At 63.2% G+C, this 180,547-nt stretch carries 167 protein-coding genes and 3 pseudogenes; 89 read left to right on the top strand and 81 right to left on the bottom strand.

All coding sequences use genetic code 11. The annotated features are described in order from the left end of the window. The 3 genes and pseudogenes from JQ609_RS17540 to JQ609_RS17530 form a co-directional block, all read left to right on the top strand. A pseudogene (locus JQ609_RS17540) lies at positions 1-180 on the top strand (alkanesulfonate monooxygenase); the annotation flags it as partial. Positions 181-280: 100 nt separating this feature from the next. Next, positions 281-766, top strand: a complete 486-nt coding sequence (locus JQ609_RS17535) for a hypothetical protein (RefSeq protein ID WP_212274327.1) — start codon at positions 281-283, stop codon at positions 764-766. Next, positions 763-990, top strand: coding sequence for a hypothetical protein (locus JQ609_RS17530; RefSeq protein WP_212207081.1), 228 nt, complete (start codon positions 763-765; stop codon positions 988-990). The genes JQ609_RS17535 and JQ609_RS17530 overlap by 4 nt, the downstream gene beginning before the upstream one ends. Positions 991-1,014: 24 nt before the next feature. Here JQ609_RS17530 and JQ609_RS17525 read toward each other — a convergent pair whose 3' ends face one another. The 3 genes from JQ609_RS17525 to JQ609_RS17515 form a co-directional block, all read right to left on the bottom strand. Continuing rightward, on the bottom strand, positions 1,015-4,122 hold the full coding sequence (locus tag JQ609_RS17525; RefSeq protein WP_212274326.1) for an EAL domain-containing protein: 3,108 nt from the start codon (positions 4,120-4,122) through the stop codon (positions 1,015-1,017). Between the two features lie 199 nt (positions 4,123-4,321). After that, on the bottom strand, positions 4,322-6,151 hold the full coding sequence (locus JQ609_RS17520; RefSeq protein WP_212274325.1) for a bifunctional diguanylate cyclase/phosphodiesterase: 1,830 nt from the start codon (positions 6,149-6,151) through the stop codon (positions 4,322-4,324). A 181-nt stretch (positions 6,152-6,332) separates the two neighbouring features. Further along, positions 6,333-7,310 (bottom strand): sensor histidine kinase, encoded by a 978-nt coding sequence (locus tag JQ609_RS17515; RefSeq protein WP_212207084.1) that lies wholly within the window; start codon positions 7,308-7,310, stop codon positions 6,333-6,335. 270 nt (positions 7,311-7,580) lie between these two features. On the opposite strand from JQ609_RS17515, the gene JQ609_RS17510 reads away from it, so the two are divergent. The 3 genes from JQ609_RS17510 (at position 7,581) to JQ609_RS17500 (ending at position 10,241) form a co-directional block, all read left to right on the top strand. Beyond that, the gene (locus tag JQ609_RS17510; RefSeq protein WP_212207085.1) at positions 7,581-8,750 is read left to right on the top strand and encodes a serine hydrolase; all 1,170 of its coding nucleotides are present in this window, start codon (positions 7,581-7,583) and stop codon (positions 8,748-8,750) included. Positions 8,751-8,783: 33 nt separating this feature from the next. Continuing rightward, positions 8,784-9,620 carry an SDR family NAD(P)-dependent oxidoreductase gene (locus JQ609_RS17505; protein ID WP_212274324.1) on the top strand — a complete coding sequence of 279 codons (837 nt, stop codon included), beginning with the start codon at positions 8,784-8,786 and terminating at the stop codon, positions 9,618-9,620. Positions 9,621-9,737: 117 nt separating this feature from the next. Next, complete coding sequence (locus JQ609_RS17500; RefSeq protein ID WP_212207087.1) at positions 9,738-10,241, top strand: cupin domain-containing protein; 504 nt, start codon at positions 9,738-9,740, stop codon at positions 10,239-10,241. Between the two features lie 107 nt (positions 10,242-10,348). Here the strand turns inward: JQ609_RS17500 and JQ609_RS17495 are convergent, their stop codons facing one another. Continuing rightward, positions 10,349-11,725, bottom strand: coding sequence for a cytochrome P450 (locus JQ609_RS17495; protein WP_212274323.1), 1,377 nt, complete (start codon positions 11,723-11,725; stop codon positions 10,349-10,351). A gap of 359 nt (positions 11,726-12,084) precedes the next feature. Then, positions 12,085-13,326, bottom strand: a complete 1,242-nt coding sequence (locus tag JQ609_RS17490) for an LLM class flavin-dependent oxidoreductase (protein ID WP_212274322.1) — start codon at positions 13,324-13,326, stop codon at positions 12,085-12,087. A 193-nt stretch (positions 13,327-13,519) separates the two neighbouring features. Here JQ609_RS17490 and JQ609_RS17485 point away from each other — a divergent pair, with 193 nt between their 5' ends. Next, positions 13,520-14,227: a VOC family protein gene (locus JQ609_RS17485; RefSeq protein WP_212274321.1), complete on the top strand. Its 708-nt coding sequence runs from the start codon at positions 13,520-13,522 to the stop codon at positions 14,225-14,227. A gap of 204 nt (positions 14,228-14,431) precedes the next feature. Further along, positions 14,432-15,457 carry a tryptophan--tRNA ligase gene (gene trpS / locus JQ609_RS17480; RefSeq protein WP_212274320.1) on the top strand — a complete coding sequence of 342 codons (1,026 nt, stop codon included), beginning with the start codon at positions 14,432-14,434 and terminating at the stop codon, positions 15,455-15,457. A gap of 216 nt (positions 15,458-15,673) precedes the next feature. Here the strand turns inward: trpS and JQ609_RS17475 are convergent, their stop codons facing one another. The 3 genes from JQ609_RS17475 to JQ609_RS35895 all read right to left on the bottom strand — a co-directional run bounded on the left by JQ609_RS17475 (position 15,674) and on the right by JQ609_RS35895 (position 18,240). Next, on the bottom strand, positions 15,674-16,636 hold the full coding sequence (locus tag JQ609_RS17475; protein ID WP_212274319.1) for a formylglycine-generating enzyme family protein: 963 nt from the start codon (positions 16,634-16,636) through the stop codon (positions 15,674-15,676). A gap of 228 nt (positions 16,637-16,864) precedes the next feature. Then, positions 16,865-18,088: a Si-specific NAD(P)(+) transhydrogenase gene (gene sthA, locus JQ609_RS17470; RefSeq protein WP_409411182.1), complete on the bottom strand. Its 1,224-nt coding sequence runs from the start codon at positions 18,086-18,088 to the stop codon at positions 16,865-16,867. Beyond that, positions 18,004-18,240, bottom strand: a complete 237-nt coding sequence (locus JQ609_RS35895; RefSeq protein WP_409411183.1) for an FAD-dependent oxidoreductase — start codon at positions 18,238-18,240, stop codon at positions 18,004-18,006. Before JQ609_RS35895 ends, sthA begins: the two co-directional genes overlap by 85 nt. Positions 18,241-18,419: 179 nt before the next feature. Between JQ609_RS35895 and JQ609_RS17465 the strand changes: the two genes are divergently transcribed. Then, complete coding sequence (locus JQ609_RS17465) at positions 18,420-19,847, top strand: MFS transporter (protein ID WP_212274318.1); 1,428 nt, start codon at positions 18,420-18,422, stop codon at positions 19,845-19,847. Positions 19,848-19,965: 118 nt separating this feature from the next. After that, positions 19,966-21,225: a PHB depolymerase family esterase gene (locus tag JQ609_RS17460; protein ID WP_212274317.1), complete on the top strand. Its 1,260-nt coding sequence runs from the start codon at positions 19,966-19,968 to the stop codon at positions 21,223-21,225. A gap of 13 nt (positions 21,226-21,238) precedes the next feature. Here the strand turns inward: JQ609_RS17460 and JQ609_RS17455 are convergent, their stop codons facing one another. Next, complete coding sequence (locus tag JQ609_RS17455) at positions 21,239-21,919, bottom strand: MBL fold metallo-hydrolase (RefSeq protein ID WP_212274316.1); 681 nt, start codon at positions 21,917-21,919, stop codon at positions 21,239-21,241. Positions 21,920-22,084: 165 nt separating this feature from the next. Then, the gene (locus tag JQ609_RS17450; protein WP_212274315.1) at positions 22,085-23,221 is read right to left on the bottom strand and encodes a VWA domain-containing protein; all 1,137 of its coding nucleotides are present in this window, start codon (positions 23,219-23,221) and stop codon (positions 22,085-22,087) included. 157 nt (positions 23,222-23,378) lie between these two features. On the opposite strand from JQ609_RS17450, the gene JQ609_RS17445 reads away from it, so the two are divergent. Continuing rightward, entirely contained in the window at positions 23,379-23,864 is a 486-nt protein-coding gene (locus tag JQ609_RS17445; RefSeq protein WP_192736364.1) for an MmcB family DNA repair protein, read from the top strand. Positions 23,865-24,031: 167 nt separating this feature from the next. Here the strand turns inward: JQ609_RS17445 and JQ609_RS17440 are convergent, their stop codons facing one another. After that, positions 24,032-24,889: a 3-hydroxybutyryl-CoA dehydrogenase gene (locus JQ609_RS17440; protein ID WP_212274314.1), complete on the bottom strand. Its 858-nt coding sequence runs from the start codon at positions 24,887-24,889 to the stop codon at positions 24,032-24,034. 179 nt (positions 24,890-25,068) lie between these two features. On the opposite strand from JQ609_RS17440, the gene JQ609_RS17435 reads away from it, so the two are divergent. After that, positions 25,069-25,356 (top strand): DUF1330 domain-containing protein, encoded by a 288-nt coding sequence (locus JQ609_RS17435; protein ID WP_212274313.1) that lies wholly within the window; start codon positions 25,069-25,071, stop codon positions 25,354-25,356. A 68-nt stretch (positions 25,357-25,424) separates the two neighbouring features. Here the strand turns inward: JQ609_RS17435 and JQ609_RS17430 are convergent, their stop codons facing one another. After that, positions 25,425-26,870, bottom strand: coding sequence for a DUF5107 domain-containing protein (locus JQ609_RS17430; RefSeq protein ID WP_212274312.1), 1,446 nt, complete (start codon positions 26,868-26,870; stop codon positions 25,425-25,427). A gap of 240 nt (positions 26,871-27,110) precedes the next feature. On the opposite strand from JQ609_RS17430, the gene JQ609_RS17425 reads away from it, so the two are divergent. The 5 genes from JQ609_RS17425 to JQ609_RS17405 are packed head-to-tail and all read left to right on the top strand — an operon-like array spanning position 27,111 to position 32,556. Next, positions 27,111-27,638 carry a cytochrome c oxidase assembly protein gene (locus JQ609_RS17425; RefSeq protein WP_212207100.1) on the top strand — a complete coding sequence of 176 codons (528 nt, stop codon included), beginning with the start codon at positions 27,111-27,113 and terminating at the stop codon, positions 27,636-27,638. A 1-nt stretch (position 27,639) separates the two neighbouring features. After that, on the top strand, positions 27,640-28,752 hold the full coding sequence (locus tag JQ609_RS17420; RefSeq protein ID WP_212274311.1) for a c-type cytochrome: 1,113 nt from the start codon (positions 27,640-27,642) through the stop codon (positions 28,750-28,752). After that, complete coding sequence (gene coxB, locus JQ609_RS17415; protein ID WP_212274310.1) at positions 28,749-29,675, top strand: cytochrome c oxidase subunit II; 927 nt, start codon at positions 28,749-28,751, stop codon at positions 29,673-29,675. Before JQ609_RS17420 ends, coxB begins: the two co-directional genes overlap by 4 nt. Beyond that, positions 29,672-32,200, top strand: a complete 2,529-nt coding sequence (gene ctaD / locus JQ609_RS17410; RefSeq protein WP_212274309.1) for a cytochrome c oxidase subunit I — start codon at positions 29,672-29,674, stop codon at positions 32,198-32,200. Before coxB ends, ctaD begins: the two co-directional genes overlap by 4 nt. Next, complete coding sequence (locus JQ609_RS17405) at positions 32,197-32,556, top strand: hypothetical protein (RefSeq protein ID WP_212274308.1); 360 nt, start codon at positions 32,197-32,199, stop codon at positions 32,554-32,556. Before ctaD ends, JQ609_RS17405 begins: the two co-directional genes overlap by 4 nt. Before the next feature lie 16 nt (positions 32,557-32,572). On the opposite strand, the gene JQ609_RS17400 is transcribed toward JQ609_RS17405, so the two are convergent. The 4 genes from JQ609_RS17400 to JQ609_RS17385 all read right to left on the bottom strand — a co-directional run bounded on the left by JQ609_RS17400 (position 32,573) and on the right by JQ609_RS17385 (position 35,341). Then, a complete protein-coding gene (locus tag JQ609_RS17400; protein ID WP_212274338.1) occupies positions 32,573-32,866 on the bottom strand; it encodes a hypothetical protein in 294 nt (97 codons plus the stop codon). Between the two features lie 209 nt (positions 32,867-33,075). Then, positions 33,076-33,657 carry a CAP domain-containing protein gene (locus JQ609_RS17395; RefSeq protein WP_212207105.1) on the bottom strand — a complete coding sequence of 194 codons (582 nt, stop codon included), beginning with the start codon at positions 33,655-33,657 and terminating at the stop codon, positions 33,076-33,078. 120 nt (positions 33,658-33,777) lie between these two features. After that, positions 33,778-34,137 carry a hypothetical protein gene (locus JQ609_RS17390; protein WP_212207106.1) on the bottom strand — a complete coding sequence of 120 codons (360 nt, stop codon included), beginning with the start codon at positions 34,135-34,137 and terminating at the stop codon, positions 33,778-33,780. 205 nt (positions 34,138-34,342) lie between these two features. Next, a complete protein-coding gene (locus JQ609_RS17385; RefSeq protein ID WP_212274307.1) occupies positions 34,343-35,341 on the bottom strand; it encodes an ABC transporter substrate-binding protein in 999 nt (332 codons plus the stop codon). A 235-nt stretch (positions 35,342-35,576) separates the two neighbouring features. Here JQ609_RS17385 and JQ609_RS17380 point away from each other — a divergent pair, with 235 nt between their 5' ends. Both JQ609_RS17380 and JQ609_RS17375 read left to right on the top strand, forming a co-directional pair. Then, entirely contained in the window at positions 35,577-36,056 is a 480-nt protein-coding gene (locus JQ609_RS17380) for an ester cyclase (protein WP_212274306.1), read from the top strand. Between the two features lie 144 nt (positions 36,057-36,200). Further along, entirely contained in the window at positions 36,201-37,508 is a 1,308-nt protein-coding gene (locus tag JQ609_RS17375) for an adenylate/guanylate cyclase domain-containing protein (RefSeq protein WP_212274305.1), read from the top strand. 34 nt (positions 37,509-37,542) lie between these two features. Here JQ609_RS17375 and JQ609_RS17370 read toward each other — a convergent pair whose 3' ends face one another. The 8 genes from JQ609_RS17370 to JQ609_RS17335 are packed head-to-tail and all read right to left on the bottom strand — an operon-like array spanning position 37,543 to position 45,550. Next, positions 37,543-38,550, bottom strand: a complete 1,008-nt coding sequence (locus JQ609_RS17370) for an NAD(P)-dependent alcohol dehydrogenase (protein ID WP_212274304.1) — start codon at positions 38,548-38,550, stop codon at positions 37,543-37,545. Between the two features lie 26 nt (positions 38,551-38,576). Further along, the gene (locus tag JQ609_RS17365) at positions 38,577-39,347 is read right to left on the bottom strand and encodes a glucose 1-dehydrogenase (protein ID WP_212274303.1); all 771 of its coding nucleotides are present in this window, start codon (positions 39,345-39,347) and stop codon (positions 38,577-38,579) included. 14 nt (positions 39,348-39,361) lie between these two features. Beyond that, positions 39,362-40,129 carry an SDR family NAD(P)-dependent oxidoreductase gene (locus JQ609_RS17360; RefSeq protein ID WP_212274302.1) on the bottom strand — a complete coding sequence of 256 codons (768 nt, stop codon included), beginning with the start codon at positions 40,127-40,129 and terminating at the stop codon, positions 39,362-39,364. Beyond that, positions 40,126-41,241, bottom strand: a complete 1,116-nt coding sequence (locus tag JQ609_RS17355; protein WP_212274301.1) for an ABC transporter ATP-binding protein — start codon at positions 41,239-41,241, stop codon at positions 40,126-40,128. The genes JQ609_RS17360 and JQ609_RS17355 overlap by 4 nt, the downstream gene beginning before the upstream one ends. A 25-nt stretch (positions 41,242-41,266) precedes the next feature. After that, a complete protein-coding gene (locus JQ609_RS17350; protein WP_212274300.1) occupies positions 41,267-42,124 on the bottom strand; it encodes a carbohydrate ABC transporter permease in 858 nt (285 codons plus the stop codon). Next, positions 42,117-42,992, bottom strand: a complete 876-nt coding sequence (locus tag JQ609_RS17345; protein WP_212274337.1) for a carbohydrate ABC transporter permease — start codon at positions 42,990-42,992, stop codon at positions 42,117-42,119. The genes JQ609_RS17350 and JQ609_RS17345 overlap by 8 nt, the downstream gene beginning before the upstream one ends. Positions 42,993-43,036: 44 nt before the next feature. Continuing rightward, positions 43,037-44,320, bottom strand: coding sequence for an ABC transporter substrate-binding protein (locus tag JQ609_RS17340; protein ID WP_212274299.1), 1,284 nt, complete (start codon positions 44,318-44,320; stop codon positions 43,037-43,039). 57 nt (positions 44,321-44,377) lie between these two features. Continuing rightward, positions 44,378-45,550, bottom strand: coding sequence for an ROK family transcriptional regulator (locus tag JQ609_RS17335; RefSeq protein ID WP_212274336.1), 1,173 nt, complete (start codon positions 45,548-45,550; stop codon positions 44,378-44,380). 333 nt (positions 45,551-45,883) lie between these two features. Here JQ609_RS17335 and JQ609_RS17330 point away from each other — a divergent pair, with 333 nt between their 5' ends. Continuing rightward, on the top strand, positions 45,884-46,642 hold the full coding sequence (locus JQ609_RS17330; RefSeq protein ID WP_212207117.1) for an SDR family NAD(P)-dependent oxidoreductase: 759 nt from the start codon (positions 45,884-45,886) through the stop codon (positions 46,640-46,642). 205 nt (positions 46,643-46,847) lie between these two features. On the opposite strand, the gene JQ609_RS17325 is transcribed toward JQ609_RS17330, so the two are convergent. Both JQ609_RS17325 and JQ609_RS17320 read right to left on the bottom strand, forming a co-directional pair. Beyond that, complete coding sequence (locus JQ609_RS17325; RefSeq protein WP_192736382.1) at positions 46,848-47,402, bottom strand: ActR/PrrA/RegA family redox response regulator transcription factor; 555 nt, start codon at positions 47,400-47,402, stop codon at positions 46,848-46,850. A gap of 147 nt (positions 47,403-47,549) precedes the next feature. Further along, complete coding sequence (locus JQ609_RS17320) at positions 47,550-48,899, bottom strand: ActS/PrrB/RegB family redox-sensitive histidine kinase (protein WP_212274298.1); 1,350 nt, start codon at positions 48,897-48,899, stop codon at positions 47,550-47,552. A gap of 258 nt (positions 48,900-49,157) precedes the next feature. On the opposite strand from JQ609_RS17320, the gene JQ609_RS17315 reads away from it, so the two are divergent. The 4 genes from JQ609_RS17315 to JQ609_RS17300 all read left to right on the top strand — a co-directional run bounded on the left by JQ609_RS17315 (position 49,158) and on the right by JQ609_RS17300 (position 53,294). Continuing rightward, the gene (locus JQ609_RS17315) at positions 49,158-49,952 is read left to right on the top strand and encodes an ABC transporter ATP-binding protein (protein ID WP_212274297.1); all 795 of its coding nucleotides are present in this window, start codon (positions 49,158-49,160) and stop codon (positions 49,950-49,952) included. Beyond that, the gene (locus JQ609_RS17310) at positions 49,949-50,767 is read left to right on the top strand and encodes an ABC transporter permease (RefSeq protein ID WP_212207120.1); all 819 of its coding nucleotides are present in this window, start codon (positions 49,949-49,951) and stop codon (positions 50,765-50,767) included. Before JQ609_RS17315 ends, JQ609_RS17310 begins: the two co-directional genes overlap by 4 nt. A 127-nt stretch (positions 50,768-50,894) precedes the next feature. Next, a complete protein-coding gene (locus JQ609_RS17305; RefSeq protein WP_212207121.1) occupies positions 50,895-52,244 on the top strand; it encodes a polyhydroxyalkanoate depolymerase in 1,350 nt (449 codons plus the stop codon). Between the two features lie 198 nt (positions 52,245-52,442). Continuing rightward, on the top strand, positions 52,443-53,294 hold the full coding sequence (locus JQ609_RS17300) for a M48 family metallopeptidase (protein ID WP_212274296.1): 852 nt from the start codon (positions 52,443-52,445) through the stop codon (positions 53,292-53,294). 230 nt (positions 53,295-53,524) lie between these two features. Here the strand turns inward: JQ609_RS17300 and JQ609_RS17295 are convergent, their stop codons facing one another. Next, complete coding sequence (locus JQ609_RS17295) at positions 53,525-55,783, bottom strand: penicillin-binding protein 1A (RefSeq protein ID WP_212274335.1); 2,259 nt, start codon at positions 55,781-55,783, stop codon at positions 53,525-53,527. A 233-nt stretch (positions 55,784-56,016) separates the two neighbouring features. Here JQ609_RS17295 and JQ609_RS17290 point away from each other — a divergent pair, with 233 nt between their 5' ends. After that, entirely contained in the window at positions 56,017-56,439 is a 423-nt protein-coding gene (locus JQ609_RS17290) for a DUF1330 domain-containing protein (RefSeq protein WP_212207123.1), read from the top strand. A gap of 206 nt (positions 56,440-56,645) precedes the next feature. Here JQ609_RS17290 and JQ609_RS17285 read toward each other — a convergent pair whose 3' ends face one another. Further along, a complete protein-coding gene (locus JQ609_RS17285) occupies positions 56,646-57,872 on the bottom strand; it encodes an ABC transporter substrate-binding protein (protein WP_212207124.1) in 1,227 nt (408 codons plus the stop codon). A 289-nt stretch (positions 57,873-58,161) separates the two neighbouring features. Beyond that, positions 58,162-58,524 (bottom strand): DUF1304 domain-containing protein, encoded by a 363-nt coding sequence (locus tag JQ609_RS17280; RefSeq protein WP_212274295.1) that lies wholly within the window; start codon positions 58,522-58,524, stop codon positions 58,162-58,164. A gap of 169 nt (positions 58,525-58,693) precedes the next feature. Here JQ609_RS17280 and JQ609_RS17275 point away from each other — a divergent pair, with 169 nt between their 5' ends. The 4 genes from JQ609_RS17275 (at position 58,694) to JQ609_RS17255 (ending at position 61,825) form a co-directional block, all read left to right on the top strand. Beyond that, positions 58,694-59,173, top strand: a complete 480-nt coding sequence (locus JQ609_RS17275) for a PaaI family thioesterase (RefSeq protein WP_249128104.1) — start codon at positions 58,694-58,696, stop codon at positions 59,171-59,173. Between the two features lie 58 nt (positions 59,174-59,231). Then, positions 59,232-60,731, top strand: coding sequence for a DNA-3-methyladenine glycosylase 2 family protein (locus tag JQ609_RS35095; protein ID WP_249128100.1), 1,500 nt, complete (start codon positions 59,232-59,234; stop codon positions 60,729-60,731). Further along, a complete protein-coding gene (locus JQ609_RS17260) occupies positions 60,712-61,239 on the top strand; it encodes a methylated-DNA--[protein]-cysteine S-methyltransferase (protein ID WP_212207126.1) in 528 nt (175 codons plus the stop codon). The genes JQ609_RS35095 and JQ609_RS17260 overlap by 20 nt, the downstream gene beginning before the upstream one ends. 181 nt (positions 61,240-61,420) lie before the next feature. Next, positions 61,421-61,825, top strand: a complete 405-nt coding sequence (locus JQ609_RS17255) for a nuclear transport factor 2 family protein (RefSeq protein ID WP_211995512.1) — start codon at positions 61,421-61,423, stop codon at positions 61,823-61,825. Between the two features lie 15 nt (positions 61,826-61,840). On the opposite strand, the gene JQ609_RS17250 is transcribed toward JQ609_RS17255, so the two are convergent. After that, positions 61,841-64,636, bottom strand: coding sequence for a [protein-PII] uridylyltransferase (locus tag JQ609_RS17250; protein WP_212274294.1), 2,796 nt, complete (start codon positions 64,634-64,636; stop codon positions 61,841-61,843). A gap of 197 nt (positions 64,637-64,833) precedes the next feature. Here JQ609_RS17250 and JQ609_RS17245 point away from each other — a divergent pair, with 197 nt between their 5' ends. The 6 genes from JQ609_RS17245 (at position 64,834) to JQ609_RS17220 (ending at position 69,948) form a co-directional block, all read left to right on the top strand. After that, positions 64,834-65,808 carry an aliphatic sulfonate ABC transporter substrate-binding protein gene (locus tag JQ609_RS17245; RefSeq protein WP_212274293.1) on the top strand — a complete coding sequence of 325 codons (975 nt, stop codon included), beginning with the start codon at positions 64,834-64,836 and terminating at the stop codon, positions 65,806-65,808. A gap of 187 nt (positions 65,809-65,995) precedes the next feature. Then, complete coding sequence (locus JQ609_RS17240; protein ID WP_212274292.1) at positions 65,996-66,853, top strand: ABC transporter permease; 858 nt, start codon at positions 65,996-65,998, stop codon at positions 66,851-66,853. Beyond that, positions 66,853-67,638 carry an ABC transporter ATP-binding protein gene (locus JQ609_RS17235; protein ID WP_212207130.1) on the top strand — a complete coding sequence of 262 codons (786 nt, stop codon included), beginning with the start codon at positions 66,853-66,855 and terminating at the stop codon, positions 67,636-67,638. Before JQ609_RS17240 ends, JQ609_RS17235 begins: the two co-directional genes overlap by 1 nt. A 66-nt stretch (positions 67,639-67,704) precedes the next feature. Beyond that, complete coding sequence (locus tag JQ609_RS17230) at positions 67,705-68,214, top strand: OsmC family protein (RefSeq protein ID WP_192736401.1); 510 nt, start codon at positions 67,705-67,707, stop codon at positions 68,212-68,214. A 144-nt stretch (positions 68,215-68,358) separates the two neighbouring features. Continuing rightward, positions 68,359-69,174 (top strand): hypothetical protein, encoded by an 816-nt coding sequence (locus JQ609_RS17225; RefSeq protein ID WP_212274291.1) that lies wholly within the window; start codon positions 68,359-68,361, stop codon positions 69,172-69,174. Between the two features lie 57 nt (positions 69,175-69,231). Beyond that, positions 69,232-69,948 carry a hypothetical protein gene (locus JQ609_RS17220; RefSeq protein WP_212274290.1) on the top strand — a complete coding sequence of 239 codons (717 nt, stop codon included), beginning with the start codon at positions 69,232-69,234 and terminating at the stop codon, positions 69,946-69,948. Here the strand turns inward: JQ609_RS17220 and JQ609_RS17215 are convergent. Both JQ609_RS17215 and mutS read right to left on the bottom strand, forming a co-directional pair. Continuing rightward, the gene (locus JQ609_RS17215; protein ID WP_212274289.1) at positions 69,945-70,238 is read right to left on the bottom strand and encodes a hypothetical protein; all 294 of its coding nucleotides are present in this window, start codon (positions 70,236-70,238) and stop codon (positions 69,945-69,947) included. The two genes, JQ609_RS17220 and JQ609_RS17215, sit on opposite strands and share 4 nt — an antisense overlap. Continuing rightward, positions 70,235-72,976: a DNA mismatch repair protein MutS gene (mutS, locus tag JQ609_RS17210; RefSeq protein WP_212274288.1), complete on the bottom strand. Its 2,742-nt coding sequence runs from the start codon at positions 72,974-72,976 to the stop codon at positions 70,235-70,237. Before mutS ends, JQ609_RS17215 begins: the two co-directional genes overlap by 4 nt. Before the next feature lie 253 nt (positions 72,977-73,229). On the opposite strand from mutS, the gene pcaF reads away from it, so the two are divergent. The 4 genes from pcaF to JQ609_RS17190 all read left to right on the top strand — a co-directional run bounded on the left by pcaF (position 73,230) and on the right by JQ609_RS17190 (position 76,760). After that, the gene (pcaF, locus tag JQ609_RS17205) at positions 73,230-74,438 is read left to right on the top strand and encodes a 3-oxoadipyl-CoA thiolase (RefSeq protein WP_212274287.1); all 1,209 of its coding nucleotides are present in this window, start codon (positions 73,230-73,232) and stop codon (positions 74,436-74,438) included. Between the two features lie 99 nt (positions 74,439-74,537). Then, positions 74,538-75,239: a protocatechuate 3,4-dioxygenase subunit beta gene (gene pcaH / locus JQ609_RS17200; protein ID WP_212274286.1), complete on the top strand. Its 702-nt coding sequence runs from the start codon at positions 74,538-74,540 to the stop codon at positions 75,237-75,239. Next, complete coding sequence (pcaG, locus tag JQ609_RS17195; RefSeq protein ID WP_212274285.1) at positions 75,240-75,851, top strand: protocatechuate 3,4-dioxygenase subunit alpha; 612 nt, start codon at positions 75,240-75,242, stop codon at positions 75,849-75,851. 15 nt (positions 75,852-75,866) lie between these two features. Then, the gene (locus tag JQ609_RS17190; RefSeq protein WP_212274284.1) at positions 75,867-76,760 is read left to right on the top strand and encodes a dioxygenase; all 894 of its coding nucleotides are present in this window, start codon (positions 75,867-75,869) and stop codon (positions 76,758-76,760) included. On the opposite strand, the gene JQ609_RS17185 is transcribed toward JQ609_RS17190, so the two are convergent. The 3 genes and pseudogenes from JQ609_RS17185 to JQ609_RS17180 form a co-directional block, all read right to left on the bottom strand. Then, positions 76,753-77,994 carry an FAD-binding protein gene (locus JQ609_RS17185; protein ID WP_312014868.1) on the bottom strand — a complete coding sequence of 414 codons (1,242 nt, stop codon included), beginning with the start codon at positions 77,992-77,994 and terminating at the stop codon, positions 76,753-76,755. The two genes, JQ609_RS17190 and JQ609_RS17185, sit on opposite strands and share 8 nt — an antisense overlap. After that, positions 77,976-78,407 (bottom strand): annotated as a pseudogene (locus JQ609_RS35575) (FAD-binding protein); the annotation flags it as partial. The pseudogene JQ609_RS35575 and the gene JQ609_RS17185, both read right to left, overlap by 19 nt. Before the next feature lie 97 nt (positions 78,408-78,504). Next, entirely contained in the window at positions 78,505-79,161 is a 657-nt protein-coding gene (locus tag JQ609_RS17180) for a GntR family transcriptional regulator (protein WP_249128117.1), read from the bottom strand. Between the two features lie 247 nt (positions 79,162-79,408). Between JQ609_RS17180 and JQ609_RS17175 the strand changes: the two genes are divergently transcribed. The 15 genes from JQ609_RS17175 to JQ609_RS17105 all read left to right on the top strand — a co-directional run bounded on the left by JQ609_RS17175 (position 79,409) and on the right by JQ609_RS17105 (position 94,227). Beyond that, positions 79,409-80,425 (top strand): TRAP transporter substrate-binding protein, encoded by a 1,017-nt coding sequence (locus JQ609_RS17175; protein ID WP_212274283.1) that lies wholly within the window; start codon positions 79,409-79,411, stop codon positions 80,423-80,425. Positions 80,426-80,498: 73 nt separating this feature from the next. Further along, complete coding sequence (locus JQ609_RS17170; RefSeq protein WP_212274282.1) at positions 80,499-81,005, top strand: TRAP transporter small permease; 507 nt, start codon at positions 80,499-80,501, stop codon at positions 81,003-81,005. Between the two features lie 22 nt (positions 81,006-81,027). Next, positions 81,028-82,308, top strand: a complete 1,281-nt coding sequence (locus JQ609_RS17165) for a TRAP transporter large permease subunit (RefSeq protein WP_212274281.1) — start codon at positions 81,028-81,030, stop codon at positions 82,306-82,308. Positions 82,309-82,340: 32 nt separating this feature from the next. Then, complete coding sequence (aroQ, locus tag JQ609_RS17160) at positions 82,341-82,826, top strand: type II 3-dehydroquinate dehydratase (RefSeq protein WP_212274280.1); 486 nt, start codon at positions 82,341-82,343, stop codon at positions 82,824-82,826. A 2-nt stretch (positions 82,827-82,828) separates the two neighbouring features. Continuing rightward, on the top strand, positions 82,829-83,482 hold the full coding sequence (locus JQ609_RS17155) for a DUF4286 family protein (protein ID WP_212274279.1): 654 nt from the start codon (positions 82,829-82,831) through the stop codon (positions 83,480-83,482). After that, entirely contained in the window at positions 83,482-84,291 is an 810-nt protein-coding gene (locus JQ609_RS17150; RefSeq protein WP_212274278.1) for a sugar phosphate isomerase/epimerase, read from the top strand. The genes JQ609_RS17155 and JQ609_RS17150 overlap by 1 nt, the downstream gene beginning before the upstream one ends. 87 nt (positions 84,292-84,378) lie before the next feature. Further along, positions 84,379-85,317 (top strand): LysR family transcriptional regulator, encoded by a 939-nt coding sequence (locus JQ609_RS17145; RefSeq protein ID WP_212274277.1) that lies wholly within the window; start codon positions 84,379-84,381, stop codon positions 85,315-85,317. A 122-nt stretch (positions 85,318-85,439) separates the two neighbouring features. Beyond that, entirely contained in the window at positions 85,440-86,321 is an 882-nt protein-coding gene (locus JQ609_RS17140) for a shikimate dehydrogenase (RefSeq protein ID WP_312014867.1), read from the top strand. 56 nt (positions 86,322-86,377) lie between these two features. Further along, positions 86,378-87,517 carry an ABC transporter substrate-binding protein gene (locus tag JQ609_RS17135; protein ID WP_212274275.1) on the top strand — a complete coding sequence of 380 codons (1,140 nt, stop codon included), beginning with the start codon at positions 86,378-86,380 and terminating at the stop codon, positions 87,515-87,517. Between the two features lie 281 nt (positions 87,518-87,798). Next, the gene (locus tag JQ609_RS17130) at positions 87,799-88,674 is read left to right on the top strand and encodes a branched-chain amino acid ABC transporter permease (RefSeq protein ID WP_212274274.1); all 876 of its coding nucleotides are present in this window, start codon (positions 87,799-87,801) and stop codon (positions 88,672-88,674) included. After that, a complete protein-coding gene (locus tag JQ609_RS17125) occupies positions 88,671-89,672 on the top strand; it encodes a branched-chain amino acid ABC transporter permease (protein WP_212274273.1) in 1,002 nt (333 codons plus the stop codon). Before JQ609_RS17130 ends, JQ609_RS17125 begins: the two co-directional genes overlap by 4 nt. Continuing rightward, positions 89,669-90,412: an ABC transporter ATP-binding protein gene (locus JQ609_RS17120; protein ID WP_212207149.1), complete on the top strand. Its 744-nt coding sequence runs from the start codon at positions 89,669-89,671 to the stop codon at positions 90,410-90,412. Before JQ609_RS17125 ends, JQ609_RS17120 begins: the two co-directional genes overlap by 4 nt. A gap of 22 nt (positions 90,413-90,434) precedes the next feature. Next, a complete protein-coding gene (locus tag JQ609_RS17115) occupies positions 90,435-91,175 on the top strand; it encodes an ABC transporter ATP-binding protein (protein ID WP_211995535.1) in 741 nt (246 codons plus the stop codon). 35 nt (positions 91,176-91,210) lie between these two features. Then, positions 91,211-93,040 carry a tannase/feruloyl esterase family alpha/beta hydrolase gene (locus JQ609_RS17110; RefSeq protein WP_212274272.1) on the top strand — a complete coding sequence of 610 codons (1,830 nt, stop codon included), beginning with the start codon at positions 91,211-91,213 and terminating at the stop codon, positions 93,038-93,040. 263 nt (positions 93,041-93,303) lie between these two features. Then, the gene (locus JQ609_RS17105; RefSeq protein WP_212274271.1) at positions 93,304-94,227 is read left to right on the top strand and encodes a DMT family transporter; all 924 of its coding nucleotides are present in this window, start codon (positions 93,304-93,306) and stop codon (positions 94,225-94,227) included. A 3-nt stretch (positions 94,228-94,230) separates the two neighbouring features. Here the strand turns inward: JQ609_RS17105 and JQ609_RS17100 are convergent, their stop codons facing one another. The 3 genes from JQ609_RS17100 to JQ609_RS17090 are packed head-to-tail and all read right to left on the bottom strand — an operon-like array spanning position 94,231 to position 97,437. Further along, on the bottom strand, positions 94,231-95,790 hold the full coding sequence (locus JQ609_RS17100) for an MDR family MFS transporter (protein ID WP_212274270.1): 1,560 nt from the start codon (positions 95,788-95,790) through the stop codon (positions 94,231-94,233). Positions 95,791-95,792: 2 nt separating this feature from the next. Then, positions 95,793-96,965, bottom strand: coding sequence for an HlyD family secretion protein (locus tag JQ609_RS17095; RefSeq protein WP_212274269.1), 1,173 nt, complete (start codon positions 96,963-96,965; stop codon positions 95,793-95,795). Beyond that, complete coding sequence (locus tag JQ609_RS17090; protein WP_212274268.1) at positions 96,958-97,437, bottom strand: MarR family winged helix-turn-helix transcriptional regulator; 480 nt, start codon at positions 97,435-97,437, stop codon at positions 96,958-96,960. The genes JQ609_RS17095 and JQ609_RS17090 overlap by 8 nt, the downstream gene beginning before the upstream one ends. Before the next feature lie 154 nt (positions 97,438-97,591). On the opposite strand from JQ609_RS17090, the gene JQ609_RS17085 reads away from it, so the two are divergent. Both JQ609_RS17085 and JQ609_RS17080 read left to right on the top strand, forming a co-directional pair. Beyond that, complete coding sequence (locus JQ609_RS17085) at positions 97,592-98,083, top strand: Fur family transcriptional regulator (protein ID WP_211995541.1); 492 nt, start codon at positions 97,592-97,594, stop codon at positions 98,081-98,083. Positions 98,084-98,176: 93 nt separating this feature from the next. Next, entirely contained in the window at positions 98,177-99,118 is a 942-nt protein-coding gene (locus tag JQ609_RS17080; protein ID WP_212274267.1) for a DMT family transporter, read from the top strand. A gap of 176 nt (positions 99,119-99,294) precedes the next feature. Here JQ609_RS17080 and JQ609_RS17075 read toward each other — a convergent pair whose 3' ends face one another. Next, a complete protein-coding gene (locus JQ609_RS17075) occupies positions 99,295-100,161 on the bottom strand; it encodes a sulfurtransferase (protein WP_212274266.1) in 867 nt (288 codons plus the stop codon). Positions 100,162-100,427: 266 nt separating this feature from the next. Between JQ609_RS17075 and ispG the strand changes: the two genes are divergently transcribed. The 3 genes from ispG (at position 100,428) to JQ609_RS17060 (ending at position 104,929) form a co-directional block, all read left to right on the top strand. Beyond that, positions 100,428-101,711 carry a flavodoxin-dependent (E)-4-hydroxy-3-methylbut-2-enyl-diphosphate synthase gene (gene ispG / locus JQ609_RS17070; RefSeq protein ID WP_212207158.1) on the top strand — a complete coding sequence of 428 codons (1,284 nt, stop codon included), beginning with the start codon at positions 100,428-100,430 and terminating at the stop codon, positions 101,709-101,711. Positions 101,712-101,873: 162 nt separating this feature from the next. Further along, complete coding sequence (locus JQ609_RS17065) at positions 101,874-102,755, top strand: TauD/TfdA family dioxygenase (protein WP_212274265.1); 882 nt, start codon at positions 101,874-101,876, stop codon at positions 102,753-102,755. An 833-nt stretch (positions 102,756-103,588) separates the two neighbouring features. Further along, positions 103,589-104,929 (top strand): Rieske 2Fe-2S domain-containing protein, encoded by a 1,341-nt coding sequence (locus JQ609_RS17060; protein WP_212274264.1) that lies wholly within the window; start codon positions 103,589-103,591, stop codon positions 104,927-104,929. Between the two features lie 81 nt (positions 104,930-105,010). Here the strand turns inward: JQ609_RS17060 and JQ609_RS17055 are convergent, their stop codons facing one another. After that, the gene (locus JQ609_RS17055; protein ID WP_212274263.1) at positions 105,011-106,618 is read right to left on the bottom strand and encodes a Na+/H+ antiporter; all 1,608 of its coding nucleotides are present in this window, start codon (positions 106,616-106,618) and stop codon (positions 105,011-105,013) included. Between the two features lie 66 nt (positions 106,619-106,684). Continuing rightward, the gene (locus JQ609_RS17050; protein WP_211998201.1) at positions 106,685-107,059 is read right to left on the bottom strand and encodes a nuclear transport factor 2 family protein; all 375 of its coding nucleotides are present in this window, start codon (positions 107,057-107,059) and stop codon (positions 106,685-106,687) included. Between the two features lie 101 nt (positions 107,060-107,160). On the opposite strand from JQ609_RS17050, the gene JQ609_RS17045 reads away from it, so the two are divergent. Beyond that, positions 107,161-107,601, top strand: coding sequence for a GFA family protein (locus tag JQ609_RS17045; RefSeq protein ID WP_212274262.1), 441 nt, complete (start codon positions 107,161-107,163; stop codon positions 107,599-107,601). A gap of 205 nt (positions 107,602-107,806) precedes the next feature. Continuing rightward, on the top strand, positions 107,807-109,612 hold the full coding sequence (locus JQ609_RS17040; protein ID WP_212274261.1) for a caspase family protein: 1,806 nt from the start codon (positions 107,807-107,809) through the stop codon (positions 109,610-109,612). Between the two features lie 67 nt (positions 109,613-109,679). Here the strand turns inward: JQ609_RS17040 and JQ609_RS17035 are convergent, their stop codons facing one another. After that, entirely contained in the window at positions 109,680-110,369 is a 690-nt protein-coding gene (locus JQ609_RS17035) for a DUF1345 domain-containing protein (protein WP_212274260.1), read from the bottom strand. 1 nt (position 110,370) lies between these two features. Continuing rightward, entirely contained in the window at positions 110,371-111,291 is a 921-nt protein-coding gene (locus tag JQ609_RS17030; protein ID WP_212274259.1) for a polyprenyl synthetase family protein, read from the bottom strand. 199 nt (positions 111,292-111,490) lie between these two features. Here JQ609_RS17030 and mtgA point away from each other — a divergent pair, with 199 nt between their 5' ends. The 3 genes from mtgA to JQ609_RS17015 all read left to right on the top strand — a co-directional run bounded on the left by mtgA (position 111,491) and on the right by JQ609_RS17015 (position 113,306). Continuing rightward, positions 111,491-112,168 (top strand): monofunctional biosynthetic peptidoglycan transglycosylase, encoded by a 678-nt coding sequence (gene mtgA / locus JQ609_RS17025; RefSeq protein ID WP_212213798.1) that lies wholly within the window; start codon positions 111,491-111,493, stop codon positions 112,166-112,168. Between the two features lie 157 nt (positions 112,169-112,325). Then, positions 112,326-112,511 (top strand): 50S ribosomal protein L32, encoded by a 186-nt coding sequence (gene rpmF, locus JQ609_RS17020; protein ID WP_027540899.1) that lies wholly within the window; start codon positions 112,326-112,328, stop codon positions 112,509-112,511. A 144-nt stretch (positions 112,512-112,655) separates the two neighbouring features. Further along, entirely contained in the window at positions 112,656-113,306 is a 651-nt protein-coding gene (locus JQ609_RS17015) for a hypothetical protein (protein ID WP_212274331.1), read from the top strand. A 25-nt stretch (positions 113,307-113,331) separates the two neighbouring features. On the opposite strand, the gene JQ609_RS17010 is transcribed toward JQ609_RS17015, so the two are convergent. Further along, entirely contained in the window at positions 113,332-113,619 is a 288-nt protein-coding gene (locus JQ609_RS17010) for a hypothetical protein (RefSeq protein WP_249128095.1), read from the bottom strand. A gap of 254 nt (positions 113,620-113,873) precedes the next feature. Here JQ609_RS17010 and JQ609_RS17005 point away from each other — a divergent pair, with 254 nt between their 5' ends. Then, positions 113,874-115,565, top strand: coding sequence for a bifunctional diguanylate cyclase/phosphodiesterase (locus tag JQ609_RS17005; protein WP_212274258.1), 1,692 nt, complete (start codon positions 113,874-113,876; stop codon positions 115,563-115,565). Between the two features lie 178 nt (positions 115,566-115,743). Here JQ609_RS17005 and phaR read toward each other — a convergent pair whose 3' ends face one another. Continuing rightward, positions 115,744-116,343, bottom strand: coding sequence for a polyhydroxyalkanoate synthesis repressor PhaR (gene phaR / locus JQ609_RS17000; RefSeq protein ID WP_212274257.1), 600 nt, complete (start codon positions 116,341-116,343; stop codon positions 115,744-115,746). A gap of 314 nt (positions 116,344-116,657) precedes the next feature. Here phaR and JQ609_RS16995 point away from each other — a divergent pair, with 314 nt between their 5' ends. The 3 genes from JQ609_RS16995 (at position 116,658) to JQ609_RS16985 (ending at position 119,913) form a co-directional block, all read left to right on the top strand. Beyond that, positions 116,658-117,836, top strand: a complete 1,179-nt coding sequence (locus tag JQ609_RS16995; protein WP_212213806.1) for an acetyl-CoA C-acetyltransferase — start codon at positions 116,658-116,660, stop codon at positions 117,834-117,836. Positions 117,837-118,102: 266 nt separating this feature from the next. Continuing rightward, the gene (gene phbB / locus JQ609_RS16990) at positions 118,103-118,828 is read left to right on the top strand and encodes an acetoacetyl-CoA reductase (protein WP_192736448.1); all 726 of its coding nucleotides are present in this window, start codon (positions 118,103-118,105) and stop codon (positions 118,826-118,828) included. A gap of 209 nt (positions 118,829-119,037) precedes the next feature. Further along, positions 119,038-119,913 carry a DMT family transporter gene (locus JQ609_RS16985; RefSeq protein WP_212274256.1) on the top strand — a complete coding sequence of 292 codons (876 nt, stop codon included), beginning with the start codon at positions 119,038-119,040 and terminating at the stop codon, positions 119,911-119,913. 91 nt (positions 119,914-120,004) lie between these two features. Here the strand turns inward: JQ609_RS16985 and JQ609_RS16980 are convergent, their stop codons facing one another. Then, the gene (locus JQ609_RS16980) at positions 120,005-120,451 is read right to left on the bottom strand and encodes a cupin domain-containing protein (protein WP_212274255.1); all 447 of its coding nucleotides are present in this window, start codon (positions 120,449-120,451) and stop codon (positions 120,005-120,007) included. Beyond that, positions 120,451-121,218 carry a hydroxyacylglutathione hydrolase gene (gene gloB / locus JQ609_RS16975; RefSeq protein WP_212274254.1) on the bottom strand — a complete coding sequence of 256 codons (768 nt, stop codon included), beginning with the start codon at positions 121,216-121,218 and terminating at the stop codon, positions 120,451-120,453. Before gloB ends, JQ609_RS16980 begins: the two co-directional genes overlap by 1 nt. A gap of 209 nt (positions 121,219-121,427) precedes the next feature. On the opposite strand from gloB, the gene JQ609_RS16970 reads away from it, so the two are divergent. Further along, positions 121,428-122,171: a methyltransferase domain-containing protein gene (locus JQ609_RS16970; protein ID WP_212213815.1), complete on the top strand. Its 744-nt coding sequence runs from the start codon at positions 121,428-121,430 to the stop codon at positions 122,169-122,171. 63 nt (positions 122,172-122,234) lie between these two features. Here the strand turns inward: JQ609_RS16970 and JQ609_RS16965 are convergent, their stop codons facing one another. From JQ609_RS16965 to JQ609_RS16945, 5 genes are all read right to left on the bottom strand, one after another. Further along, a complete protein-coding gene (locus JQ609_RS16965; protein WP_212213818.1) occupies positions 122,235-122,996 on the bottom strand; it encodes a DUF4167 domain-containing protein in 762 nt (253 codons plus the stop codon). Between the two features lie 530 nt (positions 122,997-123,526). Next, the gene (gene prmC / locus JQ609_RS16960; RefSeq protein WP_312014866.1) at positions 123,527-124,411 is read right to left on the bottom strand and encodes a peptide chain release factor N(5)-glutamine methyltransferase; all 885 of its coding nucleotides are present in this window, start codon (positions 124,409-124,411) and stop codon (positions 123,527-123,529) included. Positions 124,412-124,604: 193 nt separating this feature from the next. Then, on the bottom strand, positions 124,605-125,684 hold the full coding sequence (prfA, locus tag JQ609_RS16955) for a peptide chain release factor 1 (RefSeq protein ID WP_212274252.1): 1,080 nt from the start codon (positions 125,682-125,684) through the stop codon (positions 124,605-124,607). A 54-nt stretch (positions 125,685-125,738) separates the two neighbouring features. After that, complete coding sequence (gene ptsP / locus JQ609_RS16950; RefSeq protein ID WP_212213828.1) at positions 125,739-128,006, bottom strand: phosphoenolpyruvate--protein phosphotransferase; 2,268 nt, start codon at positions 128,004-128,006, stop codon at positions 125,739-125,741. A gap of 498 nt (positions 128,007-128,504) precedes the next feature. Continuing rightward, positions 128,505-129,758 (bottom strand): aspartate kinase, encoded by a 1,254-nt coding sequence (locus JQ609_RS16945; RefSeq protein ID WP_212274251.1) that lies wholly within the window; start codon positions 129,756-129,758, stop codon positions 128,505-128,507. A gap of 188 nt (positions 129,759-129,946) precedes the next feature. Here JQ609_RS16945 and JQ609_RS16940 point away from each other — a divergent pair, with 188 nt between their 5' ends. The 3 genes from JQ609_RS16940 (at position 129,947) to JQ609_RS16930 (ending at position 132,309) form a co-directional block, all read left to right on the top strand. Continuing rightward, on the top strand, positions 129,947-130,414 hold the full coding sequence (locus JQ609_RS16940) for a PH domain-containing protein (RefSeq protein WP_212213834.1): 468 nt from the start codon (positions 129,947-129,949) through the stop codon (positions 130,412-130,414). Positions 130,415-130,430: 16 nt separating this feature from the next. Beyond that, the gene (ubiG, locus tag JQ609_RS16935) at positions 130,431-131,189 is read left to right on the top strand and encodes a bifunctional 2-polyprenyl-6-hydroxyphenol methylase/3-demethylubiquinol 3-O-methyltransferase UbiG (RefSeq protein WP_212213837.1); all 759 of its coding nucleotides are present in this window, start codon (positions 130,431-130,433) and stop codon (positions 131,187-131,189) included. A 220-nt stretch (positions 131,190-131,409) separates the two neighbouring features. Further along, positions 131,410-132,309, top strand: a complete 900-nt coding sequence (locus JQ609_RS16930) for a DMT family transporter (protein ID WP_212274250.1) — start codon at positions 131,410-131,412, stop codon at positions 132,307-132,309. 104 nt (positions 132,310-132,413) lie between these two features. Here JQ609_RS16930 and JQ609_RS16925 read toward each other — a convergent pair whose 3' ends face one another. From JQ609_RS16925 to JQ609_RS16910, 4 genes are read right to left on the bottom strand one after another with little or no spacing between them, the layout of a single operon-like run. Next, a complete protein-coding gene (locus tag JQ609_RS16925; protein ID WP_212274249.1) occupies positions 132,414-132,893 on the bottom strand; it encodes a DUF1178 family protein in 480 nt (159 codons plus the stop codon). After that, a complete protein-coding gene (locus tag JQ609_RS16920) occupies positions 132,890-133,768 on the bottom strand; it encodes a carbon-nitrogen hydrolase family protein (protein WP_212274248.1) in 879 nt (292 codons plus the stop codon). The genes JQ609_RS16925 and JQ609_RS16920 overlap by 4 nt, the downstream gene beginning before the upstream one ends. Next, positions 133,765-134,040, bottom strand: a complete 276-nt coding sequence (grxC, locus tag JQ609_RS16915) for a glutaredoxin 3 (protein WP_212213849.1) — start codon at positions 134,038-134,040, stop codon at positions 133,765-133,767. Before grxC ends, JQ609_RS16920 begins: the two co-directional genes overlap by 4 nt. Positions 134,041-134,099: 59 nt before the next feature. Then, a complete protein-coding gene (locus tag JQ609_RS16910; protein WP_212274247.1) occupies positions 134,100-134,909 on the bottom strand; it encodes a ComF family protein in 810 nt (269 codons plus the stop codon). A 78-nt stretch (positions 134,910-134,987) separates the two neighbouring features. On the opposite strand from JQ609_RS16910, the gene JQ609_RS16905 reads away from it, so the two are divergent. After that, a complete protein-coding gene (locus JQ609_RS16905; protein WP_212274329.1) occupies positions 134,988-135,830 on the top strand; it encodes a methyltransferase domain-containing protein in 843 nt (280 codons plus the stop codon). 24 nt (positions 135,831-135,854) lie between these two features. Here JQ609_RS16905 and JQ609_RS16900 read toward each other — a convergent pair whose 3' ends face one another. Then, positions 135,855-136,394 carry an ester cyclase gene (locus tag JQ609_RS16900; protein WP_212274246.1) on the bottom strand — a complete coding sequence of 180 codons (540 nt, stop codon included), beginning with the start codon at positions 136,392-136,394 and terminating at the stop codon, positions 135,855-135,857. Positions 136,395-136,442: 48 nt separating this feature from the next. Here JQ609_RS16900 and JQ609_RS16895 point away from each other — a divergent pair, with 48 nt between their 5' ends. Beyond that, complete coding sequence (locus tag JQ609_RS16895; protein WP_249128108.1) at positions 136,443-136,910, top strand: MarR family winged helix-turn-helix transcriptional regulator; 468 nt, start codon at positions 136,443-136,445, stop codon at positions 136,908-136,910. Between the two features lie 102 nt (positions 136,911-137,012). Here the strand turns inward: JQ609_RS16895 and JQ609_RS16890 are convergent, their stop codons facing one another. From JQ609_RS16890 to JQ609_RS16875, 4 genes are read right to left on the bottom strand one after another with little or no spacing between them, the layout of a single operon-like run. Then, positions 137,013-138,002 carry a nitrilase-related carbon-nitrogen hydrolase gene (locus JQ609_RS16890; RefSeq protein ID WP_212274244.1) on the bottom strand — a complete coding sequence of 330 codons (990 nt, stop codon included), beginning with the start codon at positions 138,000-138,002 and terminating at the stop codon, positions 137,013-137,015. Between the two features lie 34 nt (positions 138,003-138,036). Then, positions 138,037-138,504 (bottom strand): carboxymuconolactone decarboxylase family protein, encoded by a 468-nt coding sequence (locus JQ609_RS16885; protein WP_212274243.1) that lies wholly within the window; start codon positions 138,502-138,504, stop codon positions 138,037-138,039. Positions 138,505-138,534: 30 nt separating this feature from the next. Continuing rightward, the gene (locus tag JQ609_RS16880; RefSeq protein ID WP_212274242.1) at positions 138,535-139,062 is read right to left on the bottom strand and encodes a YkgB family protein; all 528 of its coding nucleotides are present in this window, start codon (positions 139,060-139,062) and stop codon (positions 138,535-138,537) included. A gap of 59 nt (positions 139,063-139,121) precedes the next feature. Beyond that, positions 139,122-139,943, bottom strand: coding sequence for an SDR family oxidoreductase (locus tag JQ609_RS16875; RefSeq protein WP_212274241.1), 822 nt, complete (start codon positions 139,941-139,943; stop codon positions 139,122-139,124). Positions 139,944-140,068: 125 nt separating this feature from the next. Here JQ609_RS16875 and JQ609_RS16870 point away from each other — a divergent pair, with 125 nt between their 5' ends. Further along, a complete protein-coding gene (locus JQ609_RS16870) occupies positions 140,069-141,031 on the top strand; it encodes a LysR family transcriptional regulator (RefSeq protein ID WP_212274240.1) in 963 nt (320 codons plus the stop codon). 199 nt (positions 141,032-141,230) lie between these two features. On the opposite strand, the gene JQ609_RS16865 is transcribed toward JQ609_RS16870, so the two are convergent. From JQ609_RS16865 to JQ609_RS16850, 4 genes are all read right to left on the bottom strand, one after another. Beyond that, on the bottom strand, positions 141,231-142,508 hold the full coding sequence (locus tag JQ609_RS16865) for a glycoside hydrolase family 130 protein (protein ID WP_249128092.1): 1,278 nt from the start codon (positions 142,506-142,508) through the stop codon (positions 141,231-141,233). A 51-nt stretch (positions 142,509-142,559) separates the two neighbouring features. Beyond that, positions 142,560-144,842, bottom strand: coding sequence for a glycosyltransferase family 4 protein (locus tag JQ609_RS16860; protein WP_212274238.1), 2,283 nt, complete (start codon positions 144,840-144,842; stop codon positions 142,560-142,562). After that, the gene (locus tag JQ609_RS16855; protein WP_212274237.1) at positions 144,839-145,774 is read right to left on the bottom strand and encodes a class I mannose-6-phosphate isomerase; all 936 of its coding nucleotides are present in this window, start codon (positions 145,772-145,774) and stop codon (positions 144,839-144,841) included. Before JQ609_RS16855 ends, JQ609_RS16860 begins: the two co-directional genes overlap by 4 nt. A gap of 1,846 nt (positions 145,775-147,620) precedes the next feature. Beyond that, entirely contained in the window at positions 147,621-148,031 is a 411-nt protein-coding gene (locus JQ609_RS16850) for a (deoxy)nucleoside triphosphate pyrophosphohydrolase (RefSeq protein ID WP_212035802.1), read from the bottom strand. Positions 148,032-148,201: 170 nt separating this feature from the next. Here JQ609_RS16850 and JQ609_RS16845 point away from each other — a divergent pair, with 170 nt between their 5' ends. Beyond that, positions 148,202-149,527: a TadE/TadG family type IV pilus assembly protein gene (locus JQ609_RS16845; protein ID WP_212274236.1), complete on the top strand. Its 1,326-nt coding sequence runs from the start codon at positions 148,202-148,204 to the stop codon at positions 149,525-149,527. A gap of 141 nt (positions 149,528-149,668) precedes the next feature. Here JQ609_RS16845 and argJ read toward each other — a convergent pair whose 3' ends face one another. Both argJ and JQ609_RS16835 read right to left on the bottom strand, forming a co-directional pair. Next, entirely contained in the window at positions 149,669-150,928 is a 1,260-nt protein-coding gene (argJ, locus tag JQ609_RS16840; protein ID WP_212274235.1) for a bifunctional glutamate N-acetyltransferase/amino-acid acetyltransferase ArgJ, read from the bottom strand. Between the two features lie 173 nt (positions 150,929-151,101). Continuing rightward, positions 151,102-152,016 carry a peptidylprolyl isomerase gene (locus tag JQ609_RS16835; RefSeq protein WP_212213893.1) on the bottom strand — a complete coding sequence of 305 codons (915 nt, stop codon included), beginning with the start codon at positions 152,014-152,016 and terminating at the stop codon, positions 151,102-151,104. A 364-nt stretch (positions 152,017-152,380) separates the two neighbouring features. Here JQ609_RS16835 and secA point away from each other — a divergent pair, with 364 nt between their 5' ends. Beyond that, positions 152,381-155,218: a preprotein translocase subunit SecA gene (secA, locus tag JQ609_RS16830; RefSeq protein ID WP_212213909.1), complete on the top strand. Its 2,838-nt coding sequence runs from the start codon at positions 152,381-152,383 to the stop codon at positions 155,216-155,218. A 158-nt stretch (positions 155,219-155,376) separates the two neighbouring features. On the opposite strand, the gene JQ609_RS16825 is transcribed toward secA, so the two are convergent. From JQ609_RS16825 to JQ609_RS16805, 5 genes are all read right to left on the bottom strand, one after another. Further along, positions 155,377-156,891: a murein L,D-transpeptidase family protein gene (locus JQ609_RS16825; RefSeq protein WP_212215218.1), complete on the bottom strand. Its 1,515-nt coding sequence runs from the start codon at positions 156,889-156,891 to the stop codon at positions 155,377-155,379. A gap of 289 nt (positions 156,892-157,180) precedes the next feature. Continuing rightward, a complete protein-coding gene (locus JQ609_RS16820) occupies positions 157,181-158,143 on the bottom strand; it encodes an acetyl-CoA carboxylase carboxyltransferase subunit alpha (RefSeq protein WP_212274234.1) in 963 nt (320 codons plus the stop codon). Positions 158,144-158,330: 187 nt separating this feature from the next. Then, positions 158,331-159,287 carry a site-specific tyrosine recombinase XerD gene (gene xerD, locus JQ609_RS16815; protein WP_212274233.1) on the bottom strand — a complete coding sequence of 319 codons (957 nt, stop codon included), beginning with the start codon at positions 159,285-159,287 and terminating at the stop codon, positions 158,331-158,333. A 43-nt stretch (positions 159,288-159,330) separates the two neighbouring features. Continuing rightward, positions 159,331-159,741, bottom strand: a complete 411-nt coding sequence (locus tag JQ609_RS16810; RefSeq protein WP_212274232.1) for a nuclear transport factor 2 family protein — start codon at positions 159,739-159,741, stop codon at positions 159,331-159,333. Positions 159,742-159,772: 31 nt separating this feature from the next. Then, a complete protein-coding gene (locus JQ609_RS16805) occupies positions 159,773-160,813 on the bottom strand; it encodes an aldehyde reductase (protein ID WP_249128089.1) in 1,041 nt (346 codons plus the stop codon). Positions 160,814-160,922: 109 nt separating this feature from the next. Here JQ609_RS16805 and JQ609_RS16800 point away from each other — a divergent pair, with 109 nt between their 5' ends. Then, positions 160,923-161,498 (top strand): TetR/AcrR family transcriptional regulator, encoded by a 576-nt coding sequence (locus JQ609_RS16800; protein WP_212274231.1) that lies wholly within the window; start codon positions 160,923-160,925, stop codon positions 161,496-161,498. Here JQ609_RS16800 and JQ609_RS16795 read toward each other — a convergent pair. Beyond that, a complete protein-coding gene (locus tag JQ609_RS16795; protein WP_212274230.1) occupies positions 161,488-161,634 on the bottom strand; it encodes a histidine kinase in 147 nt (48 codons plus the stop codon). The genes JQ609_RS16800 and JQ609_RS16795 overlap by 11 nt on opposite strands. Positions 161,635-161,825: 191 nt before the next feature. Between JQ609_RS16795 and JQ609_RS16790 the strand changes: the two genes are divergently transcribed. From JQ609_RS16790 to JQ609_RS16780, 3 genes are all read left to right on the top strand, one after another. Next, a complete protein-coding gene (locus JQ609_RS16790) occupies positions 161,826-162,500 on the top strand; it encodes a shikimate kinase (RefSeq protein WP_212274229.1) in 675 nt (224 codons plus the stop codon). Further along, positions 162,497-163,639 (top strand): 3-dehydroquinate synthase, encoded by a 1,143-nt coding sequence (gene aroB, locus JQ609_RS16785; protein ID WP_212274228.1) that lies wholly within the window; start codon positions 162,497-162,499, stop codon positions 163,637-163,639. The genes JQ609_RS16790 and aroB overlap by 4 nt, the downstream gene beginning before the upstream one ends. A 64-nt stretch (positions 163,640-163,703) precedes the next feature. Further along, positions 163,704-165,050 (top strand): hemolysin family protein, encoded by a 1,347-nt coding sequence (locus JQ609_RS16780; RefSeq protein ID WP_212215207.1) that lies wholly within the window; start codon positions 163,704-163,706, stop codon positions 165,048-165,050. Between the two features lie 90 nt (positions 165,051-165,140). On the opposite strand, the pseudogene JQ609_RS16775 reads toward JQ609_RS16780, so the two are convergent. The 5 genes and pseudogenes from JQ609_RS16775 to JQ609_RS16755 form a co-directional block, all read right to left on the bottom strand. Next, a pseudogene (locus tag JQ609_RS16775) lies at positions 165,141-166,222 on the bottom strand (IS630 family transposase). A 126-nt stretch (positions 166,223-166,348) separates the two neighbouring features. Beyond that, positions 166,349-166,792 (bottom strand): hypothetical protein, encoded by a 444-nt coding sequence (locus JQ609_RS16770; RefSeq protein ID WP_249119144.1) that lies wholly within the window; start codon positions 166,790-166,792, stop codon positions 166,349-166,351. Between the two features lie 146 nt (positions 166,793-166,938). Further along, a complete protein-coding gene (locus JQ609_RS16765; protein ID WP_212274227.1) occupies positions 166,939-167,253 on the bottom strand; it encodes a hypothetical protein in 315 nt (104 codons plus the stop codon). Continuing rightward, positions 167,229-167,453 carry an AAA family ATPase gene (locus JQ609_RS16760; protein ID WP_212274226.1) on the bottom strand — a complete coding sequence of 75 codons (225 nt, stop codon included), beginning with the start codon at positions 167,451-167,453 and terminating at the stop codon, positions 167,229-167,231. Before JQ609_RS16760 ends, JQ609_RS16765 begins: the two co-directional genes overlap by 25 nt. Before the next feature lie 33 nt (positions 167,454-167,486). After that, positions 167,487-167,765, bottom strand: a complete 279-nt coding sequence (locus tag JQ609_RS16755) for a BolA family transcriptional regulator (RefSeq protein WP_212209772.1) — start codon at positions 167,763-167,765, stop codon at positions 167,487-167,489. Positions 167,766-167,873: 108 nt separating this feature from the next. Between JQ609_RS16755 and JQ609_RS16750 the strand changes: the two genes are divergently transcribed. Then, on the top strand, positions 167,874-168,530 hold the full coding sequence (locus JQ609_RS16750; RefSeq protein ID WP_212037041.1) for a J domain-containing protein: 657 nt from the start codon (positions 167,874-167,876) through the stop codon (positions 168,528-168,530). A gap of 172 nt (positions 168,531-168,702) precedes the next feature. On the opposite strand, the gene JQ609_RS16745 is transcribed toward JQ609_RS16750, so the two are convergent. Then, the gene (locus JQ609_RS16745; RefSeq protein WP_212274225.1) at positions 168,703-169,794 is read right to left on the bottom strand and encodes a citrate synthase/methylcitrate synthase; all 1,092 of its coding nucleotides are present in this window, start codon (positions 169,792-169,794) and stop codon (positions 168,703-168,705) included. A gap of 74 nt (positions 169,795-169,868) precedes the next feature. On the opposite strand from JQ609_RS16745, the gene JQ609_RS16740 reads away from it, so the two are divergent. After that, positions 169,869-171,083 carry a citrate synthase family protein gene (locus tag JQ609_RS16740; protein WP_212274224.1) on the top strand — a complete coding sequence of 405 codons (1,215 nt, stop codon included), beginning with the start codon at positions 169,869-169,871 and terminating at the stop codon, positions 171,081-171,083. Here the strand turns inward: JQ609_RS16740 and JQ609_RS16735 are convergent. Further along, a complete protein-coding gene (locus tag JQ609_RS16735) occupies positions 171,076-171,732 on the bottom strand; it encodes a DedA family protein (protein ID WP_212274223.1) in 657 nt (218 codons plus the stop codon). The two genes, JQ609_RS16740 and JQ609_RS16735, sit on opposite strands and share 8 nt — an antisense overlap. 313 nt (positions 171,733-172,045) lie before the next feature. On the opposite strand from JQ609_RS16735, the gene cobS reads away from it, so the two are divergent. From cobS to JQ609_RS16705, 6 genes are all read left to right on the top strand, one after another. Further along, the gene (gene cobS / locus JQ609_RS16730; RefSeq protein WP_212209768.1) at positions 172,046-173,044 is read left to right on the top strand and encodes a cobaltochelatase subunit CobS; all 999 of its coding nucleotides are present in this window, start codon (positions 172,046-172,048) and stop codon (positions 173,042-173,044) included. 3 nt (positions 173,045-173,047) lie between these two features. Then, the gene (locus JQ609_RS16725) at positions 173,048-173,458 is read left to right on the top strand and encodes a GNAT family N-acetyltransferase (protein WP_212209767.1); all 411 of its coding nucleotides are present in this window, start codon (positions 173,048-173,050) and stop codon (positions 173,456-173,458) included. Then, positions 173,455-175,356, top strand: a complete 1,902-nt coding sequence (cobT, locus tag JQ609_RS16720; RefSeq protein ID WP_212209766.1) for a cobaltochelatase subunit CobT — start codon at positions 173,455-173,457, stop codon at positions 175,354-175,356. The genes JQ609_RS16725 and cobT overlap by 4 nt, the downstream gene beginning before the upstream one ends. Before the next feature lie 4 nt (positions 175,357-175,360). Beyond that, on the top strand, positions 175,361-176,431 hold the full coding sequence (locus tag JQ609_RS16715) for an esterase-like activity of phytase family protein (RefSeq protein WP_212209765.1): 1,071 nt from the start codon (positions 175,361-175,363) through the stop codon (positions 176,429-176,431). Positions 176,432-176,587: 156 nt separating this feature from the next. Further along, positions 176,588-177,700 carry an NADH:flavin oxidoreductase/NADH oxidase gene (locus JQ609_RS16710; protein ID WP_212274222.1) on the top strand — a complete coding sequence of 371 codons (1,113 nt, stop codon included), beginning with the start codon at positions 176,588-176,590 and terminating at the stop codon, positions 177,698-177,700. Positions 177,701-177,832: 132 nt separating this feature from the next. Then, positions 177,833-178,933, top strand: coding sequence for an LLM class flavin-dependent oxidoreductase (locus JQ609_RS16705; RefSeq protein ID WP_212274221.1), 1,101 nt, complete (start codon positions 177,833-177,835; stop codon positions 178,931-178,933). Between the two features lie 167 nt (positions 178,934-179,100). On the opposite strand, the gene JQ609_RS16700 is transcribed toward JQ609_RS16705, so the two are convergent. Then, on the bottom strand, positions 179,101-180,225 hold the full coding sequence (locus JQ609_RS16700; protein WP_212274220.1) for a DUF2336 domain-containing protein: 1,125 nt from the start codon (positions 180,223-180,225) through the stop codon (positions 179,101-179,103). Positions 180,226-180,547 lie beyond the last annotated feature (322 nt).

Here is a 180,547-nt window from a genome sequence, read left to right as displayed (position 1 = left end):
GCCGGCATCGCCGTCGTCGGCAATCCCGCGCAATGCGCGGATACGCTGCAGCAATTCATCGATGCTGGCTGCCATTCGTTCTGCCTGTCCGGCTATTTGCACGACGAGGAGGCCGAGCGTTTCGGCCGGATGATCCGCCCCATCCTCGCCGAGAACAATCGGGGCCGCCTGGCTGCGTGATAGTGAGGTTCTGCGGTTCTTCCAATAGATCATCGCGCGTCAGACGCATTTTGGTTCGTGATGAAGCTCAAGCCCTACTTGCGCCCAACGAGGCAAACAAATGTACACCCCGGACAATCTGAAAGAATTGACAGCGCTGTTTGCGAAATATGGCGCCAAGGCGCCAGAGTCCTGGGCGAGGTCCCAGCTTGATGAGGGAATTCCCCAGCTTCAACGGTTCCTGTTTCTGAGACAGGCCTGGAGCCAGGTCGTTCGCACTGGCGATGAGGAGTGGATACAGCGCTGGAGACAGGCCGCGGAGCGGGATCGTGACGGGCCTCATGCCCCTGTCGCCCACGCATTAAAGACGTGCCTTGAGAAAGGAGTATCGGCAAAAGAACTCGTCAACATCGTGCGTGGTGTGCAATCGGAGTTTCTATTCCAGCTTTGTTACCTGTTGGAAGATCCGATGTTTACTGAGGAGGAGCTGCAGAATTTCTCATGGGGGCTGTTTGAGGTCGACACGGATGGCGATCCGATCGGCCCGCGCATTTTTGCATTGCATGAATCCGTTTACGAAACCGATCCGATGAGGGAACGATCGTGACATCGCAGGTAGGCAGCGCCACTCTACGCCTTGTTGTCGATACCGCCGGCATCGCCGTCGTCGGCAATCCCGCGCAATGCGCGGATACGCTGCAGCAATTCATCGATGCTGGCTGCCATTCGTTCTGCCTGTCCGGCTATTTGCACGACGAGGAGGCCGAGCGTTTCGGCCGGATGATCCGCCCCATCCTCGCCGAGAACAATCGGGGCCGCCTGGCTGCGTAGGGTCGCGCCGGTAGACATCGCGGTTCAGGCCGAAGCGAGCGCGGCTTCGCTGCCAACGCCGATCAACCGCCGCACCTCGGCAGCCGGCTTGGGGGCACTGAACAGATAGCCCTGCATCTGGGTGCAGCCGAGCCGCTTCAGCAAGGCCTTCTGCTGTTCGGTTTCGACGCCCTCGGCGGTCGTGATCATGTTGCGCGAAGTCGCAATGTTCACCACCGCCTGCACGATCGTCTCCGAGCCGTCGACCTCGATGTCGCTGACGAAGCAGCGGTCGATCTTGATCTTGTCGAACGGGAAGCGCTTCAGATAGCTCAGCGAGGAGAAGCCGGTGCCGAAATCGTCGAGCGCGATGCGCACGCCGATGGCGCGGAGCTGATGCAGGATCGCCAGCGCGGTCTCGTCGTCATGGATCAGCACGGCTTCGGTGATTTCGATCTCCAGCCGGTCCGGCGGCAGGCGGGAGGAAGCAAGCGCCCCCATGATCCGCAGCGCCAGCGTCTGGGATCTCAACTGGACCGGCGAAACGTTGACGGCCAGCCGCACATGAGATGGCCAGCCTGCGGCCTCCATGCACGCCGTCTGCAGCACCCAATCGCCGAGCTCGTTGATCAGGCCGATATCTTCCGCCAGCGGGATGAATTCCGCCGGCGAGACCATGCCGCGCTCGGGGTGACGCCAGCGCAGTAGCGCCTCGCAGCCCGCCACGTCGTTGCTGCCGAGGTCGAGCAGCGGCTGATAGTGAATTTCGAAGCCGCCATCGACCATTGCCTGCCGCAGGTCCTGCTCCATGGTCAGCCGCGCCTTGGCGCGGGCATCCATGACCGGTTCGAAGAAACGATGGGTGCGGCGGCCTCCGGCCTTGGCGCCGTACATCGCCAGATCGGCGTTCTTGATCAGCTGGTCGAGATCGGTGCCGTCCTGCGGCGCCCGCGCGATGCCGATGCTGGCGTCGGTCGAGAGGTAATGGCCGAGGCAGTGATGCGGCTGCCGGATCGCCTCCTGGATCCGCGTCACGAATTCGATGACGTCGTCGCGGTCGCCGACCGCGGTCTGGATCACGGCGAATTCGTCGCCGCCGAGCCGCGCAATCAGATCGGTCGGCTTGAGGCACTCCTTGATACGGGACGCGACGGCCTTCAACAGTTCGTCGCCGACATGATGCCCGAGCGAGTCGTTGATGCCCTTGAATTCGTCGATATCGATATAGAGCAGTGCGAATTGTTCGCCGCCGACGGCCTTCTGCAACTCGCGCTCGATCTGTTCGCGGAACAGTACCCGGTTCGGCAGGTCGGTCAGCGCGTCGTAATGCGCAAGATGGGCGATCTTTTCATCGGCGCGACGCCGCTCGGTAACATCCTCGACGACATGGACGATGTAGCTGGGCTCGCCGGCCTGATTGCGAATGCCGAGCCGTCTGGAGGTAATATAGCGACGGCCCATCGCCTGGGTTTCCCAGAGATGCTCGTCCTTGAACAGGCCGTCGGCGGATCGCAGCGCCTTGTCGTCGTCGGCCGTGACGATCTCGGCGGACGCTTGCGGAAATATGTCGAAGGCGGTTTTGCCGATGATGCTGTCGCGGGAAATGCCGAATTGAGTCTCGGCCACGCGGTTGGCCAGCAGGTAGCGGCGATCCTTGGCGCCCTTCACGGTGATCTGCGAGGGGATGTGATCGATGATCTGGCTCAGGAAAGCATGGTTGCGGTCGCGTTCCTGCTCGAGCTTGCGACGCTCCGTGACGTCTTCGATGGTGGCGATCCAGCAGCCATGCGCCAGCGGCCGGCTGATGGCCAGGAAGCTTCGCCCGTCCGGGCAAAGCATCATGCTCTGATCGATCCGGCCCTGGGCAACATTGCGCAGAACGCCGGAACAGAATTCCTTGACGTCGCCGCTAAAGGCTTCCTTGTCCTTGCGGTGCTGGATCAGGTCGGAGAAATGGCAGCCGGGCTTTACGATGTCCGGCGACAGGTTGAACATGTCGATGTAGCGCTGGTTGACGGTGACGATGCGCGCGGACGCGTCGTACATCACCAGGCCCTGGATCATGTTGTTGAGCGCTGTGTCGAGCCGGTGCCGTTCCGATTCCAGCCGTTGCTGCGCCTCCCTGCTTTGCCGGGTCATCTGCCGGATGATGAGGAACAGGATCAACGCGATCGTCGATGCCGCCAGTATGGCGGCGCTGACCAGGAACCTGGTCTGGGCCTCCCAATCGGCAAGCGCGGCGGTTATCGAATTGGTTGCGACGACGATGATCGGGAAGCGGCTCAACTGGGCCGCAGACCCCAGCCGGTCCCTGTTGTCGATCGGGCTTTTGACGCGCAGCGTCTGCTGACCGCCCTGCGTCAGGACGCGCTGCAGCAGCGGCGCCGATCTGAATTTCTGTCCGACCAGGTGCTCGGCGCGCGGATGTCGGGCCAGCAGGGTGCCGTCGGTGTGAAACATCGAAACGGCGGCGTCCGCTCCGATCGCGACGGAAGCAAAGAACTTCACGTAGTTGGAAGGATCGATGCGCCGTGTCATCACGCCGAGAAAGACACCATCTTCGCCGGTCAGCCGATGGGCGACGACCGTGTTCAGACTGCCGCTGATAAGGCTGCGAAGCCCCTCGGTCTGGATCGAAGGTGATTGCGGATTGAACTTAAAGGACTGGAAGTAGGCGCGTTCGGAGATGTTAAGGGCCGGCGTCGGTAACGGTCGCGACCAATTGATGATGTTGCCGTCAGCGTCATAGATCGAAATGTCGCCAAGATAGGACAGGACACCGGCTTTGGATCGGAGGATTTCGTGGGATTCCGAACTCGAAATCAATTCCCTGAACGCCTGCGGTGAAGCGATGCCGGGAATCCGCAGCCGGACGATCACGTCGGCTGCGATGGTGTCGGAGTCCTCGAATTGCTGGTCGAAGTGACGGGTGAGCAGCAGGACGGTGTTTTGCAGTTCGCGTTCGCTGTTGGCCAGCGCGCGCTCGCGAAATTCCGCGACCATCATGATCGTGCCGGCGAAAATCGCCGTAACCAGCAGCGCCCCGCAAACGGTCAGCCACAGCACCGGACCACGGATCGTCGTGCCGAGACGCCGGCTGGCCGCCGCAGTTCGGGACACCATGCTATTCAGGTCGCGAAACAGAACGCGCATTCCCCCTTCTCCCCGGGGAACTTCATACGATGCGCTCATGTCATAAGCCGTTAGGAAATCCGGTTACCTAAGGTTTAATCGCGCCCCTGAATGCCGTTTTACGGCAGCGCTACGCGCATGGCTGGCCGCACGCAGCGCATGGTGGTGTCTATCTTATGGTGCAACCAGCGGGGTTGGGCGGACACTGGCGCAGGCTGGCTCAGCGGCGATAGCCGCTGGCGCGGGAAAACGCCGGGCGGGTTTCCTGAGCCGGGCGGCTCGACAGGCTGGCGCGCGTTTCGCTGGCGAGCGGTGCCGCCGGCCTGAGGTCTTCCAGGAAGATCGGCTTGGAGAAGTAATAGCCCTGCGCATAGCGGATCTTGGTCGCGGCCTGCAGATAGGCCAGTTCTTCGAAGGTTTCGAGGCCTTCGGCGATCACGGTCATGCCGAGCGCTTCGCTCAGCGATTCGATCGCCCGCAAAATGCCCTGGCTGCGCGGCCGCAGATGGATATCGGTGATGAAGGAACGATCGATCTTGATTTCGTCGGCGGTGATGTCGGCCAGCGCCGACAGCGAGGAATAGCCGATGCCGAAATCGTCGATCGAGATGCCGACGCCGAGTTTGCGGAAGATCGGCAGGATTTCATCCTGGAAATGCGTCTTGGTGACAAAAGCGTCTTCGGTCACCTCGATCATGAAGCGCTTCGGAAATCCGGTGGCCTCCAGCGCCTGCGCGAACGGCCGCATGAATTCGGGATTGCCGGCCTGCTTGGCCGCGACGTTGATGCTGATCGTGGTATCGGGACCGAAGGTCTCGTTGATCAGGTCGATCGACTTGACGATCTCCGCCAGCACCAGATGGGTCAGTTCGTCGATCAACCCCAGTTCGACGGCGAGGTTGATGAAGGTGCCGGGAGCCTGAATCACGCCCTCATCGTCCCTGAGCCGCACCAGCGCCTCGATGCCCGTGACCGCCTTGCTGCGGATATCGACCTTGGTCTGGAACGCGCAGCAAAAGCGCTTTTCCAGAATAGCCAGCCGCAGCGATTGTTCGACCTTCATCCGCGCCAGCGCCTCGCGCTCCATGCTGGAGTCGAAGAACGCTGCCCCGCCTTTGCTTCCGTTCTTGACGCGGTACATCGCGATATCGGCATTCTGGCGCAGCGCGTCGTAGGTCTTGCCGTGCTCGGGATAAAGGCTGACGCCGATCGACGTCGAGGCGAATATCTCCGATTCGTCGATGAAGAACGGCGCCTTCAGCCGTTGCAGGATGAAGTGGATGTATTCAGCGACTTCGCTCTCGCTCTGGACCGGATTGAGCAGCAGCATGAACTCGTCGCCGCTGATCCGCGACAGGATGTCGGATTCGCGCAAATCCATGCCCAGCCGCTTGGCCATTTCGACCAGCAAGGCGTCGCCGATCGCGTGACCGTAATAGTCGTTGATGTGCTTGAAATTATCGACGTCGAGAAACGCGAGCGCGAAGTGGCCGTGGACATTATCTTGCTGAAAATGGCCTTGTTGCAAATGAACTTGTAAGGGACCTCGGGCGCTGTCGCGCGTGAGCAGCGTGTTGACGCGGTGTTCGATCACCCGCCGGGTCGGCAACCCCGTTAGTTCGTCATAATAGGCCGAGCGGAACAGCGCGTCCTCGAACGCCTTCTGATCGGTGATATCGGCGGAATTCGAGAGCAGCAAACTGCGTCCGGCGATCTGGATCGGCCGGTGCGAGGTGAGAAATACGTGCTTGGCCGGACCTGATGTCACGGCCTCTTCCAGTGTGGCCGCGTGGCCGCTGCGGAGCAACTCGAGGCAGGTCTCCTGGCGATCGCTCAATTGCGAGGGCGCAGGCGCTGCCGCGGCCATCTGCAATAACGTCGCGGCGGCGTCGTTCACCAGCAGGAACTCGCCTTGCTCGTCCTGAACCGTCACGGCTGTCGGAAGCAATCTGAGGATATCCCGCAGAATGCTCAATTCGGTATCAAAAGCGCCTTCATTACCGGCCTCGGTCGCGGCCGCCTGAAGGTCATGTTTATAGGGACTATGCATGCCGCGGAGCTTGGCAAAGTCCCTTCTAATTTTGGTTAAGTGGAACTGTGAAAAACCGCGACACTCCTACAAGTTGGCGCTTTCGGACGTTACGGCCGCAATCGTCATTAACAGAATCTCAATTCGGGCTTCGGCTGCTTGCAGTAATTGCGAATTGTGCCTTTAGGTTGTGCAGCCGCGTTCAGCTCGCGGGGATGCGACACTGCATCGTGCAGTGAACGCCGGTCTTCAGGAAACTGACTTCGGTCTTGCCGTCGAACGAGCGCAGTGCCGATTGCAACAGCTTGGTGCCGAAGCCCGGCGCTCCGATTTTTTCGACCGCGGGCCCCTCGGTTTCGTCCCAGGTGATCTTGAGCCATGCCACATTGAGTTTGTCGTCCGACACCGTCCACGACACCTGCAGCATGCCATTCGCAGCGGAAAACGCGCCGTACTTCCCGGCATTAGTGGCCAATTCGTGGAAGATCAGCGCCAGGCTGACCGCCAGCTTGGCCGGAAGGAATAGCGGATCGCCATTCAGGTTGAACCGGACATGGCCGTAAGGCCCGAGTTCAGAGCGCAGCAAGTCCTTGATATCACAGCCGCTGCCATCGATCCGTGCGATCAGATCGTCGGTTGCCGACAGCGCGCGGATCCGGTGATCGATGCTGCTCCAGGCCTGCGGTTCTTCGTGCAAGACCTGGTGCAGAACGGCGTGGATCGTCGATGTCTTGTTCTTCAGCCGGTGCTGCAGCTCTTCGACGATCAGCTTGCGATATTCTTCTTCCTCGATCAGGCGCTTGGCGATCTGCCGCTGTTGCGCGACGATGGTCCGGTAGTGCTCGACACCCCATATCGTGATGCCGCACACCGCCCAGAAAATCAGCAGCAGCGCCAGGCGGGCGGAATCGGTTACGGCGTCGCTGAAATTGACGGCGACGCCAAGCGCGCCGCCGGCGAGCGCCGTTGCGATCCCGATCCGGAAGCCGCCAAAGGCGGTGGCAAAGAACACCGCCGGAAAATACGGCGTGAAGAACACGTCGGGACGGATCTGGGCCAGTCCCCACCGCGCCAGGGTCGCCAAAACCAGGCAACAGACCGCAAAGCCGGTGCTGAATAGCAGTGAGGGCTGGGAAATCCCCTGCCAGCCGTGCCTGAACTCGTCGATCAATTTCGTCATCGGTGTTGTCACTTCACGTGATCAGCGAATCCAAAATAAGGCCGACCCTAACGGAAACCGGGGATTTCGAGCCCGCCGGCAACGATAAGGCGGGTTCTGCCGTGGCGCTGTCAGCGCGATAAGCTTGCTTGCGTTGTTCCCGGCGGGCGGGAATATTGGCATCAACAAAAACGGGAGGAATGGATGAACCGTCTCATTCGCGCTTTCGGCGCATCGGCTCTCTTTGTCCTTGTGGCTACCGGGAACGGTTGGGCGGACCCGGTGCTCCCTATGGCCGTGACGCCCGAAGACGTCGGCTTGTCCTCCAGCCAGCTGGCACGCATCGAGGCGGTGACCCAGAAACACGTCGAAACCGGGCTGGTGCCGGGCGCCGTGATGCTGGTGGCGCGGCGCGGCAAGATCGCCTGGCACAAGACCATGGGTTTCCGCGACCGCGCTGCGAAAGACCCGATGCGGCCGGACTCGATCTTCCGCATCTATTCCATGACCAAGCCGATCGTCTCGGTCGCGGCCATGATGCTGGTCGAGGAGGGAAAGATGCAGGTCAGCGATCCCGTCTCGAAATTCATTCCGGAAATCGGCCGCATGAAGGTGGGCAATGAGACCACCGAGAACGGCAAGGCGGTGCTGCAATTGACCGATCCCGCCCGCGAGATGACGGTGCAGGACCTGTTGCGGCACACCTCCGGGCTGATCTACGGCGCGCGCGGCAAATCATTGATCAACGCGGCCTATATCGAGGCTAGGATCGGCGGCCGTGATGCCAGCAATGAAGAGTTTGTCGCGAAACTAGCGAAGCTGCCGCTGCGGTTCTCCCCCGGCGAGCGCTGGGAATACGGGGTGTCGACCGACGTGCTGGGGCGCGTGGTCGAAGTCGTCTCGGGAAAGACACTGGGCGAATTCCTGAACGAGCGCATTCTGACGCCGCTCGGCATGACCGACACCGGCTTCTCTGTGCCATCAGACAAGCTCAATCGCGCCGCTCAGCCCTGGCAAATGCCCGAATCGCCGCCGATGACGCCGCGCTTCGACGTGGCGCAAAAGCCCCGTTTCGAGTCCGGCGGCGCCGGCCTCACCAGCACGATGGACGACTACCTGCGCTTTGCGATCATGCTCGCCGATAGCGGCGAATTCGCCGGCAAGCGCCTGCTCGGCAACAAGACCGTCGATTTCATGACGGCGGATCATACCCTGGCGCGGCCGGGCCGGCCGCCGGGGCTGGGTTTTGGTCTTGGCTTCGAGGTTCGCACCAGCGTAGGCGACGCCGCCCTGCCGGGCTCGCTCGGGGAATATGGCTGGGCCGGCAACGCCGGCACGCTGTTCTGGATCGATCCCAAGGAACAGTTGATCGCGATTTACATGGTGCAGGTCGATGACGGCGCGCGGATCATGCTGCGCAATCAGTTCCGGACCATGGTCCAGTCCGCGATCATCAACTAGGATTTCTCAGGTTTCGCAAAGGGGATAAGTGAAATGGGACGGCTGGACGGCAAGGTCGCGGTGATCACCGGCGCGACCAGCGGCATCGGGCTGCATACCGCGGAAATTTTCGTCGCCGAAGGCGCGAAGATCGTCATCGCCGGACGCCGCGCGCCGGAGGGCGAGGTGCTGGCCAAAAAACTCGGCGCTGCCTGCATCTTTCGTCAGACCGATGTCACGGTCGAGGAGCAGATGAAGGCGCTGATCGCGCTTTGCGTGGAAAAGTTCGGCAGGATCGATTGCCTGTTCAACAACGCCGGCGGCCCGGCCCAGACCGGCGGCATCGAAGGCCTCGAGGTCGATCGCTTCGATGCGGCGATGGCGACGTTGGTGCGCAGCGTGATGCTCGGCATGAAGCACGCAGCACCCCAGATGCGCCAGCAGGGCTCCGGCAGCATCATCAACAATGGCAGTATCGCAGGCAGACTTGCCGGCTTCTCGTCATCGATGGTCTACGGCGCGGCCAAGGCCGCCGTCATCCATCTCACCAAATGCACGGCGATGGAGCTCGGCGAATCGAACATCCGCGTCAATTCGATCTCGCCGGGCGCCATCGCGACCGGCATCTTCGGCAAGGCGCTGGGCCTTTCGGTGGAAGCCGCCGAAAAGACCCCTGGTGTGATGCGTGAGGTCTACAAGACCGCGCAGCCGATCCCGCGCGCCGGATTGCCCGAGGATATCGCGCATGCCGCGGTGTTCCTCGCCAGCGACGAATCCTCTTTCATCAACGGCCACGATCTCGTCGTCGACGGCGCCATCACCGGCGGCCGCAACTGGACCCAGCAACAGCAGGGCTATGTCGCGCTGCGCAAGGCATTCGATCAGGGATAGGGTCTCACAACGTCATTGCGAGCGCAGCGAAGCAATCCATCGTGCGGCAAGGCGAGTATGGATTGCTTCGTCGCTCCGCTCCTCGCAATGACGGGCAGATAAACAAAGGGAGAAAAGATGTCTGCAACACTTGGTTTGTCACCCGCCAGCCCGCAGGGGCGGCCGTTTTATCTCGCCGTGATCGCCGGGCTCGCCTGTGCCTTCGTGATCGGAAAGACGCTGCCATCCACGATGGATGCGATCTCGGCGATCATCGAGCCGCTATGTGCCAGCAGCGCGCCTTCGGGCTCAACGCTCGATACCGTCGAGCCGATCGGCTCGTACGCGCTGCCGAACGTGCCGGGCAAGAGGGTGACGATCGTGCGCGTGTTCTACGGGCCCGGCGGGTTCACCCGCGCGCACCGGCATGCGGGCTCCGTCACCGCCTATGTCACCAAGGGCGAAATCCGCTCGCAGCTTGCCGGCGGCGTGGTCGAGACGTTCAAGGTGGGCCAGTCGTTCTTCGAACCCCCCGGTGCCGTGCACCTGGTCTCGGCCAATGCCAGCATGACCGAGCCCGCGGAATTGATCGCGGTGTTTGTGGCCGACGAAGGCGCGCAGCTCACGACGTTTGTGGAGTAGAAATCGACTTGTCATGCGCGGGCTTGACCCGCGCATCCATCTAAAAAGAATCACCCCAAGATTGATGGATCGCCGGGTCAAGCCCGGCAATGACAGCAGGCGAAGCCTCACACTGCCTTCAGCACGACCTTCAGTCCGTCCCGAGGTTTTGGGATCGGCCACATCTGCCAGTCCGGCTTGTAGTCGGGCTCCAGCGAGACGCTGAGATTTTGCAGGAAATGCCGTGCAAAGCATTTCGCCTGCATATAGGCAAAATGCAGCCCGAGGCACATATGTGCGCCGCCGCCGAACGGCACCCAGGCGAAGCGATGGCGATCACGCTGCGCTTCGTCAGTGAAACGCATCGGATCGAATTTGTCCGGATCGGGCCAGATATCCGCCATGTGATGGGTGAACAGCGGATTGACGCCGACCAGGGTGCCGGCCGGAATCGCATAGCCCTTGAAGGTGAAATCGCGGACCGCGCGGCGCGGCATCGAGGGCACCGGCGGCTTCTTCCGCAACGCCTCCTTGAACGCCATCTCGCTCAGCGGCATTTTCTCGAGATTGTCGACGCTGGAGGGGTCGTTGGCCTCGATGCCGAGCCCTTTGACTTCCTCGCGCAGCCGCGCCTGCCATTCCGGATGCGCGGCAAGCTCGCCGACGAAGGAGGTCAACGACGACGTCAGCGTGTCATGCGCCGCCATCATCAGGAAACTCATATGATCGATGATATCCTGGGTCGACAGCAGCGCGCCGTCCTCATGGGTGGCCTGGCAAAGATGCGAGAACAGATCGTCGCCGCCGCCCCGCGCGCGGCGGATCGGAATCTGCTCGGAGAAATAGGCCACGATCCGCTTGCGCCCCGCGACGCCGCGGCCCATCTGCGTGAACGGCAGCGGGCGCCGGATCGGTGCCACGGCCGCCGCCACCATGTCGACGAAGGCGCGCGTGATCTCGTCCACCTCGGGACCGATCTCGGCGCCGAGAAACGATGTTGCCGCCAGATCGAGCGTGAGCTGCTTCATCGCGGGATACACCAGCATCTCGCCGGGTTGCGCCTTCCACTGCTTGACGCGCACGGCAATGCCGCGGTCGAGATCCGTGAGGTAGGATTTCATCGGTCCCGACTTGAACGCAACCGACAGCGCACGGCGGTGCAAGCGATGTTCCTCGAAGTCCAGCAGCATCAGCCCGCGCGGAAACAGCCGGCCCAGGATCGGACCCCAGCCATGGGTGGAGGAAAATTGCTTGTCCTTGTCGAACAGCAACAGTTCGTTGGCCTCGGGGCCGAGCAGGTTGATGCTGGTCTCGCCGAACACATGGCTGCGATAGACCGGGCCATATTTGGCATGCATCCGCTCGACCTGTCCCTTGGGGTCGGCGAGCACCTCCAGCGTCTTGCCGATCACCGGCCAGCCCTCGTCGCCAGGTATGTGCTTGAGTGAATTACGCTTCGGCGGTGTGAAGGGAAGCACGGGGGAAGCCACATGCTGCATCGACATGGCAATTGCTCCGGTTCGGCACTGGCCCATTATGTGGGATCATCGGCACAACCAAGGTGAGGAAAATAACGCTTTGTTGCGTCGGTGCAAAGCCAATAGCTCCGGCCGCGCGCCGGTTCATCCAAGCCGCGCCACAAAGCCGCAGGCCGCCTTTCGACGGGGACATCGATGATGGCTTGCGCGAAGTAGCGCTTCCTGGGGCGGCCGCTGCCAACCTCGCCATTGCGAGCCACCGGGTCGCGCGAATGCGCGCCCGATGACAGGCTCCGCGAAGCAATCCATCTCTCAACTCGGAGAAATAATGGATTGCTTCGTCGCTTGCGCTCCTCGCAATGACGGCGAGAATAATACGCTAAGGATTACGCCTTGCGCTTGGCGGCTTCCTTTTGCAGGTCCGGCGCATTGATGGTGGGGATCGCGACCCGGCCGGGGCCGGTGACCGCAAGCGCCGCGGCGGCCTTGTCGTTTTCCATGATCTTGGCCATCACGGCTTGCCCCGCGCGCTCGAACACCGCGCGGTTCTCGACCAGGAATTTCTGCGACTCGCGCAGTCCCTTGACGTAGCCGTTGATCTCCGGGATCACGTAGCGCGCCACCATGTCCCAGCTGCGTCGGGTGTTTTCCGGATTGGCCCAGTCATGCACGAAGCCGACGATGGTGCCGACGCCGCCGGAAACCGCCATCAGGTTCTTGATGGTCTTGATCAAATCGTCAGGCGTGCCGATGGTGGAAGCGGCGGCTTCGCCGCCCGCGGTTTTCTCAAGCGCATCCTCGGGTGACTTGAATGGCTCGAGGCCCGGCCGCTGCAGCGTGCCGACATTATATTCGTTGTGCCACTTCATCAGCCCCTGGCCGGCCTCGCGATAGGCTTGTTCGCGGGTCTCGGCGATGTGCCAGCTCAAGAGTACGCGCCAGTCGGCGCGGCTTACGGTGGTGCCGGCCTTCTTGGCGGCGTCCTCGGCAAAGCCCCATTGCGTCGGCAGCGCCATCAGGCCCTGCGTCGACATCGAACCCAGCGAGATGATGCCGATGCCGTATTTGCCCGCCAGCGTCATGCCCGAAGGCGAAATCTGCGACGCCACCACGAACGGCATCTCTTCCTGAAGCGGCAGCAATTGCAGCGCGGCGTCGTTCATCTGAAACCAGTCGCTCTTGGCGGTGACGCGCTCGCCTTTGAACAGCCGGCGGATGACCGCGATCGCTTCGTCCTGGCGGTCGCGCTGTGTCATCGGATCGATGCCGAGCGTATGCGCATCGGAGGCCAGCGCGCCCGGACCGGAGCCGAAGATGGCACGGCCGCCGGTCATCCAGTCGAGCTGCACCATGCGCTGCGCGACATTGTAAGGATGGTGATAGGGTAGCGACACCACGCCGGTGCCGAGCTTGATGCGCTTGGTGCGCTCGCCGGCGGCGGCCAGGAACATTTCCGGCGAGGCGATCATCTCCCAGCCCGAGGAATGGTGCTCGCCGCACCAGAACTCGTCGAAGCCGAGCGCGTCGATCTGCTCGACGAACTCCAGGTCGCGGCGGAATTGCAGCAGCGGATTCTCGCCGATCGGGTGATGCGGGGCGAGAAAGGCTCCGAATTTGAGGCGCGCCATGGGGTTTTCTCTCCGGATTTATTGTTCTTTGGAATTGCTCAGCTCCAAACTACGGGGTGGGGCTGGGCAAGGCAATCCTCCAAGCCCGCCGCTGGCGCATGATTGTCGCGCAAGTTTGGCTGACATACCGTCGGCCGGAATTATCAGGATTCCTGCTTGCCGCAGGGATCATCATGAACCACGGTCTCATCCAATGAATCTGGCGAAACCCCGCATCGATATCGGCTTTGCCACCAATCACGCTCCGGCCGCGCTCGCCTTCTGGCAGAACGAGATCGGGCTGCCGTTCGATTACACGCAGCCGATCCGCCGCGGCTACAAGCAGCATCGCCACGATCTCTGCGGCTCGGTCCTGAAGATCAATCAGGTCTATGAACCGCTGCCGGACAATCCGCCGTCGGGCTATCGTGAGCTGCTGATCGCACGTGATGGCCTGACCGCGCCGCAGCCGATGGCCGATCCCGAAGGCAACCGTGTCGTGCTGGTGCCACGCGGCATGTACGGCATCGAGCGCATCGGCATTCGCCTCGGCGTGCGCGACGTTGAGGCGCATCGCCGTTTCTACACCGAAGCGTTGGGACTGCCGTCAGGCGAGTCTGCTGGCGCCGATGGTGTTCTGACGTTTCTGGCGGGCGATACGGTGCTGATCGTCGAGCCTGCGGCGGGCGCGCCGCATGATGCGGCCTTCGAAGGCAAGGGCTGGCGCTACATCACGTTCCAGGTCTTCGAGGTCGATCGCGAGCACGCCCACGTGCTGGCCCATGGCGGCCGCGAAGCCCGCGCGCCGGTGACGCTCGGGACCACGGCGCGGATATCGATGGTCCGCGATCCCGACGGCAACTGGATCGAGCTGTCGCAGCGCGCGTCGCTTACCGGGTCGCTGGAGCCCATAAATGAATAGATATCGTCTTGCCGGACGTCGGCATCGATGGCATCCTCGGCACATGACGTCCAAATGCATTCAGCTCAAGGCACTTTGGTGGCGCTCCTTCTAGGGAGCGGCACGGCGTTATTTTTTCAACGACCTTCGCCGCCGTGATCGGGTGAGCCAAGGTCGTCTTCCGGCAAGTCTCCAATCGCGGCGGCTCCATTCAGGAGAAGCCATATGCTTGTCGAGACTGTGCGACCAATCATTCTCACCGGTGATCGCACCACCGGTCCCCTTCACCTTGGCCACTATGCGGGCTCCCTGAGAAATCGGGTTGCGCTTCAGCGCACGCATCGGCAGTTTGTTTTGCTGGCCGATGCACAAGCGTTGACGGACAATATCGACGACCCCGAAAAAGTGCGCAGCAACGTATTGGAGGTGGCCCTCGATTACCTTGCCGTCGGCATCGATCCGGACGAAACGACAATTTGCGTGCAATCCGCATTGCCCGCGCTTGCCGAACTTGCCCAGCTGTATCTCAATTTTGTTTCCGTGGCCCGGTTGGAGCGCAATCCGACGATCAAGGATGAAATTCAGATGCGGGGCTTTGAGCGGGACATTCCGGCGGGCTTCCTGTGCTATCCGGTGGCGCAGGCCGCAGACATCACGGCATTCAAGGCGACGGTCGTGCCGGTGGGGTTGGATCAAGCTCCGATGATCGAACAGACGAATGAAATCGTTCGCCGGATCAACCGGCAGGTCGGGCGTGAGCTGTTGGTGGTGGCAAAGGCGCTCATTCCGTCAACGGGACGACTTCCCGGCGCCGATGGAAAAACGAAAATGAGCAAATCCCAGGGGAATGCGATTTCGCTTTCAGCCTCGCCCAACGAGATCAGGGCTTTTGTAAATCGCATGTACACGGACCCGAATCACTTGCGCGCATCCGATCCCGGGGTCGTTGAAGGCAATGTTGTCTTTGCATACCTTGATGCGTTCGACACCGACCACGCCTCCGTTGATGAACTGAAAGCGCGGTATCGACGCGGGGGGCTCGGCGACGTGACGGTCAAGCGCCGCCTTGAAGACGTGTTGCAAGAGCTGCTGAAGCCGATCCGCGAACGTCGCCAGGCTGTGTCCAATGATCTCGGCTACGTGCTCGATGTGTTGCGTTCCGGCACGTCTAGGGCGCGCGCGATAACTCAATCCACCTTCGATGAATTGCGCGATGGTTTGGGCTTGTTTTCGTTAGCCGGGACAAGATGAGATCGGCTGCCTGAGTCATCGTATTTCTACGGAACCCGGTGCACCAAGGCTTAAGGAACTTTGATTAGGTCCATCAGCAGCATTCCAGAATAGAACGCGAAGGTCCCGGTCCTTCTGTGGCGGTCGAGCCGGGGTCTTGCTTCCAATGAATGAGTTGCCCCGCAGGCGGCGCCGTACTCAGCGGCGTCGCCTGTTATTTCATGGCCGCTCCTTGCCTTACTGCACCGGCACGTTCAGCGATCGCACCACGCGAACGCTGTAGCCGCCGCCGTTCACGATGCCGTTTTCGCGGTATCCCGCGCGAACCATGTTGGCCATCCAGTTCCAGGTGCCGCCGCGCAGCATGCGCCGCTCGCAATTGCCTTCGAGCCAGGGTGAGCCGTCGACCGGGGTGTCTTCGTTGTAGCGCTTGTTGAAGCAGTCCTCGGTCCATTCGAACACGTTGCCGTGCACCTGATACAGGCCGAACGGGTTGGGCGGATAGGAATCCACCACCACGGGCCCCTTGCTGTCCGCGCCGCGCGGCCCGGCGCCATAGGGGATCGATGCCTTGTAATTGGCATCCTGTGTGGTGATGGTGCTGCCGAACCAGAACGGCGTCGAGGTGCCGGCGCGGGTGAAATATTCGCGTTCGCTCGGCAGCCGGTAGGTGCGGCCGACCTTCTTCGACAGCCAAGCCAGATAGGATTTCGCGGCGATGAAGTTGATTCCCTGCGCCGGCATGCGGCCGCGGCCAAAACCCTTGTCGTCGCCCTTGTCGCGGCCGCAGCCGCCGTCGGCGAGACAGGCGTCCCATTCGTCGAACGAAATGGTGAAGCGGCCGACCGCGAACGGTTTTGCAAAACCGACACGATGAATCGGGTCTTCGCCCTTGAAGCGGTCCGGCTCATCCGCGGGCGTGCCCATCATGAACGAGCCCTTCACCACCACCATCTCGGGGCAGACATCGCATTCTTTGAAACTATCCTTTGGAACGAGCGACGCTTCGATCTCGGGCGTCAGCGGCTGGACCCGCTTTTCCGGAAAGATCTGCCGGGGCGCGCGCGGGGGCGGGGTTTGTCCCTCTTCGGCAATCGGGACCGGCGTCCCGACGCCCGGCGGCCACGGCTTCGTTGCCGATGCCACGTCGGTGAATGAAACGACAAGCGCCCCGGCCATCAACTTCGATAGGAATTTCATGGATTATCCCTTGGCGAAACGGCAGCGTCGCTGCTTGGTCGCGCACAAAGGGATTCGCGTTCATGCGGAAATGAGCTCGCCGAGCACGTGTGAGGTGAATGAGGCGATGACGGAAGGAGCCACGACCGTCATTGCGAGCGTAGCGAAGCAATCCATCGCGCCGCACAAAGAAAGAATGGATTGCTTCGTCGCTTCGCTCCTCGCAATGACGAGGAGAGTGCTTCGTATCTACCTTGTCATCCTGTTCCACGCATCGAGCCCGGCGATCTTGTACGCCTCCGCCAGCGTCGGGTAATTAAACGTGTTCTGGATGAAATAATCGATCGTGCCTTTGAGGTTGAGCACGGCCTGGCCGATATGGATCAGCTCGGTGGCGCCTTCGCCGAGGATGTGCACGCCGAGCAGGCGGCGGGTCTTGGTCGAGAAGATCATCTTCATCATGCCGCTGTTCAGCCCCATGATGTGGCCGCGCGATGTCTCGCGAAAGCGCGCGACGCCGACCTCATAGGGGATGCCGCGCGTCCGCACCTCTTCTTCCGTCAGCCCGGTGGTCGAAATCTCCGGCACCGAATAGATGCCGTAGGGGAAGAATTCCGGCGGCGCCAATGGCTCCATGCCGAGCGCATGGCAGGCCGCGACCCGGCCCTGCTCCATCGAGGTCGAGGCCAGGCTCGGAAATCCGATCACATCGCCGGCGGCGTAGATATGCGGCACGCAGGTTTGCAGCGTCAAAGGATCGACCGTGATGCGGCCGCGATGATCGACCTCGATCTCGGCCGAGCCGAGATTGAGCCGGTCGGTGGCGCCGACGCGTCCCGCCGCGAACAGCAGCATCTCCGACATCACGACGCGGCCGTCGGCGAGTTTGGTCTGGATGCCGCCGCCGGCGTGGCGCTCGATCGAATTCACCGCCGAGCCGAGCCGCAACGCGACGTTGCGGTCACGCAATTCGTGCATGAATTCCTCGATCAGTTCCTTGTCGATGAAATCGAGAAACGTCGGCCGTGGTTCGATCAAGGTCACGGCGACGTCGAGCGCGGAGAAGATCGTGGCGTATTCGACCCCGATCACGCCGGCGCCGATCACAGTGAGGCTGCGCGGCAGCTTAGGCAGGTCGATGATCTCGTCCGAATCGAACACCGTCTTGCTGTCGAACGGCACGTAATCGGGGCGAAACGGCCGCGTGCCGCAGGCGATCAGGATGTGGGCGGCGGACACGGTTTTGGCTTCGCCGTTCGTGGCTGTTATCTCGATCTGGTGCGGCCCGACAAAGCGGCCTTCGCCGGCGGCGGTCCGCACCAGATTGCGGCTGAACTGATGTTCGAGCACCTCGACCTCGTGATCGAGCGTCTTCTGCAGCCGCACGATCAGGTCCTGGGCGGCGATGTCCTGTTTGACCCGGTAGGAGCGACCGTAAAAGCCGCGCTCGCGCCAGCCGGACAAATTGAGCACGGTCTCGCGCAGGGTTTTGGAGGGATGGTGCCGGTATGGACGGAAACGCCGCCGACCCGGCGGCCTTTTTCTACCACCAGAACCGATTTGCCGAGCTTGGCGAATTGCACGGCGGCGCGGCGCCCGGAAGGGCCGGATCCGATCACCAGCATGTCATAGTCGTACATCTAGGCCGTCCCGAACGCGCAAGCGCCTGAAAAAGCTGCAGGAAGCCCGATCGCCATGCAGCAATCGGGCCAAATTCGCCGGACGCTTACCTCCGGGGTAATCGCTCGCGTGACCGAAAGCTGTAACGGATGCGTGCAACAGATTTCGGACAAGGCCGCCGTCGATGCATCAGATCGTCACAAACTCCTTCGATAACTCCGTCGATTCCTCGCGCCGCTGGTGGGTGCTCGCGATCGTGGTCTCCGCCCAATTCATGTTCGGGGTAGACGCCTTCATCGTCAACGTCGCGATCCCGACCATCGCGGGCGAACTGCAGGCGAGCACGGCGCAGATCGAGGCCGTGATCGCGGTCTATCTGATCGCCTACGCCACGCTGGTGGTTACCGGCGGCCGGCTTGGCGACATCCACGGCACGCGCAACGTGTTCATATCAGGCGTGTTCGGCTTCACCGTCACCTCGCTGTGGTGCGGGCTGGCGCAATCTGGCCCCGAACTCATCCTGGCGCGGTTGGCGCAGGGCGCCACCGCGGCGCTGATGGTGCCGCAGGTGCTTGCGACCATTCATCTGCTGTTTGCCGACAGCTCGCGCGACCGCGCCTTTGCCATCTACGGCATCGTGCTGGGGCTGGCGGGAGCTGCCGGTTTTCTTCTCGGCGGCATTCTGGTGACATCAGATCTCGCCGGCCTCGGCTGGCGTGCGGTGTTCTTCGTCAACGTACCGTCCGGCGCCATCATCATTGCCGCCGCTGTGAAGCTGATGCCGGTGGCGCCACGCCGCGCCGGCACGCGGCTGGATATTCCCGGTGCGATCGTGCTGTTCGCGGGCTTGCTGTGCCTGATCGGTCCGCTGCTGTTCGGCCATGATCTGCACTGGTCGCCATGGGTGTGGCTGGTGATGGCGGCGGGTGCCGCCATCATCGCCGCATTCCCACGGCTCGAACGCGCCGTCGCGCGAAACGGCGGCATGCCGCTGATCGATCTTTCGCTGTTGTCGGATGTTGCGTTCATGCGCGGGCTGGCGGCGGTGTTTTTTTTCTTCTTTGCCAATCTGTCGTTCTATCTGGTCATGACCATGTTCATGCAGAATTCGTTGCATATTCCGCCGCTGCAGGCCGGGCTCGTCTTCATCCCGCTGGCGCTGACCTTTGTGATCGCTTCGCGCCACAGCGGTGTGCGCGCAAGGCATCGCGGCACGCGGGTACTGATCGAAGGCTGCGCGGTGCAACTCGCGGGCCTTGCTGCGCTGGTGGCCGTGATCGAATGCGTCAGCGCGCCTTCCGCTATTGTGTTGGCGTTGGTGCTGACGATCTTCGGCTACGGCCAGGGATTGGTGATGGCGCCGTTGTCGAGCGCGGTGCTCTCGACCGTAAAACCTTCGAGCGCCGGCGCGGGCTCCGGCATGTACGGCACCATGGCGCAGATCGCCAATGCCGCGGGCGTTGCCGCCATCGGCGCCGTGTTCTTTGCGATTGAAGCGGCAGGCGCGGCGCGCCTAGCGCTGCTGGCCGCGTGCGCGCTGTTCGCTTTGTCGATCATGGCATGTGCCGCATTCCTGACATGGATGCGGCGCGACTATGGGATGACAAATTAACGTCGATAACGAAAATTCAAATTTGGGGAATGACAGTGCACGGCCTTTTTATTTTGCACTGCAGCAACTATCTGGTTGAGGTGACGTTGTACGGATGATCACCTCCGGGAGCTGCCAGTTGTCCCTTACCAAGAACGTCGAGTTTCTCCGCCATCTTCCCAAGCTGAGCGCCTTCAATGGCTTGTCGGGGTATGGCCGGAGCATTGTGCACAGCCCTCTGGTCGAAATTAACGATTTCGGCTCGAATCCGGGCGCGCTCCGGATGTTCTCATTCGTACTTGAGCACCTTCCGCGCGCGCCAGCGCTGGTCGTCGTACTGCATGGCTGCGGCCAGACCGCGGCCGGCTACGATCGTGGTGCCGGCTGGTCGACAGTTGCGGAACGCTACGGCTTTGCATTGTTGATGCCCGAACAACAGGCATCGAACAACGGCAACACCTGTTTCAACTGGTTCAATCCGGAAGACATTGCGCGCGACGGCGGCGAAGCCGGGTCGATCCGGCAAATGATCGCGCGCATGGTCGGCGATCACAACATCGATTCACGCCGCATCTATGTGACCGGGCTCTCCGCCGGTGGCGCCATGACCTCGGTCATGCTCGCGACCTATCCGGACGTGTTCGCAGGCGGCGCCGTCATCGCCGGCCTGCCATATGGCATTGCCGGCAATGTGCGTGAAGCGTTGAGCGGCATGATGCAGTCGCCGTCGCGTCCCGCGGCCGAATTGGGCGACCTCGTGCGTAACGCGTCCAGGCATAAAGGGGCGTGGCCGAAATTGTCGGTGTGGCACGGCAGCGCCGATCGCACGGTGAGTCCGGGCAATGCCGATGAGATCGTCAAGCAGTGGCTCGATGTGCATCAATTACCGCTCGCGCCGATGTCGACGGGCGACGTCGACGGCTATCCGCGTCAGGTCTGGTGGAATGCCGACGGTGAGACCGTTGTCGAATCCTACACCATCACCGATATGGCCCATGGCACGCCGCTTGGCGCGACCGACAATGACGAGCGTTATGGCGAGCAAGGTGCCTTCCTGATCGAGGCAGGCATCTCGTCGTCCTATCACATTGCGAATTTCTTCGGCCTGACCGACCAAATTCGTCAACCCAGGACAGCGCCTCATGCGGCTTCAAAGGCCGTTTCCAAGACCGTTTCCAAGGCCATTCCGGTCGACCCGACGGGAATCTCGCGCGAACGCGCCGGCGTCATCGCGATGACGGTTCCGGTGCCTGCACCCGAACCGGATCTGGCCACGGTGTTGTCGCCGCGCCCGACGCGGGTTCACCACGCCAAGCGGGCGCAGTCTCCGCGCCGCCGCGGCATTGATGTCGGCGAAGTCATCACGCGGGCGCTGACCGCCGCGGGCCTAATGAAGTAGCAGTTATTGCGACTCACATCTCGCCGGTGAGGAACGGATTGGTCAGCCGCTCCTGGCCGAGGCTGGAGCCGGCGCCATGGCCGCAGACGAAGCCGACATCGTCGCCGAGCGGCAGCAGCTTTTCCCTGATCGAACTGATCAGCGTGGCGTGGCTGCCGCCGGGCAAGTCGGTGCGCCCGACTGAACCGGCGAACAAGACGTCGCCGACATGGGCGAAGCGCAATTCCTTGTTGTAGAACACCACGCTGCCCGGCGAATGGCCGGGGCAGTGCAGGATGTCGAAGGTCAGATCGCCGATCGAGACCTGGTCGCCCTCGTCGAGCCAGCGGTCGGGCCCGAAATTGCGCACGCCGGTCATGCCGAAACGCTCGCCGCTCGATACGACATTGTCGAGCAGATATTTGTCGGCGATGTGCGGCCCTTCGATCTTCACGCCCAGCGCGTCGCGCAACTCGGCCGCACCGCCGACATGGTCGATATGGCCGTGGGTCAGCCAGATCTTCTCGACCGTGACGCCGGTCTGCTGGATCGCGGCCTGGATTTTTGGCACGTCCCCGCCGGGGTCGATCACCACGGCCTTCTTCGAAGGTTCGTGCCAGATGATGGTGCAGTTCTGCTCGAACAGCGTCACCGGAACGATCATCGCGCCGGCCTTCGGCGGAGTTTCATTTTGGTTCTGATTTTCCTGGGTCATGGGCGGCAGATTGCCGATTTTTGGCCTCTCGCCAAGCAAAAGATTCGGCCAAAGGATTCGGCAGGGCCTAATCGGTTGCCGGCATCCCCCCCAGGGCCCGCCGTCCAGGCCCGGTGCGCGATGGCACCAGGCCGCGACGACACGCCAAGGGTTGTGGTGCCGACCTTACCGCTTGATCTGCGCCTTTAGCGTATCTTCGACCACGCGGTCGAACGATGACGCCTTCGGCGGTGCCTTGGCGCGCGCATCGGCGACATATTTGTCGCGCTTCGCCACCAGTGCGCCGAGTTTCTCGTTGAGCGCCTTGCGCTGGTTCATCTGCTTGTTGACTTCGTCGACGCGCTGCTCGGGCTTCATCGCGCGCAGATTGTCGGGCAGGTCTTCCTCCTTGATCGAGGAAAAGCTGCTGCGGCCGGCCGAGACGTCGGCGACCAGGTCGCCGTCGCCGGTGACGGCTTCCGACGTCGCCTTGGAGCGCTTGTTGATGAAGCTCGCCATCTCGGAGGCCTGCGAAGGTGCTGCGGCTGCCACCTTCGACAATTGCAGAGTCTTGTCTTCGGTGCGCTTCTGCATCGCCCGCGGTCCATAGGGGATCACGGTGCCGTTGATCTCGCGCTGCAGGATGATGATGTCCTCGTCGTAAGGCGTTTCGATCACGACCACCTGGCCGCCATCCTGCGGGATCGGGATGAAGCGGCCATTGCCGTTCTGGGCGATATCGCGCCATACCCGCTCGGTGTCGGTGGCGTTGCCGGCGAGCACCGCGTTGACGATGATGTCCTTCTGCTTCGCCACTTTCAGCGTTACCGGATATTTGGTGTCCTGCGCGTAGTCCATATGCGGCGGCGCGTCGCCGACCAGGAACACAATCCGCCTGACATCGCCGCCGTCGGTCCATTGCATCTTGTTGACGGCGACATCGAGCGCCTCGTTGACACTTTCCGGCCAGTCGCCGCCGCCACGGGCCTTCAGCTCAAGGAGGTTGGCGTAGAGGTCCTGGATGTCGCGCGTGAGTTCGACCTTCCTGGTCACGTAGTCATCGCCGATGTCGCGGTAGGCCACGAGGCCCATACGGATCTCGGCGTCGGGATTGGAATCGACGATCGCGGTCGCGATCGACCAGATCTTGCGCTTGGCGCCTTCAATCAGGCCGCCCATCGAGCCGGTGGTGTCCAGAACGAACGCAACTTCGACCGTGGGTTTGGCGATGGCCTGCGACAGTCCGGCGGAAAGAGGTAGCGTAGCGAGAGCGAATGCGAGTGAGCGAAGCGTGATGCCGTGAGCCCTGAAGCGTTGCTTCATGGTTTCTCCTCCACGTGTTCCGTCCCTCGGAACCCAGGTTCCCTCGGCTTCGCGGTGGCGTGTGGCCCAAATCAAGGCGCCTTGGGTACGAATTTGCGGCGCATTCCGCGCCGCTGCCTGGATGGCGACCGCCGCGGAATCGGATAGGCTGGGGAGCATGGAATCGCCCGCCCGCCAGGTCAGCCTCGTACCGCCGCCGGACCGCCGCCAGTCGGAGACCGCGCTCGCAATCGCGCGCGGCACCGCCAGGATGCTGCGAACACTGGGTTTTTCCTGCATCAGTGAGTTGCCCTTGCCGTCCGGCCGGCGCGCCGATCTGGTGGCGCTGAACGAGAAAAGCGAGATCTGGATCGTCGAGATCAAGTCGTCGGTGGAGGATTTGCGCGCCGACCAGAAATGGCAGGACTACCGGATGCATTGCGACCGGCTGTTCTTTGCCTTCACGCAGGATCTGCCGTGCGAGATTTTCCCTGAGGGCACCGGCCTGATCGTGGCCGATGCCTATGGCGCCCATCTGCACTGCGAGGCGCCCGAGCATCGCCTGGCCGCGCCGACCCGCAAACTGATGACGGTGCGGTTCGCGATGGCCGCGGCGCAACGGATCAACCGGCTGGTCGATCCGCAGGGACATTCGGAGTTTTAGCGATGAACCTCGCCCCGCTCTTGCGGGGAGAGGGTTGGGGTGAGGGGCTCTATCCGCAACGGCGGTGCTAACTGAAGGACCTGTACCCCCTCACCCGGATCGCATCTACGATGCGATCCGACCTCTCCCCGCAAGAGCGGGGCGAGGTAAGAAAAGGAAGCTCCGCTCTACACGGACTTGCCGTAATTATAAAATCCCTTGCCGGTCTTGCGGCCGAGATGGCCGGCGGCGACCATTTCCTTCAGCAGCGGCGCGGGCCGGTATTTCGGGTCGTTGAAGCCTTCATAGAATACCTCCATGACCGACAGCATGGTGTCGAGGCCGACCATGTCGGCTAGCGCCAGCGGGCCGATCGGATGGTTGCAGCCGAGCTTCATGCCGGCGTCGAGGTCCTCGGCGGTCGCGATGCCTTCCTGCAGCGCAAAGATCGCCTCGTTGATCATCGGGCACAGGATGCGGTTGACCGCAAAGCCCGGGCTGTTTTTCGCCGTGATCGGCACCTTGCCGACTCGCTTTGCAAATTCTTCAGCCAGGGCGTGGGTGTCGTCGGACGTCTGCAAACCGCGGATCAACTCCAGCAGCGCCATCAGCGGCACCGGGTTGAAGAAGTGCATGCCGATGAAACGGTCCGGACGGTCGGTCGCGGCAGCGAGTTTGGTGATCGAAATTGAGGAAGTGTTGGTCGCGACGATCGCGCGCGGATTCAGCGTCGCGCAAAGGTCCTTGAGGATCTTGATTTTCAAATCCTCCCGCTCGGTCGCGGCCTCGATCACGAGGTCGCAATTGGCAAGCTTTGAATTGTCCGTCGTAGCGGTGATGCGCGCCAACGCGGCCTGCCGGTCGGCATCGGTCATCTTCTGCTTGTTGACGAGGCGCTCCAGGCTGCCGGTCAGCGTCGCCATCCCCCGCGCCACTGCGGCATCCGAGATGTCGATCATCGTCACCTTCAGCCCCGCCGCGGCGCAGACCTGCGCAATGCCGTTACCCATCGTACCCGCCCCGATGATGCCAATTGTTTCAATCATTGCTCGCGCCTCCATTGCTGAACGCCGGCTCTTGAAGATGCCGGCACTGCCGTACTCGTTAGCAGACGGCAGGCGGTAGCAAAACCGGCGAAACCAGGCAAATGCGGACGTGGGTCCGCACGCCTTTCGAACCGCTGCGCTCGCCGCTAAGCTGCCCGCGAAACAGGGAGTAAAATGGAATGCCTGCTTACGTGATCTTCGATGTCGAAATCAGGGACGCCACGCAATACCAGGCGTTCATGTCGGGCGTGAAGCCGGCGCTGGAAGCGGCCGGCGCCAGATATCTGGCGCGCGGCGGCCCCCACAAGGTCTACGAAGGGGACTGGGAGCCGCGCCGGATTGTGCTGCTGGAATTTCCCTCCGTCGCCGCCTGGGAGGCGTTTTATAACGGCCCGACCTATCAGGGATTGAAAAGCATCCGGGACGCCTGCAGTTCGGCGCGCCTGGTTGGCGTCGAAGGTGTCTGATTCACATCGCCGGTATCCATGTCTTGATGTCGCCCCGCAAGCGGGAGAGGGCACGGGCTCCTCCAGCGTCACCTCACCCTTGCCGTGGCCGCGATCAGTTCCTTGCCCGCCGCGGTCCTGATCGTCAGCTGGACCGGCCCGGCGCTGCCGCCCGCGGGAATCGGCGCAAAAATGCGATTTCCGTTTTTCGGGTCGGCTGTCACGGCATCGTCGAACAAGACAGCGTCGCTGCGTCTCATGCTGATGCGCAGCGGCGTCCCAGGTTCAATGCTGAAGAACTGGAGGGTGACGCCGGACGCCTCGGCGACAAGATTGATCAGGATATTCGCGTTCGCATGCGTCACGTTGCTCATGCCGACGGTCGGACTGTAGGTTTCCGGAATCGATACCTCGCTCCGTGCCGGAAACTCGGCGCTGTGGAAAAATTCGTCCGACACCCCCGCCCATAATTCGACGTAGGGCCGCGCCGGGTTCGGATCCTTGCGCTGGTCGGTTTCGTTCGTGAACGAGGGAAATCCCCACGTCCACATTTTCAGGCCGCGCGTGATCGTGTTGTCCGCGATGCGGATGATCCCTTCTTCGTTGTCGTGGTTGATCACGCCCCAGAAATTGCCGCCCTGCATATCCGGCGCCGCATAGGCGATGCCCATGGTCGGCCAGTTCCTGAAGTAGCGCAGCTTTTCGAATCGGCTCGTGCCCGCGCCGGCACCCGCGTCGCCCTCGGATACATTCTTCGACCAGGCGGGCGTGCGGTAGGCTGCGATCGGCGCGATGATCTCGGCGCCGCCGGTGGTCTTGGGATTGTTCGGATCCGACCCCGGCGCCAGCGTCGTGCAGGTCCAGTACTCGTACGGGATCGTCTTGTCGTTTGGATTTTTCAGCACCAGGCGCGTATCGACCGCGGCACGATCGGCCTTCAGCGTCACAAAGTAAGTCGCTTCGATGCCGCTCGATCCCTTCCTGAATTTCTCCGGTGTCGCCGGGTACTCGAAATTATCCGTCAGCGACATCGACACCGTCACTTCGTCGGCACTCTCTTTCACAACCCTGAAATCCCACGGCTTTGGCCACGTCCTGCCGTGCTCGGCATCCGGAAAGGTGGGGAAGATGCCGCCATACACCATCAGCCAGTCGTAATAGAAATTGCCTTCGCCCATTCCGTAGGGCACACCCACTTCGGTGCGATACAGCTGTTCATGGCCGGTCGGCTTGTAGATGATCGAAAGAATGCGCCCGCCGAATTCGGGCAGCAGCACGACCTTCAGATAACGGTTCTCGATCACGCGGCCCTTGAACGTGCGATCGATGATGGTGTTGTTGTCGACCGAGCCCTTGACCAGTCCGTTCTCCCCGGCGGTCGCATATTTGACGGTGCTCCAATGCACCGTCTGTTCGCCGAGCGACACCTGGTCCGACGCCGCCGACGCCGCAAGCGCGGCATGAAATGCGCAGACCGCCGAAACCACTCCGGCCGTGAAGCGGAGGCGGATACGCGAGGGAATACCAATTGCCATGGACGTCGCCTTCGACTGACCGGGCGATCCTACCGTGGCCCGGGTCAATCTGTCATGAAACCAATTCATGCCTCCGCCGTTGACTTCGTTGCGTCGCTTTGGGTCCGCGCTTTCCAGCCATGAGGGGTCATGCAATCTCGATCTCCGCAGGTCCTTGCTCTCCTCGCGAGCGGCTCTGGCGTTCTCGGGGTTGGCGCTGTTCTCGCTGCCCTGATGGAATTTGGTCCCCACGCGCGGCACATGGCGGTACATATCCTGGTCATGAATGTCGCCGCGCCCCTGCTGGCCGCGATCGGGCTTACGCGGTGGAAGGTTGCCCTGCGGGGCGCATCCCTGCTGTGGCCTGCGACCTTTGCCCAGATCGCCCTGCTGTGGGCCTGGCATTTGCCGGTGGTGCAGAACGTCGCCGCGCATGTGCCGGGTGCGATGATCGCATCGCACGCCTCCCTGTTGCTGGCCGCGACGGCGTTCTGGATGTCGCTGTTCTCGTTGTCCGGTCCCTCCCGCTGGCAGGCCATTCCGGCCCTTCTGCTCACCGCAAAGCTGTTTTGCCTGCTCGCGGCGCTCCTGGTGTTCGCGCCGCGCGCGCTTTACGGGTCTGGAGCGCATGCCGCGCACGGGCTTGACGACCAGCATCTCGCGGGTCTCTTGATGCTCGCAGCCTGTCCGTTGAGCTATCTCGTTGCGGCCGTGGTCATGACGGTTCATTTGATTGGCGCGGACGAACCGCCGCGTGCGGTGCCGCCGATCCAGCGAACCGCCGGCTAGCATGCGCATCCCCCCGCAGTTGCGTATCCGCTTCATCCTGTTGGCCGGGTTGGCGGCGTTGCTGCTTGGTTTCCTGTTCATGTGGTCGGGTCTCTACAGCGTCGCGGCCAGTCGCGGGCACTGGGCGGTGACCGAATGGTTGCTGACGTTCGCAATGCGCAATTCGGTCAAGACGCACGCGATCGGCATCGAGGTCCCGCCGCTCGGCAATGCCGATCTCGTGACGCTCGGAGCCGCGCATTTCCACAGCGGCTGCGCCTATTGTCATGGCGCTCCGGGTGTCCCGATCAGCCCGATCGCGCGGGCCATGCTGCCGCCGCCGCCCGATCTTGCGACCAACATGCGGCCGTGGCGCGACCGGGAGCTGTTCTGGATCATCAAGCACGGCATCAAATACACCGGCATGCCGGCGTGGTCGGTGCAGCAGCGCGACGACGAAGTGTGGGCGCTCGCCGCGTTCCTGCGCCGGCTGCCGGGCCTCGACGCCGCGCAATACCGTGAACTCGCGCTTGGAGGCCTGGCGGTGCCGCCGCAGAGCGGCCAGAGTTTGGCGACGAGCGAGACGACGGCTCCCGCGGTCGGCGCCTGCGCGCGCTGCCATGGCGCCGGCGACGCAAGGCCCGCAAGCGCTCTCGTTCCGATCCTGCACGGCCAGCCGGCGGAATTCATCGTCGCGTCGCTCGAGACTTACGCGAGTGCGCAGCGCGCCAGCGGGATCATGCAGCCGGTCGCGCGCGCCCTTGCCGGCGACGATTTCAGGCGCGTGGCTGACTATTACGCGGCGCTTCAACCGCTGGCCGCCCTGGAAAGACCAACGGATGCATCGGCAATCGCGCGTGGCCGCGCTCTCGCGGAGAATGGCGATCCGGCAGCGCTAGTCCCGGCCTGCGCCGGCTGCCATGGCCAGGAGGCATTGAAAACCTATCCTCGCCTTGCCGGGCAAAATCTCGCCTACCTGCTCAATCGCTTGCGTCTCTGGAAGAACGGCCTCGCGCCGGCTACCGCGACCGAAACCATCATGGCGCCGATCGCCCGCGCGCTGAGCGATCGGCAGATCGAGGACGTCGGGGCATACTACGCTTCGGTCGATGCGCATGCCGGAGCTCGGCGATGAGCGGCACCCTTCAGTCCGTGCTGGCGCCGCACGGCCCACAGGCCGGCCAAATCGCCACGCTTGCCTGGGTATTGTTCGCATTCGGCGCGGTCATCCTTGCGCTGGTTATCGCTACGCTCTGGCTCGCCATACGCGGCACGCCGCACATCCGTGAGGCGCTCGCTCGCGAGCGCACCATCATGGTGTTCGGTCTTGCCTTGCCGGTTGTCACGCTCACGATCCTGCTCTTCTGTGGTGTCTGGCTCACGCGCGCCCAGACCGGACATACAGACGATGCCATGCGGATCGAGGTGACCGGCGAACAATGGTGGTGGCGCGTCGTTTACGACGGTCCAACGCCGGCCACGAGCGCCAATGAGATTCGAATTCCGGTCGGACAGCCGGTCGACTTCACGCTCAAGGCGGCCGACGTGATCCACAGTTTCTGGGTCCCAAGCCTCGGCGGCAAAGTCGACATGCTGCCCGGCAGGATTACGCGCCTGCGGCTCACCGCCGAACGTGCCGGTGTTTATCGCGGGCAATGCGCGGAATATTGCGGCGGCCCGCACGCGCTGATGGGTTTCAACGTCGTTGCCATGCCGCGCGACGAATACGAGGCATGGTTCGCGCGCGAGGCCGGGCCGTCGGCTACCGCCTCAACCGACGTGGAGCGGCGCGGCCAATCCCTGTTCATGGCGGCCGGTTGCGGCACTTGCCATGCGGTGCGCGGCACCGGCGCGGCGGGCGCGATCGGTCCGGACCTGACGCATCTGGCGGCGCGCGGCTCTGTCGCCATCGACACGTTGCCGCTCACGGCCGACAATCTCGCGCGCTTCATTCGCGACGGGCAGCACCTCAAGCCGGGTAACCGCATGCCGGAATTTCGCATCTTCTCGCCCGCCGAGCAGACCGCGCTGGTCAGCTATCTCATGAGCCTGCGATGAGCGAGCCTTCACAAGCGCGCCTCGCCGGCCACCCGAACAAGCTGCCGCGCCCCAAGGGGGAACTGGAAGCGCTCGAGGCCGCCTGGGAACGGCCAAAAGGCTGGCGGATCATCACCGCGGTCAACAACACGGTCGTCGGCTATTTCTACGTTGGTACCGCGGTCCTGTTCTTCCTGCTGGCAGGAATCCTTGCGCTGCTGATGCGCCTTCAGCTCGCGGTGCCGAGCAATACCTTCCTGTCGCCGGAGACCTACAACCAGATCTTCACGATGCACGGCACCGTGATGATGTTCCTGTTCGCCGTGCCGGTGGTCGAGGCGATGGGCATCCTGCTGCTGCCGCAAATGCTGGGCGCGCGCGATCTGCCGTTTCCGCGCCTCAGTGCGTTTGCGTTCTGGGCCTACTTCGTCGGCGGGCTGATCTTCTTCGGCACGCTGTTCTACGATGTCGCGCCGTCGGGCGGCTGGTTTATGTATCCGCCGCTTACCGGCGCGCAATATTCGCCCGGGCTGGGTGCGGATTTCTGGCTGCTCGGTATCGGATTCATCGAAATCTCCGCGATCGCAGGCGCGATCGAGCTGATCGTCGGCGTGCTGCGCACGCGGGCGCCCGGCATGACGCTTGACCGCATGCCGATGTTTGCCTGGACCATGCTGATCTTCGCGGCGATGATCGCGTTCGCGTTTCCGGCCGTGATACTCGCAACAATGCTGCTCGAACTCGAGCGCGCGTTCGGCTGGCCGTTCTTCATGCCGCAGAAGGGCGGCGACGCGCTGCTGTGGCAGCATTTGTTCTGGTTCTTCGGCCACCCGGAGGTCTACATCATCTTCCTTCCGGCCGCCGGCATGGTGTCGATGATCGTGCCGACGATGGCGCGCACGCCGCTGGTCGGCTACCGCATGATCGTCGTCGCCCTGATCGCGACCGGCTTTTTCTCCTTCGGTCTGTGGGTGCATCATATGTTCACCACGGGCATCCCGGCGCTTTCGCTGAGCTTCTTCTCGGCGGCCAGCATGGCGGTCGCCATCCCGAGCGGCATTCAGGTGTTTGCCTGGATCGCGACGATCGCAGCCGGCCGCATGCAACTGACGACGCCCTCGCTGTTCGTGCTCGGATTTCTGTTCATCTTCACGCTCGGCGGGCTGACCGGCGTGATGGTCGCGATGGTGCCGTTCGACTGGCAGGTTCACGACACCTATTTCGTGGTCGCGCATTTCCACTACGTGCTGGTCGGCGGAATGGTGTTTCCGCTGTTCGGCGCCTTCTACTACTGGGCGCCTGCCTTCAGCCGTCGGCCGCTCTCGGAGCGCCTGGGGAAAGTGACGTTCGCGCTGATGTTCGTCGGGTTCAACGTCGCGTTCTTTCCGATGCACATCTCCGGGCTGATGGGCATGCCGCGCCGCGTCTACACCTATCCCGCGGTAGCGGAGTGGGGCGTGCTCAACATGATCTCGACCGTCGGGGCATTTCTGTTCGCGACCGGCGTGCTGGTCTTCCTGCTCGATCTCGTTCGTAATCTGCGGCCGGCGCTATCAGATCCCGCCGGCGACGTGTGGAAGGGCGCCTCGCTCGAATGGATGCACAACCACGTCTACGGGCCGCGCAGCGTTCCGCTGGTGACGAGCCGCGATCCGTTATGGGATCAGCCGGGGCTGTCGGAACAATCGAAAGAGGGGCGCCACTATCTGCCGGGCACGGTGACGGGGCAGCGCGAAACCATCATCACCTCGCCGATCGAAGCCGTACCGGAAGCGCTGCAGCGCCTGCCCGGTGACGGCTGGCCGCCGCTGCTTGGCGCGGTGTTCACGGCCGGCTTCTTCATGCTGCTCACCGTGAAATACGTGATGCTCGCCTTTGTCTCCGGTGCGCTCGCGCTTCTGATGATCCTGGTCTGGATGTGGAGCAGCGATCCAGCACCGTTGCCCCGGGCCGAGATCGGCCATGGCATCAAGGTCTCGACCTATCTCAGCGGTCCGCGCTCGCATTCGTGGTGGGCGATGGTCGTGCTCCTGGTAGTCGCAGGATCGCTCTATCTGTCTTTCGTGTTCTCCTATCTCTTCCTCTGGACGGTCTCGCCGCAGGTCTGGCCGAAACCGGAGCAAATGCCGCCGTCATGGTGGCCCATCCTCGCGGCGACGCTGCTCGCCGCGAGCAGCGGCCTGATCCTCCTCGCGGGTCGCTTTCTCCCGTCACGCAACGGCGTCGCCTTCATCGGCGCGATCGCCGTTGCGGTTCTGTTGCTTGGCGGGAGTCTCGGCGCCGACGTCCTGTCGCATTGGCGAGCCGGGCTACGCCCTGACGCGGATGCACATGGCGCGCTTGCCTACATGGCGTCGTTCCTGCAATTCCAGCTCGTGCTGACGCTTGTCGTGATGGCGGGCTTCGCCATCGCGCGCAGCCTCGCCGGCATGCTCAACCTCAGACGCCGCGTCGTCTTCGACAATCTCGTGCTGCTTTGGCATTACACGGTCGCGCAAGGCCTGTTCGGCCTGCTGCTCGTGCACGGCTTTCCGAGGATCGCATGAGCGCGCCGCAAACCCGGTCTCTAGCAGATTTACTGTGGCTCCTGATTGGGCCAGTCGTGTGGTTCCTGCATCTTGTTGTGCTGTACGGCGCCGAGGCGCTGATCTGCACGCCGCCGGTCGGCTCTGGTCGCGCGATGATGTGGATGGGGGCGGCGGCTACGATCGCGGCGCTTGGCGCCCTTGCGATGCTTGCCGCCGTTTCAATACGGCGCGTGCAAGATGCGCCGGAGGAGCAAACCGATGCAACATTCCTCCGCAAGACCACGCTGCTGCTCGCGCTCCTGTCCGCGATTGGCGTGATCTGGAGCGCGCTTCCGCTTGCTTTGGTGCCGGTTTGCGCGTCAGCAGGGGGCTAGGCCGGCGTCCTCTATTTCAGCTCCCGTGCGTCCTTACCCGGTCGCGCTCTTCTTCGGCGTAATTATTCTTTGTGGCCTGGTCCGTGATCTGCTTCTCGGCGCGGGTCCGGCTCCGATTGCGCATGATGCCGTAGGCTATTGCCAGACCGAGAATGACGGCGCCGACGAACCACAGCGCAACCGGTATATGCGATCCTGTTTCAACCGGTGCTCCCTGTGCAGCGAGCTTGTCCGGAAGGAAGATGATGGCGGATAGCGCCAGAAGCGCCGCCCGCCGGCCTTGCCCGATTGTCCGTGAAATCCAACCCATCTCGATTGTCCTTTTCGGATAGAGTGGGATCAATCGCGGTGCACGGCTAACGTTCCAGCGCCGAAGGTGCGGGAACCCGGAGCGCGACGGCCGCCGACACGCAGGATGCACGCTGTGTGGGGTTCCTCGACATGCGTGCAATTTCGCCGCAGGTGACTTTTTGCCGATGTTGGCTTGCGGGTGTTATCCGTCAGCCGCCGCACTCCGCCTCAAATGCAAAGGCTGAGTATCTTGATGCGGCAGTCGCTTGATTTTGGCCGGGATGCGGGAGCGGCGTCACGTTTCACAGCAACAAGCGGCTCCGTCTCTTTCTTGTTCTTGCCCTTGGGCCGCTTCGGCTCGTAATCGCCGGCGATCACCATGGCCCAGTAGGTGCGCTTGCCGCTGGCATCCCTGGCGCTCGCGATCCCGACGCGTGACGCATTTTGCAAGAGCAGGTTCTTGCGGTGTCCGGAGGAGTCGATCCACTGGCCGAGCGTCTTCTCGAAACTCTCGTATCCATAGGCAATGTTCTCGGCGGCGCGGCCCGCACCCGCCGGCGCGACCCGCCTGGTGAACGGGCCGAGCACCTCATGGCTGAGCTCATTCTTCGCCGCCATCGCCCGCGCCTGATCCATCGCGATGCGGTCGAGGGTTGCATCGCGCACGACGCGGACCTGGCCATGCTTGAGGCGGAAGCCGGAGATCAGGTCAGCCGGCGATTCGGCGGCCATCGCGGGCGCGGCCAGCAGCAGAAAGCCAGCGGCCAGTCCGCCAACGGCGCGTCGCGTCATTGTCCCCCAAATGCCCATTGTTCAATAAACCAGCGCCATAATCCGGCTGCTTATCCATCGTCAATGTGGACGACTCAAGGCACGGGATACGTATTCTCCGCATCTGACCGGCCGCGCGGCTTGAAGGCAATCGCCTCCTCAGCCGCAGTTCCAGACCGCTCCGACCGGCGTCCGCGTCCAGCACGGGCCAAAACTGCCGCCATTGTAGCGGCCACCGTAAAAGCCCGGCCGGCCGAAATAGCGCCAGGCGCCATCGTACCCGTAATAGCGTGGCACCGGATCGATATACCAGGGCCGCTGGTTGCGGCGCGCTGCGCGCAAAACCGCAGCTCTCTGGGTGTAAGCCGGGCGGCTGTTGTTCGGCGGCTGATGATAGCCCGGCAGGAAGCCGTAGCCCTGCCAGCGCGGCGCCGGCCGCTTATGAGCCGGCGCAGCCTGCGCGACGACCGGCAGGAGCGAGAAGACGACAGCAATCAATGCAAACACGAGGCGAGACATGGGCAATCCATAGAGGACCGGCTGCTGTGAGGCGACTCAAATCTTAGTGCACGTCCTGCGCAACTGTCCCGGCTCGCTTGCGAAGCGACTGCTTTGCGCCATGAGCGGCCAGTCGCAAATCGAATAATAACGATGTCTGCTTTTCACTCAGAAGCGGCCATCGCCCGCCAGATCAGCCATGTCCAAAAAGTGCCAATAGGCGACTTTATTCGATCACCTCGTCGGCGCGGGCGAGTAATGCCGGAGGAATCGTGAGACCTATTGCCTTTGCGGCCTTCAGGTTAATCACAAACTCGTATCGCGTCCCTTGGACATACGGCATCTCGCTTGGTTTGCCACCGCGAAATATCTCAGCCACCTGCGCAATAGCGACCCGAATGGCGTTCTTGTGGTCCATGGAATAAGACATCAATCCTCCGGCTTCCACCTGCTCGCGAAAAACAAACATCGTCGGGAGACCGATTTGCTGGGCGAGTTTAACGAGAAGAAAGCGATGAGCGTAGGCGATAGTAATATTTGCAATCACAAGTCCATCGGCTTGGTCCCGCTGGATGGCTTGAAAAGCGTCGCTGTATGCCTGTTCAGTGACCGGAGTGGACACGGGCGCATGCGCTAACGCAATACCGAGTCTTTGAGCTACCTCCCGCGTCTCCTTGCCGCCCGCAGCCTCCCAACCCGCTTGCGTTGAGACGAAAAGCACGTTGCGAGCCTTTGGGATGGCTTCGGCAAGCAGTTCAAGACGCTTACCCCAAAGTTCAACGCCAGCATCAACGCTAACCCCCGTAACGTTTCCGCCCGGATGCGACAGGCTGGATACCACTCCAAATCGAATCGGATCGCCAGTGATGGCAACAATAGGAATTGTGCTAGTCGCCGCTTTCAATGCGAGTGTGATCGACGTACCCAAAGCAAAGATCACGTCTGGATGCGCGCTGACGATTTTGGCTACGAGGTCGCCATATTCCCGTGTCCCGTCAGCCGAAAACCTGTCGATGATCAAATTCTGACCTTCGATATAACCAAGGCGCTGGAGTTCCTGAAGACCCAACGTGTAACCCGGGTCGCCTCCAATCCGCATGTCGGCAACCTTTAGCGCAGGGTCAGCTAGTGCGAGCCGCTTCATCTTCGCTGGCTGCTGCGCCCGCCCAGCGATTGGAGACATGGCCACGCCGCCGATTATCCCAATGAACTCGCGCCGTCTCATGCCCGCCTCCCAGGATCAGGATGCGGGGGAAGTGTATCTGTCCAAGCCCGATGCTTGGAAGGTGTTGTCGGCGGTCGAAGGAAGTATATTTGGGTGGGGTCCAATGTCCCTTTGGGTCCAACAGCGGCTATTCCCTTCAGCGGACATTGCGCCACCGCATTTCAAACGAGGAGGGCCGGTTCTCGCTCGCCTGTTCGCCTCAACGTGCTAGAATTTGGCGTGCTGGGGGATTGCAATGCTCAGCGCCGATCGGCGCCGGCTCACAAGGAGCATTATCATGGCGAATGCAATTGATATCGCAAAGGCCGCAGTCATCGCATACAACGAAAAAGACTGGAGCAAGGCCAAGGACATCTTGGCTGCCAACGCCGTGTACGACGAGAAGGGAACGAACCGTCGCATCACGGGCGCCGGCGAGATCATCGAGGCCTGGCAGGGGTGGGCCAAGGCGTTCCCCGATTCGAAAGCCACATTCGTGCGCGAGTTCGCGAGCGGGGACACCGCGATTCTCGAGCTGGTGTGGAAAGGCACGCACACGGGCCCGCTACAGACACCAACAGGCACCATTCCGCCTTCGAACAAGCCGATCGAAGTGCCGGCTTGTCAGGTCGTCCAGGTCGAGGGTGGCAAGGCCAAGAGCGCCTCGCACTATTTCGACATGCTGACGATGCTCGCACAGATCGGCGCCACTGGCGCGGTAAAGACCGCCGCGTGAAGGGCAAAGGCATTCCGTGCAATTGGAGAAGCCCGCCGGCGTGAGCCGGCGGGTGCACGCAAAGGACGACGATCGGAGCCGAGCTCGATGCCGTTCGTCCTTCGAGCAGAAGACCGAGGACTGCAATAAACAGCGCGCGGACCCATGAATGACTTCGTATTGCCTACCACGCGATACGCGCTCAGCGGCGATACAAACATCGCATATCAGACCATGGGCGGCGGCCCCATCGACATTCTCATGGTTCCCGGGATCGTGTCCCATGTCGAATTTTCACACGAGCTTCCAGGATACACGGCCTTTTTGCGCCGCCTTTCGACATTCGCACGCGTCGTCACATTCGACAAAAGAGGTCAGGGATTATCAGACAGGCCTTCCGGCACTCCGCCGCTTGAACAGCGCATAGATGACGTTCGTGCCATCATGGACGACATCGGATCACGCCAAGCCGTGCTTTGGGGTTTCTCCGAAGGCGCCCCGATGAGCGCCCTGTTTGCCGCCACCCATCCCGACCGGGTGTCGCATCTCATTCTCTTCGGCGGCTATCCGAAGGCATTCGCCACGGAAGCAATGATCCTGGAACGCGTCAGGCTTTGGGGGACCGGAGCCATGATCAAGCAGCTGATCCCCGATCAAGCAGCGGATCCCGAAGCCGTTGCCCAGTTTGCGAAGTTCCAGCGGCTATCGGCAAGTCCGGGAACCTACAAGGCGTTCGGCCTGTTGAATATCCTCATCGACATCAGGCCGATTCTTCCCAGCGTGCGCGTGCCGACGCTGGTGCTTCATCGGCGCAGCGATACCCTCGTTCCCATTGAGCATGGTCGCAATCTTGCAGCGCAGATACCTGCTGCAAAATTCATCGAGTACGAAGGAGGCAATCACGCATTCTGGACCGGTGATGTGGATACGCTGATTGGTGACGTCGAAGAATTTGTAACGGGACACCGCGAAAGCTCATCGGACAGTCTTGAGCGGGTGTTGGCCACCGTTCTTTTCACCGATATCGTTGAATCGACGCGCCGCGCCACCGAATTGGGCGACCAGACATGGCGGAGATTGCTGGATAGCCACGATCAAATCGCAAGGCAGATGATCGAGAAGCATCGCGGAAGTTTGATCAAGACCACGGGCGATGGAATTCTGGCGACGTTCGACGGACCGGGTCGCGCCGTTCGATGTGCCCTGGCATTCGAAACGGCGGCCAAGCAGATTGGATTGCCGCTGCGCGCGGGGCTGCATACCGGCGAGGTCGAAATGAGAGGTCGTGATATCGGCGGCGTCGCCGTGCACGCGGCGGCCCGCGTCATGGGGGAATGTGGTCCCAGCGAGGTTCTGGTATCGAGAGTCGTCACCGACTTGGTGGCCGGCGCGGGCCTGAAGTTCTCCGAACGCGGATCGCATGAACTGAAAGGCCTTCCGGGTCGCTGGGATCTCTTCGCGGCGAGCGTCTAAGCTTCGCATCGCGCGCGGAGACAAAATCCTCAGCTTACGGAAACGCAATCGTGATCTTGCCGAAATGGCCGGCCTGCTGCATCAGCCGCAGCGCGTCCGGCACTTCGGTGAAACCGAGCGTTCGGTCGATCACGGGTTTCATGCGGTTCTGCCCGATCGCCGCGGCCATGTTTTCAAACATTTTTCGGCTGCCGACCGAGAGCCCGATCACGTGCAGGTTCTTGCTGAACAGGCTCGGGATCGAAATCTGCCGGGAAAAGCCGGACAGCACCCCGATCACGAGGATGGTGCCGCCGACGCGCGCGGCCTCGATCGATTGCGCAAAAGTGTCCTTGCCGCCGACTTCGACGACGTGATCGACGCCGCCGCCGGCCCAGTCCGCGGCGGCCTTGCCCCATTCGGCGACCGCGCGATAGTTGATCGTATGGTCCGCGCCCAGCGCTTTCGCGCGTTCGAGTTTTTCGTCGCTCGACGACGTCACGATCACAGTGGCGCCCGACAGCTTGGCGAACTGCAGCGCGAAAATCGAAACCCCGCCGGTGCCCTGCACCAGGACGGTCTGACCGGGCCGCAGATGGGCTTCGTCGAACAGCGACCGCCAGGCGGTGAGCCCAGCGCATGGCAACGTGGCGGCCTCCACAAAACTCAAATGATCGGGAATGCGGCTGACGCCTTCGGCGTCAAGCAGAAGCAGTTCCTGCAGCACACCCGGGCGCGTTCCGCCAAGCGCGAGGCGGCGGCCGCTGGCTGAAGGCCCGCCGTCGAACCAGGATTGAAAGAACATCGGGCACACACGATCGCCGACCGCGACCCGGCTGACGCCGGCCCCCACGGCGGCAATCTCGCCGGCTCCGTCGGAGAATGGGATCAGCGGAAGCCTGTAGGCGCCGCCCTGGCCCGTCACGGTCAGAAGGTCGCGATAGTTCAGCGATGCCGCACGCATTCGGACGACGACCTGACCGGGGCCCGGTTCGGGCTCCGGCCGATCGACCAGTTCCAAGGCGTCGATCGACCACTCGCGTTCGACTTGCCAGACTTTCAACAAAGCCTCCCGTATTTTCGGCGATGCTACGCCGCGAAATACCCGCCGTCGACCACCTGCGACGCGCCGGTCATGAACGACGCCTTGTCGGAACACATCCAGACCACGGCTTCCGCGATTTCCTCGGGCACGCCCATGCGGTTCATCGGCACCTTCGCCAACGTGGCATCGAGCCGCGTCTCCACCACCTCCCTGGTCATGGGTGTTGTGATATAGCCGGGATTGACGCAGTTCACGCGGATGCCGTCCTGCGCATACTCGATCGCCGCGGTCTTTGTCAGCCCTACCACGCCGTGTTTTGCCGCCACATAATGCCCCGATGTCGCCAGACCAATCAGCCCGGCGATCGAGGCGGTGTTGACGATGGCGCCGCCACCGCCTTGCGCCAGCATCTGCACGATCTCGTGCTTCATGCAGAGCCACACGCCGGTGAGGTTGATCGCGAGCATGGTGTCGAACGAGATCTGGCTGAGTTCGTGCAGGCGCTGGCGTCCAGGGCCTACCGATCCGCCGGCAACGCCGGCATTGTTGAAGGCGCAGTCGATCCGTCCATAGGCCGCCACGGTGCGCGCGACCATCGCCGAAACGTCTGCTTCCGCGGTGACGTCGCCGCCGATCGCAATGGCCTGACCGCCGGCCGCGTTGATCAGGGCGACGGTCCCGGCCGCGCTCTCCTCGGTGCGGTCGGCCACCGCCACCCGCGCACCCTCGCGCGCCATTGCCAGCGACGTCGCGCGTCCGATGCCCGAAGCGCCGCCCGTTACCAGCGCCACCTTGCGATCAAGAATGCCTGCCATGTCTTTGTCTCCTGCTAACCTAGGCCGCCATCGACCGTGAAGCACTGGCGCGTAATTCGGCCGCTCTCGTCGGACGCCAAAAACAATGCCATGCGCGCGATGTCGTCGGGCGTCACCGCGTCGGGAATATCCTGACGCGTGCGTAGCTCGGCGATCTTCTGCTCGTCAGGATACCACAGCCGGCGCTGGCGCTCGGTGATCACCATGCCGGGTGCGATGGCGTTGACGCGAATGCGATCAGGTCCAACCGACCGGGCCAGGGAATTGGTGAAGCCGACAATCGCCGCCTTTGCCGCCGCGTAGACCGGCAGCCCCGGTGCGCCGCGCATCCATGCCACGGACGACATGTTGATGATCGAGCCGCCACCTCGCGCCCGCATCTGCGGCACCACGGCCTGCGAGGCAAAGAAAACGTGCTTGAGGTTGACGGCGATCGACCAGTCGAATTCTTCAGGCGTCACCTCTGAAAGCACCTGGCGCTGATCGTTGGCGGCATTGTTGACCAGCACCGCGGTATCGCCGAGCGCGGCGCGGACCTGCTCCATTGCAGCGCGCAAGGCGTCGATATCCAGCAAGTCGCAAGGCACGAACAGCGGCGCCGAGCCGGATGCGTCCGTTACCTCGCGTACCAACGCTTCGCCGGCGGCGGCGTCGATGTCGAGGAACGCGACACGGGTCTTTTGTGCGGCGAATGCCCGCACGAACGCGGCGCCGATGCCGCTGGCGCCTCCGGTGATCAACACGACGCGACCCGCAAGGCTAGGGTAAAGGGCGTGGGTCATGCGATCAGACGCTCCGTCACCGGGTCAAACAGGCAAATCCGACGCGTGTCCAGTGCGAAGGCGGCAGGCTTACCGGGCTCGGGCCTGATGTCCGGCGAGATGCGCGCCAGCACCTGCTCACCGCCGAGCCGCAGCAACACGATGGTCTCCGCGCCGGTGGGCTCGACCATCTCGACCGGCGCCTGGACGACGATCGGTGCGCCCGATGCGCCCGAAAAACTGCGGCTGCCCTCGGCAATGCATTCCGGCCTGATGCCCAGCACCACTTCGCGGTCGACAAAGGCCGCGGCCGCGTCGTATCCCTGCAGGCGAAGGCGGACCTCGTCCGGCCGCCCGGCGCCGATCACCACCACCGGCCCGCCATCATCAGCCACCAGCCGCGCCGGCATCGTGTTCATGGGCGGCGAGCCCATGAAGCGGGCGACGAACAAATTGGCCGGATAGCGGTACACCGTATCCGGATCGGCGAATTGCTGAACCTCGCCGTGATGCATCACCGCGATCCGCGTCGCCATTGTCATCGCCTCGATCTGGTCGTGGGTGACATAGACGATGGTGGCGCCGATGCGCTGGTGCAGCCGCTTGATCTCCATCCGCATCTCGACGCGCAGTTTGGCGTCGAGGTTGGAGAGCGGTTCGTCGAACAGGAACAGCAGGGGATCGCGCACCAGGGCGCGGCCCATCGCCACGCGCTGGCGCTGGCCGCCGGACAATTGCGACGGCTTGCGGCCGAGCAACGGCTCGATCTGCAGCAGCCGCGCGACATTCGCCAGCGCCTTCTCCTGCTCGGCTTTTGGAACATGGCGGCATTCCATGCCGAAGGTGATGTTCTGGCGCACCGTCATCGACGGATAGAGTGCGTAGGACTGGAACACCATCGCGATGTCGCGGTCCTTTGGCGCGATGTCGTTGACGACCCGTCCGCCGATTTCCACGGTCCCCGCGCTGGGACGGTCCAGCCCGGCCACGATGTTGAGCAGGGTGGATTTTCCGCAGCCGGATGGCCCGACCAGCACGGTGAATTCACCGCTCTCGATGTCGAGGTCGATCCCCTTCAACACTTCCAGATTGGCGTACCGCTTCGACAGGGCACGAATGCTCAACGCTGCCATGACTTCCCCTTCAATGACTTCCCCTTCATTTCACGGCGCCGGCGGTAAGGCCGCGTACGAAGTATTTGCCACCGATCAGATAGATCAACAGGGTAGGCAGGGCCGCGATCATCACCGCGGCGCTTTGCACGCCATGATGCGGGATATCGGCGACCGCGGCCGAGAGCGCGATCAGCGCAGCCGTGACCGGCTGCTGTTGGTCGGTCGTGAATGTCACGCCATAGAGGAACTCGTTCCAGATATGCGTGAACTGCCAGATCACGGTGACAACCAGGATGGGCGGCGAGAGTGGGAGAATGATGCGCCAGAAAATACGAAAGAACCCCGCGCCATCGATGCGCGCGGCCCTGATCAACTCCTGCGGGATGGCAACGTAGTAGTTTCGGCAGAACAGGACGGTAAAGGAGAGTCCCTGGATCGTGTGGATCAGCACCAGGCCCGTTAGCGTGTTCATCAGGCCCGTATCGCGCAACACGATGGTCCAGGGCAGCAAGCGCATCTGTTGCGGCAGGAAGATGCCCAGCGTGACGATGCCGTAGATCCAGTTGTCGCCGCGAAAGCGCCAGAGCGAAACCGCGTAACCGGCGACCGCACCAAGCAGGGTGGAAAAGATCGTCGCGGGAATGGTGACGAGCGCGGAGTTCAACATGTAGGGGCGGATGCCGACACAGGTCTGCGCCACGCAGAAGTCGGACCAGGCTGTGAGGTAGTTGCCAAAGGCCCACTGCCGCGGCCAGCCGATCATCGAGGTCTGGACGATTTCCTCATTGCTGCGCAGCGAATTCAGCACGACGACGATCAGTGGTACGAGCCACGCCGCCGCGATCAGCGAAACGACGAGATAAATCAGCATGCGGCTCGGCGCGAAGGTTCGATCACACATGGGGGGCCCGACGTTGCTGGAGATATTGCCACGCCGCGTAAGGCAGCAGTACCGAGAGAAGAATCAGCAACATTAGCACGGCCGCCGCCGCCCCCCGGCCGAGCAGGTTGCGCTGGAACATCAGGTCGTAGACAACAAGGGCCGGCAACTGGGTCGCGATTCCAGGGCCGCCATTGGTCAGCGCGCGGACGAGGTCGAATGTCGAAATGGCGAACTGCAGCTGGATCACGATGACAGTTATGGTGATCGGCCAGAGCGTCGGCAGGATGACGCGCCGGTACATCCGGACCGGTCCGGCGCCGTCGATCTGCGCCGCCTTGATCAGGTCGGCATCGACGGACCTGAGGCCGGCGAGGAAGAGCGCCATGGCGAAGCCCGAGGATTGCCAGATCGCAGCGATGACGATCGTCCAGATCGCCATGTCGCGGTCGATCAGCCAATTGAACCGGAAGGAAGTCCAGCCGAAATCGTGGACGAGCTTCTGGATCCCGATGCCGGGATTGAGCAGCCAGCTCCAGACCGTGCCGGTGACCACGAACGATACCGCCAGGGGGTAGAGGAAGATGGACCGCAGTACGTTCTCGCCGCGAATGCGCTGATCGAGCAGGATCGCGAGTGTGAGACCTGTCACCAGGCTGAGCAGCACGAACGCACTGCCGAACAGCAGCAGATTGTCGAAGGCGATTTGCCAGTTCCGCGATGCCAAAACCGAGGTGTAGTTGCGCAAACCGACCCAGCCCGACACCGGGACCAGCGTGGACGGCGTGAATGAGATCCAGATGGTCCACAGCGAAAACGAAACGAGGTGCGCGGCCGACAACAGCAGCGGTACCCAGATCGTCAAATACTCGGGCAGCCGGCGCACCATTTCCGGTGTCGTCGTCCGCCCTGCTCGCGGTGCCGCGACGTCTCTCAACGCGCGCTCTCGACGGCCTCGGCGAGGCGGGTGACCGCCTGCTCCGGCTTGATCGTCTTGTTCTTCACATACTCCGTGATCACGTCGATCAACGCAGCGGTCAGGCCGTTTTCCTGTGCCATGTTATGCGCGACGCTGAGAACCGCCTGATTGCTGGCGATCGCGTCTTTCAGCGCTGCTGCGGTTCGGCGTTGACCGTCCGACCAGCCTTCGCCGGAAAGATCAACATCGGTGCGCACGGGTATCGATCCCGTGATCTGCGAATACATGGTCTGGATGGCGGGATCCATGACGAGTTGCGCCATCAGCGCCTGGCCGGCCTGCAGGTCGGGCTCCTTGCGCTGCCAGAATATGAACGCGTCGGCATTCAACAGGAACACCGGCTTGCCGTCGTCGCTGGGGCCGGGCGTAATCATGAAGTCCTCGAACTTGAAACCGGCATTGCGCAACACACCCTGCGCCCACCCGCCCATGATCATCATGCCCATGTCACCGTCGACGAAGCGCTTCAGGTTGGTCGAAAAGTGCTGGGCGCCGACGTTGGGGTCCATCCAGTCGGCGATCTTGCGCACCTGGACGAAGGCGGCCTTGATCTCGGGGCCCTCGAGGGCCTTCTTGTCGAGGTTCATGATGGCTGCGCGGTATGCGGCGGGACTGATGCCTGCCAGGGAGGCCTCGAATTTCTGCCCGTCATCGGGGCGGGTGCCGCCGTTGGCGATGGGATAGGCAACTCCGCCCGCTTTCATCTTTTCGGCCAGGTCGTTGAAGTCTGCCCATGTGACGGGGATCTTGTCGGCCTTGGCCTTGTCCATCGCGCGCTTGGACAGAAACAGCATGTTGGTGCTGTAGATCTGCAACGGCAGCGCAATCCACTTGCCACCGGGCTTGTGCAGTTTCGCAAGGTCCGGGGCAACGACCTTTTCGTAGCCGGCCGCAGCGACCAGTTCATCGAGACTCACGGTCGGGGCGATCTTCGACCAGGCCGCAATCTCGGGTCCCTTGAGCTGCGAACAGGCCGGCGGATCGCCGGCCATGATCTGGGCACGCAGCTTGTTCATCATTTCGGTGGTGAAGCCGGGGACGGGCGAGTGCTGCCAAATCCCGCCCTTCTCCTCGAATTTCTTGCCGAGCGCCGTGATCGCCGCCCCATCGCTGCCGGCAGACCATTGCGAGATGGCGGTCAGGCGCGGCTTGATCGCGCTTTGCGCGCGGGCGAACGCCGGCAGCGCAAGCGCGGCTGCGGATCCAGCGAGCAGACGACGCCTTGTGATCATTGGCATGGTACGTTCCTCCCGGTTTCAAAACCTTGACGCGTTGGCCGCGTCGTTCATTGCTTGTCAGGCGGCCTCCGCCGATGAGGCCGGCATGCCGCCGCGGCAGGCCAGACAGCAGGCTGCAAAGGCCAGTGCGGCATTCGGATCATTGCCGCTCGAAGGCGGCACGAAAGCGAGTGACACCTGGGCGAATTTTCGCCCGCCCATCACGCAGGCATCGATCCCGTCGACCAGCGCCTTTCGATCTGCTTCCGCGAGAACAGACGGCCAGCCGCTGATGGCCACGCCGGCACAAGGCTTGACGTTCAGCGTGTTGCCGATTGCAAGGCCAAGCCGGAACAGCCGGCGCCGCAACTCCTGGCGCACGCCGGCTGGGATCGTGATCGCATTCACCCACTCGTCGCCGAGCTGCAGCAATTCCGCCTCACCAACACCGAGAAGTCCGGCCAAGGCCGGAAGCGACGTATAGGCCTCGACACAGCCGTGATGGCCGCAGCGACAAGATGGGCCGCCATCGCCGAACACCATGTGGCCGAGCTCGACCGGCTGCAAAGCATCGGCTTCGATCGGGTCGTCCATCCAGGCGCCTCCCACGCCCTGGCCGACAAAGACGAACAGATGCGGCCCGGCAAACGGATAATCTTCCGTGCGGCAGCGATGAAACGTGGCATGCGCCACGACCGAATTGGTGATCGCGACCGGCACGTCCGCAAACATCTCGGCAAGCATGCCGCGAACGCGCTTGACGTCGCACGGAATGATCGGATTGACGAGCTCGCTCAACCGGCCAAGCCCCGGGACCGAAACGCCGATCTGCGAGAGCTGAACCCGATGCTGCCGCGTCCAGTCCTGCAGCGATTGCAGCGCCTGGTGAAACAGCCGGCTGACGGATTTGACGGTCGGCGATTTAGCCAGCGGCAGGCGTTCGGTAAAATGCAGCTCGCCGGAAAGCCCGCCGACCCCAACGGTCAGCCGCTGGCCGGTCAGCTCGATGGCCGCCAGCCTTACCGAGCTGTCGAGAGATACCAAACCTGTCGGGCCACCGAAGTACGGCGCAGGCCGCCTCACTTCCTCGATCAGGCCCTCCGCCTTCAGATCGAACAGGATGCGCGACAGGCTCGCCTCGGACAGGCGCACGGCCTTGGCCAAAGGCGGTCGAAACATGCCGCCCGACTGAAGCAGATGCCCCAGAATGGCCGCACGCGTCTGCCGCCGACTTCTCGGCTGCTCCGGCATTTCCGTCCCTGTCGTCATTCTTACTTAGTGTAAGAATGTGCGCGCGAAACATTTCAACTGTCAAGCCGCTTGCCGGCTCAAGGCATGGGTTGCGGTTGTGCGCAGCGGCAGGATTGGTGATGCAAACGTTCGCTTCGAAGCGGCCGGCTGATCTGTACCGTTCGCGCCTTCGCGCAAACCCGTGGTGTCGCAAATCTGATATGCGGCCGCTGGCGCGCTGCGCCGAGATGACGAGCGCCGGCGGTTGTGGTCTATCTCTCGCTGCGCAGCGGGCCCTGGAATCAAAATAGAATCCGGCATCGGCGCCCGCGTCCAGCAACGGTGGATCATTCAATGGCTGCAATCTATCCAGATCTCGAGGGCAAAACTGTATTGGTCACCGGCGGTGGGTCGGGGATAGGCGCGTCGATCGTGCGTGCCTTCGCGCGGCAGAAGGCCAAAGTCGGCTTTCTGGACATCGCCAGAGATCCTTCGACGCGTTTGGTCGATGAGCTCGCTTCACAGGGATTTGCAGTCCGATATGAATATTGCGATGTCACCAACATCGATCATTTGCGCGCCGCGATCGGTCAGATCAGGGCCGGCATTGGGCCGATTCGCGTGTTGATCAACAACGCGGCGCATGATGACCGGCATACGGTCGAGAGCGTTACGCCGGAATATTGGGATGACAGAATCGCCGTCAATCTGAAGCACCAGTTCTTTGCCGCTCAAGCCGTCCTGCCGGACATGCAAGCCGCAAAAGACGGCGCGATCGTCAATTTCGGATCGATCTCCTGGATGACCGCGCAGGGCGGGATGCCGGTGTACACCGCTTCGAAGTCGGCCGTGCTTGGATTGACGCGCGGGCTCGCGCGCGATTACGGCGTCTGGAATATCCGCGTCAACGCCATCGTTCCCGGCTGGATCATGACGGAGCGACAGATCGAGAAATGGGTTACGCCGCAAGGCGAGGCCGACCTGATGAAGGCGCAGTGCCTCAAGCGCAAACTCTATCCGGACGACATCTCCCGGGTCGTGGTGTTCCTGGCCTCGGAAGAAGCGAGCGCGTGCACCAGTCAGCACTATGTCGTCGACGGCGGGAGAACGTGAAGGGTGAGATCGCGAAGTTGTGTTTGCTTGCGATAACCCATCCACGTCGTCCCGGCCTTGAGCCGGGACCCATACGCCGCGGCCCATCGGTGAGAACGCTGGCGTTAGCGACCTTCTGCAACAATGACCGCCGCGGAGTATGGGTCCCCCGATGTGCAATTGCACATCTGAGCTCAAGGCCGGGACGACATCTCGGGGAGGACAGTTACCGCGGCGCGCGCTTGGCCAGAATGCGCTGCAGGGTGCGGCGGTGCATGTTCAGGCGCCGCGCGGTTTCCGAGACGTTGCGGTTGCACATTTCATAGATGCGCTGGATATGTTCCCAGCGCACGCGATCCGCCGACATCGGGTTTGCCGGCAGTTCGGATTTCTCGGTGCCGCTGGCTAGCAACGCTGCGACCACGTCGTCGGCGTCGGCGGGCTTCGAGAGATAGTCGACCGCGCCCATCTTCACCGCCGTGACGGCGGTGGCGATGTTGCCGTAACCGGTCAGCACGATCGCGCGCGCCTCGGGGCGCTTGCGCTTCAGCGCCGACACCACGTCGAGCCCGTTACCGTCGCCGAGCCGCAGATCCACGACGGCGAAAGCGGGCGCGGAACGGCCGATCTGGGCGAGACCGTCGGACACGGTATCGCACGACGTCACGGCGAAGCCGCGGCTTTCCATCGCGCGCGACAGGCGCTCCAGAAACGGCTTGTCATCCTCGACGATCAGGAGCGAGCGGTCGGTGAGGTCGTTCAGTTCGGTGATGGCGTTCAAGATCGGGTATCCCCGGTTGATGGTGCACTATAGCGTTTTCGAGCGAAGTGGGTACCGGTTCGCGTGAAGAAAACGCGTCAAAACAGACAACTACGATATGGCGTGACCAGACGGCGCTGCCAAGGCCCTCAATAGTCGATCAGGCTGTCATTCGCGGTCGCTGGAACCATTCCAGGAGTCGGTTTCCGGCGCCGTGTCGTCCGCCTCGAAGCGTTCGCGCGGCCAGACGATTTGTACCACAGCGCCGTGATCGGGAAAGGTCCGGTTGGTAAACGAGACCTTGGCGTCGGTGCGCTCCAGCAGGGTACGGGCGATGAAGATGCCGAGCCCAAGGCCGGCGCGCGCGCCTTGGTCCTCATCTGTGCTGCGCCGCCGCGATAAATAGGGCTCGCCGATGCGTTTCAGCATGTCGGGGGCGATGCCCGGGCCGTCGTCGGAAATGATCATCTCGACCGTATCCGCGTTCCACCAGGCGTTAACCTCGACCGTGGTCCGGGCGAAATCGACCGCATTTTCCAGAATGTTGCCAACGCCATAGAGGATGGCGGGGTTACGGGCGCCGACCGGCTCACGCGTTGCTGCGACCGCTAGCCGCACCTTGATGGCGACGCCGAAATCGCGGTGCGGTGCAACCGTTTCCTCGATCAGCGTCGACAGCGGCATGCGATCGAACGGTGCGCCGGAGGAGGAGAGCTGGGTGATCTTGGCCAGGATCTCACGGCAGCGTTGCGCCTGCTCGCGCAGGGTTTTGAGGTCGCCGGCGAGCTGTTCGTTGCCATCAACCGTCTTTTCGAGTTCACGCGAAATCAGGAAGATCGTCGACAGCGGCGTGCCGAGTTCGTGCGCCGCAGCGGCGGCAAGGCCGTCGATCTGGGTGAGGTGCTGCTCGCGGGTCAGCACCAGTTCGGTGGCCGCCAGCGCGTCAGACAGTTTCCGGGACTCCTCGGTGACCTGGAACGCATAGAGCGAGGTGACGCCGATCGCGACCAGGATCGAGAGCCAGACGCCGAACAGGTAGATCGGCGGCAGCACCATCGGGTCTTCGCTGTCCCATGGCAGCGGTAGATGGAAAAACACCAGGGCGGAGGCGCAGGCGACCGCGAGCACACCAAGCGCAATGGTCAGCCGGATCGGCAGCGCCGTCGCCGAGATCAGGACGGGGGCCAGGAACAGGAACGAGAACGGATTTTGCAGCCCGCCGGTGAGGAACAGCAGCGCCGCAAGTTCGACGATGTTGAGCGCAAGCAAGGCGGCCGCATAGACCGGTTCCAGCCGCTGCATCGGATTGAACGCGACCTGCAGCGCGAGATTGACCAGCGCCGAGAGGCCGACAATGGCGACGCAAGGAATGATGGCAACGTCGAACTCCAGCCCGTGCGCCACGATGAAGATCGCGGTGAGCTGGCCGAGCGCCGCCAGCCAGCGCAGCCGCAATATCGTATCGAGACGGACATGGCGGAGTGGATGGCGAAAATCGGAGCCGGAAATCTCAGTCATTCTGCAACTTTAGCCGCGCGGCGCCGCGATCACAAATTTGCGCATCATTCCGTCCGGTCGGGGGCCTGCATGGTTCGCTCGGCGATGCAGTCGTCCGGAGGCGCGCGGCGCTGCCGCGCTCCTCACCATGAGGGTAAAGACTATCCCCTCATGGTGAGGAGCCGCGAAAGCGGCGTCTCGAACCATGCAGGCCCGCCCGCCGCCAGGCACTCCGAACCCTTGCGCTATCAGCCCTGATGGCTCAATGAACGGGTGGAAATGGTCAATAGCGACGCCACGCCAGCGCAATCGCCCGCAGCCGGTCCGGCAGGATCCGCCGCGATCGAGGTCGCGCATCTGATCAAGCTCTACAAGACCACCCGCGCGGTGGACAATGTCTCGTTTCGCATCGCGCGCGGCAGCATCACCGGCCTGCTCGGCGGCAACGGCGCCGGCAAGACCACGACGATTGCGATGATCATGGGTCTGGTGCTGCCGACGTCGGGCCGTATCCAGGTGCTGGGACATCCGATGCCCGAGCAAAGCGCCGAAGTGCTGGGCCGGATGAATTTCGAAAGCCCCTATGTCGACATGCCTATGCGGCTCACGGTGCGGCAGAATCTCACCATCTTCGGCCGGCTCTATGCGGTGGAGAACCTGCGCGAGCGCATCGCGCAGCTTGCCGCCGATCTTGATCTCGAGGAGTTCCTCGACCGCGCCAGCGGAAAACTCTCCGCTGGCCAGAAGACCCGCGTTGCGCTCGCGAAAGCGCTGATCAATCAGCCCGAACTGTTGCTGCTGGACGAGCCGACGGCCTCGCTCGACCCGGATACGGCCGATTGGGTGCGGCAGCATCTGCAGGATTACCGCAAGACACATGATGCGACGATATTGCTGGCATCGCACAACATGCTGGAAGTGGAGCGGCTGTGCGATCGCGTCATCATCATGAAACGCGGCCGGATCGAGGATGACGACAGTCCCGATCAGATCATGGCGCGCTACAACCGCGCGACATTGGAAGAAGTGTTCCTCGACGTCGCGCGCGGGCGGGTGAGGGAAGGCACGCCATGAGCGGGATCGCGATTCATCACGGAATTTCGGTACAGCGCATCAACGCGATGGTGCTGCGTTATTGGTATTTACTGATGTCGTCCTGGCCGCGGCTTCTGGAGCTGATCTACTGGCCGGCGCTGCAGATCATCACCTGGGGCTTCCTGCAGAATTACATTTCGCAGACGTCGGGATTTTTCGCCCAGGCCGGCGGCTCGCTGATCGGCGCGGTCATCCTGTGGGACATCCTGTTCCGCGGCCAGCTCGGCTTTTCGATCTCGTTCCTCGAGGAGATGTGGGCGCGCAACCTCGGCAATCTGATGATGAGCCCGCTGAAGCCGATCGAGTTCCTGATCTCGCTGATGGTGATGAGCCTGATCCGGCTTGCGATCGGCGTGATCCCGATGACGCTGCTGGCGCTGTTTTGCTTCGACTTCAATTTTTTCGCCATCGGCCTGCCGCTGATCGCGTTCTTCTGCAATCTGATCTTCACCAGTTGGTCGATCGGGATCTTCGTGTCGGGTCTGGTGCTGCGCAACGGCCTCGGCGCCGAGAGCATCGTGTGGACGCTGATGTTCGGCCTGATGCCGCTCGCCTGCGTCTATTATCCGGTGTCGGTGCTGCCGGTCTGGCTGCAATATCTCGCCTGGACGCTGCCGCCGACTTACGTGTTCGAGGGCATGCGGGCGCTGTTGATCGACCACGTGTTCCGGACCGACCTGATGGTGTGGTCGCTCGCGATCAACGCGGTGCTGTTTATCGCGTCATTTGCGATCTTTCTTGCCCTTTTGCGCAGCGCCAAACACCACGGCTCGCTGCTCGGCGGCGGTGAATAAGTCGTAAATTCCCGTGTATTTCTGGGGTTTTTGGCGGTTTCGCTCCGTATATATACGGAGGTGTGCATTGACGCGTTATTGCGCATTCGGCACTATGCTGCGGCGCAAAACAGGGGTCTAGAATTCAATGCCGATTGGTGAGTTTGGCGGAGCACCGCCACTGGTGGCCGAAGGCAGTCCGGCACTTACGACGCCGATGTACTGGATGTACGAAATGGGCCACGCGTCGCTCAATCCGGCACGCGCCGTGACGGATGCCACGAAGATCCTGTTTCAGAACCCGCTCAATCCGTGGTCGCACACCGAATTCGGCAAATCGATCGCCGCGGCCTGCGAATTGTTTGAGCGCACCACGCGCCGTTACGGCAAGCCGGATTGGGGCCTCGACACGACCGAAGTGAACGGCGTCCGCACGCCGGTCGAGGTTCGCTCGATCTGGGAAAAGCCGTTCTGCCGCTTGCTGTATTTCGATCGCAAGCTGACGCGGCCGCTGCGCAGCCCGCAGCCGCGGGTGCTGATCGTGGCGCCGATGTCCGGTCACTACGCCACCCTGCTGCGCGGCACCGTCGAAGCCTTCCTGCCGACGCATGAAGTCTACATCACCGACTGGTCCGACGCGCGGATGGTCCCGCTGGCGGAAGGCCGCTTCGATCTCGACGACTACGTCGACTACGTGATCGAGATGCTGCATGTGCTCGGCGGCAACATGCATGTCATCGCGGTGTGCCAGCCCTCGGTGCCGGTGGTGGCAGCGGTTTCCGTGATGGAAGCCGCCAACGATCCCTTCGTGCCGCTGTCGATGACGCTGATGGGCGGCCCGATCGACACCCGTCGCAATCCGACCTCCGTGAACAATCTCGCCGCCGAGCGCGGTATCGAATGGTTCCGCAATCACGTCATCACCAAGGTGCCGTTCCCGCACCCCGGCGTGATGCGCGACGTCTATCCAGGCTTCCTGCAACTTTCGGGCTTCATCACGATGAATCTCGATCGCCACACCGACGCCCACAAGGCTCTGTTCAGCAATCTGGTGAAGGGCGACGGCGATCTGGTCGACAAGCACCGCGAATTCTATGACGAATATCTCGCGGTGATGGATTTGACCGCAGAATATTACCTGCAGACCGTCGACGTCGTGTTCGTCAAGCATGCGCTGCCCAAGGGCGAGATGATCCATCGCGGCAAGCTGGTTGATCCGTCGAAAATTCGCCGCGTCGCGTTGATGACGGTCGAAGGCGAGAACGACGACATCTCCGGTCTTGGACAAACCGAAGCGACGCACTCGCTGTGCACATCGATTCCCGATCATCGCCGCGTGCATTACGTGCAAAAGGGCGTTGGGCACTACGGTGTGTTCAATGGTTCGCGGTTCCGCTCCGAAATCGTGCCGCGCATTTCCGATTTCATGCTGTCTTCGGCCAATACCAAGCCGAAATTGGTCGCTGCATCAGACAAATTGGTTGGGGCTGCCGAGTAACGGCAATCCTGGCGTCGATTCGGCGGCGCATGTAAGCCGCTGAATTGATTTAAAGAATCCGGATTCGCAGGTCCCTGAAAGGATGAGTTCAGACTCATCTCTTGGACCTGATTATGAACGATGATTCTACCTAAAATTTTTGGTTCCAGCCCCTGCCGGTAGGGGCGGAATAGAGTCCAGCCCCTGTATATTGGGCAAATGATTTGTTTTTGCGCCGAACGGTTTCAGTGGCGGCTTGAGTGGCAGCGGTTATGGCAGAATCCGGGCGAACTCTTGCCCCCCGGACTGTCAGACATGGCTACTCGCGCCCTCCTCTATCGGCGGCCCGCCGAACCCGCGACTCTTTTGGTCAAGCACGGCTCGCAATTCTTTGCGATTCGGCTGCGCCGGCACCGCCGCGCGCGCCGCTACACGTTACGCATTCATCCGACCGATCGCGAGGCGATCCTGACCATGCCGCCGCGCGGCACGCTGGTGGAAGCAAAGGACTTTGCGCAGCTTCATGGCGGCTGGATCGCCGCACGTCTCGGCCGCCTGCCGAAGGCCGCACCGTTTCAAGCTGGCACAGTGGTACCGCTCCGCGGTGTTCCGCATCGCATCGTGCATCGCGCCGGCGAGCGCGGCACGGTGTGGACCGAAACCCGCGACAGCGGCGAGAAGGTTCTGTGTGTCGCCGGCGGCGCCGAGCACATGGACCGCCGCGTCCATGATTACCTCAAGCGTGAAGCGCGCAAGGATCTGCACAAGGCATCATTGGCCTATGCGGAAGAACTCGGCGTCAGGGTCAAGCGGGTGTCGATCCGCGATCAATCGAGCCGCTGGGGCTCCTGCACGTCGGCCGGATCATTGTCGTTTTCCTGGCGGCTGATCCTCGCGCCGCCCTTTGTGCTGGACTATCTCGCTGCGCATGAAGTCGCCCATCTGGTTGAGATGAACCATTCGCCGCGGTTCTGGCGGGTCGTCGCGAAGGTCTGCGGCCATGTCGAGCGCGCCAAGTCCTGGCTCGACACCCACGGCAACGATCTGCATCGTTACGGGGTCGAGGATTAGGGTAGTCGCGGGCAATCGTACCCCGGATGAAGCGCAGCGAAATCCGGGACGGTCGTGCAACCGATGGGCTCATCCCGGATGGCGTGGAGCCGTCATCGGGCGCGCTTCGCGCGACCCGTTGGCCCTATCCGGGCTACAAAGCTACGCGATTCAGGACTGAGCAAAAACAAGCACGTGCTTACCGTGCATGGGGTTGTTTCCGCAGTTTTTGTTCTTGAGCCGCCGCGCGTCTAGCGATTCCCGCCGAACACGCGGTCCATGAGCCATCCATCCAGTCCAGCGGCCGCCTCAGGGCGTGCCGATGGATTCGGCGGCGGCGCCGACGTGCGCGTCGGTGGCTGGCGATAGCCGCCGCCCGAGGGGTTCGGTGCAAGCGGCACCGGCGCTTGCGCCGATGGCTGATACGATGGCTGCGGCGGCGCGCTGACCTGCGAGGCGGGGAACAGATTTGACAGCAGGCCGCCGCCGCCGGCCTGTGATTTCGGCAGGTTCGCAACCGGCACGCCCTGATGGGCCGATCGCATGAAGCGGGTCCAGACCTCGACCGGCAAGCCGCCGCCGGTGGCCTTCTTGGTCGGCGAATTGTCGTCATTGCCGAGCCAGACGCCGGTGACGAGGTTTGCGGTATAGCCGATGAACCAGGCGTCGCGGAAATCCTGACTGGTGCCGGTCTTGCCGGCGGCCATCCATCCCGGAAGCTCCGCCTTGCGCGCGGTGCCCGACAGCAGCGTCTCCTGCATCATGGTGTTCATCATCGCGACGTGCCGCGGCTCGATCACCTGGCTCAGCTGATCCGGCTGCCGCTTGTACAGCACCTTGCCTTCATTGGTGCGGATCTTGGTCACGACATGCGGGGAAACGCCGAGCCCGCCATTGGAAAATGGCGCAAAGGCGCCGACCAGCTCGAGCACGGAGACTTCCGAGGTGCCGAGCGCGATCGAGGCGTTGGCGTCCAGCTTTGAGGAAATGCCGAGCCGATGCGCGGTCCGCACCACGCTCTTAGGCCCGACTTCGATGCCGAGGCGCACCGCCACCGTGTTGAGCGACATCGAAAGCGCCTGGGTCAGCGTCACCGACCCGAAATATTCATGGGTGTAGTTCTCAGGCCGCCAGCCTTTGATATCGATCGGCGAATCCTGCCGGATCGTTTCAGGCGTCAATCCCGCTTCGATCGCGGTGAGATAGACGAACGGCTTGAAGGCCGAGCCGGGCTGGCGCTTGGCGGTAACCGCGCGGTTATATTGGCTCTCGGCATAGTTCCTCCCCCCGACCATGGCGCGCACCGCGCCGTCAGGCGTCATCGCCACCAGCGCGCCCTGGGTGACGTTGAACTTGACGCTCTTCGCGGCGAGTTCGTCGATGATGGAGGCTTCCGCCACGCTCTGAAGTTTGGGGTCGATCGTGGTCTCGACCACGATGCTCTGTTCGATCTGGCCGATCAGATCGTCAAGCACTTCGCCGATCCAGTCGGCGACGTAATTGACTGTGCCGGCACCGACCGGTTTCACATTGTAGGAGGGATGGCCGATCGAGGCCTGCGCCTGCGCATCGGTGATGAACTTGGCATCGGCCATCGCCGCGAGCACGATCTGGGCGCGCTGCTCCGCGCCTTCCGGATTGCGGTTCGGCGCCAGCCGCGACGGCGACTTGACGAGGCCCGCCAGCATCGCGGCTTCCGCGATCGTGACGTTCTTGGCGGACTTGCCGAAATAGCGCTGCGCCGCGGCCTCGACGCCATAGGCGCCGGAGCCGAAATAGACGCGGTTGAGATAGAGTTCGAGGATTTCCGATTTGGAATGCTTGCGTTCCAGCCAGATCGCGAGTTCGACTTCCTGCAGCTTGCGCGTGATGGTGCGTTCCTGGGTCAGGAACAGGTTCTTCGCGAGCTGCTGGGTCAGTGTCGAGCCGCCCTGCGAGACGCCGCGATGCATGACGTTGGCGACCGCCGCCCGCGCGATGCCGATCGGATCGACGCCGTAATGCGAATAGAAGCGACGGTCCTCGATCGCGATGAAGGCTTTCGGCAGGTAGGGCGGCAAGTCCTTCAGCGAGACATTGGCGCCGGCCATTTCGCCGCGGGAGGCCAGCACGCTGCCGTCGACGCCGACGATCTGAATGGTCGGCGGACGTTTCGGGATCGCCAGCGACTGGATAGCGGGCAGATGCGCGCCGACCCAGATCACGACGCCGACGACCGCGATCGCGGCCCACAGACCGAGCACCGCGCCCCAATAGAACAACCGTCCGATCCGGAATCCGCCACGCGATTTCGACTGGCGCTTGGCGCCGCTACGGCCTGCGCGTGGCTTGCGCTCGCGCGGCGGCTCGTCGTCTTCGTTTTCGGGTTTGCGCTTGGCTGATGATTTCTTCGGCTTGTCGTCGCTTACAGTGACGCGGTCCTGCGGCGACAGCCGCAATTCGCTCAGCGCGGCGGCGAGCCCAAATTGCGGTTCCTTGCGGCCGCCGCTCTTTTTCCGTCCCCACGCCATACGCAAACGCTGCTCACATCCCGCCCGCCGCAAGCTAACGTCCGCAGTTTAAGGGTCGGTTACGGAGAGGTTAACGCGGGATTAGGAGGTGCGGCGGCGCGTGGTAACATAGCGTTTTCAAGCGAAGTGGATCCCGGTTCGCATAGCAATCAAGTTTACGCAGATTGCGTATACTTATCTGCGGTAGAAAACGCGTCAAAAAAAGAGAGCAGAATCAGCAGGGAGACCCCGCCATGGGCCACATCGATCCGACCAAGGAAGTGTTCGCGCAATTTCGGGCCAACGACCGGCCGGGGCCGATCCACATGCTCAATCTGGTTCGCCTGCGGGAACAAGCTGCCTATCCCGACGGGCGCAAGGCGTCAGGCGCGGAAGCCTATGCGGCGTATGGACGGGAAAGCGGGCCAGTGTTCGAACGGCTCGGCGGGCGGATCGTCTGGCAGGGGCGGTTCGAACTGATGCTGATCGGGCCGGCGGAAGAGCGCTGGGATCATTGCTTCATCGCCGAATATCCAAGTGTCGCCGCCTTCGCCGAGATGATCCGCGACCCCGTTTATCGGGAAGCGGTGAAACATCGCCAAGCCGCGGTCGAGGATTCGCGGCTGATCCGGCACGCCGTGTTGCCGGTTGGCAAGACGTTTGGGGAGATCCCGTAGCTGGGGCGCCGTTTGCACCACTTGTCATGCGCGGGCAGAAGCGCGAAGCGCGTCTTCGCGCTAGACGACCCGCGCATCCATCAAGCGAAGCTTCAAATGAAGAACGATGGATTGCCGGGTCGAGCCCGGCAATGACGACTGCCCTTAAAAAAACAAATCGGCGGCCCCGAGGGACCGCCGATCGTTCGTATCGATGAAAGTTGAGGCTAGCCCGCCGGGCCGGCGTCCTCGAGGATCGGGCCGAACAGTTCCCAACGCTCGCCGTTGAACTTCATCATCTGCAGCTGCTTGTTGACGCGGTAATCGTTGGGGCCGGTGTTGATCTTCATGCCCGGCAGGGCGAGGTCGAGCACGACGTCCTTCAACGAGGCCGCCTGCTTCATCACGTTTTCACGCGTCAGGTTGTCGCCGCACTGTTTGAGCACCTGCACGAGCAGCTGTGCGGTCGAATAGCCATAGGTATTGACCGTGTTCATCTTGTCGCCTTCCGGGAAGTACTTCGCCATGAAGTCGAGATACTTCTGCAGGCCCGGATCGCCCTTCCAGGTCGGATCGGCCGGATCCTTGCCGTACTGAACGCTGATCACGCCCTTCGACGCTTCGAGGCCCGCCGGCTGCAGCGTGGCGCTGACCGGACTGGCGTTGATGTCGAGGATGTGCACCGGCTTCCAGGCGAGTTCGTGGATCTTCCGGATCGCCTGCGCCGCCTGCTTCGGCGTCGTGGCACTGTAGAACAGGGTCGCGCCGGCGTCCTTGATCTTCAGCACTTGCGAATCGATGGTCGGGTCGGAAACTTCATAGGAAGCCTCGGCCACAATCATCTTTGCCGCTTTGTCGCCAAGACCGGCCTTCAGGCCGTTGACATAGTCCTTACCCAGATCGTCGTTCTGGTAGAGGATGCCGATCTTGGCATCCGGATGTTCCTTCAGAATGTACGTGCCGTAGATGCGACCCTCGACGAAGTAGTTCGGGTTGTAGCCCATGGTCCAGGGGAAGTTCTTGGGATCGGTGAACTTCGACGCGCCGGTGGCGGCGAACAGCTGCGGCACCTTCTTGCCGTTGAGATACTTTTGCACGGCGGCGTTCGCCGCGGTTCCGATGACCTGGAAAGTGAGGAGGACTTCATCGCTCTCGACGAGCTTGCGGATCTGCTCGACCGTCTTCGGCGGGCTGTAGGCGTCGTCATACTGGATCAGGTTGACCTTGCGGCCGTTGATGCCGCCCTGGTCGTTGATCATCTTCATGTAGGCGGCCTGCGTCTTGCCGATATTGGCATAGACGGAATAGGCGCCCGAGAACGGCACGGTCTGGCCGATCTTGATTTCGGTGTCGGTCGCGCCGGTATCGTATTTCTTCTGCGCGTAGGCCGACGAAGCCGACAGGGCGATCGCGAGCGCCGTGCCGGTGACCAAATGGAAAATACCATTCTTCATATTGTTCGTTTCCTCATGTGTTGATTGAGCCGATGATCTTGTCTTGGGACTTAATATGACCCGATGGACGCCATCGCTGGTTGCAATAGTGGCGGAACGGATGCTGCAATGCAAGGCGAGCTTGCGAAAAGGTCGACTATCGCAAGTCCCGGTCAATCGAGATTAAACCGAAGGCAGCCACGCGGACTGCACAAAACGAATCCACAAGTCTTGGTCGCGTTCCGGAATGAGACGATGCGGGCAATTGGAACCCGCACGGGATACCGAAGACACCGCCGGCAAATGCACTTTACGCCAACCAGAGCAGGATCAATGCGAGCGCCGCGGGCGCCGCCTGTACATACAAGATCCGGCGGCTGACGGTCGCGGCGCCGTAGGCACCGGCCACGATCACACAGAGCAGGAAGAATGCCTTGATCTGGAACGCGAAGCCCGGGTTTGGATGGATCAGGCCCCAGACGAGGCCGGCGGCGAGGAAGCCGTTATAAAGGCCCTGATTGGCGGCCAGCACCGCTGTCTCTTTCGCCTTCTCAGGCGTATTGCGGAAAGTTTTCAGGCCGAGCGGCTTTTCCCAAAGAAACATCTCCAACGCCAGAAAGTACACATGCAGCGCGGCGACCACCGCGACCAGACAATTGGCGATAAGCATCATGTGGCGGCCCCCCCAAACCGACAGCGGAATTCGGGTGGACGCTAGCACGCTCAGCGTGAAAAGTGCTGCGGCGTGCCGATATTTTGCAGAAAATGATGAGGTCCGAAAACCGCGAGACAGGCGGGGCGCGATATCAGATGCTTCGATCGAGCGACAGCGCGGAGAATCAATGGGAATGCGTACCGACAGAACATACGGCACCGTCAGTGTCGTCAGGCGCAAGGAAATGAGTGGCCTGGAATTTGTCCAGGGGCTCGCCGATGGCACGCTGCCCCTCAACACGATCGCGCGCACACTGGGCTACGATGTCACCGAAGCCGCGAGCGGGCGCGTGGTCATCACCGCCGAACCGAGTGACGACCACCTCAACCCGGCCGGCACCGTGCATGGCGGCTTCTCGGCCACGCTGCTCGACAGCTGCATGGGGCTGGCCATTCAGTCGACCCTGGAGAAAGGTCTGGGCTCGACGACGCTGGAGTTCAAGATTTCGATGGTGCGACCGATTACGTCCGGGACCGGCACGATCAGGGCCGAGGGCATCGTGCTCAGCAGCGGCCGGCGGGTCGGCACCGCGGAAGGACGCATCACGGATAGCAAGGGACGTTTGCTCGCGCACGGCACCACGACTTGCCTGATTTTCGAGAACTGAGCGGGTATCCGCGCGCAAAGCGCGGGACATGCCCTGCACGATATTGGATGATTTCCTGATGGATATGGACCGTACCGCTTGCTACCGCGCGATTTCGACCCGGGATATCAGGTTCGACGGGCGGCTCTTTGTCGGCGTCAAAACCACCGGCATCTATTGCCGGCCGATCTGTCCGGCGCGCACCCCGAAATTCGAGAACGTGTCGTTCTATGCTTCGGCGGCCGCAGCCCAGGAGGCCGGCTTCCGTCCCTGCCTGCGCTGCCGGCCGGAAGTGTCGCCTGACCTCGCGTTCTGGCGCGGCAGCTCCAACACGGTTTCGCGCGCGCTGGCATTGATCGAATCCGGCGGGCTCGATGACGATGATGTCGAGAGCCTGGCCAGCCGGCTCGGCGTCGGCGGGCGGCAATTGCGGCGGCTGTTCCGTCAGCATGTCGGCGCTTCGCCGATCGCGGTGGCCCAAACCCGACGGGTGCTGCTTGCCAAGCAGTTGATCCACGAAACGTCGCTGCCGATGGCCGAGGTCGCCCTGGCGTCCGGCTTCAACAGCGTGCGCCGCTTCAACGAAACCTTCCTGGCGCTGTTCGGGCGTCCGCCGGCCGCGTTGCGGCGTTCCCGCGACAAGGCCAGGCGTGAAGCCGGCGCGCTGTCGGTTCGTCTTCCGTATCGCCCGCCCTATGATTGGGACGCGATGCTGTCGTTCCTGGCCGACCGCGCCATTCCCGGTGTCGAGCTCGTTGCCGGCGATAGCTATCGCCGCACGATTGCGATCGGCGGCAAGTGCGGCGTGATCAGCGTCGTGCCCGCGCCGAAGAACCGGATCGACGTCCGCGTTCGCTTTCCCGACATGGCGGTCTTGCCGCAGATCATTGCGCGGGTGCGCCGGGTGTTCGATCTCGCCGCCGATCCCGATACGATCGGAGCGCATCTCGCGCTCGATCCCGTGCTGGCGCCGCTGGTCGCGGCCCGGCCAGGCTTGCGCGTCCCCGGGGCGTGGGACGGCTTTGAGCTCGCGGTGCGGGCGATCTTCGGCCAGCAGATCACGGTTCCTGCCGCGACCAAACTGCTCGGCGAACTGGTGCAGGCCTTTGGCGAGCCGCTGCCGCCTGCGATGACGGAGAGCGAGGGTCTCAGCCATCTGTTTCCTTTTGCGGCGCGGATTGCGAGTTCCGATCTGACAACGCTCGGGATATCAGGTGCGCGGGCGATGGCGGTGACCTCGCTGGCGCAGGCGATCTCGGCCGATCCCGCGATCTTCAGCCGCAGCGCCAGCCTTGAGGATGCGATCGTGAAACTGAGGGCGCTGCCGGGAATCGGCGAATGGACCGCGCAATACATCGCCATGCGCGAACTGCGCGAACCCGATGCGTTCCCCGCCGCCGACATCGGTTTACTCCGCGCGATGACCGACAGTGAAGGGCGCCGCCCGTCGCCTGCGGAATTGCTTGTTCGCAGCGAGCGCTGGCGGCCGTGGCGCGCTTATGCGGCGTTGCATCTGTGGGCCGCGGGCGTACCGCATCCCGCCTTGTCCGGAAAAATCGATGAGCGCGAAGCCGCCTGAAACCTTCCATCTCGACCGGCTCCAAACGCCAATCGGAACCGCGTTGCTGGTAACCGATGCCGGCGGTCTGCTGCGTGCGCTGGATTGGGAAGAGCACGGGCCGCGCATGAAGGAGTTGCTGCGGCTGCAATATGGTCCGGTCGATCTGAAAGAGGCGCAGTCACCGAAAGAGTTGAAGACGGCGCTGACGGCGTATTTCAAAGGCGATCTCGATCGCCTCAACGCAATCAAGTGGCGCGTCGCGGGTACGCCGTTCCAGCAAAAGGTCTGGACCGCATTGCCGAAAATACCGGCGGGTACAACGATGAGCTACGGCGCACTGGCAGCGATGCTGAACGCGCCAAAGGCCATGCGTGCGGTCGGTCATGCCAACGGCTCCAATCCGATCAGCGTCGTCGTGCCCTGTCATCGCCTGATCGGCGCCAACGGTGCGCTGGTCAAGTATGGCGGTGGGCTTGAGCGGAAGCGGTGGTTGCTGGAGCATGAGGGGGTAATGCTGAAAAAGTGAGAACGTAGGGTGGGCAAAGGCGCTCTTGCGCCGTTCCCACCATCTTGCGTTGTCGTCGTGAATGGTGGGCACGCTTCGCTTTGCCCACCCGATCAGCCCTCACATGTCACGTCCGTAAACCGCCAGACAGATTCATGCACGGCCCCTAGCGTCTCCCACATTCCAACCACGGAGACGACCAATGACGGACGCAGAAATTCAGGAATTTGTGACGCGATTTGCCGCCGCCTGGGCGGCGCGGGACGGAAAAGCCTTTCTCGATCTCTGGCACCCCGAAGGCTCACTGCATACGCCGCTGGTGGGCCGGCGCGTGGCGGGCAACGAACTCGACCGGCTGATGGAAGTGCAGACGGCGGCGGCGCCGGATTTCGTCTGGCAATTGCTGGACTGGACCTCGCGCGGCGACGTAGTGATCATCGAATGGCAGACCACGCGGAACGTCAACGGCGTAAGGTTCGAATGGCGCGGCGTCGACAAGTTCCGGATCAAGAATGGCAAGATCATCGAGGAGCGGGTCTATACCGACACCGCGCCGCTGCGCGCGTTCCGCAAGGGCGAGAAGCTGGAGCCGATCACGCAGTTCTGAGAGAAGAGCGACGGATTACGCCGCCGGCTGGGCGGCGTTGTCCTCGCTTGCGAGCAGGTGCAGCAGTGCGCTCTTGATCGCGGCCTGCCGAGTCGGCGCGGTGATCTGCGCACCGAGCAGATCGGTGACGTAGAACACGTCGCGGGCGCGCTCGCCGAAGGTCGCGACATGGGCGGAGGCGATGTTGAGGTTGAGCTTCGAGATCGCCGTCGTCAGCTGGTACAGCAGGCCCGGGCGGTCGAGGCCGGACACCTCGATCACGGTGTAGCGGTCCGACCACTGGTTGTTGATGGTCACCTCAGGCTCGACCACGAAGGGCCGCACCTTGCCGCGCGCGGCCGCCTTGCGCGCCACCACTTCGGGCAGGCGCAATTTGCCCTCCAGCACCTGCTCGATCATCTCGCCGATTCGCGTGGCGCGGCGTCCCTCGTCTTCGTCGCGGTCGTATTCCCTCGATATCGCGATGGTGTCGAGCGCGCGGCCGTCGGTGGTGGTGTAGATCTGTGCGTCGACGATGTTGGCGCCCGCCGACGCGCAGGCGCCGGCGATGATCGACAGCAGCCAGGGATGGTCGGTTGCCAGGATCGTCAGCTCGGTGACGCCGCGCGCTTCGTCGAAGCCGACATTGATCGCAAGCTTGTGGCCGGCCTGTTCGCTGGCTCGCAGGAAACGCGCGTGGCGAATCTTGCGCGGCAGTTCGACCTTGAGCCAGTACGCCGGATAATGCCGCGCGATATAGGCGTTGAGCTCCTGCTCCGGCCATTCGGTAAAGGCGGCGCGGAATTCGGATTGCGCCACCGCGATACGCTGGGCGCGATTCACTTCCGAGAAGCCGCCGGTCAGCACCGGCTCGGTTTCGTAATACAGCGTGCGCAACAATTGCGCCTTCCAGCCGTTCCAGACACCGGGACCGACGCCACGGATGTCGGCGGTGGTCAGAATCGTCAAGAGCTTCATCTGCTCGACCGATTGCACCACGGCGGCGAAATTCTCGATCGTCTTGCGGTCCGACAGGTCGCGCGACTGCGCCACCGTCGACATGGTCAGATGCTCTTCGATCAGCCAAGCCACCGTCTCGGTATCGGCGGCGTTGAAACCGAGCCGCGGGCACAGCCGCCGCGCCACCTTGGCGCCGGCGATCGAATGGTCCTCGGGCCGCCCCTTGGCGATGTCGTGCAGCAGCGTGGTGATGTAGATCACCGCGCGGTGCTCGGGGCGAATTTTTCGCATCAGGTCGCTGGCGACGGTGAACTCGTCGTTGCCGCCGCGCTCGATGTCCTGCAGGAAGCCGACGCAGCGGATCAGATGCTCGTCCACCGTGTAATGGTGGTACATGTTGAACTGCATCATCGAGACGATCTTGCCGAAGGCGCGGATGAAGTGACCGAGCACGCCGGTCTCGTTCATGCGCCGCAGCACGGTCTCGGCGTTGTCGGACGTCAGGATCTCCATGAACAGAAGATTGGCTTCTGGATTTTCCCTTAAGCCGGTGTTGATCAGCTTCAGCGAGCGCGTCACCGTGCGCATGGCGTCGGGATGGAAGGCGAGGTTGTTCTTCTGTGCGAGGTGGAAGATCCGGATCAGATTGACCGGATCGTGCTTGAAGACGTCGGGCGCGGCGAGATTGATGCGGTTGTTGTCGATGATGAAATCGTCAGAGTCGGGCACTCGGCGGCGCTTGATGCCGGGCCGGAACCGCGCCACGACGCGGCTCAGCACCGGCGCCGGCTTGGCCTGCTCGTCCTCCAGCTTGGCGCACAGGATCGCGGTGAGGTCGCCGACGTCTTTGGCGACCAGGAAGTAGTGCTTCATGAAGCGCTCGACATCCTGCATGCCGGGATGCGAGGTATAGCCGAGGCGGACCGCGATCTCGCGCTGCATGTCGAACGACAGCCGCTCTTCGGCGCGGCCGGAGACGAAATGCAAATTGCAGCGCACCGACCACAGGAAGTCGGCGCAGCGGCGGAAGGTGCGGTATTCCTGCGCGTCGAACACGCCGCGCTCGACCAGTTCATCGGTCTCGCGCACGCGATAGACATATTTCGCGATCCAGAACAGCGTGTGGAGGTCGCGGAGGCCACCCTTGCCGTCCTTGACGTTGGGTTCGACCAGATAGCGCGACTGACCGCCGCGGCGATGGCGTTCCTCGCGCTCGGCGAGCTTGGCGGTGACGAACTCCGCGGCGGTGCCCTGCACGACGTTCTTGTCGAAGCGCGCGACCAGTTCGTCGTAGAGCGGCCGGTCGCCGGTCAGGAACCGGGTCTCGAGGATGGCGGTGCGGATCGTCATGTCGCCGCGCGCCTGCCGGACCGATTCATCGACCGAACGCGTGGCGTGGCCGACCTTCAGCCCCATGTCCCACAGGCAATAGAGAATGGCCTCGGCGACCTGCTCGCCCCAGGCGGTTTGCTTGTAGGGCAGGATGAACAGCAGATCGATGTCGGATTCCGGCGCCATCAGGCCGCGGCCGTAACCGCCGGTGGCGACGACAGACATGCGCTCTTCGCCCGATCGGACATGCGAGCGATAGAGGTGCCGCGTGGCGGCGGAATAGAGAATGCGGATGATTTCGTCCTGCACGAAGCACAGCCGCTCGGCGCAGCGGCGGCCGTGACGGTCCTTCAGCAACACCGCTTGCGCGGTTTTTCGCGCCGCGATCAACTCGGCCTTCAGCAGTTGCGCCATCGCCGAGCGGAACACGTCCTCGCGGCCGGCATTTTTTTCGGCGAGCGCATCGATCGCGGCGGTGATCCGCGCGGTATCAAAACGGTCATCCGCCACCGGGCGGTCCTCGGTCACAACGCTGTCCATGATCTATCCCGATATCGGACGGCGCAGACGCTGTCACGGATGATTGTGAGGCAACAGTAGTTCTATGCTGGATTCGCGTTGCTTTGGACAAACCTGTTCTCAGGGCGCAGCTTTCGCGGCAGCTATTTTCTGGTTGACCTTGCGGTTTAACTCATTGAAATAAAAGACAGTTTTTGGGGATATGAGGAGACCAGGGAATGTCCAGGATTTCACGACGCGCGTTTGCTGCTGTTATTGCAGCCTCGACCTTGCTTCCCGGTGCGGCCTTCGCCGCCGACCCGCTCAAGGAAATTCGCATCGACTGGGCGACCTACAACCCGGTGTCGATGATCCTCAAGCAGAAGGGCCTGCTGGAAAAGGAATTCGCCAAGGACGGCGTCAACGTCGTCTGGGTGCAGTCGGCCGGTTCCAACAAGGCGCTCGAATTTCTCAACGCCGGATCGATCGACTTCGGATCGAGCGCGGGCTCGGCCGCTTTGGTCGCCAAGATCAACGGTAATCCGATCAAGTCGATCTATGTCTATTCGCGCCCCGAATGGACCGCGCTGGTGACCGGCAAGGACTCCAAGATTGCCAGCATCGCCGATCTGAAGGGCAAGCGCGTCGCGGTGACGCGCGGCACCGATCCGCACATCTTCCTGGTGCGCGCGCTGCTCGGCGCCGGCCTCTCCGAAAAGGACATCACCCCGGTGCTGCTGCAGCACGCCGACGGCAAGACCGCGCTGATCCGCGGCGACGTCGACGCCTGGGCGGGCCTCGATCCGATGATGGCGCAGGCCGAAGTCGAGGAGGGCGCCAAGTTGTTCTTCCGCAAGCCCGACGCCAACACATGGGGTATTCTCAATGTACGCGAGCAGTTCCTGAAGGATCATCCGGACGCGGTTCGCCGCGTGCTCGCGGTATATGAAGAGGCGCGCAAGTATTCGCTGGCCAATTACGACGACCTGAAGAAGACCTTTATCGGCATCACCAAGCTGCCGGATGCGGTCGTCGACAAGCAGCTCAAGGAGCGCACCGAACTGACCCACAGCCGGATCGGCGCACCGCAGCGCGAATCCATCCTCGCCGCCGGCCTCGCTTTGCAGCAGGCCGGTGTCGTCGCCGCCACGGTCGACGTCAAGGCGACGCTGGATGCCCTGATCGATGATCGGATCCCGCTGCCGACGAATTGATAATTGTCGTCCCGGCGAAGGCCGGGACCCATACGCCGCGGCGATAATTGTTGCACCCGGTTGGTCGCCGCCTTTGTCCCTTTCTTGAGCCGGTGGTTATGGGTCCCGGCCTTCGTCGGGACGACGCAAGGATGGTGACACGTCGCCATCCGCCACCTTGCAATCCCTCGAAAGACGCGTTCTTGCTATGGCCATGACCGTTGAACTGCCAGCGCTGGAACGGACCGATGCGACGACGCCGGAGACGAAGGCGTCGTCGGCGCGGCTGCGGCGCTATGCGGGGCCGGCGCTGGGGCTGCTGCTGCCGGTGGGACTCGCGCTGGCCTGGGAAATCGCGGTCTGGGCGGGCCTCTCGAACGGCCGGCTGGTGCCGCCGCCGACCAAAATCTTCGCCACCATGGTGGAACTCGCCAAGAGCGGCGAGCTGTCGCGCCATATCATCGCGACGCTGAGCCGCGTCGCCTCGGGTTTTGTCATCGGTGTCGTCGCCGGCACGTTGTTCGGGGCGATCTCCGGCTATTGGGGGCTGGCGCGGCGGCTGCTCGATCCGACCGTGCAGGCGCTGCGTGCGATCCCATCGATCGCCTGGGTGCCGCTGTTCATCCTGTGGCTCGGCATTTTTGAAACCTCGAAGGTTGCGCTGATCGCGGTCGGCGTGTTTTTCCCGGTCTATCTCGGCGTGATGGGCGCGATCCTCTCGGTCGATCGCAAGATCGTCGAGGTCGGCCGCACCTTCCGCCTCAGTGGCCCGGCGATGATCCGCCGCATCCTGTTGCCCGCGGTGCTGCCGGCCTATGTGGTGGCGCTGCGCGTCGGCCTTGGCCTCGGCTGGATGTTCGTGGTCGCCGCCGAATTCATGGGCGCCTCCGAAGGACTCGGCTATCTCCTGATCGACGGCCAGCAGCTCGGCAAGCCGGCGCAGATCGTCGCGGCGATCGTGATCTTCGCCATAGTGGGCAAGACCACCGACTGGCTGATCGAGATCGCCACCGCGCCGCTGCTACGCTGGCAGGACGCATTCGGCGGCAAAAGCGGAGCGGCCTGATGCTCGCTCTCGATCGCGTTGGCAAGACCTATCCGAACGGCGTCCACGCGCTGGAGCGGTTTTCCGCCAACATCAAGCTCGGCGAGATCGTCGCCATCATCGGCGGCTCCGGTTGCGGCAAGTCGACCTTGCTGCGCGCCATCGCCGGCCTCGACCGCGCCACCACAGGCACGGTGACCCTGGACGACATTGCAATTACTGCTCCGCACGCAAAAATCGGCATCATCTTCCAGGAGCCGCGGCTGCTGCCGTGGCTGAGCGTCGCCGACAATATCGGCTTCGGCCTTTCTGAGTTGTCCGCCGCCGCGCGACGCGAAAAGGTCGCGCGTGCATTGGATCGGGTTGGCCTTGCGGACAAGGCCAACGCCTGGCCGCGCGAATTGTCCGGCGGGCAGGCGCAGCGGGTCGCGATCGCGCGCGCGCTGGTGCCGCAGCCGGAAGTGCTGCTGCTGGACGAGCCGTTTTCGGCGCTCGATGCCTTCACGCGGCGCGACCTGCAGGACCATCTGCTCGACCTCTGGAACGACACGCGGCCAACGCTCATGCTGGTGACGCATGACGTCGATGAGGCCGTGGTGCTGGCGGATCGCGTGCTTGTGATGCGGCCGCGGCCGGGGCGGCTGTTCGAGGAGATCAAGGTCAATCTGGCGCGGCCGCGGGACCGCAATTCGCCGCACTTCGACAATTTCAAGCGCCGCGTGCTGACCGCGCTGGATCGCTCGCTCGACCGCAACGTGCCTGACGCCGATGCCAAATCGACCACCGGCGAGGCGATGTGGTGGTGACATTGGGTGGTGACTTGGGCTCCATAAGGCTTTAAATCCGGATGTACAAAAATCCGGGAGAAAAAAATGGACGCCGCCGAACTCCGTGCGATGCAGGCCCCGATCAAGGAGCGTTACAAGTCCGATCCCTCAGCCGCTGTCATTACGCTCAAAGCCAAGGGCTCGATCGACAATGAAGGCTTGACCTGCAAGGTCGAAACCGGCCGCGCGCTGGCCGTTGCAGGCCTGCATCCCGCCACCGGCGGTTCCGGGCTTGAACTGTGTTCGGGCGACATGCTGCTGGAAGCGCTGGTCGCCTGCGCCGGCGTGACGCTGAAGTCGGTGGCGACCGCGGTCGAAATTCCGCTGAAGAGCGGCCATGTCATCGCCGAGGGCGATCTCGATTTCCGCGGCACGCTCGGCGTCGACAAGGAAGCCCCGGTCGGTTTCGCCGAGATCCGCCTGCGCTTCGACGTCGAAACCGACGCGCCGCAGGACAAGCTCGATCTGCTGCTAAAGCTCACCGAGCGCTATTGCGTGGTCTATCAGACCATCCGGAACGGCCCCAAGGTCGCGGTGTCGATGAAGCGGGTGTGAGTCTGCAGTATGGTGTCGTCCCGGCCTTGAGCCGGGACCCATACGCCGCGGCCCCTCGTTGCAACAACCGATGTTCGACGCCTTTCGCGCCACACGAATAATTGTGGCTATGGATCCCGGCCTTCGCCGGGACGACGGCTTTAAATGTCCCCCGAATCCATCTTCCTGCTGACGCTCGTCCTGCGCATGGTGATTACCGCGGCGTTCGTGGTGACGGCGTCCATCGTCACCGAGAAGTCGGGCCCGGTGATCGGCGCGCTGATTGCGACATTGCCAATTTCGGCGGGGCCGTCTTACGTGTTCCTCGCGCTCGATCATGACGCGGCCTTCATCGCCGAAGGCGCACTGGCGAGCCTGCCGATCAACGCCGCGACGATTTTTCTGGGGCTGACCTATGTCGTGCTGGCGCAGCGCCGCAGCGCGGTCGTCAGTTGCCTTGCCGCGGTCGCGGTGTGGATCGCATTCGCCTCGATCATTCGCGCGGTACACTGGACGCTGGCGGGCGGGCTGATCGTCAATGCGATCGCCTTTGCGATCTGCGTGCCGCTGCTCGCGCGTTACCGTCACGTCAAGATGCCGCCGGTCGTGCGGCGCTGGTACGACATTCCCCTGCGCGCCTCGCTGGTTGCGACACTGGTCGCGACCGTGGTCACGACGTCAGGCTGGGTCGGCCCGAAAATCAGCGGCATCATGGCGCTGTTTCCGATCGTGTTCACCTCCATGATGCTGATCCTGCATCCGCGCATCGGCGGCCCGCCGACCGCGGCCGTGCTCGCCAACAGCGCCTGGGGCCTGATCGGTTTGGGCCTTGCGATTGCCGTCCTGCACGTCGCCGCGCTGCAGTTCGGCTCGGTGATCGGCCTAAGCCTCGGGCTCGCGACCTGCGTCTCGTGGAACCTGGCGCTGTGGTGGAAGGGGCGAAGGAAGGTGACAGCCCCTATTAGTTCGGAAGATCGCTAGTTACCGCCACCGGCAGACCCGCTAGGTTGCTGGGCATAGCAGAATTGAGGCGGTGTCGTGGAGGGATTGTACAAGGTCGAGTACGACATCAACGAGGGCTCCGGCCGCAGCGTGCTGTACGCCAATGCCGGAACGATGCTTGGCGGCAATACGGCATTCGCCCATTTCGGCAGCTACCAGATCGTGAACGGCGAAATCGTCGCCAGGCTCAGGACCCGGCGCCACAGCCCGTCGCCCCGCCCTAGATCGCTGGTCAGTTCCGACCAGGTCACGCTCAGTATACGCGGCAGGGCGGAGGGCCAGGCCTATCGCTTCGCGGGTGAAGTGGTGGAGGACGCCGGCTCGGTGTTTCGCGCGCTCATGACGCCGCTCGGCAATGACGACGTTCCGCCGCCCGGTATGGTCGGCGACGGCGGCATCGTCAGCGGACTCTACTCGATCGACATCCGGATGCTGGACGGCCTTGCAGGCGGGCATACCGGCGTGATGCTGCTGCATGACGGCCGCATTCTCGGCGGCGACGCGTTTTTCTATTACCTCGGGGCCTATAGTTCGGCGAACGGCAGCTGGAAGGGCGAGTTCGTCAATCAGGAACACACTCCGGCGAAGGCCGAGCATCCGCTGTTTGGCGGTTATGAAGTCGGCATCGGTTTCTCAGGCCGCTGCGACGCCAACGGTGCCGAAATGGAGGCAACCGCATTGGCCGGCAAGCGCAGCATCCGCCTCGCCGCCAAGCTGAAGTTGATCCAGCCGTTCGCCGACGTGGGACGCTAGCCCGCCACGTCCCAAGGCAGGCTCCATTGAATGACGCCGAACAGGCGCAAATACAGCAGCGTTGTCGCCACCAGCGAGACCACGGCCACCGCCAGCGGCACGCCGGGCGACGGCGTCCGCCAGCCGCGCGCATCCTGCATCAGGATCAGCGGCAACAGCGGCAGCGCGATCAATCCGAGAAACACGAATATCCGCCAGCCGCCTTCAAACAGGGCCGAGATCAACAGCAGCATGGGCGGGGCGCCGTACACCAGCGCGATCCATGCGAACGCTTTCGCAGCGCGACTCAAGCCTTGTGTTCTTTTGCCAGGGTCGTGAGCCGATACAGCGCATCCAGCGCCTCGCGCGGCGACATCTCATCCGGATGCAGCGCCTTCACCGCTTCGAGCAATTGCTCGGCCTCGCTCGGCGGTGCCGGCTCGGCGGCCGCGCGCGAGGGCACCGCGAACAGCGGCAGGTCGTCGGCGAGCGCCCGCGCGGTCTGGCCGCGGTCCTGGGCCTCGAGTTTTGCCAGCACCGATTTGGCGCGCGCGATCACGGCCGGCGGCAGGCCGGCGAGCTTTGCGACCTGGATGCCGTAGGAGCGGTCGGCCGATCCGGGCAGCACCTCGTGCAGGAACACGACGTCGCCCTGCCATTCCTTGACGCGCACCGTGGCGTTGAACATCCGCGGCAGTTTTGCCGAGAGCGCGGTCAGCTCGTGGTAGTGCGTCGCGAACAGCGCGCGGCAGCGGTTGCTTTCATGCAGGTGCTCGATTGCTGCCCAGGCGATCGACAGGCCGTCGAAGGTCGCGGTGCCGCGGCCGATTTCGTCGAGGATCACAAGCGAGCGCTCGCTGGCCTGATTCAAAATCACGGCGGTCTCGACCATTTCCACCATGAAGGTCGAACGCCCGCGTGCGAGGTCGTCGGCAGCGCCGACGCGGCTGAACAACCGGTCGACGACGCCGATCCGCGCCCGCGAGGCCGGCACGTAGCTGCCGATCTGCGCCAGCAGCGCGATCAGCGCGTTCTGGCGTAGGAAGGTCGATTTACCCGCCATGTTCGGGCCGGTGATCAGCCAGATCTGGCCCGAGACCTGCGCCGGTCCCGGCGAGAGGTCGCAGGCATTGGCGATGAACGGCTGGCCATCGCGCTTCAGCGCGGCTTCGACCACGGGATGGCGGCCGCCCTCGACGGCGAAACCGAGCGAGCCGTCGACTTCGGGCCGCACGTAATTGTCGTCGACCGCAAGTTTGGCCAGCGCGGTTGCGACATCGAGCAGCGCAAAGGCATGCGCCGCGGCGCGCAGATCGTCGCTGGCCGCAAGTGCGATGACCGACAGCCGCTCGAAGATTTCCAGTTCGAGATTGAGCGCGCGGTCGCCGGCATTGGCGATCTTGGCTTCGATCTCGCCGAGCTCCGACGTCGTGAAGCGAACCTGACCGGCCAGCGTCTGGCGATGGATGAACGTCGCGTTCAAAGGCGCGGTCATCAGCTTGTCGCCGTGCTGCGCCGTCACCTCGACGAAATAGCCCAGCACATTGTTGTGCCGGATCTTGAGGCCCTTGATGCCGGTGTCGTCGGCATAGCGGGCCTGCATCGCGGCGACGACGAGACGCGAGGCGTCGCGCAGATTGCGGCTCTCGTCGAGCGCGGGCTCATAGCCTTCGCGGACGAAGCCGCCGTCGCGCTTGATCAGCGGCAATTGTTCGGCCAGCGCCCGTTCGAATTCGCGCGCAAGATCGCGCGACGGACGGCGCAGCGCCTCCATCACGGAAGAGATCTCCGGCGGCGGCGCATCCAGTTGCGCCAGCCGCGCCAGCGCGGAATCGGCGGCGAGGATGCCATCACGGAGGCCTGCAAGATCGCGCGGGCCGCCGCGACCGACTGACAGCCGCGCCAGCGCGCGCGACATGTCGGGCGCGGCGCGCAGCGTGGTGCGGATATCTTCTCGCGCAAAACTATCGGCGACGAAAGTGGCGATGGTGTCCAGCCGCCGCGCAATCGCAGCGCTATCGGTGAGCGGGGCGGCGAGACGCTGCGCCAAAAGCCGCGATCCGGCTGCGGTGACGGTGCAGTCGATCGCATCGAGCAGCGAGCCGCGCCGCTCGCCCGCCAGCGTGCGGGTCAATTCGAGATTGGCGCGGGTCGCCGGGTCGATCGCCATCGTGGTGCCGGCGGCCTCGCGCGACGGCGGCGACAGCGGCGGCCGCTTTCCAACTTGCGTTCGATCGATATAGGTGACGGCGGCGGCCGCCGCGGTCGCTTCCAGCCGCGACATCGCGGACAGGCCGTCCATGGTGGCGACCGCGAAATAATCGCACAGTCGCCGTTCCGCGGTGGCGCCGTCGAAGACGTCGCGGGTCAGCGGCGTCACCGCCGGCAGTTCGCGCAGCAGCTGCCCCAGATCAGCATCGCCATACAGCGCATCGGTGACGATGACTTCGTTCGGATTGATCCGCGCCAACGTCGCTGCAAGCTCGGCGGTCGAGCATTCCGTGACCATGAACTCGGAGGTCGAGATATCGATCCAGGCAAGGCCAATGCGGTCGCCACCGGCAGATCCCCGTGCCCGCGCGATCGCCAGCAGATAATTATTGGTCTTTGCGTCGAGCAGGGTGTCTTCGGTCAGCGTGCCCGGCGTGACGAGCCGCACCACGCCGCGGCTCACCACGCTCTTGTTGCCGCGCGCGCGTGCGGCTGCGGGATTTTCGGTCTGCTCGCACACCGCGACGCGATGCCCGGCATTGATCAGCCGATGCAGGTAATCCTCGGAGCGCTCCACCGGCACGCCGCACATCGGGATATCCATGCCCTGATGCTTGCCGCGTTTTGTCAGCACGATGCCGAGCGTCCTGGAGGCGATTTCGGCGTCCTCGAAGAACAGCTCGTAGAAATCGCCCATCCGGTAGAACAGCAGCAGCCCGGGATGGCCGGCCTTTATTTCAAGGTACTGTTCCATCATCGGCGTGACGCGCGCTGTCGCGTCGGCGGCCGGAGTTGCCTCGGGGGGCGGGGGTGCGGGGATGTTTTGCTGGATCGTCATTGCGGGGCGCAAACTACAAAATTTTGTCCGTCGGTCCTATTGGTTTGCTCCCCGTCGTACCGGTTTTCCACGCCCGGTGGCCGCTTATTTCACTTCCTAACCCCTAGCTGAGCCCTGGGAACATGACGGCCATCCCGCGAAAGCACCGCCGGTGGCGACAGCCCTCAATTGACCTCCCGCTACGTCGCTCCTAAAACTCGCCATCAATTCAGTGGGGTCAACGGCCCAAACGCGGCGTTCAGGGAGAGATTCAATGCGTGATGTGTTCATTTGCGATGCCGTACGGACCCCGATCGGCCGTTTTGGCGGTTCGCTCGCCAAGGTGCGCGCCGACGATCTGGCCGCGGCCCCGATCAAGGCCTTGATGGCAAAGCATCCCAATCTCGACTGGAAAGCGGTCGATGAGGTGTTTTTCGGCTGCGCCAACCAGGCTGGTGAGGACAACCGCAACGTCGCGCGCATGGCGCTTCTTTTGGCGGGCATGCCCGACTCGGTTCCTGGCCAGACGCTCAACCGTCTCTGTGCCTCGGGCCTCGATGCGGTCGGTGCCGGTGGCCGCGCGATCCGCGCAGGCGAGATTGATTTCGCCATCGCCGGCGGCGTCGAATCGATGACACGCGCGCCGTTCGTGATGGGCAAGGCGCCGGAAGCCTTTGCGCGTTCCGCTGATATTTTCGACACCACGATCGGCTGGCGCTTCATCAATCCCTTGATGAAGGCGCAATACGGCGTCGACGCGATGCCGGAGACCGGCGAGAACGTCGCCGAGGAATTCCAGGTATCGCGCGCCGATCAGGACGCGATGGCAATTCGTTCGCAGCAGCGCGCGGGCGCTGCGATCGCTGCCGGCTATTTCGCCGAAGAGATCACCCCGGTTTCGGTGCCCGGCGGCAAGGCCGGACCGATCACGGTCGACAAGGACGAACATCCGCGTCCCGAAACCACGCTCGAAGGTTTGACGAAACTGAAGCCGATCGTGCGCAATCCCGGCACGGTGACGGCGGGCAATGCGTCCGGCGTCAATGACGGCGCGGCCGCGATGATCCTGGCTTCGGAAGCTGCCGTGAAAAAGCACGGCCTGACGCCGCGGGCGCGCATCCTTGGGTTGGCTTCGGCTGCGGTGCCGCCGCGCATCATGGGCATCGGCCCGGTGCCGGCGACCAAGAAGCTGATGGAGCGGCTCGGCATCAAGATCAGCGATTTCGATCTGATCGAGCTCAACGAAGCCTTCGCCTCGCAGGGCATCGCCGTGCTCAGGCAACTCGGCGTCAAAGACGATGCCGATTTCGTCAACCCGCATGGCGGCGCCATCGCGCTCGGTCACCCCCTCGGCATGAGCGGCGCGCGGCTGGCGATGACGGCGGTGCACGGCATGGAGAAGCGCGGCGGCAAGCTTGCCTTGGCAACTATGTGCGTCGGCGTCGGTCAGGGCGTCGCGATGGCGATCGAAAAGCTAAACTAAGACAATGGTTTGGGAGGCTCAAAAACGGCCCTTCCCCAAATTAGTTATGTCATATAATGATCCGGCGGCGCCTGCGATCGCGATGCCAGGGAGGAAGTCATGACATTATCCTATCCGCTGCAAAGCTTGACGGCGCATCCGCCGCGGCTGTCGCCCGGTTACAAGAGCACGGTGAAGCGTTCGCCCACCAAGCCGCTGATCCCGATGCGGCATACGCTGTCGGAATTAACCGGGCCGGTCTATGGCCACGAGACGGTGCGCGAAAACGACAACGACCTCACGCTCCAGGGCAAGGGCGAGCCGCTCGGCGAACGCATCATCGTGCACGGCCACGTGCTCGATGAAGACGGCCGCGGCGTGCCCAACACGCTGGTCGAGCTGTGGCAGGCCAACGCCTGCGGCCGCTATGTCCATGTCGTCGATCAGCATCCGGCGCCGCTCGATCCGAATTTCACCGGCGCCGGCCGCACGCAGTCGGACAGCGCGGGCTATTACCGCTTCGTCACCATCAAGCCCGGCGCCTATCCCTGGGGCAACCACCACAACGCCTGGCGCCCGGCCCATATCCACTTCTCGGTGTTCGGGCACTCCTTCGTCTCGCGGCTGGTGACGCAGATGTATTTCCCCGGCGATCCGCTGTTCCCGTTCGATCCGATCTTCAATTCGGTGACCGACGAGAAGGCGCGTAACCGCATGGTGTCCGACTTCGACCTCGAAAATACCAAGCCGGATTGGGCGCTGTGCTATCGCTTCAACATTGTGCTGCGCGGGCGCAACGCCACGCCGATGGAGACCAAGTAAGTGTCCAAGGCCCAGAGCAAGCCGGAAGGCGTTACCCCGTCACAGACCGTCGGCCCGTATTTCGCCTATGGCCTGACATCGAACGGCAAGTATGACTGGAACGACGCCTTCTCCAACAATCTCGTGACGGCGGATACGTCGGGCGAGCGCGTCCGCGTCGAGGGCCGGGTGTTCGATGGCGACGGCCAGCCGATGGTGGATTGCATGCTGGAGATCTGGCAGGCCGATGCGCAAGGCCGCTTCTCCGATCCGCAGGACAAGCGCGCGCTGCCCAACTCATCCTTCAAGGGGTTTGGCCGCTGCGAGACCGATGCCGATGGCCGCTATGCCTTCGACACCATCAAGCCGGGCATCGTGCATGATCCCGACGGCAAGCCGCAGGCGCCGCATCTCGTGCTCGCGGTGTTCGCGCGCGGCCTGCTGCTGCATCTCTATACGCGGATCTATTTCGGCGGCGAGGCGGCCAATGCCACCGATCCCGTGCTGGCGCTGGTGCCGGCCGACCGTCGCGCAACGTTGATCGCCCGGCAGGCGCACTGCAATGGTAACGCGGTCTATAGCCTCGACATCAACATGCAGGGCGACAACGAGACCGTGTTCTTCGACGTCTAGGTGCGGGATCATCCAATGATCATCGGGCGCGAGCAGGATGTCACGGTTGCAGCGTCTACCGTGATGGAGCGGACCTCCGACCCGCGGCTGCGCGAGATCATGCTGTCGCTGGTCAAGCATCTGCACGGTTTTGTCCGTGACGTCAGGCTGACCGAAGCTGAATTCCGCGAAGCCGCCGCCATCCTCGTCGAATTGGGCAAGCAATCGACCGATACCCACAATGAAGTCGTGCTGATCGCTGGTTCGCTCGGCGTTTCCTCGCTGGTATGCCTTCTGAACAATGGCGATCAGGGCAATACCGAGACGGCGCAATCATTGCTAGGGCCGTTCTGGCGGCTGAATTCTCCGCGCGTTGAAAACGGCGGCTCGATCGTCCGGTCAGACACGCCGGGCGCGGCGCTGTTCGTCAACGCCCGCGTCGTCGACCCCGCCGGTCATCCGATTGCGGGCGCCGAGGTCGATATCTGGCACGCCTCGCCGGTCGGCCTGTACGAGAACCAGGATCCTGAACAGGCCGAGATGAATCTGCGCGGCAAGTTCACGACGGATGCCGACGGACGCTTCGCGTTTCGTTCGGTGATGATGGTCGGCTATCCCATTCCGACCGATGGTGTGGTCGGGCGGCTCTTGAAGGCGCAGCAGCGGCATCCCTACCGGCCGGCGCATCTGCATGCGCTGATCTTCAAGCCGGGATTCAAGGTTTTGATTTCGCAGGTCTATGATCCCGCCGATCCGCATATCGACAGCGATGTGCAGTTCGGGGTGACCAAGGCGCTGATCGGCGAATTCGTGCGGCACGATGAGGCGCACCCGACTGCAACCGACGTCGGCTCGCCCTGGTATTCGCTCGACTATGTCTACCGGATGGAAGCCGGCGAGGCTGTGCTGCCGCGGCCGCCGATCAAGTAGCACCCAGCTCGTTCGACTTGCCCGCGATGTCCATCGCCGCGCGCCATGCAAACACCATGGCCGGGCCGATCATGGTCCCCGGACCCGGATAGGTGCCGCGGAAAATCGAGGCGGCGTCGGCGCCGGCGGCATAGAGGCCGGGAATCGGCTGTCCTGTAGACGTCAGCGCGCGGCCGTTGGCGTCGGTGCGCAATCCGGCGCTGCTGGCGAGGTCGGAAGGCCAGACCGCGACGGCGAAATAGGGGCCCGGTCCGATTTTGCGCAAGCACGGATTTGGCTTGTTCGTGGGATCACCGTTGAAACGGTTGAGGTCGCTGGTGCCGCGGCCGAAATCCTCGTCGATGCCGGTTTCGGCGAATCGATTGTGCCGCTCGATCGTGCCGGCCAGCGCGCCGCCATCAACGCTGATTTGCAGCGCCAATGCAGCGATGCTGTCACCCGTGAAGAGATAGCCCGACTTGATGAAGCGGGAGAGGTCGCGCGTTCCCGGATGGATCAGGCCGAGACCATAGTCGCGAATAAAACCACGGTCGCAGATCAGGAACGCCGGGATGCTGGGCACTGTGCGGTGCGACCGCAGCATCCCCTCGACGAAGTCATGGTACGAATTGGCTTCGTTGACAAAGCGCACGCCGGACCTGTTAATCGCGATCAGCCCGGGCTTGGCGCGATCGAGCATGATGTGCGGGAATACCGAGAGGTGGCCGTCCTCCTGCGGCATCACCGAACTCGGCATCCACAGCGCCGGGCTCCTGATGTCCTGCGCAATCTCGCCATGCGCGCGTTCGCCGGCAAGAATGCCGTCGCCGGTGTTGCTGTCCGGCGCCATCGAATAGCGCTGCGTGCCGTCCGGAAACAGCCGGTTGCGCAGTTCGCTGCTCCAGCCGATGCCGCCGGCCGCCAGCACGACGCCGCGACGCGCGTAGATGCGGATGTCGCCATCGTTTGTCGCGAACACCGCGCCGATGATTCTGCCGTCGTCCTCGATCAATTCGCTGAGCTGGGTCTGGTAACGAATCTCGACGACGTGGTGCTTCAGACTGTAGAGCAGCCCAGCCGCGCCACCAGCGCGTTGCCCATGATCAGGCGCGTGCCGCGCGGGTGCTTGATCCGGTCCATCGCCTGCCGCGCCAGCAGGCGAGCCGCGTTCGAAAAATTTGCCAGGGAATGAAACGGATGCAGCAACGGCGGAATGTCGGTCTTGCCGACCATCATGCCGCCGAGCACCATGAATTCACGGCGCGGCGGCCGCACCCGCGCGAAATCCTCGCCAAGTTTTCGTCCGTCGAACGATACGGCACCCAGCGCCCGGCCGCCACGCGCGGCGCCGGGCTGCGCGTGATAATCCGGATGCACCGGCGGCGGCATGAAGACCACGCTGGTCCTTTGCTGGAGATAGTCGAGCATCGCGGGGCCGGTTGCGAGAAAGGCGGCGAGCCGCACATCGTTGGCGTCATCGCCCAATATCGCCGCAAGGTACGTTCTCGCGGCCTCGATGCTGTCGGGCACGCCGGCCGCCTCGCTCTGCCGGCTGCCGGGAATCCACACCGTTCCGGCCGAGGTCGCGGTGGTGCCGCCGACCATGTCGGACTTTTCGCAGATGATAACCTTGAGCCCTTCGAGCGTGCCGACCAGCGCCGCCGTCATGCCCGCCGCGCCGGCGCCGATCACCAGCAGATCGGTCTCGGCATCCCACCTGCGATTATCGGTTTGGCGCCCGGTCACGACAACTCGACCGAACGTTTCATTTCAGCGTCCCGATCGCCAGCGCATGCGCCACGCAGCTGTTGATATGCTCGGTCAGGATCGACTTTGCACCCTCGATGTCGCGCTTTAGCGCGCAATCCAGCAAGGCCTGATGCTGCGCGATCGTGGCGCTGCCGCGGTATTGCAGGGCGTAGCGGAAATATTTGTCGAACACGACCGAGTGAGTCTGCATCAACTCGCGCGAGCCGCAGCTCGATATCAAGGCCTGGTGGAATTCGCCGTCATAGCGCTTGCGAAGTTCGGGATCGTCCCCCGCGGTGAGGATGGCGCGCTCGGTCGCCGCCAGCTTGTGATGCGCCGACACCACGCGGCCTTCCCATTCCATGTCGCCGGCCCGGAAGGATTCGGTCATCGCGTGATGCTCGAGCAGGATTCGCAGCTGCGCCAGCTCGCGCAAATTCTGGATCGAGACGGGAGCGACCTCGAACCCGCGCTGGCCTTCGGCAACGACAAAGCCTTCCGAGGCCAGGCGGTTGAGGATCTCGCGCAGCGTCGAAACGCTGACGCCGTAATCCTCCTTCATCGAGTCGAGCTTGAGCCGTCCCGACGGGTTGAGCACGCCGAAAATGATGTCGGAGCGAATGCGGTGATAGCCGCTGTCGCCGGCCGACATCGGGGTCTGTTGCTGCTCCATGATCGTCAATGTCTATCCCGCTTTTGGGCCTGCAAAGGCTGAGGCGACTCGCCGCCGAGCATAGCCGCGAATGGTGGCCCTTGCTGCAAACTACGATCACATGATGAATTATATTATATCATATATTTATATGATTATCATTTGACAACGATTTCGTTATATGGTTTCCACCAAAAAGACCGGCCCAGAAGCCAAAAATCGCGGCAACAAGCCGCGACTGGGCACCGGGTCATCAGGGGAGGATGAGATGAAGCTGTTTGCAGTTCTGTCCGCGGCCGTGTTGGGCGGGGCACTTTTGGCCGGCACCGCATCCGCGCAGGAGGTCCAGGAGCGGACCATCCGCTGGGGACACCTCAACAACACCGATCATCCCGTCAGCTTCGGCGTACAAAAATTCGCGGAAATCCTGCTCGCCAAGAGCGGCGGCAAGCTCAAGGTCCGCGAGTTCGCTTCATCCCAGCTCGGCAACGAGCTGCAACAGCAATCGGCGCTGCGCGGCGGCACGCAGGAGATGCTGTCGGCGTCCACCACCTCGCTCGCAACGGTCATTCCGGAATTCGGCCTGCTCGATTTCCCCTTCATCGTCACCACCACCGATCAGGCCGATGCACTGGTCCAAGGCGCATTCGGCAAGGCGATGATCGACGCGCTGCCGCAGCGCGGACTGGTCGGGCTCGGCTATTGGGGGCTCGGCTTTCGCAACGTCACCAACAGCAAGCATCCGATCGTCAAGCTGGAGGATTTCTCCGGGCTCAAGCTGCGCGTCATTCCAAATCCGGTCTATCTGGAGTCCTTCAGCGCCTTCAAGGCCAATCCGATTCCGATGGCGTTCGGTGAACTCTACACGGCGCTGGAAACGCGCACGGTCGACGGCCAGGAAAATCCCTACACGGTGATCCTGTCCAACAAGTTCTTTGAGGTTCAGAAATTCGTCTCGGCCACCAACCATACCTTCACCGAGAACATCATCATCGTCAGCAAGATCTTCTGGGACAAGCTGTCGCCGGCCGAGCAGAAGATGATGCAAGAGGCTTACAACGAAAGCCGCGCCTACCAGAAGGAGCAGACGCGGCTGCAGACCGAAAAGGCGCTCTCCGAGCTGCAAGCCAAGGGAATGACCTACAACGCCGTGGCGCCGGAAGAGCTGGAGCGCATGCGCAAGGCGGCTCAGCCCGTGGTCGACAAGATCTCGGCGGCGCTGAAGCCGGATACGGTCAAGCTGTTCAACGCGGAGCTCGACCGGGTCCGCAAAGAGGTCAAGTGACGCGCCGCTGACATCAGCGAGGCAGGGCCGGTATCCATCGGCCCTGCACGAACTCCAGCTCCACGCGGCGCCGATGGAACGCATCCTCGATCTCTATTGCGCGCTGCTCAAGGGCGTTATCGCGCTGTGCCTTGCGGTCATGGTGGTGCTGGTGTTCGGCAATGTGGTGCTGCGCTATGGCTTTAATTCCGGCATCACGGTTTCGGAAGAACTGTCGCGCTGGCTGTTGGTGTGGCTCACTTTCCTCGGCGCCATCGTCGCCGTCCGCGAGCATGCGCATCTCGGCGTCGATACGTTGGTGCGGAAGTTGTCGCCCGCGGGAAAGCGGATCTGCTTCATCATCAATTATTGCCTGATGCTGTATGCCGACTGGCTGTTGTTGGCGGGAAGCTGGCGCCAGACCATCATCAACATCGACGACCGCGCGCCGGCCACGGGCCTGTCGCTCGGCATCTTCTACTTCGTCGGCGTCGTCTTCGGCGTCTCGGCCGGAATCATGCTGCTCTACGACCTGTTCAAGGTCGTCTCCGGCCAGGCCCGCGAATCCGACCTGGTCGCCGTCAAGGAGGAGGACATCTGATGGCATCGCGGGGGCGCCGCACATGACCATCGCGGTCTTCACCTTCTCGCTGCTCGGCGCCATGGCGCTCGGCATGCCGATCGCCTTCGCCCTGATCATCTGCGGCATCGCGCTGATGAGCACGATCGACATGTTCGATTCGCAGATCGTGGCGCAGAACATCATCAACGGCGCGGACAGCTTTCCGCTGATGGCGATTCCCTTCTTCATGCTCGCCGGTGAGATCATGAATAAAGGAGGGCTCGCCAAGCGCATTGTCAATGTCGCCCTCGTTGCGGTCGGGCATTTCCGCGGCGGGCTCGGTTATGTGACGATCCTCGCGGCCTGCATTCTCTCATCGCTGTCGGGATCCGCCGCGGCCGATGCCGCGGCGCTCGCAGCCCTCTTGGTGCCGATGATGGTGGCGGCGGGGCACAGGAAGATCTACGCCGCCGGGCTTGTGGCCGCGGGCGGCGTCATCGGCCCCGTCATTCCGCCGAGCATCGGTTTTGTTATTTTCGGCGTCGCCGCCGGCGTCTCGATTTCCAAACTGTTTTTGGCCGGTATCTTTCCGGGGATGATGCTGGGCGCCGGATTGTGCGTTGCCTGGTGGTGGGTGGGCCGCAAGGAAAATCTGGTGCCGCCGCCGCGGGCGTCATTCAAGGAAGTTGCCCAGGCCGTGATCGACGGCTTCTGGGCGCTGATGTTGCCGGCGATCATTATCGTCGGATTGCGCTTCGGCATCTTCACGCCGACGGAGGCCGGGGTGGTCGTCGCGGTCTATTCGCTGTTCGTTGCCACCTGCGTCTACCGCGAACTGAAATGGTCGCAGCTTTATGCGGTGTTCGTTACCTCGGCATTGACGACGAGCGTCGTGATGTTTCTCGTCGCTGCGGCGCTGGTGTCGTCCTGGCTCATTACGGTCTCCGAAATCTCCGCGCAGGTTGTCGATCTGCTAAGACCATTCATGGGCAACAAGACGCTTTTGATGTTCGCGATCATGGTCGTCGTTGTCATCGTCGGCACCGCGCTCGACATGACGCCGACGATCTTGATTCTGACGCCGATCCTGATGCCGATCGTCAAGGCGGCCGGTATCGACCCCGTCTACTTCGGCGTGATGTTCATCATCAACAATTCCATTGGCCTCATTACCCCGCCGGTCGGTATCGTGCTGAACGTGGTTTGCGGGGTCTCCAGGATCAGCATGGAAGATATCATCAAGGGCGTCTGGCCGTTTATGATCGCCCAGCTTATCGTGCTGTTTCTGCTGGTGCTGTTCCCGGCATTAGTGACGGTCCCGGCCAAGTGGCTTGCCGGCTAGAAGCGGCATATCAAGCGAAAAGGGGAGCCTCGATGGCCATCAAGATCATGATTTTGAACGGACCCAATCTGAATTTCCTCGGAATTCGGGAGCCTCACATCTACGGCCCGACCACGCTCAAGGAGATCGAGACAAGTTGTGAGGAAGTGGCGAAATATTTGGGCGTCACGGTCACGTTCCACCAGTCCAATCTCGAAGGCGAGCTGGTTAACTGGATCCAGTCGGCGCACGGTAATTATGATGCGATCATCATGAACCCGGCGGCCTATTCGTTCACCTCGATCGCGCTGATCGACGCGCTGAAAATATTCGAAGGCCCGAAGATCGAGGTCCACATTTCAAATATTCATGCGCGGGACGAGCTGCACCGGCATTCGATCACGTCGAGCGCGTCCACCGCCGTGATCTGCGGCCTCGGCCCATACGGCTATATCGCGGCGATGCTCGCCGCTGTGCAGAAGTTGGGGAAGCTGCCGGACGCGGTTCCGGCCTCGCTGCACGGCTTAAAGGGGAGATAATAATGCGCGGCGCAGGCTTTCTGGCGATCTGGAGCGATGTCGAACCCGATCATCTGACTGACTATCGGCACTGGTTGACGCGCGAGCACACCACCGAGCGGGTGACCACCAAGGGCTTTTTGGGCGTTCGCGTGTACCGCGCCGCGCGGGCCGACATCGCCAGGTTCTTCATCCTCTACGAACTGGAAACCCCCGAGGTGCTCGACGGGCCCGCTTATCTGGCGCGGCTCAACGCCCCGACGCCGTGGTCGCAGCGCACCATGCCCCGGCTCGGCAATTTCATTCGCGGCGGCGGCGTCATGACCGCGCGGGCAGGGCGCGGCGAGGGATCGACCATCGCCGCACTGCGCATCGAACGTCTGCCGGAGAAACCGCAAGCCTTCGCCGACGCCCTCGTCGCGCTCGACGGCATTGCCGCGGTGCAGGTCGGGGTGACCGATCTGGCGCGCACCTCGGTGCCGACGGTAGAGAAGGGTATGCGGAAAGACGAGGGGATCTTTGCCGGCCTCCTGATCATCGAGGCGCTTGACGCGACTGCGCTTGCTGGCGCATTGCGTCGAGCAAGTGAAATGGCGCCGGACTTGTTCAGCGGCGGCGAGCCGGAGGTCTATCAAGGCATGTTCGCACTCGACGCCCGCATCGCGGACTTCGACTAATGCCGTCGTTCTCGCTCGCCGCGCTGACCGTCCTCGATCTGGCGCCTCCCGCGTTGATCGATATTGCCGCGGCCTGCGGCTATGACGCCGTCGGGATTCGCCTGCTGCCCGCGATGCCCGGCGGCATCGCCTATCCGCTGGAGGACAAAGCGAGCCTGAAGGAAACACTCGCCCGGCTGGACGCGACCGGCATCAGGGTTGCCGACCTCGAAGTGGTCGCGCTCCGGCCCGAGACCGATCTTGCCGGCTTTTCCGCGTTCTTCGAGACCGGCGCACGGCTCGGCGCCAGGCACATCCTGGTCGCAGGTTACGATGCTGATCTCGGCCGCTTCAGCGACAGCTTTGCGGCATTCTGCGAGGCCGCCGCCCCATATGGGCTGACAGCCGATCTCGAATTCATGCCCTGGACCTGCGTCCCCGATCTCGCCACGGCCAACCGCATTGTCGCGCCGATGCGGCAGGCCAATGCCGGCATCCTGGTCGATGCCCTTCATTTCGACCGGTCGAGGAGTTCAACCGCCGAACTTGCGCGCGTGCCCGTCCACCGGCTGCACTATTGGCAGCTATGCGACGGCCCGGCCGAGCGGCCCGCCACGAACGAAGAGCTGATCCATGCTGCCCGCCATGAGCGGATGTTTCCCGGCGAGGGCGGCATCGACCTCGTGTCGCTGGCGCGCGCCATGCCGGCGGATATCACCGTCAGCCTCGAAGTCCCGACGGTCGAGCTTGCCAAAACCATGGGCCATAAGGATCGCGCCCAGCGCGCGCTTGATGCGGCCAGGGCCGTGATCGCGGCGGCCAGACTCTGAGAACGCCCTGAGAAGGCGTTGATAAGATCATTTGCGCCGATCGAACATGGGAGTATCTCTCAGGTTCACCTTCGAAAGTTGCTGCACATGATGACGCTGCGCCAGGTCGAGGTTATCAGGGCCGTGATGATCACCGGCACGATCGGCGGGGCGGCAAAACTGCTCAACGTGTCGGCGCCGGGCATCAGCCGGCTGGTGAAATATACCGAGCGCTCGCTCGGCATCCGATTCTTCCAGCGCCAGAACGGGCGCTACTTCCCGACCTCCGAAGCGCATAACATTTTCGAGCAGATCAACGGCGTCTACAAGAAGGTCGACGACCTCACCGAAATCATCTCAAAGATCGGGCGCGGCACGCTGTCGGAATTGCGCATCGGCTCGGTGCCGAGCATTTCCCAGATCATGGTGCCGCGCGCGATCGGGCGCATCCGGCGGCGCTATCCGGATCTGCACATCGACATCAACATCCTCAAGATCGAGGAGGCGATCGACTATCTGTTGCTCGGCAAGGGCGATTGCGTCGCCATGAGCTATCGGCTCGACCATCCCGGCCTCGATTTCATGCCGCTGGCGTCAGGTGAATTGTTCTGCATCGTGCCGCAGGGGCATGAACTCGCGGGACGAAAACAGGTTACCGCCGCGGAGATCATCCGCTACCCCCTGATCGGCATCGACCCCAACGATCCCTATGGGCGCATCATGGCCGAGATCTTCGCGCGCAATAAATTGTCCTACGACATCACGATCCGGGCGCGGTTCGGCACCACGGTCTGCGCGCTGGTCAAGGCGGGGCTCGGGATTGCCGTCATCGATCAGTTCACCGTGGCGCATGGCGGCTATCCCGGCGTCGAAATGCTTCGGATCGTGGAGCCCACGAGGTTCGACACCTATATCGCGGTGAAACGAGGCGCCTCGCTTTCGCTGCATGTCGAGCATTTCATCGAATGCCTGCGGTCGGAAATGCGGGCGCTGGAGCCGAGCCGGAAAAGTCCGGCGGTGGCGGCATCGCGCGGCCGCAAAAAATAACATCAAGTTATGTTTGTGGAATAAATGGGTAATTGTGTTATCTGGCAAAGACGGTATCGTTTGCCCGGTTTTGGTGCTCTAAGCCGCGCGATCCCATGTTGATACTGCGAGACCATAGCGACGTGACCAAACGCCCGCCCTCGATCAGTCAGAAGTTTCTCACCGGCCTGATCGGGGCCCCGATTGCGCATTCGGCGTCGCCGGCGATGCACGAAGAGGCGGCCGCTGCTTTGGGCATCCGCTGTCATTATCAACTGATCGAGGTTGCGGGCCAGGGCTCGGCTGAGCTGCGCACGCTGCTCGACAGCATCAAGCGCATCGGCTTTGCCGGGGTCAACGTGACGTTTCCCTATAAGGAAGCCGTGATTCCGCTGCTCGATGATCTGTCGCCGGCTGCGCGCGCGATCGGCGCGGTCAATACGGTAGTCGTTCGCGACAAAAGACTGGTTGGATACAATACCGATGCTACCGGCTTTGAGCGTGCGGTCGCCAATCTGGTGAAGGCGTCCGGTCATGGCCCGGTTGCCCTGATCGGCGCCGGCGGCGTCGGCAAGGCGATTGCCAACGCGCTCGCCGCGCTCGGTGTCGCCGAACTCAGCATCTTCGATACCGACCACGCCAAGACCGAACAGATTGCGGCGCAGCTGCACGGCCGCCAGCCGGTGCGGATTGCGCAAACCGTGGAAGACGCGCTGCGCGGTGCCGTCGGCGTGGTCAACGGAACGCCGATCGGCATGCTGCCGGATCGCGGCACGCCGGTGCCGGAGGCGCTGCTCCGTCGCGACGTCTGGGTGGCCGACGCGGTCTATTCGCCGCTCTGGACGCCGCTGTTGACCGCGGCCAAAGCCAGGGGCGCTGAAATCATGACAGGGCGCGATCTTGCGATCCACCAGGCCGCGGACGCCTTCGAGTTATTTACGGGAATGAAGCCGTCGATCGTCGAAATGGGGAATGCATTCGACGCCGTGATGGCAAGACGCTACTCTGCGACATCGGACGCGTAGCCGATTACAAGGCTCGCGTCGGCAAAATCAAAAGATCACGACAACAGGGGATGGAAATGAAAACAGGAATTCTGGCAGGTATCCTGCTCGCGACCATGACGGCTGCAGCGGCGTTGGCGCAGTCCGGTGCCCCCATCAAGCTCGCCAATGTGGCCGAACTCTCCGGTGGCGGCGCCACGGTCGGTACCAACTGGAAGAACGGCATCGATCTTGCGATCGAGGAAGTCAACGCCAAGGGCGGCGTGCTCGGCCGCAAGCTGGAAGTCACCCACGCCGATTCGCAATCCAACCCCGGCGTGGCGCGCGCCCAGGTCCAGAAGGCGCTTGACGGCGAGCCCTACGTCCTGCTCGGCCCCGGCTACTCCGGATCGGTCAAGGTCACGGCGCCGCTCGCGGCCGAAGCCGGCATCGCCCAGATCATGGGCGGCGAGGCCGCCGAACTGACGCAGGGCGGCAACAAATTCCTGTTCCGCACTTCTTTCGGCCAGCAGTCCTCGATGCCGAAGGTCGCCAAATACATCAACGATGAGGTGAAGGCGAAATCGGTTGCGATCGTCTGGGTGAACAATGATTTCGGCCGCGGCGGCCGCGACGTCATCACCAAGGAATTCGCCAAGCTCGGCATCAAGGTCGCCGCCGATCTTTCCACCGAAGCAGGTCAGGCCGACTTCGCCGCTGACGTCAGCAAGATCAAGGCGGCTGCGCCCGACGCCGTCTTCATCTATCTGAATGAAGAGGAAAGCGCCCGCATCCTGAAAGAGCTGAAGCGCCAGGGCGTCACCGTGCCCCTGATCGGCGAAACCACGCTGATCGGTCAGAAGGTGGTCGAACTGGCGGGGGATGCTGCGAACGGCGCGCGCGGCCATGTCGGCCTTACCACCGATGCCCCGGTCGATCTGATCAAGGCGTTCCGGGAAAAGTTCGTCAAGAAGTACAATTACGTCCCTGACCATAACGGCCTCAAGGGCTATCTGGCGATCTACATGATCAAGGCCACCACCGAGAAGATGGGCAAGGTCGATTCCAAGGCGTTCGCCGACAATCTCCATGGCCTCACCATCAAGGCGGCCAGCGAACCCGGCATCCTGATGGACGCGACCTTCGACAAGAACGGCGACATCGATCGCCAGGGTTTCCTGGTCGAGATCGTCGATGGCAAGCAGGTCATCAAGCAGGTGCTGCCGAAGCTGAACTGAGGTCTTTGAAGGAAGTACTGCCTCTCATCTTGAGAAGCTTGCGTAGCAAGCGTTTCGAAGGATGAAGCCAAGTTCGTGGCCATCCTTCGAGACGCGCGCAAGAGCGCGCTCCTCAGGATGAGGATTGTGGGTGATCGAGAGGGTAATGTTTGTCCCTCATGGTGAGGAGGCGCGTAGCGCCGTCTCGGACCATGAGGCCACAGACGGGCCTGCATCCTTCGAGACGCGGCGCAGCCGCCGCTCCTCAAGATGAGGTCGGAATAAAAGGACAAGGTAAAGGCATGTCCAATCTGCTTGATCTTCTGATAGCGGGACTGGCGACGGGGGCGATCTATGCCATCGTCGCGGTCGGCTTCACGCTGCTGTGGCAGACGTCGCAGACCATCAACTTCGCGCAGGGCGAATTCGTCATGCTGCCGGCGTTCCTGATGCTGGCGGCGATGCATGTCGGCGCGCCGTTCTGGCTCGCGATCGTCATCGGCATGCTGCTGTCGCTGCTGCTGCTCGGCCTCGGCTTCAAGATGCTGCTGGTCGACCCGATGCTCCGCCACGGCGTGCTGCCGCTGGCGATCGCGACCATGGCGCTGGCGATCGGCATCAAGGAAGCCGTGAAGCAATTTTTCAGCGCCGAAGCCTCGCCGTTCCCCTCCATCGTGCCTTCAGGCGATATCTCGATCCTCGGCCGCCAGGTCGCATTGCAGAGCGTCGGCGTGCTCGCGCTCGCCATCGCCGCAGTGGTCGGATTGACCATGCTGTTGAACCGCACGTCCATCGGCCATCAGATGCAGGCTACCGCACAGAACCCGACGGTCGCCCGCATCATCGGCATTCCCGTCGAGCGGATGATCCTGCTGACGTTCCTGATCAATGCCTTTCTGGTGGCGCTGGCCTCGCTGCTGATCACACCGATCTATCTCGCCAAATTCTCCAGCGGCGAAGTGCTGGGGCAGGCGGCGTTCATCGCGGCGATCGTCGGCGGGTTCAACCAGGTGCGCGGCGCAATCGCCGGCGGCTTACTGATCGGCGTCGTCGATAATCTCGCCGCGGCCTATGTCTCGACGCAATACCGCGCGGCCGTGCCGATGATCTTGCTGATCCTCATCATCCTGCTGCGTCCGCAGGGCCTGCTGGGCCGCGCCGAGGAGCGTACGGTATGAGCCTGCTCAATCGATATTGGCGCGTCGCGCTCGGTGTGGTCGTGATCGCGGCCCTGATCATCGCGCCGATGTACCTCAACCGCTACGGCCTGTTCATCCTGAGCCAATGGGCTGTGATGACCATCGCCGCGATGGGGCTCAACCTCACGCTCGGCTATGCCGGCCAGGTCTCGCTGGCACAGGGCGCCTTTGTCGGCATCGGCGCCTATACCGCCGCGCTCATGACCACGAACGGCCTACCGCTGATCGCGGGGCTTGGGGTTGCCATCCTGCTGTGTTTTGCAATCGGCTGGATCCTCGGCTATCCGGCGCTGCGGGTGCAGCACCATTACCTCGCCTTCGTGACGCTGGCGTTTTCCACGCTCGCCTTCCTGGTGTTCCGCAACGAGAGCTGGCTGACCAACGGCATCTACGGCATCAGCAACATTCCGCGGCCGACGATCCTGGGCTATCCGACCAACCGGCCGCTGCCGTTCTATTATGTCTGCCTCGGCTCGCTCGCCCTGGTGTCGCTGGCGACCTGGTGGCTGATCCGTTCGCCTTGGGGCCGCGCCTTCGTGGCGCTGCGCGAAAACCCGGTGCGGGCGCTCTCGCTCGGCATCGATACGCGGCGCTACACCTTGATGGCGTTTGCGATCGGCTCGGCGCTCGGCGGCGTCGCCGGCACGCTGTACGCGCCGCTGACGCAGTACATTGACCCGGTGCCTTTCAACCTCTCGCTTTCGCTCGATCTGTTGTTGATGGTGATTGTCGGCGGCTCCGGATTCTTCTTCGGCCCGTTCCTTGGCGCGATGATTGCGGTGCTGTTGCCGGAATGGATTCGCGAGGTAACGCAGGGCTATTATCTGATGCTCTATGCGGTCGCGGTGATCCTGCTGCTGATCTATTCGCCGACCGGCATTCTCGGAATCATCGATCGCTATCTGACCGAGCGTCGCACCAAGGCCGCCTCCGCGCTGCGCGCGGTTGCGAAATCAGGGTTGGAGCCGGCGCCATGACCACGGTTCTCGAAATCAGCGACATAAGGAAGAATTTCGGCGGCATCAAAGCAGTCGATGGCGTCAGCTTCGACGTGCAGGAAGGCGAAATCCTCGGCCTGATCGGGCCGAACGGTTGCGGCAAGTCGACCTTGTTCAATTGCATTCTCGGCCAGTTGCAGCCGAGCGCCGGCGAGGTGAAGGTCGATGGCAAGGTCGTCACCGGGTTTCGGCCGTCGGATTTGAACCGGCTCGGCGTCAGCCGCACCTTCCAATTGCTACAGGTGTTTCCAAAACTGTCGGTGCGGGAAAATCTCATCCTCGCCGGCCAGGAGCACCAGGGCAACATGCTGTCGCGGTTGCTGGGTCCATCGGATGCGGGCCTCAGCAAGGCGGCCGATCAGATGATCGAGTTTTTCAAGCTCGGCCATCTCGCCGGTGAACTGGCCGGCGGATTGTCCTACGGGCAGCAGAAATTGCTCGATGCGGCCATGGCCTTCATGGGAGGGCCCCGGCTGGTGCTGCTCGACGAGCCCGCCGGCGGCGTCAACCTGACGATGCTCGGCGATTTGAAAGCGCGGCTGGCCGAGATCAACCGCGAGAAGCGCGCCACCTTCGTCGTGATCGAGCACAACATGGAATTCGTGATGTCGCTGTGCTCACGCGTGGTGGTGATGGCGGAAGGCAAGGTGCTGGCGATCGGTACGCCCGCTGAGATCCGTGCCAACAGCGCGGTCATCGACGCGTATCTCGGCCACTGAACCGGTGGATGAGGGAACACAGATGAGCGAACCCATCCTCGACGTTAAAGGCCTGGTCGGCGGTTACGGCAAGATGACCATCCTCAACGGCACCAGTTTCTCGGTGCCGGCCGGCACCATCACGACGGTAATCGGGCCGAACGGCGCCGGAAAATCCACCGTGTTCAAGGCAATCTTCGGCCTGCTGAAACTGCGCGAAGGCAAGATCATCTTCAAGGGCCGCGACGTCACCGGCCTCAGCCAGCGCGAGCTGCTGACATCAGGCATCTGCTACGTGCCGCAGGGCCGCAACATCTTCCCGGAACTCTCCGTGCGCCACAATATCGAGCTCGGCGCCGTGGTCGCGGGACGTGATATCCCCGATCTGCCGGCGCGCATCGAAGCCGCGCTCGATCGCTTCCCTATTCTGCGCAAGAGGGCCACGCAGCAGGCGTCCACGCTGTCGGGCGGCGAACAGAAGCAGCTCGAAATCGCGCGCGGGCTGTTGCTCAATCCGCAATTGATGCTGGTCGACGAGCCGTCGATCGGGCTGTCCCCGCTGATGATCCGGCAGACCTTCGGCATCCTGCAGGACCTGCGCGACCGCGGTGTTTCGATCCTGCTGATCGAGCAGAACGCCCGCTCGGCGCTGGAAATTTCGGACTACGGCATCGTGCTCGAACTCGGCCAGACCCGCCTCGTCGACCGGGCCGACAAGGTGCTCAGCAATCCCCGCGTCGGCCAGCTTTTCCTCGGCGGCGCGATCGATCAGCCATCCGCATAATCACCAGCTACATAAAATTACGGGGGAACGGAACGATGTCGATCACACCGGGCAAATGCATTTGGGCGGTCCTGTTGCTCGCTGCCTGCGGCCAGGTCACGCCTGCCTTGGCGCAGCAACTTCCCTGCGACGATGGCATCAAGACGGCTTTCAAGCCCGACGCCGAGACGGTCGTCGTTGCGGTTCGCCAGGTCAAGAAAGGCGAGGAATTAAAGGCGCCCGATGCGCCGCAGCCGGTGACGGCGGCGGCAGACATCTGCCTGGTGAAGCTGCTGGTCGGCCCCGGCGCTACGGCCGAAAAGGACAAGACCGCGCGCTCATACTCCGAGGGCATCGGCATCGAGGTCTGGCTGCCGGCGCCTGCCAACTGGAATGAGCGCATCCGCAATTATGGCGGCGGCGGCTGGGTCGGCGGCGGACATCGCATCGCCGGTCAGATCGGCAGCAAGGTCCCGGCGATCGTCAACGCCAATATCGGCTATGCGTCAGGCACCACGGATGCCGGCCAGCCCTGGTACCAGGACGGCTCGTTCACATTCCTCTCCGACGGCAAGCTCAATACCGAGGCGCTGCGCGACTTCTCTGTGCGCGCGATGGTGGAGCAGGCCAATAAGACCAAGGCGCTGGTCAACGTCTATTACGGCAAGGCGCCCAAATACACTTACTACGACGGCCATTCCCAGGGCGGCCGGCAGGGCATGAAGGTCTTCCAGGAATACCCTGAGCTCTACGATGGCTATCTGATTGCCCAGCCCGCGCCGAATATCGCGAAGTTCGGAACGTCCGGATTGTATCCGCAGATCGTGATGAAGACCGAACTCGGCTTCACGTCAGTGAACAAGGACGCCGCCAAGGCCTTTGCCGCCAAGGTCGCCGCCGCCAATCAGCGCGCCGTCGCCGCCTGCGACACCGCCGGACTTGGCTTCCTGCTTGATCCCTTTGCCTGCAACTACAATCCCGCGCGCGATGCGGCGGCGCTGTGTGCCGGCGCTGCCGGCGACGGCGTGACCGGCGGCAATCCGGATGCCGCGACCTGCATGAGCGCAAAGGAGGCGATGGCGCTGAACCGGATCTGGTACGGCGCCACACCGGACGGCAGTTTTGACGCCGCTCAGACGCCTGAAAGTCGCAGCGGCAAGTCGCTCGGCCCCAAACAAATCTGGTGGGCGTTCACCCGCGGGACCGGCATCGGCAATCAGATCACCAGCGCCGGCGTGGATAGCGTGGCCCAGGCGCTGCAGGATGTCAGCTATGCCGCCGATTCCAGCGCGACCGCGGCCATACCGATCACGAATGCTTCGACGACTGCGCGCAACAAATGGCTCGAACTCGATTACGCCGGTCTGGCCGACGCCGTCGCCAAGAACGTCGCGCTGCAGCCGACGCATTTCAGCAACCTCATCACCGACAAGGCGGATCTCGCAAAACTGCGCGACCTCGGCCGCAAGGTGGTGATCTGGACCGGCCTCGTCGACGATGCGATCCCGCCCGCCGGCAACATCAACTATCACGAGCGCGTGCTGGCTCAGATGGGCGGGCACGCCGAGGTGGCGAAGTTCATGCGGATGTATCTGGTGCCGGGCGCCGCGCACTCTTCGCAGGGCCGGGCCTACACGGTCGGCGGCAAGAACGACACCGTGCCGATGCCGAAACTGCCCGGCAATGCCAACCAGACGCCGACGCGCGAGCAGGACCAGTTCTTCACCGCGCTGGTCGATTGGGTCGAGAAGGGCGAAGCGCCCGGCGACATCCTGCTGACCTCGCGCGACAAGAGCATCAGCTATCCCGTCTGCGTCTATCCGCTGAAAACGACCTGGAACGGCAGCGGACCGGTCACGCAGGCCTCGAGCTTCGGCTGCCGGTAGTGTAGAGCGTGATGAGTTCAGGTTGAGGGGGCCCACTCGCCTCTATCGCCGTCATCCTGAGGTGCGCGCTCTTGCGCGCCTCGAAGGATGAGAAGCGCCCGTGACCCATCCCGCGAGGCTCGCCAGCGGTGCAAGTGCACCGCAAGGCTCGCACATCAGGATGACGATTCGATTTAAAATCATTGTCCTCGTTGAGGGTCGCCGCTGCTGTGCCGGCATGGTAGTTGGTACGGCATCGGAATGCCAGCCGGACCAGATCGACCATGAGCGAGCCAAAAACGGCAACAGGCGCGCGGACCCACGAAGTGCTGGGCCTGCTCGGTTTCCTGCTGGTCGCCACTGCCCAGGTCTCCAACATGATCCTGGCGCGCGGCGTGGCCGGCAGCGTTCCGCCATTCTCGATCGCGTTCTTCCGCTGGAGCATCGTGGCGCTCGGCCTGCTGCCGGTCGTCGTGATGGCGCTGCGCGAGAAGCCCGCAGCGTTGCGCGGGCAGTGGCCGGGCATCGCGCTGGCCGGATTTCTCGGCATGTTCATCTGCGGCGGTCCGGTCTATGTCGCCGGGATCACCACATCGGCGATCAACCTCGCGCTGATCATGGCGCTGTCGCCGATCGTCGTGCTGCTGTTCTCCTTTGCCTCGGGGCGGGAATCCATTGCCCGCAGGCAAATCATCGGCATGGCGGTCGCGCTGGCCGGCGCGCTCCTGATCATCACCAAAGGACAGGCCTCGGTCGGGACCGGCCTCTCCACCGGCGATCTCCTGGCGCTGCTCGCGATGCTGGGCTGGGCCGGATACACCTTGATGCAAAATCGCGTCGGCCAGGGCGTCAGCTTCCTGGCGCGGATCGGCCTGTTCGCGGCGGCCGGCGCGCTGTTCTCGCTGCCGTTTGCGGTCTATGAAATCTGGCAGACGCCGTCAGCCGCCTTCACCGGCCGCGCCGCGCTCGTCTATCTCTTCGCAGGCCTCGTTCCCGGGCTGTTTGCCTATGCGGCCTATGCCTTTCTCGGCGCGCGCTTCGGCGCGGTATCGACCTCGCTCAGCCTCTATCTCGGCCCGGTCGTCAGTGCTGCCCTGTCGATCCTCTTTCTCGGCGAGGCGCCGACGATCGTCCATCTGATCGGCGGTGCGCTGTCGCTTGGCGGCATGTATCTGTGCCTGCAGGCCAAACCAGGCGAGGCGAGATAGCCTCTACTCGATGACGGCATGATCGGGCGCCACCGACTGGGCGCGCAGCGTCGCCTTGGTCGAACCGATCATGATGGCCAGCGGGATCGATACCAGAACGAACAGCATCACCAGCTGGTAGTCCTGGGAGAAGGCGATGATCTGCGACTGCGCCTTGACCATGACGTCGGCCATGGCGCGGCCGGTGTCGGTGGTAAGATCGATCATGCCGCGTACATTGGGCATCTGCAGGGCGTGGTTGAACGGGTTGATATTTTCCGACAGCCCCGCATAGACCCGCCGCGATCCCTCGGTCAGCTGCGAGATCACGATGGAAATGCCGACCGAGCTCGCGACATTGCGCATCAATGTCAGCATCGAGGTGCCGTCGGTGCGCAGATGATTGGGCAGCGTCAGGAACGCCACGGTCGACAGCGGCACGAACACCAGGCCGAACCCAAATCCCTGCAGCACGCTGATCACGACGATCTCGGTGACGCCGGTCTGGTCGGTCCACCGCGTCATGTAGAACAGCGAAATAGCGGTGATGCTGAGGCCGGCGATGATCAGGTTGCGCGCCTCGACAAAGCGCATCATGCGGCCGACCAACATCATGGCGACGAAGGTGCCGCAGCCGCGGGTCGCCAGCAGCACGCCGGCGGTGATGATGGGATAGCCGATCACGTTCTGCAGGAACGGCGACGACAGCGCCATGGTCGAGAACAGCACCAGGCCCATGACCGCCATGAACACGCAGCCGCCGACGAAATTCTTGTCCTTGAACAGCGCGAACTGGATGAACGGCTTCGAGGTCGTGAACGAATGCGCCAGGAAATAATAGAAGCCGATGCCGGCGATGATGAACTCGGCGATGATCTCGTTGGATTCCAGCCAGCCGAGTTGCTCGCCGCGGTCGAGCGCCAGCTGCAGCGATCCGATCGCGACCGCGAGCGCCGTGAAGCCGAACCAGTCGAAGCGCAGCTCCTGGTCCTTTCCGGTTTCGTCCATGAAGATCATGAGGCCGAGCACGGTGAAGATGCCGAACGGCAGGTTGACGAAGAACACCCAGTGCCAGGAATAGGTTTCAGTCAGCCACGCGCCCAATGAGGGTCCCATGATCGGACCCATCATCACGCCCATGCCCCAGATCGCCATCGCCTTGGCGCGCTCATGCAGCGCGTAGGAATCCAGCATCACCGCCTGCGACAGCGGCACCAATGCCGCGCCGAACACGCCTTGCAGCAACCGAAACAGCACCATCTGGTTGATGTCCTGCGCGAGGCCGCACAGCACGGATGCGATCGTGAAGCCGGCCGAGCAGACGATGAAGATGCGCTTGCGGCCGAAGCGGTTGGCGATCCAGCCCACCGGCGCGGTCATGATCGCGGCGGCGACGATATAGGAAGTCAGCACCCAGTTGATCTGGTCCTGGGAGGCCGACAGCGAGCCCTGCATGTAAGGCAGCGCGACATTGGCGATCGTGGTGTCGAGCGCCTGCATGATCGTCGCCGTCATGGCGCAGATCGTCACCATGTTCCGGCGCAGGCCGGGAACCGCAGCAGGTGACGAGTCCGGCGCCGGCATGGTCAGTCGGTTTCGTGGTTAGCCGCGGCCGGTGTCAGGCCGAGCAGGTGCGCGAGCGAGCGGCGGTGATTGGTATCGATGCTGGCATAGACGCTCATGCCGGCTTTCAGCTTCCGGACAAACTTGTCGTTCTTGTCGAAATAGATCCGCACCGGGACGCGCTGCACCACCTTGACGAAATTGCCGGTGGCGTTCTGCGGCGGCAGGATCGCGAACTGCGCGCCGGTGCCGGGCGAGAGCGAGCCGACCGTGCCCTTGAACACGTGGTTGGGGAAGGCGTCGACGTCGAGCGTGACGCTCTGGCCGACCGCCACATAGGTGAAGTCGGATTCCTTCGGATTGGCGTCGACCCAGGGGTTGGCGACGTCGATGATGGAAAACACCGGGCTGCCCGCCATCACGAAGCGGCCGAGCTGGATCTGCTCGACCTGCGTCGCGACGCCGTTCATCGGCGCGCGCACGGTGGTCAGATCGAGGTTGCGCTGGGCGTCGTCGAGCGCCGCCTTGGCCTGCATGTAAGCCGGGAATTCTTCCAGCGGCAACTCGGGGTTGCCGAGCAGCTGGTTGAGCGCGTTGGACCGCTGCTGCGTGACAATCTGGCGCTGCGCCTGCGCGGTGACCAGGGTCGTGGCGCTGTTGTCGAGATCGAGCTGCGAGCCGGCCTGGCTCTTGACCAGCGAATTCTTGCGCTCGACGTCCTTTTGCTTGAGCGCGATGCCGGCGTTGACCAGTTCGATGGTCTGTCCGTACAGCTTCACATTGGCGACAAGGGTGTCGTGGCTGACCTTGGCGTCGTCGAGTTTGGAACGCGCCTGCGCCACCGCCAGCCGGAACGGTACCGGGTCGATCTGGAACAGGGTGTCGCCGGTCGAGACCTGCTGGCCTTCCTTCACCGTCACGCTGATGATCTTGCCTGACACGTCCGACGTGATCAGCACCTTCTGCGCGCCGACATAGGCATCGTCAGTGGTCACGTAACGGCCGCCGTTGAGATAGAAGGTGATGCCGGCTATCGCCGCGACCAGCGGCAGCACCACCAGCAGCAGGAAACGGCGATAGCGGCGCATGCCGGCCATCAGCCGGCGGCGCGGTTCGGCGGCCAGCTTCGGGCGCGGCGTCGGCGAATCCGGACTGGCCTTCTGCTCGGGCGGGAATTTGAGCACGGGATCAGCCATAGCGCTGCTCCTTCCGGGGTGGTTCGCCGGGCGGATTCTGGACCGCGTTGCGAACGTTTTCCTTGATCAGATCGAGTTGCGACAACAGGCGGTGGGCGTCGGCGGGATTGATGCCGTCCAGCGCAGTCGCGGTGAGTTCGGAGCGCAAGCCGCTGAGCTTGCCCAACAATGGGCGCGCGGCCTTCTTCAGGTAAAGCCGGTTGACGCGGCGGTCGGTCTCGTCGCCGCGGCGCTCGATCCAGCCATTGTCGCAGAGCTTGTCGATCAGCCGCGTCAGCGTGATCGGCTGCATTTCCATCAGTTCGGCGAGTTCCGTCTGCTTCAGGCCTTCGGATCGTTCGACCTTGGCCAAAACCGCCCATTGCGCGCGGGTGATGCCATAGCGCGCCGCCTGCTTGTCGGCATAGGCGCGCACCATCCGCTGCACCTCGCCGAGCGTAAACAGGAAGTTCATATCCACGGAACCGCGCATCGCCAGCCTCCATAAGCTTTGGATATTATAAGCTTGCTTATGAATTCCACATGCCGGGTTAATTAGGTACCAGCTCCGCCCTCAGAACATGGCTGGTGTCTGCGATACCACCGGGCTTTGGGATTGGGCGCCAAAATGCTACAAACTCGACGCAATGACCCTGGCAAAACCCACCTTTCCGGCACCCGACCACGATCACGGCCGCTGCGCCGCGGATGCGATCGCGCATGCCGAGCAGGTTTGCGCCAAGCGGGCGCAGAAATTCACCCCGATCCGGCGTCAGGTGCTGCAGGCGCTATTGTCCAGCCACCGTCCGCTCGGGGCCTATGAGGTGATCGACGAACTCGCCAAGACGATGCCGCGGCCGGCCCCGATCACGGTCTACCGCGCGCTGGATTTTTTGATGGAAAACGGCCTCGTCCACCGCATCGAAAGCCGCAACGCCTTCCTCGCCTGCGCGCACGACCATGACGCGACCGCGATGGTGGCGTTCCTGATCTGCGACCATTGCGGCTCGGTCGGCGAAATTCCCGCGGCCCCGGTTGCCCAAAGCCTCAATGCCGCGGCGCGCGCGTCCGGCTTTGCGCCAAAGCTTTCCGTCGTCGAGATTGCCGGCACCTGCGCGCATTGTCAGAAAGCTCCTTAGATTTTTGGCATGATCCTTCTCCAAAAACCGGAAAACCACTTTTCGGGATCATGCCTGTAACCAACACGGCGCCAAGCCGGGCTACGAGGATAAATGTCGTCCAATCCTGTGATCTCTGCCGCCGGGCGTGCCCTCACCCCGGGCGCTATCGCCTTGATGCTGATGCTGTGCCTGAGCTGGGGTTTCAATCAGATCGCGGTGAAGCTGGTATTGCCGGACGTGCCGCCGATGCTGCAGGCCCTGGCCCGCTCGCTCGGCGCGTTGCCGGTGTTGCTGATCATCGGCTGGTTTCGCGGCGTCAGATTCTTCGAGCGCGACGGCACGCTGTGGCCGGGCGTCATTGCGGGCATGATCTTCGGCATTGAATTCGTGCTGATCTACCGCGGCCTGCTGCTGACGTCGGCGTCGCGCGCCGCGGTGTTTCTCTACACCGCGCCGTTTTTCGTCGCGCTCGGCTCCTATGTCTTTCTCGGCGAACGGCTGCGCGCCTCGCAATGGGGCGGACTCGCTTTGAGTTTTGCCGGCGTGGCGCTGGCGATCGGCGTCCCCCAGGCCAATGTCGACGCCAATGTGTTGATGGGCGACCTGCTGATCGTCGCCGGCGGCGCGCTGTGGGCGACCACGACGCTGATCGTCAAGGCGACCGCGCTGATCAAGGCGCCGGCGGAAAAGGGGCTCGGCTATCAGGTGGCGATCTCGATCCCGATTCTCGCTGCCGCGGCGTGGATTTCAGGCGAAACCATCACCCACGTTCCCGGACCGCTATCGCTGGCGCTGCTGGCCTATCAGGCGTTCTGGGTCGTGGGCCTGACGTTCCTGCTGTGGTTTGCGCTGGTAAAGACCTATTCGGCCAGCAAATTGTCGGCCTTCACCTTCATCACCCCGCTGTTCGGCGTGGTGGCCGCGTATTTCATCCTGCATGATACGCTGACGATCGCGTTTGGTGTCGCAGCATTGCTGGTCATCGCCGGGCTCTATCTCGTCAACCGGCCGGAAGCGGCGAGGGCGGAGGTCGCACCGGATCCGAATGTGTGATGGGGTGAATGTGCTGCGCCACCATCACAAGTGTCGTCGCCCGGCTTGACCGGGCGATTCAGTACGCCGCGGCTTATCGCTTCTATCGCAAACTTCTCTGGAATACTGGGTCGCCCGGTCAAGCCGGGCGATGACAGCGGTGTATGCGCGAGCACTTCGCTCTTAAGAAAGTTCCGCTAATCCGTCTCGATCGGCAGCGTCTCATCCTTGGCCCATTCGCCCATCGAGGCGTCATAGAGCGTGAGGTTGTCGTAGCCGAGCCGGTGCAGCAGGAACAGGTCGATCGTCGCCGAGATGCCGCCGCCGCAATAGGCGATCACCTGCTTGTCCTTGCGCAGGCCTTGCGTCGCAAATTTCGCTTCGGCGTCCGCGAGCAGCACGAAAACGCGCGTCGAGGGATCGAGCAAGGTTGCGGCTGATACATTGCAACTGCCGGGGATCCGGCCGGGCCGGCCGTAGCGGCTCGGCTCCAGGCCCTTGTGGAATTGCGGGCCGAGCGCATTGACGACCACGGCGCTGTGATCCCTGATCGCGGCCATCACCTCGTCCTTGCCGACAAAAAAGCCGGGTCGCGGTTGTGCCGTGAAGGTGGCCTTCTTGTATCCCTTGGCGGACCCGGTCTCGATCTCCCGCTCCTCGGCCTTCCATTTGTCGAAGCAGCCATCGAGCACGGCGACATTGTCAAAGCCGAGCGATCGCAGCATCCACCAGAACCGCGTCGCCCACATCGGCGTGCCGATGGAATACAGCACGACGCGGCTGTCTGCACTGACGCCGTGACGCCCGAACGCCGCCTCGAGCTGCGCGATATCAGGCATCATGAAGCGGAGCTCGATGCCCTGTTTGGAGAATTCGCCCTGCAGGTCGAGAAAATCGGCGCCGGGAATATGGCCGGCCGCGAAGGTCTGGTCGCCGGGCACCGCGATATAGGGCGCGTTGCTGCCCGCGGGCGCCGGTTCGAGATAGGTCGTGCAGTCGAACAGCCGCAGGTTGGGCCGATCGAGGATGCCGGCAAGTTCCACCGTGCTGATGAGCTCCGACATGCTGACCTCCCGTTAATTTGAACAATGCTAGGGTGTGCGGCAACGGATGAAAAGCCGCCCTGCCCGGCGCAAGCAGCTCTTTCAATCCGGCGCTTCCTGTCCAATATAGCTGACAGGGGAGGCCGAGTGTTGATCGCCCACCTCGAACCGTTATGGCCGAATTAAGCCATTGAAAATACAGAGATAAAGTTCAAATTCGGATGCGGCCGGCTGGCCCATTTCGGTCCCCTTGGTGAATGTCACCAAAACCTGATATTCGAGACGCCATGAACAAGCCCGAAAAACCGCCGCAAGACGACGTCGCCGGCCCCAGCGCCCGGCATCAAACCACCCAGGTCATGGTCGGCAATGTCGCCGTCGGCGGGGGTGCGCCGATCGTCGTGCAATCGATGACCAACACCGACACCGCCGATATCGACGGCACCATCGCCCAGGTCGCCGCCCTCTCGCGCGCCGGATCGGAAATGGTCCGCATCACGGTGGATCGCGAGGAGGCCGCCGCCGCCGTTCCGCACATCCGCGACGGCCTGCGCAAGCGCGGCATCACCACGCCCCTGATCGGCGACTTCCATTACATCGGCCACAAGCTGCTGGCGGATTATCCGGCCTGCGCCGAGGCGCTCGACAAATACCGCATCAATCCCGGCAATGTCGGCTTCAAGAACAAGCGCGACACCCAGTTTGCCGACATCATCGAGATCGCCAACAAGAACGACAAGCCGGTCCGCATCGGCGCCAATTGGGGCTCGCTCGACCAGGAACTGCTCACCAAGCTGATGGACGAGAACATGCTCTTGCCGAACCCGCGCGATGCGCGGGCGGTGATGCGCGAGGCGATGGTGCAGTCGGCGCTATTGTCGGCGGCGCGCGCCGAAGAGCTCGGCATGCCCAAGAACAAGATGATCCTGTCGGCGAAGGTTTCCGCCGTGCAGGATCTAATCTCGGTCTACGAGGTGCTCGCGGAGCGCTCGGACTACGCGATCCATCTCGGCCTCACCGAAGCCGGCATGGGATCGAAGGGCATCGTGGCGTCGTCAGCGGCGCTCGGCATCCTCCTGCAGCAAGGCATCGGCGACACCATCCGCATTTCGCTCACCCCCGAACCCGGCGGCGATCGCACACTGGAAGTTCAGGTCGCGCAGGAACTGCTGCAGACCATGGGTTTTCGAACCTTCGTGCCGCTGGTCGCGGCATGCCCCGGCTGCGGCCGCACCACGTCCACCACGTTCCAGGAACTGGCGCGCTCGATCCAGGATTTCATCCGCGAAGAGATGCCGGCCTGGAAGACGCAGTATCCGGGCGTCGAGGCCCTGAACGTCGCGGTCATGGGCTGCATCGTCAACGGCCCCGGCGAATCCAAGCACGCCAATATCGGCATCTCGCTGCCCGGCACCGGCGAAGCCCCGGCCGCCCCGGTGTTCGTCGACGGCAAGAAGTTCCGCACGTTGCGCGGCCCCTCCATCGCCGCCGACTTCAAGGCGCTGGTGATCGATTACATCGATCAGCGCTATGGCGCGGGCGCGAAGGCACCGGTGACGGCGGCGGAGTAACGCTTGTAGGGTGGGTTAGCGAAGCGTAACCCACCATCTTTGTCCTCCCTTCAGCGGTGGGTTACGCCTTCGGCTAACCCACCCTACGCACCGATCCCGATTGCTCTTCTCATCATTCGGGCTACGATGCTTCCCAATCAATAATGATTGGGAGAAACGCCGATGAGTTCACTCTCCAGCAAGCAGGGACCCCGTTATCGGCACATCGCCGGCGAGAGCGAGCCGTATGAGACCATCGGCGTCGAGAAGCTGACCCCGATCATCGGTGCGGAGATTTCGGGCGTCGATCTCGCTGGCTCGCTGTCGAACCGCACGATGGATGAAATCCATCGCGCGCTCGCCGAAAACCTCGTGATCTTCTTTCGCGACCAGCACATCACGCCGCAGCAGCATCTGGCGTTCGGCCGGCAGTTCGGCGAACTGCACATTCACCCCGCAGCGCCGCATGAGGGCGACGATCCCGCGCTGATGAAGATCTACGCCGACAAGGATTCGCCGCGCGCCAATGGCGAGGGCTGGCACACCGATGTGTCCTGCGACGTCGAGCCGCCGATGGGCTCGATCCTCTACATCAAGCAGTGCCCGCCGCGCGGCGGCGACACGCTGTTCGCCAACATGTATGCGGCCTATGAAGCGCTGTCGGACCGCATGAAGACCTATCTCGACGGGCTCACCGCGCTGCATGACGGCGAGCAGACGTATCGCGGGCTCTACGCCAATTACGGCGTGGCCGACCGCCCGGAATATCCTCGCGCCGAGCATCCTGTGGTGCGCACCCATCCGGTTACGGCTAAGAAGGCGCTCTACGTCAACCGCGGTTTTACGCGATTCCTGATCGGCGTTCCCCGCGACGAGAGTGACGCGATGCTGGCCTATCTCTACCAGCACGCGGAAAATCCGCTGTTCCAGTGCCGCTTCCGCTGGACCGAAAACGCCATCGCTTTCTGGGACAACCGCTGCGCCCAGCACCGCGCGATGTGGGATTACTGGCCGCATACCCGTTCGGGCACGCGCGTGACGGTGAGGGGCGAACGGCCGGTGTAGCTATCTTCACCGTCATTGCGAGCGCGGCGAAGCAATCCATGTCTCTGCGCGTGGCGCTATGGATTGCGTCGCTACGCTCGCAACGACGGTCAAAGTGCGACAAAACAACCCCGACGGGCAAATCACTTCCGGTTTACGGAAATCGTGTCAAGTATAAAATTTCTGTAAATCGAAAATATTTCAGTTGCGGTCCGACCCAAATCAGTGCGCATCTATCGCCATCCCGTCCTACTCAGAAGGGCGTCGGCCGTCGTCACGGACGTTGGGCGGGTTGCGGTGGACGCTGGTTTACGCTTCGACGACGGCGTGGACTAAGCGTACGGCAAAACCGTGTGGTCCTGGCACCCGTTGCAGGTGTCAAGCTGTCGGCTAAGCGTGAGCTGAACCGGCGGTGACGGAGTCAACCCAGAACTCGTCTCCGGGGAGAGCACGGCATAAGCCGTAAAGCCATTGCGCAGGGAAGGCCGGGTGTTCTCCGCTGCCCTGTATGCTCGTGTGCACTTTGTTTTGTGCTAACCGCACACGAGACCGCGGGTGCAGCGCGCACCCGGTCTTCCCTGCGCCCTCTCATTTCGGGGCAAGGAATTTCTGACAAAGCTCGGGCGCAATGCGTCGCGAGAAGGTAAACACACATTCAGCTGTCATCACCCGCGCATGCGGGTGATCCAGTATTCCAGAGGCGCCGATGATAGAACCGAGAAGCCGCGGCGTACTGGATCCCCGCCTGCGCGGGGATGACGACCGTTGTACCCACTCAATACCCACGTTGACGCCTCGTTTGACCTGCGCCAATCTCTGTCAAAAGCAATAAACAAAACTCCGGAGGTCACGCTATGCTCCGCGCCGAAGACAACAGGTTCTTGACCGAAAGCGGTGCGGGAACGGGGATGGGCGAACTGCTGCGCCGGTTCTGGATGCCGGTGCTGCTGTCGGCGGAATTGCCCGAGGCCGACGGCACGCCGAAGAAGATCGTGGTCATGGGCGAGGAGCTGCTGGCGTTCCGCGACACGCGCGGCGTGGTCGGAATTATCGACCAATATTGCCCGCACCGCGGCGCCAATCTCTGGCTCGGCCGCAACGAGGAGTGCGGCATCCGCTGCGTCTATCACGGCTGGAAGTTCGACACGTCAGGCAACTGCGTCGACATGCCGACCTCCTATCCCGATCTGAATGCCAAGGACCTGATCAGGATCAAATCCTATCCGGTGCGCGAATGGGGCGAGATGATCTGGGCCTATATGGGCCCGGCGGATCAGATGCCGGAACTGCCCGCGCTGGAAATGGCGCTGGTGCCGGCCTCGCACCGCTACGTCTCCAAGAAATGGCAGGACTGCAACTGGGTGCAGGCGCTCGAAGGTTCGATCGACACCGCGCATTTCACCTTCGCGCATCTCAGCTTCGAGAAAGAAGAGAACGAGATCCTCGACATCAAGAAGCATTTTGTGAACCCGCTGACCCGCGTTGCGACCGACCACATGCGCTGGATCGCCGAAGACCCGCGCCCGGTGATCAAGATCAGCCCGCACGCGGCCGGACTTACCGTCGCCGGCGGGCGGCTCACCGGGTCCGACAACATCTATTGGCGCATCGCCCAGTTCCTGATGCCGGTGCATGCCTATGCGCCGAGCTCGATGCCGGGCGAGAACATTTTTGGTCAAAGCTTCGTTCCGGTGACCGACACCAGTTGCTGGATCTACACTTACGCGTGGAATCCCGAGCGTCCGTTGACGCAGGCCGAGCGCGACGGCTATGACCGCGGTAACGGCGTGATGTCGGAAGTCGACGAGAACTACATTCCGCTGCGCAACAAGGCCAACGACTACCTGATCGACCGCAAGCTGCAGAAGACAAAAAGCTACACCGGCATCAAGGGCGTCTCCGAACAGGACGCCGCGGTGCAGGACAGCCAGGGCCCGATTGCCGACCGGACGCGAGAACATCTCGGCCCGACTGATTTGGGCATCATGCATTTCCGCAAACTGGTGATGGAGGCCGCCCGCGCCCTGCAGCAGGGCGAGGCGCCGCCGCATGCCCGGCATCAGGACCGCTACACGGTGCGCTCCGGCGCCTGCGTCACCAGCAAGACGAAAGACCTCACCGCCGTGATGATCGAGCGCTTCGGCGAGCCGGCGGGGTTCGTCGGTGGCTCGGGGCGGAATGTTGCGGCGGAGTGACGTGTCGTCCCGGCCTTAAGCTCAGATGCGCAATTGCGCATCCGAGCTTAAGGCCGGGACGACGTGTGGATGGATGCGGGCCTACAACGGAATCCTTCGATACTCCCGGTTGCTCAAACTCGCTTCCTCCAGATCGAGGTCGCGCTCGATCCGGCGCCGGGTCTCGTCGGTGATCTTGCCGTCGCGCAGCAAGGCGTGAATGAATTTCCGTTCCGTCGCGATCAATTCGCGCGTCAGTTCGGTGCCGGCCGCCGAGGCGTCGTCCACATCGGGATTGAACGAATCGGGCAGCTGGTTGGTGCGGGACTCGTGCCGTGCGCGGAGCAGCTTGACGACTTCGTCGGTCAATTCGCGGTCGTTGGTGATGGCATCGAGCGATTTGAGCGCGGCATCGAGCGCCTCGCGCCGCGCCGCGATTTCGGCTTCGTGCTCGGCGATGTGTTCGTCGCGGCCGGCCTGCGTCAGCCCGAGCCAGCGCACCACCAGCGGCAGGCCCGACCCCAGTCCGACCAGGGTGATGAAAATGACGCCGAAGGACACGAACAGGATCAGGTCGCGATGCGGGAACGCGTCGCCATTCGGCAGTGCAAGCGGCAGTGCCAGCGCCGCGGCAAGCGACACCGCGCCGCGCACGCCGGTGAAGGCGATCACGAAGGTGTTTCGCCAGGGAGGACTGGGATCGCGCGCCCGCAGGCGCGGGTTCAAGAGGCGCGGCAGATAGATGGCGGGAAAGACCCAGGCGAACCGCGCGACGATCACGATCACCGTGACCAGCGCGGTGGCGAACAGGATCTCGTCCAGCGGAAACGCCTTCGACTTCTCGTACAGCGAGCGCATCTGGAAGCCGGTGAGCAGGAACAGAAGGCCCTCGACCAGATAGATCACGAGGTCCCAGAAGAAGATGCCCTGCAGGCGGGTGGCCGATGAGATCAGCAGCGGCCCGTTCCAGCTCATATAAAGCCCGCACGCGACGGTCGCGATCACGCCGGAACCGCCGAGATGGTGCGGAACCCAGAAGGCGAGGTAGGGCGTGATCAGCGACAGCGTAATCTCGACCTGCGGATCGCGGGCGCGGTGGCGCATGCGCAGGCTGAGCCAGCCCACCGCGAGGCCGAACAGCAACTCGCCGACCACGATGACAGCGAACGTGCCGGTGGCCTTCGGTAGCGAGAACATGCCGGTCAGGATCGCCGCGACCGCGAAGCGATAGAGGATCAACGCGGTCGCATCGTTGACCAGGCCCTCGCCCTCGAGCACGACCAGGATCCGGCGCGGCATGCCGAGCTTGCGGGCAATCGCCAGCGGCGCCACCACGTCCGGCGGTGCGACGATGGCACCCAGCAGGAAACCGACGGTCCATGGCAGCCCGATCAGATAATGCGTGGCGGCGGCGACCGCGAAAGCGGTGAAGATCACGCAGCCGACCGCCAGCAGCGTGATCGGGCGGAGGTTGAATTTGAACTCGCGCCAGCTCATGGCAACGCTGGCCGAATAGATCAGCGGCGGCAGCACCACCACCAGCACCAGTTCCGGCGGCAGTTCGATCGACGGCATGCCCGGCACGAAGGCGAGCGCGATGCCGACGAGCATCATCAGGATCGCCGACGCGACATTGACCCGCCGCGCCAGCAGGGCGGTACCGGCCAGCACGGCGAGCAGGATCAAAAAGATCTGAAATTTGGTCTCCATGACGCCCCCAATTCGCAGGGAAACCCCTTGGACGTCAATCCGGTCGGAGGGACCCGCGGACGGAGGCTACTCGCGCAGATCGTAACGATAGGACTTCGAGACGATCTTCCAGCCGTCCGAGAGCTTCATCGCCACCAGATAGTCGGTGAAGTAACGCGGCGGCAACTGGCAGCGCACCTTGATGAAGGCGGTGGACTCGTCCGAGCGGTCGATGGTGACGATGAAGTCCTCGCGCGGCTTGCCTTCCGCCTTCGCCGACGGGCGCTTGCGCACGCGGTCCAGCCAGTCCGGCACGGTCAGCACCTGCAATTCGCCCTTCTCCACCCAGCGCAAATCGGCGGTGGGATCGAAGATCGCGCCGAGCTTGTCGGCATTGCCTTCATACAGGCCGTCGAAATAATTCTGGACGACGGCTTCGACGCTCGATCGGTCTTCGCTCACAATAGTCCTCCCCAGGATGCAGGATTGTTCGAATTGAAGTAAGCCACGAACAGATGCATTGCGCTATGGATGAGTTCAAGACCGCAGCAGGGAATTGAATCATGACGGGTTCAGCGAATTCGAATGCTCGCATTCTGGCCGGAGAATGCTTCTGCGGCGCGGTGCATTACGCCGTGGCCGATTCATTCGAATATGCCTTCAATTGCCATTGTTCGAATTGCCGGCGGACCACCGGTTCGGCGTTCAAGCCGTTTGCCGGAATCGCGCGCGACAGGCTCAGTATCACCGCGGGTGACGATATCGTGATGATCCATGGCGACGATGCCGGCCACAACGCGCACTGCCGGCGATGCGGCTCGTTGCTCTATTCGGTGGTGCGCGATGGCGCCTTCGTCCATGTCGCGATGGGGACGGTGGTCGATGCTCCCTCGATCCGCCCGTCCGCCCACATCTTCGTGGGTTCCAAGGCGCCCTGGTTCTCCATCACCGACGATTTGCCGCAGTACCAGGGTCACGTTGTCCGGGCTGAACGCCCGGAATAGGCGTAGCAATTGGCGGGACGAGGCCGGCCGGACGAGCCTGGCTCAAACACGACCGGCCAACGGCGGACCCGTGGCCTGTTTGCCGGATTGGCGGTAAAATGGCGGCGCGATCCGGGTCGATGCGGTTCGTGACCCAACTCACAAAGCCGGCCCTATGCCCATGATAGGTATACCCGGTGCGAAAGAGCGAGGCTCCGGAAGCGTCATGATCAGGTCTGGATCTCTAAAATTGCATCGATGGGTGCTTGCCGCCGCGGCGCTGCTGGCGGTGTGCCAGCCGGCGTTTGCCGAGAAGCGCGTCGCCCTGGTGCTGGGCAACTCCGCCTACAGGAATGTCCCGCAGCTTGCCAATCCGGTTAACGACAGCGCCAAGATCGCCGCGACGCTGAAGGAGGCCGGCTTCGATGTCGTCGATTCCCGCCGCGATCTGCCCGCGGCCGAAACCCGGCGCGCGCTGCGCGACTTCGCCGACCGTGCCCGGGACGCCGACATCGCCGTCGTCTATTACGCCGGCCACGGCATCGAGGTGGACGGCTCGAATTATCTGATTCCGGTGGATGCAAAACTGGAACGCGATACGGACGTTTACGACGAGGCCCTGTCGCTGGATCGCGTGCTGATCGCGATCGAGCCGGCCAAGAAATTGCGGCTCGTCATTCTCGATGCCTGCCGGGACAATCCGTTTGCCAAGACCATGAAGCGGACGGTCGCCTCGCGCGCGATCGGGCAGGGCCTGGCCAAGGTGGAGCCGAGCAGCCCGAACGTGCTGATCGCCTATTCGGCCAAGGCCGGATTCACCGCGGCCGATGGCGATGGCCAGAACAGCCCGTTCACGGCAGCGCTGTCGCGCCATATCGCGACGCCGGGGCTCGACGTGCGCCGCGCGTTCGGATTTGTCCGCGACGAAGTGCTCAAGACCACCGGCAACCGGCAGGAGCCGTTTGTCTATGGTTCGCTGGGCGGCGAAGACGTGCCGCTGGTGCCGGCCCCTGCCAAACCGGCGCCCGCCGCAGCGGCGCCTGCGCCCACACTCAGCGCGCAGGCCGAAGCCCGCCGCGACTACGAACTGGCGCTTCAGCTCGGCAACAAGAACGCGCTCGATGCATTCCTCAAGCAATATCCCGACGGCTTCTACGCCAGCCTCGCCAAGCTGCAGCTCGACAAGATCGCCGCCGAGGAAATCCGCATCGCCGCCACCGAGAAGGCGCGGCTGGCCGAGCAGGAGCGGGCACGGCTCGTCGCCGAAGGCGCCCAGAGATCGGAGCAGTCGAAGGCCGAGGCCGATGTCAGGGCCGCGGAGCAGGCGCGCATCGCCGCCGAAAAGGCCAAGCAGATTGCGCAGGACCAGGCCGCGGCGGCCGAACAGAAACGCCTCGCAGCTGAAGCGCCCGCGCCCGTCAAGGAACCCGTCAAGGAAAAGGCCGTCAACCTCGCGGCCCTGCCCCCCGCATCGGCCCCGGCCGACGTCACCAAATCGGTGCAGGCCGAACTGCGCCGTGTCGGCTGCCTGACCGGCGCTGCCGATGGCGACTGGAACGCGGCTTCGCAGCGCTCGCTGACGCTGTTCAACCGCTACGCCGGGACCAGGCTTGATGCCAAAGTGGCCAGCGTCGACGCGCTGGATGCGATCAAGCTGAAACCGTCACGCGTCTGTCCGCTGGTCTGCGAACATGGTTTCAGGGCCGATGGCGACCGCTGCAGCAGGATCACTTGCGCCCAGGGTTCGGTGCTCAACGACGACAATGAATGCGAAAAGCGCCGCGGCAACAAGCCGGTGGCCAAACGCGATACCGATGATCGCCCGGAGCGTCCGGTTCGGGAACGGCCGCGGCCCGAGGTCAGCGCGCCCCGGCCTCAAGGATCGCCTCAGGCATCCGGCCGGGCATCTGGCCAGGTCGTATGCGATCAGTCCGGCTGCCGTTCCGCGAGCGCCGGTTGCCGCGTCGAGTTCAGGACGTTTGAGGCGGGCGGCCCATATCCAAGCGGCGGCAATATCCAGGTGTGCCGCTGACGCGACATAGCGTTTTCGAGCGAAGTGGATACCGGTTCGCGTGAAGAAAACGCGTCAAAACAAGGGTCTAGATTGCACTTGCGGCGATATTGACCATCAGTGCGACCAGCGCGGTATTGAACACGAACGCGATGATGCCGTGCACGGTCGCGGTGCGGCGGATGATCTTGTCGGTGATCCCGACATCGGAAACCTGCGCGGTCATCCCGATCACGAACGAGAAGTAGACGAAATCCCAGTAATCGGCGTCCTCATGCCGGTCGCCGCTTGGAAACTGCAGGCCGCCGGGTTTGCCGCCGCGGTAATATTCATGCGCGTAGTGCAGCGAGAACGCGGTGTGCACCGCCGCCCATGACAAAGCGATGGTCACCGTCGCCAGCACCAGTCCCGGCGCGCTGCGGTTGGAGGCACCGAGTTCGAACACGATGGCCGCGATGCTGGCAAACGCGCCGAGCGCCGTCAGCAGCAGGATCAGGAAGCGGCCGTCGTCCTGCAGCGCCGCGTTGCGGCGGATGTGCGCCATGCCGCTGCGAAACACCATGGTGAAAACCAGCACCAGATACAACGCGACGAAAACATCCCAGCTGACCAGCAACCGCGTTACCAGCCGTAGCGAGCCCGGCAGCAAAAAGAACGCAACGATACCGACCGCGATCGCGATGAAGGTGCGTGGCCGCCCATAGACCACACGGAGCAGAACCGGCTTTTTCCTGAACCGGTCGACGAACTCGTCGAGTTCCTTCTTCTGCGATGGCACGTCAGCTCTTGCGATCGGCGACGAAGCGCGACGCGGCCTTCAGCACGTCACCCTTGGCGCCGAAGATCGACAGCGCGGAATCCGCGCGCGCCAGCAGGTCGCGCACGCGCTGCTTGGCGCCGTCGATGCCGAGCTGGGTGACGAAGGTGGTCTTGCCGAGCGCCGCATCGGCGCCGGCCGGCTTGCCGAGCGCGGCGGCGTCGCCCTCGACGTCGAGCAGATCGTCGGCGATCTGGAACGCCTCGCCGAGCGCGCGGCCGTAATCGTCGAGCGCCTGATATTCCTGTTGCGTGGACTGGCCGAGGATCGCGCCCGCGATGCAGCCATAGCGCAGCAGCGCGCCGGTCTTCATCTGCTGCAGCCGCGCCACGTCGACCGGCTCGCGGTCGCCGAATCGGCCTTCGCCGGCGAGGTCGAGTATTTGTCCACCGACCATGCCGCCGATCCCCGAGGCGCGAGCGAGCGCACGGGTCAGCAGCAGGCGCACGGTGGGATCCGAATGAATCTCGTCGCGGGTCACGATGTCGAACGCCAGCGTCAGCAAACCGTCGCCGGCGAGGATCGCGGTGGCGTCGTCGGTCTGCTTGTGCAGCGTCGGCCGTCCGCGGCGCAGGTCGCTGTTGTCCATTGCCGGCAGATCGTCATGGATCAGCGAATAGCAGTGGATGCATTCGAGCGCGGCGCCGGCGAGCAGCGCCGCGTCGCGCGGAACCCCGAACACGGCCGAGCTCTCGACCACCAGAAACGGCCGCAGGCGCTTGCCGCCGCCGAGGCTTGAATAGCGCATCGCGTCCATCAGCCGCTTCGGCCGCGCGATCTCGTCTGATAACAGCGTATCCGACAGCAGCTTGGCCAGCAGGGCCTCGGTATCTTCGGCGGTCTGATCCAATCGTTTGGTAAAATCGGCAGTGGCGGTCGTCATTTAAGAATGGCTCCAGGTCAATTTCGTCGTCAATTTTGCCGGACAATCGTTGATGGCACGGCGTCAGTCAATTCCGCCTCCCGGCTTGAGACGCCTTAAAAGCGCTGGAAAACCCACGAAATATCATGGTGATGTCACCTATTAAGGGGTCTCTTGACCGATCCTCGACCCGGCTGGGCTGAACCGGAAGCATTCGAATTTGCGCTTTGTCCGAATCTTATTGCTGATTTTGCTGGCGCTGCTGCTGTTGCCGTATCTGGTGACGCCGTTCTATCGCACCGGCCATCCGGTCTCGACGCTGATGGCCTGGCGCTGGCTCAAGGGCGCGCCGGTGTCGCGGCAATGGATCGATTTCAAGGCGATGTCGCCGGCGCTGCCGCGTTCGGTGGTGGGCTCCGAGGACGCCAAATTCTGCGGCCATCGCGGGGTCGATTGGAGCGCGCTGCAGGATGCGATCGAGGATCACGAGGAAGGCGAGGTGTCGGGTGGCGGCTCCACCATCACCCAGCAGGTGGCCAAGAACCTGTTCCTGTGGCCGGGCCGCAGCGTGGTCCGCAAAGCGCTGGAGCTGCCGCTGGCGATGTGGATCGACCTGGTGCTGTCCAAGCAGCGGATTCTCGAGATCTACCTCAATATCGCCGAACTCGGCCCCTCCGGGCAGTTCGGCGCCGAGGCAGGGTCCCAATACGCGTTCGGTCGTTCGGCTGCGACCCTGTCGCCGCGCGAGGCGGCCCTGCTGGCGGCGATCCTGCCAAATCCCGTCAGGCGCAGCGCCCGGAATCCCGGGCCCGGGGTGCGGCGTCTGGCCGGCACCTACATGGCCCGGGCGAATGCCGCGGCCTTGCAGCGATGCTGGAGCGAAAATCGTGCATTTTGAGCCAATTTTCGGCCGATTTAACCCTGGCAAAGCCTAGCTTTACGTCATCCCTTCCTCTATAAGCGCGGCCTTATCGGCATCGCAGCCCGTGCTTTGAAGCGCTGGGCGGTCCGCTACCTAGCACGATGCCCTCCGACAACACCCCTAGAGGACCGTTATGGCCGTTCCCAGAAGAAAAACATCGCCCTCGCGGCGTGGCATGCGCCGCTCGGCGGACGCCCTGAAGAAGCCGACCTATGCCGAAGACAAGGATTCGGGCGAATTGCGCCGTCCGCACCACCTCGACCTGAAGACCGGCATGTACAAGGGCCGGCAGGTTCTGAAGGCCAAGAAGGAATCCTGATCGGGCCCAGGCTTGGCGCGGCGGTTCAGCCGTGCCTGCCTGAATTCGGCCAACGGATGGGGTAAGACGGTTCCCGGTGGCGAAGCGTGAAGCTTCGCCTTAGGAGCGTTCAAGTTTCCTTTAGTTAAGGCCTTGCCGATGTCCATGGTCGGATTTCCGCTACTCCTGATTCCGCTCGCGATCTACAACATCATCGCCTTCCTGATGCCGGAAGTCGCTTTCGGCACGCCGCTGCTGAAGCTGATGCTGATGTCGGGCGTGGAATGGCAGGTGACGCTGAGCGACGTTCTGGTCGCGGTCGGCATCTTCCTGTTGATGTTCGAAGTCATCAAAGGCGCGCGTCCCGGCGCGAAATATCTCACCGACCATCTGCTGTCGCTGATCGTGTTCGGCGCGGCCGCTGCCGAATTCGTGCTGTGGCCGAAGTTCGGCACCTCAACCTATTTCCTGCTGACGTCGCTTGCGCTGGTCGACTTCCTGTCCGGCCTTGCCTTGCGCACGCGGCGGCGTGCGGTCGTGGCGCCTGCGGTGTCCGCCAAGGGCACCAGAAGAGCTGAACCGGAGGCCGAGCCGCCAGTGGCCGAGCCGAAGCCAGAGCCTGCGCCGGCAAAAGCGCCAGCGCCGCCCGCAGCATCGGTCGCTGAATCAGTGCTGCTGGATCGCCCGGAACCGGCACCCGCACCTGCTGTCGCGCCCCATGCGGCTTCGCCGGAGGTCCCCTCGCCGGAAGTCCCCTCGCCGGGGATACAGCCGGGTAGCGGTACGACTCCGTCCCCGGACAAGCCGCCGCGCTGACCGGTCGTCGGATCAGATTTCTTGCTCAGATGACCTGCCGGGTCCGCCGTGCCACGCTGCGGCGTTCCTGTGGGTGTGCGCCATAGGCCGCCTGCGCATCCTCGATCGAGGCACGTCGCATGCAGCGCGTTTGTGGGGCCTGGTCGGCGGTCGCGATCAGTTGAGTCAGAAAGGTCGGGTCGGGGCGCGCCATGGTCGCTTTCCGCGACCAGTGCACCGGTTGGGTCACCGGCACGAGCGCGACACAGGCCGGCGCGTCGGCGTCGGAGACGTCTACGTCCAGGATATCTTCTGATCGTTCGGTATCCAGCATCGCACACCGCAACCGGCTAAAACTGTCACGTTTTGGGACGTGAAACCCTACTTCGATCTGCTCCTCGCAAGGCCTATGCCGATACGTGGCGGTTGGTTCCCGAAGGTTTGCGACAGCCGCAAAACGTGGTTTCCAGATTATTTATCAACTTTGCCTAGCGTCAGATTCGATAGAACCACTATCCTCAGGCTAGCCAGAATCACCTTGCTTGTCTTTGGCCTGTCTTTGGGCTGTCCCGAATCGAGGCGACTTTGATGTCCGCTGTCCCGCAAGCCTCCAGCATCCTCGCTTCGCTCGGGCAGGCCAGTTTCGTCTGGGATCTCGCCGCCGACAGCATCGTCTGGAGCGATAACGCCGCCTCCGTCTTTACCGACATCGCCCCGGAAGCGCTGGCCAGCGGCGCCGGGTTCGCCAAGCTGATCGAGCCGAAAGGGTCGATCCGGTCAGACGCGCTGGGTCACACGGCCCCGGCACGCGGCGGCGAGGGCACAGCCTACCGGATCGAATATGGCGTGCGGGCCTCGACCTCCGCGCCCGTGATCTGGATCGAGGAAACCGGCTGCTGGTTCGCCGGCGCCGACGGCAAGCCGGCGCGCGCGCAGGGCGTCGTCCGCGTCGACAATGAGCGCCGCGCCCGCGATGAGCAGCTCGTGCGGCTCTCGCGGCACGACCCGCTGACCGGCGAACTCAATCGCACCCATTTGATCGCGGCGCTCGCCGAGGCGATCGAGGAAGCCGCGCGCTTCCGCTCGTCCTGCGCCTTCATGCTGATTGGCATCGACCATCTGGCGCGCGTCAACGACGCTTTCGGCTTCGATGTCGCCGATGGCGTGATCGCGGAAGTCGGAAAACGTATTCGTGCGCGGCTGCGCGGTGGCGACGTGCTCGGACGATTCTCCGGCAACAAATTCGGGCTGATCCTGCGCAACTGCACCGTCGACGACACCAATGTCGCGGCCGAGCGGTTTCTCGCCGGCATTCGCGACGAGGTGGTGCCGACCGTGTCCGGCCCGGTGTCGGTAACCGCGTCGATCGGCGCGATCAGTATCCCGCGTTACGCCCGCAGCGCCGATGAGGCCGTCACCCGCGCCCAGGAAACGCTGGATGGCGCCAAGGGCCGCCGTGCCGGATCATTTTCGCTGTGGAAGCCCAATGTGGAGCGCGACGCGCAGCGCCGCGTCAACATCCGCGTCACCGACGAAATCGTCACCGCGCTGAACGAGCGTCGGATCGTGACCGCGTTCGAGCCGGTGGTCGAAGCGCGCTCGCGCCAGCCGGCGTTCTACGAATGCCTGGTGCGGATGGAGCAGGCCAACGGCCAGGCGTTGCTGGCACCGGATATCGTCCCCGTCGCGGAACGACTTGGCCTGATCCGGCTGGTCGATCACCGCGTGCTGGAGCTCGCGGTCGCCGAACTCGCGGCGTCACCGAACGTACAGCTCAGCCTCAACATCTCACCCGACACCACGATGGATCCGGACTGGTCGGCCTCGATCGAATCCCTGATGCGTGCGCATCCGGGTGTGGCCGAACGGCTGATCGTGGAAATCACCGAGACCGTTGCGATCCAGGATATCGACGACATCAGAGGCTTCGTCACCCGCTTGAAGAATTTCGGCAGCCGGATCGCGATCGATGATTTCGGCGCCGGCTACACCTCGTTCCGGAATTTGCGCAAGCTCGGCGTCGACATCGTCAAGATCGACGGCGCCTTCGTGCAGAACATCGCGCGCTCGGCCGACGACCGCGCCTTCGTACAGACGCTGATCGATCTGGCGCGGCGGCTGCAGATCAAGACGGTGGCGGAATGGGTGCAGGACGAAGAGTCCGCGGTCATGCTGCGCGAATGGGGCTGCGACTACATCCAGGGCCGACTGATCGGCCTCGCGTCACCGGAGCGGCCGTGGGCCGTGCCGGCCGAGACGGTGTTGCCGGCGGCGAGTTGAATTTTTTCGCGTTGAACAATCCATCGTCGTCCCGGGCTTGACGTCAGATGTGCAATTGCACATCGGGGGACCCACGCCGCGGCCTATCGCTTAGACAACGGCGGGAGTGACCTCAAAAACTAAAGCCGGTGGCTATGGGTCCCGGGTCAAGCCCGGGACGACGTGGAGAGAGCGTGCGCTACTCTTCCTTCTTCGGCTCTTTCGACATGCGCTCGAGGCGGTCCTGCATGTCTTTCATCTGACGGCGAAGGTCGTCGATATTGTCTTCGTTGGCCGCAGGCTCCGGCGTTTTCTCGGGTTCGGCTGGCGTCACGCCGCCGCGCGGCGGCACGAACGGCTTGAACATCGAGAACGTCTGCTGAAACAGTTCCATGTTGCGGCGGACGTGTTCTTCGAGCGGCGCGAACGGCGTTCCCGAGAACGTGTTGGTGAGCTGCTTGCGGAACTTTTCCTGTTCGCGCGTCAGCGTGTCGATCGATTGTTCCAGATATTTCGGAACCACCATCTGCATGCTGTCGCCGTAGAAGCGGATCAGCTGGCGCAGGAACGTGGTCGGCAGCAGATTCTGCCCCGCCTTGTTTTCCTGTTCGAAGATGATCTGCGCCAGCACCGAGCGGGTGATGTCGTCACCGGTCTTGGCGTCATAGACGAGAAAATCCTCGCCATCCTTCACCATCGCTGCGAGATCCTCGAGCGTCACATAGGTGCTGGTGCCGGTATTATAGAGCCGCCGGTTAGCGTATTTCTTGATCGTGGTGGGTTGGTCTGACTTGGCCATGGCCATGGGGCTCACACATCCATACCGAGAGCGGGGAACCCGACGGGCATCACCGGCGGGCAGACGAGCAACGCAACGCAACAAAGTAAGCATTTTCAATGCGGCTCGGCTACCGTTTTGTGCGGCACGGTTAATTCCAAGGCATGGGGACTGCTATGGAAACTGCCAGGGACGCTACTTTGAATGCGCCGCGGCGTGATTTTCCCCTCTGGCCGATTGACACAAGATGCCTAGGTTAACAGGATGGTCCCAAGAGACAGGCCCGCCATCCGGCCGCCCGCCGTCGAGAAACCTCAAGCCCACAGGAGATGTCCATGTCAGACGATGTCGTCATCGTCAGCGCCGCCCGCACCCCGGTCGGCAGCTTCAACGGCGCGTTCGCCACCACCCCGGCCCATGATCTCGGCGCCATCGCCATCAAGGCCGCGCTGGAGCGGGCTGGCATCGAGCCGGGCCGCGTGTCCGAAGTCATCATGGGCCAGATCCTGACCGCGGCGCAGGGCCAGAACCCCGCCCGCCAGGCCTCGATCGCGGCCGGCATCCCGGTGGAAAGCCCGGCCTGGGGCGTCAACCAGCTCTGCGGCTCGGGCCTGCGCACCGTTGCGCTCGGCTATCAGGCGCTGCTCAACGGCGATTCGGAAATCGTCGTCGCCGGCGGCCAGGAATCCATGAGCATGGCCCCGCACGCGCAATATCTGCGTGGCGGCGTCAAGATGGGCGGCCTCGAACTGGTCGACACCATGATCAAGGACGGCCTGTGGGACGCCTTCAACGGCTACCACATGGGCAACACCGCCGAGAACGTCGCGCGGCAGTACCAGATCACCCGCGCGCAGCAGGACGAGTTCGCGGTTCATTCGCAGAACAAGGCCGAGGCTGCGCAGAAGGCCGGCAAGTTCAATGACGAGATCACCCCCGTCACCATCAAGTCCCGCAAGGGCGACATCATCGTCAGCGCCGACGAATATCCGCGCCATGGCGCCACCGTCGACGCGATGGCCAAGCTGAAGCCTGCCTTCGAGAAGGACGGCACGGTCACCGCCGGCAGCGCCTCCGGCATCAATGACGGCGCCGCCGCTGTGGTGCTGATGACCGCCAAGCAGGCGGCCAAGGAAGGCAAGAAGGTTCTCGGCCGCATCGTCTCCTGGGGCCAGGCCGGCGTCGATCCCAAGATCATGGGCACCGGCCCGATCCCGGCTTCCCGCGCCGCGCTGAAGAGGGCCGGCTGGAACATCGCTGATCTGGACCTGATCGAGGCCAATGAAGCGTTCGCGGCACAGGCCTGCGCGGTCAACAAGGACCTCGGCTGGGATACCTCCAAGGTCAATGTCAATGGCGGCGCGATCGCGATCGGTCATCCCGTCGGCGCTTCCGGCGCCCGCGTGCTGGTGACGCTGCTGCACGAAATGCAGAAGCGCGATGCCAAGAAGGGCCTTGCCACACTGTGCATCGGCGGCGGCATGGGCATTGCCATGTGCATCGCACGCGACTGAACCATAGCGTTTTCAAGCGAAGTGGGTACCGGTTCGCGTCAAGAAAACGCGTACAGATAAAAGGCAGTTGGGATGCGTTGTTGATGAAAACTTCATCTGTCAACCACGGTTCAAATCGATAAAACTGAAATGCCCGGTCTTGCGCCGGGCATTTTCATCTCTGGTACGTTGTCGAGTGAGAGAACGCGCCGCACTTTGAAGAGCAGGCTTCGTCAAAAGACCGGGACAATTCCGGCTCGTAAAAAGACCACCAAGGAGGACTACGCATGGCACGTGTTGCATTGGTTACGGGGGGCACGAGGGGCATTGGCGCTGCGATCAGCAAATCGCTGAAGGCGGCGGGCTACAAGGTTGCGGCGAGCTATGCCGGCAATGACGCCGCGGCGGAGAAATTCAAATCGGAGACCGGCATTCCCGTTTACAAATGGGACGTCAGCTCGTTCGACGCCTGTGCGGCCGGCGTCAAGCAGGTCGAGGCCGATCTCGGCCCGGTCGACGTGCTGATCAACAATGCCGGCATCACCAAGGACGGCGCCTTCCACAAGATGACGCTCGAGCAGTGGAACGCGGTCATCAACACCAATCTCGGCTCGCTGTTCAACATGACCCGCCAGGTGATCGAAGGCATGCGCGCCCGCAAGTTCGGCCGCGTCATCAACATCTCCTCGATCAACGGCCAGAAGGGACAGTTCGGCCAGGTCAATTACTCGGCGGCCAAGGCCGGCGACATCGGCTTCACCAAGGCGCTGGCGCTGGAGAACGCCAAGGGCGGTATCACCGTGAACGCGATCTGCCCCGGCTACATCAACACCGAAATGGTGCAGGCGGTGCCAAAGGACGTGCTGGAGAAGAGCATCCTGCCGCTGATCCCGGTCAATCGCCTCGGCGAGCCCGAAGAAATCGCCCGCGCGGTGGTCTTCCTCGCCGCCGACGAGGCCGGCGCCATCACCGGCTCGACGCTGACGATCAACGGCGGGCAGTACATGGTGTGATTTGACGCAGTCATTCCGGGACACGCGGTAACGCGTGGACCCGGAATCTCGAGATTCCGGGCCCGGTCGCTCGCAGCCACAATCTATCAAGAAGTCGTCATGCCCGGCCTTGTGCCGGGCATCCACGTCTTTACAACTCAACAAGAAGACGTGGATGGCCGGGACAAGCCCGGCCATGACGGAAAAATCTCGCACCGTTGCCGGCCAAGATGACTCCCCGTACCGCCACACTTATCGGACTGACCGCGATCCTGATGTGGTCGCTGCTGTCGGTCCTCACGGTTGCGACCGGGAAAATTCCGGCGTTTCAGCTCGCGGCGATGACGTTCGCGATCGGGGCGGCGGTCGCTTTCATCAGCTTCATCTGGCGGCCCGCGGCCTTCGCCGCGTTACGGCAATCCCCGACCGCGTGGGTGGTCGGCGTCGGCGGGCTGTTCGGCTATCACGCGCTGTATTTCCTGGCGCTGCGCTTTGCGCCGCCGGCCGAAGCCGGTCTCTTGAATTATCTCTGGCCGCTTTTGATCGTGCTGTTCTCCTCGCTGCTGCCGGGCGAGCGGCTGGCGGCGCATCACATCGTCGGCGCGCTGCTCGGTCTCGCCGGCACGGTGTTGCTGTTGTCAGGCAATAGCGGCGGCGGCTTTGCGCCGGCGCAGATTCCGGGACTGGCGGCGGCCTTCGTCGCCGCCTTTGTGTGGGCGGCCTATTCGGTGATGTCGCGCAAGCTCAAGGCGGTGCCGACCGATGCGGTTGCCGGCTTCTGCCTTGCCACCGCACTGCTCGCGGCTCTCGTCCACCGCATGGTCGAGACCACGGTCTGGCCGGAAACGTCAGGACAATGGCTTGCCATTATCGCACTCGGCGTCGGCCCGGTCGGCGCCGCGTTCTTTACCTGGGACATCGGCATGAAGCGCGGCGACATCCGCGTGCTCGGCGCGGCGTCTTACGCAACACCGTTACTGTCGACCGCGTTTTTGATCCTCGCAGGCTTTGCCACGGCGAGTGCTACGATTGCGATTGCCGCGATCCTGATCGCCGGCGGCGGCCTGATCGCGGCCAAGGATATGGTGTGGAAGCGAAGTCCGTAGGGTGGGCAAAGGCGCTTTTGCGCCGTGCCCACAATCGATCCACGATTGTAGCACAACCGTGGGCACGCTCCGCTTTGCCCACCCTACGAATTCACTCCGGCTCCCAATCCTTCGGCGCCATCTCGAATGTCGCAAAATCGAATCCCGGCGCCACGGTGCAGCCGACCAAGGTCCAGTCGCCGGTGCTCTCGGCGGCTTGCCACGTGTCGGGTGGCACGATCGCCTGCGGCTGCTCGCCGGCGGCGAGATTTGGGCCGAGCCTGAAACTCCACTCGCCGTCATCGTCGGCGATCTTCAACGTCAGCGCGCTGCCGGCGTAGTAATGCCAGACCTCGACGGCATCGATGCGATGCCAGTGCGAGCGCTCGCCGCGCGCCAGCAGGAAATAGATCGCGGTGGATCGCGAACGGCCGCTCGCATCGGTGCGGGAATCGCGAAACGTCTCGCGATAATGCCCACCCTCCGGATGCGGCTTCAGCGCGAGCCGCGCGATGATCTCGGCGGCACTTGTCTCGGCAGTACCTGCCGGGAGCGTCATCAGGACTTGTTCTTGCGTTCGCGCAACTCGCCGAACACGTCGGCGGCGTTGGCGCCCTTCATGTGCAGCTTGGCGGCGACCGACGGCTCGTCGGCGCGCAGGAACACGTTGGCCTTCTTTTCCTCGCCAAGCAGCGTCGGAATCGTCGGCTTGTTCTCCGCGCGCAACTTCGTCACTTCCGCGGCCCGCGCGACCAATGCGGCATTGTCGGGCTCGACCGTGAGCGCGAATTTGACGTTGGAGGCGGTATATTCGTGGCCGCAATAGAGTTTGAAATCATCCGGCAGCGCGCGCAGCTTCAATAGCGAATCCCACATCATGGGATAGTCGCCTTCGAACACCCGGCCGCATCCGATCGAGAACAACGTGTCGGCGGCGAACAGCGCTTTTTCGCTGTCGAACACATAGGAGATGTGGTCGAGCGTGTGGCCGGGCGTTTCCAGCACGCGCACCAGGAGGCTGCCGACCTTGATGACGTCGCCATGGGCGGCGCGCAGATCGACATTGGCGATCGCTGCGGATTTGTCGTGCGGGGCGACGACGCGGCAATTGTACTTCTGCTTCAGCTCACTGACGCCGCCGACATGGTCGTGGTGGTGATGGGTGATCAGAATATCCGTCAGCGTCCAGCCTTCGCGTTCCAGCGCCTTGAGGATGGGGCCGGCTTCCGGCGCGTCGATCGAGGCGGTCGCTTTGGTCGCGGGATCGTGGATCAGATAGCCGAAATTGTCGTTGAGGCAGGTAAAGGTGCGAATTTCCGAAGCCATGGTATCTCCACGAACAGTATGAGTGATTTCTTGCTTGAGCATGATCTCTTCGGAAAACCGGGGCCCGTCCCGCCATCGAAGTGCGGGGCGCGCCTTTCCCGATCAAGCTCTAACACGCCACATATGGGCAGGAAATATGGCGTTAACGCTCCTGCGGCAATGCAAATTTCCGCACCCCGCGGGGAACAGCGGCGTGATAGATTGAACCCATGACCATCGACGTCATCGACCTCCGCGATTTCTATTCGCGCCGCCTCGGCATCGTGGCCCGGCAGCTGATCAATCGCGGCATCCGGGCGCGATGGCCTGATGCGGATGGGCTGCGCGTGCTCGGGCTGGGTTATCCCACGCCCTATCTCGGCCTGTTTCGCGAAGATTCCGAACGCTGCATCGCGTTCATGCCGGCGGCGCAGGGCGTGCTGAAATGGCCGACGGCGCGGCCGGCGCTGGCGACCCTGATCGATGAATTCTCGATGCCGTTGCCGGACGCCGCCGTCGATCGCATCCTGCTGGTGCATGCGCTGGAAATGTCCGACGATCCGGAACGTTTGCTGCGCGAAGTGTGGCGTGTGCTGGCGCCGTCGGGGCGTTTGATTGCAGTGATTCCCAATCGCCGCGGCGTGTGGACCCGCACCGACAACACGCCGTTCGGCCATGGCCGGCCCTATTCGCGCGCGCAGATCACGCAATTGCTGCGGCAGACCTGGTTCACGCCGACGGCGTGGGGCGAGGCGCTGTTCCTGCCGCCGGTCGGCAAAGGCTGGTTCCTGCGTTCGGCGATGGCGTGGGAGCGCGTCGGCGCGGCGCTGTCGCTGCCGTTCGCCGGCGTGCACATCGTGGAGGCGACCAAGCAGGTCTACCGTGCGATTCCCGCGCACCGCGAACGCACGCGACTGATTCCGTCGCTGCAGCCGGTGCTGGTGCCATCCTCGACAACAGCAACGCGGGCATGAAAAAGGGCAGGCACGCTTGCGCGATGCCCACCCTTTGAAAACAGCAGATTGCGCTGACGCTAACTACTCATTCCCCGGATTGAAATCTTCGCTCGGGACCGGCGCGGCGGCTGCGCTGTCGGGACGCGGGCCGTGCGGCCGGCGGCGCCGGCGCGGGAAGCGTTCACCGCCACCATTGCCTTCGAAGGCGCCGGGCGCGGCGTTCACCTGCGGCTGCGGCCCGGTGATGAACGAGGGCAGACGATCGACGCCGCCGGTATCGGCAATCACCGGCTGCGGCTGGGGCTGCGGCTGATATTGCGGCTGCGGACGATGTTCGCGTTGCTCGCGATGATGCTCACGCGGCTGCTGGTCGCGGTCGCGCTGGAAGGGTTGCCCCTCACGCGGCTGGAAATCGCGCTGCTGATTGTTCTCGCGCGGCACGAACGGCTGTTGCTGCTGCGGCACGAAGCCCGGCTCCTGGCCGAAATGGTTGAAGTTCTCGCCCTCGTCCTCGTGCTCCTCGGGCGGCATTTCGTTTTCGGTGCGCGGCTGCGGCTGGTTCTGCCGGAATTGCTCCTGGGCGGCCGCGATCAGGCGGAAATAATGCTCGGCGTGCTGGTAGTAATTCTCGGCCGCAACCGGGTCGCCGGATGAGCGCGCATCACGCGCCAGCTGGACGTATTTCTCCGCAACGTGGGAGGCGGTGCCGCGAATCTTGATGTCGGGTCCGTTCGATTCGAACACCCGGGTCATCGGGTTTTGACCGCGCCGGTTATTATTATTGTTGTTATTATTGTTGTTATTCCGGTTACGCATCCGCTTGTTATTCTGACCGTTTCTCATGTCTTGCCTTTATTCCAGCCCTGAAGTTGCCGTTGCCGTCGTAGCCTCACCGGACCGGGCGCACGACTGTGCGCACCGATTCACGGTGTCGTTCAAATTCATGACGTCGATTTCGCCAACCCTCGCGTTCAACAAGGACGCGTTCCCCAACCGCCGGCGTTCACAGCCAGCCGGACCAAATTACTTAGCCTGCCAAAACCAGCCCAACAGAAACACGCCCGACCGAAACAAGCTCAACAGCCGCTGGAGCACAGGCTCTACGTAACTGTTTTGCGTGACTGTTTCTTGCGTAGGTCTTCAAGCGCAATATCAGGCTTTCGTTCGCTTTGCGGTCGAGAGCAGCACAGCTCAGGCTATTGCGCTCGATTGGACCTGCGTTTTGGAACCTTTCACTCGGCGGGCTCTCGTTTCGAGAATTCAGGCCCCCACCCGTTATTACGGGGGGCGGCAACCCTGGACCGATGTTGTGAGCGGAACGTAGTCGCTCCCGGGCAATATTCCAAGAGGTTTTTTTGCGTTCCAATAGGGCCTTATCGGGGCATTTTGCCGCCCGCGACCGCCCGCGGAATGCCCGCCAGATCGGCTTTGGGGACGCCTGCCGGGATTAGCCCCGCCGCCGCCATCAAGGCCTGGATTTGCCCGCTTTGGCCCTCCCCGGCCTCCACAACCAGGGCCGCGCCCGGCGCCAGGAGGGACGCGGCCTGCGGGATCAGCGCGCGGTAGGCATCCAGCCCGTCGGCGCCGCCATCGAGCGCCGCCGGCGGGTCGTATTCCCGGACATCGATGGCGAGACCGGCGATATCCACCGAGCGGATATAGGGCGGGTTCGACACGATCAGGTCGAACGACCCGGTCAATCCGGACGCGTAATCGCAGGCGATGAACGTCGTACGATCAGCGAGCCCTGCGATGGCGGCATTGGTATCGGCGGTCTGCAGGGCGGCTGGCGAAATGTCGGTGCCGAACCCATGCGCGTTCGGCAGCTCCGACAACAACGCCAGCAAGATCGCCCCGGAGCCGGTGCCGAGGTCGGCGATACGCAATTTGCGGCTGAGCGCGCCGCCGGCACGCAATAATTCCAGCGCCAGCTCGACCACCGTCTCGGTGTCGGGCCGCGGCACCAGTGTCGCGGCCGAGAGCTTTAGCGGCAGCCCCCAGAATTCCTTGTGGCCGAGAATACGCGCGACCGGCTCGCCGAGCAGGCGGCGATGCGCGAAATCTTCCAGCCGCAGTGATTGGTCTGCCGTAAGTTGCTGCTGCGCGGCCGTGATCAGGCCGGTGAGATCAAGGTCAAGCACCGCGCCGACAAGCAACCGCGCGTCGAGTTCGCCGGATTCGATCGCATTGGATTTGAAGCGTGCAGTGAGCGTGCGCCGCGCGGTCTCGACGGTTTGTCCGGCGAAGGAATCTGTCACCTGACGACCTCGCAAAAATCTATCCATCCGTCGTCCCTGCGAACGCAGGGACCCATACGCCGCGGCTTTTCGAGGCGGGCGGTCGTAGTTGACGTATCGCGCAACAACCAAGGCCGGTGGTTATCGGTCTCTGCGTTCGCAGGGACGACAGCGAGATTGTAGGAGCGCCTCAGCAAGAGCCGGAGCAGGGCACTCACGCCGCGGCGCCCTGGGCGGCGAGTTGGGCGGCCTGATGCTCGGTCGTCAGTGCGTCGATCAGTTCGCCCAGTGCTTCGCCCGCGATCACCTGCGGCAATTTATAGAGCGTCAGGTTGATGCGGTGATCGGTGACACGGCCTTGCGGGAAATTATAGGTGCGGATGCGCTCGGAGCGGTCGCCGGAGCCGACTTTCTCGCGGCGGTCGGCCGAGCGCGCCGCATTGATGCGCTGCTGTTCGGCGTCATAGATGCGCGAGCGCAGGATGTTCATCGCCGAGGCGCGGTTTTTGTGCTGCGAGCGGCTGTCCTGCATCATGACCACGATGCCGGTCGGGATGTGGGTGATGCGGATCGCGGATTCGGTCTTGTTGACGTGTTGGCCGCCGGCGCCCTGTGCGCGCATGGTCTCGATCCGCAAGTCCTCGTTCTTGATGTCGACATCGACATCCTCGACCTCGGGCAAGACAGCAACGGTTGCCGCCGAGGTGTGGATGCGGCCCTGCGTCTCGGTGTCGGGCACGCGCTGCACGCGGTGCGCGCCGGATTCGAATTTCAGTTTGGCGAACGCGCCGCGGCCCTGCACTTCGGCGATGATTTCCTTGTAGCCGCCCATGGTGCCCTCGCTGGCGGAGATCACCTCGACCTTCCAGCCCTGCAGCGCGGCAAAACGCTCATACATCCGAAACAGGTCGCCGGCGAACAGCGAGGCTTCGTCGCCGCCGGTGCCGGCGCGGATTTCCAGCATCACGTTGCGGTCGTCCATCGCGTCTTTCGGCAACAGCGCGACGCGGATCTTCTGCTCGAGTTCGCCAACGCGCGTCTGCAGCGTTTCGAGCTCGGCTTCCGCCATGCCGCGCATGTCAGGATCGGCGGCGGAATCCGCCAGCAACGTCTCGGTGTCGGTTATTTCGCCGCGCGCTGCGCGATAGGCCTTGACGGCATCGATCAGCGGATTGAGCTCGGCGAGCTCGCGCGTGATCTGGACGTATTTCTCCGAGCTCAATTGGCCGAGCAGCTCCGCCTCGAGCGAAGCGTGATGGGCGAGCAGGATATCGAGTTTGGCTTCGGGTAACATGTCGGAGTTCTCAATGGCGCAAAGGGAAGGGGGCGTTGTCGGGGCAGAGCCTCGCTACAACGACAACCCTTCGGCTTCCGCGAATTCCGTCAGTTTCTGCCGGATCGAGACGCTGCCGGCCGGCGCTTCGAGCAGCGGCATCATGACGGCCTCGGCCTTCCTGGCATCGAGATCGAGGATCAGCGCTTTCACCGGGCCATGCGCGGTCGCCGACAGCGACAGCGAGCGGTAACCAAGCGCGATCAGCGCCAGCGCGCCGAGCGGTTTTGACGCCATCTCGCCGCACAGCGAGGCGCTTTTCTTTGCCGCATCGGCCTTGCGCACGATGTCGCGCAAGGCCCTCAAGATCGGCGCCGACATGGTGTCGAACCGTTCGGAGACCTTGGCATTGCCGCGGTCGACCGCGAACATGAACTGGAACAAATCGTTCGATCCGATCGAGATGAAATCGACCTTCTTCAGGAGTTCGTCCATCTGGTAAAGCAGCGCCGGCACTTCGACCATGGTGCCGACGTCGATGCGTTCCGGCAGCGCGTGGCCGTGCTGACGCAGATAGGTCAGCTCGCGCTCGACGATGGCCTTGGCCTGATCGAACTCCGCGACTTCCGAAATCATCGGGAACATGATCTTCAGCGCGCGGCCGCCGCCGGCGCGCAATAGCGCGCGAATCTGGCCGCGCAGCAGGCCGGGCCGGTCGAGCCCGAGCCGGATCGCGCGCCAGCCGAGCGCGGGATTTTCCTCGATCACGGTTTCCATATAGGGCAGCGCCTTGTCGCCGCCGATGTCGAGCGTGCGGAACGTGACCGGTTTCGATCCCGCCGCGTCCAGCACCGTGCGATACAGCGCGAGCTGGTCAGAGGTGCGCGGCAGACTTTGGCCGACCATGAACTGCAGCTCGGTGCGGAAGAGGCCGATGCCGGCGCTGCCGGTGTCGTCGATATGCGGCAGGTCGATGACGAGGCCGGCATTGATCATCAGCTCGATCTTCTGGCCGTCCCTGGTCACGCAGGGCTTGTCGCGCAGCGCCGAATATTGCGCCTGCCGACGCGCGCGGAATCTTACCCGCTCGGCATAGGCCGATTCGATCTCGGCCGAAGGGCGCACATAGATCGAGCCCGAGGTGCCATCGACGATGATGGCGTCGCCGGGATCGGCGAGCCCCGGCGCGTTGGGGATTTCGCCGACCGCGGGAATGCCGAGCGCGCGCGCCACGATCGAGACGTGCGAATTGGCGGTGCCTTCCTCCAGCACGAGGCCGCGCAGGCGCTTGCGGTCATAGTCGAGCAGGGCGGCCGGGCCCATCGCGCGCGCGATCAGGATCGCATTGTCGGGCAGCTGTTCGCGTGACGGCGCGTGGTCCTGGCCGACCAATTGCCGCATCAGGCGGTGGCCGAGGTCTTCGAGGTCGTGCAGGCGGTCGCGCAAATAGGGATCGGTCGAACGCAGCATGCGCGCGCGGGTGTCGGACTGCACGCGCTCGACGGCGGCTTCCGCGGTGAGGCCGGTGGCGACCGCCTCGTGCAGCTTGTGCGACCAGCCATGGTCGTTGGCGAACATGCGGTAGGCTTCCAGCACCTCGCGGTGCTCGCCGCCCTCGGCGACGTCGCCGCGCTCCAGCATGCGGTCGAGATCGGCGCGCAGCTTGGTCAGCGCCGCGTCCAGCTTCTTGATTTCCTTCGGCAGGTCTTCGGCAATGTAATTGGTGATGACGACGCGCGGCTCGTGCAGCACGACGTGGCCGAGCGCGATGCCGTCGGACAGGATCGCGCCGGCCTTGTGCATGGAATGCCGCGCGGCGGGTTCCGCGCCGGGCTGCGCCAGCGCCGCCAGCTCGCCGGAGGCGATCATCTCGGCGAGCACCATCGCGGTGGTCTGCAGCGCCTCGACCTCTTCCTCGACGTAAGTGCGCTTGGCGCGATTCTGCACCACCAGCACGCCGAGCGTGTTGCCGGCGCGCAGGATCGGCACGCCGAGGAACGAATGATAGATTTCTTCGCCGGTTTCCGGGCGGAACGAGAACGCCGGGTGGGTTTGCGCGTCGGAGAGGTTGAGCGGGGTGGCCTCGCTGGCGACCAGGCCGACCAGGCCCTCATGCGCGCTCAGAACCGTTCTATGGACGGCGTCGCGGTTCAGACCCTCGGTGGCGTAGAGTTCGAGCGTGTTATCGACGCGCAGCACGTAGGTCGAGCACACCTCGGCCACCATGTTGGCCGCGATCAGGACCACAATCTTGTCCAGCCGCTCCTGAGCGGAGACCTGCTCCGCCATGGTTTCGCGGAGCCGTCTCAACAAGACGCGGGGGCCTCCCGACGTGCTCCGCATCTGCCAAAATCCTCCCCCGCGAGACCAGCGTGCCGGGTGGCCGGGCACTGGCGTAAAACTCAACAATAGCAACAATTTTATTCATTCGGCGCCGCCGCAAGCCGCCACCAAAACCATCGTTCCCGGCCGAATCGGGATCGCCAAACTGTGGCACAGTTTGCGGCAGCGCACCTGTCAGGCCGTATAGCCAATCGAGGCTTGCTTTGCCAAGCAAAACGCCTGCCAGTAGCAATAACGTCTGTGTCAGGCCAATGCTGCGGTAGCTAAGAGAAAATCTAACTCCGCACGGTGGCTGCTTGAGCGGGACCGTTCCGATCACGATTCGCGCTCTATCCCCGCGTCATTCCGGGGCGCGCCCTCTTGGCGCGAGCCCGGAAGCCATTGGGCTGCGGACCTCGTGGTGAGATGGATTCCGGGCTCGTGCTACGCACGCCCTCAGGTGCACAATTGCGCACCGGGGCATGACGAGGAAGGGTCATCCGCCGCCGTAACGTCGCCCTACGCCTGGTCGAGCCCATAGAGCGTGTGCAGCGTGCGCACCGCAAGCTCGGTATAGGCGGCGTCGATCAGCACCGAGAACTTGATCTCGGAGGTGGTGATGGCGCGGATATTGATATTTCGCGCGGCAAGTGCGGTGAACGCCTGGGCGGCGACGCCGGCATGGCTGCGCATGCCGCTGCCGATCACCGACACCTTGGCGACGTCGGTGGCACTGTCCAGCCGCTTGTAGCCGATCTTGTCCTTGGCCGCGGTGATGGTGTCCCTGGCGCGGGTATAGTCGGAGGCCGGCACCGTGAAGGTCAGGTCGGTGGTCTTGCCGTCCTCGGAGACGTTCTGCACGATCATGTCGACATTGATGTTGGCGTCCGCGAGCGGTCCGAAGATCGCGGCGGCAACGCCCGGCTTGTCCTCGATCTGGCGCACGGAAATCTGGGCTTCGTCCTTGGAGAAGGCGATGCCGGTGACGACGTGGTTTTCCATGATTTCCTCCTCGCTGCAGATCAGCGTGCCCGGCGGCGTGGCGTGCGGGTCGATATCCTCGGGCTTGTCGAAGCTGGAACGGACGAAAACCGGCATACTATGCACCATGCCGAGTTCCACCGAGCGCACCTGCAGGACCTTGGCGCCCTGGGAGGCCAGTTCCAGCATGTCCTCGAAGGCGATCTTGTCGAGCCGCCGCGCCTTGGGAACCACGCGCGGGTCGGTGGTATAGACGCCGTCGACGTCGGTGTAGATGTCGCAGCGATCGGCATGGATGGCGGCGGCGATCGCCACCGCCGAGGTGTCCGAACCGCCGCGCCCCAGCGTGGTGATTCGGCCCGTCTGCGGGTTGATGCCCTGGAAGCCGGCGATGACGGCGACTTCCTTGCGGTCCTTGAAACGGTTGATGATCTCGGTGCCGTCGATGTCGAGGATCCGCGCCGAGGCGTGCGCGTCCGAGGTCCGGATCGGGATTTGCCAGCCCTGCCAAGAGCGGGCCTGAATGCCGAGCGCCTGCAGCGCGATCGCCAGCAGTCCGGACGTGACCTGTTCGCCGGAGGCGACCACCGCGTCATATTCGCGGGCGTCGTGCATCGGCGAGGCGTCGCGGCACCAGTCCACCAGTTCGTTGGTCTTGCCGGACATCGCCGACACCACCACGGCGACGTCGTGTCCGGCATCGACTTCGCGCTTGACGTGACGCGCGACGTTGCGGATTCGGTCGATATTGGCGACGGATGTACCGCCGAATTTCATCACGAGGCGGCCCATGACGACGCGTGCATTCCCTGTGAGGATAAGTATGGTGGCCCGCACGAAAATGGAGCGTCCGGGCCGAAAGCGGCGTATACATAGCGGCGCGTCCCGGGGCAAGCATCCGGGTGCATTTTCGGTCTAAAATGGCGCAAAATGCTGTGGTAGCGGGTTAATTCAGGTCAGGCGCAATTTAGGTCAGGTGGATGGGGCGTTATATCGACGATATCCTGCAGCCCGATGAGAAGGTGCTGTATTCCAGCAATGCGCACTGGATTTTCTTCCTGCCGGCGATTGTGGGCTGGGTCGTGGCGATTGCGCTCTTCGTGGCCTCGGGTCTGGTCCCGCCGGGACCCCTGGCGCTGGTCTGCATGTCGCTCGCGGCGATCGTCGCGATTTTCGCGGCGTACAAGACCGTGACCGCCTGGTTCCACCGCTGGATCACCGAGATCGACGTCACCAATCTGCGCGTCGTCCACAAGACCGGATTCATCCAGCGGAAGACGTTCGAGATGAGTCTCGACAAGGTCGAGAGCGTCGACGTCAACCAGAGCATCCTTGGCCGCCTGTTCAACTACGGCGACGTGGAGATCTTCGGCGTCGGAGAAGGCGGCAAGATCATCAAAATGATTGCCTCGCCGCTGGAATTCCGCAATGCCATCACCGCGCGATAGGAGCGGCGCGCCATCCATGGCCATGCAAACAAATCACGCCGGCGCATCGGGGAGCACGGTCGACCCGGCCGAAGTCGCAAAATTCTCAAAACTGTCGGACGAGTGGTGGGACCCCAAGGGCAAGATGGCCCCGCTGCACAAGATCAATCCGCTGCGGCTGACCTATATCCGCGACGCCGCCTGCCGCAAGTTCGAGCGCAATGTCAAAAGCCTGAATTGCCTGGGCGGCCTGCGCATCCTCGATATCGGCTGCGGCGCCGGCCTCTTGTGCGAGCCGTTCACGCGGCTGGGCGCGCAGGTGATCGGGATCGATCCCTCCGCGACCAACATCGCCGCCGCCAAGCTGCACGCCGACAAGGGCCATCTGTCGATCGACTACCGCTGCACCACGGCCGAGGAGATGGACGTGCGCGAGCGCTTCGACATCGTGCTGGCGATGGAAGTGGTCGAGCACGTCACTGACGTGGGCGTCTTCCTCGACCGCTGCGCGGCGATGCTCAAGCCGGGCGGGATGATGGTGCTCTCGACGCTGAACCGCAACTGGAAGAGCTTCGCGCTGGCGATCGTCGGCGCCGAATATGTGCTGCGCTGGCTGCCGCGCGGCACCCATGAGTGGAACAAGTTCGTCACCCCCGACGAACTCGCGCAGCACCTCGCCAACAACCGCCTCGCCATCACCGAACAGGCCGGCGTGGTCTATAGTCCGCTCGCCGACAAATGGAGCATCTCGTCCGACATGGACGTGAACTACATGGTGGTCGCCGAGGAGATGTAGATGCGCGTCATTGCCGGGCTTGACCCGGCAATCCATACTCTTCGAAGATGATGGATACGCGGGTCAAGCCCGCGTATGACAACCGAATTTGTTGGCCCCTTACTCAACTCTCCCGCAGCGCAGCTAAGACTCGGATCACACGCAATCCTGTCATGCGCCGTTTCGGTTGACCCCGTGCGCCGCGACCGGCACGGTGCGGCACCCTTCCGCCGGTATTTTCATGTTCACGATTGCCTCGCTCTGGATTCCCTTCACCATCATTGCAGCCCTCGGCCAGGTCGCGCGCAATGCGATGCAGCGGTCGCTGACGGGGCCGCTCGGGACCTGGGGCGCGACCAATATCCGTTTCCTGTTCGGCTTCCCGTTCTCGATCATCTTCTTCACGGTCGTGATCGCCGTGACCGGCGACCCCATCCCGTGGCCGACCGCCGCGTTCTGGCCGTGGCTGTTGCTCGGCGCGCTCAGCCAAATTGTCGCTACGGGCCTGATGTTGCTGGCGATGAACGACCGCTCGTTCGTGGTGACGACGGCGTACCTCAAGACCGAGGCGATCCAGACCGCGATCTTCGGCTTCATCTTCCTCAGCGATCATCTCACCGTGCTGAAAGTGGTCGCGATCCTGATCGCGACCATCGGCGTTGTCATCACCGCGCTGCGGCCGGGTGGTGAAAAGGGCTTTGCCGAGTTAAAGCCGACCATCATCGGCCTGGTCGCCGCCGGCTGCTTTGCGCTGTCGGCGATCGGCTTTCGCGGCGCCATCATCACGGTGCCTGACGTTTCCTTCGTCACGGCGGCGTCCTACACGCTGGTGTTCGGCCTGTTCGTGCAAACGCTGGTGCTGACGGTCTATCTGCTGTTCCGCGCGCCCGACGTGCTCCGAAAGATCCTGGGCTTATGGAGGCCCTCGATGCTGGCGGGCTTCATGGGCGCATTCGCGTCGCAATTCTGGTTTCTGGCGTTTGCGCTGACGGCGGCCGCCAATGTCCGCACGCTGGCGCTGGTCGAGGTGCTGTTCGCGCAAGCCGTGGCGTATTATTCGTTCAAGCAGCCTATGTCGGCGCGGGAATTGTCGGGGATTGTTTTGATCGTGGCGGGGGTGGCGCTGCTGGTGGCGGCGTAGCTACCGTCATTGCGAGCGAAGCGAAGCAATCCATCGAGCAGCGAAGTAAGTGTGGATTGCTTCGCTACGCTCGCAATGACGGAAAAATAGTTACAGAAAGCGCGTCAATTCCGATCGTCCGGCAGCACCGGCAGCGGCGAGACCTCAACGCCTTCGTCGATCAGGGCGCGGGCTTCGTCGGGTGACGCCTCGCCATAGATCGGGCGGTGCTCGATATCGCCGTAATGCATCTTGCGCGCTTCGTTGGGAAAGCGCTCGCCGACATTATCGGCGTTCTTGGTGATGTGATCGCGCAATTCCTTGATCTTGGCGCGCAGCTCGAGCTCCTGCGCCATCAACAGCGGCGTGGCCTCGGTGGGCGCACCTTCCGGGCCTGCGACTTCCGCAGCGGGCACGCGACGCGAATCTTCACGGCCCTTCTTGCTGACGACCTGCGGGGCCATGATGGCGCGCTCGACCTTGACCGAGCCGCACGACGGACAGCTCACCAGCCTGCGCTTTTCCTGGCTCTCATAGGCCGTCGAGCTCTGAAACCAGCTTTCGAAAGCATGGCCCCGCTCGCAGCGCAGGTTGTAGCGGATCATGCCGAGCCCCGGACCAGATGCAGATGTTCCGGGCCGGCCTTGGGATCGGCGATGCCGAAGCGCCGGCCGTGCTGCAGCGACGGCACGGTTTTGCGCGCGGTCTCGACCCTTGAGGTGTCAATTTCGGCCAGGAACACGCCGGGCTCGGCGCCGCCCTCGGCGAGGATCTCGCCCCAGGGCGCGATGATCAGTGAGTGTCCGTAGGTCTCGCGCTTGTTCTCATGCATGCCGCATTGCGCGGCGGCGAACACGAAGCAGCCGGTCTCGATGGCGCGGGCGCGCAGCAGGATATGCCAATGCGCCTCGCCGGTCTTTTTGGTGAAGGCGGACGGCACTGACAGGAACGACGCGCCGCTTTCGGCGAGCGCGCGGTAGAGCGCCGGAAAGCGCACGTCGTAGCAGATCGTGAGCCCGATCCGGCCCCACGGCAGGTCCGAGATCACGGCGGTTTCGCCCGGCTGGTAATTGGCGGACTCGCGGTAGCTCTCGCCGCCGGGCAGGTCGATGTCGAACATATGGATCTTGTCGTAGCTGGCGAGCAGATTGCCGTCGGGCCCGATCAGGAACGAACGGTTGACCGCGCGTTCCGGCGAGAAGCGCAGCGCCAGCGAGCCGACATGCAGATGGACCTTCAGCTCCGCCGCCAGCGCGCGATAAGCCTTCAGCGACTTGTCGTCCTCTTCGCTCGCCAGATGCTCGAACAGCGCCTTGCGGTTCAGCTGCATCATGTTGCTCACCTCAGGGGTTTGCACATAATCAGCGCCCTGCGCCACAGCTTCCCGGATCAGCTTCATGCCCTGCTCGAGGCTCGGCTCCGGCAGCAGGGACGTGCGCATCTGCACCATCGCGGCGGTGAAGGTCGTGGCAGCGCTCATGACGAGGCCTTTTCTCCCGCCAGCAATGCATCGAGCCTGCCCGCGCGGTCCAGCGCGTAAAGCTCGTCGCAGCCACCGACATGGGTTGCGCCGATGAAGATTTGCGGAAACGTCGCGCCGGCGCCGGCCCGATCGTACATCTGTTCGCGATAGGAAGGGTCGTTGGATACGCTGAGTTCGGTAAACGCGGCATTCTTGCGCGTCAGCAGCGATTTGGCCGCGGTGCAGTAACCGCAGCCCGGGCGGGTGTAGATTTCAACGGCAGCGGTCATGGAGCGCTCTGGTTCGCAAGTTCCGGAAATGGCAAGTCTTTGGATTACAAGTCTTTGAATTATATGGGAGCCCGGTGGGTGTCCACAACCCGCGCGAATACCAGCACGTCGACCTGCGCGGCCTTGGCGCGCAATAAGGCACGGGCGCAGGCGTCGGTCGTGGCGCCGGAGGTCAGGACGTCGTCGATCAGGACCACGCGGCGGCCCTGGATGTCGGCGCTGCGGTCGGGGGCGACCTTGAACGCGCCCTGCACGTTGCTGGCCCGCTGCGAGCGCGACAGCCCGATCTGCTGTTCGGTTGCCCGGACCCGCCGGAGTGCCTCGCAGGCCAGTTTGACCCCGGTTTGACGCGAAATCACCCGCGCCAGCGCGCCGGACTGGTTGTAGCGGCGGCTCCAGCCACGCCGCCAATGCAGGGGAACCGGGACCAGCACGTCGGCCTCGTCGAGCAATTCCTGGCCCGCGCGGGCCATCCAGCGCCCCATCGCGGGCGCCAGATCGGTGCGGTCCTGATATTTCAGCGAATGGACCAGCGTGCGCGCGACATCGTCGTAGCGCACGGCAGCGCGGGCGCGCTGGTAGGCCGGCGGATTGGCAATCGCCTCCATCGACAGCAAATCGGGCCCGGGGTCGTACACAAAGGGAATGCCGAGCCGCGGGCAGTAGGGCGGTTCGATGAACGACAATTTGGCCCAGCATTCGGCGCAGACACCCTCGCCATCGACCGGCTCGCGGCAGGACACGCACAGCGATGGCAGCGCAATGTCGAGCGCCAGCCTTGGAATATGCGCGAACACCGCGCGGCACGCGCTCAACGCGCCGCGCAAATGGCCGGAAATGGAGCGTGGTGGTGATGCCTCGGCGTCCATGGGGTGAGGCTAGCGCTGCTGAACAAACTGCTCAAGCACCGGATTGCCAGAGACTGGGCGATCGGCGTACCAACCGGCATGTCCTCGCACCCGACCACCGCACCCATCCTGTTCGACCGCGCGCTGTTGCGCGCCCGGCAGGATCGTGCGCAGCGCCTTGGGCCAGCGACGTTCCTGCTCGATCGCGTCACCGAGGACATGGAAGAGCGGCTGGCGGCGGTGATGCGGAATTTCTCCGACGCCACCGAAATCTGGACGCCGTGCGAGCTGCTGCGCAAGCCGCTGGCCGATCGTTTCAAATCCATCACCCGGATCGATCCGGATGAAACGGAAACGCTGCGGCTCGCGCCGGAATCGCTTGATCTCGCGGTGTCCGCGCTGGCCTTTCAATTCGTCAACGATCTACCTGGCGTGCTGGCGCAAATCAGGCGCGCGCTGCGGCCGGATGGATTGCTGCTGGCGACGATGATCGGCGGCGATACGCTGACCGAACTGCGGCAGTCGTTTGCGGCGGCGGAGGCGGAATGCGAGGGCGGGGTGTCACCGCGCGTCGCACCCTTTGCCGATCTGCGCGATGTCGGTGCGCTGTTGCAGCGCGCGGGCTTTGCGCTGCCGGTCACCGACGTCGATCGCCTCATAGTGCGCTACGACAGCGCGTTGGCGCTGATGGCCGATCTGAGAAGGATGGGCGCGACCAATATTCTGGTCGAGCGCCGGCGGGTGCCGACCCGCCGCGCCACGCTGCTGCGGATGGCAGAGATCTACGGCGAACGCTTTGCCGATTCGGACGGCCGCATCCGCGCCACCTTCGACGTGATCTGGTTGTCCGGCTGGGCGCCGCATGAGAGCCAGCCCAAACCGCTGCGGCCGGGTTCGGCGAAAGCGAGCCTGGAGGCGGCGGTGAAGGGGAAGACGAAGTAGAATTGTGATTCGTGGTCCGTCTGGTCAGGCTGCGATGGAGGACAGCATCAGCGTCGAAATCACCCCCGCAAGCAGGCCGACGCCCGCCGCAAACCACACACGGTATCCGGCAAGCCACATCAGCATGAGATGCCTGGCAGGAAATGCGCCGATCTGGGTCAGGATCGTCAGCATGTCGGAGCAGATCCATTCCTCGGCGATCTTGCCATCGGCAATGCGGTACAGTTCGTAGCTTTGGTAATCGACGCGCTTTCCGGTCGGCTGATTTCCCAGGAACTCGCCGGTGTGCGTTCCGGTAAAGCGAAGACGCACCGCCACCTTGTCGTCGGCCGCAAACATGTCCTGCGTTTCGATCTGAATGTCGGGAAAAGCGTTGAAGAAGGCTTCCAAATTCCTGCGCCATATGCGCCGGCCGCGCATTTGATGCGGCACCCCGGCCAAGTTAATGATGAAGTCCGGCGACAGGAACTCGGCGGCAGCCGCAAGGTCCCTGCGGGTCAAGGCGGCGAAGGCGTCACGCATCAATGCGATATTTTCCTGGGAAGCGGTATTGGTGGCGAGCACGACAGGACTCCAAATGACAATCGAATTGGTATAGAGCACATCGTGAATATGGTACACAATGTATATAATACATCACTTTGCCGCGACGTGCTGTCGCAGCTGTTTCTGGTCACAACGCTCATGTCGGCGGATATGCAGCGCGGCCTGGCCGAGCGCGGCCTGACGCAAACAAGGGCGCAAGTGTTGTGGGTGCTGGGTGGGGCCGAGCGGATGACGCAGGCGGAATTGGCCGCGGAACTGAAGGTCACGCCGCGTAACGTAACCACGCTCATCGATGCGCTTGAGGAGACCGGTTTTGTCCGTCGCACGGCACACCCGACGGATCGGCGTGCTGCCGTCATTGTTCTGACGGCGAAAGGGCAAAAATCCTTCGCAAGATTGCAATCGGAGACGACCGAGTTTGCCAAACTGCTGTTCGGCAACCTGTCCGAACGCGATCTGAAGACATTCCAGGGGATACTTCACGACGTCGGTACGAAGCTGACCGAACTGGCAAAGGACACTGGCGGCCGGTAGCGCCACCAATCGCTGCGGCCGGGCTCTGCGAAAGCGAGTCTGGAGGCGGCGGTGAAGCGGACGCCAAATGTCCGCCCTCGGCGCCAGGTGGCAAACCGGTCCTCATGCGGCGTCGGAGATATTCCCGCCAACGGCGCGCGATCCCTCGATCTTCGGGTGTCCCGCGCGCTCGTGAGCGTGGGCCGTCGGCGTCCGGTCGATCAGCAGGCTAAGCAGTTCAGGACGGCTGTAGTGGCCGCGCGCGTCCATCAGTCGCTTGCGGGCGTCGATCTGCGCGAAGTCCAGATCCGCGATCACCGCGCCTTCGCCGGCCTTGAGCGGTTCGCCGATGATCTGACCATCGGGGCCGATGATCGCCGTGAAGCAGCCGCCGGAAATCGGCCCGACAGGACCGCCGGTATCTTTTGCAATCTGCGCCTGCTGCTCGGCATCGAGCCACCCTGTGGCGCTGACAACGAAGCAGCCCGATTCGAGCGCGTGCTGGCGAACATTGATTTCGGTCTGCTGCGCGAACAGGGGACCGAAGATCGACCCGGGATACATCGCCGAGTGGATCTGCTCGCCGTCGGCCATCAGCGCATAACGCGCCAAGGGAAGATAGTGCTCCCAGCAGGCGAGCTGTCCGATGCGCCCGACGGCGCTGTCGACGGCGCGCAGCCCCGAGCCGTCGCCCTGGCCCCAGATCATCCGCTCGTGATAGGTCGGCGTGATCTTGCGGCGGCGCTGGACCAGCGTGCCGTCGGCGTCGAACAGCAGCTGGGTGTTGTAGATCGTGCCGCCGTCGCGTTCATTGACGCCGATCGAGACCACCATGCCAGCCTCTCGCGCCGCCTCGCCGATCGCATCGGTCTCGGCGGACGGGATCGTCACCGACTGCTCGAGCAGACGCTGATGCTCCTTGCCGAGGGCATAGGCCGGCTGCACGAAGGAGAAATACGGGTAATAGGGAATGATGGTTTCGGGGAAGGTCGCGAACCGGACACCCTGCTTGCCGAGTTCGCGGATCTTCCTGATGACCTTCTCCACGGTCCCTTCGCGGCTGTACAACACGGGGCTGATCTGCACGGCGGCGGCTCTGACGATGACGCTCATGTTGCTGGTCCTTCTGTTCTGACTTGTTCGCGGACTATGCCGCCTTCAAACTCTCGATTGCTGCCTGCGGCGTGTTGCGAAAGCTGATGGCCAGACGGTTGTAGGCGTTCATCAGGCCGATCGCGATCGTGAGGTCGACGAGCTCCCGCTCCTCGAACACGGCGCGGGCGGCCTGATACGCGTCATCCGGCACGCCGGTATCCGCGACACGGGTCACCGTCTCGGCCCATGCCAGCGCGGCGCGTTCGCGCTCATCGAACAAATTGCCGGCTTCCGCCCAGGCCTGCAGCAGCGCGAGCTTCTCGATCTTCTGCCCCTTCTTGAGCAGGTCGCGCGTGTGCATGTCGAGGCAATAGGCGCAGTTGTTGATCTGGGAAATCCGCAAGTAGACCAGGTCGACCAGAGTGGAGGAAAGGCCGCTCTGCATGACGTAGCCATAGACGCCGCCCAGCGCTTTCACGCCTGCCGGTGCAACCTGGCTGTAGTCCAATCGCTTGCTCATGTTCTTGCTCCATCTTGTTTGGAAGGTTGATCACTTGCGAACCAGGGTCTTCAGCGAGTCGACGAACACCCAGAAGGAGGCGGCGAACAGGCCGACATCTTTCAGGAGGAACTGACCCGGCGCGACCGAGATCGCGGGGAAGCCGAGCTCGGGCACGACGACGCCGGGCGTCGAGATCATGAAGCTCAGGGTCGTGACGAAGAGCCCGGCCGAGAGCAGGCCGCCGGCCGCGGAAAAGATCGGGCTCGCCAATCTGAGGGCGATCAAGAGCCCGATGCTGAGCTCTACAAAACCGAGGAAGGTGGAGAAACCGCGGACCGAAAGCAGGGCATAGAACCAGCCGACGAGCGGACTGTTCTCCACCAGCGGCACCAGCCCGTTGGCCTCGTATTCGGTAAACTTCATCCCGCCGAACCAGGCGTAGATGACCGCGAGCGAAACATAGAGCCCGGCGCGGCTGACCGGCTCGGCGTAGGCGAGCAGGTGTTCGGCATGATCACGCCAGCGGACAAATGGGCTTAGTGCCGGGGTCGGAAGCTGAGTTGCAATGTATGACATGGTGAACTCCGTTGTCAGGGTGCTGCTGGTTTCAATTCAATGTTCGGCTGAACTTGTTGCTAGGCGCTGATGCGCTCGTGGTTGCGCAGGTTGTAGCGGGGGGCCGCGATGGCGCTCGAAATCTTGTCCGACATCGCGCGGCGCGCCGCCTCATAACGATCCCATTCCGCCTGGTTGGGCAGCGACGGGATGGTCACGGTCTCGCCAAGGTCGAGGCCCGCGAGGGCAGCGTCGACCAGGTCGTTGGCCGACATCACCATCTGCTGCGGCAAATGATGAACCGGCATGCCGGCGACATCCCAGAATTCGGTGGCCGTCGCGCCCGGCAGCACCGCCTGCACGCGGACGCCCTTGCCCGTGAGCTCGTGAACCAGCGAGTGGTTGAACGCGAGCACGAACGCTTTGGTGCCGCCATAGACACCGTTCAGCACCTCCGGCGCGATCGCGACGATCGATGAAATGTTGATGATCGTGCCGTTGCCGCGGGCAACAAATCCCGGCGCCGCCGCATAGGTCAGCCGCGTCAGCGCGGTGACGTTCAGGCTGATCATGTCCTCCATCTTGTCGATGTCGGAGGAGACCAGCGGCCCCGTGGCGCCGACGCCCGCATTGTTGACGAGCATGGAGATGCCGGCGTTGGTCCGCAGGATGTCCCCGACGCGCCCAAGATCCGCAGCGACGGTGAGATCGGCTTCGACCGTCTCGACGTTGCGGCCGGTATCGCCGGCGATCCGGCGCGCCAGGGAGGCGAGCCGATCCTTGTTGCGGGCGACCAGAATGAGGTCATGGCCGCGCTTGGCCAGCCGGTCGGCGTAGATGGCGCCGATGCCCGTCGATGCGCCGGTGATGAGGGCGATGCCTTTGGTTTGGATCGAAGTCATGTCGGTCTCCTGGAATTCGGGGTTGGGGGTCAGTCCGTTGCTGTGCGGTCGTAACTAGACCCTTCCGAAAATGATTGGTATCTGGTAAAATTGAGAAACACCCTTCCACAAAATGGAAACATCCAATGGACCGCTTCGAAGCCATGTCGGTGGTGCTGGCGGTTGCCGAGGCCGGCAGTTTGTCGGCGGCGGCGCGCCGGCAGAAAACGCCGCTCGCAACGGTCAGCCGGAAAGTCTCCGAGCTCGAAGCGCACCTGCAGACCAAGCTGTTCAACCGCTCGAGCCGTGCGCTCGTGCCGACGGATGCGGGCCGCTCCTACATCGCCGCAGCGAAGCGGATTCTCGCCGATGTGGCGGAAGCCGAACGCGCCGCCTCCGGCGAGTACACGACGCCGCGCGGCGATCTCTGCGTATCGGCGCCGGTCGCCCTCGGCCGCCTGTATCTGCAACCGGTCCTGGCGGAGTTTCTGGCGACATTTCCGGAGGTCGACGTCCAGCTCTCCTTGCAGGACCGCGCGGCCAATCTGCTGGAGGAGCACGTCGATGTTGCCCTTCGCATCGGCGCCCTTACCCACGGCACCTTTGCCGACAGCAGTCTGATCGCAGTCCGGATCGGAGAAATTCGGCGCGTGATGTGCGCGAGCCCCGCCTACCTGAAATCCCGCGGGACGCCCAAATCGCCCGAAGACCTGTCGCGGCACGACTGCATCAGCTATCCGCCGCTTCAATCGCCATCGTCGTGGAGGTTCAGCCGGGACAAGGCTGAATACGTCGTGCCCGTGCGGTCGCGGCTCGTCGTAAGCAACCTCGAGTCGGCCTGCGATGCCGCGCGTGCCGGCATTGGAATCACCGAAGCGTTTTCCTACCACGTCGCCGAAGCGATCAAATCGGGAGATCTCACGCCGCTGCTTCAAGATTTTCAGCCGCCACCGCAGCCCGTTGGCTTTGTCTACTCGCCAAATCGCTTCATGCCGGTCAAATTGCGCGCTTTCCTTGACTTCATGATACCGCACCTCAGGGCGCGGCTCGGCGACCCGCCGAAACGCGCCGCGCCGCGCGGGCGAACGGGGTCAGCGCCAGCGGGTTGAGGAGCGGTTCAATCTTCGTTGCGCGAGCGCTTGGCCAATCGCGACGGCCGGATCCAGGCCGCCTTCGACGTGATCGGGCTGTCCGGCTGGGCACCGCATGAAATCCAGCCAAAACCGAGCTAGGCCCGGCGGAAGTCTCGAGGCAGCGGTAAAGCCGACGTTGAAGTAGGCCCCCCGTACGAACAGCTTCTCCGCACCATCAGGACATTGCTTGCAGCAGGGCTGCGATCTTGATGGTCGCAAAGTTGGAGTATGTGTCGGATATGGCGTAGGGCAAAATGATCTGGTCGTTGTGGCGCATCGCGCCGCAGGTATAGACCACGTTGGGAACATAGCCTTCACGCTCGGACGCCTCCGGATGCAGCAAAGGTTCGCTTGCGCGCGCCAGCACCTTGGATGGGTCTTTCTTGTCGAGCAGGGCCGCGCCGATCGAATATTTCCGGACCGGCCCGACGCCGTGGGTGAGCAACAACCACCCTTCATCCAGTTCGATCGGTGACCCGCAGTTTCCGATCTGCACGAACTCCCAGGGAAATTGCGGCTTCAGGATCGCCTGACCGCCGTCCCACCGGTGCAAATCGTCCGAATAGATCAGATAAAGATTCTCGTTGTCCTGGCGCGCGATCATGGCGTATTTGCCCTCGATCCTGCGCGGGAACAGCGCCATGCCCTTGTTGTGCGCGGCCGTCCCTTGCAGCGGCGACATTCGAAAGGACTGAAAGTCACTGGTCTCGATCAACTCGGATCGGATCGCCCTGCCGCTATAGGCGGTATAGGTGGCATAGTAGGTTTTGCGGCCGCCATCGCTGAACTCGACAAACCGGGCGTCTTCAATACCGTTCGACTGGGAATCCGTGATCGGAAAGATGACACGCTCGCTGAGTTCCTCGTGCGGATTGAACGTCAATTCTACCTCGTCGCCATGTGGACCGGCTGCGCGGAGCTTGATCCGGGGGCTGGAAGCGAGACGGGCCGTTGGATCGACAGTCAGGCTGCCATCGGCTGCGACCGTGCCGGTGCGAAACGTCAGTGACGATACATGGCCCTCGCCGACGGCGCGAAGGCTGAGAACAAAGCGCAAGCCGCCGGTCGGGGCGTCCGATTGGTCAGGGTGCGGCACGATGCTGGGATTGAACAGCGCCGAGGCTTCGAACGAATATTCGTTCAGAAAATAAGCGCCGATCAACTGGCGCTGAATCTTGGAAAACGCGCCGTGAGCCGCCAGCGCCTGTTCCATGACGTCGGCTCGGGCCTCGAACGTCTCCAGCAGGTTGCGATGCCGGCCCTGAAAGTTTTCCAGCACGTCGGCCAGCAGATGGGCTGCGACCTTCGGGTCGAGTGCAAGGACGCGCTCGACGATATGATTGGCGCGGGTCTTGTCGGTCGGGTTGAGATCGCGTGGCTCAGTCGCGGGCTTGAACGGGCGTACAATCACGCGCGCGGGGTCGGGGCGCAGATAGAGCGCCTGCCGATTCATGAAGGAGGCTTGCGACAAGATGTCCTCGGTTCGCTGGAGGGAAAAATGTACTCAGGCGCCGATGGCGCGAAGCGCCGCGGGCGGTGTCACGCTGACGTTGACGCGCGCCAGCTGACGAATATCGGCAAGACCGAGCAGATAGGACACGACCGACTCGCCGCCGCGGTTTTCGTTGGCGCGGTCGGGATGCAGTCCATCCCGGCAACTGCCGGTCTCGGGATCGACCAGGGCGATCGACAAATCGTTGCGGCCGAGAAACCAGGCGAAAACGTTGCTTGCGATTGTCTTCCATTCCGCGTCGCCCTCCGCGCGCCACGCGGTCAGGCAGGCCGCGATCGTCGCCGCTGCCTCTACCGGCTGCTGGTCGAACGCGCGCGGCGGTTGGCGCCGTTCGCCAAAGCCGGTGGTGCCGACGGGACGGAAATGTCCCGTCGAAGCCGTTTGTTGTGTCATCAGCCAACGCAGGGATCGCAATCCGGCAGCGAGGTAATCGGGACTTTGCGTGGCCATGCCTGTCAGCATCAAGGCTTGCGGCAGGCGCGCGTTGTCATACGCCAGGCCTTCCTCGAACCAGGTCCAGTCCGGCGTCTCGACCGACGCGAGCCCCGCCATCAACCTGTCGGCGAGAAAATGTCGGATTTCCCGGGCGCGCGCATCATCGCGAACAACGGCGCAATAGCCGTCCAGACCCAGCAGGGTGAAAGCCAATGCGCGGGGCGAACTGAAGGCCTCGACGGCCGGCAATGACTCGGCAAACAAGGCGGCGGCCCATCGGCGTCGCGACGGGCTTGCGTCCCTGCGCGCGCACTCACCCAGCGCCCATAATGTTCGCCCATGACTGTCTTCGGAGCCGCGATCTTCGAGCCAGGTTCGATTGAAGCCCATGAAATTGCGAAAGCGTTTGGTGTCCGGATTCCACGCATGCTGCACGAAGGCGGCAAACCGGGCGGTCAAAACTTCGGACAAGCGCGTTTCGCCCGGATTGTTAAGCGCGCACGCCAGCAGCAAGGCGCGGGCATTGTCATCCACGCAATAGCCGTGGGCGCGATCGGGCACCGAATGCACCGCATGCTGGAACAGGCCGGTATCGTCGCACATGGAAAGAAAATGATCCAATTGCATGTCCGACGCCGCAGGACTGTGCGCGATCGCGACCGGCCCGGTACGCGCCACCACCTTGAGCCAGTCACCATGGCGCGCATGTTCGAAGGTGGCCATGTAACGTTCGGCCGTACGTTCCCATGTCATCGATCGGCTGATGGTGTAGGCGCGCTCGCGCATTGCCTGCCGACGCGGGGCATTGGTGAGCAATTGCGCAATTTCCTTGCCGATCGCGACCGCGTTGCCGAAGGGAACGATGACGCCACGGCCGTCATCCAGCAGCTCCAGCGCGTGCCAATACGGCGTCGACACCACCGGCTTGCCCAATCCGAAGCTGTAGGCCAGCGTCCCCGACGTCATCTGCGCCTCGTTGAGATAGGGCGTGACGTAGACATCGCACATCGAAATGAACTCTAACAATGTTGCCTGATCGACGAACTGGTCGAGGAAGACGACATGGTTCTCGACGCCAAGTTCGCGCACGCGCGTCATCAGGCTCTCGCGATAGGCTTCGCCCTGGTCGCGCACCAGATTTGGATGCGTCGCGCCGAGCACGACATAGACTGCGTCCGCGCGACGCTCCAGGATCAAGGGCATGGCGTCGATCATGACCTCGATGCCCTTGCTGGGGGAGAGCAGGCCGAACGTCAGAATGACGGAGCGGTCGCTGAATCCGAGTTTGGCCTTTGCCGCGTCGGGCTCGACAAACGGAAAGTCGGGAATGCCGTGCGCGATCACCTCGATCTTGTTGTCGGGTACGCGATAAACGCTGCGCAGCATCTCGCGGCCCTTGTTGGCCATCACGATGATCTTCGAAGAAGCATCGACGATGCGCTCCATGACCGCACGCTGGGCGGCGGTCGGCTTGGCCAGCACCGTGTGCAGCGTCGTGATGACAGGCATGCTGAGGCGTGAAAGCAGCTCGAGGATGTGCCCGCCGGCTTCGCCGCCGAAGATTCCGAATTCATGTTGCAGGCAGACGACGTCGAACCGGCCGGCATTCAAGAACGCCGCGGCACGCACATAATCTTCAATGGTGTCATCCTTGATCTGCAAGGCAACCGAAGCGGGATAGTCGTAGGCTTGTCCGTGGTCGTTCATTGCGACAATGCTGACCTCCAGATCCGGCCGTGAACTGGAAAGCGCGCGTTCCAGATCGGTCGTGAAGGTGGCGATACCGCAACGGCGGGGCAGTGAATTTCCGATGATGGCGATGCGGCGAAGCGGCGTCATGTTCGCGGCTCCTTGGCGCCTTCAAACTGCGGAACAGCAGGAGCAGTCGGATTGGCAGCATTGCCCGGCGTTTCACCAAGCCGTTGCAACAGGGAATCGATCGGCCGGCTCGCCGGATACGCGATCAAGGCACTCAATCCATGGCTGCCGACCTCGATGCTGGTGCGGCCGCCGGCAACGAAGACGGCTTCCCCGATCGAGGCCGCGGCCAGTCCAATGGCGGCGTGACCGCCGAGAACGAGAATCCAGGTTTCCGATTCGGCAACCAGCGCCCAGCTTGAACCCTCGGGGAGTTCAACGCGCTCGAGAACGAAATGCCGGCTGGCGACGAGGACCGTTCGGTCCGCGGTAAGGCGGGTCGGATTGCAGGGCGTTCGAAGCGGCCATGGGTGAGCGACCGCGACCCCGTCGTCTTCGTGCAATTCGCGCTGCCGGCCATAGTCGAACAGGCGGAATGTCGCGTCACTGCGCTGCTGAATTTCTGCGAGCACAATACCGGCGCCGATGGCGTGGATGGTGCCGGCCGGGATGTAGATGACGTCGTCTTTCGCAACCGGTCGCCAGTGCATCAGTTCGGCGATCGACCCGTCCTGGATGGACGCACGCAATTGCTGTGGCGTTACCTGGTGCTTTAGTCCAGCGCCGATCTGTGCGTCGGGCTGGGCCGAAAGGATATACCACGCTTCGCTCTTGCCGTTCGGCATCCCCATCGCGCGCGCGAAAGTGTCGTCCGGATGAACCTGGATCGACAAGGGTTCGCTGGTGAACAGCAGCTTGAGAAGCAAGGCCGGGGTAGGCGCATCCTTGTCGGCCCGCTCGAACCACAGCTCGCCGATCGCGTCACCAGAGCCGTCAATAGTGCTCCAGGGGTGCAGATCACGGGCCCCCCAGGGCTTGTGGACGATCCGCACGGCGGCATGTTCGGTAGGCATAGGATGTCCTGACCCATGACGCGCACGTCAGGGCGACGTGCCGTTGGCCGCTATCGTCGTTAGGATTTGGCATGGCTAAGGCGTCGCGTATCCGGACTTAATGCGGATCGGACGCTGCGTGTTCCTTAGGTGGCTACTCCATCACGCGATTACAACCTGCCGCGGCCTGTTTACTCTCCTTCTCCTCAACCGGGGGCGGTCGCGAAACGCAGCATCGATTGCCGCAAGACGCTGTCAATGCGTCTAACAAGGGAACCGGCACCGTTAGGATTGGTCGAGTGTCGATGGGGCGCCAGACTTCGGTCCCCAGGAGGGACGAGGTCCGGTCCATGCCGGGAGAGCATCCCATTCGGCCCATCGCATGCGACGCTCCTCATTTCCAACCCTGACAAAGACGAAGGCAGCGTCATCGCTGCCTGTTTTTGATCCGGCGAACATGGCCGGCACGCCATACGCGTTCCTGACAGTTGCTTTGTTGGCCATTGCGACTTTCTGACGGGTTTTGTTCTGCGGTCTCGCGTGGACGGATCAAACTTGAAAAATGACCGCGGCGGCGATCAGCATGACGAAAAAGTTCGGCAGCAGCACCGGAGGCACCAGCCACTCACGGAAGTCGGATGTTGGAGAATTTGACAATGGACCGCCTGCTTGGTTGAGGCGGGAGCGCAACGCTCTCAGTCATCGATAACTGCCGGGGGCGCGCGATGATGTTCCACATATAGTCTCATTCTCCCAAATAGCGAGATGACAACCGGTTTATTTCAGCATTTGTTTGGACGATGCCTGCGGCGCCGTCGGATATTCGTTAACTGCATGTGCTTACAGTTTCTGCACATGACCACGATTTGTGTTCGTGAACGGATTGGCGGGATACGTGCAGCAGATCGAAACCAATGACCCCACCGAGGCCCGACGCAGCCGCTACGCCCAGTATCGAGGACTCTACCTCATTGGCTTGAGGAAGGACCAATCCTCGTTTCGGCTGCAACGGCGCTTTCGCTTGCTATGACCATGATCGGCAGGCCTTCGTAGGGCGGGTTCGCTTTAACCCGCCGGCTTGATTGCGAGATGGCGGGTTAAAGAGAACCCGCCCTACGGACTACGCGTGTCGGAATTGCTTAGCTGGATTGCCAACGCCAACTGCGTTGCCTCGCCCGCAAGCGCAATCTTGCGGTCCGGGTGCGGCAAATCAACCCGACGGGCAAATCACTTACGATTTGCAGAAATCGTGTCAAGTCCAAAGTTTCCGTAAATCAAAAATATTTCTGTTGTCGTCCGGCCCAAATCAGTGCGCATCTATCGCCATCCCGTCCCATTCAGAGGGGCGTTGGCCATCGTCACGACGAGGGGCGGGTCGCGGTGGACGTAACAGTTGCGATTGACGGTCGCGGCTGAAGCGTACGGCGAAGTCGTGTGGTCCTGGCGCCCGTAACGGCGTCAAGTCTTTCGGGAGCCAACGCTTCCGGGGGGGCGACGGTGGCAATAGAGGCCGTCTCACCGGGGAGAGCGCGTTATAAGCCGTAAAGCCACTGCGCAGGGAAGGCCGGGTGTTCTCCGCTGCCCTGTATGCTCGTGTGCGCATTCTTATGCACAATTGCACACGAGACCGCGGGTGCAGCGCGCACCCGGTCTTCCCTGCGCCCTCTGAATTCGAGGGCAAGGAATTTCTGGCAAAGCTCGGGCGCAATGCGTCGCGAGAATGCGAACGCACATTCAACTGTCATCGCCCGGCTTGACCGGGCGACCCAGTATTCCAGAGGCCGCAATGGTTGAATCGAGAGGCCGCGGCGTACTGGGTCCCCCGCTTTCGCGGAGGACGACAGCTGTGGGTGACCGCGCGCTCACCTCACAACAGCAAATCCAGCAGATGCGGGATCAGCGGAATGTCCGCGGGGGGCATCGGGTAGTCGCGCAGTTTGCCCGCGCGCACCCAGGCCAGTTGCTGGCCTTCGCGGGCGATCACCTGGCCTTCCCAGCGCCGGCAGATATAGAGCGGCATCAGGAGATGGAAGGTCTCGTAGGCGTGGCTGGCAAAGGTCAGCGGCGCCAGGCATGGCTCGCTGACGTCGATGCCGATCTCTTCATGCAGTTCGCGGATCAGCGTCTGTTCGGGGCGTTCACCGGGCTCGACCTTGCCGCCGGGAAATTCCCACAGGCCCGCGAGCGCTTTGCCTTCCGGACGCTGCGCCAGCAGCACGCGCTTGTCGGCATCGACCAGCGCGCAGGCGACGACGAGGGTGAGTTTGATGTCAGCCATGCACAAGAACTAATCAGAAAACCGCGGGGGTGCCGCACGCCATTCATTAACCAGCAATCGTCGCGAGGCCAAACGGTTTGTTCAGCGTAGCGAAGGATAGATGCTTATAAGTTATAAGTTAATCTCTCGATGGCAAGATGTGCGCAAGACCGGCCCAGAACAGGCATCCTATGCGCGCTTTCACTTCTCTGCTCAACCGCTTTCGTCGCGACCGCTCCGGCAATATCGCCGTAATATTTGCGATTGCGTCGCTGCCCATCATATCGGCGGTCGGATGTGCGGTCGACTATTCGCGGGCCACCCAGCTGCGCAGCAAATTGCAGGCGGCGATCGACGCGGCCAGCGTCGGCTCGGTCGCCAAGAGCGCGCCCGGCTTCATCGCCGCGGGATCGATGACCTCGGATGGGCCGATCCCGGCCGGCGTCACCGACGCCACCAATATCTTCAACGCCAATATGAACGGCGTGGTCGGCTACACACTCACCAGCATGACGCCGGTCATGACCAAGGCCGGGAACATCATCACCTCGAAGGTTCAGTTCTCCGCCACGGTCCCGATGATGTTTCTCGGCGTGATCGGCAAGACCAGTGTCACCGTAACCGGCGCGTCGACCGCCACCACGAGCATGCCGCTCTACATCGATTTCTATCTGCTGATGGACAATTCGCCGTCGATGGGCGTCGGCGCGACGCCGGCCGACGTCAGCAAGATGGTCAACAATACCTCGGACAAGTGTGCGTTTGCCTGTCACGATCTCAATAACAAAAATAACTACTACAAGCTGGCAAAAACCCTCGGCGTGACCACGCGGATCGACGTGCTGCGCAGCGCAACCGAGCAGCTGATGGACACGGCGGCCGCGACCCAGACCTATTCGAGCCAGTTCCGGATGGCGATCTACGATTTCGGCGCATCGGCGGGCTCGGCCGGGCTGCGCGCGCTGTTTTCGCTGTCGTCCAGCCTGTCGAGCGCCAAGAGCGCGGCCGGCAACATCGACCTGATGACCGTCAAGGGCCAGAATGAGAACAACGATCAGGATACCCAGTTCACCAATATCATGCCCGCGATCAACAGCGTGATCAGCGCGCCCGGCGCCGGCACGTCCTCGGCGCCGCTGAAGTATCTGTTTTTCGTGTCGGATGGCGTCGCCGACGAGTACAATCCGGGAGGATGCATCAAGCCGACCACCAGCAGCGGGCGCTGCCAGTCGCCGCTCAACGCGGCGCTCTGCACGGCAATCAAGGCGCGCGGCATCAAGATCGCCGTGCTCTACACCACCTATCTCGCGCTGCCGACCAACGCCTGGTACAATACGTGGATCGCGCCGTTCAATGCCGGGCCCTACGGGCCGTCGCCGAACAGCCAGATCGCGCAGAACATGCAGAGCTGCGCCTCGACCGGATTGTACTTCGAGGTCAGCCCGACGCAGGGCATTGCGGAAGCGATGAACGCGTTGTTCAAGAAGGCGATCGCCGACGCGCGGATCAGCAGCTGACGCGGGCTCGACTGGTCAATCCGTCATTGCGAGCGAAGCGAAGCAATCCATGGTGCGGCATATCGGATAGATGGATTGCTTCGTCGCTTACGCTCCCTTGCGCAAACGCTTCGCGTTTGTCGCAGGCAATGACGGCAATGCCTACGACCGGTAATCGCCGTTGATGGCGACGTATTCCTTGGTGAGGTCGCAGGTCAGCACGCGGTCGCGGCCCTTGCCGAGGCCGAGGGCGACCTTGATCTGAATCTTCGGAGCCTTCATCGCCTCGGAAACCTCCGCCTCGTTGTAGGACGGATCGCGCGCGCCGCTTTTGGCGACGCGGATGCCGTTGAACGAGATCGACAGCTTGTCGCGGTTGGCGGGCTCGCCGGCCTTGCCGACCGCCATCACCACGCGGCCCCAATTGGCGTCCTCGCCGGCGATCGCGGTCTTGACCAGCGGCGAATTCGCAATCGACATCGCGATCCGGCGCGCGGAGATGTTGGTGGTCGCGCCCTCGACGATGACCTCGACCAGTTTTCGCGCGCCTTCGCCGTCGCGGGCGACCTGCTCGGCAAGATCGGCGAGCACCGCGCGGAACGCCTTGGTGAAGGCTTTCAGCCTCGGATCGCTGGCGCGGGTGATTTTTGGCGCGCCGTTGGCGGCGGCCGTCCCGGTGGCGAACGCCAGCAGCGTGTCGGATGTCGAGGTGTCGCTGTCGATGGTCAGCGCATTGAAGGTATCCTGGACGCCGCTCTTGAGCAGCGCTTGCAGCACGGCCGACGACAGCGGCGCGTCGGTGAACACGAAGGACAGCATGGTCGCCATGTCGGGCGCGATCATGCCGGCGCCCTTGGCCATGCCGTTGATGGTGACCTTGGCCTTGCCGAGTTTCACGGTCGCGGTCGCGACCTTCGGAAAGGTGTCGGTGGTCATGATCGCCCGGGCCGCGCCCATCCAGTCCGCAGGCGCAGCGCTGTCGGCCAGCGTGCCCAGCACGCCGTCGAATTTGCTGGCGTCAAGCGGTTCGCCGATCACGCCGGTGGAGGCGAGAAACACCTCATTTGGTTTGCACCCCACAGCCTTGGCGGCAATCGACGCCGTCAAGGTCGTGGCCTGCCGTCCGGTCTTGCCGGTGAAGGCATTGGCATTGCCGGAATTCACCACCAGCGCGCGCGCAAGTCCTCCCTTGGAAGAACCTGCGCCTTTGAGCTGGGCGCGGCACCATTCCACCGGGGCGCTTGGGCATTTCGATTGGGTGAAGACACCGGCCGCATTCGTCCCCTTGTCCATGATCGCGAGCAGCACGTCGGTGCGCCCCTTGTAGCGGATGCCGGCGGCGGCCGTGGCAAGCCGCACGCCCCCGATCACGGGCATGTCGGGGACTTCGGTTGGTGCGAGGGGGGAAACGGCTGATGACATGGGGGCGCCTTATCGACAGGAAGACCGGAAGCGATGGGGCCGGATCCAGCAGGATTCGCGGCCAGCCACGTCTTCAGCATCCGTTGATGAAGGCCCTAAGACATGGATGCCCGGCACACCTGAGTGGGCCGGGCATGATGCCTAAATACTGAAGTCGGGCGGCGAAGTCGATTTTATTTCTTCGCCGGCGCCATCTTGGAGGCGTCGGGCTTGGCAGCCTCGGCCGGCTTCGCCGCCGGCTCGGCCGGCTTGTCCATGCGCTCGACCTTGGCGGCCTCGCGCAGCTTGGCCACGTAATCGGCCTGCGCCTTGCGCGTCACATAGGTTTCGATCTGGGGCTTGACCTGCTCGAAGTCGGGCGCCTTGCGGTTGCGCTTTTCCTCGACCTTGATGATGTGCCAGCCGAACTGCGACTTGACGGGATCGGAGATCTTGCCGGGCTCGAGCACGAACGCCACGGCCGAGAACTCCGGCACCATCTGCTCCTTGGTGAAGAAGCCGAGGTCGCCGCCGTCGGAGGCGCCGGGGTCCTTGGACTTTTTCTTGGCGAGATCGGCGAAATCGGCGCCCTTTTTCAGCTCTTCCGCGATCGCCTTGGCCTCGTCTTCGGTCTCGACCAGGATGTGCCGGGCGCGAACCTCGGCTTCGCCGGTGATCTGCTTGGAGGCCTCCTCATAGACCTTTTTCATGGCCTCTTCGGTGGTTGCCGCCTTACCTTCGGTGGCCAGCAGGCTGTCCATCAACAGACGGCTGCGCGTGAACGCCATGCGCCGCTTGAAGTCCTCGGAATTCTCGACCTTTTTGTCCTCGGCGGCCTTGGCGACGATCTTGAGGTCGATCAGGAAGGCCAGCACGTTGTCCTTCTTGGTCGCCGGGTCCATCTGGGCGAGGCTCGGGCCAAGTTCCTCTTCGGCCAGCGCGACGTCGCTCTGACGGATCTCCACGCCGTTAACCTTCGCCAGAACGGGGTTGTCCTGGGCGCGGGCCGGCACGCCGGCGGCCAGAACCGCAGCCAGGCAGGTCGTCAGGGCCAGGGAGGCCAAGCCGAAGCGCAGGCCGGTTTTCGTTTCCGGGAACGGGGAGGTCATGCAAAATCCTTGTCTTGAAGATGGGAATGCCAAAAGGCGGCGGGACACTCGCCCAATCATGGCACCTTGGCAACGCGAAAAGTCTGTCAAAATGATGAATTCCTTGACATCTTGGCGGCGTTGACAAGGCTCAAGCCCAGCCATATCTCTGCCGGAACCAATCGATGGCGATAGCGCTTATTTTACTGGGCTTTTTGCCGTTGAACCTTAGCTTGCCTGAATCCCACTCACTTGGCGGATGACCCCCGGATCGGGGCGTTTGCCGCGACGCGTCACGGTGAGTTGATAGGCAATCTGGTGGATCACGTCACGGCCGCAACGCAAGACACGGCATAGCAAGACACGGCACAGACAGGAACTCGGCATGATCGGCGCGCTCGCCCGCAAGTTTTTCGGCTCCGCAAATGACCGGCGGGTGAAGGGATACCAGTCCCGCGTCAACGCCATCAACGCGCTCGAGCCCACGCTCACCGCGCTGTCGGACGAGGCGCTGAAGGCCCGCACCGCCGAATTCCGCGAGCAGATCGCCAACGGCAAGACGCTCGACGACCTCCTGGTTCCGGCCTTTGCCACCGTGCGCGAGGCGGCCAAGCGCACCCTCGGCCAGCGCCATTTCGACGTCCAGCTGATCGGCGGCATGGTGCTGCACGAGGGCGACATCGCCGAGATGAAGACCGGCGAAGGCAAGACGCTGGTCGCGACGCTTGCGGTCTATCTCAACGCGCTGGCCGGCAAAGGCGTCCACGTCGTCACCGTCAACGACTACCTCGCCCGCCGCGACTCCGAATGGATGGGGCAGATCTATAATTTCCTCGGCCTTTCCGTCGGCGTGATCGTCCACGGCCTCGACGATGCCGAGCGCAAGGAAGCCTATTCGCGCGACATCACCTACGGCACCAACAACGAATACGGTTTCGACTATCTGCGCGACAACATGAAGTACCGGCTCGAGGACATGGTCCAGCGCAGCCACTTCTACGCCATCGTCGACGAAGTCGACTCGATCCTGATCGACGAGGCGCGCACGCCCCTGATCATCTCCGGCCCGCTCGACGACCGGTCGGAGTTCTACAACACCATCGACACCTTCCTGCCCAAGCTCGACAAGACCGATTACGACGTCGACGAGAAGCAGCGCACGGTGACGCTGACCGAAGCCGGCATGGAGAAGATCGAAACCCTGCTGCGTGACGCCGGCCAGCTCAAGGGCGAGTCGCTCTACGACGTCGAGAACGTCTCGGTGGTCCATCACATCAATCAGGCGCTGCGCGCCCATTCGCTGTTCAACCGCGACAAGGACTACATCGTCCGCGACGGCGAGGTCATCATCATCGACGAATTCACCGGCCGCATGATGCAGGGCCGGCGCTATTCCGAAGGCCTGCACCAGGCGCTGGAAGCCAAGGAGCATGTCCAGGTCCAGCCGGAAAACCAGACGCTGGCCTCGATCACCTTCCAGAACTATTTCCGGATGTACGCCAAGCTCGCCGGCATGACCGGCACCGCGCTGACCGAAGCCGACGAACTGTTCGACATCTACAAGCTCGAGGTCGTGGAAATCCCGACCAACGTGCCGGTAGCGCGCCTCGACGAGGACGACGAGGTCTACCGCACCCAGAACGAGAAATACGCCGCGATCCTGGCCGAGATCGAGCGCGCCAATGCGCGGCTGCAGCCGGTGCTGGTCGGCACCGCCTCGATCGAGAAGTCGGAAGTGCTGGCCGACTATTTGAAGAACCACGGCTACAAGCAGATCGATTTCGGTTCTGAATCCGGCATGGAGAAGCTCTATGCCGCGGCGCGCGCGGGCAAGCCTGCGAAACTGTTCGCGGTGCTGAACGCGCGCTTCCACGAACAGGAAGCCTATATCGTTGCGGAAGCCGGCGTCCCCGGCGCGATCACGATCGCGACCAACATGGCCGGCCGTGGTACCGACATCAAGCTCGGCGGTTCGCTCGAGATGCGGATCCTGCAGGAGACCGCGCACATCACGGACGAGGCCGAGAAGGCCGCCAAGATCGAACTCATCAAGGCCGACATCGAGCGTTTCCGCGAGATCGTGCTGAAGGCCGAAGACGTCGTCGAAATCGAACCTGCCAAGGGCTCGAAGCCGGCCAAGACCATCACCAAGCCCGGCGGGCTCTACATCATGGGTTCGGAGCGCCATGAATCGCGGCGCATCGACAACCAGCTGCGCGGCCGCTCCGGCCGTCAGGGCGACCCCGGACGCTCGAAATTCTTCCTGTCGCTGGAAGACGACCTGATGCGGATCTTCGGGTCCGACCGGCTCGATACCATGCTGACGCGGCTCGGCCTCAAAGAGGGTGAGGCGATCATCCATCCCTGGATCAACAAGGCGCTGGAGAAGGCGCAGCAGAAGGTCGAGGCCCGCAACTTCGACATCCGGAAGAATTTGCTCAAATTCGACAACGTCCAGAACGACCAGCGCAAGGTGATCTTCGACCAGCGCGTCGACCTGATGAAGGACGACAGTGTCGCCGAGACCGTCGCCGACATGCGCCATGCCTTCGTCGACGATGTCGTCGCCAAGCATGTGCCCGAGCATGCCTATGCCGAGCAGTGGGACGTTACCGGCCTCAAGGACGAGTTGAAGCGCGTGCTCGACGTCGACCTTCCGGTCGATGAATGGGCCAAGGAAGAGGGCATCGCCGACGAGGAATTGCTGGCGCGCATCGAGAAGTATGTCGACGAGCGCATGGCGGCCAAGGTCGCGCAATGGGGCCCCGACGTGATGCGTTACGTCGAAAAGACCATTCTGCTGCAGACGCTGGATCATCTCTGGCGCGAGCATCTCGTGATGCTCGACCATCTGCGCCAGGTCATCGGCCTGCGCGGCTACGGCCAGCGCGATCCGTTGCAGGAATACAAGTCGGAAGCCTTCAGCCTGTTCGAGGCGATGATCGCGCATCTGCGCGAGGCGGTGACGGCGCAGTTGATGCGCGTCGAGATCGTTCCGCCGGAAGAGCAGCAGCCGGCATTGCCGGTGATGGAAGCGCACAAGCTCAATCCGGATACCGGCGAAGACGAGATGGCGTTCGCCAATGCGTCCCTGGTGCCTTCGGTCGCCGCCGCCGACCGCGATCCCAAAAATCCCGCCACCTGGGGCAAGGTCGGCCGCAACGAGGATTGTCCTTGCGGCTCCGGCAAGAAGTTCAAGCACTGCCACGGCAAATACGGCTGAGCTGCTTGTGATCGTGCGCTGACATCCGTGAAGGCGGTGTCGTAGGGTGGGCAAAGGCGCGATGGCGCCGTGCCCACCATCTTCTCTCCCGATAAGTTCAGCTTGATTGGCGGGCACGCTTTCGCTTTGCCCACCCTGCGCTTCAGCGTGACGAAAGCTTACTTCATCGCCCCGAAACGGCTGTCGAACGAGTTCGACGAGATGATCGGCGCCGATCCGGCGACCTGCGCGGGAGCGGCCGGAGCAGCTGGCGCCGCGGTATCGGTCACCGACGGTTTCAGCGGCGGCCGGGCTGCGGCCTGCTTGGGTTCGGCCTTCGGGGCTGACGTCTTGGGTGCCGCGGCTTCGTGACGCGGTGGCTCGGTTCGCTTGGCCTCGATCACCTTCGGCTTCGCCGACGCGGGCGGCGGTGTGCTTGAGGTGCTCGCGGTCGCATCGCCGCCGCCAATGCCGACCTTGCGGGCCAGGCTGGAGAACCATCCGTCGGATTGTGCGGCCGGCGCGGCGTTGGCGACCCGTGTCGGGGCCGGGGTCGAGGCTGTCGGTCCGGCTGTCGGCGCGCTGGCGACCGCAGCAAGCTTCGGCTCCTGCGGCGCGCCGAGCAGGAGATTGTCGGAGGGCGCGCGCGGCGGGTTGACGTGGGAGGGGATGGTGCCGGGCGCGCGGGCCAGCGAGAGCGCCGCCAGTCCCTGGCTGTCGCCGCCTTCCGACAGCCCGGTGCTGGCTTCAGGAACGCGTGCGGCGAATATTTTGTGCATGCCGCCGTCGATACCGGTGTTGAGCCGCGCGACCGGCGTGCCCTTCGAAATCAGCTTGGCGGTTTCAGCGGCCTCGGCCTGCTGCTTCTCGCGTACGGCGTCGGCGACTTCATCGGGAATCGCATAGGCCGGGCATTTGCCCGACGCGTCGAACACCGGGTCGCGCGTGGCGTTGGGCGCCCTGATGGCGTCGAACACGTATTTCTTCTCGCAGAAATCGACCTTCGGCTCGTGCTTCGTCACCTCGAAATGATCGTAGCCCTGCTTGATCATTCGCCAGAACGGCATGTTCGGATTGTTGCGATGCTTCGCCATGTTGATTGGCGTCATCTTGAACGGATAGGCCTGTAGCTGGAACGACTTCTGGCCACCGAAGAAGGACTCGCGGCCCAGCGAATAAATTTCCGCGATCTGCTCGTCGGTCATCGCGTAGCAGCCGCGCGAGGAGCAGTCGCCATGCACCATCAGCTGCGATCCGGTGCGGCCGAGCGCCTTGTCGAATGCGTTGGGGTAGCCGGTGTTGAACGACAGATAATAGGCCGACTGCGGATTCATCTGCGCCGGCGAGATCGAATAGAAGCCTTCCGGCGCCTGGCGGTCGCCCTCTTTGACCTTCGGTCCGAGATCGCCCGACCAGCGGCAGATCGGATAGGTCTTCAGCAGCGCAAAACGCCCGGCGCGATCCTGCTTCCAGATTTCGAGTTCGGCTTCCTGCTTGAAGATCCGGACCAGAATCGGCGAGTTCAGGTCCATGTCCTTTTCGACCATGGCCTGGATCAGCTTCGGCGGGACCGGCTGGTTGGCCTTGGCATTGTTGGCCAGCGAAATCTCGTCGCTGTTGCAGCCAGTCAACAAAACGCCGGCCGCGAGGGCAGCCGACGTGATGAGCGCGCGTACCAGCGTGCGATAAATCAAAAGCTAAGCTCCACACCCATCGGGCAATTTTCGCACCCCAACCACAGCGTCATGCCCTGAAGCCGATGTATAAAATCTTACCCTTTAGGCCGATTTGTCGCAACTCGAACCCGCCGCACAAGCCGGTACCTTGGCGGGCATGGTCAACAGACCATAAAGAACGAGGTCGGGGCATAATTGCGGCTAAATTCAACGATTTGGCGAAAAATCGGCGATTTTGCGATGGGGCTGCTGCTTTCGTGGCTCGCAGCCCCTCGATCTCCCCCAAAAGGCGAGGAATCGAAGCCGTTCAGCCCAGTTTGCGGCCGATATCGAGGAATTTCTGCCGCCGCTGCTTGCGCACCGCATCCGCATCGAGATTGCGGAAGTCGTTGAAGGCGTGGGCGATGGCATCGCCGGTGGAGGCGATGATGGCGGCGGGGTCGCGATGGGCGCCGCCGGGAGGCTCTTTCAGGATCTGGTCGATGACGCCGAATCGCAGCATGTCCTGGGCGGTGATCTTCATGCTGGTGGCGGCTTCCTGGGCCTTGGTGCCGTCCCGCCACAGGATCGAGGACGCCGCTTCAGGCGAGATCACGCTGTAGATCGCGTGCTCGAACATCAGCACGCGGTTGGCGGTCGTGATCGCAATCGCCCCGCCGGACATGCCCTCGCCGGTGATGATCGCGACATTGGGCACGCCGAGCGACAGGCAGGCATCGGTGGACCGCGCGATGGCTTCCGCCTGTCCGCGTTCCTCGGCGCCGATGCCGGGATAGGCGCCGGCCGAATCAACGATCGACAGCACGGGGATGCCGAACCGGTCGGCCAGCTCCATCAGGCGAACGGCTTTGCGATACCCTTCAGGGCGCGCCATGCCGAAATTGTGCTTGATGCGGCTTTCGGTGGTGGCGCCCTTTTCCTGGCCGACCACGCAGATGGCTTCGCCGCGGAAGCGGCCGAAGCCGCCCATCAGCGCTTCGTCCTCGCCGAACTTGCGGTCGCCCGCCATCGGCGTGAATTCCGTGATCAGTGTGTTGATGAAATCGGTGAAGTGCGGCCGCTGCGGATGGCGCGCCACCAGCGTCTTCTGCCACGGCGTCAGGCTGGCATAGAGGTCGGTCAGCGCCTGCGACGCCTTGTCCTCGATTCGCGCAATCTCATCGCCGATGTCGCTGCCGGTCGCAGCCAGCGCGCGCAACTCGTCGACCTTGGCCTCGAGTTCGGCGACGGGTTTTTCGAAGTCGAGGTAGCTGCGCATCTGATCCGGCATCAAACCAATATAGGGAGGAACTTAGCTGCGGGCGAAGTGGTTTCGTCTTTGATAAAGAAGATTAGTCTCTTCAACGATTTAGCTGACGGTCTGGGCGGAGGCCCATGGCGGGTAGCGATCGAGTGAGGCTGTTTCGGGGGAGAAGGCGTCGAAGTCAAGGCGGCATACTTGCTGGATACGCGGAAGTCTACTTCTCCGCCAGCGGATGCAGGTCGCGCACCAGGCTCTTGAGCCGCTCCTCGACCACATGGGTATAGATCTGCGTTGTCGAAATATCGGTGTGGCCAAGCAGGGTTTGCACGATGCGCAGGTCGGCGCCGTTGTGCAGAAGGTGGCTGGCGAAGGCGTGGCGCAGCACATGCGGCGAGACCAGCCGCGCCGCCAGCCCCGACGCGGATGCAAGCTCTTTGAGGTCGCGCGCGAAATGCTGTCGCGTCAGATGTCCGCTTTCGCCGAAGGAGGGAAACAGCCATTTCGAGGCGGGGGCGTTTTTCTTCTTCTCGGGCTTCAGGGCTTCCATCGCGGCGAGGTAATCGGCCATCGCCTGCCGCGACGCCTCGTTCAGCGGCACCAGCCGTTCCTTGTTGCCCTTGCCGCGCACCACGATCATCCGGGCGTCGCGGCGCGCCGCCGACAGCGGCAACGCCACCAGTTCGGAAACGCGCAAGCCCGTGGCGTAGAGCACTTCGAGCAGACAATGCAGCCGCAGCGCGCGAAGCCGCTGCTGAGGTGTCGCGTCGGTTTCGGTGAGCTCCTTCGACCGGGTCAGCATGCGATCGACATCCGCGATCGAAAGCACCTTGGGCAGGCCGCGGCCGCGCTTCGGACCGGACAGGATCGCGGCGGGATCGTCGGTTCGCATCCGTTCGTTGAGCAGAAACCGGAACAGATGGCGCAGCGCGGAGAGACGCCGCGCAACGGTCGTGGACTTGAAGCCGCGGCAATCGAGATCTTCAAGGTAATCGCGCAGCAACTGGGTGTTGGCAGCGATGAAGCCGGATTTCGCCCGGCCGGCGAACTCCGAAAAATCCTCGAGATCGCGGCGGTAGGCGTCGAGGGTGTTATCGCCGGCGCCCTGTTCCGCCGCCAGCATGTCGAGGAACAGGCTTACGAGCTTCGCGTCGGAGGTATTGTTGGTGACCATACCGAATCATATCCGATGATCCAGGCGGCGGCAGTTGTTTTTGTCAGGCGAGCGCGCTGATCGCGGTCGCTTGCGACCACACCACCATCCATTGCCGGTCGCGACATTCATAGGCGTCGGTGTGCCAGTAATCGCCCGGCGGCACCTTGTGACCTCCGAATACGACCTCGAGCCGGGCGCGATAGCGAATCAGCGTGCTGGCTGCGTACAGGCGGACAGCGATGTCACCCGGCTCCCATAGCAGATACCTGATCTGCCCGCTGGCCACCGCGCCGAGATATTCGGCTTTCGACAGCGTCGCGCCGATCGGCGTGATCAGTTGAAAGTCCGGCGCGTGCAGTGGTTCTGCCGCAATCATGTCGGCGTTGACGAGGGCACGAAGTCGTGCGCGCTCGATGTCCCGAATATGCTCCGCGTCAAGGCGGTCGCTCGAATGGGCGACGGATGAGTTCATGGCTGATTCCGCTGTTGATGGTTACGAAGGTTCAGGAGGCTGCGATCAGGCCGTGGTCGATCAGGCTTTGCGCGCTGGCGCAGATCGCTTCCTTTTCGGGTCGTGGTTGCCAGCCCAACACCCGCGTCGCCTTGGCGGCACAGACGCTGAGATCACGGTCGAGTTCATGGACGATCATGCGCGAACGTGCGCTGAACGGCGCCATCATGCGGACGACCCAGTTCGGCACTTCGCCAGAGGGCAATTGGGAGGCATAGTCCGGAAACGAGTTGGCTAGCGCGGCGGCCATGTCCCGCATCCAGAAGAACTTTCCGGCAGCGATGAAGCGCTCACCTGACGCTTCCGGATGTGTCAGCGCCCGGATATGGGCATCGGCTGCATCGCGGACGTCGACGACAGCAACGCCGAACCTCGGCACCCGCTTGAGCTTGCCGCTCATCATCTGCTGGATCAGTCCCACTGATGTTCCATAGTCCGGACCTAGCAATGGTCCGAAGATGATGCCGGGATTGATGACGACAAGATCAAGTCCGGTTTCGTCGGCAAAGGCCCATGCGGCTCGTTCGGCCAGCGTCTTCGACTTGTAGTAAGGCGTTGCCCGAAGGCTGGTCGGATCGGTCCAATCGTCCTCCGTATAGGGCGCTTGACCGCTGCCGTGGTTGGTTGCCGCGATCGAGGAAGTCATCACGACGCGCATCGTGCCAGCGCGCTGCGCTGCCCGCAGCACCCGCAAGGCGCCCTCCCGCGCGGGCCGGATCAGGTCATCCTCATCCTTGGGTAGGTCTGACGGAAACGGGGAGGCGGAGTGGATCACATAGCGGCATCCGGCGACCGCGGCATCCCATCCGGCATCGGAGCGAAGATCGGCTTCGATGAAGCTGATTCGATGCCCGTCGGCCGCCAAGTCAGAGCAGACCTGGTCCCTGATCTTGTCGCAATGCCCCATGTGGCGAACGCTGCCGCGAACACAGTACCCTTGGGCCAGTAATTGCCGGGCGATATGCCCGCCGAGAAAGCCGCCGATTCCCGTCACCAGAATGGTGACAACGCCATTTTCTAATTGCGAACTCATGTTCAGTCCTTTTCTCGCACGCCTCTACGGCAGATGCGTAGACGATTAGACACTAATCGTCCATTTGTCTTTTGACGTATCCGACAAGAACTGTCAATCTGTCCAGACGATGGAACTTGATGCCAAATCCAACCACATCCTTGATGCGGCACTGCCGGTGTTCGTACGTCACGGCTTTCGCAAGGCTTCGATGGCGGACATCGCACGGGCGGCGAACATTTCCCGGGCGTCCCTCTATCTGAGCTTCGGCAGCAAGGAGGAGTTGTTCCGGGCCGGATCGACGCGGGCCCATGCCAGGACGATGCGGCAAGTCGAGGCGGCGCTCGGTGGCAATGGTGATGTTTTTAGCCGGATCGAAAGCGCCATCGCCGCCTTTCATCACGGCTTGATCGCGCCATTCGCTTCCAGTTCGGACGCAGTCGAACTGTTCGAGGTCAACATGGCCTTGGCCAAGGACATCACGCTGGTTGCCCGTGCTACGCTCGTGGATCTGCTGGCGCAGGCGTTGGCCGATGCGGAAGCCGCGCGCGTCGTCGTTTTGGACCGAGTGAATTCAAAGCCGGTCGATATCGCCAACGTGGTCGTCGCAGCCATGGACGGGATCAAGCACGCGCCCGGCGACGAGGCAAAACTCCAAGCGGCGATGCAGCTTTTTATGCGCCTGCTGCGCGCCGCTATCTCTTGAGGAACTTATCCGGAGGGATGGTCACGGTCATTTCCCGTGGCTTCGGATTGACGAAATTCGCCAGCGCGAAGACCACGCCATAGCCGATGCCGGCAATAATGCCGAAGACCGTCAAAAAGCGGAACAGACTGGGCATCAGGGCGCCTTGAGGGCGGGCTTGAAAGTGATCTTGGGTCGCGAATTAGCCATTGAAATCATCGGGGTTTGCCGCGCCTGACTACCTACATGTTCCCCTTGGCGTTGCAAGAGTCTCTGGCATGGGTATCGGCGGGGGTAGTATAGGTGGCGCTGAAACGCGCAAAATCCGCGCAGCTGACAGAGTTTGGGATGCCCGAGACCGCCATACCGGCACAAGCAAGCACCCCCCAGGAGGCCGAAATCGCGGCGGCACTGGGGCGGCGTTCGATCGTGCTTGTCGGTATGATGGGCGTCGGCAAATCCACCATTGGCCGCCGGCTGGCGGCGCGGCTGCGGTTGCCGTTTTTCGACGCCGATATCGAGATCGAGATTGCCCATGACGGGGTGACGATTCCCGAAATCTTTTCGAAATATGGCGAGCCGTATTTTCGTGACGGCGAGGCGCGCGTGATCGCCCGGCTGCTCGATGGCGGTCCGGCGGTGCTTGCCACCGGAGGCGGCGCCTTCATGCGCGAGGAAACCCGCAAGCGGATCGCCGACAAGGCGGTGTCGGTCTGGCTCAAGGCGGACATCGACGTCATCATGAAGCGCGTCAAGCGTCGCGCCGACCGGCCGCTGCTGCAGACCGAGGATCCGGTTGCGACGGTCGCCCGCCTGCTCGAAGCCCGCGAGCCGGTCTATCGGGGGGCTGATCTCACGATCCTGTCGCGCGACGTGCCGCATGACCGGATTGTCGATGAATGCATGGACGCCCTGCGCGGCAGGTTGTGTGGCGCCGCCGCGCCGCCGGCACAGGAGTCAACGACTAAAGAGTCAACGACGACAGCAACGGCACCAACGGACGGGATACGCGCGACCTCATGACGGCACCCCTGAAACACTCCGATCCCATCACCGTCGATGTTGCGCTCGGCGACCGCGCCTATGACATCGTCATCGGCCGCGACGTGCTGCAGACTCTTGGCGCGCGCGTCGCCGCGCTGCGGCCGGGCGTACGCACCGCCATCGTCACCGACCGCACCGTTGCCAAGCATTGGCTCGAACCGGCGCAAGCGTCGCTGGCCGCGGCCGGCATCCCGACATCGCATGTCATCGTCGAGGAAGGCGAGGGGTCGAAAACCTACGCCGGACTGGAGAAGGTCTCCGAGGCTCTGATCGCAGCCAAAATCGAGCGCAACGACCTCGTGATCGCGCTCGGCGGCGGCGTGGTCGGCGATCTCGCCGGCTTCGCGGCGGCGATCCTGCGCCGCGGGGTCGATTTCGTGCAGGTGCCGACCTCGCTGCTGGCGCAGGTGGATTCCTCCGTCGGTGGCAAGACCGGCATCAACTCGCCGCAGGGAAAAAATCTGCTCGGCGCGTTTCATCAGCCGGTGCTTGTCATTGCCGACACCTCCGTCCTGGACTCGCTGTCGCCGCGCCAGTTCCGCTCCGGCTATGCCGAAGTCGCCAAATATGGCGTGCTCGGCGATGAAGCCTTCTTCGCCTGGCTCGAGACCAATCATTCCGGCATCTTTTCCGGCAGCGCGGCGCGCGAGCATGCGATCGCTACCTCGTGCCGCGCCAAGGCCGCGATCGTGTCGCGCGACGAGCGCGAAACCGGTGAACGCGCGCTGCTCAATCTCGGCCACACCTTTGGCCATGCGCTGGAGGCCGCAACCGGTTTCTCCGATCGCCTGTTCCACGGCGAGGGCGTTGCGGTCGGCATGGTGCTGGCGGCGGAATTTTCCGCTGGGCTCGGCATGATCTCGCCAGCCGACGCCGCACGCGTCGAGCGTCATCTGGCTTCGGTCGGCTTGCCGACAAGGTTGCAGGACATCGCCGGCTTCGCCCAGGAAGGGCTCGCGGATGCCGATACGCTGATGGCGCTGATGGCGCAGGACAAGAAGGTCAAGCGCGGCAAGCTCACCTTCATCCTGCTGGAAACTGTCGGCCGCGCGGTGATCGCAAACGACGTCGAACCGGAATCGGTTCGCGCCTTCCTGCAACAGAAGCTGTCGGAATGAGAGTGGGACTGTCAGGGCACATCATGGAGGCGTCGCGCGGGCCTGGTGCCGTCGCGAGGCAGGCATGAGCTCGACCGCGTTCAATCTGCTGCTTGCGTTCCTGCTGCTCGCCGCCAACGCGTTCTACGTGGCGGCCGAGTTCGCGCTGGTGAAGAGCCGCGGGTTTCGCATCAGGGCGATGGTCGAGCAGGACCGGTTCGGCGCGCGCCTGCTGCACAGCATGATGGGCAACATCGAGGCCTATCTGGCGTGCTGCCAGCTCGGCATTACCATGGCCTCGCTCGGCCTCGGCTGGGTCGGCGAGCCCACCGTTGCGGCGCTGCTGGAGCCGTTGCTGATCCCGCTCGGAATGTCGCAAGCCACGTTGCACTTCGTGTCGTTCCTCGCCGGGTTCCTGGTGTTCTCCTCGCTGCATATCGTGATCGGCGAACAGGTGCCGAAGACGCTGGCGATCAGGCAGCCGATGCCGGTTTCGCAATGGATCGCGTATCCGCTCTACTTGTCCTATCTGGTTTTCTGGCCGCTGAACTGGCTCCTCAACACCGCGTCGCGCGGAATCTTGCGGATGCTCGGCGTGGAGGAATCCTCACAGCATGAAATCCTCACCGACTCCGAGATCGAGGGGCTGGTGGAGGAATCGGCCGTGCACGGCGGCATCGAAAGCGGCGAGGCCGAATACCTTCAAAATGTCTTCCGCTTTGGCGACTTGGCCGTGTCCGACGTCATGGTTCATCGCACGGCGATGGTGATGATCAATGCCGACCTGCCGCCGGATGAGCTGGTGCGCGAGGTGCTGGCCACCGAATACACCCGCATCCCGTTGTGGCGCGACAAGCCGGAGAACATCATCGGCGTGCTGCACGCCAAGGATCTGCTGCGCGCGATCCGGGCTTCCGAAGGCGATACCTCGCACATCGATGTTTCGGCCATCATGCTGCCGCCATGGTTCGTGCCGGAGATGCGGCCTTTGTCCGAACAGCTCAAGGCGTTCCGCCGCCGCAAGACTCATTTCGCGCTCGTCGTCGACGAATATGGCGAAGTCGAAGGCATGGTGACGCTGGAAGACGTTCTGGAAGAAATCGTCGGCGACATTTCCGATGAACATGACGTGGTGGTGGCCGGCGTTCGCGCGCAGGCCGACGGCTCGGTGGTGGTCGATGGTTCGGTGCCGATCCGCGATCTCAACCGCGCCATGAACTGGCATCTGCCCGACGAAGAGGCGACCACGATCGCGGGTCTGGTGATTCACGAGGCGCGTTCGATCCCCGAGCGCGGCCAGAGTTTTACGTTCCACGGCTTCCGCTTCCGCGTGCTGCGCCGCGAGCGCAATCGCATCACCGCCTTGCGGATCGGGCCGGTGCCGCGCGAGGCCGAAGAACAGAAGCCGAGGCGGGCCGGTACGGCGTTCTAAAGCGTTTTCCAGCGAAGTGGACACCGGTTCGCGTCAAGAAAACGCGTCAAATTAAGAATCTAGTGTCCTGAACCAAAAGTTCGTGGCATTTTAGACCTTCGCAGGCGAGTTGTAAGCGCAGAAGCGTTCGATTGAGCGGAGAATGTCGTCGGCTGATTTGGTCCACTGGAACGGCCTTGGGTCTGCGTTGTGATGTTCGATGAAGGACGTAATCTCGGCACGTAGCGCCGCCACGCTGCGATAGATGCCGCGCCTGATCTTGCGCTCGGTGATAAGCGCAAAGAAGCGTTCGACCTGATTGAGCCAGGACGAACTTGTTGGCGTCAGATGGACGTGCCAGCGCGGCCTCTTTGCCAGCCAGTTGCGGATCAACAGCGTCTTGTGGGTTGCGTAATTGTCCATGACGAGGTGGACGTCCAGATCGTCCGGAACAACGGCTTCGATCTCATCGAGAAATTTGCGGAACTCTTGGGCGCGATGGCGTCCATAGCACTTGCCGATGACCCGGCCTGTTGCGATGTCGAGGGCGGCAAATAACGAGGTGACGCCATGTCGCTTGTAGTCGTGACTGCGGCGCGCCGCCTGACCAGGTCGCATCGGGAACATGGGTTGGCTGCGGTCCAGCGCCTGTATCTGTGACTTCTCATCGACGCACAGCACGATGGCATGCTCGGGTGGAGCCACGTAGAGGCCGACGACGTCACGCACCTTGGCGACGAAGTCGCGGTCGGTTGAGAGTTTGAAGGTCTCCAACCGATGCGGCTGCAGGCCGAAGGCCCGCCATATCCGCTGGACTGTTGAGACTGATAGCCCACTGGCCCGTGCCATACCCCGCGAACTCCAGTGGGTGGCGTCGGGCGGCTTCGTCTTAAGGTGCGGACAATTACCTCTTCGATCCGGGCATCCTCGATCGTGCGCGGCGTTCCCGATCGCGGCTCATCCCAAAGACCTTCAAGCCGATGCTCGGCGAAGCGCCGGCGCCATTTGCCGACCGTGTCCTGATCAATACCCAGGCGGGCCGCAACCACCTTGCTCTGCTCGCCTTCAGCGCAGGCCAGGATGATCCGAGCCCGCAGCGCCAAGCCTTGGGCCGTACTTCGGCGCGAGGCCAATGACCTCAATTCAGCGAGTTCAACCTCATTCAGTTCCAGCGGAGCAAAGCGTCGACCCATAGCCAACCCTCCCCAAAATGCGGAGGGTCCGCCATCTTCGAGTCGATTTCGAGTCCGCTGAACTTCAGATTCGGGACACTAGAGCCCCGTTCCGATTCAATCGGAACGGAAAAGGCTCTAGCGGTACTATTCAATATCGATCGCAACGCCGCTGAGCTTCCACGTCCCTTCCGATTCGATGAAGCCAAGCTGGTATTTGACCTGCTTGGGCGCCGTCTGGAAACGGCCCTTCAGTTTCAACACGCCCTGTTCGTCGATCCTGGCGTCCTCGTCGATAATCATTTTTTGCGCCACCACGGCGTCGAACACCGCGTGCTTCTCGACCAGGTCCTTGAACACGGCCCGCAGCTTTTCCGGCGGGAACTGCTCGCGAAACGGTTTTGAGATCTTGGCGTGGAGGACGGTGAAATTGTCGGATCCGACCGCGTCGTTCAGCGTCACCAGGATGCTTTTCACCAGCACCTCCTGAGCGGCCGGGCCGGGCATGTCGAGCGCGAAGGTCTTGATGGGACACGCGGCCATCAACGCCATAACGGCCGCAGCCAACCCCTGATGTGCCCATCGACGCATCGGACGACCTCATCTGCCGGCGATGGCATCAGTGTCGGCCCGACCCCGCGTTCTCTCGAACCGAACCATCGCGCGTCCGATTGTCTCACAAAGATGAAGGCGCTGCCACCGTCCCTGGCCGATCTTTGCATCGGCATGGCGTACGCTCAGGCCAGATAGCGGATCGCTTCCGCGAGCAACCGATCCGCCGGCTCCGCCGAGGTGTCCAGCGTCAACCTTGCATCGGTCCACGCCTCATATTCGGCGCGCCGTTGTTCGACCCTGGCCCAGTCGATCTCGGCCATCCCTTCGATATTGCGGATACGGGCGTCGATACGGCGGCGGTGGATCGCCTGGTCGACGCAGATGCATTCGATGATCTTCAAATCCGCGCGATATTTTGCCGCAAGCTTTCGCCACGCCGCGCGCGGGGCCTCGACCGGATTGACCGCGTCGATCAGGACGGAATGATTGAGCCGCAATTGTTCTGCTGCCAGGGCTTTTGCGACCTCATAGGCCGCGATCCCCGTTTGATCCCGCAGAGGCCGCCGCGCCACATCGCCGCCTCGATCGGATCGACCGACAATAGCGGCAGCGAAAAATGCCGGGAAAGCCCTTCCGCCAGCGTGCTCTTCCCGGAACCGGGAAGTCCGGCCATCACAATGAGCTTCAGCGTGGTCATCGGACGCTTACATCCGTGGCAGGGGTGATATAGTCAGCGGCCCGTAGTTTCCCCGGGTGCCTGCGCCTTGATCGCCAGCGCGTGCACGGACCCCTTGAGTTCCGCGTCGAGCGTCGCATTGACCATGCGATGGCGTTCGATCCGGCTCTTCCCTTCGAAGGCCGGCGACACAATATATACCCGGAAGTGTGTCTCGCCGCCCGGCCTGTGGCCGGCATGGCCCTCATGCAGATGTGATTCGTCTGTTACGTCGAGGCTTTCGGGTACGAAAGCTTCACGCAACTTGTTTATGATATCGTCCTTGGTGCTCATGACGGCGGCATTACGTCCGGGACCGTTTTTCGTCAATGCCAGATCGGAACAGAGGTATTCGCAATGTCAAGACTTGAAGCCTTGGGCATTGCGTAGTCAAAGTCAGCCATGCCAATCGATTCATCCAAATTCTTCGACTCCATTCGCATCAAGCCCAACAAGCTGAGCGCGAAGCAGCAGGCTGCGGCGCGCGAAGAATCCGCCATGTGCGAATGGCCGGAGTGCAAGAACAAGGGCCCGCACCGCGCGCCCAAGGGCCGCGAGAACTCGAAAGAGTACTGGCACTTCTGTCTCAACCACGTCCGCGAATACAACCAGGGCTACAATTTCTTCCAGGGCATGAGCGCCGACTCCGTCGCGCGCTACCAGAAGGATGCGCTGACCGGTCACCGCCCGACCTGGAAGATGGGCGCCAACGGCGGCAAGAAGGGCAAGGCCGGCGCCGAGCCCGATATCGACGCCGCTTCCGATCCGTTCAGCATGTTCTCGGAGCTTAACGGCCGCGGCCGTTGGCGGCCTGGTCCGGGAGGCGCTGCCGGCGAGACCAAGCCCGAAACCCGAAAAGTGATGAACGCCGAGCGCAAGGCGCTGCAGGTGATGGGACTCGGGCCCGATGCGACGCTGGAAACGGTGAAGGCAAAATACAAGCTGCTGGTGAAGCAGCACCATCCCGACGCCAATGGCGGCGACCGCTCCACCGAGGACCGCCTGATCGAGATCATCAAGGCGTATAATTACCTCAAGACGGTAGTGCGCGGGGCGTAATTGTTTGTCGTCCCGGCCTAGTGCGCAATTGCGCACGGGGGGCCGGGACCCATAGCCACCGTCGGTCTTTGTCTTACACGCCGGTCGTGATCTCCCTTTTTCAACAATACAGGCTGCGGCGTATGGGCCCCGGCTCAAGGCCGGGGCGACACGCGCAGATATCTGCGTAGAGTCACTTAGGCATCGGGCCGATATACGCCGAGCTCGGCCGGATCAGCCGCCCCGTGCGCTGCTGTTCGCGGGCGTGCGCGGTCCAGCCGGCGGCACGCGCCACTGCAAAGATCGGCGTAAACGCCTGGCGCGGGATTTTCAGCGCGTCGAGCAGGATCGCGGTGAAGAATTCCACATTGGTATCGAGCGGCCGGTCCGGATTTTTCCGCTTCAAGGCGTAGCGGATATAGGCCTCGACTTCGCCCGCGAACGGCAGATCCATGCCGCCGCCGGCGAGTCGCTCGATCGCGCCCTTGAGCACGTCGGCGCGGGGATCGCGCACCCGATAGACGCGGTGGCCAAAGCCCATCAGCCGCTCGCCGCGCGCCAGCGCGCTGTCGACCCAGGGCTTGATGCGTTCGCTCGATCCGATGGCGTCGAGCATTTCCAGCACCGGCTCCGGCGCGCCGCCATGCAGCGGCCCCGTCAGCGCGCAATAGCCGCCGGTCACCGCCGCAAACAGATCGGCATGCGTCGAGGCAATGACACGCGTCGTAAAGGTCGAGGCGTTCATGCCGTGGTCGCACACCGTGACGAAATAGGCGTCGAGCGCCGCCGCTTCGCGCCCGTCGGGCTTGCGGCCGAGCATCATCGACAGCGTGTCGGCGGCATGGCTCGCGGTCGGATCGGGCGGCACGGGATCGTTGCCCTTGGCGCGCTGCGCCAGCGCGCCTGCGATGACAGGAAATGCGCCGACAATGGTGGCCTCGTGCGTCAGTCCCGCTTCCGCGCGCAGCCCCGCGATCGCCGCGCGAAAACCATCGACGATCGACAGACCTCGCGTGCTTCCCAACAGTTCCGGCAGCCGGGCGAAGGCGCGTTCGCGCCCGGCGCCAAGCGCGGCGCGCACCGCGGCCTCGCCGACCGGCTGGCCGGTGCCGCCGCTCCATAGGCGGGCGGTAACTCCCTCGAACCCGGTCTTGCGCGCCAGTTCGCCGACGCGCTCGCCGGCAATGATCAATTCGCCGCGCTCGCCGTCGACATGGCTCAGCACGGTTTCGGCGGCGGGGACGCCGTCGAGGCCGATCGGGGTCTTTGAAAGCTGCATGTTCATGGTCGGATCTCCTTTGTGCACCGCAAAGGTCGGCCCTCTCGACAGATTGATCAATCTTGATTATGTAAATCAATATGAAAAAATCCGCCGGCCTTTATCTATCGGCCCGCGAGGCATCCGCCGAACTCGCGATCTCGCAGGCGACGCTGTACGCCTATGTCAGCCGCGGCCTGATCCGCTCCGAGCCGTCGGCCGATTCGCGCAGCCACCGCTACCGGGCCGAGGACGTCCGCACGCTGAAGGAGCGGCGGGCGCCGGCGCCGGAGCCGCGCGGGATGCGCAGTTTCGATGCGGATTTGCCGGTGATGGATTCGGCGATCGCGACCATCACCGAGGACGGCCCGATCTATCGCGGTGTCAACTGCGTCGATCTCGCCGAGCGCGATACGCTCGAACATGCGGCCACGCTGCTGTGGGACGTCACCGGCGTCGACCCGTTTGCATCAGATAATTGCCCGTCGATCTCGGATGAAATGCGCGCGGTGGCCGAGGCCGCCCGCGGCGCCAACGCGATCGATCGCGCCATTGCGGTGCTGGCGCTGGCGGCCGTTGCCGATCCGCGCGCCTTTACCCGCGCGCCCGAGGGACGCGCGATGGTCGGCGGCCGCATCCTGCGTCTGGTGGTCGCGACCATGCTGAACGCGAAGACCTCGCCGCAGCCGCTGCACCTGCAGATCGCCAGGGCCTGGGCGCCCGATCACAAGCACGCCGCCGATCTGATACGCCGCGCGCTGGTGCTGCTGGCGGATCATGAATTGAACGCTTCGACCTTCACCGTGCGCTGCGCGGCGTCGACCGGCCTGAACCTCTATGACGCGATGATCGCGGGCCTCGTCGCCCTGAAAGGTCCCAGGCATGGCGGCGCCGGCGTGCTGGCGGCGCAGCTGCTCAAGACGCTCGCGAAGGGCGACGTCGCGCCCCTGATTCGCGAACGGGTGGCGCTGGGCGAGCGTTTCGCGGGCTTCGGCCACGGCGTCTACAAGCTCGGGGATCCCCGCGCGCAGGCCTTGCTGGAGGCTTTGGCGCGCTCCGGCGCAGAGCGCAAACTGACCCACGAAATCCCGGAACGCATTGCGGAAGCGACCGGCGAATTCGTCAATATCGACTATGCGCTGGCGGTGCTCGTGCACACGCTGGGCCTGCCGCCGGGCCATGAGCTGGTGCTGTTTTCGATGGCCCGCACGGTCGGATGGATCGCGCATGCGAGCGAGCAACTGCGCCAGGAGCGGCTGATTCGCCCGCGGGCGCGCTATGTTGGCCCTGCGCCTGGACGCGCCCGGATTACTTGACCGGCCTGGCCGGCTCGATCACGCCGCCGCCCTGGCGGCGGCGGATGATCCAAATCGCAAGCGCGATAACCAGCGCACCGACCAGCACCGCGAGCACCCAGAGATGCTTGGCCGTGCCGTGATGATGCCCGAAATATTCGTGCAGCACGGAGATTGCGAATACGCCCGGCAGCACATGGGCCATCGCCCAGAGCAGGATGGCCGGAATATTCACGCCGTAGAACCGCAGCGGCGGCATGCCCAGCGCGCCCGCCGTGACCGGTACGAAGGCGCGGATCGGCGGCACGAAACGCGCAAAGAACACCGCAAGCGCGCCACGGCTTTCGAAGAAGGCTTCGCTCTGCGCCACCACGGCGGGATAGTTCTTCAGCGGCCAGACGCTGAGAATCTCGCGCTGCGAGCGATGGCCAACCCAGAACGCGGTGCCGTCGCCGAGTGCGGCCCCGGCAATCGCCGCCGCCAGCACCGCCCACAATTTCAGTTCGCCGCCCGGCACCAGCGCGCTCAAGGCGAGGATGATGGTCGATCCCGGCACCAGCGAGCCGACCACCGGAACGGCTTCCAGCAGGGCGGCGAGGAACAGCGTCAGGTAGGCAAGCCACGGATGGGCCGAGACAAAAGCGATCAGAGGATCGAGGAAGGAGGCCACAAAATTCCCGTTGCGGTCGCGTGGTTTGCCTGATGACCCCAGACCTAACAACTCGCCAAGGGGCGGGGAAGAGCCGTCCCGAGGCGCCGGTTCCGGGGCGGCTGGCCCGGCCACCCGGCAAAAGTACGGCGTGATTCGCAGGGCTGCCCTCCAAAAATCGAGTTCAGTGCCTATCTCAATGATAAGGCAGCGGAACTTTCATTGCGCGGCGGGCTTCTTCCGGCCGTTGCTCTCTGCTAGGTTCGCAGCCAGCACCCATCCGCAGCCATTCAACAAATCTGGTTTCGGGAACGCCCGGGACCTCGGAGGATTGATGACGACCGCCGCCATGAGCAAGAATACGGAACCCGTCGGTCTGCCCGATATGAAGGTGTCGGTCCGGCAGGTCTTTGGAATCGATAGTGATCTCGAAGTGCCCGCCTATTCCGAAGTCGATCCGCATGTGCCGGAAGTCGATTCGGACTACCGCTTCGACCGCGCCACCACGCTTGCGATCCTCGCCGGTTTTGCCAAGAACCGCCGCGTCATGGTCACCGGCTATCACGGCACCGGCAAATCGACCCATATCGAACAGGTCGCAGCGCGGCTGAACTGGCCCTGCGTGCGCGTCAACCTCGACAGCCATATCAGCCGCATCGATCTGGTCGGCAAGGACTCCATCGTCGTGCGGGACGGCAAGCAGGTCACGGAATTCCGCGACGGTATTCTGCCCTGGGCGCTGCAGCACAACATCGCGCTGGTGTTCGACGAATACGACGCCGGCCGCCCCGACGTGATGTTCGTGATCCAGCGCGTGCTGGAAGTCTCCGGCCGCCTGACGCTGCTCGACCAGAACAAGGTGATCAAGCCGCACCCGTCGTTCCGCCTGTTCTCGACCGCCAACACGGTCGGTCTCGGTGATACGTCGGGCCTCTATCACGGCACCCAGCAGATCAACCAGGGTCAGATGGACCGCTGGTCGATCGTCACCACGCTGAATTATCTGGCGCATGACGAGGAAGTCGAAATCGTGCTCGCCAAGGCGAAGCACTATCGCACGCAGGAAGGCCGCGACATCGTCAACAAGATGGTGCGGCTTGCCGATCTCACCCGAAACGCGTTCGCCAATGGCGACCTCTCGACGGTGATGAGCCCGCGCACGGTGATCACCTGGGCGGAGAACGCCGATATCTTCTCCGATATCGGCTTTGCGTTCCGCGTCACCTTCCTCAACAAGTGCGACGAACTGGAACGGCCGCTGGTGGCTGAATTCTATCAGCGCTGCTTCAACGCGGAGCTGGCCGAGAGTTCGGTCAACGTGGCGCTCAGCTAGCCCATGCCAACCATTTCCGTCGAGCGCACCATTGGAAAGACTAAGAAGGCGGTGCTCGGCGGATTGATCGGCTACAACACCGAGAAGATGGGGAAGCAGAAATACAAGCGCCTCGCCATCTCCTTGCGCGAAGGCGACAAGATCGTCGGCGGGATTGTCGGTGAGGTCTGGACCACGGTGCTGTTCATACAGTTGTTCTGGATGGAGCAGAAACTTCGCGGCAAGGATTTTGGAACAAAGCTGATCAAGGCGATTGAAGACGAAGCGAGACGGTTTGGGGCTACGCGGTCCTATCTCGATACGATGAGTTTTCAGGCGCCGGGTTTCTACCGCGCCTGCGGCTATGAGGAATTCGGTTCGATCGACGGTTATCCTGAAGGCGTGACGCGCCATTGGTTCACGAAAGCGCTATGAGCACATCCAACTCCAAATTCCGCACCGGATCCAAGGAAGCGCCGACCGAGCCGTTCAAGCGCGCGGTGACGTCGTGCCTGCGCGCGATCGCAAAGGCCCCCGAACTCGAAGTGACGTTCGCGGCCGAACGTCCGGGTCTCGCGCCGGGCAAGGCCCGGCTGCCCGAACCTGCGCGCAAAATGACGAAACGCGATGCCGCGATCGTGCGCGGCCATGCCGACTCGATCGCGCTGAAACTCGCCTGTCACGATCCAAAAGTTCACCGCAAGCTGATGCCGGGCAATCCGCAGGCGCGCGGCGTGTTCGAGGCGGTCGAGCAGGCGCGCGTCGAAGCGATCGGCTCGCGGCGGATGGCCGGTGTCGCGAAAAACCTCACCGCGATGCTCGACGATCATTTCCATCGCGGCAAGTTCGACGAGATCACCGACCGCGCCGACGCGCCGCTGTCGGATGCGCTGGCGATGCTGGTGCGCGAACGGCTGACCGGCATGGCGCCGCCGGCGGCGGCGAAGAAGATGGTCGACCTCTGGCGTCCGGTGCTGGAAGACAGGATCGGCGCGCGCCTCGATCAATTGAGCCGCGTTACCGAAGACCAGGCCAAGTTCGGCGACCTCGTGCACGATCTGCTGTCGGCGCTCGACCTTGGCGACGACCGCAACGCCGATGCCGATGACGACGAGAACAACGAGGAGAATCAGGACGGCGAGAACGATCAGTCCGGCGCCGAAGGTTCGCCCGACTCTGACGCCGCGCAGGAAATGAGCGCCGATCAGGCCCAGGCCTCGACCGACGAAATGTCGGAGAGTGCGATGGAAAGCGCGCAGGCTTCCACGTCGGACACCTTCGACGACGGCGAACTCGGCGACGACGAGACCCCGGGCGAGGCGACGCGGCCGAATTCGCGCGGCGCCAACGAACCGCGCGGGCCGGAATATCACGCCTTTGCGCCGAAGTTCGACGAGGTGATCGCGGCCGAAGATCTCTGCGACCATGACGAGCTGGAACGGCTGCGCAGCTATCTCGACAAGCAGCTCGCGCATCTGCAGGGCATCGTCGCGCGGCTGGCCAACCGGCTGCAGCGCCGCTTGATGGCGCAGCAGAACCGCGCCTGGGAGTTCGATCTCGAGGAAGGCATCCTTGATCCGGCGCGGCTGTCGCGCGTGGTCACCGATCCTTATCATCCGCTCTCGTTCATGCACGAGAAGGAAGCGACCTTCCGCGACACCGTGGTGACGCTGCTGCTGGACAATTCCGGTTCGATGCGCGGCCGTCCCATTACGGTGGCGGCGACCTGTGCGGACATTCTGGCGCGCACGCTGGAGCGGTGCGGCGTCAAGGTCGAGATCCTCGGCTTCACCACGCGGGCCTGGAAGGGCGGGCAGTCCCGCGAGGCGTGGCTTGCCGCCGGCAAGCCGGCCAATCCTGGCCGGCTGAACGACCTGCGCCACATCATCTACAAATCCGCCGACGCCCCCTGGCGCCGCGCGCGGAAAAATCTCGGGCTGATGATGCGCGAGGGGCTTTTGAAGGAAAACATCGACGGCGAGGCGCTGGATTGGGCGCACAAGCGCCTGCTCGGACGTCCTGAGCAGCGCAAGATCCTGATGATGATTTCCGACGGCGCGCCGGTCGACGATTCCACGCTGTCGGTCAACCCGGGCAATTACCTCGAGCGGCATCTGCGCCACATCATCGAAGAGATCGAAACCCGTTCGCCGGTCGAACTGATCGCGATCGGCATCGGTCACGACGTGACGCGGTATTATCGCCGTGCGGTTACCATCGTCGATGCCGAGGAACTCGGCGGCGCCATCACCGAAAAGCTTGCCGAGCTCTTCAGCGAGACCCACGGCGCCGCACCCACGACAACGCGCCGGCCACGCCGTCTGCATTCCTGAGAGTATGCGCGCACCGGTAAGCCGCCGTCGCTTCCTGAAAACTGCAGCGGCGGGGTTCTCGGCCGTGGCGCTGCCCGCCATCGCGCATGCGCAGACCGCAGTTCAGCGGCCGCCGAAGCCGGCTCCCCCGGATGAATATGCCGTCACCGCGCCGGTCTCGATCGAGGTCAATGCTAGGCCGCTGCCGTCGTTCGATACCCGCGACCGCTCCCACGTGCGGTTTGGCTCGCTGGAATATCGCAGCGGGTTGATCCTGACCTCCAGGTTTCGCGGCTTCGGCGGCCTGTCGGGGCTGCGGCTCGATGCCAAGGGCGAGCGCTTCATCGCCATCAGCGACAAGGGCGGCTGGTTCACCGGCCGCATCGTTTGCAAGGGCCGCGAGATGACCGGCCTCGATGATGTCGAGGCGTCGCCGATTCTCGGTCCCGATGGCAAGCCGATCACCGCGCGCGGCTGGTACGACACCGAGGCGATCGCACTCGATGGTTCTTACGTTTATGTCAGCCTGGAACGCGTCAATCAGATACTGCGGTTCGATTTCGCCAAGGGCTTTACGCGTTCGCTCGGCGAGGTGATGCCGTTGCCGCCGGCGACGCGCAAGCTGCCGTTCAACAAGGGGCTCGAAGCGCTGGTGATGGTGCCGAAGGGCTTTGCCCTGGCGGGGACGCTGATCGCGATCTCCGAACGCGGCCTCGACGCCGGCGGCAACATCATCGGCTTTCTGATCGGCGGCAAGACGCCCGGTCAGTTCGGCATCCGCCGCACCGAGAATTTCGACGTCAGCGACGCGGTGTTGCTGCCTTCCGGTCAATTGCTGTTGCTGGAGCGCAAGTTTTCCATGCTCGGCGGCATCGGCGTCCGGATCCGGCGCATCGCGCCCAACTCCATCGCCCCCGGCGCCGTGATCGACGGTCCCACGATCTTCACCGCCGATCTCGGCAGCGAGATCGACAATCTGGAAGGCATCGACGCCCATGTGACCGACGAGGGCGATACGGTGCTGACGCTGATCTCCGACGACAATTTCTCGATGATCCAGCGCAACCTGCTGCTGCAGTTCACGCTGGTGGATTGAGGCGGCTTTCCTCCAGCCCATGCCGCCTGGTATCGCGCCGGTATCAAACGGTAGGAGGAGGGTTGCGCTGGCGGCGGGTTGAGGGGAAGGGGGCAGCTCGCTACAGAGGAGGCCAGCATGCTTCCATTCGGTCCGAAAATTCCCCAGGAATCCCACATGAGCAACCTGTTTTCCCCGATCCGGCTGCGTGGCCTGAAACTCGCCAACCGCATCATGGTGGCGCCGATGTGCCAATATTCTTCGGTCGATGGCGACGCCAATGACTGGCACTTCACGCACATCAATTCGCTGGCGCTGTCGGGCGCTTCGATCTTCTGCATCGAGGCAACGGCGGTCGAGGCGATCGGCCGGATCACGCCGGGTTGCCTCGGCCTCTACAACGACGCCAACGAGGCCGCGTTGAAGCCGATCCTGGCCTCGGTGCGCAAGCGCTCCAAGGCGGCCGTGATGATCCAGCTCGCCCATGCCGGCCGCAAGGCGTCGAGCCACACGCCGTGGGACGGCGGCCAGCTGATTCCGGTTTCCGAAGGCGGCTGGCAGGCGGAAGGGCCGTCGGCGATTGCGCACAAGGAGAGCGAGACGCCGCCAAAGGCGTTCGACGCGGCGGGGCTTGTCCGGGTGCGCGATGCGTTTGTCGCGGCCACCGGGCGCGCCGAGCGGCTCGGCATCGACGCCATCGAGGTGCACAGCGCCCACGGCTATCTGCTGCATCAGTTCCTGTCGCCGATCTCCAACCAGCGCACCGATCAATATGGCGGGTCGCTGGAGAATCGCATGCGCTTTCCGCTCGAAGTGTTCGACGCGGTGCGCGCGGCGTTTCCGCACGACAAGCCGGTTGGCCTGCGGCTTTCCTCGACCGACTGGGTCGAGGGCGGCTGGGATCTGGCGCAGACCATCGAATACGCCAAGGCGTTGAAGCAGCGCGGCGTCGACTGGATTGACGCATCGTCGGGCGGCGTTTCGCCATTGCAAAAGATTCCGCTCGGGCCCGGCTATCAGGTGCAATTTGCGCAAGCGATCAAGCAGGCGACCGGCCTTACGACGATTGCGGTCGGCCTGATCACCGAAGCCAGGCAGGCCGAGGAGATCGTGGCCTCCGGTAAGGCCGACATGGTCGCGCTGGCCCGCGGCATGCTCTACGACCCGCGCTGGGGCTGGCACGCCGCCGCCGAACTCGGCGGCGAAGTGTTTGCACCGCCGCAATATTGGCGCTCGCAACCCTCGACGCAAAAGGCGCTGTTCGGCGCCACAACGTTCGGCACGCGGTAGCGGGAAATTTCGCGCGCCGCCGCGCGAATTTCTGCCCATTGGTTTCGTCATATCTCGGCCACACGCAAGGCGTGCTATGCTCTCGCTTGCGCGCGACAGACGCGTTTTGAAAAAACAGCGAGAGGACGCCCCATGGAGATCGGATATTTCACGATGCCGTCCCATCCGCCGGAGTGCGGGTTGAAGGAGGGTCACGACTGGGACTTGCAGACGCTGCGATGGCTCGATGAGCTCGGCTATCAGGAAGCCTGGATCGGCGAACACCACACCGCCCCCTGGGAGCCGCACCCCTCGCCGGACCTGATCCTCGCGCAGGCGTTCCTGCAGACCAAAAATATCCGCCTCGGCCCCGGCGGCTTTTTGCTGCCCTATCACCACCCCGCCGAACTCGCCAACCGCGTCGCGATGCTCGACCATCTCTCCGGCGGCAGGCTGAATTTCGGCGTCGCGGCGTCGGGCCTGCCGAGCGACTGGGCGATGTTCAACGTCGACGGCATGTCCGGCCAGAACCGCGACATGACCCGCGAGGCGCTGGAGATCATCCTCAAAATGTGGACCGAGGACGCGCCGTGGTCGTACCAAGGCAAGTTCTGGACGGTGAACAAGCCTGACGTGATGTTCGACTTCCTCAAGCCGCACCTCAAGCCGCTCCAGGCGCCGCATCCGCCGATCGGCGTCGCCGGCCTTTCCAAGGGATCGGATACGCTCAAGCTCGCGGGCGAGCGCGGCTACATCCCGATGAGCCTCAACCTCAACCCGGCCTATGTCGGCAGCCACTGGGAATCGGTGGAGATCGGCGCCGCCAAGACCGGCCGCAAGCCGAACCGGCAGGACTGGCGGCTGGTGCGCGAGGTCTTCATCGCCGACACCGACGAGGAAGCCTGGCGGCTGTCGGTCGGCGACATGATGGGCCGGATGATGACCGAATACTTCCTCCCTCTGCTCGGGCATTTCGGTTTCAAGGACTACCTCAAGCACGCGCCCGACGTGCCCGACTCGGATGTCACCGCCGATTATTGCGCGAAGCGCAACTGGATCGTCGGCTCGCCCGCAACCTGCGCCGAGAAGATCGAGAAGATCTATCACGAGGTCGGCGGTTTCGGCACGCTGTTGGTCTTCGGCTTCGACTACAAGCACAAGCCGGAAGCGTGGCACCATTCGCTGCGCCTCCTGAAGCAGGAAGTGATGCCGCGGCTGAAGCATCTCGACGCGAGTTTGATCCGCGCGGCGTGAGCTTCTTCTTCCTTCTCCCCTTGTGGGAGAAGGTGGCGCGAAGCGCCGGATGAGGGGTCTGCATCCGCGGAGAGAACCCCTCACCCGTCCACGATGCTTTCGCATCGTGTCCACCCTCTCCCACAAGGGGAGAGGGGAAGTGAGCGCGTCTCGCCGCGCAGCATCCCTCAATTCACCCCCGGCGGTGCATCCGTCGCTTTCACCTGCCAGAACCGCAGCATGCGCTGCGCGTTGTCCAGCGTCAGCCTGCTGTATTGCGCCTTGGCCTGCGCCAGTTCGTGCGGGCCGAGATGGCCTGAGGTGAAGCGGCTGTCGAGCACGGCGGCCACCGTGTCCCAGCGCAGGCCGGCGACGCGGCAGGGAACCAGCAGGCCTTCATCGCGCAGGCTCTGCATCAGCGGGCGGATGACGTCGATGCCGGAGCGCGACAGTTCGGCGAGCGCCGCCACCGTCTCCTCGTATTTGCGCTGTTTGGCAAAACTGAGCAGCGCGGCTTCGTTGAGCTGGCCGTTTTTCGCGAGCAGCGTCACGTAGCGCTTGGCGGCGGCAAAATCGCGCACGCGCGACATTTCGCGGCTGGCGCCGTCGGCGGCGGCCGCGATGGCGCCGCGGATTTCCTCGAACAGATGCGGCGGCGCGCGCGACAACAGCCGCGTGCGCACCGCTTCAGTGGCGTCGCGCAGCAATTGCCGCCTGAGTTCCGCGGGCAGGTCGATGCGGATGCCGGTCTCGATCGCCAGTTCCGGATCGTGTTCGGCCTGCGCAAGCAGCACCGCAAAACCGTTCGTGGAAACTTTTGCGCCGGGATTGGCGACCAGCTTGCGGCTGACGCTCGGATAATGCCGCGCCAGCAGCGCGTCGGTGACGATCTCGGCGAGCCACCAGCGGCCGGATATCGCGAGCAGATGCGCCTCGCTCTTGCTCTGCGCGAGCTCGACCAGATCCTCCGCCGACAGCCGCGCGGATTCGGTCAGCACGGGCGCTGCGACGGAAATGTCCTCGTTGTGGGCGAGGCGCCGGATCACGGCATGCGGCGCCTGCTTCACCGACGCGAGCTGGCTGCTCATTTCGGCGAGCGCGATGCGCGCGCTGACGTCGGCGATGGCGCGCAGCTCGATGGTCCTGATCAGGCGTTCGAGCACGTCGCCGAACAGCTCGATCTGTTCGCCATTGAAGCCGTCGGCCGAGGTCAGGAACAGGTCCGTGACGCGGCGGAAAGTCTCAAGGTGTTTTTGCGCCGAGCCGGCCTTGATGGCCGCCTCGACCTCATCGGCGATGGATTGTTCCAGCATCGCTCGTCCTGAGCGTTCGAAGCCAATTCTGGCAGAGGGGAAAAGGGTATGGTGAATAGCTGAAGAGTCGGTAAAATTTGGACTGTTGGGCCGGCCTCTCACCGTCATTGCGAGCGAAGCGAAGCAATCCATGGCGCGAGCTACTCAGTGAAACTACGGAGATTTGGGGCGCCGCGTTTGGCGGCGCGCTGACGGGAAGGTGGGGTAGGGGTCTCGCGTCATTCTCCGCTGTCGTCCGGCCTTGCGCCGGGACCCATATGTGGACGGCCCCCGTGCCACAAGAGTTTTTTGACGGTCTGATCGGATCGCTTGCATCCATATG

Origin of the sequence: Bradyrhizobium sp. AUGA SZCCT0169 (genome assembly GCF_018130085.1) — a bacterium.
In the GTDB taxonomy this organism is placed as follows: Bacteria; Pseudomonadota; Alphaproteobacteria; order Rhizobiales; family Xanthobacteraceae; genus Bradyrhizobium.
The sequence above is the reverse complement of the archived record's forward strand: the minus strand, read 5'-3'. Positions and strand labels throughout refer to the sequence as shown.

Excerpts from the sequence above, each read along its gene's own strand:
- JQ609_RS16850 (WP_212035802.1), bottom strand. The coding sequence starts at position 148,031 with ATGGCTGACATCAAACTCACCCTCGTCGTCGCCTGCGCGCTGGTCGAT.
- JQ609_RS17475 (WP_212274319.1), bottom strand. The coding sequence starts at position 16,636 with ATGAAATTCCTATCGAAGTTGATGGCCGGGGCGCTTGTCGTTTCATTC.
- JQ609_RS16715 (WP_212209765.1), top strand. The coding sequence starts at position 175,361 with ATGCGCGCACCGGTAAGCCGCCGTCGCTTCCTGAAAACTGCAGCGGCG.
- JQ609_RS16805 (WP_249128089.1), bottom strand. The coding sequence starts at position 160,813 with ATGAGTTCGCAATTAGAAAATGGCGTTGTCACCATTCTGGTGACGGGA.
- JQ609_RS16970 (WP_212213815.1), top strand. The coding sequence starts at position 121,428 with ATGACCATCGACGTCATCGACCTCCGCGATTTCTATTCGCGCCGCCTC.
- JQ609_RS16705 (WP_212274221.1), top strand. The coding sequence starts at position 177,833 with ATGGAGATCGGATATTTCACGATGCCGTCCCATCCGCCGGAGTGCGGG.
- prfA (WP_212274252.1), bottom strand. The coding sequence starts at position 125,684 with ATGTTACCCGAAGCCAAACTCGATATCCTGCTCGCCCATCACGCTTCG.
- JQ609_RS17495 (WP_212274323.1), bottom strand. The coding sequence starts at position 11,725 with ATGTCGATGCAGCATGTGGCTTCCCCCGTGCTTCCCTTCACACCGCCG.
- JQ609_RS17005 (WP_212274258.1), top strand. The coding sequence starts at position 113,874 with ATGTCCGCTGTCCCGCAAGCCTCCAGCATCCTCGCTTCGCTCGGGCAG.
- JQ609_RS17055 (WP_212274263.1), bottom strand. The coding sequence starts at position 106,618 with ATGGAGACCAAATTTCAGATCTTTTTGATCCTGCTCGCCGTGCTGGCC.
- aroQ (WP_212274280.1), top strand. The coding sequence starts at position 82,341 with ATGGCCATCAAGATCATGATTTTGAACGGACCCAATCTGAATTTCCTC.
- grxC (WP_212213849.1), bottom strand. The coding sequence starts at position 134,040 with ATGACCGCTGCCGTTGAAATCTACACCCGCCCGGGCTGCGGTTACTGC.
- JQ609_RS17435 (WP_212274313.1), top strand. The coding sequence starts at position 25,069 with ATGCCTGCTTACGTGATCTTCGATGTCGAAATCAGGGACGCCACGCAA.
- JQ609_RS17100 (WP_212274270.1), bottom strand. The coding sequence starts at position 95,790 with ATGCCGGCGCCGGACTCGTCACCTGCTGCGGTTCCCGGCCTGCGCCGG.
- JQ609_RS17090 (WP_212274268.1), bottom strand. The coding sequence starts at position 97,437 with ATGCGCGGTTCCGTGGATATGAACTTCCTGTTTACGCTCGGCGAGGTG.
- JQ609_RS17420 (WP_212274311.1), top strand. The coding sequence starts at position 27,640 with ATGCGCATCCCCCCGCAGTTGCGTATCCGCTTCATCCTGTTGGCCGGG.
- JQ609_RS16920 (WP_212274248.1), bottom strand. The coding sequence starts at position 133,768 with ATGAGCGCTGCCACGACCTTCACCGCCGCGATGGTGCAGATGCGCACG.
- JQ609_RS16760 (WP_212274226.1), bottom strand. The coding sequence starts at position 167,453 with ATGACCACGCTGAAGCTCATTGTGATGGCCGGACTTCCCGGTTCCGGG.
- mutS (WP_212274288.1), bottom strand. The coding sequence starts at position 72,976 with ATGACGATCCAGCAAAACATCCCCGCACCCCCGCCCCCCGAGGCAACT.
- JQ609_RS17300 (WP_212274296.1), top strand. The coding sequence starts at position 52,443 with ATGATTTGTTTTTGCGCCGAACGGTTTCAGTGGCGGCTTGAGTGGCAG.
- coxB (WP_212274310.1), top strand. The coding sequence starts at position 28,749 with ATGAGCGGCACCCTTCAGTCCGTGCTGGCGCCGCACGGCCCACAGGCC.
- JQ609_RS16770 (WP_249119144.1), bottom strand. The coding sequence starts at position 166,792 with ATGCGTCGATGGGCACATCAGGGGTTGGCTGCGGCCGTTATGGCGTTG.
- JQ609_RS17245 (WP_212274293.1), top strand. The coding sequence starts at position 64,834 with ATGTCCAGGATTTCACGACGCGCGTTTGCTGCTGTTATTGCAGCCTCG.
- gloB (WP_212274254.1), bottom strand. The coding sequence starts at position 121,218 with ATGGCTTCGGAAATTCGCACCTTTACCTGCCTCAACGACAATTTCGGC.
- JQ609_RS16865 (WP_249128092.1), bottom strand. The coding sequence starts at position 142,508 with ATGAATCGGCAGGCGCTCTATCTGCGCCCCGACCCCGCGCGCGTGATT.
- JQ609_RS16980 (WP_212274255.1), bottom strand. The coding sequence starts at position 120,451 with ATGACGCTCCCGGCAGGTACTGCCGAGACAAGTGCCGCCGAGATCATC.
- JQ609_RS17295 (WP_212274335.1), bottom strand. The coding sequence starts at position 55,783 with ATGGCGTGGGGACGGAAAAAGAGCGGCGGCCGCAAGGAACCGCAATTT.
- JQ609_RS17255 (WP_211995512.1), top strand. The coding sequence starts at position 61,421 with ATGACGGACGCAGAAATTCAGGAATTTGTGACGCGATTTGCCGCCGCC.
- JQ609_RS17330 (WP_212207117.1), top strand. The coding sequence starts at position 45,884 with ATGGCTGCAATCTATCCAGATCTCGAGGGCAAAACTGTATTGGTCACC.
- cobS (WP_212209768.1), top strand. The coding sequence starts at position 172,046 with ATGACGACCGCCGCCATGAGCAAGAATACGGAACCCGTCGGTCTGCCC.
- JQ609_RS16940 (WP_212213834.1), top strand. The coding sequence starts at position 129,947 with ATGGGGCGTTATATCGACGATATCCTGCAGCCCGATGAGAAGGTGCTG.
- JQ609_RS16880 (WP_212274242.1), bottom strand. The coding sequence starts at position 139,062 with ATGTCATACATTGCAACTCAGCTTCCGACCCCGGCACTAAGCCCATTT.
- JQ609_RS16800 (WP_212274231.1), top strand. The coding sequence starts at position 160,923 with ATGGAACTTGATGCCAAATCCAACCACATCCTTGATGCGGCACTGCCG.
- JQ609_RS17130 (WP_212274274.1), top strand. The coding sequence starts at position 87,799 with ATGTCCAATCTGCTTGATCTTCTGATAGCGGGACTGGCGACGGGGGCG.
- JQ609_RS16755 (WP_212209772.1), bottom strand. The coding sequence starts at position 167,765 with ATGAGCACCAAGGACGATATCATAAACAAGTTGCGTGAAGCTTTCGTA.
- JQ609_RS17120 (WP_212207149.1), top strand. The coding sequence starts at position 89,669 with ATGACCACGGTTCTCGAAATCAGCGACATAAGGAAGAATTTCGGCGGC.
- JQ609_RS17500 (WP_212207087.1), top strand. The coding sequence starts at position 9,738 with ATGTCTGCAACACTTGGTTTGTCACCCGCCAGCCCGCAGGGGCGGCCG.
- JQ609_RS16995 (WP_212213806.1), top strand. The coding sequence starts at position 116,658 with ATGTCAGACGATGTCGTCATCGTCAGCGCCGCCCGCACCCCGGTCGGC.
- JQ609_RS16780 (WP_212215207.1), top strand. The coding sequence starts at position 163,704 with ATGAGCTCGACCGCGTTCAATCTGCTGCTTGCGTTCCTGCTGCTCGCC.
- JQ609_RS17355 (WP_212274301.1), bottom strand. The coding sequence starts at position 41,241 with ATGGCAGCGTTGAGCATTCGTGCCCTGTCGAAGCGGTACGCCAATCTG.
- JQ609_RS17340 (WP_212274299.1), bottom strand. The coding sequence starts at position 44,320 with ATGCCAATGATCACAAGGCGTCGTCTGCTCGCTGGATCCGCAGCCGCG.
- JQ609_RS17095 (WP_212274269.1), bottom strand. The coding sequence starts at position 96,965 with ATGGCTGATCCCGTGCTCAAATTCCCGCCCGAGCAGAAGGCCAGTCCG.
- JQ609_RS16700 (WP_212274220.1), bottom strand. The coding sequence starts at position 180,225 with ATGCTGGAACAATCCATCGCCGATGAGGTCGAGGCGGCCATCAAGGCC.
- JQ609_RS17350 (WP_212274300.1), bottom strand. The coding sequence starts at position 42,124 with ATGTGTGATCGAACCTTCGCGCCGAGCCGCATGCTGATTTATCTCGTC.
- ptsP (WP_212213828.1), bottom strand. The coding sequence starts at position 128,006 with ATGCGGAGCACGTCGGGAGGCCCCCGCGTCTTGTTGAGACGGCTCCGC.
- pcaH (WP_212274286.1), top strand. The coding sequence starts at position 74,538 with ATGACATTATCCTATCCGCTGCAAAGCTTGACGGCGCATCCGCCGCGG.
- JQ609_RS17440 (WP_212274314.1), bottom strand. The coding sequence starts at position 24,889 with ATGATTGAAACAATTGGCATCATCGGGGCGGGTACGATGGGTAACGGC.
- ctaD (WP_212274309.1), top strand. The coding sequence starts at position 29,672 with ATGAGCGAGCCTTCACAAGCGCGCCTCGCCGGCCACCCGAACAAGCTG.
- JQ609_RS17235 (WP_212207130.1), top strand. The coding sequence starts at position 66,853 with ATGCTCGCTCTCGATCGCGTTGGCAAGACCTATCCGAACGGCGTCCAC.
- JQ609_RS16860 (WP_212274238.1), bottom strand. The coding sequence starts at position 144,842 with ATGACGCCGCTTCGCCGCATCGCCATCATCGGAAATTCACTGCCCCGC.
- JQ609_RS17455 (WP_212274316.1), bottom strand. The coding sequence starts at position 21,919 with ATGACCCAGGAAAATCAGAACCAAAATGAAACTCCGCCGAAGGCCGGC.
- JQ609_RS17365 (WP_212274303.1), bottom strand. The coding sequence starts at position 39,347 with ATGGCAGGCATTCTTGATCGCAAGGTGGCGCTGGTAACGGGCGGCGCT.
- JQ609_RS35895 (WP_409411183.1), bottom strand. The coding sequence starts at position 18,240 with ATGCTGGTGATCGGATCCGGCCCTTCCGGGCGCCGCGCCGCCGTGCAA.
- JQ609_RS16925 (WP_212274249.1), bottom strand. The coding sequence starts at position 132,893 with ATGATCCGCTACAACCTGCGCTGCGAGCGGGGCCATGCTTTCGAAAGC.
- JQ609_RS17345 (WP_212274337.1), bottom strand. The coding sequence starts at position 42,992 with ATGGTGCGCCGGCTGCCCGAGTATTTGACGATCTGGGTACCGCTGCTG.
- JQ609_RS16790 (WP_212274229.1), top strand. The coding sequence starts at position 161,826 with ATGCCCGAGACCGCCATACCGGCACAAGCAAGCACCCCCCAGGAGGCC.
- JQ609_RS17485 (WP_212274321.1), top strand. The coding sequence starts at position 13,520 with ATGAATCTGGCGAAACCCCGCATCGATATCGGCTTTGCCACCAATCAC.
- JQ609_RS17535 (WP_212274327.1), top strand. The coding sequence starts at position 281 with ATGTACACCCCGGACAATCTGAAAGAATTGACAGCGCTGTTTGCGAAA.
- JQ609_RS35095 (WP_249128100.1), top strand. The coding sequence starts at position 59,232 with ATGGATATGGACCGTACCGCTTGCTACCGCGCGATTTCGACCCGGGAT.
- JQ609_RS17335 (WP_212274336.1), bottom strand. The coding sequence starts at position 45,550 with ATGCCGGAGCAGCCGAGAAGTCGGCGGCAGACGCGTGCGGCCATTCTG.
- JQ609_RS16855 (WP_212274237.1), bottom strand. The coding sequence starts at position 145,774 with ATGCCTACCGAACATGCCGCCGTGCGGATCGTCCACAAGCCCTGGGGG.
- JQ609_RS16945 (WP_212274251.1), bottom strand. The coding sequence starts at position 129,758 with ATGGGCCGCCTCGTGATGAAATTCGGCGGTACATCCGTCGCCAATATC.
- JQ609_RS17230 (WP_192736401.1), top strand. The coding sequence starts at position 67,705 with ATGGACGCCGCCGAACTCCGTGCGATGCAGGCCCCGATCAAGGAGCGT.
- JQ609_RS17085 (WP_211995541.1), top strand. The coding sequence starts at position 97,592 with ATGACCCTGGCAAAACCCACCTTTCCGGCACCCGACCACGATCACGGC.
- JQ609_RS17280 (WP_212274295.1), bottom strand. The coding sequence starts at position 58,524 with ATGATGCTTATCGCCAATTGTCTGGTCGCGGTGGTCGCCGCGCTGCAT.
- JQ609_RS16985 (WP_212274256.1), top strand. The coding sequence starts at position 119,038 with ATGACTCCCCGTACCGCCACACTTATCGGACTGACCGCGATCCTGATG.
- cobT (WP_212209766.1), top strand. The coding sequence starts at position 173,455 with ATGAGCACATCCAACTCCAAATTCCGCACCGGATCCAAGGAAGCGCCG.
- JQ609_RS16905 (WP_212274329.1), top strand. The coding sequence starts at position 134,988 with ATGTCCTCGCACCCGACCACCGCACCCATCCTGTTCGACCGCGCGCTG.
- argJ (WP_212274235.1), bottom strand. The coding sequence starts at position 150,928 with ATGTCATCAGCCGTTTCCCCCCTCGCACCAACCGAAGTCCCCGACATG.
- JQ609_RS17380 (WP_212274306.1), top strand. The coding sequence starts at position 35,577 with ATGCTCAGCGCCGATCGGCGCCGGCTCACAAGGAGCATTATCATGGCG.
- JQ609_RS16835 (WP_212213893.1), bottom strand. The coding sequence starts at position 152,016 with ATGACCTCCCCGTTCCCGGAAACGAAAACCGGCCTGCGCTTCGGCTTG.
- JQ609_RS17305 (WP_212207121.1), top strand. The coding sequence starts at position 50,895 with ATGCCGATTGGTGAGTTTGGCGGAGCACCGCCACTGGTGGCCGAAGGC.
- JQ609_RS17030 (WP_212274259.1), bottom strand. The coding sequence starts at position 111,291 with ATGACGACCGCCACTGCCGATTTTACCAAACGATTGGATCAGACCGCC.
- JQ609_RS17520 (WP_212274325.1), bottom strand. The coding sequence starts at position 6,151 with ATGCATAGTCCCTATAAACATGACCTTCAGGCGGCCGCGACCGAGGCC.
- secA (WP_212213909.1), top strand. The coding sequence starts at position 152,381 with ATGATCGGCGCGCTCGCCCGCAAGTTTTTCGGCTCCGCAAATGACCGG.
- JQ609_RS16810 (WP_212274232.1), bottom strand. The coding sequence starts at position 159,741 with ATGAACTCATCCGTCGCCCATTCGAGCGACCGCCTTGACGCGGAGCAT.
- JQ609_RS16750 (WP_212037041.1), top strand. The coding sequence starts at position 167,874 with ATGCCAATCGATTCATCCAAATTCTTCGACTCCATTCGCATCAAGCCC.
- JQ609_RS16710 (WP_212274222.1), top strand. The coding sequence starts at position 176,588 with ATGAGCAACCTGTTTTCCCCGATCCGGCTGCGTGGCCTGAAACTCGCC.
- JQ609_RS17115 (WP_211995535.1), top strand. The coding sequence starts at position 90,435 with ATGAGCGAACCCATCCTCGACGTTAAAGGCCTGGTCGGCGGTTACGGC.
- JQ609_RS16890 (WP_212274244.1), bottom strand. The coding sequence starts at position 138,002 with ATGAGCGTCATCGTCAGAGCCGCCGCCGTGCAGATCAGCCCCGTGTTG.
- JQ609_RS16885 (WP_212274243.1), bottom strand. The coding sequence starts at position 138,504 with ATGAGCAAGCGATTGGACTACAGCCAGGTTGCACCGGCAGGCGTGAAA.
- JQ609_RS17515 (WP_212207084.1), bottom strand. The coding sequence starts at position 7,310 with ATGACGAAATTGATCGACGAGTTCAGGCACGGCTGGCAGGGGATTTCC.
- JQ609_RS17425 (WP_212207100.1), top strand. The coding sequence starts at position 27,111 with ATGGCGGTACATATCCTGGTCATGAATGTCGCCGCGCCCCTGCTGGCC.
- JQ609_RS16725 (WP_212209767.1), top strand. The coding sequence starts at position 173,048 with ATGCCAACCATTTCCGTCGAGCGCACCATTGGAAAGACTAAGAAGGCG.
- JQ609_RS17135 (WP_212274275.1), top strand. The coding sequence starts at position 86,378 with ATGAAAACAGGAATTCTGGCAGGTATCCTGCTCGCGACCATGACGGCT.
- JQ609_RS17400 (WP_212274338.1), bottom strand. The coding sequence starts at position 32,866 with ATGGGTTGGATTTCACGGACAATCGGGCAAGGCCGGCGGGCGGCGCTT.
- JQ609_RS17375 (WP_212274305.1), top strand. The coding sequence starts at position 36,201 with ATGAATGACTTCGTATTGCCTACCACGCGATACGCGCTCAGCGGCGAT.
- JQ609_RS17125 (WP_212274273.1), top strand. The coding sequence starts at position 88,671 with ATGAGCCTGCTCAATCGATATTGGCGCGTCGCGCTCGGTGTGGTCGTG.
- JQ609_RS17190 (WP_212274284.1), top strand. The coding sequence starts at position 75,867 with ATGATCATCGGGCGCGAGCAGGATGTCACGGTTGCAGCGTCTACCGTG.
- JQ609_RS17240 (WP_212274292.1), top strand. The coding sequence starts at position 65,996 with ATGGCCATGACCGTTGAACTGCCAGCGCTGGAACGGACCGATGCGACG.
- JQ609_RS17490 (WP_212274322.1), bottom strand. The coding sequence starts at position 13,326 with ATGGCGCGCCTCAAATTCGGAGCCTTTCTCGCCCCGCATCACCCGATC.
- JQ609_RS17165 (WP_212274281.1), top strand. The coding sequence starts at position 81,028 with ATGACCATCGCGGTCTTCACCTTCTCGCTGCTCGGCGCCATGGCGCTC.
- JQ609_RS17405 (WP_212274308.1), top strand. The coding sequence starts at position 32,197 with ATGAGCGCGCCGCAAACCCGGTCTCTAGCAGATTTACTGTGGCTCCTG.
- JQ609_RS17105 (WP_212274271.1), top strand. The coding sequence starts at position 93,304 with ATGAGCGAGCCAAAAACGGCAACAGGCGCGCGGACCCACGAAGTGCTG.
- JQ609_RS17465 (WP_212274318.1), top strand. The coding sequence starts at position 18,420 with ATGCATCAGATCGTCACAAACTCCTTCGATAACTCCGTCGATTCCTCG.
- phbB (WP_192736448.1), top strand. The coding sequence starts at position 118,103 with ATGGCACGTGTTGCATTGGTTACGGGGGGCACGAGGGGCATTGGCGCT.
- JQ609_RS17430 (WP_212274312.1), bottom strand. The coding sequence starts at position 26,870 with ATGGCAATTGGTATTCCCTCGCGTATCCGCCTCCGCTTCACGGCCGGA.
- JQ609_RS16820 (WP_212274234.1), bottom strand. The coding sequence starts at position 158,143 with ATGCCGGATCAGATGCGCAGCTACCTCGACTTCGAAAAACCCGTCGCC.
- JQ609_RS17290 (WP_212207123.1), top strand. The coding sequence starts at position 56,017 with ATGGGCCACATCGATCCGACCAAGGAAGTGTTCGCGCAATTTCGGGCC.
- JQ609_RS17065 (WP_212274265.1), top strand. The coding sequence starts at position 101,874 with ATGAGTTCACTCTCCAGCAAGCAGGGACCCCGTTATCGGCACATCGCC.
- pcaF (WP_212274287.1), top strand. The coding sequence starts at position 73,230 with ATGCGTGATGTGTTCATTTGCGATGCCGTACGGACCCCGATCGGCCGT.
- JQ609_RS17170 (WP_212274282.1), top strand. The coding sequence starts at position 80,499 with ATGGAACGCATCCTCGATCTCTATTGCGCGCTGCTCAAGGGCGTTATC.
- JQ609_RS17015 (WP_212274331.1), top strand. The coding sequence starts at position 112,656 with ATGGTCGGATTTCCGCTACTCCTGATTCCGCTCGCGATCTACAACATC.
- JQ609_RS17260 (WP_212207126.1), top strand. The coding sequence starts at position 60,712 with ATGAGCGCGAAGCCGCCTGAAACCTTCCATCTCGACCGGCTCCAAACG.
- JQ609_RS17145 (WP_212274277.1), top strand. The coding sequence starts at position 84,379 with ATGATGACGCTGCGCCAGGTCGAGGTTATCAGGGCCGTGATGATCACC.
- JQ609_RS16745 (WP_212274225.1), bottom strand. The coding sequence starts at position 169,794 with ATGAACATGCAGCTTTCAAAGACCCCGATCGGCCTCGACGGCGTCCCC.
- JQ609_RS17110 (WP_212274272.1), top strand. The coding sequence starts at position 91,211 with ATGTCGATCACACCGGGCAAATGCATTTGGGCGGTCCTGTTGCTCGCT.
- JQ609_RS17310 (WP_212207120.1), top strand. The coding sequence starts at position 49,949 with ATGAGCGGGATCGCGATTCATCACGGAATTTCGGTACAGCGCATCAAC.
- JQ609_RS17510 (WP_212207085.1), top strand. The coding sequence starts at position 7,581 with ATGGCCGTGACGCCCGAAGACGTCGGCTTGTCCTCCAGCCAGCTGGCA.
- JQ609_RS17075 (WP_212274266.1), bottom strand. The coding sequence starts at position 100,161 with ATGTCGGAGCTCATCAGCACGGTGGAACTTGCCGGCATCCTCGATCGG.
- JQ609_RS17505 (WP_212274324.1), top strand. The coding sequence starts at position 8,784 with ATGGGACGGCTGGACGGCAAGGTCGCGGTGATCACCGGCGCGACCAGC.
- JQ609_RS16875 (WP_212274241.1), bottom strand. The coding sequence starts at position 139,943 with ATGACTTCGATCCAAACCAAAGGCATCGCCCTCATCACCGGCGCATCG.
- ispG (WP_212207158.1), top strand. The coding sequence starts at position 100,428 with ATGAACAAGCCCGAAAAACCGCCGCAAGACGACGTCGCCGGCCCCAGC.
- JQ609_RS16910 (WP_212274247.1), bottom strand. The coding sequence starts at position 134,909 with ATGGACGCCGAGGCATCACCACCACGCTCCATTTCCGGCCATTTGCGC.
- trpS (WP_212274320.1), top strand. The coding sequence starts at position 14,432 with ATGCTTGTCGAGACTGTGCGACCAATCATTCTCACCGGTGATCGCACC.
- JQ609_RS17045 (WP_212274262.1), top strand. The coding sequence starts at position 107,161 with ATGACGGGTTCAGCGAATTCGAATGCTCGCATTCTGGCCGGAGAATGC.
- xerD (WP_212274233.1), bottom strand. The coding sequence starts at position 159,287 with ATGGTCACCAACAATACCTCCGACGCGAAGCTCGTAAGCCTGTTCCTC.
- JQ609_RS16895 (WP_249128108.1), top strand. The coding sequence starts at position 136,443 with ATGGTACACAATGTATATAATACATCACTTTGCCGCGACGTGCTGTCG.
- JQ609_RS17360 (WP_212274302.1), bottom strand. The coding sequence starts at position 40,129 with ATGACCCACGCCCTTTACCCTAGCCTTGCGGGTCGCGTCGTGTTGATC.
- JQ609_RS17080 (WP_212274267.1), top strand. The coding sequence starts at position 98,177 with ATGTCGTCCAATCCTGTGATCTCTGCCGCCGGGCGTGCCCTCACCCCG.
- JQ609_RS17285 (WP_212207124.1), bottom strand. The coding sequence starts at position 57,872 with ATGAAGAATGGTATTTTCCATTTGGTCACCGGCACGGCGCTCGCGATC.
- JQ609_RS17385 (WP_212274307.1), bottom strand. The coding sequence starts at position 35,341 with ATGAGACGGCGCGAGTTCATTGGGATAATCGGCGGCGTGGCCATGTCT.
- JQ609_RS17315 (WP_212274297.1), top strand. The coding sequence starts at position 49,158 with ATGGTCAATAGCGACGCCACGCCAGCGCAATCGCCCGCAGCCGGTCCG.
- rpmF (WP_027540899.1), top strand. The coding sequence starts at position 112,326 with ATGGCCGTTCCCAGAAGAAAAACATCGCCCTCGCGGCGTGGCATGCGC.
- JQ609_RS16870 (WP_212274240.1), top strand. The coding sequence starts at position 140,069 with ATGGACCGCTTCGAAGCCATGTCGGTGGTGCTGGCGGTTGCCGAGGCC.
- JQ609_RS17250 (WP_212274294.1), bottom strand. The coding sequence starts at position 64,636 with ATGGACAGCGTTGTGACCGAGGACCGCCCGGTGGCGGATGACCGTTTT.
- JQ609_RS17060 (WP_212274264.1), top strand. The coding sequence starts at position 103,589 with ATGCTCCGCGCCGAAGACAACAGGTTCTTGACCGAAAGCGGTGCGGGA.
- JQ609_RS17450 (WP_212274315.1), bottom strand. The coding sequence starts at position 23,221 with ATGAAGCAACGCTTCAGGGCTCACGGCATCACGCTTCGCTCACTCGCA.
- JQ609_RS16795 (WP_212274230.1), bottom strand. The coding sequence starts at position 161,634 with ATGCCCAGTCTGTTCCGCTTTTTGACGGTCTTCGGCATTATTGCCGGC.
- JQ609_RS16930 (WP_212274250.1), top strand. The coding sequence starts at position 131,410 with ATGTTCACGATTGCCTCGCTCTGGATTCCCTTCACCATCATTGCAGCC.
- JQ609_RS17150 (WP_212274278.1), top strand. The coding sequence starts at position 83,482 with ATGCCGTCGTTCTCGCTCGCCGCGCTGACCGTCCTCGATCTGGCGCCT.
- JQ609_RS16845 (WP_212274236.1), top strand. The coding sequence starts at position 148,202 with ATGCGCGCTTTCACTTCTCTGCTCAACCGCTTTCGTCGCGACCGCTCC.
- JQ609_RS17155 (WP_212274279.1), top strand. The coding sequence starts at position 82,829 with ATGCGCGGCGCAGGCTTTCTGGCGATCTGGAGCGATGTCGAACCCGAT.
- JQ609_RS17175 (WP_212274283.1), top strand. The coding sequence starts at position 79,409 with ATGAAGCTGTTTGCAGTTCTGTCCGCGGCCGTGTTGGGCGGGGCACTT.
- JQ609_RS17225 (WP_212274291.1), top strand. The coding sequence starts at position 68,359 with ATGTCCCCCGAATCCATCTTCCTGCTGACGCTCGTCCTGCGCATGGTG.
- aroB (WP_212274228.1), top strand. The coding sequence starts at position 162,497 with ATGACGGCACCCCTGAAACACTCCGATCCCATCACCGTCGATGTTGCG.
- JQ609_RS16965 (WP_212213818.1), bottom strand. The coding sequence starts at position 122,996 with ATGAGAAACGGTCAGAATAACAAGCGGATGCGTAACCGGAATAACAAC.
- JQ609_RS17390 (WP_212207106.1), bottom strand. The coding sequence starts at position 34,137 with ATGTCTCGCCTCGTGTTTGCATTGATTGCTGTCGTCTTCTCGCTCCTG.
- JQ609_RS17275 (WP_249128104.1), top strand. The coding sequence starts at position 58,694 with ATGGGAATGCGTACCGACAGAACATACGGCACCGTCAGTGTCGTCAGG.
- JQ609_RS16740 (WP_212274224.1), top strand. The coding sequence starts at position 169,869 with ATGAAAAAATCCGCCGGCCTTTATCTATCGGCCCGCGAGGCATCCGCC.
- JQ609_RS17040 (WP_212274261.1), top strand. The coding sequence starts at position 107,807 with ATGATCAGGTCTGGATCTCTAAAATTGCATCGATGGGTGCTTGCCGCC.
- JQ609_RS17525 (WP_212274326.1), bottom strand. The coding sequence starts at position 4,122 with ATGCGCGTTCTGTTTCGCGACCTGAATAGCATGGTGTCCCGAACTGCG.
- JQ609_RS17010 (WP_249128095.1), bottom strand. The coding sequence starts at position 113,619 with ATGCTGGATACCGAACGATCAGAAGATATCCTGGACGTAGACGTCTCC.
- JQ609_RS17320 (WP_212274298.1), bottom strand. The coding sequence starts at position 48,899 with ATGACTGAGATTTCCGGCTCCGATTTTCGCCATCCACTCCGCCATGTC.
- JQ609_RS17395 (WP_212207105.1), bottom strand. The coding sequence starts at position 33,657 with ATGGGCATTTGGGGGACAATGACGCGACGCGCCGTTGGCGGACTGGCC.
- ubiG (WP_212213837.1), top strand. The coding sequence starts at position 130,431 with ATGGCCATGCAAACAAATCACGCCGGCGCATCGGGGAGCACGGTCGAC.
- JQ609_RS17445 (WP_192736364.1), top strand. The coding sequence starts at position 23,379 with ATGGAATCGCCCGCCCGCCAGGTCAGCCTCGTACCGCCGCCGGACCGC.
- phaR (WP_212274257.1), bottom strand. The coding sequence starts at position 116,343 with ATGGCCAAGTCAGACCAACCCACCACGATCAAGAAATACGCTAACCGG.
- JQ609_RS17180 (WP_249128117.1), bottom strand. The coding sequence starts at position 79,161 with ATGGAGCAGCAACAGACCCCGATGTCGGCCGGCGACAGCGGCTATCAC.